At 72.0% G+C, this 227,190-nt stretch carries 205 protein-coding genes, 6 tRNA genes and 2 pseudogenes (1 of these 213 cut by a window edge); 105 read left to right on the top strand and 108 right to left on the bottom strand.

Going from position 1 to position 227,190, the window contains the following annotated elements:
- Together ACZ501_RS20110 and ACZ501_RS20105 are read right to left on the bottom strand one after the other, a co-directional pair.
- A protein-coding gene (locus tag ACZ501_RS20110) for a protease inhibitor I42 family protein (protein WP_468797005.1) crosses the window boundary here: on the bottom strand, positions 1-225 show its 5' portion. 93 nt of this gene lie to the left of the window's left edge; 225 of the gene's 318 nt are visible here — the first part of the coding sequence; it begins with the start codon at positions 223-225; its stop codon lies off the left edge, out of view.
- Between the two features lie 37 nt (positions 226-262).
- Entirely contained in the window at positions 263-2,149 is a 1,887-nt protein-coding gene (locus ACZ501_RS20105) for a C1 family peptidase (RefSeq protein ID WP_468797002.1), read from the bottom strand.
- Between the two features lie 118 nt (positions 2,150-2,267).
- On the opposite strand from ACZ501_RS20105, the gene ACZ501_RS20100 reads away from it, so the two are divergent.
- Positions 2,268-3,305 (top strand): nucleotidyltransferase domain-containing protein, encoded by a 1,038-nt coding sequence (locus ACZ501_RS20100; protein ID WP_468796999.1) that lies wholly within the window; start codon positions 2,268-2,270, stop codon positions 3,303-3,305.
- Positions 3,306-3,364: 59 nt separating this feature from the next.
- Here ACZ501_RS20100 and ACZ501_RS20095 read toward each other — a convergent pair whose 3' ends face one another.
- Entirely contained in the window at positions 3,365-4,570 is a 1,206-nt protein-coding gene (locus ACZ501_RS20095) for an FAD-dependent monooxygenase (RefSeq protein ID WP_468796996.1), read from the bottom strand.
- Between the two features lie 197 nt (positions 4,571-4,767).
- Between ACZ501_RS20095 and ACZ501_RS20090 the strand changes: the two genes are divergently transcribed.
- Positions 4,768-6,003 (top strand): serine hydrolase domain-containing protein, encoded by a 1,236-nt coding sequence (locus ACZ501_RS20090; protein WP_468796993.1) that lies wholly within the window; start codon positions 4,768-4,770, stop codon positions 6,001-6,003.
- A gap of 17 nt (positions 6,004-6,020) precedes the next feature.
- Here the strand turns inward: ACZ501_RS20090 and ACZ501_RS20085 are convergent, their stop codons facing one another.
- The 3 genes from ACZ501_RS20085 to ACZ501_RS20075 are packed head-to-tail and all read right to left on the bottom strand — an operon-like array spanning position 6,021 to position 7,487.
- Positions 6,021-6,275 (bottom strand): glutaredoxin domain-containing protein, encoded by a 255-nt coding sequence (locus ACZ501_RS20085; RefSeq protein WP_361596826.1) that lies wholly within the window; start codon positions 6,273-6,275, stop codon positions 6,021-6,023.
- The gene (locus tag ACZ501_RS20080; RefSeq protein ID WP_361596823.1) at positions 6,272-6,448 is read right to left on the bottom strand and encodes a DUF397 domain-containing protein; all 177 of its coding nucleotides are present in this window, start codon (positions 6,446-6,448) and stop codon (positions 6,272-6,274) included. The genes ACZ501_RS20085 and ACZ501_RS20080 overlap by 4 nt, the downstream gene beginning before the upstream one ends.
- 4 nt (positions 6,449-6,452) lie before the next feature.
- Positions 6,453-7,487, bottom strand: coding sequence for a helix-turn-helix domain-containing protein (locus ACZ501_RS20075; protein ID WP_468796990.1), 1,035 nt, complete (start codon positions 7,485-7,487; stop codon positions 6,453-6,455).
- A 47-nt stretch (positions 7,488-7,534) separates the two neighbouring features.
- Here ACZ501_RS20075 and ACZ501_RS20070 point away from each other — a divergent pair, with 47 nt between their 5' ends.
- Both ACZ501_RS20070 and ACZ501_RS20065 read left to right on the top strand, forming a co-directional pair.
- A complete protein-coding gene (locus tag ACZ501_RS20070; RefSeq protein ID WP_468796987.1) occupies positions 7,535-7,948 on the top strand; it encodes an ATP-binding protein in 414 nt (137 codons plus the stop codon).
- A 10-nt stretch (positions 7,949-7,958) separates the two neighbouring features.
- The gene (locus tag ACZ501_RS20065) at positions 7,959-9,161 is read left to right on the top strand and encodes a DUF1266 domain-containing protein (protein WP_468796984.1); all 1,203 of its coding nucleotides are present in this window, start codon (positions 7,959-7,961) and stop codon (positions 9,159-9,161) included.
- On the opposite strand, the gene ACZ501_RS20060 is transcribed toward ACZ501_RS20065, so the two are convergent.
- Together ACZ501_RS20060 and ACZ501_RS20055 are read right to left on the bottom strand one after the other, a co-directional pair.
- The gene (locus ACZ501_RS20060) at positions 9,158-10,564 is read right to left on the bottom strand and encodes a DHA2 family efflux MFS transporter permease subunit (protein ID WP_468796981.1); all 1,407 of its coding nucleotides are present in this window, start codon (positions 10,562-10,564) and stop codon (positions 9,158-9,160) included. The genes ACZ501_RS20065 and ACZ501_RS20060 overlap by 4 nt on opposite strands.
- A 14-nt stretch (positions 10,565-10,578) precedes the next feature.
- Positions 10,579-11,193, bottom strand: coding sequence for an NADPH-dependent FMN reductase (locus ACZ501_RS20055; RefSeq protein WP_468796978.1), 615 nt, complete (start codon positions 11,191-11,193; stop codon positions 10,579-10,581).
- A gap of 114 nt (positions 11,194-11,307) precedes the next feature.
- On the opposite strand from ACZ501_RS20055, the gene ACZ501_RS20050 reads away from it, so the two are divergent.
- Positions 11,308-11,994: a TetR/AcrR family transcriptional regulator gene (locus tag ACZ501_RS20050; protein WP_361596805.1), complete on the top strand. Its 687-nt coding sequence runs from the start codon at positions 11,308-11,310 to the stop codon at positions 11,992-11,994.
- A gap of 21 nt (positions 11,995-12,015) precedes the next feature.
- On the opposite strand, the gene ACZ501_RS20045 is transcribed toward ACZ501_RS20050, so the two are convergent.
- The 5 genes from ACZ501_RS20045 to pdhA (ACZ501_RS20025) all read right to left on the bottom strand — a co-directional run bounded on the left by ACZ501_RS20045 (position 12,016) and on the right by pdhA (ACZ501_RS20025) (position 17,529).
- Positions 12,016-12,780 carry a hypothetical protein gene (locus tag ACZ501_RS20045; protein ID WP_468796975.1) on the bottom strand — a complete coding sequence of 255 codons (765 nt, stop codon included), beginning with the start codon at positions 12,778-12,780 and terminating at the stop codon, positions 12,016-12,018.
- Positions 12,781-12,797: 17 nt separating this feature from the next.
- Complete coding sequence (locus tag ACZ501_RS20040) at positions 12,798-13,736, bottom strand: GNAT family N-acetyltransferase (RefSeq protein ID WP_468796972.1); 939 nt, start codon at positions 13,734-13,736, stop codon at positions 12,798-12,800.
- Between the two features lie 169 nt (positions 13,737-13,905).
- Positions 13,906-15,360 carry a dihydrolipoamide acetyltransferase family protein gene (locus tag ACZ501_RS20035; protein ID WP_468796969.1) on the bottom strand — a complete coding sequence of 485 codons (1,455 nt, stop codon included), beginning with the start codon at positions 15,358-15,360 and terminating at the stop codon, positions 13,906-13,908.
- A 13-nt stretch (positions 15,361-15,373) separates the two neighbouring features.
- Complete coding sequence (locus ACZ501_RS20030; RefSeq protein ID WP_361596793.1) at positions 15,374-16,354, bottom strand: alpha-ketoacid dehydrogenase subunit beta; 981 nt, start codon at positions 16,352-16,354, stop codon at positions 15,374-15,376.
- The gene (gene pdhA, locus ACZ501_RS20025) at positions 16,354-17,529 is read right to left on the bottom strand and encodes a pyruvate dehydrogenase (acetyl-transferring) E1 component subunit alpha (RefSeq protein WP_468796966.1); all 1,176 of its coding nucleotides are present in this window, start codon (positions 17,527-17,529) and stop codon (positions 16,354-16,356) included. The genes ACZ501_RS20030 and pdhA (ACZ501_RS20025) overlap by 1 nt, the downstream gene beginning before the upstream one ends.
- A 325-nt stretch (positions 17,530-17,854) precedes the next feature.
- On the opposite strand from pdhA (ACZ501_RS20025), the gene ACZ501_RS20020 reads away from it, so the two are divergent.
- Together ACZ501_RS20020 and ACZ501_RS20015 are read left to right on the top strand one after the other, a co-directional pair.
- Entirely contained in the window at positions 17,855-18,514 is a 660-nt protein-coding gene (locus ACZ501_RS20020; protein ID WP_361596787.1) for a response regulator transcription factor, read from the top strand.
- A gap of 122 nt (positions 18,515-18,636) precedes the next feature.
- A complete protein-coding gene (locus ACZ501_RS20015; protein ID WP_468796963.1) occupies positions 18,637-19,080 on the top strand; it encodes a pyridoxamine 5'-phosphate oxidase family protein in 444 nt (147 codons plus the stop codon).
- Positions 19,081-19,141: 61 nt separating this feature from the next.
- Here the strand turns inward: ACZ501_RS20015 and ACZ501_RS20010 are convergent, their stop codons facing one another.
- Positions 19,142-20,755: a protein kinase domain-containing protein gene (locus ACZ501_RS20010; RefSeq protein WP_468796960.1), complete on the bottom strand. Its 1,614-nt coding sequence runs from the start codon at positions 20,753-20,755 to the stop codon at positions 19,142-19,144.
- A 226-nt stretch (positions 20,756-20,981) separates the two neighbouring features.
- Between ACZ501_RS20010 and ACZ501_RS20005 the strand changes: the two genes are divergently transcribed.
- The 7 genes from ACZ501_RS20005 to ACZ501_RS19975 all read left to right on the top strand — a co-directional run bounded on the left by ACZ501_RS20005 (position 20,982) and on the right by ACZ501_RS19975 (position 28,898).
- Positions 20,982-22,628: a protein kinase domain-containing protein gene (locus ACZ501_RS20005; protein WP_361596778.1), complete on the top strand. Its 1,647-nt coding sequence runs from the start codon at positions 20,982-20,984 to the stop codon at positions 22,626-22,628.
- Between the two features lie 155 nt (positions 22,629-22,783).
- On the top strand, positions 22,784-23,365 hold the full coding sequence (locus ACZ501_RS20000) for a hypothetical protein (RefSeq protein WP_468796957.1): 582 nt from the start codon (positions 22,784-22,786) through the stop codon (positions 23,363-23,365).
- Between the two features lie 91 nt (positions 23,366-23,456).
- Positions 23,457-23,996, top strand: a complete 540-nt coding sequence (locus ACZ501_RS19995) for a bacterial proteasome activator family protein (protein WP_361596772.1) — start codon at positions 23,457-23,459, stop codon at positions 23,994-23,996.
- Positions 23,997-24,644: 648 nt separating this feature from the next.
- The gene (locus tag ACZ501_RS19990; protein ID WP_361610781.1) at positions 24,645-25,523 is read left to right on the top strand and encodes an NTP transferase domain-containing protein; all 879 of its coding nucleotides are present in this window, start codon (positions 24,645-24,647) and stop codon (positions 25,521-25,523) included.
- A complete protein-coding gene (locus ACZ501_RS19985) occupies positions 25,520-26,812 on the top strand; it encodes a molybdopterin molybdotransferase MoeA (RefSeq protein ID WP_468796954.1) in 1,293 nt (430 codons plus the stop codon). The genes ACZ501_RS19990 and ACZ501_RS19985 overlap by 4 nt, the downstream gene beginning before the upstream one ends.
- On the top strand, positions 26,800-27,900 hold the full coding sequence (locus ACZ501_RS19980) for a potassium channel family protein (RefSeq protein WP_361610785.1): 1,101 nt from the start codon (positions 26,800-26,802) through the stop codon (positions 27,898-27,900). The genes ACZ501_RS19985 and ACZ501_RS19980 overlap by 13 nt, the downstream gene beginning before the upstream one ends.
- A gap of 20 nt (positions 27,901-27,920) precedes the next feature.
- On the top strand, positions 27,921-28,898 hold the full coding sequence (locus ACZ501_RS19975) for an NAD(P)H-quinone oxidoreductase (protein ID WP_361610786.1): 978 nt from the start codon (positions 27,921-27,923) through the stop codon (positions 28,896-28,898).
- 124 nt (positions 28,899-29,022) lie between these two features.
- On the opposite strand, the gene ACZ501_RS19970 is transcribed toward ACZ501_RS19975, so the two are convergent.
- The 3 genes from ACZ501_RS19970 to pdhA (ACZ501_RS19960) are packed head-to-tail and all read right to left on the bottom strand — an operon-like array spanning position 29,023 to position 32,524.
- The gene (locus tag ACZ501_RS19970; protein WP_468796951.1) at positions 29,023-30,393 is read right to left on the bottom strand and encodes a dihydrolipoamide acetyltransferase family protein; all 1,371 of its coding nucleotides are present in this window, start codon (positions 30,391-30,393) and stop codon (positions 29,023-29,025) included.
- Entirely contained in the window at positions 30,393-31,391 is a 999-nt protein-coding gene (locus ACZ501_RS19965) for an alpha-ketoacid dehydrogenase subunit beta (RefSeq protein WP_361595864.1), read from the bottom strand. Before ACZ501_RS19965 ends, ACZ501_RS19970 begins: the two co-directional genes overlap by 1 nt.
- Positions 31,388-32,524 carry a pyruvate dehydrogenase (acetyl-transferring) E1 component subunit alpha gene (gene pdhA, locus ACZ501_RS19960; protein WP_362454877.1) on the bottom strand — a complete coding sequence of 379 codons (1,137 nt, stop codon included), beginning with the start codon at positions 32,522-32,524 and terminating at the stop codon, positions 31,388-31,390. The genes ACZ501_RS19965 and pdhA (ACZ501_RS19960) overlap by 4 nt, the downstream gene beginning before the upstream one ends.
- A 193-nt stretch (positions 32,525-32,717) precedes the next feature.
- On the opposite strand from pdhA (ACZ501_RS19960), the gene ACZ501_RS19955 reads away from it, so the two are divergent.
- Complete coding sequence (locus ACZ501_RS19955; RefSeq protein ID WP_361595897.1) at positions 32,718-33,263, top strand: Lrp/AsnC family transcriptional regulator; 546 nt, start codon at positions 32,718-32,720, stop codon at positions 33,261-33,263.
- Between the two features lie 47 nt (positions 33,264-33,310).
- Here ACZ501_RS19955 and ACZ501_RS19950 read toward each other — a convergent pair whose 3' ends face one another.
- Both ACZ501_RS19950 and ACZ501_RS19945 read right to left on the bottom strand, forming a co-directional pair.
- A complete protein-coding gene (locus ACZ501_RS19950) occupies positions 33,311-33,898 on the bottom strand; it encodes a TetR/AcrR family transcriptional regulator (protein ID WP_361595858.1) in 588 nt (195 codons plus the stop codon).
- Complete coding sequence (locus ACZ501_RS19945) at positions 33,895-35,433, bottom strand: 3-hydroxyacyl-CoA dehydrogenase (protein ID WP_468796948.1); 1,539 nt, start codon at positions 35,431-35,433, stop codon at positions 33,895-33,897. The genes ACZ501_RS19950 and ACZ501_RS19945 overlap by 4 nt, the downstream gene beginning before the upstream one ends.
- A gap of 168 nt (positions 35,434-35,601) precedes the next feature.
- Between ACZ501_RS19945 and paaN the strand changes: the two genes are divergently transcribed.
- Positions 35,602-37,284 (top strand): phenylacetic acid degradation protein PaaN, encoded by a 1,683-nt coding sequence (gene paaN / locus ACZ501_RS19940; protein ID WP_468796945.1) that lies wholly within the window; start codon positions 35,602-35,604, stop codon positions 37,282-37,284.
- Positions 37,285-37,341: 57 nt separating this feature from the next.
- Here paaN and ACZ501_RS19935 read toward each other — a convergent pair whose 3' ends face one another.
- Genes ACZ501_RS19935 through ACZ501_RS19925 form a run of 3 tightly spaced genes read right to left on the bottom strand, consistent with a single transcriptional unit; the run spans position 37,342 to position 40,052 of the window.
- The gene (locus ACZ501_RS19935) at positions 37,342-38,100 is read right to left on the bottom strand and encodes a TrmH family RNA methyltransferase (RefSeq protein ID WP_361595850.1); all 759 of its coding nucleotides are present in this window, start codon (positions 38,098-38,100) and stop codon (positions 37,342-37,344) included.
- A gap of 48 nt (positions 38,101-38,148) precedes the next feature.
- The gene (locus ACZ501_RS19930) at positions 38,149-39,309 is read right to left on the bottom strand and encodes an HTTM domain-containing protein (protein WP_468796942.1); all 1,161 of its coding nucleotides are present in this window, start codon (positions 39,307-39,309) and stop codon (positions 38,149-38,151) included.
- Positions 39,294-40,052 (bottom strand): DUF5819 family protein, encoded by a 759-nt coding sequence (locus ACZ501_RS19925; RefSeq protein WP_468796939.1) that lies wholly within the window; start codon positions 40,050-40,052, stop codon positions 39,294-39,296. The genes ACZ501_RS19930 and ACZ501_RS19925 overlap by 16 nt, the downstream gene beginning before the upstream one ends.
- A 135-nt stretch (positions 40,053-40,187) precedes the next feature.
- Here ACZ501_RS19925 and paaA point away from each other — a divergent pair, with 135 nt between their 5' ends.
- The 6 genes from paaA (at position 40,188) to ACZ501_RS19895 (ending at position 45,053) form a co-directional block, all read left to right on the top strand.
- Positions 40,188-41,204, top strand: a complete 1,017-nt coding sequence (paaA, locus tag ACZ501_RS19920) for a 1,2-phenylacetyl-CoA epoxidase subunit PaaA (RefSeq protein ID WP_361595844.1) — start codon at positions 40,188-40,190, stop codon at positions 41,202-41,204.
- Positions 41,201-41,485 carry a 1,2-phenylacetyl-CoA epoxidase subunit PaaB gene (gene paaB / locus ACZ501_RS19915; RefSeq protein ID WP_361595841.1) on the top strand — a complete coding sequence of 95 codons (285 nt, stop codon included), beginning with the start codon at positions 41,201-41,203 and terminating at the stop codon, positions 41,483-41,485. Before paaA ends, paaB begins: the two co-directional genes overlap by 4 nt.
- Entirely contained in the window at positions 41,482-42,216 is a 735-nt protein-coding gene (gene paaC, locus ACZ501_RS19910) for a 1,2-phenylacetyl-CoA epoxidase subunit PaaC (protein ID WP_361595838.1), read from the top strand. The genes paaB and paaC overlap by 4 nt, the downstream gene beginning before the upstream one ends.
- Positions 42,210-42,716, top strand: a complete 507-nt coding sequence (paaD, locus tag ACZ501_RS19905; protein ID WP_362454873.1) for a 1,2-phenylacetyl-CoA epoxidase subunit PaaD — start codon at positions 42,210-42,212, stop codon at positions 42,714-42,716. Before paaC ends, paaD begins: the two co-directional genes overlap by 7 nt.
- A complete protein-coding gene (locus ACZ501_RS19900; protein WP_361595832.1) occupies positions 42,717-43,817 on the top strand; it encodes a 2Fe-2S iron-sulfur cluster-binding protein in 1,101 nt (366 codons plus the stop codon). It begins immediately after the preceding gene.
- A gap of 93 nt (positions 43,818-43,910) precedes the next feature.
- Positions 43,911-45,053, top strand: a complete 1,143-nt coding sequence (locus ACZ501_RS19895) for an acyl-CoA dehydrogenase family protein (RefSeq protein ID WP_361595891.1) — start codon at positions 43,911-43,913, stop codon at positions 45,051-45,053.
- 14 nt (positions 45,054-45,067) lie between these two features.
- Here ACZ501_RS19895 and ACZ501_RS19890 read toward each other — a convergent pair whose 3' ends face one another.
- From ACZ501_RS19890 to ACZ501_RS19865, 6 genes are all read right to left on the bottom strand, one after another.
- On the bottom strand, positions 45,068-45,412 hold the full coding sequence (locus tag ACZ501_RS19890; RefSeq protein ID WP_361595829.1) for a rhodanese-like domain-containing protein: 345 nt from the start codon (positions 45,410-45,412) through the stop codon (positions 45,068-45,070).
- 66 nt (positions 45,413-45,478) lie between these two features.
- On the bottom strand, positions 45,479-46,309 hold the full coding sequence (locus tag ACZ501_RS19885) for a J domain-containing protein (RefSeq protein WP_468796936.1): 831 nt from the start codon (positions 46,307-46,309) through the stop codon (positions 45,479-45,481).
- 201 nt (positions 46,310-46,510) lie between these two features.
- Positions 46,511-47,935 (bottom strand): DUF2252 domain-containing protein, encoded by a 1,425-nt coding sequence (locus ACZ501_RS19880; RefSeq protein WP_468797314.1) that lies wholly within the window; start codon positions 47,933-47,935, stop codon positions 46,511-46,513.
- Between the two features lie 178 nt (positions 47,936-48,113).
- Entirely contained in the window at positions 48,114-48,761 is a 648-nt protein-coding gene (locus tag ACZ501_RS19875) for a response regulator transcription factor (RefSeq protein ID WP_361595885.1), read from the bottom strand.
- A gap of 22 nt (positions 48,762-48,783) precedes the next feature.
- Positions 48,784-50,472 carry a sensor histidine kinase gene (locus tag ACZ501_RS19870; RefSeq protein ID WP_468796933.1) on the bottom strand — a complete coding sequence of 563 codons (1,689 nt, stop codon included), beginning with the start codon at positions 50,470-50,472 and terminating at the stop codon, positions 48,784-48,786.
- A gap of 178 nt (positions 50,473-50,650) precedes the next feature.
- Positions 50,651-50,733, bottom strand: a tRNA-Leu gene (locus ACZ501_RS19865).
- A gap of 292 nt (positions 50,734-51,025) precedes the next feature.
- Between ACZ501_RS19865 and ACZ501_RS19860 the strand changes: the two genes are divergently transcribed.
- The 6 genes from ACZ501_RS19860 to pknB all read left to right on the top strand — a co-directional run bounded on the left by ACZ501_RS19860 (position 51,026) and on the right by pknB (position 59,063).
- Positions 51,026-51,832, top strand: a complete 807-nt coding sequence (locus ACZ501_RS19860) for an FhaA domain-containing protein (RefSeq protein ID WP_468796930.1) — start codon at positions 51,026-51,028, stop codon at positions 51,830-51,832.
- A 10-nt stretch (positions 51,833-51,842) separates the two neighbouring features.
- Positions 51,843-52,343, top strand: a complete 501-nt coding sequence (locus ACZ501_RS19855) for an FHA domain-containing protein FhaB/FipA (protein ID WP_361595817.1) — start codon at positions 51,843-51,845, stop codon at positions 52,341-52,343.
- Between the two features lie 144 nt (positions 52,344-52,487).
- Positions 52,488-53,945 (top strand): PP2C family protein-serine/threonine phosphatase, encoded by a 1,458-nt coding sequence (locus tag ACZ501_RS19850; RefSeq protein ID WP_361595814.1) that lies wholly within the window; start codon positions 52,488-52,490, stop codon positions 53,943-53,945.
- A 31-nt stretch (positions 53,946-53,976) separates the two neighbouring features.
- Complete coding sequence (locus ACZ501_RS19845) at positions 53,977-55,401, top strand: FtsW/RodA/SpoVE family cell cycle protein (protein ID WP_361595811.1); 1,425 nt, start codon at positions 53,977-53,979, stop codon at positions 55,399-55,401.
- A complete protein-coding gene (locus ACZ501_RS19840) occupies positions 55,398-56,861 on the top strand; it encodes a peptidoglycan D,D-transpeptidase FtsI family protein (protein ID WP_361595808.1) in 1,464 nt (487 codons plus the stop codon). Before ACZ501_RS19845 ends, ACZ501_RS19840 begins: the two co-directional genes overlap by 4 nt.
- Positions 56,862-57,017: 156 nt before the next feature.
- Positions 57,018-59,063, top strand: coding sequence for a Stk1 family PASTA domain-containing Ser/Thr kinase (gene pknB / locus ACZ501_RS19835; RefSeq protein ID WP_468796927.1), 2,046 nt, complete (start codon positions 57,018-57,020; stop codon positions 59,061-59,063).
- Between the two features lie 83 nt (positions 59,064-59,146).
- Here pknB and ACZ501_RS19830 read toward each other — a convergent pair whose 3' ends face one another.
- The 6 genes and pseudogenes from ACZ501_RS19830 to ACZ501_RS19805 form a co-directional block, all read right to left on the bottom strand.
- Positions 59,147-59,878 (bottom strand): class E sortase, encoded by a 732-nt coding sequence (locus ACZ501_RS19830; RefSeq protein WP_468796924.1) that lies wholly within the window; start codon positions 59,876-59,878, stop codon positions 59,147-59,149.
- A 13-nt stretch (positions 59,879-59,891) separates the two neighbouring features.
- Positions 59,892-60,764, bottom strand: a pseudogene (locus ACZ501_RS19825) (class E sortase); the annotation flags it as partial.
- A complete protein-coding gene (locus ACZ501_RS19820; RefSeq protein WP_361595796.1) occupies positions 60,722-61,360 on the bottom strand; it encodes an aminodeoxychorismate/anthranilate synthase component II in 639 nt (212 codons plus the stop codon). The gene ACZ501_RS19820 and the pseudogene ACZ501_RS19825, both read right to left, overlap by 43 nt.
- On the bottom strand, positions 61,357-61,533 hold the full coding sequence (locus tag ACZ501_RS19815) for a hypothetical protein (RefSeq protein ID WP_030011120.1): 177 nt from the start codon (positions 61,531-61,533) through the stop codon (positions 61,357-61,359). Before ACZ501_RS19815 ends, ACZ501_RS19820 begins: the two co-directional genes overlap by 4 nt.
- 102 nt (positions 61,534-61,635) lie before the next feature.
- Positions 61,636-62,355 carry a class E sortase gene (locus ACZ501_RS19810; RefSeq protein ID WP_468796921.1) on the bottom strand — a complete coding sequence of 240 codons (720 nt, stop codon included), beginning with the start codon at positions 62,353-62,355 and terminating at the stop codon, positions 61,636-61,638.
- On the bottom strand, positions 62,324-63,100 hold the full coding sequence (locus ACZ501_RS19805; protein WP_361595790.1) for a DUF881 domain-containing protein: 777 nt from the start codon (positions 63,098-63,100) through the stop codon (positions 62,324-62,326). Before ACZ501_RS19805 ends, ACZ501_RS19810 begins: the two co-directional genes overlap by 32 nt.
- Positions 63,101-63,192: 92 nt before the next feature.
- Here ACZ501_RS19805 and crgA point away from each other — a divergent pair, with 92 nt between their 5' ends.
- Complete coding sequence (gene crgA, locus ACZ501_RS19800) at positions 63,193-63,447, top strand: cell division protein CrgA (protein WP_361595787.1); 255 nt, start codon at positions 63,193-63,195, stop codon at positions 63,445-63,447.
- 128 nt (positions 63,448-63,575) lie between these two features.
- Here the strand turns inward: crgA and ACZ501_RS19795 are convergent, their stop codons facing one another.
- Both ACZ501_RS19795 and ACZ501_RS19790 read right to left on the bottom strand, forming a co-directional pair.
- Positions 63,576-64,448 (bottom strand): rhomboid family intramembrane serine protease, encoded by an 873-nt coding sequence (locus tag ACZ501_RS19795; protein WP_361595784.1) that lies wholly within the window; start codon positions 64,446-64,448, stop codon positions 63,576-63,578.
- Between the two features lie 169 nt (positions 64,449-64,617).
- Positions 64,618-65,157, bottom strand: coding sequence for a peptidylprolyl isomerase (locus ACZ501_RS19790; protein WP_361595882.1), 540 nt, complete (start codon positions 65,155-65,157; stop codon positions 64,618-64,620).
- 175 nt (positions 65,158-65,332) lie between these two features.
- Here ACZ501_RS19790 and ACZ501_RS19785 point away from each other — a divergent pair, with 175 nt between their 5' ends.
- Positions 65,333-66,016 (top strand): DUF5324 family protein, encoded by a 684-nt coding sequence (locus ACZ501_RS19785; RefSeq protein WP_361595781.1) that lies wholly within the window; start codon positions 65,333-65,335, stop codon positions 66,014-66,016.
- A gap of 75 nt (positions 66,017-66,091) precedes the next feature.
- Here ACZ501_RS19785 and ACZ501_RS19780 read toward each other — a convergent pair whose 3' ends face one another.
- Both ACZ501_RS19780 and ACZ501_RS19775 read right to left on the bottom strand, forming a co-directional pair.
- A complete protein-coding gene (locus tag ACZ501_RS19780) occupies positions 66,092-66,556 on the bottom strand; it encodes a LysM peptidoglycan-binding domain-containing protein (RefSeq protein ID WP_361595778.1) in 465 nt (154 codons plus the stop codon).
- A 112-nt stretch (positions 66,557-66,668) separates the two neighbouring features.
- Complete coding sequence (locus ACZ501_RS19775; protein ID WP_361595775.1) at positions 66,669-67,151, bottom strand: MarR family winged helix-turn-helix transcriptional regulator; 483 nt, start codon at positions 67,149-67,151, stop codon at positions 66,669-66,671.
- Between the two features lie 118 nt (positions 67,152-67,269).
- Here ACZ501_RS19775 and ACZ501_RS19770 point away from each other — a divergent pair, with 118 nt between their 5' ends.
- On the top strand, positions 67,270-68,712 hold the full coding sequence (locus tag ACZ501_RS19770) for an MFS transporter (RefSeq protein WP_361595772.1): 1,443 nt from the start codon (positions 67,270-67,272) through the stop codon (positions 68,710-68,712).
- Positions 68,713-68,785: 73 nt separating this feature from the next.
- Here the strand turns inward: ACZ501_RS19770 and ACZ501_RS19765 are convergent.
- Positions 68,786-68,858: transfer RNA gene (locus ACZ501_RS19765), tRNA-Ala, on the bottom strand.
- A gap of 161 nt (positions 68,859-69,019) precedes the next feature.
- On the opposite strand from ACZ501_RS19765, the gene ACZ501_RS19760 reads away from it, so the two are divergent.
- Both ACZ501_RS19760 and ACZ501_RS19755 read left to right on the top strand, forming a co-directional pair.
- Positions 69,020-69,568, top strand: coding sequence for a helix-turn-helix domain-containing protein (locus ACZ501_RS19760; protein ID WP_361595769.1), 549 nt, complete (start codon positions 69,020-69,022; stop codon positions 69,566-69,568).
- 29 nt (positions 69,569-69,597) lie between these two features.
- On the top strand, positions 69,598-70,773 hold the full coding sequence (locus ACZ501_RS19755; protein ID WP_468796918.1) for a serine/threonine-protein kinase: 1,176 nt from the start codon (positions 69,598-69,600) through the stop codon (positions 70,771-70,773).
- Positions 70,774-70,786: 13 nt separating this feature from the next.
- Here the strand turns inward: ACZ501_RS19755 and ACZ501_RS19750 are convergent, their stop codons facing one another.
- The 11 genes from ACZ501_RS19750 to dnaA form a co-directional block, all read right to left on the bottom strand.
- Complete coding sequence (locus tag ACZ501_RS19750) at positions 70,787-72,139, bottom strand: hypothetical protein (protein WP_468796915.1); 1,353 nt, start codon at positions 72,137-72,139, stop codon at positions 70,787-70,789.
- A 114-nt stretch (positions 72,140-72,253) separates the two neighbouring features.
- Positions 72,254-72,388: a DLW-39 family protein gene (locus ACZ501_RS19745; RefSeq protein WP_208809277.1), complete on the bottom strand. Its 135-nt coding sequence runs from the start codon at positions 72,386-72,388 to the stop codon at positions 72,254-72,256.
- Between the two features lie 146 nt (positions 72,389-72,534).
- A tRNA-Ile gene (locus ACZ501_RS19740) sits at positions 72,535-72,608 on the bottom strand.
- 118 nt (positions 72,609-72,726) lie between these two features.
- Positions 72,727-73,377, bottom strand: coding sequence for a DUF3566 domain-containing protein (locus ACZ501_RS19735; protein ID WP_361595760.1), 651 nt, complete (start codon positions 73,375-73,377; stop codon positions 72,727-72,729).
- 3 nt (positions 73,378-73,380) lie between these two features.
- The gene (gene gyrA, locus ACZ501_RS19730) at positions 73,381-75,993 is read right to left on the bottom strand and encodes a DNA gyrase subunit A (protein ID WP_361595757.1); all 2,613 of its coding nucleotides are present in this window, start codon (positions 75,991-75,993) and stop codon (positions 73,381-73,383) included.
- A gap of 42 nt (positions 75,994-76,035) precedes the next feature.
- Entirely contained in the window at positions 76,036-78,057 is a 2,022-nt protein-coding gene (gene gyrB / locus ACZ501_RS19725) for a DNA topoisomerase (ATP-hydrolyzing) subunit B (RefSeq protein ID WP_361595879.1), read from the bottom strand.
- Positions 78,058-78,453: 396 nt separating this feature from the next.
- The gene (locus tag ACZ501_RS19720) at positions 78,454-78,981 is read right to left on the bottom strand and encodes a DciA family protein (RefSeq protein ID WP_362454856.1); all 528 of its coding nucleotides are present in this window, start codon (positions 78,979-78,981) and stop codon (positions 78,454-78,456) included.
- Positions 78,978-80,114 (bottom strand): DNA replication/repair protein RecF, encoded by a 1,137-nt coding sequence (recF, locus tag ACZ501_RS19715; RefSeq protein WP_468796913.1) that lies wholly within the window; start codon positions 80,112-80,114, stop codon positions 78,978-78,980. Before recF ends, ACZ501_RS19720 begins: the two co-directional genes overlap by 4 nt.
- A 55-nt stretch (positions 80,115-80,169) precedes the next feature.
- Positions 80,170-81,045: a phosphogluconate dehydrogenase (NAD(+)-dependent, decarboxylating) gene (gene gnd, locus ACZ501_RS19710; RefSeq protein ID WP_361595748.1), complete on the bottom strand. Its 876-nt coding sequence runs from the start codon at positions 81,043-81,045 to the stop codon at positions 80,170-80,172.
- Positions 81,046-81,239: 194 nt separating this feature from the next.
- On the bottom strand, positions 81,240-82,370 hold the full coding sequence (dnaN, locus tag ACZ501_RS19705; RefSeq protein WP_267088734.1) for a DNA polymerase III subunit beta: 1,131 nt from the start codon (positions 82,368-82,370) through the stop codon (positions 81,240-81,242).
- Positions 82,371-83,234: 864 nt separating this feature from the next.
- Positions 83,235-85,016, bottom strand: coding sequence for a chromosomal replication initiator protein DnaA (gene dnaA, locus ACZ501_RS19700; protein WP_468796910.1), 1,782 nt, complete (start codon positions 85,014-85,016; stop codon positions 83,235-83,237).
- A 359-nt stretch (positions 85,017-85,375) separates the two neighbouring features.
- Between dnaA and rpmH the strand changes: the two genes are divergently transcribed.
- From rpmH to ACZ501_RS19655, 9 genes are all read left to right on the top strand, one after another.
- On the top strand, positions 85,376-85,513 hold the full coding sequence (gene rpmH, locus ACZ501_RS19695; protein ID WP_161180774.1) for a 50S ribosomal protein L34: 138 nt from the start codon (positions 85,376-85,378) through the stop codon (positions 85,511-85,513).
- A 21-nt stretch (positions 85,514-85,534) separates the two neighbouring features.
- Positions 85,535-85,909 (top strand): ribonuclease P protein component, encoded by a 375-nt coding sequence (gene rnpA, locus ACZ501_RS19690; RefSeq protein WP_362454855.1) that lies wholly within the window; start codon positions 85,535-85,537, stop codon positions 85,907-85,909.
- Positions 85,906-86,187 (top strand): membrane protein insertion efficiency factor YidD, encoded by a 282-nt coding sequence (yidD, locus tag ACZ501_RS19685; RefSeq protein WP_007265231.1) that lies wholly within the window; start codon positions 85,906-85,908, stop codon positions 86,185-86,187. Before rnpA ends, yidD begins: the two co-directional genes overlap by 4 nt.
- A 3-nt stretch (positions 86,188-86,190) precedes the next feature.
- Positions 86,191-87,297, top strand: a complete 1,107-nt coding sequence (gene yidC, locus ACZ501_RS19680) for a membrane protein insertase YidC (RefSeq protein WP_361595737.1) — start codon at positions 86,191-86,193, stop codon at positions 87,295-87,297.
- A gap of 16 nt (positions 87,298-87,313) precedes the next feature.
- Positions 87,314-87,826 (top strand): Jag family protein, encoded by a 513-nt coding sequence (locus tag ACZ501_RS19675; RefSeq protein WP_361595734.1) that lies wholly within the window; start codon positions 87,314-87,316, stop codon positions 87,824-87,826.
- 128 nt (positions 87,827-87,954) lie between these two features.
- A complete protein-coding gene (gene rsmG / locus ACZ501_RS19670; protein WP_468796907.1) occupies positions 87,955-88,692 on the top strand; it encodes a 16S rRNA (guanine(527)-N(7))-methyltransferase RsmG in 738 nt (245 codons plus the stop codon).
- Positions 88,693-88,948: 256 nt separating this feature from the next.
- Positions 88,949-90,049 (top strand): ParA family protein, encoded by a 1,101-nt coding sequence (locus ACZ501_RS19665; protein WP_361595728.1) that lies wholly within the window; start codon positions 88,949-88,951, stop codon positions 90,047-90,049.
- A complete protein-coding gene (locus ACZ501_RS19660) occupies positions 90,046-91,128 on the top strand; it encodes a ParB/RepB/Spo0J family partition protein (protein WP_468796904.1) in 1,083 nt (360 codons plus the stop codon). The genes ACZ501_RS19665 and ACZ501_RS19660 overlap by 4 nt, the downstream gene beginning before the upstream one ends.
- Before the next feature lie 100 nt (positions 91,129-91,228).
- Positions 91,229-91,852 carry a GNAT family N-acetyltransferase gene (locus ACZ501_RS19655; RefSeq protein ID WP_468796901.1) on the top strand — a complete coding sequence of 208 codons (624 nt, stop codon included), beginning with the start codon at positions 91,229-91,231 and terminating at the stop codon, positions 91,850-91,852.
- A 72-nt stretch (positions 91,853-91,924) separates the two neighbouring features.
- Here the strand turns inward: ACZ501_RS19655 and trxA are convergent, their stop codons facing one another.
- From trxA to ACZ501_RS19620, 7 genes are all read right to left on the bottom strand, one after another.
- The gene (trxA, locus tag ACZ501_RS19650) at positions 91,925-92,257 is read right to left on the bottom strand and encodes a thioredoxin (protein WP_361595719.1); all 333 of its coding nucleotides are present in this window, start codon (positions 92,255-92,257) and stop codon (positions 91,925-91,927) included.
- A 50-nt stretch (positions 92,258-92,307) separates the two neighbouring features.
- A complete protein-coding gene (trxB, locus tag ACZ501_RS19645) occupies positions 92,308-93,267 on the bottom strand; it encodes a thioredoxin-disulfide reductase (protein ID WP_468796898.1) in 960 nt (319 codons plus the stop codon).
- 147 nt (positions 93,268-93,414) lie between these two features.
- Positions 93,415-94,389 carry an anti-sigma factor gene (locus ACZ501_RS19640; protein ID WP_468796895.1) on the bottom strand — a complete coding sequence of 325 codons (975 nt, stop codon included), beginning with the start codon at positions 94,387-94,389 and terminating at the stop codon, positions 93,415-93,417.
- Positions 94,386-95,087: an RNA polymerase sigma factor SigM gene (gene sigM / locus ACZ501_RS19635; RefSeq protein WP_468796892.1), complete on the bottom strand. Its 702-nt coding sequence runs from the start codon at positions 95,085-95,087 to the stop codon at positions 94,386-94,388. The genes ACZ501_RS19640 and sigM overlap by 4 nt, the downstream gene beginning before the upstream one ends.
- Before the next feature lie 26 nt (positions 95,088-95,113).
- Entirely contained in the window at positions 95,114-96,826 is a 1,713-nt protein-coding gene (locus tag ACZ501_RS19630) for a protein kinase family protein (RefSeq protein ID WP_468796889.1), read from the bottom strand.
- Between the two features lie 117 nt (positions 96,827-96,943).
- Positions 96,944-99,124 carry a murein biosynthesis integral membrane protein MurJ gene (gene murJ / locus ACZ501_RS19625; protein WP_361595704.1) on the bottom strand — a complete coding sequence of 727 codons (2,181 nt, stop codon included), beginning with the start codon at positions 99,122-99,124 and terminating at the stop codon, positions 96,944-96,946.
- Between the two features lie 46 nt (positions 99,125-99,170).
- A complete protein-coding gene (locus tag ACZ501_RS19620) occupies positions 99,171-101,429 on the bottom strand; it encodes a DUF6049 family protein (protein WP_361595701.1) in 2,259 nt (752 codons plus the stop codon).
- A gap of 185 nt (positions 101,430-101,614) precedes the next feature.
- Here ACZ501_RS19620 and ACZ501_RS19615 point away from each other — a divergent pair, with 185 nt between their 5' ends.
- Positions 101,615-103,066, top strand: coding sequence for a CCA tRNA nucleotidyltransferase (locus tag ACZ501_RS19615; protein WP_468796886.1), 1,452 nt, complete (start codon positions 101,615-101,617; stop codon positions 103,064-103,066).
- A gap of 98 nt (positions 103,067-103,164) precedes the next feature.
- Here ACZ501_RS19615 and ACZ501_RS19610 read toward each other — a convergent pair whose 3' ends face one another.
- The 3 genes from ACZ501_RS19610 to ACZ501_RS19600 all read right to left on the bottom strand — a co-directional run bounded on the left by ACZ501_RS19610 (position 103,165) and on the right by ACZ501_RS19600 (position 106,293).
- The gene (locus ACZ501_RS19610; protein ID WP_361595695.1) at positions 103,165-104,454 is read right to left on the bottom strand and encodes an MFS transporter; all 1,290 of its coding nucleotides are present in this window, start codon (positions 104,452-104,454) and stop codon (positions 103,165-103,167) included.
- Positions 104,455-104,557: 103 nt separating this feature from the next.
- Positions 104,558-105,640, bottom strand: coding sequence for an inositol-3-phosphate synthase (locus tag ACZ501_RS19605; RefSeq protein WP_361595692.1), 1,083 nt, complete (start codon positions 105,638-105,640; stop codon positions 104,558-104,560).
- 50 nt (positions 105,641-105,690) lie between these two features.
- Entirely contained in the window at positions 105,691-106,293 is a 603-nt protein-coding gene (locus ACZ501_RS19600) for a PadR family transcriptional regulator (RefSeq protein ID WP_361595689.1), read from the bottom strand.
- 272 nt (positions 106,294-106,565) lie between these two features.
- Here ACZ501_RS19600 and ACZ501_RS19595 point away from each other — a divergent pair, with 272 nt between their 5' ends.
- Together ACZ501_RS19595 and ACZ501_RS19590 are read left to right on the top strand one after the other, a co-directional pair.
- The gene (locus ACZ501_RS19595; protein ID WP_468796883.1) at positions 106,566-109,166 is read left to right on the top strand and encodes a transglycosylase domain-containing protein; all 2,601 of its coding nucleotides are present in this window, start codon (positions 106,566-106,568) and stop codon (positions 109,164-109,166) included.
- Between the two features lie 86 nt (positions 109,167-109,252).
- Positions 109,253-110,737, top strand: a complete 1,485-nt coding sequence (locus ACZ501_RS19590) for a glycosyltransferase family 87 protein (RefSeq protein WP_468796881.1) — start codon at positions 109,253-109,255, stop codon at positions 110,735-110,737.
- A gap of 29 nt (positions 110,738-110,766) precedes the next feature.
- Here the strand turns inward: ACZ501_RS19590 and ACZ501_RS19585 are convergent, their stop codons facing one another.
- The 3 genes from ACZ501_RS19585 to ACZ501_RS19575 all read right to left on the bottom strand — a co-directional run bounded on the left by ACZ501_RS19585 (position 110,767) and on the right by ACZ501_RS19575 (position 113,406).
- Complete coding sequence (locus ACZ501_RS19585) at positions 110,767-111,798, bottom strand: alanine racemase (RefSeq protein ID WP_361595680.1); 1,032 nt, start codon at positions 111,796-111,798, stop codon at positions 110,767-110,769.
- Between the two features lie 34 nt (positions 111,799-111,832).
- Entirely contained in the window at positions 111,833-112,951 is a 1,119-nt protein-coding gene (locus ACZ501_RS19580; protein ID WP_361595677.1) for a lipid II:glycine glycyltransferase FemX, read from the bottom strand.
- Between the two features lie 131 nt (positions 112,952-113,082).
- On the bottom strand, positions 113,083-113,406 hold the full coding sequence (locus ACZ501_RS19575) for a hypothetical protein (protein WP_361595674.1): 324 nt from the start codon (positions 113,404-113,406) through the stop codon (positions 113,083-113,085).
- 251 nt (positions 113,407-113,657) lie between these two features.
- Here ACZ501_RS19575 and rpsF point away from each other — a divergent pair, with 251 nt between their 5' ends.
- The 4 genes from rpsF (at position 113,658) to rplI (ending at position 115,352) form a co-directional block, all read left to right on the top strand.
- Entirely contained in the window at positions 113,658-113,948 is a 291-nt protein-coding gene (rpsF, locus tag ACZ501_RS19570; protein WP_004950685.1) for a 30S ribosomal protein S6, read from the top strand.
- Positions 113,949-114,020: 72 nt separating this feature from the next.
- Positions 114,021-114,608, top strand: coding sequence for a single-stranded DNA-binding protein (locus ACZ501_RS19565; RefSeq protein ID WP_361595670.1), 588 nt, complete (start codon positions 114,021-114,023; stop codon positions 114,606-114,608).
- 42 nt (positions 114,609-114,650) lie between these two features.
- Entirely contained in the window at positions 114,651-114,887 is a 237-nt protein-coding gene (gene rpsR, locus ACZ501_RS19560) for a 30S ribosomal protein S18 (protein ID WP_005315025.1), read from the top strand.
- 18 nt (positions 114,888-114,905) lie between these two features.
- Positions 114,906-115,352: a 50S ribosomal protein L9 gene (gene rplI, locus ACZ501_RS19555; RefSeq protein ID WP_125594108.1), complete on the top strand. Its 447-nt coding sequence runs from the start codon at positions 114,906-114,908 to the stop codon at positions 115,350-115,352.
- A 127-nt stretch (positions 115,353-115,479) separates the two neighbouring features.
- Here the strand turns inward: rplI and ACZ501_RS19550 are convergent, their stop codons facing one another.
- Complete coding sequence (locus ACZ501_RS19550; protein ID WP_468796878.1) at positions 115,480-116,817, bottom strand: MATE family efflux transporter; 1,338 nt, start codon at positions 116,815-116,817, stop codon at positions 115,480-115,482.
- Positions 116,818-117,269: 452 nt separating this feature from the next.
- Here ACZ501_RS19550 and dnaB point away from each other — a divergent pair, with 452 nt between their 5' ends.
- Both dnaB and ACZ501_RS19540 read left to right on the top strand, forming a co-directional pair.
- Positions 117,270-118,733 (top strand): replicative DNA helicase, encoded by a 1,464-nt coding sequence (dnaB, locus tag ACZ501_RS19545; protein WP_361595876.1) that lies wholly within the window; start codon positions 117,270-117,272, stop codon positions 118,731-118,733.
- Between the two features lie 9 nt (positions 118,734-118,742).
- Positions 118,743-120,128: a serine hydrolase domain-containing protein gene (locus tag ACZ501_RS19540; protein WP_468796875.1), complete on the top strand. Its 1,386-nt coding sequence runs from the start codon at positions 118,743-118,745 to the stop codon at positions 120,126-120,128.
- A 49-nt stretch (positions 120,129-120,177) separates the two neighbouring features.
- Here the strand turns inward: ACZ501_RS19540 and ACZ501_RS19535 are convergent, their stop codons facing one another.
- The 3 genes from ACZ501_RS19535 to ACZ501_RS19525 are packed head-to-tail and all read right to left on the bottom strand — an operon-like array spanning position 120,178 to position 122,796.
- Entirely contained in the window at positions 120,178-121,353 is a 1,176-nt protein-coding gene (locus ACZ501_RS19535) for a winged helix DNA-binding domain-containing protein (protein WP_468796872.1), read from the bottom strand.
- A 54-nt stretch (positions 121,354-121,407) separates the two neighbouring features.
- Positions 121,408-121,872, bottom strand: a complete 465-nt coding sequence (locus tag ACZ501_RS19530) for a GNAT family N-acetyltransferase (protein ID WP_361595655.1) — start codon at positions 121,870-121,872, stop codon at positions 121,408-121,410.
- Positions 121,873-121,890: 18 nt separating this feature from the next.
- A complete protein-coding gene (locus tag ACZ501_RS19525) occupies positions 121,891-122,796 on the bottom strand; it encodes a GNAT family N-acetyltransferase (RefSeq protein ID WP_361595652.1) in 906 nt (301 codons plus the stop codon).
- Positions 122,797-122,961: 165 nt separating this feature from the next.
- Between ACZ501_RS19525 and ACZ501_RS19520 the strand changes: the two genes are divergently transcribed.
- On the top strand, positions 122,962-123,612 hold the full coding sequence (locus ACZ501_RS19520; RefSeq protein ID WP_362454840.1) for an HAD family hydrolase: 651 nt from the start codon (positions 122,962-122,964) through the stop codon (positions 123,610-123,612).
- A gap of 33 nt (positions 123,613-123,645) precedes the next feature.
- Positions 123,646-124,938 (top strand): globin domain-containing protein, encoded by a 1,293-nt coding sequence (locus ACZ501_RS19515; protein WP_468797312.1) that lies wholly within the window; start codon positions 123,646-123,648, stop codon positions 124,936-124,938.
- A gap of 37 nt (positions 124,939-124,975) precedes the next feature.
- Here the strand turns inward: ACZ501_RS19515 and ACZ501_RS19510 are convergent, their stop codons facing one another.
- The 4 genes from ACZ501_RS19510 to ACZ501_RS19495 form a co-directional block, all read right to left on the bottom strand.
- Entirely contained in the window at positions 124,976-125,455 is a 480-nt protein-coding gene (locus ACZ501_RS19510) for an NUDIX hydrolase (RefSeq protein WP_361595645.1), read from the bottom strand.
- 61 nt (positions 125,456-125,516) lie between these two features.
- The gene (locus ACZ501_RS19505) at positions 125,517-126,413 is read right to left on the bottom strand and encodes a LysR family transcriptional regulator (protein ID WP_362454838.1); all 897 of its coding nucleotides are present in this window, start codon (positions 126,411-126,413) and stop codon (positions 125,517-125,519) included.
- 176 nt (positions 126,414-126,589) lie between these two features.
- Positions 126,590-127,762, bottom strand: coding sequence for a cystathionine gamma-lyase (locus ACZ501_RS19500; protein WP_468796869.1), 1,173 nt, complete (start codon positions 127,760-127,762; stop codon positions 126,590-126,592).
- 49 nt (positions 127,763-127,811) lie between these two features.
- Positions 127,812-128,192: a phage holin family protein gene (locus tag ACZ501_RS19495; RefSeq protein WP_361595636.1), complete on the bottom strand. Its 381-nt coding sequence runs from the start codon at positions 128,190-128,192 to the stop codon at positions 127,812-127,814.
- Between the two features lie 91 nt (positions 128,193-128,283).
- Here ACZ501_RS19495 and ACZ501_RS19490 point away from each other — a divergent pair, with 91 nt between their 5' ends.
- From ACZ501_RS19490 to ACZ501_RS19475, 4 genes are all read left to right on the top strand, one after another.
- Positions 128,284-128,601 carry a cupin domain-containing protein gene (locus tag ACZ501_RS19490; RefSeq protein ID WP_361595633.1) on the top strand — a complete coding sequence of 106 codons (318 nt, stop codon included), beginning with the start codon at positions 128,284-128,286 and terminating at the stop codon, positions 128,599-128,601.
- Positions 128,602-128,805: 204 nt separating this feature from the next.
- A complete protein-coding gene (locus tag ACZ501_RS19485) occupies positions 128,806-129,024 on the top strand; it encodes a DUF5326 family protein (RefSeq protein ID WP_361595873.1) in 219 nt (72 codons plus the stop codon).
- Positions 129,025-129,372: 348 nt separating this feature from the next.
- Positions 129,373-130,119 carry an IclR family transcriptional regulator gene (locus ACZ501_RS19480; RefSeq protein WP_361595630.1) on the top strand — a complete coding sequence of 249 codons (747 nt, stop codon included), beginning with the start codon at positions 129,373-129,375 and terminating at the stop codon, positions 130,117-130,119.
- A gap of 96 nt (positions 130,120-130,215) precedes the next feature.
- The gene (locus ACZ501_RS19475; RefSeq protein WP_361595627.1) at positions 130,216-130,665 is read left to right on the top strand and encodes an SsgA family sporulation/cell division regulator; all 450 of its coding nucleotides are present in this window, start codon (positions 130,216-130,218) and stop codon (positions 130,663-130,665) included.
- Positions 130,666-130,754: 89 nt separating this feature from the next.
- Here the strand turns inward: ACZ501_RS19475 and ACZ501_RS19470 are convergent, their stop codons facing one another.
- Complete coding sequence (locus ACZ501_RS19470) at positions 130,755-132,200, bottom strand: YibE/F family protein (protein WP_468796865.1); 1,446 nt, start codon at positions 132,198-132,200, stop codon at positions 130,755-130,757.
- Between the two features lie 178 nt (positions 132,201-132,378).
- On the opposite strand from ACZ501_RS19470, the gene thiC reads away from it, so the two are divergent.
- Positions 132,379-134,166, top strand: a complete 1,788-nt coding sequence (gene thiC, locus ACZ501_RS19465; RefSeq protein ID WP_361595621.1) for a phosphomethylpyrimidine synthase ThiC — start codon at positions 132,379-132,381, stop codon at positions 134,164-134,166.
- A 121-nt stretch (positions 134,167-134,287) separates the two neighbouring features.
- On the opposite strand, the gene ACZ501_RS19460 is transcribed toward thiC, so the two are convergent.
- Positions 134,288-135,400, bottom strand: a complete 1,113-nt coding sequence (locus ACZ501_RS19460) for a glycosyltransferase (protein WP_468796862.1) — start codon at positions 135,398-135,400, stop codon at positions 134,288-134,290.
- A gap of 386 nt (positions 135,401-135,786) precedes the next feature.
- On the opposite strand from ACZ501_RS19460, the gene ACZ501_RS19455 reads away from it, so the two are divergent.
- Positions 135,787-136,524 (top strand): hypothetical protein, encoded by a 738-nt coding sequence (locus ACZ501_RS19455; protein ID WP_468796859.1) that lies wholly within the window; start codon positions 135,787-135,789, stop codon positions 136,522-136,524.
- A 68-nt stretch (positions 136,525-136,592) separates the two neighbouring features.
- Here ACZ501_RS19455 and ACZ501_RS19450 read toward each other — a convergent pair whose 3' ends face one another.
- From ACZ501_RS19450 to ACZ501_RS19440, 3 genes are all read right to left on the bottom strand, one after another.
- Entirely contained in the window at positions 136,593-137,402 is an 810-nt protein-coding gene (locus tag ACZ501_RS19450; RefSeq protein WP_361595612.1) for a hypothetical protein, read from the bottom strand.
- 150 nt (positions 137,403-137,552) lie between these two features.
- Complete coding sequence (locus ACZ501_RS19445; RefSeq protein ID WP_468796856.1) at positions 137,553-138,797, bottom strand: metallophosphoesterase; 1,245 nt, start codon at positions 138,795-138,797, stop codon at positions 137,553-137,555.
- A 231-nt stretch (positions 138,798-139,028) separates the two neighbouring features.
- A complete protein-coding gene (locus ACZ501_RS19440; RefSeq protein WP_361595606.1) occupies positions 139,029-140,144 on the bottom strand; it encodes a LacI family DNA-binding transcriptional regulator in 1,116 nt (371 codons plus the stop codon).
- Positions 140,145-140,506: 362 nt separating this feature from the next.
- Here ACZ501_RS19440 and hisC point away from each other — a divergent pair, with 362 nt between their 5' ends.
- Positions 140,507-141,583: a histidinol-phosphate transaminase gene (gene hisC / locus ACZ501_RS19435; RefSeq protein ID WP_468796853.1), complete on the top strand. Its 1,077-nt coding sequence runs from the start codon at positions 140,507-140,509 to the stop codon at positions 141,581-141,583.
- 98 nt (positions 141,584-141,681) lie between these two features.
- On the opposite strand, the gene ACZ501_RS19430 is transcribed toward hisC, so the two are convergent.
- The gene (locus tag ACZ501_RS19430; RefSeq protein WP_361595600.1) at positions 141,682-142,050 is read right to left on the bottom strand and encodes a cyclophilin-like fold protein; all 369 of its coding nucleotides are present in this window, start codon (positions 142,048-142,050) and stop codon (positions 141,682-141,684) included.
- A 202-nt stretch (positions 142,051-142,252) separates the two neighbouring features.
- Between ACZ501_RS19430 and ACZ501_RS19425 the strand changes: the two genes are divergently transcribed.
- The 4 genes from ACZ501_RS19425 (at position 142,253) to ACZ501_RS19410 (ending at position 150,239) form a co-directional block, all read left to right on the top strand.
- Complete coding sequence (locus ACZ501_RS19425) at positions 142,253-143,758, top strand: cytochrome ubiquinol oxidase subunit I (protein ID WP_361595597.1); 1,506 nt, start codon at positions 142,253-142,255, stop codon at positions 143,756-143,758.
- A gap of 18 nt (positions 143,759-143,776) precedes the next feature.
- The gene (gene cydB / locus ACZ501_RS19420; RefSeq protein ID WP_361595594.1) at positions 143,777-144,778 is read left to right on the top strand and encodes a cytochrome d ubiquinol oxidase subunit II; all 1,002 of its coding nucleotides are present in this window, start codon (positions 143,777-143,779) and stop codon (positions 144,776-144,778) included.
- Between the two features lie 46 nt (positions 144,779-144,824).
- A complete protein-coding gene (gene cydD, locus ACZ501_RS19415) occupies positions 144,825-148,370 on the top strand; it encodes a thiol reductant ABC exporter subunit CydD (protein ID WP_468796850.1) in 3,546 nt (1,181 codons plus the stop codon).
- Between the two features lie 96 nt (positions 148,371-148,466).
- On the top strand, positions 148,467-150,239 hold the full coding sequence (locus tag ACZ501_RS19410; RefSeq protein ID WP_361595587.1) for a sensor histidine kinase: 1,773 nt from the start codon (positions 148,467-148,469) through the stop codon (positions 150,237-150,239).
- Between the two features lie 28 nt (positions 150,240-150,267).
- On the opposite strand, the gene ACZ501_RS19405 is transcribed toward ACZ501_RS19410, so the two are convergent.
- On the bottom strand, positions 150,268-151,149 hold the full coding sequence (locus ACZ501_RS19405; RefSeq protein ID WP_468796847.1) for a Cof-type HAD-IIB family hydrolase: 882 nt from the start codon (positions 151,147-151,149) through the stop codon (positions 150,268-150,270).
- A gap of 179 nt (positions 151,150-151,328) precedes the next feature.
- On the opposite strand from ACZ501_RS19405, the gene ACZ501_RS19400 reads away from it, so the two are divergent.
- The gene (locus ACZ501_RS19400) at positions 151,329-152,231 is read left to right on the top strand and encodes an LLM class flavin-dependent oxidoreductase (RefSeq protein WP_361595581.1); all 903 of its coding nucleotides are present in this window, start codon (positions 151,329-151,331) and stop codon (positions 152,229-152,231) included.
- 95 nt (positions 152,232-152,326) lie between these two features.
- Here the strand turns inward: ACZ501_RS19400 and ACZ501_RS19395 are convergent, their stop codons facing one another.
- From ACZ501_RS19395 to ACZ501_RS19385, 3 genes are all read right to left on the bottom strand, one after another.
- Complete coding sequence (locus tag ACZ501_RS19395) at positions 152,327-155,353, bottom strand: tetratricopeptide repeat protein (RefSeq protein WP_468796844.1); 3,027 nt, start codon at positions 155,351-155,353, stop codon at positions 152,327-152,329.
- Complete coding sequence (locus ACZ501_RS19390; protein ID WP_468796841.1) at positions 155,350-157,254, bottom strand: HSP90 family protein; 1,905 nt, start codon at positions 157,252-157,254, stop codon at positions 155,350-155,352. Before ACZ501_RS19390 ends, ACZ501_RS19395 begins: the two co-directional genes overlap by 4 nt.
- Before the next feature lie 142 nt (positions 157,255-157,396).
- On the bottom strand, positions 157,397-157,936 hold the full coding sequence (locus ACZ501_RS19385) for an RNA 2'-phosphotransferase (protein WP_468796838.1): 540 nt from the start codon (positions 157,934-157,936) through the stop codon (positions 157,397-157,399).
- A 133-nt stretch (positions 157,937-158,069) separates the two neighbouring features.
- Between ACZ501_RS19385 and ACZ501_RS19380 the strand changes: the two genes are divergently transcribed.
- Positions 158,070-158,855 carry an aquaporin gene (locus tag ACZ501_RS19380; protein ID WP_361595569.1) on the top strand — a complete coding sequence of 262 codons (786 nt, stop codon included), beginning with the start codon at positions 158,070-158,072 and terminating at the stop codon, positions 158,853-158,855.
- 115 nt (positions 158,856-158,970) lie between these two features.
- Here the strand turns inward: ACZ501_RS19380 and ACZ501_RS19375 are convergent, their stop codons facing one another.
- From ACZ501_RS19375 to ACZ501_RS19365, 3 genes are all read right to left on the bottom strand, one after another.
- Positions 158,971-159,885 carry a MerR family transcriptional regulator gene (locus ACZ501_RS19375; RefSeq protein ID WP_468796835.1) on the bottom strand — a complete coding sequence of 305 codons (915 nt, stop codon included), beginning with the start codon at positions 159,883-159,885 and terminating at the stop codon, positions 158,971-158,973.
- A gap of 171 nt (positions 159,886-160,056) precedes the next feature.
- The gene (locus ACZ501_RS19370; protein ID WP_468797310.1) at positions 160,057-161,829 is read right to left on the bottom strand and encodes an SDR family oxidoreductase; all 1,773 of its coding nucleotides are present in this window, start codon (positions 161,827-161,829) and stop codon (positions 160,057-160,059) included.
- Positions 161,830-161,834: 5 nt separating this feature from the next.
- A complete protein-coding gene (locus ACZ501_RS19365) occupies positions 161,835-162,704 on the bottom strand; it encodes a M24 family metallopeptidase (protein WP_361595563.1) in 870 nt (289 codons plus the stop codon).
- A 217-nt stretch (positions 162,705-162,921) separates the two neighbouring features.
- On the opposite strand from ACZ501_RS19365, the gene ACZ501_RS19360 reads away from it, so the two are divergent.
- From ACZ501_RS19360 to ACZ501_RS19340, 5 genes are all read left to right on the top strand, one after another.
- On the top strand, positions 162,922-163,911 hold the full coding sequence (locus ACZ501_RS19360) for an ABC transporter ATP-binding protein (RefSeq protein ID WP_361595560.1): 990 nt from the start codon (positions 162,922-162,924) through the stop codon (positions 163,909-163,911).
- On the top strand, positions 163,901-164,788 hold the full coding sequence (locus ACZ501_RS19355; RefSeq protein WP_468796832.1) for an ABC transporter permease: 888 nt from the start codon (positions 163,901-163,903) through the stop codon (positions 164,786-164,788). Before ACZ501_RS19360 ends, ACZ501_RS19355 begins: the two co-directional genes overlap by 11 nt.
- Positions 164,785-165,696: an ABC transporter ATP-binding protein gene (locus tag ACZ501_RS19350; RefSeq protein ID WP_361595554.1), complete on the top strand. Its 912-nt coding sequence runs from the start codon at positions 164,785-164,787 to the stop codon at positions 165,694-165,696. The genes ACZ501_RS19355 and ACZ501_RS19350 overlap by 4 nt, the downstream gene beginning before the upstream one ends.
- A gap of 14 nt (positions 165,697-165,710) precedes the next feature.
- Positions 165,711-166,430 carry an ABC transporter permease gene (locus ACZ501_RS19345; protein ID WP_361595551.1) on the top strand — a complete coding sequence of 240 codons (720 nt, stop codon included), beginning with the start codon at positions 165,711-165,713 and terminating at the stop codon, positions 166,428-166,430.
- Between the two features lie 86 nt (positions 166,431-166,516).
- The gene (locus ACZ501_RS19340; protein ID WP_361595548.1) at positions 166,517-167,188 is read left to right on the top strand and encodes a rhomboid-like protein; all 672 of its coding nucleotides are present in this window, start codon (positions 166,517-166,519) and stop codon (positions 167,186-167,188) included.
- Positions 167,189-167,373: 185 nt separating this feature from the next.
- Here ACZ501_RS19340 and ACZ501_RS19335 read toward each other — a convergent pair whose 3' ends face one another.
- The 9 genes from ACZ501_RS19335 to ACZ501_RS19295 form a co-directional block, all read right to left on the bottom strand.
- Positions 167,374-168,186 carry an HAD family hydrolase gene (locus ACZ501_RS19335; protein WP_468796829.1) on the bottom strand — a complete coding sequence of 271 codons (813 nt, stop codon included), beginning with the start codon at positions 168,184-168,186 and terminating at the stop codon, positions 167,374-167,376.
- Positions 168,183-169,460 (bottom strand): serine--tRNA ligase, encoded by a 1,278-nt coding sequence (gene serS / locus ACZ501_RS19330; protein WP_361595542.1) that lies wholly within the window; start codon positions 169,458-169,460, stop codon positions 168,183-168,185. The genes ACZ501_RS19335 and serS overlap by 4 nt, the downstream gene beginning before the upstream one ends.
- 548 nt (positions 169,461-170,008) lie before the next feature.
- The gene (gene pheA, locus ACZ501_RS19325) at positions 170,009-170,944 is read right to left on the bottom strand and encodes a prephenate dehydratase (protein WP_361595539.1); all 936 of its coding nucleotides are present in this window, start codon (positions 170,942-170,944) and stop codon (positions 170,009-170,011) included.
- A 42-nt stretch (positions 170,945-170,986) separates the two neighbouring features.
- Entirely contained in the window at positions 170,987-172,270 is a 1,284-nt protein-coding gene (gene efeB / locus ACZ501_RS19320) for an iron uptake transporter deferrochelatase/peroxidase subunit (protein WP_468796826.1), read from the bottom strand.
- Between the two features lie 5 nt (positions 172,271-172,275).
- Positions 172,276-174,291, bottom strand: a complete 2,016-nt coding sequence (locus ACZ501_RS19315; protein ID WP_468796823.1) for a copper resistance CopC/CopD family protein — start codon at positions 174,289-174,291, stop codon at positions 172,276-172,278.
- A 22-nt stretch (positions 174,292-174,313) separates the two neighbouring features.
- Positions 174,314-174,835, bottom strand: a complete 522-nt coding sequence (locus tag ACZ501_RS19310; RefSeq protein ID WP_468796820.1) for a copper chaperone PCu(A)C — start codon at positions 174,833-174,835, stop codon at positions 174,314-174,316.
- Complete coding sequence (locus ACZ501_RS19305; protein WP_361595527.1) at positions 174,832-175,485, bottom strand: SCO family protein; 654 nt, start codon at positions 175,483-175,485, stop codon at positions 174,832-174,834. Before ACZ501_RS19305 ends, ACZ501_RS19310 begins: the two co-directional genes overlap by 4 nt.
- 79 nt (positions 175,486-175,564) lie before the next feature.
- Entirely contained in the window at positions 175,565-176,296 is a 732-nt protein-coding gene (locus ACZ501_RS19300) for a YcnI family copper-binding membrane protein (protein ID WP_361595524.1), read from the bottom strand.
- A gap of 110 nt (positions 176,297-176,406) precedes the next feature.
- Entirely contained in the window at positions 176,407-177,231 is an 825-nt protein-coding gene (locus tag ACZ501_RS19295; protein WP_468796817.1) for a hypothetical protein, read from the bottom strand.
- 381 nt (positions 177,232-177,612) lie between these two features.
- Here ACZ501_RS19295 and ACZ501_RS19290 point away from each other — a divergent pair, with 381 nt between their 5' ends.
- A complete protein-coding gene (locus tag ACZ501_RS19290) occupies positions 177,613-178,116 on the top strand; it encodes an ATP-binding protein (RefSeq protein ID WP_468796814.1) in 504 nt (167 codons plus the stop codon).
- A 60-nt stretch (positions 178,117-178,176) separates the two neighbouring features.
- Here the strand turns inward: ACZ501_RS19290 and ACZ501_RS19285 are convergent, their stop codons facing one another.
- The gene (locus ACZ501_RS19285) at positions 178,177-179,643 is read right to left on the bottom strand and encodes an aminopeptidase P family protein (RefSeq protein ID WP_468796811.1); all 1,467 of its coding nucleotides are present in this window, start codon (positions 179,641-179,643) and stop codon (positions 178,177-178,179) included.
- A 148-nt stretch (positions 179,644-179,791) separates the two neighbouring features.
- Entirely contained in the window at positions 179,792-181,396 is a 1,605-nt protein-coding gene (locus ACZ501_RS19280) for a PP2C family protein-serine/threonine phosphatase (RefSeq protein WP_468796808.1), read from the bottom strand.
- A 421-nt stretch (positions 181,397-181,817) separates the two neighbouring features.
- On the opposite strand from ACZ501_RS19280, the gene ACZ501_RS19275 reads away from it, so the two are divergent.
- A complete protein-coding gene (locus ACZ501_RS19275; protein ID WP_362454807.1) occupies positions 181,818-182,540 on the top strand; it encodes a bifunctional DNA primase/polymerase in 723 nt (240 codons plus the stop codon).
- Between the two features lie 155 nt (positions 182,541-182,695).
- Positions 182,696-183,256 (top strand): hypothetical protein, encoded by a 561-nt coding sequence (locus ACZ501_RS19270; RefSeq protein WP_468796805.1) that lies wholly within the window; start codon positions 182,696-182,698, stop codon positions 183,254-183,256.
- A 181-nt stretch (positions 183,257-183,437) separates the two neighbouring features.
- Here ACZ501_RS19270 and ACZ501_RS19265 read toward each other — a convergent pair whose 3' ends face one another.
- From ACZ501_RS19265 to ACZ501_RS19255, 3 genes are all read right to left on the bottom strand, one after another.
- On the bottom strand, positions 183,438-184,412 hold the full coding sequence (locus tag ACZ501_RS19265) for a DUF5926 family protein (protein WP_361595503.1): 975 nt from the start codon (positions 184,410-184,412) through the stop codon (positions 183,438-183,440).
- Between the two features lie 177 nt (positions 184,413-184,589).
- On the bottom strand, positions 184,590-185,105 hold the full coding sequence (locus ACZ501_RS19260; protein ID WP_361595500.1) for an ATP-binding protein: 516 nt from the start codon (positions 185,103-185,105) through the stop codon (positions 184,590-184,592).
- Positions 185,106-185,288: 183 nt separating this feature from the next.
- A complete protein-coding gene (locus ACZ501_RS19255) occupies positions 185,289-186,089 on the bottom strand; it encodes a glycerophosphodiester phosphodiesterase (RefSeq protein ID WP_361595497.1) in 801 nt (266 codons plus the stop codon).
- 289 nt (positions 186,090-186,378) lie between these two features.
- Here ACZ501_RS19255 and ACZ501_RS19250 point away from each other — a divergent pair, with 289 nt between their 5' ends.
- The 10 genes from ACZ501_RS19250 to ACZ501_RS19205 all read left to right on the top strand — a co-directional run bounded on the left by ACZ501_RS19250 (position 186,379) and on the right by ACZ501_RS19205 (position 196,842).
- Entirely contained in the window at positions 186,379-187,947 is a 1,569-nt protein-coding gene (locus tag ACZ501_RS19250; protein WP_468796802.1) for a S1C family serine protease, read from the top strand.
- 114 nt (positions 187,948-188,061) lie between these two features.
- The gene (locus ACZ501_RS19245; RefSeq protein ID WP_361595491.1) at positions 188,062-188,967 is read left to right on the top strand and encodes a LysR family transcriptional regulator; all 906 of its coding nucleotides are present in this window, start codon (positions 188,062-188,064) and stop codon (positions 188,965-188,967) included.
- 98 nt (positions 188,968-189,065) lie between these two features.
- Positions 189,066-189,614: a cysteine dioxygenase family protein gene (locus tag ACZ501_RS19240; RefSeq protein WP_361595488.1), complete on the top strand. Its 549-nt coding sequence runs from the start codon at positions 189,066-189,068 to the stop codon at positions 189,612-189,614.
- Positions 189,614-190,660, top strand: coding sequence for a YeiH family protein (locus ACZ501_RS19235; protein ID WP_468796799.1), 1,047 nt, complete (start codon positions 189,614-189,616; stop codon positions 190,658-190,660). Before ACZ501_RS19240 ends, ACZ501_RS19235 begins: the two co-directional genes overlap by 1 nt.
- Before the next feature lie 200 nt (positions 190,661-190,860).
- The gene (locus tag ACZ501_RS19230) at positions 190,861-191,799 is read left to right on the top strand and encodes a trypsin-like serine peptidase (RefSeq protein ID WP_468796796.1); all 939 of its coding nucleotides are present in this window, start codon (positions 190,861-190,863) and stop codon (positions 191,797-191,799) included.
- A gap of 60 nt (positions 191,800-191,859) precedes the next feature.
- A tRNA-Ser gene (locus ACZ501_RS19225) sits at positions 191,860-191,947 on the top strand.
- 322 nt (positions 191,948-192,269) lie between these two features.
- Positions 192,270-193,148, top strand: a complete 879-nt coding sequence (locus tag ACZ501_RS19220; protein ID WP_361595479.1) for a helix-turn-helix domain-containing protein — start codon at positions 192,270-192,272, stop codon at positions 193,146-193,148.
- Between the two features lie 319 nt (positions 193,149-193,467).
- On the top strand, positions 193,468-194,838 hold the full coding sequence (locus tag ACZ501_RS19215; RefSeq protein ID WP_468796793.1) for an ice-binding family protein: 1,371 nt from the start codon (positions 193,468-193,470) through the stop codon (positions 194,836-194,838).
- Between the two features lie 110 nt (positions 194,839-194,948).
- Positions 194,949-195,680: a DUF5819 family protein gene (locus tag ACZ501_RS19210; protein ID WP_468796790.1), complete on the top strand. Its 732-nt coding sequence runs from the start codon at positions 194,949-194,951 to the stop codon at positions 195,678-195,680.
- Complete coding sequence (locus tag ACZ501_RS19205; protein ID WP_468796787.1) at positions 195,667-196,842, top strand: HTTM domain-containing protein; 1,176 nt, start codon at positions 195,667-195,669, stop codon at positions 196,840-196,842. The genes ACZ501_RS19210 and ACZ501_RS19205 overlap by 14 nt, the downstream gene beginning before the upstream one ends.
- Here ACZ501_RS19205 and ACZ501_RS19200 read toward each other — a convergent pair.
- Positions 196,796-197,194 carry a thiol-disulfide oxidoreductase DCC family protein gene (locus ACZ501_RS19200; protein WP_361608671.1) on the bottom strand — a complete coding sequence of 133 codons (399 nt, stop codon included), beginning with the start codon at positions 197,192-197,194 and terminating at the stop codon, positions 196,796-196,798. The two genes, ACZ501_RS19205 and ACZ501_RS19200, sit on opposite strands and share 47 nt — an antisense overlap.
- 348 nt (positions 197,195-197,542) lie before the next feature.
- On the opposite strand from ACZ501_RS19200, the gene ACZ501_RS19195 reads away from it, so the two are divergent.
- The 8 genes from ACZ501_RS19195 (at position 197,543) to ACZ501_RS19160 (ending at position 205,422) form a co-directional block, all read left to right on the top strand.
- Positions 197,543-197,899 (top strand): DUF6344 domain-containing protein, encoded by a 357-nt coding sequence (locus ACZ501_RS19195; protein ID WP_361608673.1) that lies wholly within the window; start codon positions 197,543-197,545, stop codon positions 197,897-197,899.
- Positions 197,900-198,235: 336 nt separating this feature from the next.
- Positions 198,236-199,387 (top strand): acyl-CoA dehydrogenase family protein, encoded by a 1,152-nt coding sequence (locus tag ACZ501_RS19190; RefSeq protein WP_468797308.1) that lies wholly within the window; start codon positions 198,236-198,238, stop codon positions 199,385-199,387.
- Positions 199,384-200,325 carry a bifunctional MaoC family dehydratase N-terminal/OB-fold nucleic acid binding domain-containing protein gene (locus ACZ501_RS19185; protein ID WP_468796784.1) on the top strand — a complete coding sequence of 314 codons (942 nt, stop codon included), beginning with the start codon at positions 199,384-199,386 and terminating at the stop codon, positions 200,323-200,325. The genes ACZ501_RS19190 and ACZ501_RS19185 overlap by 4 nt, the downstream gene beginning before the upstream one ends.
- A 1-nt stretch (position 200,326) precedes the next feature.
- A complete protein-coding gene (locus tag ACZ501_RS19180; RefSeq protein WP_468796781.1) occupies positions 200,327-201,361 on the top strand; it encodes an acyl-CoA dehydrogenase family protein in 1,035 nt (344 codons plus the stop codon).
- The gene (locus ACZ501_RS19175) at positions 201,358-201,747 is read left to right on the top strand and encodes a MaoC family dehydratase (RefSeq protein ID WP_468796778.1); all 390 of its coding nucleotides are present in this window, start codon (positions 201,358-201,360) and stop codon (positions 201,745-201,747) included. The genes ACZ501_RS19180 and ACZ501_RS19175 overlap by 4 nt, the downstream gene beginning before the upstream one ends.
- Complete coding sequence (locus tag ACZ501_RS19170; RefSeq protein WP_468796775.1) at positions 201,744-202,910, top strand: lipid-transfer protein; 1,167 nt, start codon at positions 201,744-201,746, stop codon at positions 202,908-202,910. The genes ACZ501_RS19175 and ACZ501_RS19170 overlap by 4 nt, the downstream gene beginning before the upstream one ends.
- 134 nt (positions 202,911-203,044) lie before the next feature.
- Positions 203,045-203,578 (top strand): SigE family RNA polymerase sigma factor, encoded by a 534-nt coding sequence (locus tag ACZ501_RS19165; RefSeq protein ID WP_361608683.1) that lies wholly within the window; start codon positions 203,045-203,047, stop codon positions 203,576-203,578.
- 194 nt (positions 203,579-203,772) lie between these two features.
- Complete coding sequence (locus tag ACZ501_RS19160) at positions 203,773-205,422, top strand: long-chain fatty acid--CoA ligase (protein ID WP_468796772.1); 1,650 nt, start codon at positions 203,773-203,775, stop codon at positions 205,420-205,422.
- Positions 205,423-205,441: 19 nt separating this feature from the next.
- Here the strand turns inward: ACZ501_RS19160 and ACZ501_RS19155 are convergent, their stop codons facing one another.
- From ACZ501_RS19155 to ACZ501_RS19145, 3 genes are all read right to left on the bottom strand, one after another.
- Positions 205,442-206,017 carry an antibiotic biosynthesis monooxygenase gene (locus ACZ501_RS19155; protein ID WP_361608687.1) on the bottom strand — a complete coding sequence of 192 codons (576 nt, stop codon included), beginning with the start codon at positions 206,015-206,017 and terminating at the stop codon, positions 205,442-205,444.
- 13 nt (positions 206,018-206,030) lie between these two features.
- Positions 206,031-209,279: a response regulator gene (locus tag ACZ501_RS19150; protein WP_468796769.1), complete on the bottom strand. Its 3,249-nt coding sequence runs from the start codon at positions 209,277-209,279 to the stop codon at positions 206,031-206,033.
- A 119-nt stretch (positions 209,280-209,398) separates the two neighbouring features.
- Positions 209,399-209,821 (bottom strand): SSI family serine proteinase inhibitor, encoded by a 423-nt coding sequence (locus tag ACZ501_RS19145; protein ID WP_468796766.1) that lies wholly within the window; start codon positions 209,819-209,821, stop codon positions 209,399-209,401.
- Positions 209,822-209,998: 177 nt separating this feature from the next.
- Here ACZ501_RS19145 and ACZ501_RS19140 point away from each other — a divergent pair.
- The 3 genes from ACZ501_RS19140 (at position 209,999) to ACZ501_RS19130 (ending at position 210,971) form a co-directional block, all read left to right on the top strand.
- Positions 209,999-210,089 (top strand) — tRNA-Ser (locus ACZ501_RS19140).
- 249 nt (positions 210,090-210,338) lie between these two features.
- A tRNA-Arg gene (locus ACZ501_RS19135) sits at positions 210,339-210,411 on the top strand.
- Positions 210,412-210,605: 194 nt separating this feature from the next.
- Complete coding sequence (locus ACZ501_RS19130; protein ID WP_361600641.1) at positions 210,606-210,971, top strand: PH domain-containing protein; 366 nt, start codon at positions 210,606-210,608, stop codon at positions 210,969-210,971.
- A gap of 31 nt (positions 210,972-211,002) precedes the next feature.
- Here the strand turns inward: ACZ501_RS19130 and ACZ501_RS19125 are convergent, their stop codons facing one another.
- A complete protein-coding gene (locus ACZ501_RS19125) occupies positions 211,003-211,926 on the bottom strand; it encodes an SMP-30/gluconolactonase/LRE family protein (RefSeq protein WP_468796763.1) in 924 nt (307 codons plus the stop codon).
- Positions 211,927-212,060: 134 nt separating this feature from the next.
- Here ACZ501_RS19125 and ACZ501_RS19120 point away from each other — a divergent pair, with 134 nt between their 5' ends.
- The 9 genes from ACZ501_RS19120 to ACZ501_RS19080 all read left to right on the top strand — a co-directional run bounded on the left by ACZ501_RS19120 (position 212,061) and on the right by ACZ501_RS19080 (position 221,535).
- Complete coding sequence (locus tag ACZ501_RS19120; RefSeq protein ID WP_361600635.1) at positions 212,061-212,495, top strand: Lrp/AsnC family transcriptional regulator; 435 nt, start codon at positions 212,061-212,063, stop codon at positions 212,493-212,495.
- On the top strand, positions 212,492-213,385 hold the full coding sequence (locus tag ACZ501_RS19115) for a DUF2797 domain-containing protein (protein WP_361600632.1): 894 nt from the start codon (positions 212,492-212,494) through the stop codon (positions 213,383-213,385). Before ACZ501_RS19120 ends, ACZ501_RS19115 begins: the two co-directional genes overlap by 4 nt.
- 110 nt (positions 213,386-213,495) lie before the next feature.
- Positions 213,496-213,834 (top strand): antibiotic biosynthesis monooxygenase family protein, encoded by a 339-nt coding sequence (locus ACZ501_RS19110; protein ID WP_361600629.1) that lies wholly within the window; start codon positions 213,496-213,498, stop codon positions 213,832-213,834.
- Positions 213,818-214,699 carry an amidohydrolase family protein gene (locus ACZ501_RS19105; RefSeq protein WP_468796760.1) on the top strand — a complete coding sequence of 294 codons (882 nt, stop codon included), beginning with the start codon at positions 213,818-213,820 and terminating at the stop codon, positions 214,697-214,699. The genes ACZ501_RS19110 and ACZ501_RS19105 overlap by 17 nt, the downstream gene beginning before the upstream one ends.
- 70 nt (positions 214,700-214,769) lie before the next feature.
- Entirely contained in the window at positions 214,770-215,537 is a 768-nt protein-coding gene (locus ACZ501_RS19100) for a response regulator transcription factor (RefSeq protein WP_361600623.1), read from the top strand.
- Positions 215,538-215,674: 137 nt separating this feature from the next.
- On the top strand, positions 215,675-217,213 hold the full coding sequence (locus ACZ501_RS19095; RefSeq protein WP_468797306.1) for a sensor histidine kinase: 1,539 nt from the start codon (positions 215,675-215,677) through the stop codon (positions 217,211-217,213).
- Between the two features lie 25 nt (positions 217,214-217,238).
- Positions 217,239-218,507 (top strand): bifunctional glycosyltransferase family 2/GtrA family protein, encoded by a 1,269-nt coding sequence (locus tag ACZ501_RS19090; RefSeq protein ID WP_468796757.1) that lies wholly within the window; start codon positions 217,239-217,241, stop codon positions 218,505-218,507.
- Positions 218,504-220,786: a glycosyltransferase family 39 protein gene (locus ACZ501_RS19085; RefSeq protein ID WP_468796754.1), complete on the top strand. Its 2,283-nt coding sequence runs from the start codon at positions 218,504-218,506 to the stop codon at positions 220,784-220,786. The genes ACZ501_RS19090 and ACZ501_RS19085 overlap by 4 nt, the downstream gene beginning before the upstream one ends.
- Before the next feature lie 101 nt (positions 220,787-220,887).
- Positions 220,888-221,535, top strand: a complete 648-nt coding sequence (locus ACZ501_RS19080) for a TetR/AcrR family transcriptional regulator (RefSeq protein ID WP_361600611.1) — start codon at positions 220,888-220,890, stop codon at positions 221,533-221,535.
- A 200-nt stretch (positions 221,536-221,735) separates the two neighbouring features.
- On the opposite strand, the pseudogene ACZ501_RS19075 reads toward ACZ501_RS19080, so the two are convergent.
- Positions 221,736-223,230 (bottom strand): annotated as a pseudogene (locus tag ACZ501_RS19075) (MDR family MFS transporter); the annotation flags it as partial.
- A gap of 82 nt (positions 223,231-223,312) precedes the next feature.
- On the bottom strand, positions 223,313-223,744 hold the full coding sequence (locus ACZ501_RS19070; protein WP_361600608.1) for a MarR family winged helix-turn-helix transcriptional regulator: 432 nt from the start codon (positions 223,742-223,744) through the stop codon (positions 223,313-223,315).
- Between the two features lie 119 nt (positions 223,745-223,863).
- Here ACZ501_RS19070 and ACZ501_RS19065 point away from each other — a divergent pair, with 119 nt between their 5' ends.
- Positions 223,864-224,091 carry a hypothetical protein gene (locus tag ACZ501_RS19065; protein WP_468796751.1) on the top strand — a complete coding sequence of 76 codons (228 nt, stop codon included), beginning with the start codon at positions 223,864-223,866 and terminating at the stop codon, positions 224,089-224,091.
- A 31-nt stretch (positions 224,092-224,122) separates the two neighbouring features.
- Here ACZ501_RS19065 and ACZ501_RS19060 read toward each other — a convergent pair whose 3' ends face one another.
- The 3 genes from ACZ501_RS19060 to ACZ501_RS19050 all read right to left on the bottom strand — a co-directional run bounded on the left by ACZ501_RS19060 (position 224,123) and on the right by ACZ501_RS19050 (position 227,110).
- Positions 224,123-224,959 carry a hypothetical protein gene (locus ACZ501_RS19060; protein WP_468796748.1) on the bottom strand — a complete coding sequence of 279 codons (837 nt, stop codon included), beginning with the start codon at positions 224,957-224,959 and terminating at the stop codon, positions 224,123-224,125.
- 50 nt (positions 224,960-225,009) lie between these two features.
- On the bottom strand, positions 225,010-225,849 hold the full coding sequence (locus ACZ501_RS19055) for an RNA polymerase sigma factor SigF (protein ID WP_361600602.1): 840 nt from the start codon (positions 225,847-225,849) through the stop codon (positions 225,010-225,012).
- 229 nt (positions 225,850-226,078) lie between these two features.
- Positions 226,079-227,110, bottom strand: coding sequence for an RNA polymerase sigma factor SigF (locus ACZ501_RS19050; RefSeq protein WP_468796745.1), 1,032 nt, complete (start codon positions 227,108-227,110; stop codon positions 226,079-226,081).
- Positions 227,111-227,190: the final 80 nt, after the last annotated feature.

The raw sequence follows: 227,190 nt of genomic DNA, 5'->3' as shown, positions 1-227,190 counted from the left end.
GCGGATCCGGGCCCGGCCGCCCGGGCTGCGGCCGCGGACCACGTACGCCCGCTCCAGCGGGGCGCCGGGCAGCGTCTGCGCGGGCGGCGGCGCGGCCTCGCTCACGGAGACGGCGTCGGCGTTCCCGGTGACCTGCCAGGTCCACACGTACCCGCGCGCCCCGCGCCCGGTGAGCCGCAGCTCGTACGACTCCCCGGCGCCGAGCGCGATCTCGCGCACCTCCACCGGCCGCCTCCGTCCGCCTCGTGCTCGCCGCCCGCCCTCACGCCGGGCCGATCACCGCCCCCTCGTGCCAGCCCGCGCCGTCGCGCCAGTAGTGCTGGAGCAGGCGGTCGGTGCGCAGGACGAGGACTTCCAGGTTGAACCCGAAACTGCCCTGGAGCATCCCGGTGACGGCCAGCGCGTCGTGCCCGAAGACGGCGCTGCGGGTCCAGGGGGCACCGGCCGCGTTCCCCCGCCACCAGTGCTCGACGCGGCCGCCGTCGACGGCCACGCACAGCTCGTAGTTCCCGGCGGTGTCCTCGTCGGCGGCCCCGTACTGGCCCTCGATCATGCAGGGCGCCGAGCCGGCGCGGCTGCCGAAGACCTCCCCGGCGCGCCAGACGAAGCCGTTCGGGTCGTCGCGCCACCACAGCTGCATCCGGCCGTCGGTGCGGGCGGCGACCAGGTCGAGGGTGCGGGAGCGGGTCTGCACCAGGGCGGGGCCGTAGTGCGCGATGCCGGAGGCGAAGCGGCCGCCGTCGTTCCATGTCCAGGGGGCGCCGTTGATCCGCCACCAGTGGTTCAGGCGGCCGTCGGCGGTGCGGACCACCACCTCGAAGTTGCCCGGCGAGCCGTAGTCGCTCTGGATGAACGCCGGGGTCGAGCCGAGGGCGGCGTCGCCCGGGCCGAAGGCGCCGCCGTCGCGCCAGACGCCGACGGACTGCTCGTAGTACCAGTGGCGCAGCCGGCCGCCGGTGGTGACGTGCAGCGACTCCATGTTCCGGTTGTAGCTGGTGCCGGTGAAGGCGGGCTGGCCGGAGGCGTCGCAGGCGAAGGTCCGGCCGCGGGACCAGGCGAAGGGGGCGTCGCCCTCGCGCCACCAGTGCTGCAGGCGGCCGCCGCCCGCGGTCGCCGCCATCTCGAAGTTGCGGTGGGAGCGGCCGTTGCCGCTCTCGTAGACGCTGCCGGCGTGCAGGCGGCGCTTGCTCCAGGGGTCGATGTCGGTGCCGTGCAGGCCGTACTTGGCCCAGTGGTCGATGCCGGCCTCCCCGTAGGCGATCCGGCCGTAGCCGCCGACGTGGTAGCCGGGCCCCCAGGAGTTCTTGAACAGCCAGCAGCCGGCCGCGTCGTCGTAGCCCACCACCAGGACGCAGTGGCCGCCCGCGAGCCGGTCGCTGGTGCGGTGGTAGACGCCGGAGCCCAGCCCGAAGAAGTCGTCGTACACGTCGAAGCAGGCGATCAGCGGGCCGACCGTGTCCAGCCACGCCTTCTGCTGCTCGACGTCGCCGAGGCGTACGTGGCCGGTGATCCGGACGGTACGGCCCGAGCGGTCCCAGCCGGGCGTGTACTCGGCGCGCCAGGCGTCGCGCCGCTCGGCGGGCAGGCCGGGGGGCGGCGGGCTGTACGGCCAGCAGTCCGGGTCGGCGAGGCCGCCGTTCTCCCGGATCCAGTCGAGGGCGGTCTCCGGGTCGCCGCCCTGCCCGCAGGGCGACTTCAGCCCGTCGTGGACGTCGCCCTCGGAGCGGGCGGCCCATACGTCGTGCTCGATCCGGGCCATCGACTCGACCAGGCCGGCCGCGGCGAAGGCCCAGCAGGAGGCGCAGGGGTTCTGGTCCTTGACCTTGGTCAGCCAGGGCCAGCCCCAGCGGTTGCGCCAGTCCACCGCGGCGGGCCGGCCGGCGCCGGCCGCGCCGGTACCGGGCAGCAGGCCGTGGGCGGCGCGGCGGCGGGTCAGGTGCGGGTTGCCGCTCTCCCGGCCGACGAGCGCCCGCAGGTCGACGGGGCCGGCGTCCGCGGCGGGCGTCAGGCGGGTGCCGGGCTCCAGGCCGAGGGCGGGTCTCGGCACGGGCTCGGCGTCCGCCAGGTGCTCGCTGACGGTCCAGCGCGCCCCCCGCGCCGCGAGCTGCGCCCGCAGCTCCCCCACCGTCTGCACAGACTCCTCCGGCATCCCCGGCCCCCCAGCTGCCACCCGCGGTCGTGAGCCCGGGGAGCGTCTCCCCGGGGCCCGGGCCCGTCAAGGGGGTCCGCACGGTCGCGCGGTGGCACGGGGGTCGTACGGTTCGCGCATGGACGACGGACGCGGCCGGCGGCAGTTGGCGATGATCGAGGAGGTCTGCGGCCTGGGCCTGGAGGTCTGGCTGCGGGGCGGCTGGGCCATGGACTTCTGGCTCGGCGGGATCACGCGGGAGCACGAGGACGTCGACTGGTTCGCCTGGGCCCGGGACGCGCAGGTCCTGCGGGAGCGCCTCGTGGCCCGCGGGTACGAGGTCCGCCGCGCGGACGACCAGCAGGTGGACCTCGTACGGGACGGCGAGGAGCTGAGCTTCGCCCTGGTCGCGCGGGGGGACGGCGGCCGGGTGGTGGCCGCGGGCGGGCCCTGGGCGGGCACGGCCTGGCCGGAGGGGATGCTGGACGGGGTGGAGCCGGGGCGGCTCGGCGGGCTGGAATGCCGGGTGGTGTCACCCGAGGCGCAGATCGAGATCAAGCGCATGATGCCGGTCTGGGTGCCGGAGCGCCCGCGCCGGCCGAAGGACGCGGTGGACGCGGCCCGTCTGGAGGCGGCCCTGGAGCGGCTGCACGCCGTGGACGGGACGCTCACGCATGAGGGCGGCGCCTTCCTCGACTTCCGGGAGTACGGCTGCGGGGACCGGTGGTCGCACGGCCGCCGGTGGGTCGACGCCAAGCACCTGCGGCTGCCCGCCGAGCCCGCCGGGGACGGGCGGTTGCTCGCCGCGCTGATCGGGCACGAACAGTTCCGCGACGACTACGCCGGGGGCGGGGTGCTGCCGCGGGGGCGCAGGCACGGCCCGTACTGGCGCCGGCTGATCACCCCCGGCGCGTACGAGGCCTTCGGCCGGGAGCGGGCCGCGCGGGTCCTGCGGGAGTGGGCGGACCGGTACGACGCCGTGCCCGCGGAGCTGGAGGCGGATCTGCGGCGGGAGGTGTTCGACCGCGTGGCGACGGCCGACGCCGTCTACGCCCTGACGGGGGTCGGGGAGGGCGACTTCCACGACTGGGGCGGCGTGCACGGCGAGTTCCACGAGTTCGTCCTCGTGGACCGCACGGCAGGCCGCCTGACCCTCCTGGTGGCAGCGGACGACTGACCGGCCACCTGCGGCGGGCCGGGGGGTGGGGCGCCGCCTGGGCCGGCGGGTGGGGGTCCTCAGCGGGGCAGGGCCTGGCCGCCGATGCCCGGGGCGCCCGCCAGTTGGGCCTGCCACCACGCTTCCGCCTCGGCCCGGCTCATGCCGCCCCACCGCGGGGTCCGTTCCACCTGCGCACGCCCCAACCGGCGCGCCAGCGCGACCAGTTCCCGGCCGGCCGCGCCCCGGGCCGCCTGGTAGTCGCGCAGCAGCTCCTCCCACGTGCCCGCCCGGGCCCACGCGGCGCCGAAGGCGGTGGCGTCCTGGAGCGCCTTGGCGGCGCCGCTGGTGTTGTGCGGCCGCACCACCGTGGCCGCGTCCCCGGCGAGCAGCAGCCGGCCGGCGGTGGTGCTCGCGGTCTCCAGGTCGTAGATGGGCTGTACGAAGGTGTCCGCCGGGTCGGTCAGCGCGAGCGCTCGGCCCCAGTACGGCGGGAACTCCCGTTCCAGCAACGCCCGGAGGTGGTCCAGGAGTTCCGGGGTCAGCGCGCCCGGCGGGAAGCTCGTCGGGTCGTCGAAGCGCAGCCCGCCGCCCCGCGGGGGCGGAGCGTAGAGCACCCAGTTCACCCGGGGCCCGTCCGGACCCGGGATGCGGTAGACGACGCAACTCCCGCCGTCGAAGCACACGGTGGTCACCGCCTCGGGGAAGGACCCGGCCCCGTCCAGCAGACCGGCGTCGACGTTCCCGCGCCAGCACACGTACCCGGCGTAGTGCGGCCGCGCCCCCGGAGCCACCGCCTCCCGCACCACCGACCGGTACCCGTCGGCGCCGACGGCCAGGTCGTACCGCTCGACGGAGCCGTCGCCGAGCCGGACCTCGGCCGCGTCCCCGTCCCCGGCCACGGCCGCCACGGCCACGCCCTGCCGGTACACCACCGAATCCGGCGTCGCCCCGCGCAGCCCGCGCCACAGCAGACCCCAGTGGTACGAGTGGAACGGGAACGGCTGCTCCCACACCACCCGCCCGCCGGGCCCGGCCTCCGCGTCCCGCACCACCCACCGCCGCCGCAGCAGCCGGTGCGCGGGGATCCCGCCGGGCAGCGCCCCGGCGGCGGCCAGCTCGGCGGCGCGCTCGTCGTGCACGCACAGCCCGACCCCGCGGTCCGCGAGCCGCCCGCGCGTGCGCTCCAGTACGACGACCTCCTCGGCCCCGGCCCGCACGGCGGCGGACGCGAACGCGCACCCCGCGACGCTCCCGCCGACCACAGCGACCGCTCCACCGCGCATAACCGCCCCCTGCCGAAGCCGAGTTGCCATGGTCGGACCACCCTACTGAGCGGACCCGCCCCGCCCGGGGACATCCGGCCACCCCCGCGCGGACGCCGTCCCGCACCGCCCCGCCCGTACGGCTCGCCGCGCGGCCGGGGCGGGGCGGGCCTACGCTGGGGACGGCTCGGGGTCCTCGGACGACAGGAGGCCGTGCCGTGACGCCGACCGCCCGTATCCGGCTCCGCCGGGCCTGCACGGCCGTGGCCGCCGCCGGTGTGCTCCTCGCCCCCGCCGCCGCCGGCCCCGCGTACGGGTCTCCCGACGCGGCCCGCCCCACCGCCGCGGCCCCCTCACCGGACCCCGGGGACCGGGACTTCCCGGAGCTCACCCCCGCCGTCGCCGCGAAGCTCGACGCGGCGATCCGGAACACCCTGCGCGAGGCGAAGGTGCCGGGCGTCATCGTCGGACTGTGGGCGCCGGGCAAGGGCAGTTACGTGAAGACGTTCGGCGTGGCCGACAAGGAGACGGGTGCGCGGATGCGGACCGGCTTCTACACCCGCATCGGCAGCCAGACCAAGACCTTCACCGTCACCGCCCTCCTGCGGCTGGTCGACCAGGGCAAGGCCGGCCTGGACGACCCCATCGGCAGGTACGTCTCCGGCGTCCCGAACGGCGACCGCATCACCCTGCGCGAGCTGGCCGGCATGCGCAGCGGGCTCTTCAACTACAGCGAGGACGACGCCTTCGACAAGGCGCTCACCACCGGGGGCACGCGCCCCTTCACACCCCGGCAACTCCTGGACTACTCGTTCAGGCACCCGGTGAACTTCGCGCCGAACGCCGAGTTCGAGTACTCCAACACCAACCTGGTCCTGCTCGGCCTGGTCATCGAGAAGGTCACCGGCCGGCCGCTACAGGAGGTGATCAAGGAGCAGGTCATCGAGCCCGCGGGGCTGCACCACACGCTCTTCCCGACCAGCGCCGCCTTCCCCTCCCCGCACGCGCAGGGCTACACCGACCAGTCGGCGTCCGGGGACATCGTGAACGCGACGGGCTGGAACCCCTCCTGGGCGTGGGCCGCCGGGGCGATGATCTCCGACCTCGAAGACCTGCGCAGCTGGGCCAAGACCCTCGCCACGGGCACCCTGCTGAAGCCCGCGACGCAGGCGCAGCGCCTGAAGACCACCTCCGTCGGCATCCCGGGCGCCGGCTACGGCCTGGGCCTGTTCGACGTCCAGGGCTGGATCGGCCACAACGGCTCGCTCCCCGGCTACGAGAGCCTCGGCGTGTACCTCCCGGAGGAGCGGGCCACGCTGGTGGTCATCCTCAACACCGACGTCCTGCACGACGGCCAGGAACCCAGCACCCTGTTCGGCGAGGCCGTCACCTCCATCGTCACCCCGGACCACGTCTACCCGGGCCACAAACCGACGGCACCGCGGCACGACTGACCGGGCCGGGAGGGGGGTCAGGCCGCCATGGCCGCGCGGACCTGGGCCAGGCTCGGGTTGGTCATGACCGTCTCCGTACCGGAGGGGGCGACGACCCGGACGGTGGGCACGGTCTCGTTGCCGTCGTTCACGCTGCGGACGAAGGCCGCCGCGTCCGGGTCCCGCCAGATGTTGACGGGCCGGTACGGCGTGCCGGTCAGCCGGAGCTGCGTCCAGAGCTTCATGCAGAAGACGCAGCCGGGCCGCCAGTAGACGGTCGTCCCGGCGCTCAACGCGACCCCGCGAAGGCCGCCCACGCGGTGGGGGTGACCTGAACGACCGGGCCGTCGGTCTGCTTGCTGTCCCGGACCGCGACCGTGCCGGGCACGTTCGTGGCCACCTCGACGCATTCGCTGTTGGCCTGGTCGTCGCTGTAGCTGGACTTCACGAACTCGAACTGCCTCACGGTCCTACACACCCTTACGGATCGCCTCGATCAGGTTCGCGGAGTCGTGCGGCGCAAGGCTCAGCCGTGCGACCCGATCAAACACAGTGGCGTAGGCCGCATTGGCTTCCGCCCCTTCTGCCCACAGGGTAGAGCCGATGGCCTCCGCGTAGGACACGTCCAGTGCGCCGGGCTCGGCGAACGAAAGGATGCTGAAGGAGCCCTTGGCCCCGTGATGCCTGCCCGCAAGGAAGGGCAGCACCTGCACGTGGACATGGGGGAGGTTCGCCATCTCCACCAGGTGGTCGAGCTGTGTCCGCATCACCTCGGCGCTGCCCACTTGATGGCGCAGGGCCGCCTCCCAGAGAACCGCGTGCAGCTCCATCGGCGTTTCGCCCCGCAGGCGCGCCTGTCGCTGGACCCGCGAGGTCACCAGCGCCTCGATCTCATCCGGGTGCGACCAGTTCGAGGTGACGCCCAAGGCCCTGATGTACTCGGGGGTTTGGAGCAGTCCTGGGATGAGGGCGGGCTGCCACGTGCGGATGCGCGTGGCGACCTCCTCCATCGCGATGTACTCGCCGAAGCCGCCCACCATGGGCATGTGCTGCCACCAGCCCTTGGCCTTGCGACGTTCGCGGTCCAGCTTGGCCAGTGACAGCAGGTTGGCCACGGCGGCCTCGTCCGTCACGCCGTACAGCTTGCACAACGCCACGATGTCGGGATCCCGGAACGGCACCCAGCCGCGTTCCATCTTGGCGATCTTGGCTGCGGTCGCGCTCAGCACCTGAGCCGCCTGTGGTTGCGTCAGGCCGGCGGCGTCGCGCAAGCGCAACAGCTCTCCGCCCAGACGCCTGGCCAGCACCGTCGACACCCGGTTGTCCGTGGGCACTTGGTCCACCTCCTCGTACCCGGAGCAGTCTTCACCGTGCGGCAGACCGGACACAACTACTCCCTGGGGATAGATATCTCCGGAAGAGCTTGCCGGTTCACCGGGAACACCCCTACGGTCGGTAATGAACTGCTCACCGCGCAGCATCAGTTGGCGGAAGTGCACCGGCATGCCCGCATCGCGGCACCGGCAGAGCCACCGCCCGATCAGGAGGTGCCATGACCACCGAGCACACCCTCACCCGCTACGGCGTACGCAACTACCCGCCCCGCCAGGACTCCGTCCCGGCCGCCCGGCGGTGGGCCGCGTGGCTCGCCGTGGCGTGGGGGGAGCCGCGGGTGGCCGCCGACGTGGCGCTCGTGACCAGCGAGCTCGTCACCAACGCGCTGCTCCACGGCTCCGTGCGGGACCGGTACCTGCGGGTCGAGGTGCAGCTCCACGGAGCAGTGCTCCGCGTCGCGGTCACCGATCCGAAAGGCGAGCGGTGGCCCGAGCCGCGAGCGGTCACCGACGAGGAGGCGTACGGGCGGGGGCTCCACGTCGTGGCCGCCGTCGCCCGGCGCTGGGGGGCCTCACGGCTGGTGGTCGGGAAGACCGTATGGGCCGAGTGTGCGCTCCCGGGGCCCGTATAGGGTCCCCCGTATGGATGGCTGGACCGCGCCGAGTGCGATCGAGAGGGAGCTGTACGGGGCCAAGGCCCGCGGCGACTGGACCGCGTACCTCGACGCCCTCGCCCGCGCCGAGCTGTTCCTGCCCCAGCCCCGCGCCCAGGTCGACGCCGATCCGCGGGCCGCCCGCTTCCATCCCGGCCCCGCCGGCCTCGCCGTCTACACCCGCGGCATGCTGCCCGCCCCCGACCCGCACACGGTGTTCCTGCGCCAGAGCCTCGCCTGGTTCGCCCACGCCTGGGACGACCGGGACCCCGCCCACCTCGCCGTGAACCCCGGCACGCCCGCCGAGGCGTACCTGACCACCACCCCCGCCGACCGCGCCCGCTGGCGCGCGCACTGGGACGCCGCCCCCACCTGGGGCCTGGCCCCCGGCTCCGTGCACGCCCTGCACACCGGCGGCCCGCTGCACGGCCCCGTCGCGCACGGGCTGGCCGTCGGCGCCCACCTCGCCGTCTCCAACGGGGAGTTCTGGAACGCCCTCGCCCACCACGGCAACGGCTACACCCGTGAGCGCGAGCGGCTGCGCACGTCCTGGGGCGTCACCGACAGCGCGGGCTGGCTCCGCGTGCTCCGGCAGATGCTGAACGCCGAGATCGTCAGTCCCGTCTGGGAGTACGCGCTCCGCGTGCGCCGCGTCATCGCCGCCGACTTCGCCGGCCCGGTCGACGTGGAGCACTGGCGCCACGCCGCCGAGGCGAGCCTGCGCCGCGGTGCCGAGCGGGCCGCCGAGCCGCAGCTCACCCCCGACGGCGTGACCGTCGCCGCTCCGCGGCCCCTCGCCGAGGTCGAGGGTGAGATCGCCGGGGTGCGCCGGCTCATCGGCCGGATCGCCCGCTACGAGCAGCGCTTCCGCGCCGACGGGCTGCTCCCCGAGGACGGCTGGGTGCGATCGGTGCACGCCTGGGACCTCGGCCGGGCCTCCCAGATGGCCCGCTGGGGCCTCGCCACCCGCTACGGCACCCTGGAAGACGCCGAGCGCGCCGTGCTCCGGGCGGGCGGGGCGGCCCGCGGGGCGTACCGCTCGTGGGCGGAGTTCTCCGCCGGGTACGCGCTGGGGCGATGCCTGCACTTCGACGAGGAGGAGTTCGGGCGCTGGTACGGCTCCTCGCTCGCCACCCACCTCACCCTGACCACCGATCCGGCGAGCCCGTACCTCAACATCCCCTGGGACTAGCGCCGCCCCGGCAGCCGCAGTGCCGGGATCACGGCCAGCGCCAGCAGCACCGCGGCGACGCCGTACGCGAGGCGGAAGCCGGCCGGGTTCGGGCCCGTGGAGCCGAGGACCACGGACAGCAGCGCGGTCCCGACCGACGCCCACAGCTGGGAGTTGATGCCGAGGGCGGTGCTCGCCGCGGCCACGCGTTCCGCCGGCAGGTCACGGCTCGCGGTGGTCATCGTCGGCATCAGCACCATTCCGGCGCCCACGCCCATCACCATGGCCGCGCCCACGACCTGCCAGGCCGGTACCCCGTCGGTGCCGGTCAGCAGCGCGCTCGCCAGCATGCCGAGGGCCCCCACCGCGACGCCGGCCGAGATCAGCCGGCGCGGCGAGCCCCGGTCGACGCGCCGCGAGGCGATCTGCATGGTCACGCCGACCACGAGCCCCGCCGGGGCGACGAGCAGGCCCGCCGCGCTCGCGCTCATGCCGCGCGCCTGCTGCCAGTACATCGGGGCGAGGAGCATCGAGCCGAAGTAGCCGCAGACGAAGAACGCCAGGGCGGCGATCCCGGCGGCGAAGGTGCGGTCGCGCAGCAGCCGCAGGTCCAGCAGCGGCTCGCGGACCCTCAGCGCCCGCCGTACGAAGGCTGCGGCGAGCACGGCGCCGGCCAGCGTCGGCAGCAGCGCCCCCGGAGCGGTGAAGTCGCCGCCCTCGCCGCCCCGGGACAGGCCGAACAGCAGCAGGGCCAGGCCCGGGGAGAGCATCAGCAGCCCGGGCACGTCCAGCCGGGGCGCCGACGCCGGGTCCGCGGGGGCGTCCGGGCGGAGCAGCTTCGCCGCGAGGACCAGGGCGGCCGCCCCGACGGGCAGGTTGACCAGGAAGATCCACTCCCAGGAGGCGGTGTCGATCAGCCAGCCGCCGAGCATCGGGCCGGCGACCGGTCCGACCAGGATCGGCAGCCCGAGCAGGGCCATCGCCCGCCCCAGCCGGGCCCGGTCGGCGGACCGCATGACCATGGTCATGCCGACGGGCATCAGCAGTCCGCCGCCCAGCCCCTGCACGGCGCGGAAGGCGATCAGGCTGGCGGCGTCCCACGCGCAGGCCGCGAGCAGGGAGCCGAGGGTGAAGAGCACGAGGGCGGTCAGGTAGGTGCGCTTGGCGCCGATGCGGCCCATGGCCCAGGCCGCGGCCGGGATGACGGCGGCGAGGGCGAGGGTGTAGGCGGTGGCGGTCCACTGGATGGTCTCCAGCGGGGCGTGGAACGCCTCGGAGAGCCGGCCGAGCGCCACGTTGACGATCGTCATGTCCAGGACCGACATCACCGATCCGGTGATCACGACGGTGATCGTCCTGCCTAACGCCCCGGACTCGGTGCGCGTCGCCGCCCGCGGGGCGGCGGCGGTGGGTGCGGTGGCCATCTCCGCCGGTCCCCTCAGCCCTCGTAGGGCCGGGTCGCGCGGGCCGTACGCAGCGCCCGTCCCCACCAGTCGAGCTGGCCGAGCATGTTCTTGGCGGCGCTCTCGGTGACGGCCGCGTCGCGCGGTACGCCGTCCGGGCCGAGTCCGGACCACGGGCCGTGCAGGCTCACGGAGTCGCGTACGGTCACGGCGTGCATCTCGGCGAAGACCAGCCGGAGCTGCTCCACCGCGCGCAGGCCGCCGCTGACCCCGCCGTACGAGACGAAGCCGACGGCTTTGGCCTGCCACTGGGGGCGGTGCCAGTCGATGAGGTTCTTCACGGCGGCCGGGAAGCTGTGGTTGTACTCCGGGGTGACGATGACGAACGCGTCGGCGGCGGCCAGGCGCGGGCCGACCTCGGCCAGCACGGCGGCGGCCGTCGGGTCCGGGGTGCCGCCCCAGTCGGGCATGGCGAGCGGGAGCGGGACCTCGGCGAGGTCGATGACGTCGAACCGGAGGCCGGTGTCGTGGGAGGCCGCGGCGCTCAGGAACCAGTCGGCGACGGCGGGCCCGCGGCGTCCTTCGCGGACGCTGCCGATGACGACGGCCACGCGCAGCGTCTCGTCCACGGCTGTTTCGTTGGCAGACATGATGATCCCCCTCGGTCAGCGGACCGGCCGCCCGGTGCGGCCCCCGCTTCGGTAAACTACAACGTGCGTTGTAAAAAATGCAACGCCCGTTGTAAAAAATGGAGGAGGCCAGGAGTGGTCGGCAGCAACGACGCCCGCGAAGAAGGGGTACCGCGTGAGATCCCGCCGCGGAAGCTGGCGAAACGGATCGCCCTCGCGAAAGCGGCCTGTTCGGTCTTCGGCCGCGAGGGGTACGCGCGCGCCTCCGTCGACGCGCTCGCCGCGGCGGCCGGGGTCTCCACCCGGACCCTCTACAACCACTTCCCGGGCGGGAAGGCGGAGCTCTTCGCCACCGTCGTCACCTGGACCTCCGCGGAGGTGCGCGACGCCCAGACCGCCCGGCTGCACGCCGTGCTCGACCCCGCGCGCCCGCCCCACCCGGACAACCTGGAGCGGGATCTGACGGCCCTCGCCCGCGCGATGGTCGGCGTGATGTCCGAGCACTCCGACCACTTCGCGCTGGTCCGGCACATCCACGCCGAGGTCGGCCACGTGCCGGCCGAGGTACTGGAGGCGTGGAAGGACGCCGGCCCGCGCCCGGTCGCCGCCGCGCTCGCCGAGGCGTTGACGGGCCTGGCCGCCGCCGGGCTGATCGACGTGCACGGCGACGCGGAACTGGCGGGCGCCCACCTGATGGCGCTGTCCGCGCACCAGATCGTTCAGCAGTCGCACTACGGCCTGCTGCCCCTGCCCGAAGAGGAGAACGACCGGCTGCTGACGGGCGGGGTCGCCGCCTTCCTGCGCGCCTACCGGGCCGGATGACGCCCCCCGCCGCGACCCTCCCTAGGGCAGCTCTGGACGGACCCGCGACCAGGCGTCCAGCGCCCGCGCCGCCGGGTCGCCGTCCGGGAGGTGGGGCCGGGCGGCGTCCGTCCACCGCAGCAGGGCCTTGAGCCGGCGCAGGTGCACGATCTCCGCCCGGGGCAGGTCCCGCCAGACGCGGGCCCGCGCGGCCGCCTGCACCGGGGTGAGGCCGGTCAGCGCGAGCACCTCCCGGCACAGGGCCGCCGGGTCGCCGCCCCTCCCCGGCCCGAACTCCCGGATCAGGTAGCCGCGTACGAAGGCCAGCTCGATCCCCCGCACCAGGTCCGGGGCGCCCTCCGCCGCCGCGCAGCGGTACGCCGCCACCACCGCCAGCCGGCCCCAGCGCAGCCGCACCCCGTCCGGCAGCCGGCCGTCCTGCATCCCGGCCACCGCGAGGACGCGCAGGGTCCGCGGACACGGCTCGTCCGTCAGCGGCGGCCCCGTCGCCAGCCAGGCCTCCAGCTCCGCCAGCCCGTGCCCGTCCGGCGGTACGCGGGTCAGCACCTGGCCCCGGCTGAGCAGCGCGACGACGGCGCCCGCGAGGCGGACCCGCGCCGTGTGGCCGGCGTCGAAGGAGCCGACGTCGCGCCCGTACCGCTCGATCCCGCGCAGCCAGACCCGCGACTCCGCGGCCGCGTACACCTGGCCGGTCCGCGCCACCCCGCCGACGCACCGTACGAGGCACACCCCGCCGGTGACGTCGGCCTGCTCGACGGAACACACCTGCAGCTCGGCGATCGGCATCCCGGGAGGCTACCGCCTCACGTCCCGGGCGGGGCCTCCAGGACGAGGCGGATCTCGGTGACCTCGTAGCCGGCCCGGTCGAAGGCGGCGGCCATCGGGAGGTTGACGGTGTCGGTGGTCGCCGTGATGCGCTCGGCCCCCTCGGAGGCGTGGAAGCGGGTGATCTCGGCGAGGATCTCGTCGATCAGGCCCTTGCCGCGCTGCTCGGGGACGACGCCGAGGTAGCCGACGTTGCGGTGGTAGGGGGTCGCGGACGGGATCGCCATCCCGGCGAGGGTGCCGTCCGGCAGGTGGGCCAGGCGCCACCAGGAACGCTCACCGGGGCAGTCGCGGTAGAACGCGAGGTCCTCACGGGCGAGTTCCTCCTCCGTCAGGGTGCGCAGCTCGTCCTGGGTGGCCAGGTCGAGGCTGCCGCGGGAGAGCCGGACGAAGGCGTCGAGGAACTCCTCGTCGCTCCCCTCCCGGAAGACGAGCTTCCCGGTGGGCCGCGCGGTGCCGGCGGCCGGCGTCCACTCGTAGCGCAGCCGCTCGATCTCCCGCGTCAGGCCCGCCCGGCGCGCGGCCTCCTGCCGCCAGGCCACCGCCTCCGCGAGGCCGGGGCGGGCCCGCCAGTCGCGGGGCAGGGAGACGTTGTAGCCGGGGCGCCCGCCGAAGGCGGTGTGGCCGGCCTCCAGCAGGGCGGCGGCCAGGGCGGCCGGGTCGTCGACCGCGGAACGGACCTGGAGGCAGTCCAGGGCCACGGGCCGTTCGCTGTCGGAGCGCCCCCACCACAGGGCGCGGGCCAGGACGCGGCCGTCGTCGTCCTCGGCGAACCAGGTCCACTCGGGGCGCATCCGGTTCCCGGCGAACTCCTCACGGATCCGGTCGGGGGTGAGGGCGGCGACGGGGCCGTCGGCCGGGTGGGCCAGGGCGCGGTCGAGGGCGGCGGGGTCTGCGGTGGCAGCGCTGAATCTCATCCCGCTGATGATCACATCGGGCCACCGTCCGGACCAGCGGTTTTGCCGGCCGGTCGGGGGGGGGAGGCGGGGCGAGAGCCCCGGAAGGCGGGGGCCCGCGCCGGGGGGCGCGGACGCCGACGGCCGGCCCCCGGGGCGGGGACCGGCCGTCGGCGGTGCGGCGTGCGCGCTACGACCAGGTGACCAGCCGGCGCGGGTGTTCCAGGACCGCCGCGATGTCGGCGAGGAACTTCGAGCCGAGCTCTCCGTCGATCAGGCGGTGGTCGAAGGACAGGGCCAGGGTGGTGACCTGGCGCGGCTTCACCTTGCCCTTGTGGACCCACGGCTGGAGCTTGATCGCACCGACCGCGAGGATCGCGGACTCGCCGGGGTTCAGGATGGGCGTACCGGTGTCGACGCCGAAGACGCCGACGTTGGTGATGGTGAGGGTGCCGTTCTGCATGTCGGCCGGGGATGTCTTGCCGTCGCGGGCCGTGGCGACCAGGTCGGACAGGGCCGTCGACAGCTCCGCCAGGCTCTTGGCGTGGGCGTCCTTGATGTTCGGGACGATCAGCCCGCGCGGGGTGGCCGCCGCGATGCCCAGGTTGACGTAGTGCTTGAGCACGATCTCCTGGGCCGCCTCGTCCCAGGAGGCGTTGACCTCCGGGTTGCGGCGGACGGCGATGAGGACGGCCTTGGCGATCAGGAGAAGCGGGTTGATCCGCAGGCCCGCGAGGTCCGGATCCTCCTTCAGCTCCTGGACCAGCTTCATCGTGCGGGTCACGTCGAGGGTGATGAACTCCGTGACGTGGGGCGCGGTGAAGGCGGAGCCGACCATGGCCTGGGCGGTGACCTTGCGGACGCCCTTGACCGGGATACGGGTCTCCCGGGCGCCGGCCGCGGACGCCGTCTCGGCCGGGGCCGGTGCGGCGGCCGGTACGGAGACCGGTGCGGGCGCGGCCGCCGGGGCGGCCTGCTGCGGGGTGATCGCCGCCGCCGCGGCGGCGTGCACGTCCTCCCGGGTCACGACCCCGCCCTCGCCGGTGGGGACCACGGCGGCCAGGTCGATGCCGAGGTCCTTGGCGAGCTTGCGCACGGGCGGCTTGGCCAGCGGACGCTCCCCCGCCGGCAGCGCGGTTCCGTTCTGCGGGGCGGCGGGCGCCGCCGCGGCGGGGGCCGGCTGCGCCGGGACCACGGCCGGGGCGACGGCCGCCGGGGCGGCCGTGCCGTTCTGCGCGGCCGCGGGGGCCTTGCGCGGGCGGCGCTTGGTGGAGGCCTGGGAGACGCCGTAGCCGACGAGGACGGGCTGGCGGCCCTCGGGCGCCGGCTCCTCGGCGGCGGGAGCCGCGGCCGGGGCGGCGGCCGCCACCGGGGCTTCGGCCTGGGCCTCCGCGCCGCCTGCGGCGCCGGTCTCGACGGAGATGATGACCTGGCCGACGTCGACCGTCACGCCCTCCTCGAAGAGCAGCGCGTGCACCACCCCGTCGAAGGGGATCGGCAGCTCCACGGCCGCCTTCGCCGTCTCGACCTCGCAGACGACCTGCCCGTCGGTGACGGTGTCACCCGGCTGGACGTACCACTTGAGGATCTCTGCCTCGGTGAGGCCCTCGCCCACGTCGGGCATCTTGAATTCGCGGATCGTCATGGCGGTGCTCTCCTCAGTACGCCAGCGAGCGGTCGACGGCGTCGAGCACCCTGTCCAGGCCCGGCAGGTACTCGTCCTCCAGGCGGGCCGGCGGGTACGGGGCGTGGAAGCCGCCCACGCGCAGCACCGGCGCCTCCAGGTGGTAGAAGCACCGCTCCGTGATGCGTGCGGCGATCTCGGAGCCGGTACCGAGGAAGACCGGAGCCTCGTGGACGACGACCAGACGGCGGGTCTTCTCCACCGACGCCTGGATCGCGTCGAAGTCGATCGGGGACATCGAGCGCAGGTCCAGGACCTCCACCGACTTGCCCTCCTCGGCCGCCGCGGCCGCCGCCTCCAGGCAGACCTTCACCATCGGGCCGTACGCCGCGAGGGTGAGGTCCGAGCCCTCGCGCGCCACGCGCGCCTTGTGCAGCTCGTAGGGGATGGCCTCGACATCGACCTCGCCCTTGTCCCAGTAGCGGCGCTTCGGCTCGAAGAAGATCACCGGGTCGTCGCTCAGGATCGCCTGCTGGAGCATCCAGTACGCGTCGCTCGCGTTCGACGGCGAGACCACCTTCAGGCCCGCGACGTGCGCGAAGAGCGCCTCGGGGGACTCGCTGTGGTGCTCGACGGCACCGATCGCGCCGCCGTACGGGATGCGGACGACGACCGGCATCTTGATCTTGCCGAGGGCGCGGGCGTGCATCTTCGCGAGCTGCGTGACGATCTGGTCGTACGCGGGGAAGACGAAGCCGTCGAACTGGATCTCCACGACCGGCCGGTAGCCGCGCAGGGCCAGGCCGATGGCGGTCCCGACGATGCCGGACTCGGCGAGCGGGGTGTCGATGACCCGCTCCTCGCCGAAGTCCTTCTGCAGGCCGTCGGTGATCCGGAAGACACCGCCCAGCTTGCCGACGTCCTCACCCATGATCAGGACCTTGGGGTCCGTCTCGAGGGCCTTGCGCAGCGACTCGTTGAGCGCCTTCGCGATCGACATCTTCTCGACAGCCATCAGTGACCCTCCTCGGCCGGCTCGAAGGAAGCGAGGTAGGCCGCGAACTGGGCGCGCTCCTCGTCGACGAGCGCGTGCCCGTCCGCGTAGACGTTCTCGAAGATCGCCATGGTGTCGGGGTCGGGCATGGCGCGCACGACCTCGCGCACCCGCTTGCCGAGGGCCTCGCTCTCGGTCTCCAGCCCCTCGAAGAACGCCTCGTCGGCGCCGCCGGAGGCCAGCAGGTGGGCCTTCAGGCGCAGGATCGGGTCCTTCGCCTCCCAGGCCGCCCTCTCCTCGTCGAGCCGGTACTTGGTCGGGTCGTCGGAGGTGGTGTGGGCGCCCATGCGGTACGTGAACGCCTCGACCAGGGTCGGACCCTCCCCGCGGCGGGCGCGCTCCAGCGCCCAGCGGGTGACCGCCAGGCAGGCCAGGACGTCGTTGCCGTCGACACGGACGCCCGGGAAGCCGAAGCCCTGCGCGCGCTGGTAGAGCGGCACGCGCATCTGGCGCTCGGTCGGCTCGGAGATCGCCCACTGGTTGTTCTGGCAGAAGAACACCACGGGCGAGTTGTAGACGGCCGAGAAGGTGAAGGCCTCGGCCACGTCGCCCTGGCTGGAGGCGCCGTCGCCGAAGTAGGCGATCACCGCGGAGTCGGCGCCGTCCTTGGCCACGCCCATGGCGTAGCCGGTGGCGTGCAGCGTCTGCGAGCCGATGACGATCGTGTACAGGTGGAAGTTGTTGGTGTTCGGGTCCCATCCGCCGTGGTTCACACCGCGGAACATGCCGAGCAGGTTGGTCGGGTCGACGCCGCGGCACCAGGCCACGCCGTGCTCCCGGTAGGTCGGGAAGACGTAGTCGTCGTCGCGCAGGGCCCGGCCGGAGCCGATCTGCGCGGCCTCCTGGCCGAGCAGCGAGGCCCACAGGCCCAGCTCGCCCTGGCGCTGGAGGGCGGTGGCCTCGGAGTCGAAACGGCGGGTCAGGACCATGTCGCGGTACAGCCCGCGCAGGTCGTCGGCGGTGATGTCGGCGACATAGGGGGCGAACTCGGGGTCGTCGACCCGGTTGCCCTCGGGCGTCAGCAGCTGTACGAGCTGGGGCTCGGCACTCTGCGCGGCGGCGGCGGTCTTGCCGGCCGCCCGCTTGGTGCCGCTGCTGCGTCGCGGCTTGCGCGCGGCAGTGCTCTCCACGGTCACGTGTGCTCCTCCGTCGGTCCGGCACCCGGGTTCTCCGGGGACCAGTGCGGCTCACCTGTATCCGTACCCGCACACGGGGTGGGTGCACGGCGCGTAACGGATTCAGGCGTGACAGGTGCCCCGGCGAGTGCCCTGCGCACAGCACGTTACCCAGTGCGACGCATAACTGCGAAACCCCGTTTGACCTGCGATTTTGCTTGGATATCCAAGTAAATCGGCCGCCTGGGGAACATCCACTGGTCACAGCCTTGCAGGGGGCCGGAACAACGGCACGTTATCCCGGGTAACTCCGGCAGGGAAGGGGTGAGTGTGTGAAGATGAGTTTGTGCGCGAAGATGGAAAAATCAAGGTATTTCTCCTGGATGACCACGAAGTGGTACGCCGGGGCGTTCACGAGCTTTTGTCGGTCGAAGAGGACATCGAGATCGTCGGTGAGGCCGGCACCGCCGCCGACGCGCTGGTCCGCATCCCCGCCACCCGCCCCGACGTCGCGGTCCTCGACGTGCGCCTTCCGGACGGCAGCGGTGTCGAGGTCTGCCGCGAGGTACGCTCGCAGGACGAGGACGTCAAGTGCCTGATGCTGACCTCCTTCGCCGACGACGAGGCGCTGTTCGACGCGATCATGGCGGGCGCCTCCGGCTACGTCCTCAAGGCGATCCGCGGGAACGAGCTGCTCAGCGCCGTGCGCGAGGTGGCGGCCGGCAAGTCGCTGCTGGACCCGGTGGCCACCGCGCGCGTGCTGGAGCGGCTGCGCGACGGCAAGAACGGCAAGGGTGACGACCGGCTCTCGCACCTCACCGAGCAGGAGCGCAGGATCCTCGACCTGATCGGCGAGGGCCTGACCAACCGGGTGATCGGCGAGCGCCTGCACCTGGCCGAGAAGACCATCAAGAACTACGTCTCCAGCCTGCTGTCCAAGCTGGGCATGGAGCGCCGGTCCCAGGCCGCCGCGTACGTGGCCCGCCTCCAGGCGGAACGGCGCTAGGACGACTCGCTCCGACGACTCGCCAGTACGGCTCCGGCGCGGCTCGATTCGGGACCAACGTCCCGGCCCGTCGGGGCGTGGTCCTCTGTTCCAGCGCTCCGCCGGTGTTCGAGTGTGGCTGCATGTCCCCGGAGGAATTCCACGCCCTCGAACTGCTGCGCCGCGTCCCCTACGGACGGGTGGCCACCAGCGTGCGCGCGCTGCCCTTCCTCGCCGTCGCCCGCCACGTCGTGGCGGACGGCCGGGTCCTGCTGAGAATGCACGCCGGTGACGGCTGCCCCCGGGCGTGCGGCGGCAGTGTCGTCGCCTATGGGGCGGACAACTGCAATTCCGGCGAGCCGACCCTGTGGACGGTGCAGTTCACCGGTACGGCCGAGCTCGTCGAGCCGTCCACCGCAGAACTGGAACTATTCGGTCCGGCGCCGCATTTCATGGACGGGGAAGTCTTCGACCCCGTGTACCTGCGCATCGAACCCCAGCTCGTCACCGTGCACACCCTGGCAGGGAGCCCGGTCGGCGAGAGCTTCGGCGGCTCTCCGGCCCGGCCCTGCCGACACGCCCTGTGACCTGCCCCGACATGCGAAAAGGGGCCCGGCGGAATTTCTTCCTCCGGGCCCCTTCGGGCATTTAACCGTCCTCGCCCGCAGGACTCGCGCCGCCGCCCCCGGTCGTCGGCGGGGTGGGCTTCGCGGTCGGCTCCACCGGCGGGGTGGTCTTCGGCGTCGGCTCCACGGGCGGGGTGGTCTTCGGCGTCGAGGGGTTGGTGCTCGGCGTCGAGGGGTTGGTGCTCGGCGTGTACTTGCTGGGCTTCGGCGCCGGGTTGTACGTCTCCTCGTCGTGCGAGCGGTCGGTCTCCGGGCTCGGCGTGGTCGCCGGGGTCTCCGGCGAGTTGCCGCCGCTGCTCTGCGACGGGGCCGGCGTGCTCACCTTCGTCTTGGGCTTGTTGCCGCCGTCACCGACGCCGAGGCCGCCGAACTTGACCGCGTACGCCACACCGCCGGCGATGGCCAGCACGGCGAGCACCGCGAAGAGCCACGCCTTCCACTTGCCGCCGGGGCGGTTGTCGTAGCCGTCGTACCCGTTGTGGCCGTTGTGGCCGCCGCCGTGGCCGTGGTTGCCGCCGCCGGGGAAGGCCGTGCCGTCGTCCGGGTTCAGCGGCGGGACCATCGGCTGCTGGAACTGCGAGGTCGTGCCGTGCGCGGTGTACTGCGGGCGCCGCGGTCCGCCGTTGGGCGCGGACGTCATCGCCGAGGTGGCCGCGCCGCCCGGCTGGCCGTGCGGGAGCGTCATGGTGACGGGTCCGGTGTTCCAGGTGCCGGTGTTGGCCCCCTGGTCCTGGAGCATCTGGAGCGCGTACTGGACGAGCCCGCGCATCTCCTCGGCGCTCTGGAACCGGTCGTCCGGGTCCTTGGCGAGCGACCGCATGACCAGGCCGTCGAGTTCCTGCGGGATGGAGTGGCCCTCGGGCAGCTGCGAGGGCGGCACCGGCGCGTCCTGGACGTGCTGGTAGACGACGGACAGCGGGGTCTCGCCGGTGAAGGGGGGCCGCAGCGCGAGGAGTTCGTAGAGCAGGCAGCCGGTGGCGTACAGGTCGCTGCGGTGGTCCACGGCCTTGCCGAGGGCCTGTTCCGGCGACAGGTACTGCGGGGTGCCCATGACCATGCCGGTCTGGGTCATCGTCGACTGCGCGCCGTGCAGGGCGCGGGCGATGCCGAAGTCCATCACCTTCACGGCGCCGGCGTGGGTGATGATGACGTTGGCGGGCTTGATGTCCCGGTGCACGATGCCGTGCTGGTGCGAGTACGCGAGCGCTTCCAGCACGCCCGACACGATGATGAGCGCCTGCTCGGGCCCCGGCGCCTCGGCGCTGAGCAGGAGTTCGCGGATGGTGCGGCCCTCGACCAGCTCCATCACGATGTAGGGGACCACGTTCGGGCCGACCCGGTCCTCGCCGGAGTCGTACACGGCGACGACGGCGTGGTGGTTGAGGCCGGCGACCGACTGCGCCTCGCGGGTGAAGCGGGCCTTGGAGACCGGGTCCTCGGCCAGGTCCGCCCGGAGCAGCTTCACGGCCACGGTGCGGCCCAGCCGTACGTCCTCCGCCGCGAACACCTCGGCCATGCCGCCGCGGCCCAGGCGGTGGGTCAGCCGGTAGCGGCCGTCCCCCACGAGACCGCCCGCGCCCCAGTGCTCAGGACCGTCGGCCATCCCGGCGCCGTTTTCCTCGGGTTCGGGTGCCATCAGTCCTCGCCGTCGTCTCTCTCGTCCGCTCTAGCGGTGGGTCCTCTTCGGGTGCTCCGATGAACGCTACAGCCTCGGAACCGGTCACCGTTCGGACACAGACACCCCGTAGGCCCGTGGTCACGCAGCGGGCACCGGCTTGACGTGTGCTTGCCCTCCGGCAGACTGGGCGCGACATGCGCTCAGCCAGACGCGTAGGGACACAGCCCGAGGGGAAGCAACAGTCATGAGCCAGGACGCCACACAGGGCCGGTACGCAGGCGGCTCCCTGGCCGGTGGCCGTTACCAGCTAAGGGATTTGCTGGGCGAGGGGGGCATGGCCTCCGTCTACCTCGCGTACGACTCCGCGCTCGACCGCCAGGTCGCCATCAAGACCCTGCACAGCGAACTCGGGCGCGAGGCGTCCTTCCGCGAGCGCTTCCGGCGTGAAGCGCAGGCTGTTGCCAAACTGTCGCACACCAACATCGTCTCGGTCTTCGACACCGGCGAGGGCACGGTCACCTTCGGCTCCGGCCGGGGCGACGAGGCGGTCATGCCGTACATCGTCATGGAGTACGTGGAGGGCCGGCCGCTCGGCTCCGTGCTCGACGCGGACATCCGCCAGTACGGGGCCATGCCCGCGGACAAGGCGCTCAAGGTGACGGCCGACGTCCTGGCCGCGCTGGAGACCAGCCACGAGATGGGCCTGGTCCACCGCGACATCAAGCCCGGCAACGTGATGATGACCAAGCGCGACGTCGTCAAGGTGATGGACTTCGGCATCGCCCGGGCCATGCAGTCGGGGGTCACGTCGATGACGCAGACCGGCATGGTCGTCGGCACCCCGCAGTACCTGTCGCCCGAGCAGGCGCTGGGGCGCGGCGTCGACGCCCGCTCCGACCTGTACTCCGTCGGCATCATGCTGTTCCAGCTGCTGACGGGCCGCATCCCCTTCGACGCGGACTCGCCGCTGGCCATCGCGTACGCGCACGTCCAGGAGGAGCCGGTGGCTCCCTCGACCATCAACCGGGCGGTCACCCCGGCGATGGACGCCCTGGTGGCGCGGGCCCTGAAGAAGAACCCGAACGAGCGCTTCCCCACGGCCACGGCCATGCGGGACGAGATCCTGCGGGTGATGTCGGCCGGGCAGACCGGCGCCCCGGTCATCGTCCCGGGTGCCGCGACCGGCGGCAGCGGGGCGGGCGTGGGCTCGGCCGTGTTCCCGCCGGTGGACTCCGGCTTCCAGGCGCCGCCGCCGCAGTCGCTCCAGCAGCCGTACCAGGCGCAGACCCCGCCGCCGTCCCCGTACGCCCCGCAGACGCAGCAGCAGGGCGGTTACGCCTACCCGCACACCCCGGTGCCGCAGCAGCAGTACGCACCGCAGACGCCGCCGCCGTTCACCATCTCGCCCTCGGCCCCGTCCGGCCCCGCGGCCTCCTCGGGCGGCGGGAAGCGGAACACGCCGGTCGTGGTCGGGGCGATCGTGGTGGCGCTGCTGGCCATCGGCGGTCTGATCGCGGTGCTGAACATGGACGACGACAAGGGCGGCAACGACTCCCCGTCCGCCGCGGCGTCCCCCTCCGGCTCGGCGGCGGCAGCGGCCGGCCACAAGGGGCCGGACCCCTCGCGCACGATCGACCCGGAGAAGTGCAAGAGCCCGACGAAGGCCTACAAGGACGCCACCAAGGTGGTGGCGCCCGACTTCCGGTACAAGAACCTGCGCTCGGTGAAGGAGTGCATCCAGGCCGCGGGCTGGAGGTTCGAGATCCAGGAGCGCGACGAGGCCGTCTACGGCCAGGACACCGTCCTGGAGCAGCTGCCGGCGTCCGGCAGCGACGTGGCCAAGGAGGGCACGCTGTTCACGCTGGTCGTCTCCACGGGCGACCCGCAGTAGGCACCGCCTCCCGCCCGTACCGCCGACTCGGTGGTACGGGCGCCCCGGGCACCCTGACGGACCGCCCGAAGTGCCGGATTTGCCCCAACGTGTGAACCTGAGTCCGGCGCCTCGACACCGGGCGTCCGGGCCGCACGGAAGGGGAGGGGCACCCCGTGACTCAACGCCTCCGCGTGCCGCCCTGGGCCGCCGCGGCCGCGCTGGCGGCCGCCGCGCTGCTGGCCGCCGCGCCCGCGAGCGCCACCCCCGCCCGCGCCCCGTCCGCCGCCGCGCCGGCCGTCGCCGACGAGGAGGCCGACGTACCGCAGGAGGCGTACGAGGAACTCGCCGGCAGTGCCGCGGGCGTCGGCCGGGAGCACCCCGGGCGGCCCGCCGACGAGCCGGTCGGCCCCGGCTTCGTCGCCGTCTCCCGCCCGGTGCGTCCGGTCCACCCCGTACGGCCGGTCCAGCCGCTCCAGCCGCTCCACCCCGTGCAGCCGCTCCACCCCGTGCAGCCGGGGCACCCGGTGCGCCCCGGCGAGCCGGTGCGTCCGGGGCACCCGCCCCGGGAGCACCCGCGGCCCCCGACCCCGCCGGGCGCCGCCCCGAGCCCGTCGGCCCCCGTCACCGCGCTCGGCACCGAACCCAACGAACGGCTCGCCGAGCTGGCCGCGCACCTCCTGCCGCTGGGCACCGGGCTGGCCCTGATGGGGCTGGGGCTCGGGTACATGGGCGTGCGGCTGCGGCGGGGGCGGTAGGACCGGCCGAGGTCGTGTCCCCGGACAGGGTGGATCACGCCTGCGCGGGGGCACACCGTGTACGTACGCAGCCGTGCGAGAGAATGACGGCATGGAGATGCCGAGGAGTGAACGGTCGCAGGACAGCCCCCCGCACGTGCTGATCGTGGGCCAGGACGGGATGGCGGTCGGCGGCACCGATGACGAGTCGCGCGAGGTCCCGGTGACGGAGATGGTCGAACAGCCCGCCAAGGTCATGCGCATCGGCAGCATGATCAAGCAACTTCTGGAAGAAGTACGCGCCGCCCCTCTGGACGAGGCCAGCCGGGTCCGTCTCAAGGACATCCACGCGGCGTCGGTGAAGGAACTCGAAGACGGCCTCGCGCCGGAGCTGGTCGAGGAACTGGAGCGGCTCTCCCTGCCGTTCACCGAGGAGGCGGTCCCCTCCGAGGCGGAACTGCGGATCGCGCAGGCGCAGTTGGTGGGGTGGCTGGAGGGCCTCTTCCACGGCATCCAGACGGCCCTGTTCGCGCAGCAGATGGCGGCGCGGGCCCAGCTGGAACAGATGCGCCGCGCCCTCCCGCCGGGCGGCTCCGCGGACGAAGACGAAGACGGCCCCCACGGAGCAGTCCGCTCGGGCCCCTACCTGTAGCCCCCACCGGCCACACCGGCCCCCGGCCTCGGAACCGGGGCCGGGGCCGGGGTCTTTCAGCCCCGCCGGCGTTTGAGGCGCGGGGTCCGGGGCGCAGCCCCAGGGCCTCTCAGCCCCGCCGACGTTCGAGGCGCGAGGTCCGGGGCGGGCCCCAGGGTCTTTCAGCCCCGCCGACGTTCGAGGCGCGGGGTCTGGGCGCAGCCCCAGGGTCTTCCAGCCCCGCCGACGCTTGAGGCGCGGGGTCTGGGCGCAGCCCCAGGGCCTTCCAGCCCCGCCGACGTTCGAGGCGCGCGGTCCGGGGCGCAGCCGCAGGGCCTCCCAACCCCGCCGGCGCTTGAGGCGCGCGGTCCGGGGCGCAACCCCAGGGCCTCCCAACCCCGCCGGCGCTTGAGGCGCGGGGGGTCCGGGGTGCAACCCCAGGGCCTTCCAGCCCCACCGGCGTTCGAGGCGCGGGGCCGGGGCGCAACCCCGGGGTCTTTCAGCCCCGCCGGCGCTTGAGGCGCGGGGCCGGGCAGGGCCCGGGGAACGGGCGAAGGGCGGGGAGGGGACCGCTCCGCGCAGCGGCACGCCACCCGCAGGCGCCGGCCCGGCCAACCGCCCCGCCACGTGGGCGGCCCCGCCCGCAACGGCCCGCGCATACTCAAGGGCATGAGCTACGACGCCATCGTCCTCGCCGGCGGCGCCGCCCGGCGCCTCGGCGGGGCCGACAAACCCACCCTCCACGTCGGCGGCCGCACCCTCCTCGACCGCGTCCTGGCGGCCTGCCCGGACGCCGCCGGGACCGTCGTGGTCGGCGCCCGGAGGGCAACGGCACGGCCGGTCACCTGGACCCGCGAGGACCCGCCCGGCGGCGGCCCGGTGGCCGCGCTGGACGCCGGGGTCCGCCGGACCACCGCCCCGCTGGTCCTCGTACTCTCCGCCGACCTGCCCTTCCTCGACCGGGACACCGTCCGCACCCTGCTCGCGTCCGCCGCCGACGGCCCGCGCGACGGGGCCCTGCTGCGGGACGCCGACGGCCGCGACCAGCCGCTCGTCGCCGCCTACCGCGCGGAGCCCCTGCGCCGCGAGATCGCCCTGCTCGCCACCGAGCACGGCACCCTCCACGGCCTCCCGCTGCGCGCGCTCACCGCCGAGCTGGATCTGGCCACCGTGGGCGCCTCCGCGCCACTCGCCTCCTTCGACTGCGACACCTGGGAGGACCTGGCAGCCGCCCGCGCCCGGATCAGGGAGCATGGGAGCGTGCTGGAGCATTGGATCACCGCCGCCAAGAACGAACTCGGGATCGACGACCTCCCCGTCGACGTCGCGACCCTGCTCGACCTCGCCCGTGACGCCGCCCACGGCGTGGCGCGGCCCGCCGCTCCACTGACGACCTTCCTCGTCGGCTACGCGGCCGCCCGCGCCGAGGCCGCCGGCGCCGACCCCGCCCAGGCCGTGGCCGAAGCCTCCCGCAAGGCCGCCGACCTGGCCCTGCGCTGGGCCGCCGAGGCCCAGCCCCCCCACCCCGAGGAGACCGGCTCCGGATGACCCGCACCGACGCCGACGGCGCCCTGGACGAGGCCCTCGCCCTGGTCAGCCGCACCCCCGACGCCGGCGGCACCGGCGGCCACCGCGCCGTCCCCTGGCTGCGCGCCCGCGAGACCGCCGCACGCGCCGGGACCGCCGTGCCGGCCCGCACCCGTCGGGTACCGCTCGCGGACGCCCTCGGCGAGGTGCTGACCGCCCCGCTCGAAGCCCTCAGCGACCTGCCCTCCTTCGACACCTCGGCCATGGACGGCTGGGCCGTCGCCGGCCCCGGCCCCTGGCAGGTCCGGCCCGGCGGGGGGATCCTCGCCGGGGACGAGCCGCCCGCGCCGCTCGGCGACGGCGAGGCCGTACGGATCGCCACCGGCGCCCGGGTGCCCGCCGAGACCACCGCCGTGATCCGCAGCGAGCACGCCCGCGAGTCCGGCACCCAGCTGCACGCCGCCCGGCCCGTGACCACCGGTCAGGACATCCGTCCGCGCGGCCAGGAGTGCCGCTCGGGCGATCTGCTGCTGCCCGTGGGCTCCCTCGTCACCCCGGCCGTGCTCGGCCTCGCCGCGGCCGCCGGGTACGACGAGCTGGTCACCCGGCCCCGGCCCCGCGTGGAGGTCCTGGTCCTCGGGGACGAACTGCTCACCGCGGGCCGCCCGCACGACGGCCTGATCCGGGACGCCCTCAGCCCCATGCTCGGCCCCTGGATCACCCGGCTCGGCGCCGAGGTCACCGGCACGCGCCGGATCGGCGACGACCCGGCCGGGGCCGAAGCCCTGCTGGAAGCGGTCACCGGATCCACCGCGGACGTCGTCATCACCACCGGCGGCACCGCCTCCGGCCCCGTCGACCACGTCCACCCCGTGCTGCGCCGCGCGGGAGCCGAGCTGCTGGTGGACGGCGTCGCGGTGCGCCCGGGGCACCCCATGCTGCTGGCCCGCCTCGGCGGCCAGGAGCAGCCCCGCCACCTGGTCGGCCTGCCCGGAAACCCGCTCGCCGCCGTCTCCGGGCTGCTGACGCTGGCCGAACCGCTGCTGCGCGCCCTCGCCGGGCGCCGCCAGCGGCCCCGCTACACGGTGCCGGTGGAGGGGGACGTGCCCGGGCACCCGTACGACACCCGGCTGGTGCCGGTGCTGCTGACCGACGAGCACGCCGTACCGCTGCGCTACAACGGCCCGGCCATGCTGCGCGGGGTGGCGGCCGCCGACGCGCTGGCCGTCGTACCGCCGCACGGCGCACGGTCGGGGCAGGACCTGGAGATCCTCGACCTGCCCTGGGCTTCGGGGGGATGTTTCACGTGAAACTTCACGGCCAGGACGCCATGGCGCGGGGCGCCGACGAGAAACTGGTCTCACGCCGCATCAAACTCCCCACGCGCGTGGTCGAGAAACCGCTGCGGCAGGTCACCCGGCGGCTGCTGATGGCCCTCTTCGTGCTCTGCCTGACGGTGCTGATCGTCTGGCTCGACCGCGAGGGCTACCACGACAACGCCAACGAGAAGGTCGACTTCCTCGACTGCGTCTACTACGCGACCGTGACGCTGTCGACCACGGGCTACGGGGACATCGTCCCCTTCAGCGACAGCGCGCGGCTGGTCAACATCCTGCTGATCACCCCGCTGCGCGTGCTGTTCCTGATCATCCTGGTCGGCACCACCCTGGAGGTGCTGACCGAACGCACCCGCGAAGAATGGCGGCTGAACCGCTGGAGGAACAACTTGCGTGAGCACACGGTCGTCGTCGGCTTCGGCACCAAGGGCCGCTCCGCCCTGCAGACGCTGCTGGCGACCGGCCTGCCGAGGGAGCAGGTCGTCATCGTGGACCCCAGCGCCAAGGTGATCGACATCGCCAACTCGGAGGGCTTCACCGGGGTCATCGGCGATGCCACCCGCTCGGAGGTGCTGCTGCGGGCCGAGCTCCAGAAGGCCCGTCAGATCATCATCGCCACGCAGCGGGACGACACCGCGGTCCTGGTGACGCTGACGGCCCGGCAGCTCAACCGCGGTGCGAAGATCGTCGCGGCGGTGCGGGAAGAGGAGAACGCGCCGCTGCTGAAGCAGTCCGGGGCGGACGCGGTCATCACGAGCGCCAGCGCGGCGGGCCGGCTGCTGGGCCTGTCGGTGCTCAGCCCGAGCGCGGGCACCGTGATGGAGGACCTGATCCAGCAGGGCAGCGGCCTCGACCTGATCGAACGGCCCGTCAACAAGTCGGAGGTGGGCCGCAACGTCCGGGAGACCGGCGACCTCGTCGTGAGCGTCCTGCGCGGCCACCGGCTGCTCCCGTACGACGACCCGCACGCGAGCCCGCTCCAGCTGACGGACCGCGTGATCACCATCGTCCGGGCCGTTCCCCCGACGGGTCCTCAGGTCACCCTGGGCCCGGTGGAGTAGGACCGGTAGATTTTCGGGCCATGCATGCGATCACGATCGAGCAGCCCGGCGGCCCCGAGGCCCTGGTCTGGGCAGAGGTACCCGATCCGGTGGCGGGCGAGGGGGAGGTGCTCGTCGAGGTCGCGGCGAGCGCCGTGAACCGCGCCGACGTCCTGCAACGGCAGGGGTTCTACGATCCGCCGCCCGGCGCCTCCCGGTACCCCGGCCTGGAGTGCTCCGGGCGCGTCGTCGCGCTCGGGCCGGGGGTGTCCGGCTGGGCAGTGGGCGACGAGGTGTGCGCGCTGCTGTCCGGCGGCGGGTACGCCGAACGGGTGGCCGTCCCGGCGGGTCAGCTGCTGCCGGTGCCCAAGGGCGTGGACCTGGTGACGGCGGCCGCGCTGCCGGAGGTCGTCGCGACGGTGTGGTCCAACGTCTTCATGGTGGCGGGGCTGCGGCCGGGCGAGACCCTGCTGGTACACGGCGGTTCCAGCGGGATCGGCACCATGGCGATCCAGCTCGGCAAGGCCGTCGGGGCGCGGGTGGCGGTGACGGCGGGCGGCAAGGAGAAGCTGGCGCGCTGCGCCGAGCTGGGCGCGGACGTCCTGATCGACTACCGCGAGCAGGACTTCGTGGAGGAGCTGCGGGCCGCGACGGGCGGTGCCGGGGCGGACGTGGTCCTGGACATCATGGGCGCGAAGTACCTGGCGCGGAACCTGGACGCGCTGGCCGTGAACGGCCGGCTCGCCATCATCGGCCTCCAGGGCGGGGTGAAGGCCGAGCTGGACCTGCGCACCCTGCTGACGAAGCGGGCGGCGATCACGGCGACCACGCTGCGGACCCGTCCGCTGGAGGAGAAGGCGGCCATCATCGCGGCCGTACGGGAGCACGTGTGGCCGCTGGTCGCCTCCGGCCGGGTCCGCCCGGTGGTGCACGCGGCGTACCCGATCGCCGAGGTGGCCGAGGCGCACCGGGTCATGGAGGCCAGCACCCACGTGGGCAAGCTGCTGCTGACGTTCTGACGTCCGCCGCGCGGGCTGGAGGATCCAGCCCGCGCGGGGGTTCGCGGTGCGGGGGTGCGGGGGCGGAGCCCCCGCAGGGTCGCGCAGCGGCAACCCGGCCCCCGCCCCCGGACCGGTCGGCCCCCTACAGCCCGCGCAGCAGAACGGCCGGGTTCTCCACGCAGTCGGCCACGTACCGCAGGAAGCCGCCCGCCGTGCCGCCGTCGCAGACGCGGTGGTCGAAGGTCAGGGACAGCTGCACGACCTGGCGGACGGCCAGCTCGCCCCGGTGGACCCACGGCTTCGGGATGATCCGGCCCACACCCAGCATGGCCGCCTCGGGGTGGTTGATGATCGGCGTGGAGCCGTCCACGCCGAACACCCCGTAGTTGTTGAGGGTGAACGTCCCGCCGGTCAGGTCGGAGGGGGCCAGCTTCCCCGCCCGGGCCAGCTCGGTCAGCCGGGCGAACTCGGCCGACAGGGACTCCGGGCTGCGCGTCTGGGCGTCCCGGACCACCGGGACCATCAGCCCCCGCTCGGTCTGCGCGGCGAAGCCCAGGTGCACGGCCGGGAGCCGGACGATCTCGTTGGCGGCGAGGTCGACCGTGGAGTTGAGCTCCGGGTACCGGGCGAGCGCGGCGGTGCAGATCCGGGCCAGCAGCGCCAGCACCGAGATCTTCGGGCCGTCCACGGCGTTCATCGCCGCCCGCGCGGCCATCAGCTCGGTGGCGTCCGCGTCGACCCAGCACGTGGCCTCGGGGATCTCCCGCCGGCTGCGCGAGAGCTTCTCCGCCACGGCGCCCCGCAGCCCCTTGAGCGGGATCCGCTCCCCCGCCGGCGCCGACACGGCCGCCGCGGTGACGGGCTCGGCGGGCGCGGACGCGGACTGGGCGTTCCGCAGCACCGCCTCCACGTCGGCCCGCAGGATCAGGCCCTCCGGCCCCGACCCGCGCAGCGCCCGCAGGTCGACCCCGTTGTCCCGGGCCAGCTTGCGCACGAGCGGCGAGATGACGGGCACCGGCCCGGCGGGAGCCGCCGGAGCCGCCGGAGCCGCCACGACGGGGGCCGCGGGAGCGGCCGGAGCCGTCACGACGGGGGCCGGGGCCGGGGCCACGACCGGCGCCGACACCGCGGCGGTGACGGGTCGCACCCGCCGCCGACGCGCCGGGCGCGAGTGGTCCGAGCCGTAGCCGATCAGCGGCCGCGGCGCGTCGCCGGAGCCTTCGGCCTCCGCTCCGGTGGCCTCACCGGCCCCGGCGGGCGCCGACTGCGCACCGACCGCCACGGTGATCAGCGGGGCGCCGACCGGCAGCTCCTCGCCTTCCTCGCCGAACCGGGCGGTGACCACGCCGCCGTACGGGCAGGGCACCTCCACCATCGCCTTGGCCGTCTCGACCTCGACGACCGGCTGGTCGATGGCGACGACGTCGCCCACGGCCACCAGCCACCGCACGATCTCGGCCTCGGTCAGGCCCTCGCCGAGGTCCGGCAGCTTGAACTCCATGACCTGCGGCATCAGTTCTCCCACTGCAGGCGGGCCACTGCGTCCAGGATCCGTTCCACTCCCGGCAGGTGGTGCTTCTCCAGCATCGGCGGCGGGTACGGGATGTCGAAGCCCGTCACGCGCAGCACGGGTGCCTCCAGGTGGTGGAAGCAGCGCTCGGTCACGCGGGCGGCGATCTCCGCCCCGGGGCCGCCGAAGCCGCCGGCCTCGTGTACCACCACCGCGCGCCCGGTCCGGCGTACGGAGGCGACGACCGTCTCCTCGTCGAAGGGGACGAGCGAGCGCAGGTCCACGACCTCCAGGTCCCAGCCCTCCTCGCGGGCCGCCTCGGCCGCCTCCAGGCAGAGCGGCAGCGAGGGCCCGTAGGTGATCAGGGTGGCGCTCGTACCGGCCCGGCGGACCAGGGCCGTGCCGATGCCCGGTACGGCCGCGGGCGCCTCCGGCGACCACTGCGCCTTCGACCAGTAGAGCCGCTTCGGTTCCAGGAAGACGACCGGGTCGTCGCTCGCGATCGAGGCGCGCAGCAGCCCGTACGCGTCCTCGACCGTCGCCGGGGTCACGACGGTGAGCCCCGGCGTGGCCGTGTAGTAGGCCTCGGAGGAGTCGCAGTGGTGCTCGACGCCGCCGATGCCGCCGCCGTACGGCACGCGGATGGTGATCGGCAGCGGCATCGCGCCGCGGGTGCGGTTGCGCATCTTCGCCACGTGCGAGATGAGCTGCTCGAAGGCCGGGTAGGCGAACGCGTCGAACTGCATCTCCACGACCGGCCGCAGCCCGTACATGGCCATGCCGACCGCGGTGCCCAGGATCCCGGCCTCGGCCAGCGGGGTGTCCGTGACCCGGTCCTCGCCGAACTCCTTCACGAGTCCGTCCGTGATCCGGAAGACCCCGCCGAGCGCCCCGACGTCCTCGCCCATCACGTGGACGGCCGGGTCCTCGGCCATCGCGTCGCGCATGGCACGGGTGAGCGCCTGCGCCATCGTCGCGGGCTTCACAGCGACGGTCGTCATGACGCGTCCTCGGCTTCCAGTTCGGTGCGCAGCATGGCGGCCTGCTCGCGCAGCCGGCCGGTCTGCTCCGCGTACACGTGCGCGAAGAGGTCCATCGGGTCCAGCACCGGCTCGGCGTTCATCCGCTCGCGCAGGTCCGCCGCCATCGCCTCGGCCGCGTCGCGCGCCTCCTCGATGCCCGCGTCGTCCAGGATGCCGCGGGCGGTCAGCTCGCGCTCCAGCAGCTGCACCGGGTCGTGCGCCTTCCAGGCCTCGACCTCGGCGTCGGAGCGGTAGCGGGTGGCGTCGTCGGCGTTGGTGTGGGCCTCCATCCGGTAGGTGACGGCCTCGATCAGGGTCGGTCCGCCGCCCGCGCGCGCCCGCTTCACGGCCTCGGTGAGGACCTCGTGCATGGCGGCGACGTCGTTGCCGTCGACCAGCCGGCCGGGCATCCCGTATCCGACGGCCTTGTGGGCCAGCGTGGGGGCGGCGGTCTGCTTGGCGAGCGGTACGGAGATGGCGAAGCCGTTGTTCTGCACCAGGAAGACCACGGGGGCCTGCCAGACGGCCGCGAAGTTCAGCGCCTCGTGGAAGTCGCCCTCGCTGGTGCCGCCGTCGCCGACCATGGCGAGCGCGACGACCTCGTCACCGCGCAGCCGCGCGGCATGCGCGAGGCCCACCGCGTGCGGCAGCTGGGTGGCGAGGGGGGTGCACAGGGGGGCTATGCGGTGCTCCCGCGGGTCGTACCCGGTGTGCCAGTCGCCGCGCAGCAGCGTCAGGGCCTGTACGGGGTCCAGCCCGCGCGCCACGGCCGCGAGGGTGTCGCGGTAGCTCGGGAAGAGCCAGTCCTGCTCCTCCAGGACCAGCGCGGCCGCGATCTCGGCGGCCTCCTGCCCCACGGTGGAGGGGTACACGGCGAGACGGCCCTGCCGGGTCAGCGCGGTGGCCTGCGCGTTGTAGCGGCGGCCGCGCACGAGCTCGGCGTAGTAGCGGCGCATCAGCGCGGGGTCGAGCCCCTCCGCCGCCGGAGTGCCCAGCACCCGGTAGGGCTCGGGGTCCGGCAGCAGCGGAGCGGCCTCCGTGCGGGGCCTCCAGGCGGGCGGCGGGGTGACACGGTGCGGCGCACCGGCACCGGGCAGCTCTTGGACCGTCATGGCGGCGTACACCTCCTCGTGGGAAGCGGGCAGGGAGCGCCGCGGATGTGAGGCGCCTCACCAACCGATTGTTCGGTCGTCGGCGCAATTTGGCTACAGGCGGCTCCAGGCTGTGGACAAACTGGCTGCGGGGCCGTGGGATGGGTGCAGGACGTCCAGGAGAGGGAGGCAGTGGGCGATGCCGGATGAACAAATGGCCGGAGCGGGTGCCGGACCGGTCCCGCCGGGGGGCGCCCCGTCCGGCGCACCGGTCCCGCCCCGGCCCCTGGACCCCATCGACCGTTCGATCATGCGGTTGCTCCAGGCGGACGGCCGCGCGTCGATACGTTCGGTGGCGGAGCAGGTGCACGTCTCGCGGGCCAACGCCTACGCGCGGATCAACCGGCTGATCGACGACGGGGTGATCCGCGGCTTCACGGCCCGGGTCAACCACGAGCGCGCGGGCCAGGGCGCGTCCGCGTACATCACCCTGAAGATCGTCCAGAACTCCTGGCGCACGGTGCGCGAGAAGCTGCGCGAACTTCCGGGGGCGGCCCACATCGCGCTGGTCAGCGGGGATTTCGACGTACTGCTGCTGGTCCACACCCCGGACAACCGCACGCTGCGGGAGCTGGTCCTGACCCGTCTGCAGGCCATTCCGGAGGTGCTGTCGACGCGCACGCTGCTGGTGTTCGAGGAAACGGATCTGCTGGACCCGGGTCCGCCCGCCGGCGGCCCGGCGGGCCTCCCGGAGGACTGAGCCGTACGGGCGGGGGCGCCGCCCGGCCGGCTCCCGGCCGGGCTCCGCTACGGCTTGGTGCGCAGACCGTCCAGGGCCATGCTGACGACCGCGTCCGCGAGCTGGTCGGGGGTGGTGCCCGGGTGCGGGCGGTACCACTCGACCAGGGAGTTCACCATGCCGAACAGCAGGCGGGTGGCGAGCCGGATGTCCACGTCGGCCCGCAGGTCCCCGTCGGCGGCGGCCGCCTTGAGGAGCTCCGCGACCTGGTGGTCGAACTCGCGGCGGCGCTCCAGGGCCCAGCGCTCGGTCCGGGTGTTGCCGCGCACCCGCAGCAGCAGGGTCACGTACGGCAGTTCCGCGACCAGGACCTCGACCGTGCGGCGCGTGACGTACTCGACGCGCGCGACCGCGCGGCCCCGTACGGCGCCGGGCTCCTCCAGGATCGCGAAGAGGCCGTCCAGGGCCCGGCTGACGGCCCGGCGCAGCAGCTCCTCCTTGCCCGCGACGTGGTGGTAGATCGAGGACTTGGAGATGCCGGCCGCCTTGGAGAGGTGCTCCATGGAGGTGCCGTCGTAGCCCCGGTCGTTGAAGACCTGGACGGCGACGGACAGGAGCGTCTCCGGGGTGTAGGTGTCCCGCCTGGCCGTCGTCACGCGGTCCCCTCCGTGTCCTCGTCCCCGTCGGCGCCCTCGTCCTCGCCCCCCGCGTAGCCCAGCTTGAACAGCGCCAGCGAGGGCGCGTACCGCCCGCCGGGACACCGCTCGTCGAGGTGGTGCAGCAGGTCGTACGCCCAGTCCCGGCCGAGCCGGTCGTGCCACTCGGCGGGGCCCAGCGGGTAGTTGACGCCGAGCCGCATCGCGGTGTCGATGTCCTCGGCGGAGGCCACCCCGCGCGCCACGGCGTCGGCGGTCAGGTCGATCAGCATGGCGACGGTGCGGGCGACGATCATGCCGGGGACGTCGCCGATGACGGAGACCTTCTTGCCGAGCTTCTGGAAGAGGCCGATCGCCTCGGCGAGGGTCCGCTCGGTGGTGTCCTCGCCGGCCGAGAGCGCGATCCGGGGCGCGTCGCGGTAGTCCAGCGCGAGGTCGAAGTAGACGACGTCGTCGAACTCGATCGAGGTCTTGCCGTCCGCGAGCACCAGCTGGCCGTCACCGGGCAGCTGGATGTACGGGCCTCCGTGCTCGGTGGCCGTGACCGCGATCCCGGCCTCCTCCATGAGGCCGGCCAGGGCGGCGGCGGGGCCGAGGTCACCGACGACGGTGACCTTGTCCGGCGCGGCCTCGGGGGCCGCCGTGTGCGGGGCGGGCACCTTCGCGCCCTCGCCGTACGGGAACCAGCCGTGCCCGGACTTCCGGCCGAGGCGGCCCGACTGGACGAGCCGGCGCTGCGCGAGCGAGGGGGTGAACTTGGGGCTGTGGAAGAAGGAGTCCCAGACGGAGCGGGTGACGGCCTCGTTGACGTCCTGGCCGATCAGGTCGGTCAGCTCGAAGGGGCCCATCCGGAAGCCGCCGCTCTCGCGCAGGACGGCGTCGATGGTCGCGGGGTCGGCGCCCTGCTCCTCGTACACCGCGAAGGCCTCCGCGTAGAAGGGGCGGGCGATCCGGTTGACGATGAAGCCGGGGGTGTCGGCGCAGCGGACCGGCGTCTTCCCCCAGCCCAGGACCGTGCGGTACGCGCTCTCGGCGGCGGCCGGGTCGGTCGCGGAGCCGCTGACCACCTCGACGAGCGGGAGCAGCGGGGCCGGGTTGAAGAAGTGCAGGCCGAGGAAGCGCCCGGGGTGCGCGAGGCCGGCGCCCAGCTCGGTGACGGAGAGGGAGGAGGTGTTGGTGGCCAGCAGCGCGTCGGGCGAAACCACCCCTTCGAGGGCCGCGAACAGCTCGCGCTTGACGGCGACGTCCTCCACGATCGCCTCGATCACCAGGGCGGCGGAGGCGAGCCCGGTCAGGGTCTCGGCGGCATCGAGGCGGCGGACGGCGTCGTCGGCCTCGGCCCGGTCCAGCCGGCCCTTGGCGACCAGCCGCTCCACCCGGCCGGCCACGGCCTGCACCGCCTCACCGGCCCGCTCGGGGGCGGAGTCGTAGAGGCGTACGCCATGACCTGCGAGGAGAGCGACCTGGGCGATGCCCTGCCCCATGGTCCCGGCGCCGATGACCGCCACAGTGCGGGCCCGCTCGATTGCTGTCATGTCCTGATCCTCCCGCACGCGGTTGTCCACAGGTCTGCCGGGCCCTCTTGTACCGACCGATCGTTCGGTTACTCTAACTCCAGTCTGCTCTTCTTCACCCGCCCCTGCCTGAACCCAGGTCTGCGAACCAGCCCGATCCCGCCCGGCTCAACGAGGAGTTGGTCCCTGATGGCCGCCGAGCTCACCGTCCCCCAGCTGACCGAGAAGCACCGGACCACCCTGGACCAGGCGCTGGATGCCATCCGCAGCCGCGCCTACTGGTCCCCGCACCCCGAGCACCCCAAGGCCTACGGGGAGAGCGCCCCGGCCGACGGGCTCGCCGCCTTCGAGGCCGTCCGCGGCACCCGCTTCGACCTGGGGCAGCCCGGCACCGACGGCTGGGCCGGCGGCGAGGTCTCCCCCTTCGGCCCGGAGCTCGGCGTGGAGTACCCGCACGTCGACCCGGACGTGCTGCTGCCCGCGATGCGCGCCGGCATGGGCGCCTGGCGGGACGCCGGCCCCGAGACGCGCGCCCTGGTCTGCATCGAGATCCTGGCCCGGATCGGCGCGCGCACGCACGAGTTCGCGCACGCGGTCATGCACACCAGCGGCCAGGCCTTCATGATGGCCTTCCAGGCGGGCGGCCCCCACGCGCAGGACCGCGGCCTGGAGGCGGTGGCCTACGCGTACGAGGAGCAGACCCGGGTTCCCGGGCAGGCCGCCTGGTCGAAGCCGCAGGGCAAGAAGGACCCGCTGGAGCTCGGCAAGACCTTCACGGCCGTGCCGCGCGGCATCGCCCTGATGATCGGCTGCAACACCTTCCCCACCTGGAACGGCTACCCCGGCCTGTTCGCCTCCCTCGCCACCGGCAACGCCGTGCTGGTCAAGCCGCACCCGCGCGCCGTCCTGCCGCTGGCGCTGACCGTCAAGGTCGCCCGCGAGGTCCTGGCCGAGGCGGGCTTCGACCCGAACCTGGTGGCGCTGGCGGTCGAGCGCCCGGACGAGGGCATCGCCAAGACGCTGGCCGTGCGCCCCGAAATCAAGATCATCGACTACACCGGGTCGACGGAGTTCGGGGACTGGCTGGAGGCCAACGCCCGGCAGGCGCAGGTCTACACGGAGAAGGCGGGCGTCAACACCGTCGTCGTCGACTCCACCGGCGATTACAAGGGGATGCTGTCCAACCTGGCGTTCTCGCTGTCCCTGTACAGCGGCCAGATGTGCACCACCCCGCAGAACCTGCTGATCCCCCGCGACGGCATCGAGACGGACGCCGGCCACAAGTCGTACGACGAGGTCGTCGCCGACCTCGCGGCCTCCGTCGGCGGCCTGCTGGGCGACGACGCCCGCGCCAACGCGCTGCTGGGCGCCCTGGTCAACCCGGGCGTCAAGGCGCGGCTGGAGGCGGCGGCCGGCCTCGGCGAGGTCGCGCTGGCCTCCCGTGAGGTGGCGAACCCCGAGTTCCCGGACGCGGTCGTGCGGACCCCGGTGATCGTCAAGCTGGACGCCGGCAAGCCGGACCCGGAGGCGGCCTACCTCTCCGAGTGCTTCGGCCCGGTCTCCTTCGCGGTGGCGGTGGACTCCACCGAGGACGCCCTCGAGCTGCTGCGCCGCACGGTGCGGGAGAAGGGCGCCATGACGGTGGGCGCCTACACCACCTCGCCGGACACCGAGCGGGCCGTCGAGGAGGTCTGCCTGGAGGAGTCGGCGCAGCTGTCGCTGAACCTGACGGGCGGGGTCTTCGTCAACCAGACCGCCGCCTTCTCCGACTTCCACGGCTCCGGCGGCAACCCGGCGGCGAACGCCGCGCTGTGCGACGGCGCGTTCGTCGCGAACCGCTTCCGCGTGGTGGAGGTCCGCCGCCAGGCCTGACGCACATGCGCCGGCGCGCCCGGGCTCCGGCGCCCGGGCGGGCCCGGCGCGCTGCCGTCACCGCGCGGCGGGTCCGCCCCAGTGGAAGAGCGTCATGGCCACGCTGGTGGCCAGGTTGTAGCTGGACACCTGCGGGCGCATCGGCAGCGAGACCAGGTGGTCCGCGCGGGCCCGCAGCTCGGGCGAGATGCCGTGGCGTTCGGAGCCGAAGGCGAGCAGGGCGTCGTCCGGGAGGGTGAGGGAGCGGATGTCCTCGCCCTCCGGATCCAGCGCGTACAGCGGACCGGGCGGGAGCTCCTCCAGCTCCATCCGGTCGACGGTGGTGGCGTAGTGCAGGCCGGCCCCGGCGCGGACCACGTTGGGGTGCCAGGGGTCGAGGTCGCCCCGGGTGACCACCCCGGTGGCGCCGAAGCCGGCGGCGAGGCGGACGACGGCGCCGACATTGCCGAGGTTGCGGGGGTTGTCGAGCAGCACGACGGGAGCCGGCCTGGGCGTCCTCGCCAGCGCGGCCCGTCCCGCCTCCCGGCCGGGTCGTACGGCGAGCGCGGCGACCCCGGTGGGGTGCGTGCGGGGCAGCAGCTCCCCCAGCGGGGCCCGCCGCACGAGGCGGGTCACCTCCGGTGCCACGTCCGGGGCCAGCCCGGCGGCGAGCTCCCGTACGGCGTCGGGCTCGTCGGCGACGACCGCGAGCACCTCGGCGCCGAAGCGCAGGGCGTGCTTCAGCGCGTGGAACCCGTCGAGCAGCACCACGTCACTCCGCCCGGCGCACTCCCGCCACTGCCGCCCGACCTCACCGGAACCCCACTGCTCACTCATGCCCCGACCCTACGACGCCCCCGCCCACCCGTACGGCCCGGCGAGGCCTCAGCGCCCCGCCGCCGCCGGCTCCGCTGCCGCGGCCACGACCGCCTCCCGCCGCCGGAACACCCGCACCGCCCCCACACGCGCCCCTGCCCACACCAGGAACCCGGTCGGGAGGAACACCGCGTCCGCGGCGATCATCGCCAGCGAGAAGAACGGCAGCCCCAGCAGCACCGCGATCCCCGCGTGCTCCAGCATCATCACCGCCAGCAGGACGTTCTTGACCCGCCGGTTGAACAGCGTGAACGGGAACGCCACCTGCACCGCGACCGTCCCGTACGTCAGCAGCATCACCACCGCCCCGCTGCCCGCCAGCAGCTCCGACAGCCACGGCCAGGGAGTGAAGTAGTCCAGCCGCAGCGGGTAGTACAGCGCGGTCCCGTCCTGCCACCGCGAGCCCTGGATCTTGTACCAGCCGGCGGTCGCGTAGATCAGGCACACCTCCGCCGTGATCACCAGCATTCCGGCGTTGTGCAGCAGGTTCGCGAGCACGTCCAGCGTCGCCCGCCGCTCGCCCTCCGGTTCGTACCGGTCGGCCAGCCACCACAGCGCCGTGCCCGCCCACAGCGTCGCGAAGGCGGCCGTCCAGAGCGCGCCGAAGCGTCCGCTCGCGGCCCCGTACACGAACACCGCGCCCAGCGCCGCCCACAGCAACGGGCCCGCCGCCCCCGCCGATGCCGAGCCCCGCAGCCGCGCCCGGCGCGCGTCCAGCGACCACACCCGGGCGCAGCGCGTCAGCACCAGGTAGACCGCCATCAGGTGGATGACGTTGTCCCCGCCGTCGCCCATGAACACGCTGCGGTTCTGCAGCGACAGCACCCCGACCATGAAGAGCACCGACGTCGCCCGCGTCCGCCAGCCCAGCAGCAGCAGCGCGCTCGCGAGGAGGGAGAGGGCGTACACGGTCTCGAACCAGAGCGCCGAGTCCGACCACATCAGCACCGTGAATGCGTGGTTGGAGGCGATCAGCCGCTCCGCCAGGTCCCAGCTCCACGGCCCGTCGGGCCCGTACAGCTCGTGCCGGTTGGGGAACTCCCGCAGCAGGAAGAAGAGCCAGGTCGCGGCGAAGCCGATCCGTACGACGGCGCTCTGGTAGGGCCCCAGCGCCTGTCCGGTGGCCTTCGCCGCCGCCTGCGCGAGGGTGCGCCTCACACGTTCCACCACGGCAGCTCCCGGTAGTACGTCCGGGTGTCGGACTTCTCCCCGCTCCAGGGCGGCGCGGCCACGGACCGGGTCGCCGAGCGCAGCTGGATCCGTACGATCCGGTCCCCGCCGGCGCCGTCCGACCCGCCGGCGCCGTCCGATCCGGCGGCGGTCAGGCGGGCCATGGCGATCCGCTTCAGGTACCGCTCGGCCAGTTCCCCGCGCTCGCCGTCGGGCTTGTTCTCCTCGTCGTGGGAGCCGGTGAAGAAGTCCCAGGCCCTGCGCAGCTCGTTCTGCTCGGTGTGGCTCGGCAGCAGGCCGTGCCGGATCGCCGCGCCGTCCTCGGCGGACAGGTCGCGCCAGTCGCGGGTGACCAGCTCGCCGCCCGCGGTGCGGACCTGGGCGCGGACCTCGACGGCGATGTTCTGCTGGAGCGGGTTGGGGGCGAAGAGCTTCCAGTTCTGTTCGAACTCGGGGTAGATCCACCCGTCCACGAGTTCGGCGTGCTGCTTGCTCACCGTGTTGGCCGGCGCGACGTGCAGGAAGACCAGCCCGAGGTGCAGGCAGGCGCCGACGCCCACCGCGGCCAGGGCGAGGGCCGCGAGGACCCGGTACGGGGCGGACAGGCCCGCGATGCCGGGCGCGCGGGGCGCGTCGGGCAGGGCGCGGGGCGCTGCGGTCAGGGCCCCCGGCGCGGTCGGCGGGGAGGCGCCGAGGGACGGCGGAAGGTCTCCTTCCGCGGGCTCGCGCTCGTTCGAATCCATCCCGCCCCGATCATCCGGCGTCCACAGGGTTGCCCACAGAGGTTGACACCCTACGGGCCGCCGTCTCACCATTGAAGAGGATGAACCGAACGATCGGTCGGTCGGGCGGACGGCACACTCTGACAGGGGGCCGGGATGGTCGCAGTGACCCCGGAAACGGGCACGTCGGGCACGGTGGACGGCGCGGTGGACGGGCGCTCCGCGGACCTCGGCGCGCAGCTCAGGGCGGACTTCGACGCCGCCGTGGCGGCGGACGAGCGCGTGGAGCCCCGGGACTGGATGCCAGAGGAGTACCGGGCGTCGCTGGTCCGGCAGATGGCGCAGCACGCCCACTCCGAGATCATCGGCATGCAGCCCGAGGCCAACTGGATCACCCGCGCGCCCTCCCTGCGCCGCAAGGCGATCCTGATGGCCAAGGTGCAGGACGAGGCGGGCCACGGCCTCTACCTCTACAGCGCCGCCGAGACGCTCGGCACCAGCCGGGACGAGCTGCTCGACAAGCTCCACTCCGGCAGGCAGAAGTACTCCTCGATCTTCAACTACCCCACCCTGACCTGGGCCGACGTCGGCGCGATCGGCTGGCTGGTGGACGGCGCGGCGATCACCAACCAGGTGCCGATCTGCCGCTGCTCCTACGGCCCCTACGCCCGCGCGATGGTCCGGATCTGCAAGGAGGAGTCCTTCCACCAGCGCCAGGGGTACGAGCTGCTCCTCGCCCTCTCGCAGGGCACCGAGGCCCAGCACGCGATGGCGCAGGACGCGGTCGACCGCTGGTGGTGGCCCTCGCTGATGATGTTCGGCCCGCCGGACGACGAGTCGGCGCACTCGGCGCAGTCGATGGCCTGGCGGATCAAGCGGCATTCCAACGACGAGCTGCGCCAGCGCTTCGTGGACATCGCCGTCCCGCAGGCCGAGTCGCTGGGCCTGACCCTGCCCGACCCGGACATCAAGTGGAACGAGGAGCGCGGGCACTACGACTTCGGCGCCATCGACTGGGCCGAGTTCTGGGACGTCCTCAAGGGGAACGGCCCCTGCAACGAAGAGCGGATCGGCCAGCGGCGCCGGGCGCACGAGGAAGGCGCCTGGGTCCGTGAGGCCGCCTCCGCCTACGCCGCGAAGCACACCAGCACCGGACGAGAGGTACAGGCATGACGCAGAACTGGCCCCTGTGGGAGGTGTTCGTGCGCTCGCGCCGCGGCCTCTCGCACACGCACGCGGGAAGCCTGCACGCCCCCGACGCGGAGATGGCCCTGCGCAACGCACGCGACCTCTACACGCGGCGCAACGAAGGCGTCTCCATCTGGGTGGTGCCCTCCACCGAGGTCACCGCCTCCTCGCCCGACGAGCGGGACCCGTTCTTCGCCCCGTCCGCCGACAAGCCCTACCGGCACCCCACCTTCTATGACATCCCCGAGGGGGTGCGCCACCTGTGAGCGCCGGCACCGACACCCGCACCGCGGCCGCCCTCGCCCTCGGCGACGACGCGCTGATCCTCTCCCACCGCCTCGGCGAGTGGGCGGGCCACGCCCCCGTCCTGGAGGAGGAGGTCGCCCTGGCCAACATCGCCCTCGACCTGCTCGGGCAGGCCCGCCTCCTGCTGTCGATGGCGGGGGACGAGGACGAGCTGGCCTTCCTGCGCGAGGAGCGCTCCTTCCGCAACCTCCAGCTGGTCGAACAGCCCAACGGCGATTTCGCCCACACGATCGCCCGGCAGCTCTACTTCTCCTTCTACCAGCACGAGCTGTACACGGAGCTCGCCGCCGGGGACGGCCCGTTCGCGCCGCTCGCGGCCAAGGCCGTGAAGGAGACCGCCTACCACCGCGACCACGCCGAGCAGTGGACGCTGCGCCTGGGCGACGGCACCGACGAGAGCCGCGGCCGGATGCGCGCGGCCCTGGACGCGCTGTGGAAGTTCACCGGGGAGATGTTCCAGCCGGTCGAGGGCCTCGGCCTGGACCAGGCCGCCATGGAAGCCCTGGAAGGGCGCTGGACGGCCGCGCTGGGCGACGTACTGGAGCGGGCGGGGCTCGCGCTGCCCGAAGGACCGCGTACGGGCGCCTGGGCCGCCGGAGCCGGCCGGCAGGGCCTGCACACGGAGCCGTTCGGGCGGCTGCTCGCCGAGATGCAGCACCTGCACCGCAGCCACCCCGGAGCGTCGTGGTGAGCGCCGGGGCCGGGACCACCCGCCTGGAGGCGGAGCTGGCCGAGCTGGCGGGTTCCGTCCCCGATCCCGAACTGCCCGTGCTGACCCTGGCGGAGCTGGGTGTGCTGCGCGGGGTGCGGATGCACGAGGACGGCCACGTCGAGGTCGTCCTCACCCCGACGTACACCGGCTGCCCGGCCATCGAGGCCATGTCCGCCGACATCGAGCGGGCCCTGACCGACCACGGCATACCCGAGGTGCGGGTCACCACCGTCCTGTCCCCCGCCTGGTCCACCGACGACATCAGCGCCGAAGGCCGCCGCAAGCTCGCCGAGTTCGGCATCGCCCCGCCCCGCCCGCACTCCGCCGGCGGACCGGTCCCGCTCACGCTGTCGGTCCGCTGCCCCCACTGCGGCTCGACGGACACCGAACTGCTCAGCCGGTTCTCCTCCACCGCGTGCAAGGCGCTGCGCCGCTGCGTCGCCTGCCGCGAACCGTTCGACCACTTCAAGGAGCTGTAGATGGCCGCACCCCGCCACGGCGCGTTCCACCCGCTGACGGTGGCGGCAGTCGACCGGCTCACCGACGACTCGGTGGCCCTGACGCTCCGGGTCCCCGAGGAACTGCGCGAGGTCTACCGGCACGCCCCCGGCCAGCACCTGACGCTGCGCCGCGGCGCCTCCCAGGGCACCGAGGTCCGCCGCACCTACTCGATCTGCTCCCCCGCCCCGGCCCCCGACGGTCCGGGACCGGACCGGCTGCGCGTGGGCGTGCGCCTGGTGGAGGGCGGCGAGTTCTCCACGTTCGCGCACAAGGAGGTTGCCGCCGGGGACGTACTGGACGTGATGGTCCCGGCCGGACGGTTCGTGCTGGAGCCGGCCGCCGCCCCGGCGGCCGCGCACTACGCGGCGATCGTCGGCGGCAGCGGCATCACCCCGGTGCTGTCGATCGCCGCCTCACTCCTGGCGGCCCGGCCCGACGCCCGGTTCTGCCTGGTGCGCAGCGACCGTACCGCGGCCTCGACGATGTTCCTGGAGGAGGTGGCGGACCTCAAGGACCGCTACCCCGACCGCTTCCAGCTGGTGACGGTGCTCTCCCGCGAGGAGCAGGAGGCCGGACTGCCGTCCGGGCGGCTCGACGAGGACCGCCTCACGTCCCTGCTGCCCGCGCTGCTGCCGGTAGCGGAGGTCACGGGCTGGTTCCTGTGCGGGCCCTACGGGCTGGTGACCGGCGCGGAGCGGGCCCTGGCCGCGCTGGGCGTCGTACGGACCCGGGTGCACGAGGAGATCTTCCACGTCGAGGAGACCGCCCCGCAGACACCCGCCCCCGCTGCCTCGGCGCCGGCCCGCGGCCGGGTGACCGCCCGGCTCGACGGCCGCTCGGGCACCTGGCCCGTGCAGGACGGCGAATCGCTGCTGGACACCGTGCTGCGGGGGCGCGCGGACGCCCCGTACGCCTGCAAGGGCGGCGTCTGCGGCACCTGCCGCGCCTTCGTGGTCTCCGGCGAGGTGCGGATGGAGCGCAACTTCGCACTGGAGGCGGAGGAGACCGAGGCCGGGTTCGTACTGGCCTGCCAGTCCCACGCCCTGACGGAGGAAGTGGAGATCGACTTCGACCGGTAGGAGGTGTCCGCGGCCTGTCCAATTGCCGGAAGCTGCTCTATCTTGACGCACCGTCAGATCAGGAGTCAGCCGGTGCGCGCAGGAGGACAGGCAGTGGACTTCACCTTCACCGAAGAACAGCAGGCCGCCGTCGAGGCCGCCAGGGCCGTCTTCGCCGACGTCGCCCCCGACGGCGTCCCGAGCCCCGCGCTGACGCCGGGGGCCGTCGCCGACGACTTCGACCGGCCGCTGTGGGCCAAGCTCGCCGGCTCCGACCTGCTGGGCCTCGTCCTCGCCGAGGAGCACGGCGGAGCCGGCCTCGACGCCATCGCCCTGTGCCTCGTCCTGCGCGAGGCGGCCGGGGTCCTGGCCCGGGTACCGCTGCTGGAGCACTGCGCCACCGCCATGGCCGTCCAGGCCCACGGCAGCCCCGAGCTGGCCGCCGCCCTGCTGCCCGGCGCCGGACGCGGCACGCTCGCCCTCACCGTCGCCGCACACGGCCGCACCGGCCACGATCCGGCCGAACTCGCCGTCACCGCACGCCGCGAGGGAGCCGACTGGCTCCTGGACGGGGTGCAGACCTCCGTCGCCTGGGCCCACGGCTGCGACTGGATCGCCGTACCCGCCCACAGCGGCGAGGGCGAGGCGCTCCTCGCGCTCCTGCCCCGCACCGCCGCCGGACTCACGCTCGCCGACCAGTACTCCACCAGCGGCGAGCGGCTCGCCGAACTCACCCTCGACGCGGTCCGGGTACCCGCCGCCCACATGATCGAAGCCCCGGGCGCATGGGACCGGCTCCGCCTGCTCCTGGCCACCGGGACCTGCGCCCTCGCCCTCGGCCTCGGCGAGGCCGTCCTCGCCATGACCAGCCGGTACACCGGCAAGCGGGAGCAGTTCGGCTTCCCCGTGGCCACCTTCCAGGCCGTCGCCGTACAGGCCGCCGACCGCTACATCGACCTGCGCGCCATGGAGGCCACCCTCTGGCAGGCCGCCTGGCGGCTCGACGCCGCGACCGGCGGGGCCGGCGGTCCGCTGCCCGTCGCCGGGGACGTCGCCGTCGCCAAGATCTGGGCCTCCGAGGGCGTACGCCGGGTCGTGCAGACCGCCCAGCACCTGCACGGCGGCTTCGGCGCGGACACCGACTACCCGCTGCACCGCTACCACGCCTGGGCCAAGCAGCTGGAGCTCCAGCTCGGACCCGCCGCCGCCCACGAAGAAACCCTGGGCGACCTGCTCGCCGCCCACCCGCTCGGCTGACCGGCGGACCCGGACTACAGCACGAAGGCCGGGTTCCCGCTGTCCGTCACCATCGGGCGCCCGGCGCGCTCCCACGCCTGCATCCCGCCGTCGACGTTCACGGCCTCGATGCCCTGGCGCACCAGGTACTGGGTCACCTGCGCGCTCCGGCCGCCCACCCGGCACATCACGTACGCCGTGCGACCGTCCGCCACGGCCTCCGTGACCTCGCCGAAGCGTGCCACGAAGTCGCTCATCGGGACGTGCAGCGCACCCTCGACGTGCCCGGCCGCCCATTCGTCGTCCTCACGGACGTCGAGGACGAAGCCTTCGGCGGGCACCGCGGCGGCGTCCACCGAGGGAAGCGGTCCGAGGTTCATCACTGTCGCCTTCTCTCTTAACGGATCTGGTCTGCCAACCTATCCGACCCCCCGGCCGGACCGGGTTCATCCGGCGCTGTACGACGCCAGCTCCGCCTCGCGCTCGGAGACCTGCGCGAGCAGCTGCTCCGCGATCTCCTCCAGCAGCCGGTCCGGGTCGTCCGGAGCCATCCGCAGCATGGCGCCGATCGCGCTGTCCTCCAGCTCCTTGGCGACCAGGGAGAGCAGCTCCTTGCGCTGGGCCAGCCACTCGAGCCGGGCGTACAGCTCCTCGCTCTCGCTCGGCCGGGCCTCCTCCGGCGCCGGGCCGGCCTCCCACTCCTCGGCCAGCTCGCGCAGCAGCCCCTCCTCACCCCGGCCGTAGGCGGCGTTGACACGGGCGATGAACGCGTCGCGGCGCTCCCGCTCGGCCTCGTCCTGGGCCAGGTCCGGGTGGGCCTTGCGGACCAGCTCGCGGTACAGGCGCCGCACCTCCTCGGTGGGCCGCACCCGCTGCGGCGGCCGCACCGGGCGGTCGGTGAGCATGGCGGCCGCGTCATCGGAGATCCCGTCCGCGTCCAGCCAGTCGTGGAACAGCTCGTCCACCCCGGGCATCGGCATGACCAGCGAGCGGGCCTCCCGGGCCCGCCGCAGGTCCTCGGCATCGCTGCTGCGGGCCGCCTTCGCCTCCGCGATCAGCGCGTCCAGCTCGTCGAGCCGCGAGTACATCGGGCCGAGCTTCTGGTGGTGCAGCCGGGAGAAGTTCTCGACCTCCACCCGGAAGGTCTCCACCGCGATCTCGAATTCGATCAGTGCCTGCTCGGCGGCCCGCACGGCGCGTTCCAGCCGCGCCTCGGGCCGCTCCTCAGCGGTGACGGCGGGCTCTTCGGGGACGGTGTGTTCGGTCTGCTCGCTCACCCGGCCAGCCTACGGCCCCGCCCGGGGGCACGGTCCACGTGCGCCCGGGGGCAGGTGCCGGCCCAAAGGTGTGTTTCACGTGAAACACACCCTCGGCTGCGGAACTCGGCCGGAGGCATGTTTCACGTGAAACAGGGGCTCGTTTCGAAACACGCCCTTGTTTCACGTGAAACACGCCTCCCGGGAGGGGCCGCGGCGGCCTCAGACCCCGAACTCCGCCGCGATCCGGCCCGACCGGACCGCCGCCACCAGGTCCGCGTGGTCGGCCTCGCTCCGGTCGGCGTAGGCCACGGCGAAGGCGGCCATCGCCTCGTCCAGCTCCTCGTTCTTGCCGCAGTACCCCGCCAGCAGCCGCGGATCGGCGCTGTGCGCGTGCGCCCGGGCCAGCAGGGCGCCGGTCATCCGGCCGTAGTCGTCGATCTGGTCAACGGCCAGAGCCGCCGGATCCACGCTCCCCTTGCGGTTGCGGAACTGCCGGACCTGGTACGGACGCCCCTCGACGGTGGTCCAGCCCAGCAGGATGTCGGAGACCACCTGCATCCGCTTCTGCCCGGCCACCACCCGCCGGCCCTCGTGCTCCTCCTCCGGCGCGTGGAAGCCCAGCCCGGGCAGGTGCGGCAGCAGGACCGAGGGCCGCGCCTCCTTCACCTGGAGCACCAGCGGCTCGCCCCGGTGGTCCAGCAGCAGCACCACGTACGAGCGGGTGCCGACGCTGCCGGTCCCCACCACGCGGAAGGCCACGTCGTGGATCGCGTACCGGGCCAGCAGCGGCAGCCGGTCCCCCGACAGGGTCTTCAGGTACGGGCCCAGCGAGGCGGCCACCGCAGCGGCCTCCTCGTCCCCGACCCGCCGCAGCACCGGCAGCGCGTCCACGAAGCGGCGGCTGCCGTCCTCCAGGGCCTCGGTCGACTTGGCCGCGAACCGGGCGGAGGTGTTGTTGCGGGCCTTCTCCGAGATCCGCTCCAGCGTGCCCAGCAGGTCCCGGGCGTCGGCGTGGGAGACCAGCTCCTCGTCGGCGATGGCGTTCCACGCGTCGAGCGCGGGCAGCTTCGCCAGCAGCCGCATCGTGTGCCGGTACGCGCCCACCGCGTCCCGCGCCGCCCCCAGACAGGTGTCCTCGTCGGCCCCCGCCACGCGCCCGGCCAGCACCAGAGAGGTCGCCAGCCGCTTCACGTCCCACTCCCACGGACCGAAGACGGTCTCGTCGAAGTCGTTCAGGTCGATCACGAGCCGGCCGCGCGCGTCGCCGTACAGGCCGAAGTTGGCCGCGTGCGCGTCACCGCAGATCTGCGCGCCCACCCCGGTCACCGGGCCGCCGGACAGGTCGTGCGCCATCAGTCCGGCCGCGCCCCGCAGGAAGGCGAAGGGGTTGGCGGCCATCCGGCCCACCCGTATCGGGGTCAGCTCCGCGACCCGGCCCACGTTGGACTCCTCCACCGCGCGCACGGCGTCCGGACGCCCGGCGGGAGCCTCGAACCGGGCGTGCGCCGCGCGCGGGACGCGCAGCCGCAGCGCCTTCCCGGCGTCCTTGGGCGAGCCCGCCACGCTCCGCGGCGCGAAACCCCCGACGCGCGGGATCCGCCCGCCGTCCCGCTCCGCCGTCACGGCCGCCACGGCCGCCGCCATGCCGGCCACGCCCGCGGCCACATCGGCGGCCACGCCCGCCACGCCCGCCACGCCCGCCCCGTCCACCGCCGCGGCCGCCGCCGCGTACTGCTCCGGTACCGCCACCATCCGCGCTGCCCCCGCACTGTTCGCGCCACGCCGGCCACCTCGTGGCCGATCAAGTCCGGGCAGACCGTACCTACAGCCCGGCGTCCCTGGCCAGCAGGGCCGCCTGAACCCGGTTCTCGCACGCCAGCTTGGCCAGGATCCGGCTCACGTACGTCTTCACCGTCGCCTCGCTCATGTGGAGCCTGCGCCCGGCGTCCGCGTTGGACAACCCCTCCCCCAGCAGCGCCAGCACCCCGCGCTCCCGCTCGCTCAGCTCCGCGACGAGCCGCCGGGCCTCCTCGCCGCGTCCGGCGGCCACACCGGCCGCCAGCTGGTCGACCACGTGCCGCGTCGCGCCGGGCGAGAGGTACGCGTCCCCGGCCGCGGCCGCCCGGACGGCACCGATCAGCTCACCGGGCGCCGAGTCCTTCAGCAGGAACCCCGCACCGCCCTGGCTCAGCGCGCGCAGCACGTTCTCCTTCTCCCCGAAGGTGGTCAGGATCAGCGCCCGCACCCCCGGCGCGGCCCGCCCCAGCTCGCCCAGCGCCGTCAGCCCGTCCATCACCGGCATCTGGATGTCCAGCAGCGCCACGTCCGGCGCGTGGGACAGCGCCAGATCGACCGCCTCCCGGCCGTTGGCCCCCTCCGCGACGACCTCGATGTCCGGAGCCGAGGTCAGGATCATCCTGATCCCGGCCCGGATCAGCGGCTCGTCATCAGCGATCACCACTCTGATCACCCTGGCTGTCACCCGCGCGCTCCTACTGCTCGACCTCGTACGCCTGCTTGTCCACGAGCTTGCCGTCACGGAAGCAGAACCGGAACACGGGGTAGGTGGTCAGCTCCGAGGACTCCGTCGAGAGCAGCGCCAGACACTGCGCCCCCTCCGGCCGTGGCGGGCCCTTGCGGTCCAACCCCGCCGTCAGGACCCCGTCACCGTCCGGCAGCCGCTCCCGCACCGCCTTCTCGGACTCGCCCACGTGCACCGCGTCGTACTCCTCCTCGCCGATCACCGCCTTGTTCGCCGAGCCCACCAGCATCACCACCGCGGCCCCCAGCACGATGATCAGCAGCACCAGTGCCGCGAGGGCGATCCCGCAGCCCATCGCCACGCCCCCGGCACGGGTCCGCACCGGCACCGCCAGTTCGCGGTCCAGGGCGGCCCAGTCCATCGGCGGCGCCCCCTTCAGCGCCAGGGCCCGGGCCTGCGAGCGCTGCCCGAAGTCGTCGGCCACGTCCTCCACGACCCCGGCCGGCTCCGTCCCGTACGGCAGCACTCCCGCCACCCGGAACCCGCCGCCCTCCGTCGCCCCCGCGTGCACCATGCCGCCGACCAGCCGGGCCCGCTCCCGCAACCCCGTCAGGCCCTGCCCGCCCGAGACGACCTCGCCCGAAGCCCGGCCGCCCGCCGGGCCGTTGGCGATCTCCACCACCAGCGAGTCGTCCTCGTACCGGAGTTCCACGGCGATCGGCGACCCGGGAGCGTGCTTGTAGGCGTTGGTCAGCGCCTCCTGCACGATCCGGTACGCCGCGTGGTCGCAGGCCGCGACCAGCGGCCGGGGCTGCCCCGCCGTGCCCAGCCGTACGTCGGTCCCCGCGGCCCGCGCCGCCTCCACGATGCCCGCTATGCCCGCCACACCCCGCGCGGCCGGCTGCGCCTCCTCCACCGGCGCCGGCGCCTCCACGCCGTCGCGCAGGATCCCGACGACCTCGCGCAGCTCGTGCATCGCCGCCACCGAGGCCTGCCGCAGCACCCCCACCGCCTCGCGCTGGCGGTCGGTGAGCGCCGGGTCCACCTCCAGCGCCCCCGTGTGCACCGAGATCAACGCCAGCTGGTGGCCCAGGCTGTCGTGCATGTCCTGGGCGATCCGCTGCCGCTCGCGCAGCCTGGCCTGCCCGGCGACCATGCTCCGCTCGCGCAGTAGCTGGTCGTGCCGCTCCTGGAGCGCGCTGAGCAGGGTCCGGCGCTGGTGCCAGTACCGGCTGGCCAGACCCGGCATGACGATCGCCGCCAGGAACATCAGCGTGGAGAACACGACCACCAGCAGGGGCCGCATCTGCGTCCACTGCTCGGCCAGGGTCAGGCCCACCTCCGCGAGGAAGGCCAGCGTGAACGCGGCGAGCGCCCGCCCCACCCCGACGATCCGCCGCCCCGCGGACCAGCCGAGCATGATCGTCACCAGGAACGCGGCGGGCAGGAACGCGCTCGCCGCCGCACCCAGCACCAGCGTGGCCGCCGGCAGCCGCCGCCGCAGCAGCGTCAGCACCACCACGACCACGACGCCGACGGCCGTCTTCTGCCCGGAGCTGTTGCTGAGTTCGTCCACACCCACGCCGAACAGCGCCAGCAGCGCGGCGATGGCCAGGTCCGCCGCCGACAGCCGCCGCGACCAGGGCTCGGGCCCCTTCAGCCAGTCCCAGCCCGCACGCACAGTCGCCTTGGCATCCACACGCCCGACCCTAGACACCGGCCCCGCGGGCCGGCCGCCCTCTTTCGTCGCACCCCTCCTGACGAAAGTCGCAACGGCCCGGAAGGAGAAGGCCGAAGGCCGGAGCGCGGCGACCGGAGGACGGATCCGGACATGCGAGAAGCCCCGACCCGGAGTCCGGATCGGGGCTTCCCCGATGTGGGCGAGGGGGGATTTGAACCCCCACGTCCCGAAGGACACTGGCACCTGAAGCCAGCGCGTCTGCCGTTCCGCCACTCGCCCGAGCAGCGTCCCAGTGGTTCTTCCCTTTCGGGCCGTTCCCCTGGCGACGTCGAAACATTAACACGTCAGACGGGGTGGATTGAAATCGCTTTCCGCGGCCCCTCCACGACGACCGGGACGGCCCCTCCCGCTCTCCGCTCCCGGTGCGGGACACTGTCCCTGGCGCACCCCTACGATCCCTTGTGAGCACCAACACTCCTGCGCGCAGGAGCGAAGGGGAACCAGCCGAATCCGCCACGCGTGGATACGATCAGTAAGCAGTACAGGGCGACAACGACGGAGGAGGTGCCCCATGGGAGTCCTGAAGCGTTTCGAGCAGCGACTCGAAGGTCTGGTGAACGGCACCTTCGCCAAGGTGTTCAAGTCCGAGGTCCAGCCGGTGGAGATCGCCGGCGCCCTCCAGCGGGAGTGCGACAACAACGCCACCATCTGGAACCGCGAGCGGACCGTCGTACCCAACGACTTCATCGTGGAGCTCAGCGCAGGCGACTACGAGCGCCTGAGCCCCTACTCCGGCCAGCTCGGCGACGAACTCGCGGGCCTCGTACGCGACTACGCCAAGCAGCAGCGCTACAGCTTCATGGGCCCCATCAAGGTGCACCTGGAGAAGGCCGAGGACCTCGACACCGGTCTCTACCGGGTCCGCAGCCGCACCCTCGCCTCCAGCACCTCCCAGGACTCCCCGCAGGCACCCCAGGGGCAGCAGGGCGGGTACGGCTATCCGCCGGCCGGCGCCCCGCCCATGCCCCCCGGCCCGCCTCCGGGCGGCTCCGGCCCCCGCCCCGGCGGCGCGCCCCCGGCTCCCGGCGGGCCGAGCGCGGTGCGCCGCTGGATCGAGATCAACGGCACCCGCCACCAGATCTCCCGCCCCACGCTCGTACTCGGCCGCAGCACCGAGGCCGATGTGCGGATCGACGACCCCGGCGTGTCCCGCCGGCACTGTGAGATCCGGACCGGAACACCCCCGACGATCCAGGATCTCGGGTCCACCAACGGCATCGTGGTGGACGGGCAGCACACCACCCGCGCTACGCTCCGCGACGGCTCGCGGATCGTCGTGGGCAGCACCACCATCATTTACCGGCAAGCCGAAGGGTGAAGCGGGGGCAATGTCAGAGCTGACCCTGACGGTCATGCGGTTGGGTTTCCTGGCCGTTCTGTGGCTGTTCGTCATCGTGGCCGTTCAGGTCATCCGCAGCGACCTCTTCGGTACGCGCGTCACGCAGCGCGGCTCGCGCCGCGGCGGCGGCAACGCCGGGGCTCCGCCGCAGGCGGGGCGCCAGGCCGCGCCGCCGCAGCAGCGCCAGCGCAGGGGTGCGCCGACCAAGCTGGTCGTCTCCGAGGGGACCCTCACGGGCACCACGGTGGCCCTCTCCGGGCAGACGATCACGCTGGGCCGCGCCCACGACTCCACGATCGTGCTGGACGACGACTACGCCTCCAGCAGGCATGCCAGGATCTACCCCGACCGTGACGGTCAGTGGATCGTCGAGGATCTCGGGTCCACCAACGGCACGTATCTCGACCGGACCCGGCTGACCACCCCGACGCCCATTCCGCCGGGCGCCCCGATCCGCATCGGCAAGACCGTCATCGAGCTGCGGAAGTAGTACGAGAATGAGCGAGCGGAGCGAGCGAGCCGCGGCGGTCCGTCCCACCGGGGACACGGACCCGAGCGCGCTCCCGACCGGAGGGTGGGCAGTGTGGCTCGAGACCGGTTGTACCCCGAGGCGTCTTCGACTGGGCAGGTGCGCATGAGTCTGTCCCTGCGGTTCGCCGCCGGATCGCACAAGGGGATGATCCGCGAGGGCAACGAGGACTCGGGTTACGCCGGTCCCCGGCTCCTCGCCGTCGCCGACGGCATGGGCGGCCAGGCAGCCGGCGAGGTCGCCAGCTCCGAGGTCATCTCCTCGCTCGTCCAGCTCGACGACGACGTCCCGGGCTCCGACATCCTCACCGCCCTCGGCATCGCAGTGCAGCGCGCCAACGACCAGCTGCGCGTGATGGTCGAGGACGACGCCCAGCTGGAGGGCATGGGCACCACGCTCACCGCCCTGCTGTGGACCGGCCAGCGCCTCGGCCTGGTCCACGTCGGCGACTCCCGCGCCTATCTGCTCCGCGACGGCGTCCTCACGCAGATCACCCAGGACCACACCTGGGTGCAGCGCCTCGTCGACGAGGGGCGCATCACCGAGGAGGAGGCGACCACCCACCCGCAGCGCTCGCTCCTGATGCGGGCGCTCGGCAGCGGTGACGTCGTGGAGCCCGACCTCTCCATCCGTGAGGTCCGGGCCGGCGACCGCTACCTGATCTGCTCCGACGGCCTGTCCGGCGTGGTCTCCCACCAGACCCTGGAAGAGACCCTCGCCGACTACCACGGCCCGCACGAGACCGTGCAGTCCCTGATCCAGCTCGCCCTGCGCGGCGGCGGCCCGGACAACATCACGTGCATCGTCGCGGACGTGCTCGACACCGACAGCGGCGACACCATGGCCGCCCAGCTGAGCGACACCCCGGTCGTGGTCGGCGCGGTCGCCGAGAACCAGCACCAGCTCTTCGACGGCAACGCCATGCAGACCCCGGCCGGCCGCGCCTCGGGCCTCGGGCGCCAGGCCCCGCCGCCCGCGGGCGCCTTCGGCCCTCCCGGCAGCGGCGAAGCCCCCGGCTACGGATACCCCGACCAGAGCCAGGGCGGCGCACTGGGCAGCTTCGGCGAAGCCGACGCCTACGAGGGCGACGGCCCGTACGAGGACACGTACGACCACCCGCGCAAGCGGCGCAGCAAAGGGCGCAAGTGGACCACGCGCACGCTGATCCTGCTGCTCGTGGCCGGTGTCGTCGGCGGCGGCCTGTACGCGGCGCACCGCTGGACGCAGACCCAGTACTACGTCGGCGTCAAGGGTGACCATGTCGCGCTGTACCGCGGCATCAGCCAGAACCTGGCCTGGATCCACCTCTCCGAGGTGGAGGCGGATCACCCCGACATCGAACTGAAGTACCTGCCGTCCTTCAAGCGCAAGCAGGTCGAGGGCAGCATCAGCGAGGACAGCCTCGAGGGCGCGCGCAAGAAGATCGAAGAGCTCGGAACCCAGGTCTCCGCCTGCAAGCAGGACGAGGCCCGCCGCGCTTCCGAAGCCCAGGGCAACCAGACGCCCGGCCCCAGCCTGACTCCCGCGGAGCAAGCTGTCGTCGGCCAGTGCGAAAAGCAGTAGACATACGCGGGCACAGGGGGCCTGCCACACCATGAGCGTTGTCACCAACACGACCACCATCGGCGCCATCGAGGCGCCGAGCCGCCGGAACACCGAGCTCCTCCTGCTCGCCTTCGCCGTGGTCATCCCGATCTTCGCCTACGCCAACGTGGGCCTGTCGATCCACGGCGAGCTGCCCCCGGGCATGCTGCTCTACGGACTCGGCTTCGCCGTCCTCGCCGGGATCGCCCACCTCGTCGTACGCCGCTACGCCAAGTACGCCGACCCGCTGCTGCTGCCGATCGCGACGCTGCTCAACGGCCTGGGCGTCGTCCTGATCTGGCGGCTGGACCAGTCCGAGCGGCTGCAGAACCTCGCCAAGCGCAGCTTCGGCACCTTCTCCGAGTCCGCGCCGCGCCAGATGATGTACACGGGGCTCGCCATCGCCCTGTTCGCCGTCGTGCTGCTGGTCCTCAAGGACCACCGCGTGCTCCAGCGGTTCACGTACATCTCGATGGCCGGCGCCCTGGTCCTGCTGATCCTGCCGGTGATCCCGGGTCTGGGCGCGGACGTGTTCGGCGCCAAGATCTGGATCAGCGTCGGCGGCTTCTCCATCCAGCCCGGCGAGTTCGCGAAGATCGTCATCGCGATCTTCTTCGCGGGTTACCTCATGGTGAAGCGCGACGCCCTGGCCCTGGCCAGCCGCCGCTTCATGGGCCTCTACCTGCCGCGCGGCCGCGACCTCGGCCCGATCCTGATGATCTGGGCGATGAGCCTGCTCGTCCTCGTCTTCGAGAACGACCTCGGCACCTCGCTGCTGTTCTTCGGCATGTTCGTGATCATGCTGTACGTGGCCACCGAGCGGACCAGCTGGATCGTCATCGGCCTGCTCATGTCGGTCGGCGGCGCCACCGTCGTCGGCGCCACCGCCAGTCACGTCAAGGCCCGCGTCACCGCCTGGCTGGACCCCTTCGCCTGCTACAGCACGTCCGGAGCCTGCGAGCAGGTCGGCCAGTCGATCATGAGCTTCGGTTCCGGCGGGGTGCTCGGCACCGGCTGGGGCCAGGGCAACTCGGACCTGATCGGCTTCGCCGCCAACTCCGACTTCATCTTCTCCACCGTCGGCGAGGAACTCGGCCTGACCGGTGTCATGGCCTTCCTCCTGCTCTACGGCCTGATCATCGAGCGGGGCGTGCGCACCGCCCTCGCCGCCCGCGACCCCTTCGGCAAGCTGTTCGCCATCGGGCTCTCCGGCGCCTTCTCCCTGCAGATCTTCGTCGTCGCCGGCGGAGTCATGGGCCTCATCCCCCTCACCGGCATGACCATGCCCTTCCTCGCCTCCGGCGGTTCCTCCGTCCTGGCGAACTGGGTGCTCATCGCCATCCTCATCCGGATCAGCGACACCGCACGCCGCCCCGCCCCGGCCCCCGCCCCGTCCCCCGACTCCGAGATGACCCAGGTGGTCCGTCCGTCATGAACAAGCCCCTGCGCCGCATCTCGCTGTTCTGCGGGCTGCTCGTCCTCGCCCTGCTGATCCGGACCAACTGGCTGCAGTACGTCCAGGCCGAGGACCTCAGCACCCGCAAGGAGAACCGCCGGGTCCAGATCGCCCAGTACGCCACCGAACGCGGCAACATCATCGTCCAGGGCCAGCCGATCACCGGTTCCGCGGTCACCGACGGCAGCGACTACAAGTTCAAGCGGACCTACACCGACGGCCCCCTGTGGGCGCCCGTCACCGGCTACGCCTCCCAGGCCTTCGGCTCCACCCAGCTGGAGTCCCTGGACGACGGCATCCTCACCGGCAACGACGACCGGCTCTTCTTCGACCGCACCATCGGCATGTTCACCGGGGAGAAGAAGCAGGGCGGCAACGTCATCACCACCCTGAACGCCGCGGCCCAGAAGGCCGCCTTCGACAAGCTCGGCAACAGGAAGGGCGCCGTCGCGGCGATCGACCCGCGCACCGGCGCCATCCTCGCCCTGGTCAGCACCCCCTCGTACGACCCGTCCAGCTTCGCCGGCAACTCCAAGGCCGACGAGAAGGCCTGGGTCGAGCTGAAGGACTCCGAGGACAAGAAGCTCGTCAACCGCGCCCTGCGCGAGACGTACCCGCCCGGCTCCACGTTCAAGGTGGTCACGGCCGCCGCCGCCCTGGAGAACGGCGCGGTCAGCGACATCAACGCCCCCACGGACACCCCCGAGCCGTACATCCTGCCCGGCACGCGGACCCCGATGGTCAACCATGCCAGCGGCTGTGAGAAGGCGAGCCTGAACGACGCGCTCCGGGTCTCCTGCAACTCGGTCTTCGCGAACCTGGGCGACAAGGTCGGCCGCGACAAGATGGTCGAGACCGCCCAGAAGTTCGGCTTCAACAACGACAAGATCGACACCCCGGTCCGCGCCTTCGCCAGCGTCTACGACAAGACGATGGGCCGGGACGGCAACGCCCAGAGCTCCATCGGCCAGTTCAACACCGCGGCCACCCCGCTCCAGATGGCCATGGTCACCGCCGCCATCGCCAACGACGGCAAGCTGATGAAGCCGTACATGGTCGAGCAGCTCACGGCGCCCAACCTCGACACCATCGAGAAGCACGAGCCCTCCGAGATGAGCCGGCCCCTCAGCGCGGCGAACGCGCAGAAGGTCCAGCAGATGATGGTCAACGTCGTCGAGAACGGCACGGGAACCAACGCCAAGATCAAGGACGTCAAGGTGGGCGGGAAGACCGGTACCGCCCAGCACGGCGAGAAGAACGCCAAGCGCCCCTACGCCTGGTTCATCTCCTACGCCGAGCTTCCCGACGGCACCTCCCCCGTCGCCGTGGCCGTCGTGATCGAGGACAGCGCCGCGGACCGCGAGGACATCAGCGGCGGCGGCCAGGCCGCGCCGGTCGCGAAGGCCGTCATGGAAGCCGTCCTGAAGAACAAGGGATGAGAAGCGGAGACAGGATCCGAGCGGTCGGTACCGGTCCGATATCAGCCTGTGGTCACGAACCGATCACCGACGATCGGCCGGTAGCCTTGCCGCGAACAGCACACCGCCGGACCACACACGGGTGCGGTCGGGACTGACGGAGAGGGCTGCAACGTTATGGAAGAGCCGCGTCGCCTCGGCGGCCGGTACGAGCTGAGCCACGTGCTCGGCCGTGGTGGCATGGCCGAGGTCTACCTCGGGCACGACACCCGGCTCGGCCGTACCGTAGCCGTCAAGACCCTGCGCGCCGACCTCGCCCGTGACCCGTCCTTCCAGGCCCGGTTCCGCCGCGAGGCCCAGTCGGCCGCGTCCCTGAACCACCCCGCGATCGTCGCCGTCTACGACACGGGCGAGGACTACGTCGACAACATCTCCATCCCGTACATCGTGATGGAGTACGTCGACGGCTCGACCCTGCGCGAGCTGCTGCACTCCGGCCGCAAGCTGCTGCCCGAGCGCACCCTCGAGATGTGCATCGGCATCCTTCAGGCCCTGGAGTACTCCCACCGCGCCGGCATCGTCCACCGTGACATCAAGCCGGCCAACGTGATGCTCACCCGCACGGGCCAGGTCAAGGTCATGGACTTCGGCATCGCCCGCGCCATGGGCGACTCCGGCATGACCATGACGCAGACGGCCGCCGTCATCGGCACCGCCCAGTACCTCTCCCCGGAGCAGGCCAAGGGCGAGCAGGTCGACGCGCGCTCCGACCTCTACTCCGCCGGCTGCCTGCTCTACGAGCTGCTGTGCGTCCGGCCGCCCTTCGTCGGCGACTCCCCGGTGGCCGTCGCGTACCAGCACGTGCGCGAAGAGCCCCAGCCCCCGTCGAACTTCGACCCCGAGATCACGCCGGTGATGGACGCCATCGTCCTCAAGGCCCTGGTCAAGGACCCCGACTACCGCTACCAGTCCGCGGACGAGATGCGGGCCGACATCGAGGCCTGCCTGGAGGGCCAGCCCGTCGCCGCGACCGCCGCCATGGGCGCCGCCGGCTACGGCTACCCCGACCAGGGCGGCTACGGGCACCAGGGCTACGACCAGCCCACCACCGCCCTGCGCTCCCCGGACGCCGGCCAAACCTCGATGATGCCGCCGATGCCCCCCGGGGGCGGCGACGGCGGCTACGGGTACGACAACCAGGGCCACGGCGGCTACGACCAGGGTCACGGCCGCCGCCAGCAGAAGAAGAGCCGGGCTTCGACGGTCCTGCTCGCCCTGGCCGCGGTACTCGTCCTGGTCGGGGCGATCCTGATCGGCCGGACCCTCTTCAGCGATACCCCCGACAACCGCCCGGCCGTGCCCAATCTCGTCGGCCAGACCCTGGAGCGGGCGCAGGCCAGCGCCAAGAACATGGGCCTCACGGTGGAGAAGGAGGCCGACGAGACCTGCGCGGACCAGCCCAAGGGCAACGTCTGCTCGCAGAGCCCGGCCCCGGACACCAAGGTCGACAAGGGCTCCCCGATCAAGGTCAAGGTGTCCTCGGGTGCGCCCAAGGTGCCGGTGATCGACGTGGTCCGGCTGAAGTTCGATGACGCCGAGGGCAAGCTCAAGGCCAAGAAGTTCCAGGTCGAGAAGAAGCTCGTCGAGTCCGACAACGCCACCCCCGGCACCGTGCTGGACCAGAGCCCCAAGAGCGGGACCGAGGCCGATCAGGGCTCGGTGGTGACCCTCCAGGTCGCCAAGGAGGTCGCCAAGGGCGTCGTCCCCAACCTCAAGGGCCTGAACAAGGCGGCCGCGGCCAAGGCGCTCGCGGACGCCAAGCTGAAGCTCGGCAGCACCACGGAGGTCGACTCCCCGGGAGCCGCGCCCCAGACGGTCGTCCAGCAGCAGTACGAGCCCGGCATCGAGCTCGCCAAGGACACCCCGGTCAACGTCAGCATCTCCAAGGCCGCCGCGGCGACGCCGACGGTGGTGCCTCCGCTGACGGGCCAGACCGTGGCCCAGGCCAAGCTGACGCTCCAGGCGAGCAACCTGGTCTTCGGATCGGTCCTGGCGGGCGCGACCGACGACAGCGCGGTGGTCATCGACTCCAACCCGGGCGTCGGCAGCCAGGTGCCCGGCGGCACGGTGATCAACGTCCGCACCGCGGCCAAGCCGCAGGACGGCGGCCAGCAGGGCGGCGGTGGCTTCTTCGGGGGCCTGACGGGCGGCAACCGCCGCTAGCGCACGCGCAACGCGACAGGCCCGGCCCCCTCCACGCAGGGGGCCGGGCCTGTTTCACGTGAAACACCGCCGGGGGCGGGCCGTCAGCGCAGCTCCGCCGGCTTGGTGCGCTTCTCGTCCACCTTCTCCGTCCGCACCAGCTCGCCCCAGACGATGTACCGGTACTTCGAGGTGTAGACCGGGGTGCAGGTCGTCAGCGTGATGTAGCGCCCGGGAGCGGTCTTGCCCGACTCCTTCGGGACCGGGTTGATCACGTCCGTGTTGTACTTCGAGGTCTGGGCCAGCTCGGCGAAGACCTTGTAGACGTACCAGGTGTCCTTGGTCTCGAAGACGATCGAGTCGCCGTTGCGCACCTTGTCGATGTTGTGGAACTTCGCCCCGTGCCCGTCGCGGTGCGCGGCCAGCGCGAAGTTGCCCTTGTCGTCCCAGGGCAGCGCGGACTTCACCGGGTCCGTGTAGTACCCGGCCACGCCGTCGTTCAGGACCTCCGGCTCCGTGCCCTTCTTGACGAGCACCTCGCCGTTCTTCATCGCCGGTACGTGGAGGAAGCCGACGCCGTCCCCGGTGTCCAGGGCGCCCGGCTGTACGGGTGTGCTCGCCGACGGCGAGGGGCTGCCCCAGCGCTGGCGGACCTCGTCGCCGCGCGCCGACGCCTGCCGGTCGGCGAGGACGTTGGTCCACCAGAGCGAGTACGCCACGAACAGGCCCAGGACCAGGCCCACCGTGATCAGCAGCTCCCCCAGCAGGCTCAGGGCCCCGGCGACCACACTGCGGTCGGCGGGCGGCGGTGCGGAGCGGCGGCGGGCACGAGACACTGCGGGTTCGTCCTTACGGGCTGGTCAGCGCGGGCGGAGCGCCCTGGCTGCGGGGGCGTTCTTCGGTCATCCTGCCCCATACGATCATCCGGTAGGTGCTGGTGAACTCCGGGGTGCAGGTCGTCAGCGTGATGTAGCGGCCCGGTCCGGTGAACCCGGAGCCCTCCGGCACGGGCTTGATCACCGCCACGTTCGCCGGGGAGGTCTGCGGCAGCGCGGAGGCCATCTGGTACGTGTAGTACGCGTCCCGCGTCTCCACGACGATCGCGTCGCCCGGCACCAGCTGGTTGATGTAGCGGAACGGCTCTCCGTGCGTGTTGCGGTGTCCCGCGACCGCGAAGTTCCCCTGCGGGTCGGACGGCATCGCCGTCTTCAGCGCCCCCTCGCCGTAGTGGCCGACCATCCCCTTGTCGAGGACCTTCGCCTTGCTGATCCCCTCCGCCACCGGCACCTTCAGGTCCAGCTTCGGGATGTGCAGGATCGCGAAGCCCTGACCGGGCTCGAAGGCGGCCGCCGGGGGCGGCGCGCCCGTCACCGGCGGGCGCTCCCAGGTCTGCTGGAGCGAGCCGGCGGCCCCGTCCGCCGCCCGCTCCGCCAGGACGTTCGTGTACCAGAGCTGGTAGGTGACGAACAGCAGCATCACCACGCCGGCGGTGATGAACAGCTCCCCGGCGGCCCGGCTGAGCAGCACCAGCGCCCCGCCGGAGCGCGGGCGGGCGCGCCTGCGGCCCCGGCCGCCACCGCCGCGCCTGCGGGCGCGCGCGTGCGAGCGCTTCGCGGCCTCCTGCGCTGCCCTGCGCCGCGCGGCCCGGCCCTCGCGGGGCGCGGACGGCGCGACCGCCGTCACGCGACGGCCTTGCCCACCACCGGGGCCAGCCCCACCGACCGCTCGACGGCTCCGGCGTCACCGCAGCGCACGAGCCAGTTCGCGAGCATCCGGTGGCCCCACTCGGTCAGCACCGACTCGGGATGGAACTGGACGCCCTCGACGTCGTGCTCGCGGTGCCGCAGGCCCATGATGATCCCGTCCTCGGTCCGCGCGGTCACCTCCAGCACGTCGGGCAGGGTCTGCGGCTCGGCCGCGAGCGAGTGGTAGCGGGTCGCGGTGAACGGCGACGGCAGTCCGGCGAAGACGCCGAGCCCCTCGTGGACCACGGGTGAGGTCTTGCCGTGCAGCAGCTCGGGGGCCCGGTCCACGACGCCCCCGTAGGCGACCGCCATGGACTGCATGCCGAGGCAGACGCCGAAGACGGGGACGCCGGTGGCGGCGCAGTGCCGGACCATGTCCACGCAGACGCCCGCCTCTTCCGGCGTGCCCGGGCCGGGAGAGAGCAGGACGCCGTCGAAGCCGTCCTGGGCGTGGGCGAGCTCCACCTCGTCGTTGCGCAGGACCTCGCATTCGGCACCGAGCTGGTAGAGGTACTGGACCAGATTGAAGACAAAGCTGTCGTAGTTGTCGACAACCAGAATGCGCGCGCTCACGGAGTGGCTCCCGATCCCTCGTCCACCGTCACGTCGTTGAACGGAAGGAGCGGCTCGGCCCACGGGAACACGTACTGGAACAGCACGAACACCACCGCCAGGACCAGTACGAGAGAGATCAGCGCGCGCACCCACGCGTTGCCCGGCAGATGCCGCCAGATCCAGCCGTACATTCCGTCTGTTTCCTTCGTCGTCCATGGTCGTTCTCGCACCGCGGGGGCGGTACCGCACCAGCCTAAGGGCCGGGGGCCCCGCTGAGGGGCTCAGCCGGGCAATCACCCGGTGCCGGCGGGGTCCGCGGGGCGGGTGGCGGTGAGCTCGGCCCAGACGACGAGGCGGTGGCTGTGGCCCCATTCCGGATCACAGGTGGTCAGGGTGAGGTACCTGCCCGGGGTGGAGAAGGGGGACCGGCGGGGCACCGGGTCGACCACCCCGGTCTCGGTCGGCAGGATCCGCAGCGGTGCGGCCCGCACGGTGTACGTGTACCAGCCCGTCGAGTCCCGGACGGTCACGGTGTCCCCGGGGCGCAGCTCGGGGACGTCCTTGAAGGGGTCGCCGTACGTGCGCCGGTGCCCGGCCACCGCGAAGTTGCCGTCGCCCCCGGGCCGGGCCGAGCCGGTGTAGTGCCCCAGGCCCTTCTTCAGCGGTTCGGCGCCCGTGCCCTCGAGGACCGGCCGGCTCCAGTCCCGGCCGAAGCGGGGGACGTACATCTCGGCGAAGGCCCGTCCCGGAGGATGGGGCGCCGGCTCCGTCCGCGAGGGGGCCGGCGCGGAGCCGGCGGCCACTGCCGGGGCGGGGGCCGCCGCCGCCCAGCGCTCGCGCAGCCGGTCCCGCTCGTCCTCCATCGCCCGGTCGGCCTTGACCCCGGTCCACAGCAGTACGTACGCCGTGAACAGCACGATCAGCGTCCCGGCCGTCAGGCACACCTCGCTGAACGTCCGTACCACCAGGCGCAGTACGGCGTCAGGACGCGGCGGACTCCAGCGGCTTCGCATAGTGGAGGTCCACTGTGCCGGAGTACCCGGGCAGTGTCAGCCGCTTCTCCTCGTCCACTTTCCAGCCGAGCCCGTACGCGTTGACGTACAGCTGGTAGTTCTGGATGGCGGGGGAGGCGGCGAGGGCCTTGCGCAACGCGCCCGGGTCGCCGACCGCGGAGACCTTGTAGGGGGGCGAGTACACGCGGCCCTGGAGGATCAGGGTGTTGCCCACGCAGCGCACCGCACTGGTGGCGATCAGCCGCTGGCCCATCACCTCGATGCCCTCGGCGCCGCCCTGCCACAGGGCGTTCACCACGGCCTGGAGGTCCTGCTGGTGGATCACGAGGTCGTTGGGCTGCGGCTCGGGGACGCCGGGGACGCGGGCGGTGGCGTTCGGCGGCGCGTCGTTGAGGGTGACGGCCAGGCCCCTGCCGGTGAGCTCCTCGGTGCCCGAGGCGGCGCGCAGGGCGGCCAGCCTGGCCTCCTCGGCCTTGGTGCTGCCGCTGTCGCGCTCCGCGAGGGCGTCCACCTGGGCGCGCGCGGCGGCGGCGCTCTTCTCCAGCTCGGCGTTCTTCGCGCTGCGCTCGTGGATGAGGTCGGACAGCTTCAGGAGCGAGGCGTCCGTGCGGATGTTCGTACCCTTGGAGGTGTTGAAGCTGGTGACGAAGATGAGGCCGGCGAGGGCGAAGACGGCGGCCGTCAGCAGCCGGACCGGCCTGGCCCGGCGGCGGGGACCCGCGGAGGAGTCGTCGGAATCGCTCAACGTACCCTTCTCCTTCAACGCCAGTGGTCCACTACGCTAACGGACGCCCGGGGCAGGCAAGGTCCCCCAGCGCATCGACAGGAGAGCCCCTCGTGCCGAAGTCACGTATCCGCAAGAAGGACGACTACACGCCGCCGCCGGCGAAGCAGGCGCAGGCGATCAGGCTGACGAACCGCAGCTGGGTCGCCCCGGTCATGCTGGCGTTCTTCCTCATCGGTCTCGCGTGGATCGTGGTCTTCTACGTGACCGACACCCAGCTGCCCTTGGAGGCGCTGGGCAACTGGAACATCGTGGTCGGTTTCGGCTTCATCGCCGCCGGTTTCGGTGTCTCCACGCAGTGGAAGTAGCGTCGCCCGCATACCCGGACGGCCGAGCCGCGCAAGCTCTCCCCATGAGTTATCCACAGCGTCATCCACACCTGAGGAAAAGACAGAAGATCTGTGGATAACTCTGTGGAGAGTTGACGCCGGTGTGATCAGGTGAGTTCGGCTGTCCGGGCCAGGACGACGGCCGCGGCCGTCAGGAAGACCGCCGCACAGGCCGCCACCTGGATGAACGTCCGCGTGCGGCCCGTGGCCGGTGCCAGCAGTCCCAGGGCGAGCAGCGCGCCGGTCACCAGGCCGCCGATGTGCGCCTGCCAGGACACCGACATGCCCCCGAAGGGCACGAAGGTGACGAGCAGCATGAGCCCGAGCGTGACCAGCACCGGCCGCATCTCGTAGCGGAGCCGGCGGGCGAGGACCACGGTGGCTCCGAGCAGGCCGCAGATGGCGCCGGAGGCTCCGACGGTCGGGGTGTTCGGCGCGGTCAGCAGGTAGACGAGGGCGCTGCCGCCCAGCCCGGACAGCAGGTAGAGGGCGAGGTAGCGGGAGCGGCCCAGGGCCGCCTCCAGCGGGCCGCCGATCACCCACAGGGCGAGCATGTTGCCGAAGACGTGCCACCACTGGACGTGCAGGAACACCGAGGTCAGCAGGCGGTCGTACTGCCCGGTGGCGACGCCTTCGACGGGGGCCCCGTCGTATTCGACGAAGAGGCCGAGCAGCTCCAGCCGTACGGCCAGCTCCGGCATCGCGAGCACGGCGAGGAACACCGCCGCGTTGAGCCCGATGAGGATCTTGGTGACGAGCTGGGGATCGGCTGCGACCAGGCCGCCCGCGACGGTGCGCGGGGCGTTGGCCGCGGGGGCGTGCCCGGTGCCGGAGCCGCCCCGGACGCACTCCGGGCACTGGAATCCCACCGAGGCGCTGATCATGCACTGCGGGCAGATGGGCCGCTCGCAGCGGGAGCAGGTGATGCCCGTGTCGCGGTCCGGGTGCCGGTAGCAGCCCGGCAGACGGTCGGTGTCCATCGGTCCCCTCGTTCAGCGGCGGGCGGGGGTGCGCCCCGCCGGTCCGTGTACGTCCGTCCGTGTCCGGTCGGCCGGAGGCCGCCGGTGCGGACAAAGAAAGTACGGACGGGCGGGACCCAAGGTTCCCGGGCCGACGGGTCCGGGACGGGTCCGGCGCCCCCCGACGGGGTCAGCGACCGGCTTCGCGCTTCTCGACGGTGACCGACTTGATGATCACGTCGTCCAGCGGCCGCTCGGTCCGCGGGTTGGTGGGGCCGGAGGCGATGGCGTCCACGACTTTGCGGCTGGCCGCGTCGGTGACCTCGCCGAAGATCGTGTGCTTGCGGGTCAGCCAGGCGGTGGGGGCGACCGTGATGAAGAACTGCGAGCCGTTCGTGCCCGGGCCGGCGTTGGCCATGGCCAGCAGGTAGGGCTTGGTGAAGGCCAGGTCGGGGTGGAACTCGTCGGCGAACTGGTAGCCGGGGCCGCCGGTGCCGTTGCCGAGCGGGTCGCCGCCCTGGATCATGAAGCCGCTGATGACGCGGTGGAAGACGGTGCCGTCGTACAGCGGGGCGGTGGTCTTCTGGCCGTCGGTGGGACGGGTCCACTCACGCGCGCCCGTGGCGAGCTCCACGAAGTTCCGCACGGTCTTGGGAGCGAAGTTCTCCAGCAGCTCGATCTCGATGTCGCCGTGGGTGGTCTTCAGGGTGGCGTAGAGCTTCTCGGCCACGGGTCTGCCTTCCATAGTCATCACTGTCGGCCCGATCCTCCCACGGAGGGCGCGGCGTTCGCGGGAATCCTTGCACCCGTATGCCCTGTCGCGCATGCCGCGTGGTGTCGGGACAGGCATGATCCGACAAAGGGTGGAAAGGTGAACTGTGTCCGCCACCGAGGAGGAGGATCCCGTGACCCGCAAGGACAGCGTGCGCCTGGCCGCCGAGAACGCCAGGGACGCCGTGAAGCACGCAGCGGAAGTGGTGGCGCCGTACGCAGAAACCGCCAAGGACGCGGCTGTGCACTACGCGCACGAGGCGAACGAGCGGCTGGCGCCGAAGGTCTCGTACGCGGCCGGCCAGGCCTCGCTCCAGGCGCGCGCGGCCTACGACAACCACCTGCATCCGCGCATGATGGCGGCACGCACCCACGTGCCGCCGAACGTGGACCGGGCGGCGGTGAAGGCCGTCCACCAGACGCGCCTCGCCGCGCGCCAGGCGGCCGACTACACGGCGCCGCGCTTCGAGAGCGCGCTCGCTGCGAGCCGGCCGGTGGCCGAGGAGGCCGCGTCCCGTTCGGCGGCGGCCCTCGCGGCACTGCGCGGCCAGGTGTCGGCGAAGGAGGTGCAGCGCCTGGTGCGGCGTCACGAGCGGCGGGCGCGGTGCGGCCGGTGGGTCAAGGGGGCCGCGCTGGTCGGCCTCCTGGCGGGCGGCGCCTATGCGGCGTGGCGGTGGTGGGACCAGCAGTCGAACCCGGACTGGCTGGTGGAGCCCCCGGCGGCCACGGAGCTGTCGGCGCAGGACGCCGAACCGGCCGGCTTCGACGACGAGCTGGCGCAGAAGGAGCGCGAGACCGACGGCGGCGCGACCGCCTGACGCCCCGTCTCCACGACGGCGAGGGGCCCGGATCCGCGTGCGGATCCGGGCCCCTCGAACGTCGCCCTCCGTACGTCAGCCCGGCAGCGTCAGCACCATCCCCGGGCGGATCAGGTCCGGGTTGGCGCCGACCACCCCCCGGTTCATGGCGTACAGCTCGCGCCAGCGGGCCTCGTTGCCCAGCTCGCGGCGGGCGATCAGGGACAGCGAGTCACCCGGCTTGACGGTGTACGTCCGCTTCGCGACGGTCGGCGGCCGCTTCGGCGGCACCGGCACGGCCTTGTGCGCGGCCGAGGTGTCGCTCGGGGTGGCGGGCGCCATGTGCTCCGGCGCGGCCGCGGGCGGCTTGGGCCGGGTGGCCGCGGCCATCCGCTCGGCGGCCGCCTTGGTGGCGGAGGCGGCGTCCGTGTAGGACTGCGCGTACCTGGAGCCCATCTCGGAGGGCGTCTTCGGCCCTTGCTGCTCCCTCTGGCGGGCCGCCTTCTCGGCGGCCTCCTGTTCCTTCTTCTTGTCCGACTTCAGGAAATCGAAGAGTCCCATGTGCCTGCGCCTCCGGCGTGGTGTCGCCCCCTGGCCTCATTGCCTTCCCCCACTGTCGGTCACCATCCGCCGCCCGGCCCTGTGACCGGTCCGTACGGGGGACGCGGGAGCCCTACTGCTGCCGGGCCCGCCGGGCCGGCCGGGGACCGTCGGCGGGAACTCCCAGCGGCCCCTCGGCGAGCCGGCCCAACACCCTGAGGAGACAGGCCCGGTCCTCGTCGGCCAGGTCGGCGAGGGCCTCCGCGTGCACCCGGTCGACGATCCGCCGGCTCTCCACCGACAGGGCGGCCCCCTTGTCGGTGACGGCGATGATCCGGGCCCGGCGGTCCTGGGAGGAGGGCCGCCGCTCGGCCAGTCCGGCCTTCTCCAGGGCGTCGACGGTGACGACCATCGTCGTCTTGTCCATGTCGCCGATCTCGGCGAGCTGGATCTGCGTGCGCTCCTCCTCCTGCGCGTGCACGAGGACGCAGTGCATGCGGGCGGTCAGTCCGATCTCACCGAGCGCCGCCGCCATCCGGGTGCGCAGGACGTGGCTGGTGCGGTCGAGGAGGAAGGAGAGGTCGGGCTCGGTCCGGGTGGATCCCATCGCAGTCATGGAACCAGCCTAACCATTCGATCCGAAAAAAATAGTCTGCAACAAAACTATCTGCTACGGTCTCACCAGACCTCGCCCACGCAACCGCCCGAGGATCCGCCGACGACCGGAGAGACCGATGCCCACAGCCCTTGCAGAAGCCCCCGCCCCGACCACCCCGGCCGGCGGACCGCGCTCGCGCTGGACCGCCCTGGCCGTGCTCTCCACCGGCATGCTGATGACCGTCCTCGACGGCAGCATCGTCACCGTGGCGATGCCGGCCATCCAGGACGACCTCGGCTTCTCCCCCGCCGGCCTCAGCTGGGTCGTGAACGCCTACCTGATCGCCTTCGGCAGCCTGCTGCTGCTCGCCGGCCGGCTCGGCGACCTGATCGGCCGCAAGCGGATGTTCCTCGCGGGCACCGCCGTCTTCACCGCCGCCTCGCTGCTCGCCGGGTTCGCCGGCTCCCCCGCGCTGCTCATCGCCGCCCGGTTCCTCCAGGGCGTCGGCAGCGCGATGGCCTCCGCCGTCAGCCTCGGGATCCTGGTCACCCTCTTCACGCAGCCCCGCGAGCGCGCCCGGGCCATCGCCGTCTTCTCCTTCACCGGAGCGGCCGGAGCCTCCCTGGGACAGGTGCTGGGCGGGGTCCTCACCGACGCCCTCGACTGGCACTGGATCTTCTTCATCAACCTGCCCATCGGGCTCGCCGCCCTGCTGGCCGCCCTCCCCGCGCTCCCCGCCGACCGGGGGCTGGGACTGCGCGCGGGTGCCGACGTACCGGGCGCCGTACTCGTCACCGCCGGACTGATGCTGGGCATCTACGCCGTCGTGCGGGTCGAGGAGTACGGCTGGACCTCCCCGCACACCCTCGGCCTCGGGGCCCTCTCCCTGGCCCTGCTCGCCGCCTTCGTCCTGCGCCAGACCAGGGCGCGCACCCCGCTGATGCCCCTGCGCGTCCTCCGCTCGCGGACCGTGGCCGGCGCGAACCTGATCCAGATGCTGATGGTGGCCGCCCTGTTCTCCTTCCAGATCCTGGTCGCCCTCTACCTCCAGCAGGTCCGGGGATACGGGGCCGCCGAGACCGGCCTCGCGATGCTGCCGGCCGCGCTGGCGATCGGCGGGATCTCCCTCGGCGGCGCCGCGAAGCTGATCGCCCGCCTCGGTGAGCGCGGCGTCCTGCTCACCGGCCTCACGCTGCTGGTCGCGGGCCTCGCCCTGCTGACCCGCCTCCCGGTGCACGCCGACTACGTCACCGACCTGCTGCCCGTGATGCTGCTGGCCTCCGGCTTCGGCCTCGCCCTGCCCGCCCTCACCACCCTGGGGATGTCGGGCGCCGACGAGCGCGACGCCGGGCTGGCTTCGGGCCTGTTCAACACCACCCAGCAGATCGGCATGGCCCTCGGCGTGGCCGTCCTGTCCACCCTGGCCGCCTCGCGCACCGAGGCCCTGACGGCCGCCGGCCACGCCCGGCCCGAGGCCCTCACCGCCGGCTACCACCTCGCCTTCGGCACGGGCGCCGCCCTCCTGCTGGCGGCCACCGCCCTCGCGGCCGCCCTGCCGCGCGCTCCCCGCACCCGCTGAGGCACGGACCCGCACCCTGCGAAAAAAAGACCCCCTGACCAGCGTTTGCGCTGGTCAGGGGGTCTTCTCGGGGTGGAGCCTAGGAGATTCGAACTCCTGACATCTGCCTTGCAAAGGCAGCGCTCTACCAACTGAGCTAAGGCCCCGAGCAACCGGACGCGGACGCCCCCCGGCAGGGAGTGTCCGTTCCGCAGGACAGAGTACCCGGTGCACCCCCGCATCCCGCAAAATGATGGGGACTCCCGCCCCGCGACCACGCTCCGTAAGATGCTCGCGAGGTTCGCACCAGCGAAGGGGAGTAGGAAGAGTGGACGCAGTACAGCAGGAGGCCACGGCCAGAGCCAGGGAACTCCAGCGCAGTTGGTACGGGGAGCCGCTCGGCGCGCTGTTCCGGCGGCTCATAGATGACCTCGGCCTCAACCAGGCCCGCCTCGCTGCCGTGCTCGGCCTGTCGGCGCCGATGCTGTCCCAGCTGATGAGCGGGCAGCGCGCCAAGATCGGCAACCCGGCCGTGGTCCAGCGGGTCCAGGCCCTCCAGGACCTCGCCGGCCAGGTGGCCGACGGCAGCGTCAGCGCCGCCGAGGCCACCGACCGGATGGACGAGATCAGGAACACCCAGGGCGGTTCCGTCCTCAGCAACAGCGGCCAGAGCACCGCCGGTTCGGGCGCCCCGACCGTCAAGCGGGTCGTCCGCGAGATCCAGTCGCTGCTGCGCTCGGTCGCCGCGGCGGGTGACATCATCCAGGCGGCGGACACCCTCGCAGCCGGCCACCCGGAACTGGCAGAGTTCCTCCGGGTCTACGGGGCCGGCCGCACCTCCGAAGCGGTGGCCCACTACGAGGCCCACCAGAACTGACACGCGGTCGACGGGGGACGGGCACAGCAATGGGTGAGGTCTTCGCAGGCCGGTACGAGCTGGTCGATCCGATCGGGCGGGGCGGCGCGGGCGCCGTCTGGCGGGCCTGGGACCAGCGCCGGCGCCGGTACGTCGCCGCGAAGGTCCTGCTGCAGAGCGATGCCCACACCCTCCTGCGGTTCGTGCGCGAGCAGGCCCTGCGCATCGACCACCCCCACGTCCTGGCCCCGGCCAGCTGGGCGGCGGACGACGACAAGGTCCTGTTCACCATGGACCTCGTCGCCGGCGGCTCCCTCGCCCATGTGATCGGGGACTACGGGCCGCTGCCGCCCCGGTTCGTGTCCGTGCTGCTCGACCAGCTCCTGTCGGGGCTGGCGGCGGTGCACGCGGAGGGCGTCGTCCACCGCGACATCAAACCGGCCAACATCCTGATGGAGGCCACGGGAACCGGGCGGCCGCACCTGCGGCTGTCCGACTTCGGCATCTCCATGCGCAAGGGCGAGCCCCGGCTCACCGAGACCGACTTCGTGGTCGGTACGCCCGGCTACTTCGCCCCCGAGCAACTGATGGGCGCGGAGCCCGACTTCCCCGCCGACCTCTTCGCCGTCGGCCTGGTCGCCCTGTACCTGCTGTGGGGCCGCAAGCCCGATTCCCAGGCGCTGGTCGAGCACTTCAGGGCCCACGGCGTCCCGAGTGCCCCCGAGGGCGTCCCGGCGCCGCTGTGGGACGTGATCTCGAACCTCCTGCACCCTGACCCCGAGAGCCGCTTCCGGACCGCCACAGGGGCGCGCAAGGCCCTTGCCGAGGCCGTCCAGTTGCTCCCGGAAGCCCCCGCCGGCGAGGACCCGGTGGAGGTGTTCGACCAACTCGGGCCGCTTCCGGCCGGTTTCGGGCCGGACGGGCCGGGAACCGCCGCTGCCGAGCCCGCGGTGGGTTTCGGGCCGCCGCCGGCCGCGTACGGGCCTTCCGAGCCGGTGACGGCCCCGGAGACGGGCGGTTTCCACCTCGCGCCCCCGGCCCCCGCCCCGCCGATGGAGGCCGGCACCCGGCCGACGACCCCCGCGCCCCCGGCGTCACCCGCGACCCCGGCGGCTCCCGCCCGCTCCGGCGGCATCGCCCCGCCCCCGGCGAAGGTGACCGCCGGCATCCTCACCGCGGCCCTGCTCTGCTTCGCGGTCGGGGTCTGGGCGCTGACGCAGCTCTAGGCCGGCTCCCGGGTCAGGCCCGGCCCGCGCCGCGCCGGGCCAGCAGGATCCACCCGCCGAGCCCGAGCAGCAGCACCGCCCCGGTCCCGAAGCCGGCCACCATCACGACCCGCATCACCGAGGCGTCGTCCCGCGCGGCCGCGGCCTCCGGGGCGGTGAGCCCCTCCTTCGCGGCGGCCCGGTCGGCCTCGCCCACACCGAACCCGGCGGCCGCCAGGCTCTCCCGGTAGCCCGGGGCCTTGGCCGGCCCCCCGGACACGTCCAGCCGCAGCGTGAGCGGCACGGGCGTCGCGTCCTCGATGAACTCCCCGACCTTCCCGCCCAGGGTGACGGCGACGTAGTACCACCCCGCGACCCGTACCGGCCGTGCCGCGGTCGCGTCGGAGAAGCGGTTCTCGTACGCCACCGGCGCGGTCCTCGGCAGCGTCACGGCCGCCTGCTTGCCGTCGTAGGAGGTGTCCTTGGACTCCACGAGCCCCCGGTACGGGCTGTACACCGAGACGGTGAGCCCGTTCGCGGCGGAACCGTAGTCCTTGGTCATCCGGGCCTTGGCGATCTCAGCGCCGATCCCCAGCTGCTGCCCCCAGTCCAGCGGCACCCGGTAGAACCGGGTCTGGCCCGGGCGCAGGTCGTCGCGCCACACCCCGGGGCCCAGGGCGCGCGCGTCGTTGAAGCCGGTGCCTCCCGTCCGGGCCACCGGGTCCGTGACCGGCAGGGCCGGAGGGGCCGAGGGCCAGACGCCGGGCGCGGCGGTCGGGGCGGTGCCGGCGGCCGGGGCCGGCTCGCGCATCACGAGGAGTTCCACCGGCCACGCCTCCTGGGAGGAGTCCTTGGCCGCGGTCCGGGTGACCTTCGCGTAGTACGTGCCCGGGCTCTGGCACTCGGCGTCCTCCTCCAGCCGCCGCTGGCCCACCGCGCCCAGCGGGACGGGGTCGTAGCCGAAGGAGGCCCGGCCCGGGTTGTTCGGGCAGGCCCGGCCGCCGCTGGTCATGACCTCGACCTCGAGGCCGTCGCCGTAGCCGGTCCTGCTCCCGGCGGGCGGGTGCAGCACGGCGGAAACGTACACGGTGGAGGTGCCGTCGAGCGCCAGCCGGTAGACCCGCTCGCCCGGCGCCAGGGTGTCCTCGTAGAAGGTGCCGGCCTCCAGCGGCGGGGCGTCCGCCGTCGAGGCGGCGCCCCGGACCGGCTTGGCGCCGTCGGCGGGACGGTACGGCGGCACCGGCCGGGCGGAGCCCGAGGGCGCCCCGGACGGCCCGGCGGCCGGGAGCGCGTGCGCCGCCGCGGGGAACCCCGCCAGCCAGGCCACCAGCCCCAGGGCCGCCGCCCCGGCCAGCGGCGCCCGACGCATCCGACGTACCCGCACCATCACGCCCACCCCGAATTTGCTACAGCAAGCCAAATATTTGCGTATTCGAACACGGAACAGCACGAAGCCCCGGCAGCAGCGGCGGCCGGGGCTTCGCGGAATCAATCGTGGGGCTCACACACCGGAACCGGAAGGCACGGAGTCGGTAGCCTCCGTCCACAGGTCCTGCTCGGCGCGGTCCGCCTGGATCTGGCGGTACACGAGGAGCCCGCCGATGGCGGCCAGTGCGACCAGGAGCAGCTTCTTCACGGCGCGACCTCGTCTTTCGTAGACGTTGGGGACTTCTGGCGGCCAACAATACACACCGACCGATACCGATCGGTTATCTGGGACTCCCCCGCACGGCCCAACGACGAAGACCCCCGGGCCTTCGGCCTGGGGGTCTTCGACTTCTGTGGGGCTAACAGGATTTGAACCTGTGGCCTCATCCTTATCAGGGATGCGCTCTAACCAACTGAGCTATAGCCCCATCCGCGCTGCGCGCTGACTCCTGAAGATTAGCGCACAGACGCGGTCGAGCCAAAATCCCCCGGGGCGAGGCCCCTGCCGGCAGTGCCGACGGGCTTCCCCGCAGGTCAGTCAGCGGGTCATTCGTCCTCGGCCAGCGTGAGCTCCACGCCGCCCACGAAGCCCGCCGACAGGTTGTAGATGAACGAACCCAGCGTCGCCAGCGCCGTCATCAGCACCACGTCGATCACCGCGATGACCGAGGTGAAGATCAGCACGCGCGGCAGCGACAGGAACGACTGGAGGTCGAACCCGTTGCTCTCGTTCGAGCCGGTGGCCTCGCTGATGGTGCCGCCGACGGTCGAGAAGATGCCCATGGCGTCCATGACCATCCACAGCACCGCCGCCGCGACGACGGTGCACAGGCCGAGCGCGATCGACAGCAGGAAGCTGACCTTCATCACCGACCACGGGTCGGCCTTGGCCACCCGCAGGCGCGCCTTGCGGGTCCTGGGGGCCGTACGGACCCCAGGACGGGCCCCGCGCTGCGCGCCCGGGCCCGAGGGCACCGCGGCGGCCTGCGGGGGCTTCTGGGGCTGCTGCTGCTTGGCCTGGCCCTTGGCCGGGTCCTTGGCCTGGTCCTTCGACTGGTCCTTCGCCTTGGTCTGCGCCTTCGGCTTGGGTTCCGGTTCTCGGGTGTCCGTCACGGTTCCCCCCTGGGAGTCCGCGGCGGGGCCACGGGCACCGTTCGCTCCAGTCTCGGCCGGTCCGGCGCCCGTGGCTCCACTCACGACTTACTCCTCGTGCTCCCCGACCGAGGGCTCCGTGCCCCCGGCGGCATCGGCGGCCGGGGCGTCGGCCGCCGCGGCCTCGATCTCTGACTCGATCTCGTCGGCCTCGTCAGCTTCCTGACCGGCCTCGGCGTTACGAGCGATGCCGACCACGGCATCGCGCTTGCCCAGGTTGATCAGCTGGACGCCCATGGTGTCACGGCCGGTCTCCCTGACTTCGCTGACGCGCGTACGGATCACACCACCGCCGAGCGTGATGGCGAGGATCTCGTCCGATTCGTCCACCACCAGCGCGCCGACGAGCGATCCGCGGTCCTCGACGATCTTCGCCGCCTTGATGCCCAGACCGCCACGGCCCTGGACGCGGTACTCGTCCACGGCCGTCCGCTTGGCGTAGCCGCCGTCGGTGGCGGTGAAGACGAACGTACCCGGCCGGACAACGCTCATCGACAGCAGTTCGTCACCCTCGCGGAAGCTCATGCCCTTCACGCCCGAGGTGGCACGGCCCATCGGGCGCAGCGCGTCGTCGGTCGCGGTGAAGCGGATCGACTGCGCCTTCTTGCTGATGAGCAGCAGGTCGTCCTCGGCGGACACCAGCTCGGCGCCGATCAGCTCGTCGTCGCCGCCGGCCTCGGTCTCCCGGAGGTTGATCGCGATGACGCCGCCCGAACGGGGCGAGTCGTAGTCCTTGAGCGCCGTCTTCTTCACCAGGCCGCCCTTGGTGGCCAGGATCAGGTAGGGCGCGGCCTCGTAGTCGCGGATCGCGAGCACCTGGGCGATCTTCTCGTCCGGCTGGAAGGCCATCAGGTTCGCCACGTGCTGCCCGCGCGCGTCCCGGCCGGCGTCCGGGAGCTCGTAGGCCTTGGACCGGTAGACGCGGCCCTTGTTGGTGAAGAACAGCAGCCAGTGGTGCGTGGTGGAGACGAAGAAGTGGTCGACCAGGTCGTCCTGCTTCAGCTTCGTGCCGCGCACGCCCTTGCCGCCGCGCTTCTGCGAGCGGTAGTCCTCGGTCTTGGTGCGCTTGACGTAGCCGCCGTGCGTGATGGTGACGACGATGTCCTCTTCGGCGATCAGGTCCTCCATGGACATGTCGCCGTCGAAGGGCACCAGCTTCGAGCGCCGGTCGTCGCCGTACTTCTCGACGAGCGCGGCCAGTTCCTCGCTGACGATCGAGCGCTGCTTCTCCGGCGAGGAGAGGATCCCGTGGTACTCGTTGATCTTGGCCTGGAGCTCGTCGTGCTCGGCGACGATCTTCTGCCGCTCCAGGGCCGCCAGGCGCCGCAGCTGCATCTCGAGGATCGCGTTGGCCTGGATCTCGTCGATCTCCAGGAGGCCCATCAGGCCCTCGCGCGCGATCTCGACGGTGTTGCTGCGCCGGATCAGGGCGATGACCTCGTCGATGGCGTCCAGCGCCTTGAGCAGGCCGCGCAGGATGTGCGCCCGCTCCTCCGCCTTGCGCAGGCGGAAGCGCGTGCGCCGGACGATGACCTCGATCTGGTGCTGCACCCAGTGGCGGATGAACGCGTCGATCGACAGGGTGCGCGGCACCCCGTCCACCAGCGCCAGCATGTTCGCGCCGAAGTTCGTCTGCAGGTCGGTGTGCTTGTAGAGGTTGTTCAGCACGACCTTGGCGACGGCGTCGCGCTTGAGCACGATCACCAGGCGCTGACCGGTGCGCGAGGAGGTCTCGTCGCGCACGTCGGCGATGCCGCCGATCTTGCCGTCCTTCACCAGGTCGGCGATCTTCTGCGCGAGGTTGTCCGGGTTGGTCTGGTACGGGAGCTCCGTCACCACCAGGCACTGGCGGTTCTGGATCTCCTCGACCTCGACCACCGCGCGCATCGTGATGGAGCCGCGCCCGGTGCGGTACGCCTCCTCGATGCCCTTGCGGCCCACGACCAGCGCACCGGAGGGGAAGTCCGGGCCCTTGATCCGCTCGATGAGCGCGTCGAGCAGCTCCTCGTGCGTGGCGTCCGGGTGCTCCAGCGCCCACTGCGCGCCGGCCGCGACCTCGCGCAGGTTGTGCGGCGGGATGTTGGTGGCCATGCCGACCGCGATGCCGGCGCTGCCGTTGACCAGCAGGTTCGGGAACCGGGCCGGCAGGACCGTCGGCTCCTGGTTGCGGCCGTCGTAGTTGTCCTGGAAGTCGACGGTCTCCTCGTCGATGTCCCGGAGCATCTCCATGGCCAGCGGGATGAGCTTGCACTCGGTGTACCGCATCGCGGCGGCCGGGTCGTTGCCCGGCGAGCCGAAGTTGCCGTTGGAGTCCACCAGCGGCATGCGCATCGACCACGGCTGGGCCAGGCGGACCAGGGCGTCGTAGATGGAGCTGTCGCCGTGCGGGTGGTACGTGCCCATGACGTCGCCGACGACGCGGGCGCACTTGTAGAAGCCCTTCTCGGGCCGGTAGCCGCCGTCGTACATCGCGTACAGCACGCGCCGGTGGACGGGCTTGAGGCCGTCGCGGACGTCGGGCAGCGCACGCGAGACGATGACGGACATCGCGTAGTCGAGGTAGGAGCGCTGCATCTCCGTCTCGAGCCCGACGGGCTCGATGCGCAGCACGGGCTGCTCCTCCGCGGCGTTATCGGCGGTAGGGGTGGTTTCGTCGGCCATTGCCGGTCAGAAGTCCTTTCGGGCGGTCAGCGTCGGGCCGACTCAGATGTCGAGGAAGCGGACGTCCTTGGCGTTGCGCTGGATGAAGGAGCGCCGTGCCTCGACGTCCTCACCCATCAGCACCGAGAACAGGTCGTCGGCCTGGGCCGCGTCGTCCAGGGTGACCTGGCCGAGCACGCGGTGGTCCACGTCCATGGTGGTGACGCGCAGTTCCTCGGCGTTCATCTCGCCCAGACCCTTGAAGCGCTGGATCGAGTCCTCGCGGATCCGCTTGCCGTTCTGCTTGCCGAGCTCGACCAGGGCGTCGCGCTCGCGGTCCGAGTACGCGTACTCGAAGTCGTCGCGACCCCACTTGATCTTGTACAGCGGCGGGCGGGACAGGTACACGTGACCGGCCTCGACCAGCGGGCGCATGAAGCGGAACAGGAAGGTCAGCAGCAGGGTGTTGATGTGCTGGCCGTCGACGTCGGCGTCCGCCATCAGGATGATCTTGTGGTACCGCAGCTTCTCGATGTCGAAGTCCTCGTGCACACCCGTGCCGAAGGCGCTGATCAGCGCCTGGACCTCGGTGTTCTGGAGGATCTTGTCGATCCGGGCCTTCTCGACGTTCAGGATCTTGCCGCGGATGGGCAGGATGGCCTGGTACATCGGGTTGCGGCCGGACTTCGCGCTGCCACCGGCGGAGTCGCCCTCGACGATGAAGATCTCGCACTTGGTCGGGTCGTTCGACTGGCAGTCGGACAGCTTGCCCGGCAGCGAGGCGCTCTCCAGCAGGCCCTTGCGGCGGGTGAGGTCACGGGCCTTGCGGGCCGCGACGCGCGCCGTGGCCGCCTGGATCGACTTGCGGATGATGTCCGCGGCCTCGACCGGGTTGCGGTCGAACCAGTCGTTGAGGTGCTCGTGGACGACCTTCTGCACGAAGGTCTTGGCCTCCGTGTTGCCCAGCTTGGTCTTCGTCTGGCCCTCGAACTGGGGCTCGCCGAGCTTGACCGAGATGATCGCCGTCAGACCCTCGCGGATGTCCTCGCCGGCGAGGTTGTCGTCCTTCTCGCGGAGCAGCTTCTTGTCCCGCGCGTAGCGGTTGACCAGGCCGGTCAGCGCCGCGCGGAAGCCCTCTTCGTGGGTGCCGCCCTCGTGGGTGTGGATCGTGTTCGCGAAGGAGTAGACGCCCTCGGTGTACTGCGAGTTCCACTGCATCGCGATCTCGACCGAGAGCATGCGCTCCTTGTCCTCGGCCTCGACGTCGATGACGGTCGGGTGGATCAGCTCGCCCTTGCGCGAGTTGAGGTACTTCACGAAGTCGACGATGCCGCCCTCGTAGTAGTACTTCACCGTGCGCGCCGCGGGCTCGGAGGCCTCGGCGTCCGGGTCGTCGGCGCCGACCGTGGCCTTCGCCGACTCCCGCTCGTCGGTCAGCGTCAGGGTCAGGCCCTTGTTGAGGAAGGCCATCTCCTGGAAGCGCCGCGAGAGCGTCTCGAAGGAGTAGTCGGTCGTCTCGAAGACGTCGGGGTCGGCCCAGAACGTCACCGACGTGCCGTGCTCGTCGGTCGCCTCGTTCTTGGCCAGCGGGGCCGTCGGCACGCCCAGCTTGTAGTCCTGGGTCCAGCGGAAACCGTCCGTCTTGACCTCGACCGCGACCTTGGTCGACAGGGCGTTCACGACGGACACGCCGACGCCGTGCAGACCGCCGGAGACCGCGTAGCCGCCGCCGCCGAACTTGCCGCCCGCGTGCAGGACCGTCAGGACGACCTCGACGGCCGGCTTCCCCTCGGACGGCACGATGCCGACCGGGATGCCGCGGCCGTTGTCGACCACGCGCACCCCGCCGTCGGCCAGGATCGTCACGTCGATCGTGTCCGCGTGCCCCGCCATGGCCTCGTCGACGGAGTTGTCCACGACCTCCTGGACGAGGTGGTGCAGGCCACGCTCACCGGTCGAGCCGATGTACATACCCGGCCGCTTGCGGACCGCATCCAGGCCCTCGAGGACCTGGATGGCACTGGCGTCGTAATTCTTCTCGTTGGAGTCGCCGGAATCGGCCACGAAGCGCCCTTTCTGGCACAGCGCAGCCCGTACCCCGGACCAGCGTGTGCGCCGGCGGGAGCGGCCGCGTCGATCTGCGTTGTCTGCCTGACCCCGCGAACGGGCAGGATTGTCTCCAGTCTACCGGTATCGCTGACACGAATGGGGGTTTGCCGGTGCCTGAGTCCGCATGTGCCGCCCTGAACCTCCTCTCCGAGACTCCCCATATTCGGGGAGGGGCTCAAAGTGGCTCACGCGGGCATCCAGCGCTTCGGCCTGTCAACCTTCCACTACCGTGAGGGACACCACCCGCGCCCGTCGCGCCAGGGCGGTCGGGCGGGGGCTCCGCGGGGCCCACCCGGGGCCTCCGCCGGAGGTACGCGGGCCCTGGGGGCCGGCGCGGACCGCCGCGGCATGCGGCGCGCGGCCGGAGGCCGGTCAGCCGTAGGTGTCGCCGGGTCCGGTGCTGCCCGGGGCCCGCCACGGCCCGTACCGCTTCGGGCGCCCGCCGGGACCCTGCACCTTGATCAGCCGCACCGTGCCCTGGCCGAGCTCCGCGTTCAGCCGCGCCACCAGCTGCGGGGCCAGCAGCTTCAGCTGCGCGGCCCAGGCCGAGGAATCGCACCGTACGAGGAGCTCACGGTCCTCGTAGCGTTCCGGTTCACAGTGCGCCGCGATCTCCGGGCCGACGATCTCCGCCCAGCGCTCCATCACGCCGGCCACCGCGATCGGCATCTCCCAGCCGCGTTCCGTGCGCAGCCGGTCCAGGGCCGCCATCAGCGGCATCGGGTCCCGCCCGTCGGCGCGCGCGCCCGAGCGCAGCCCGGGCTGCTGCTGGCGCTTGCGGCCGCCGGCCGCGTTGCCCCGGGCGCGGGCCTGCTCCCGGGCGGCCGCGAGGGCCTGGCGGGCCAGGTCCACCCCGGACGGCTCCGGGGCCTTGCGCCGGTGCTGCTCGCCCTCGTTCACAGCCGGGTCACCTCACCGCCGGACACCGCGAACCGGGTGCCCGCCAGCACGCCCGGGACGTCGTCGTCCACCGCCGCCGTCACCAGGACCTGCTCGCCCTGCGCCACCAGTTCCGCGAGGCGCTCGCGGCGGCGCGCGTCCAGCTCCGCGAAGACGTCGTCCAGGATCAGCACCGGCTCCGCCCCCTCCGAGCGCAGCAGCTCGTACGAGGCCAGGCGCAGCGCCAGCGCGTACGACCAGGACTCGCCGTGGCTGGCGTACCCCTTCGCGGGCAGCTCGCCCAGGCGCAGCAGGAGGTCGTCCCGGTGCGGGCCGGCCAGGGTGACCCCGCGTTCGATCTCCTGCTTGCGGATCTCGGCCAGGGCGGCCAGCAGCACCTCGTACAGCTCCTCCCGGGTGCGCGCCGCGCCGCTGTCCACGGGCTCGCCCGCGGAGGACTTGTACGCGAGCCCGAGCGGGCCACCGCCGGGCGCGAGCTGCTCGTACGCCTTGTCCGCCAGCGGCAGCAGCGTGGCGATCAGGTCGAGCCGCTGGGCGAGCAGCTCGGCTCCGGCGCGCGCCAGGTGCTGGTCCCAGACGTCGAGGGTGGAGAGGTCCATGGAGCGGCCGCCGTGCCTGCGGGCCATCGCGGCGGACTTCAGGAGGGTGTTGCGCTGCTTGAGCACGCGCTCGTAGTCGGAGCGGACCGCCGCCATGCGCGGCGAGCGGGCCGTCACCAGTTCGTCCAGGAAGCGGCGCCGCTCCCCCGGGTCGCCCTTGACCAGGGCGAGGTCCTCGGGGGCGAACAGCACGGTGCGTACGATCCCCAGGACGTCACGGGGCCTGACCTGCGAGGACCGGTTGATGCGGGCGCGGTTGGCGCGGCCCGGGTTCAGTTCGAGCTCGACCAGCTGGCGGCGTTCGCCCTGGGTGACGGCGGCCCGGATGACGGCCCGCTCCGCGCCCATCCGGACGAGCGGGGCGTCCGAGGAGACGCGGTGGCTGCCCAGGGTGGCCAGGTAGCCGATGGCCTCGACCAGGTTCGTCTTGCCCTGGCCGTTGGGGCCCACGAAAGCGGTGACGCCCGGGGCGAGGGGAACCTCGGCCCGGGCGTACGAGCGGAAGTCGGCCAATGAGAGATGCGAAACATGCATACGGCGCCGACCTCCCCCGGCTTCCTGCTGCTGTGCTCGTGGTGCTGTGGTGCTGCTACTTCTTCTCGACCGCGTGGCCGCCGAACTGGTTGCGCAGCGCGGCGATCATCTTCATCTGCGGCGAGTCGTCCTGGCGGGACGCGAACCGGGCGAACAGCGAGGCCGTGATCGCCGGCAGCGGGACCGCGTTGTCGATGGCCGCCTCGACCGTCCAGCGGCCCTCGCCCGAGTCCTGGGCGAAGCCCCGGAGCTGCTCCAGGTGCTCGTCCTCGTCCAGCGCGTTGACGGCGAGGTCCAGCAGCCAGGAGCGGATGACCGTGCCCTGCTGCCAGGACCGGAACACCTCGCGGACGTCGGTGACCGAGTCGACCTTCTCCAGGAGCTCCCAGCCCTCGGCGTAGGCCTGCATCATGGCGTACTCGATGCCGTTGTGGACCATCTTCGCGAAGTGGCCCGCGCCGACCTTGCCGGCGTGCACGGCGCCGAAGTCACCCTCGGGCTTGAGGGCGTCGAAGACCGGCTGGACCGCGGCGACGTGCTTCTCCTCGCCGCCGTACATCAGCGCGTAGCCGTTCTCCAGGCCCCAGACGCCGCCGGAGACGCCGCAGTCGACGAAGCCGATGCCCTTGGCCTTGAGCTCCTCGGCGTGCTTCTCGTCGTCGGTCCAGCGCGAGTTGCCGCCGTCGACGACGATGTCGCCGGGCGAGAGCAGCTCCGCCAGCTCGTCGACGGTGGACTGCGTGGCAGCCCCTGCCGGGACCATCACCCACACGACGCGGGGGGACTGCAGGCTGTCCACAAGCTCCTGCAGGCTGTGGACGTCGGCGAGGTCCGGGTTGCGGTCGTATCCGATGACGGTGTGGCCTGCGCGGCGGATGCGCTCGCGCATGTTGCCGCCCATCTTGCCGAGACCGACGAGACCGAGCTCCATCAGGTGGGTTCCTTAAGCGTTGGGGCCGTCTGTACGGGGGCTCCCCCGGTACCGGTGGTTTCCGGTCGCTTTCCGGGGCTGCCCGCCGGATCCGAGCCTACGCCGGGGCATGGCCCGCGGCCGGTCCGGACGGCGCCGGGCCCGGCTCTCGCGGCTGCGAGACCGGGCCCGGTGCCGGCGTACGGCGGGAGCGGTCAGCCGGAGAGGCGGACCGGCATGATCAGGTACTTGTAGGCCTCGTCGGCCTCCGCGTCGACCGCCGGGCGGCCGCTGAGCAGTGCGGGCTTGGTCGACGTGGTGAAGCTGAGCTGGGCGGCCGGCGAGTCGATGGCGCTCAGGCCGTCCAGCAGGAAGGTCGGGTTGAAGGCGATCGAGATGTCGTCGCCCTCCAGCTTCGCGTCGACCCGCTCCACAGCCTGTGCATCGTCGCTGGACCCGGCCTCCAGGATGAGCACGCCCTGCTCGAAGCTGAGGCGGACCGGGGTGTTGCGCTCGGCGACGAGGGCCACGCGCTTGACGGCCTCGACGAACGGGGCGGTCTCGATCACGGCGATGGAGTTGAACTCCGTCGGGAAGAGCGTGCGGTACTTCGGCAGGTCGCCCTCGAGCAGGCGGGTGGTGGTGCGGCGGCCCGCGCCCTCGAAGCCGATGAGGCCCTCGCCCTGGCCGGAGCCGGAGAGCGCCAGCGTGACCGTGTCGCCGCTGGTGAGGGACTTCGCGGTGTCCAGGAGCGTCTTGGCGGGCACCAGGGCCACGGCCGAGGCGTCCGGGTTCTCGGGCTTCCACAGGAACTCGCGGACCGCGAAGCGGTAGCGGTCGGTGGAGGCCAGGGTGACGCGGTCGCCCTCGATCTCGATGCGGACACCGGTCAGGACGGGCAGCGTGTCGTCGCGGCCGGCGGCGATGGCCACCTGGGCGGCGGCGGAGGCGAACACCTCGCCGGGGACGGTGCCGGTCGCGGTCGGCATCTGGGGCAGCGCCGGGTACTCCTCCACAGGCAGGGTGTGGAGGGTGAACCGCGAGGAGCCGCAGACCACGGTCGCCCGTACACCGTCTGTGGAAATCTCCACCGGGCGGTTGGGGAGGGCGCGGCAGATGTCGGCGAGGAGCCGGCCGGAGACGAGTACGGTGCCGTCCTCCTCGACGTCCGCCTCGACGGAGACGCGGGCCGAGACCTCGTAGTCGAAGCCGGAGAGGGACAGGGTGCCGTCCTCTGCCTTCAGCAGCAGGCCCGCGAGTACGGGCACCGGCGGCCGGGCCGGGAGGCTGCGTGCAGCCCAGGCCACCGCCTCCGCGAGTACGTCGCGCTCCACCCGGATCTTCACCGGAACCGCCTCCTGCTGTTGCTCGCTCGTCTGCCGGCCTTCGTCGTCGGCTCGTCGATGCCTCGACCGATGCCGGGGACCAGTCTGACGTACGGCGCCGACAGCCGTCGCGGCCGGCGGTCAAGTCGGGAGCGGGGCGTCCGGGCGGCCGTCCGGCGAGTTGTGCACAGGGCCTGCTTGAAAACCGAAACCGGCCTAACTCTCCATGGGGGTAGTAGTAGGGCCTGTGGAAACGGTGGATAAGCCCGTTCTAGCAGGTCAGCACCGGTTTTTTATCCCCACACCCTGTGGGTGGCACCGGTGGACAACCCGGGGTCCCTGTGGAGAAAGGAAAGTTCTGCACAGGCCGTCCCCAGGGGACCCGCATTACTCCACAGGTGTGTCCCCAGCTTTTCCCCAGTGGTCCACAGACCAAACGTCGACATCCGTGTGACCGCTTTCACTCGGGGCGGTGACCGCGGGTGTGCGGTTGCCGAACAGTGGACAACGGTGTGGAGAACCGCCGGGAACCTGTGCACAGGATGCGGCAACCTGTGGGTCGGCGGTGGACAGAGGCGTGGACGAGCCTGTGGACGAATTTTCTGTCCACAGGCTGTGGATGACGCTTGCGCACAATTCCACAGGCGGTTGACCTGGTCTGATGGTTCCTCAACCCGGCTGCCTGTGGACAGATTGTGGGTGACGGTCGCTGTCCTCAGGCTGTGGACGGAAGAAACCGGGGAAATCTGTGGATGACGGCCCCTCGCGGGGGCGCATTCGAACAGAGCAGGGGCGCGCGGACGAAGAAGGGCGCCCCCGGTGTGGTCCGGAAGCGCCCTCTGGTGCGGCCTGAGGGACCGCCAGCAGGCCCCCGAGGGGCCCGCGTCAGCCGTTCTTGATGCGGTTGGTGAGCTCCGTGACCTGGTTGTAGATCGAGCGGCGTTCCGCCATCAGGGCGCGGATCTTGCGGTCCGCGTGCATGACGGTGGTGTGGTCGCGGCCGCCGAACTGGGCCCCGATCTTGGGGAGGGACAGGTCGGTGAGCTCCCGGCACAGGTACATGGCGATCTGCCGGGCGGTGACCAGGACCCGGCTGCGCGAGGAGCCGCACAGGTCGTCCACCGTGAGCCCGAAGTAGTCGGCGGTGGCGGCCATGATGTCGGCCGCGGTGATCTCGGGCGCGCTGTCCTCGCCGCCGGGGATCAGGTTCTTGAGGACGTCCTCCGTGAGACCGAGGTCCACCGGCTGCCGGTTGAGGCTCGCGAAGGCCGTGACGCGGATCAGCGCCCCCTCCAGCTCGCGGATGTTGCGCGAGATGCGGGAGGCGATGAACTCCAGTACCTCCGGGGGGGCGTTGAGCTGCTCCTGGACGGCCTTCTTGCGCAGGATCGCGATCCGGGTCTCCAGCTCGGGCGGCTGGACGTCGGTGATCAGGCCCCACTCGAAGCGGTTGCGGAGCCGGTCCTCCAGGGTGACGAGCTGCTTGGGCGGCCGGTCGGAGGAGAGGACGATCTGCTTGTTGGCGTTGTGGAGCGTGTTGAAGGTGTGGAAGAACTCCTCCTGCGTCGACTCCTTGCTCGCGAGGAACTGGATGTCGTCGACGAGCAGGATGTCCATCTCGCGGTAGCGCTTGCGGAACGCGTCGCCCTTGCCGTCGCGGATGGAGTTGATGAACTCGTTGGTGAACTCCTCCGAGCTCACGTACCGCACGCGGGTGCCGGGGTAGAGGCTCCGCGCGTAGTGCCCGATGGCGTGCAGCAGGTGCGTCTTGCCGAGCCCCGACTCCCCGTAGATGAAGAGGGGGTTGTACGCCTTCGCCGGCGCCTCGGCGACGGCCACCGCGGCGGCGTGCGCGAAGCGGTTGGAGGCGCCGATGACGAAGGTGTCGAAGAGGTACTTCGGGTTCAGCCGTGCGGTCGGCTCCAGCGGGCCCGAGGTGGAGCCGCCGGAAGGAGCCGACGGCGGCGGGCCCGGGCGGCCCGGGGAGGAGCGCGCGGCGGGCTGGTCGTACTGCTGCTGGTCGTAGCCCTGGGGCTCGTACTTCTGCTGCTCGTAGCCCTGGGACTCGTACTTCTGCTGGTCGTACTTCTGCTGGTCGTAGCCGCTCTGGTCGTAGCCGCCCGGCTCGGACTGCTGGAGGTAGCCCGGCTGGGGAGAGGCGTACGGGTCCCGCTCGGGGAAGCCGCCGAGGCGCTGCTGCTGCCAGCCGTAGTCGTCCTGCCCGCCGCGGGGCCAGGAGCCGGGCTCCTGGCGGGGCTGCTGGTACTCGGGGTAGGCGGGGCGGGCGGTGGGGAGCTGGTCGTCGCCCGGGCCGCCGCCGGGGCGCTGGCCGCCGTACGGCTCGTAGCCCTCGCGAGGGGAGGAGGCGGGCGGGGCCGGCGGCGCGGGCTCGCCCGCGGAGTCGTCCACGGTGATCGCGATCCGGATGGGGCGGCCGCACTCGCGGCTGAGGGCGTCGCTGATGAGCGGGGCGAGGCGGCCCTCGAGGACGCGCTTGCCCCATTCGTTGGGGACGGCGAGCAGCGCGGTGTCGGCGACGAGGGCCAGGGGCTGGCACCGTTCCACCCACTGTTTGTCCTTGGGCTCGATGCCCTGCTGGCCCTCCCCGAGCAGCTTCTCGAGCACGCGTGGCCACACTGCGGCAAGATCGGCAGGTACGTCAGCCACAGAGCACGCTCTCTCACAGGTCCCGGTCCCACGAATGTGTGGTTCTTTGGGACGGTCGGGACGAAAAATCCGGGATCAGACAACGGTAGTCAGGCCGGTGGCTAGGGTTCAAGTCGTTGTCCACAGCCTGTGCACAGTGTGGGGCAGGGCCCGCTCGGTTTGACCGGATGGCGTAGCCGCGCGTACCGTAACGAGGTCGAGTTGTCGATGGCTGCTGCCGCCTGCCTACCGATGGGCGAAGATCACTACTTGTGATCATTTAGCGGTGTCCACTCGGGCGAACACGCGAGTTCCTCGTGGGCGCACGGTGACAGCCAGGCGATGTACCGCCACAACGATTCATTCTCTGGAGCCCCCGAGTGAGCAAGCGCACCTTCCAGCCGAACAACCGCCGTCGTGCCAAGACCCACGGCTTCCGCCTGCGGATGCGTACCCGTGCCGGTCGCGCGATCCTCGCGAACCGTCGCAGCAAGGGCCGCACCGCCCTTTCCGCGTAACAACGCGCAGGTCGTGACGTCGTGCTGTCTCCCGAAAATCGGCTGAGGCGGCGCGAGGACTTCGCGAGCGCGGTGCGCCGAGGGCGCCGGGCCGGTCGCCCGCTCCTCGTCGTCCACCTACGTACAAGCGGTGCAACGGACCCGCACGCGCCGGGGGATATGGATCCCCCGCCGCGTGCGGGTTTCGTCGTCAGCAAGGCCGTGGGCATCGCCGTCGTCCGCAACCGGGTCAAGCGCCGACTGCGCCATCTCGTCCGCGACCGGCTGGCTCAGCTGCCCCCCGGTAGCCTGGTGGTGGTGCGGGCTCTGCCCGGTGCCGCTGATGCCGGCGTCGACGAGCTGGCCCGCGACCTGGACGCCGCCTTGGCGCGGCTGCTGGGAGGCGTGGCTCGATGAAGTACCCGCTGCTCGCTTTGATCAAGCTGTACCAGTGGACGATCAGTCCGCTGCTCGGGCCGGTGTGCCGCTATTACCCGTCGTGCTCGCACTACGGGTTCACGGCCATCGACCGGCATGGTGCGGTGAAGGGGACGGCTCTGACCGCCTGGCGGATCCTGCGGTGCAATCCGTGGTCCCCGGGTGGTGTGGATCATGTCCCACCCCGGAAACGCCCGCGTTGGCACGAGCAGCTGCGCAGTGCGTTGCGTAGATCTCGCAATGCTCAAGGAGCCTGATTAGTGGACACGATTGCCAGTCTGTTCAGCTTTATCACCACACCCGTGTCGTGGATCATCGTCCAGTTCCACAAGGTCTACGGCGCGATCTTCGGTGCGGACAGTGGATGGGCCTGGGGCCTGTCCATCGTGTCCCTGGTGGTCCTGATCCGTATCTGTCTGATCCCGCTCTTCGTGAAGCAGATCAAGGCGACGCGCGGCATGCAGGCGCTCCAGCCGAAGATGAAGGCGATCCAGGAGCGCTACAAGAACGACAAGCAGCGTCAGTCCGAAGAGATGATGAAGCTGTACAAGGAGACGGGCACCAACCCGCTCTCCTCGTGCCTTCCCATCCTGGCGCAGTCCCCGTTCTTCTTCGCGCTCTACCACGTGCTCTCGTCCATCGCGAGCGGCAAGACCATCGGCGTGATCAACCAGTCGCTGCTGGAGAGTGCCCGCCAGGCGCACATCTTCGGCGCCCCGCTGGCCGCCAAGTTCATGAACAGCTCCGAAGAGGTGGCGAAGCTCGGGGCCTCGATCACCGACGTGCGGATCGTGACCGCCGTCATGATCGTCATGATGTCTCTGTCGCAGTTCTACACGCAGCGCCAGCTGATGCAGAAGAACGTCGACCTCTCGGTCAAGACGCCCTTCATGCAGCAGCAGAAGATGCTCATGTACATCTTCCCGCTGATCTTCGCGTTCATGGGCATCAACTTCCCCGTCGGTGTCCTCGTCTACTGGCTGACCACCAACGTGTGGACCATGGGCCAGCAGATGTATGTGATCAACCAGAACCCGACGCCGGGCAGCAAGGCGCAGGACCAGTACCTCACCCGCCTGCTGAAGCACGTCAGCACCCACGGCGACGTCAAGGGCCGGAGCAAGAAGAAGATCGTCGCGGCGATCGTGGCCAAGGGCCCGGACCGCAACGACAACGAGCGGAAGTTCATCACCGCGCTGACGAAGCAGGGCATGGCCGCGCAGGCGGACGGCTCCGTGATCAAGAGTTCTGAGGCCACGGCCGACTCGGACGCGGCGAGCGGTGGTGTCGCCACGAAGCGGCAGCAGCCGAAGCGGCAGACGAAGTCCAAGCGCCAGACGCCCCCCAGCAAGCCCTCCAAGAAGTAAGTAAGGAGTCCCTCCCGTGACGGAAGGCACCACCACCGCCGCCGCTGAGAGTGGCGACACCCTCACCCGCCTCGAGCAGGAGGGTGAGATCGCGGCCGACTACCTTGAGGGTCTGCTGGACATCGCCGACCTGGACGGCGACATCGACATGGACGTCGAGGCCGACCGCGCCGCGGTGTCGATCGTCAGCGACTCCTCCAGCCGCGACCTGATGAAGCTCGTCGGCCGCGACGGGGAGGTCCTGGAAGCCCTCCAGGAGCTGACCCGCCTCGCCGTGCACCGGGAGACCGGGGACCGCAGCCGGCTGATGCTGGACATCGCGGGCTTCCGGGCGAAGAAGCGTGAGGAGCTCGCGGCGCTCGGTGCCAAGGCCGCGGCGGACGTGAAGGCCTCGGGTGAGGCGCTGAAGCTGGCCCCGATGACGCCGTTCGAGCGCAAGGTCGTCCACGACGCCGTGGCGGCCGCCGGCCTGAAGAGCGAGTCCGAGGGCGAGGAGCCGCAGCGCTTCGTCGTTGTGCTCCCGGCCTGACGGGAAAGTTGTGTGTCGGCCCCGCCTGTGTCGCAGGCGGGGCCGAAGTTTGTAAGCCTGGCAGTTGAACGACACGGTAGAACGACACGGTTTTGGCGTGAGCGGTTCTGTACGGAAGGACGGTCCCCGTGACGGAGGCAGCGGAGCTTCCCCCGGCGCCTGAAGAGGCGCCCCCGGCGCCCGACGAGGCGCGCGCGGTGTTCGGTGAGTTTTTCCCGGAAGCTGTGCGGTATGCGGAGCTGCTGGCGGACGCGGGGGTCAAGCGGGGCCTGATCGGGCCGCGCGAGGTGCCCCGTCTGTGGGAGCGGCACCTGCTGAACTGTGCGGTGCTGTCCGAGGTGGTCCCGGAGGGGGTCACCGTGTGCGACGTGGGTTCGGGTGCCGGCCTGCCCGGCATCCCGCTCGCCCTGGTGCGGCGGGATCTGAAGATCACCCTGCTGGAGCCCCTGCTGCGTCGGACGAACTTCCTCCAGGAAGCCGTGGAGCTGCTCGGGCTGGACCATGTGACCGTGGTGCGCGGCCGGGCCGAGGAGGTGCTCGGCAAGCTCCAGCCGGTGCACGTGGTGACGGCCCGCGCGGTGGCCCCGCTGGACCGGCTCGCGGGCTGGGGCGTGCCGCTGCTGCGTCCCTACGGGGAGATGCTGGCCCTGAAGGGCGACACCGCCGAGGAGGAGCTGGTCTCGGCGAAGGTCGCGCTGACCAAGCTGGGTGTGGTGAAGACCTCAGTGCTCCATGTGGGAGAGGGCATCGTCGACCCGATGTCCACGGTGGTGCGGGTGGAGGTGGGCGAAAGCCCCGGCGGAGTGAGGTTCGCGGCCAAGCGGGCCAAGGCCGCACGCGTGGGGCGGACCCGCAGGCGCCGCTGACCATGGCGGCGGGCGGTCCGATATGGGGCGTGTTGCGCCCTATCGGTATGGATTTCGGAGTGTCGTAGCGGGCTGAAGACTCCGTCCGGGCATCGTGTTTCACGTGAAACATCGCTCTCTGCTGCACGGGATCATCAACCGCGGCCGTGCCGCTGCGGCCCCTCGTCCGCGCAAGGACGAGGGGGTGACGGAGTTGTCCACAACGGTGGATTCATCCACAGGAGTGCGGGCCCCGCTGGTTCGCGAGCCGGGTGGCATGGCAGTCTCTGTTCATCGCGAGCCCGCTGCCGAGGAGAGTGACACCGTGCGGTCCGACGCCAACCTCGCGGGGCCGATGGCCGATCCGGTCCCCGGTCCCCGCTCTGAATCGCCCGGCGACGATGTTTCACGTGAAACATCGTCCCCGCCCCTCGTGGACAACGACGACAACGAGGACACCCCCATCGCCCGCGCCGCCCAGCAGGCGATCGAGGCGATGGGCCGCACCGGTACGCCTCTGCCGCGGCCGGCGCAGACCCGGATCGTGGTCGTCGCCAACCAGAAGGGCGGGGTCGGCAAGACCACGACGACCGTGAACCTGGCGGCCTCGCTGGCCCTGCACGGTGCGCGGGTCCTCGTCATCGACCTCGACCCGCAGGGCAACGCCTCCACGGCGTTGGGGATCGACCACCACGCGGACGTCCCCTCCATCTACGACGTGCTCGTGGACAGCCGCCCGCTGCTGGAGGTCGTCCAGCCGGTGGTGGACGTGGAAGGGCTCTTCTGCGCCCCGGCCACGATCGACCTCGCGGGAGCGGAGATCGAGCTGGTGTCGCTGGTGGCCCGTGAGAGCCGGCTCCAGCGGGCGATCCAGGCCTACGAGCAGCCCCTCGACTACATCCTCATCGACTGCCCGCCCTCCCTGGGCCTGCTGACGGTGAACGCGCTGGTGGCCGGGGCGGAAGTGCTGATCCCCATCCAGTGCGAGTACTACGCGCTGGAGGGGCTGGGACAGCTGCTGCGCAATGTCGACCTGGTACGGGCCCACCTGAATCCGACGCTGCACGTGTCGACGATCCTGCTGACGATGTACGACGGCAGGACGCGGCTGGCCTCGCAGGTGGCGGAGGAGGTGCGCACCCACTTCGGCAACGAGGTGCTGCGTACGAGCATCCCGCGGTCGGTGCGCATCTCGGAGGCCCCGAGCTACGGGCAGACGGTTCTTACGTACGACCCGGGTTCCAGTGGCGCCCTTTCCTACCTGGAGGCAGCGCGGGAGATCGCGCTGCGGGGTGCCGGAATCCATGACGACGCCCAGTACGCCCATCCGGGCGCGGGCATGAACAGCACGCAGAGCGTGGCGGAGGGGATCCAGTGAGCGAGCGACGTAGGGGTCTGGGGCGGGGGCTCGGCGCGCTGATCCCGGCCGCTCCTCAGGAGAAGACACCGGTCATGGGTACCGGTTCGGCGTCCCCGTCAGCGCTGCCGGTGCTGCCGTCGGAGCGGGGGATCGCCGCGGCGAAGCTCGCTTCACTCGTACAGGCGGATGTTTCACGTGAAACGTTGCCGCCCGTGGCGACGGCGGCTCCGCAGACGGTGGCCGGGGAGGTGGCCGGGGCGACCTTCGCGGAACTTCCGCTGGATGCGATCGCGCCGAACCCGCGTCAGCCGCGCAATATGGAGCACCTCGACGAGGACGCGCTCGCGGAGCTGGTGACCTCGATCCGGACGGTGGGCCTGCTGCAGCCCGTGGTGGTCCGGGAGACCGGGCCCGGGCGCTATGAGCTGATCATGGGCGAGCGGCGCTTCCGGGCCTGCGGCCAGGCGGGGCTGGAGCGCATCCCCGCGATCATCCGGGCCACGGAGGATGACAAGCTCCTGTTGGACGCCCTGCTGGAGAACCTGCACCGGGTGCAGCTGAACCCGCTGGAGGAGGCGGCCGCCTACGGCCAGCTCCTCGGGGACTTCAAGTGCACTCATGACCAGCTGGCGGACCGGATCGGACGTTCGCGTTCGCAGGTCACGAACACCCTGCGGCTGCTCAGGCTTTCGCCCGAGGTGCAGAGCAAGGTGGCCGCAGGCGTGCTGTCGGCGGGACATGCGCGGGCGCTGGTATCGGTGGAGAACGCCGAGGAGCAGGTGCGTCTGGCCCAGCGGATCGTGGCCGAGGGCCTGTCGGTGCGGTCGGTCGAGGAGATCGTGCAGCTCATGGGTACGGAGCCGTCGAGCACGGTGAAGCCCAAGGGCCCGCGAGCCGGGACGCGGGTGTCTCCGGCGCTCAGCGAGCTGGCGACCCGTCTGTCGGACCGGTTCGAGACGCGGGTGAAGGTGGATCTGGGCCAGAAGAAGGGCAAGATCACCGTCGAGTTCGCCTCGATGGAGGATCTGGAGCGGATCCTGGGGACCCTGGCGCCGGGCGAGGGCCGGGTCCTCGACCAGGGCCTCTCCGGGGAGTAGCACCCGACTGCCTCCTCACTGCCCCCTGCTTCTTACTGCCCCCTGCTTCTTCGAGATGTCCACACTCGAAGAAGCAGGGGGCAGTGCTTACGATGGCGTCATGGGTCGTCGGCTGGTACCGCTCACGCTGGACAACCTCCAGGATCTGCCCAGGCGTTGCCGGAGCTGCGTGTTCTGGGAGCTGGATCCCGTCACCGGCGACGCCGCCGTGAAGGCGGGCACCTCGGAGCTGGAGAAGGAGGCCTGGATCTCCGCCGTCCTGCTGGACTGGGGCTCCTGCGGCCGGGTGGTCTACGTGGACGACGTCCCGGTGGGGTTCGTCCTGTACGCCCCGCCCGCCTATGTGCCGAGGGCCGCTTCCTTCCCGACGAGCCCGCTGTCCCCGGACGCGGTGCAGCTGATCACGGGCTGGATCATGCCGGGGTATCAGGGGCAGGGCCTGGGACGGGTGATGGTTCAGACGGTCGCGAAGGACCTGTTGCGGCGTGGCTTCAAGGCGATCGAGGCCTTCGGTGAAGCGCGGTGGGAGCGGCCCGCGTGCCTGCTGCCGGCCGACCACCTGTTGTCGGTGGGCTTCAAGACCGTACGCCCCCATCCGGCCCATCCCCGGCTGAGGCTGGAGCTGCGCACGACGCTGTCGTGGAAGGAAGACGTGGAGCTGGCCCTGGACCGGCTGTTGGGCGGGGCGAGAGCCCGGAAGGAACCGGCGCTGCGCCCCCTGTGAACGTGCGGCGTGGGGACACGCGAACGGGGCCGCCCTTGGGGGCGGCCCCGTTTCACGTGAAACATGGATTCGTCAGGCCTGGATGAAGCCCTCGAGGTCACGGAGGATGGCGGCCTTGGGCTTGGCACCGACGATGGTCTTGGCGACCTCGCCGCCCTGGTAGACGTTCAGCGTCGGGATGGACATGACGCCGTACTTGGCCGCCGTGGCCGGGTTCTCGTCGATGTTGAGCTTGACGACCTCGATCTGCTCGCCGTGCTCGGCGGCGATGGCCTCCAGCGAAGGGGCGATCTGTCGGCACGGGCCGCACCACGCGGCCCAGAAGTCCACCAGCACGGGCTTGGCGCTGCGCAGGACGACTTCGTCGAAGTCCGCGTCGGTCACGTTCTTGAGGGTGCCGGCCACAGCGGCCTCCTTCTCTTCTACGGGGTGTGGAGTGTGGGGATGGAGCTGGGTCAGACGGTGACGGCCGCCGGCTCGGCGTCCGAGAGGGCAGCGAGGAAACGCTCCGCGTCCAGGGCGGCGGAGCAGCCGGTGCCCGCAGCGGTGATCGCCTGACGGTACGTGTGGTCCACGACGTCGCCGGCGCCGAAGACACCGGTGAGGTTGGTACGCGTCGAGGGGGCGTCGACCTTGAGGTAGCCCTCGTCGTCCAGCTCGAGCTGGCCGGTGAACAGCTCCGTGCGCGGGTCGTGTCCGACGGCGATGAAGAGGCCGGTCACGGGCAGCTCGGAGGTCTCACCGGTCTTGGTGTTGCGCAGGGTGAGGCCGGAGAGCTTCTGCTCGCCGTGGATCTCGGCGACCTCGCTGTCCCAGGCGAACTTGATCTTCGGGTCGGCGAAGGCGCGGTCCTGCATGGTCTTGGAGGCGCGCAGGCTGTCACGGCGGTGGACGATCGTGACCGACTTGGCGAACCGGGAGAGGAAGGTGGCCTCCTCCATCGCGGTGTCACCGCCGCCGACGACGGCGATGTCCTGGTCCTTGAAGAAGAACCCGTCGCAGGTGGCGCACCAGGAGACACCGCGTCCGGAGAGCGCGTCCTCGTTGGGGAGGCCGAGCTTGCGGTGCTGGGAGCCGGTCGTGACGATGACGGCCTTGGCGCGGTGGACCGTGCCGGCGGTGTCCGTGACCGTCTTGATGTCACCGGTGAGGTCCACGGCGACGACGTCGTCCGGGACGAGCTCGGCACCGAAGCGCTCGGCCTGGTCGCGCATGTTGTCCATGAGGTCCGGGCCCATGATGCCGTCACGGAAGCCGGGGAAGTTCTCGACCTCGGTGGTGTTCATCAGCGCGCCGCCGGCGGTGACGGCACCCTCGAAGACCAGGGGGTTGAGCGAAGCGCGGGCGGTGTACAGGGCGGCCGTGTAACCGGCCGGCCCGGAGCCGATGATGATCACGTTTCGTACGTCGCTCACGGGTTCTTTCCTCGTCTCTGCGGACTTCGTGGTGCCTACCGGGGGCCGGTGCGGACTCTCACCCCACCCAACGGATCCTACGGCGCGCGCATTCCCCGCTTGTCCCCCTCCGGCTCCCAACGCGCGGGGCACCACCCCCCGTACCCGTCAGCTACGGGGATATGTGCTGGTCAGCAGGGGCTGGCCGGGGGTCTGCGCGGGATCGTCCGCGCAGTCGGCGGCCACGAGATAGGCATCGACCCGGGCCGGGTCCCCCGAGTGGGGCAGCACGACGAGGTAGGCGGGCTTGCCCTGGTAGCTGCCGCGTTCGGCGGCGACCGGGGGTTCGGTGCGCCCGGTCGCCCGCTGGACGCACTGCGGGACCGGTGCCGGCTCCGGCGAGGCCAGCCGGTCGGCGGGGGCCATACCGGGCGGGGTGTTCTCCAGTCCCATGGTCTTGTTGGTCTCACCCGGCGCGGTCCGGGGGGAGTTCCCCGCGGCCTCGCCGGCGAGGAGCTGCCGGACGCTCTGACCGAGTCCCTGGGCCGTGTACTCGCCGGGGGTGGCGGAGCCGGCGGAGGTCCTCGCCGTGTCGTTGCGCGTGGCGGTGTCGTGCGAGGCGCTGCCGCCCAGTCCGTTGAACAGCAGGACGCCGAGCGCGCAGGCGGCCGCTCCGGCCAGGCCGGTGAGGACGGCGATACGTCGCCGAGCCCGTCGACGGCCGGGGCCCGTTGGGCCGGACGGGTGACCGGTGGGCCGGTGGGCCTCGGCCCGGGCGGAGCGGCCGGCGCCGACCGGGGACGTTTCACGTGGAACATCGCTGTCAGCGTGCGGTTCGGCGGCGGGGGCGGCTTCGGCCCGGGAGGCCGTGGAGTCGAGGAGTGCCTCGGCGGCGAGGGCGGCGTCGATCCGGCCCGCGATGGCGGAGGGCATGCGCGGCGGCCCGGGAAGGGTGCCGAGGAGGGAGCGGATCTCCTCCAGGGAGGCCTGGACGTCCGCGCACAGGGCACAGCCGTCGAGATGGCCGCGCACCTCGGCGGTGCGGGACGGGGAGAGCAGGCCTTCGGTCAGGTCGGAGATCTCGGAGACCTCCGGGTGCCAGGTCGTGCCTGCAGTGCCGGTCGTGCCGGTTGTGGGGCTCACGGTCGTCCACCTCCGCCCTTCACAGCGTCTGGATCCGGTTCTGGATGCCTGGGATCTGCCGCAGGTGGGACGGATGTCCCCGGCGTCCGGTTCCTTCCCCGCTCCGAAGGGCTGTTATCCCCGGCATTCGAGCGCAGATGAGTGAGCAGCGGGAGGAGCTTGGCCCGGCCGCGCGCGCACCGGCTCTTCACGGTGCCGGTGGGGACGTCGAGGATGCGGGCGGCGTCGGCGACGGGGTATCCCTGCATGTCGACGAGGACGAGGGCGGCCCGCTGCTCGGCGGGGAGGGTGCTGAGGGCGGCCAGGAGCTGGCGGTGGAGGTCCTGGCGCTCCGCGGGGGCCTCGGCCGACTCGTGGGGCTCCAGGAGCCGCTCCAGGCGGTCCGTGTCGTCGAGGGGGGAGGTCCGGCGGGAGGCGGCCTTGCGGGCGCGGTCGAGGCAGGCGTTGACGGTGATGCGGTGCAGCCAGGTCGTCACGGCGGAGTCGCCCCGGAAGGTGTGGGCGGCCCGGTAGGCGGAGACCAGGGCGTCCTGCACGGCGTCGGCGGCCTCCTCGCGGTCGCCGAGGGTGCGCAGCGCGACGGCCCACAGCCGGTCGCGGTGGCGGCGTACCAGCTCTCCGAAGGCGTCGGGATCGCCGGCGACGTGCAGGGCCAGGAGGTCCTGGTCGCTGCGCTCGCCGGTCGCGGCTTCGTCCACCGCTGAGCCCCCTCCCCTGCCGTGCGTCAGCCCTTGAACTGCACGTCCGTGATGCCCTGCTTGTAGCCGGCGCCGCTGAAGTTGTCGTAGGGGGCGTACGGCATGGCCGTGATCCACACCAGCAGGTAGCGCGCCTTGACCGGCTTCTCCGCGGTGACCTTGACGCTGCTGTCCTTGGTGGTCGTGGCCGCGATCTTCTTCATCTGGCCGATGCTGCCCTTGGGCCGGTCGGCCGCGTACAACGTCAGGGTGGTGTGGTCTCCCGGGTACCTCAGCGCTATCGAGGCCTCGCTGACCTCCTGCTCAGAGCCGAGGTCGTAGACGATCCCGACGCCGGGCTTGATCACGACCTGGGGGCCGTCGGAGAAGCTCTTGGTCCGCCAGTAGCTGGAGGGGTCCCCGTCGTACGTCTTGCCGACGTCGCCGGCGTTCTGGGGGGTGCCGTCCGGCGCGTACTCCTGGGCGCCCTTGATGGAGAGCGGGACGGGCTCCTTCTTCGGCGCCGTGTCGTTGGGGCCCTGCTGCTGGGTCTGGGTGCTCTCGCCGTCGTTCGAGTTGCTGCGTTCCAGGAGGGTGTCGGCGAGCTGCCAGCTGCCGAGGCCCAGGGCGACGATCAGCAGGGCGGCGACGCCCCACTTCAGGGCGCGGCCGGTGCGGCTCTGCAAAGGCGGCGGCGGGACGGAGGCGACCGCCTGCGTGGTGGGCTGACCGACCGGCGCGGGCCGGCCGTAGGTGCCCTGCTGGTAGGTGGTCTGCTGGTACTCCGGGGGCGCGGTGAACGCGGGCTCCGGCGGCCGGATGCGGGGCATCGCGGCGACGGCCTTGGCGAGCTCCTCCGGGCTGGTGCAGGCGGGCTCCTGGCGGGACGCGGTCGCCCCGTCGTTGGCGAGGGCGCGCATGGCGAGCTCGCCGAGGCCCCGGTGGACGCCGGCGCGGACCTGGTCGGGGGCGAGCAGCCCGACGCCCTTGGGCAGGCCGCGCAGACCGTAGGCGTCGTTCTCGTAGGGCCAGCGCTGGGTGAGGGCGGCGTACAGCAGGGCGCCGATGGCCTCGGTGTCGGCGCGCTGCGGGGTGTCGCTGGTGATGCCGCGCAGGGCGGCGTTCACGGCGAGGCCGCGGATGCGGTACTGGCCCGTGGAGGTCCGCAGTATCGCGCTGGGCGTCAGGCGCAGGTGCGCCAGCCCCTCGCGGTGGGCGGCGGCCATGGCCTGGGAGACCTGGCTGACCAGCTGGTAGGCCTCGTGGGGTTCGAGGGTTCCGGCGGCGAGGACGGAGGTCAGTTCGGTGGCGTCGGGCAGCCACTCGTGGACGACGTAGACGAGGTCGTTCTCCTCGACGGCGTCGAGGACCTGGACGAACCGGGGGTCGCCGAGCAGGGCGGAGGAGCGGGCGGCGGCCAGGACGGTACGGGCCCTGGGGTGATCGGCGGGCAGCAGGTGGACGCCCACCGCGCGGCGCAGCTTCTCGTCCATCGCCCGCCAGCTGCTGAAGCCGTCCAAACGGGTGACGCACTCCTCCAGGCGGTAGCGCCGTGCGAGCTTGTGGCCGCTGTGGAGTTCGGGCGCGGCCGTGGGGGCCGCGCTCCTGCGTTCGCCGTCCTTCTCGGGCATGGGACCGTCCGAGGCTCGTCCGTTCTGGGTGTCCGCCCCGTCGGCCGTGGCCATCACCGCATCTGCGGCCAGCGGCTGGTCGCCGCTGTTGTCGGCCACGTCGACGGCAGCCGTGCTACGTTCCGCCACCGTCGTCCCTGCCTCCCCATCCGTTACGCGCTGTCGGCCAGTCTGCGAAGCCATGCCAATTGTGCCCACAGTCCGGTGCTATGCACGACACACGAAGGGGGGTGACGGTTGTGCGCATCAGCGCCCCAGACGTCCGCGGACCATTCCGACCATGGAATTGAGCTCCTCGATCCGCATCCGCTTGGCGGCGAGGAGGAACACGGCGCCGAGGACGATGGCACCCGCGACCAGAGCGGCGAGGGAACCGAGTGCTCCGTTACCCAGCCACCGCGTCACGCCGTAGGCAGCGGCGCCGCCCACGGCGGCAGCCGGGACGCAGGCGCCGATCAGGCGGGTGTAGGTGCGCATCACGTGCGCGCCGTCGAGGTCCCCGCCGAGGCGGGCCTTCAGGCGGCGCCAGGCCACGCCGACGCCCACGGCGTAGCCGAGGCCGTAGGCGGCGGCCATGCCGACGACGGCCCAGCGCGCCGGAAGGACGAAGAAGGCCAGGGCGGACACGCCGGCGTTGACGGCGGCCACGATGACGGTGTTGTAGAAGGGGGTGCGGGTGTCCTCGTAGGCGTAGAAGCCGCGCAGGACCACGTACTGGACGGAGTACGGGATCAGGCCGAGGCCGAAGGCCATCAGGATGAAGCCGATGTTGGTGGCGTCGTCGGCGCCGGTGCTGGCGTAGAGCAGCGTCGACATCGGTACGCCCAGCGCGAGGAAGGCGAAGGCGCAGGGGACGATCGCCACGGCCGAGGTGCGCAGGCCGTAGGAGATGTCATCGCGGACGGCGGCGGCGTCCCCGTCGTGGGCGGAGCGGGAAATGCGGGGCAGGACGGCCGTCATGACGGAGACGGTGATGATGGCCTGCGGCATCTGCCAGAGCAGCAGGGCGTAGTTGTAGCCGGTGATGCCGGTACCGCCGTGGCCCTGCTTGTCGGCGATCTCGCCGGCCCAGGTGGCGAGCTGGGTCACGACGACGAGGCCGAGCTGGTTGGCGAGGACGAAGAAGAAGGTCCACTTGGCCAGTCCGGCGGCCTTGCCCAGGCCGTGGCCCTTCCAGTCGAAGCGCAGGCGCATCTTGAAGCCCGCGTCGCGCAGGTAGGGCAGCATCGCCAGGGACTGGACGACGAGGCCGAGCAGGGTGCCGATGCCCAGCAGGCGGACGCCCTCGGGGGTGATGGTCGACTCGGAGACACCGGTGAGGGTGAAGCCGCCGAAGGCCCAGATGAAGGCGGCGAAGGTGGTGATGACGACGATGTTGTTGAGGACGGGGGTCCACATCATCGCCCCGAACCGGCCGCGGGCGTTGAGGATCTGACCGAGGACCACGTGCACGCCCATGAAGAACATGGTGGGCAGGCAGTAGTGGGCGAAGGCGACCGCGACCTCGAGTCGCTGCGGATCGCCGGCGATCTTCTGGGACATCATCCCGATGAACAGCGGGGCCGCGAGGACGCAGATGGTGGTGACCGCGCCGAGCAGGACCACCACGAGGGTGAGGAGGCGGTTCGCGTAGGCCTCGCCGCCGTCGTCGTCGTTCTTCATGGCGCGCACGAGCTGCGGGATGAAGACCGCGTTGAGGGCGCCGCCGCCGACCAGGACGTAGATCATCGTCGGCAGGGTGTTGGCGACCTGGTAGGAGTCGTTGAGGGTGGTGACGCCGATGGCACCCGCGATCACCAGGGTGCGGGCGAAGCCGGTGATGCGGGAGACGATCGTGCCGGCCGCCATCAGGGCGCTCGACTTCATCAGGCTGGCGGCCTTGCCCGCGGGCTTGGCCGGTGCCGGGGCGGCGACGGGGGCGTCTTCGGCAGGAGCGCCGGGGGCGGCCTGCTGGTCGCGGTAGAGGTGCGTGAAGGCGTCCGACGCGGGCTCCTCCTCCTCTGCGGCCCGGGTCACGAGCGAGTCCACCCCGACGAACTGCGTCGTCGCCGCGCGGTCGCCGTAGGGCAGGTGGCGGGAGGGGCCGTCCGGCTCGGGCGGCGGGGTCTGGGCCCACACGCGCGGGTCGGGACCGTGCGAGGACGACTGGGGGGCCGCGTAGAGCGGGCCGGGCTCCTGGTAGGTGCCCGGCGGCGGCGGGGGGTGGGAGGCCCGGTCGTAGAGGGCCTCGGCCACGGGGTCCTGGGCCGACAGGTCCTGCGACCGGTAGGGGTCGTAGTCGTAGGCGTCCTGGACGTACGGGTCGTGGTCCGGCGCGGGCGCGGGCGCCGGAACCTGTCCGGGCACCGGAGCGCCCGGGGCAGTGCCCTGGGAGGGCATCGGCCCACCAGTGCCCTGCGCGCGGTCACCGTCGTACGGCGCGTTCATCGCAACCCCACCTCATCGTCCCCAGGCCGACCGGCCACGGCATCGCTCAACGGTCCACTGTCTCACCCGTGCCGGAACCCTCGGTGCTTTGCGGTCCGGTGTCCGTGGTCCCGTCACTCGGCTGCGTGCTCTCCTCTGCGGCCGCGCGCGCGGCGACGCGCTTGCGGCTGGCGTACATCTTGATGCCCGCCAGGACGAGGAGGAGCACACCGCCGGCGATGACGAGCATGACGGTGGGGGTGATCTCGGTGGCCTCGACAGTGAACGTGCGTTCCTTGCCGTACGGCACGCCGTCCTTGGTGTACAGGCGCACCGTGACCTCGACCGGACCACTCGCGGTGGCGTTGGCGGTGAACTTTACCGTCTGGCTGTGCCCGCCCTGAACGGTGACTTCCTGCTCGCCTTCGCCGAACATCAGACGGGTCGGGTTGGCGGACTTCACGCGCAGCACGAGGTTGTGGACGTCCTGGACGAGGCCGTTCTGGACGCTCACCGGAATGGTCGCGCTGTGGCCGGACAGGGTGGCGTCTGACTTGGGGATGACCTTGACCTTGTCGGTCAGCCCGATCAGGTAGTCCTGGACCTGGTCCCGGTACCGGGCGGCCTCCTCGGGCCGGCCGCGCCAGGTGGTGGACATCTCCCGGTTCGTGGTGTTGCCGAAGGGGATCTCGACGCGGTCCGGTGCCGAGAGGATGACCTTGAAGTGGTCGAGGGTGTTCTGCGTGGTGCGGATCCCCTCGAACGCGGAGACCGGCAGTTCCTGCTTGCTCAAGGCCTCCGGGTACAGGCCCGCGCCGGGGACCTGGGTCGCGGCGCCGGGGTCGGGCTTCGCCGCGGCCGCCGCCTCCAGGTCGGAGGGCTGCGTCCAGCGGGCGGCCTGGAGCCCGCGCAGGGCGGTGGCCATCGTGTCGGCCTGGCTGGCCGACGGCCTGCGTTGGGGCGTGACCACGTAGCTGCGCGGCTCGTCGCTGTTGTGCAGGTTCAGGGCGAGGCTGTGGGCCAGGAACCGCTGCACGGCGAGCGTGGAGTTCCCGGCGGCGGTCATGTCGCCCTCGAAGGCGGTGGAGAGGTCGGCGTCGGCCACCACGGCGGTGGCACCGGCGCCGATCGGACGGGCGGCCGTCGGGCTGTAGCCGAGGGCGCCGGTCTCCTGGAGGCTGTCGCTGCGGGTCAGGACGTTGTGCGCACCGGCCGACGTGGCGACGTTGACGATCGAGGGGTCGATCGCGCCGTCCACCGGCCAGGAGAAGTCGGTGGACGGGGTGACGTGCAGCACCGTCTCGACGGCCTGCTTCGCCTTGTCGGTGGCGGGCCGCAGCTGGCCCAGGGTGCCCGAGACGTCCTTGCCGCGATGGGCCAGGGAGGCGATGTCCGGGTCGGCGAAGGGCAGTGCGACGACCTTCTTGCCCTGGACGGCGGTCTCCAGCGCGCTGAGCCACTGCTCGGCGACGGCCTTGTTCCTGCCCTGTACGGGCTTCCCGTCCGGGTCGGAGCTGCGGACCCGGTAGCCCTTGGTCATGGCGTCGACCGTGGTGAGCAGGTCGGGGTCGATGACCCAGGTGACGGGCAGGTCCTTGCCGAGCGCGACCATCCGCTCCAGGCGGCCGCCCGGGCGGAGCTCGTCGGCGAGGGATTCGTCGAGGAAGACGGGTGTCTGGAGTTCGTCCGAGCCGGTTTCCGCCGTGACGTGCGTGGTGGAGATCAGCGGCCACACGTAGGTGAGGGACGACCGCTTGGCGGCGGGGTCCGGCTGCCAGGGCAGGAAGGTCCGCTGGATGCCCAGGACCTGCTCGTTCGGGCGGCTCTCGGTCGACCCGGACAGGGAGACGCCGAGCTGGTAGACCCCGTCCGCCCCCAGCTCGAGCTTGTTGACCGGCACCTTGATCGTGAACTGCCGGCCGACCTTGGAGGTCAGCGAGTCGATCTTCACGGCGAAGGCCGAGTCGATCTCCCCCGGGTCCACGCCGGGCCGGAAGCCCTTGCGGTCCGCGACCTCGCCGATCGCCGACCGGTCTCCCAGCCGGGGCCCGACCCGCAGTCCCACGTGGGCGTTCCTGATCGTCTCCGAGCCGTTGTTGACCACGGTGCCGGAGATGGTGAGCGTGTCGCTCTTGACCGGAGCGTTCGGCGTCACCTCGGTCAGCTGGACGTCGACCGGTGCCTCGGCGGCCTGTGCGGCGGGGGCGGGGGCGTACACCAGGGCGGCCAGCACCGGCGTCCCGCCGAGCAGGACGACTGCCCGCCGCAGCCAGCGGCGCCGGGCAGGGACGGGGGCCGTCCCCTGGTTGTCTGCCGCCTCGGCCACGCGTTCGCCCGTCCCTCGAAGTGTCAGTGGTCGTCGGTTCTGCGTCCACGCATGGTAACGAGAGGCGCTGTGTGCGAGTGCCGCGCCTTGCTCCACATGATCGGTTCCGCTTCGTCGCCGCCGACGGCGGGGTGCCCGTGAAACGGGGGAGCCCGCGCCGGGCGGGCCACGTACCCTTTTCTGTTGTGTCGAACGCCAATGAAGACAACCCCAGTGCCCTGAGTCAGGTGCAGCGCCGCGCGGTCAGTGAACTGCTGCGGGTCGCTCCTGTCGCCGACGAGCTCGGCCGCCGGTTCCAGGAGGCGGGCTTCCGCCTCGCCCTGGTCGGCGGGTCCGTCCGCGACGCGCTGCTCGGGCGTCTCGGCAACGACCTCGACTTCACCACCGACGCGCGTCCCGAGGCCGTACTGAAGATCATGCGGCCGTGGGCCGACTCCCTCTGGGACGTCGGCATCGCCTTCGGCACCGTCGGGGCGCAGCGCGACGGGTTCCAGATCGAGGTGACCACGTACCGCTCCGAGGCGTACGACCGCACCTCGCGCAAGCCCGAGGTCTCCTATGGCGACTCCATCGAGGAGGACCTGGTCCGACGGGACTTCACGGTCAACGCCATGGCCCTCGCGCTTCCGGAGCAGGAGTTCGTCGACCCGCACGGCGGGCTGGAGGACCTGGCCGCCGGCGTGCTGCGCACGCCCGGCACGCCGGAGGACTCCTTCTCCGACGATCCGCTGCGCATGCTGCGCGCCGCCCGGTTCGCCGCTCAGCTGGACTTCGAGGTCGCTCCCGAGGTCGTGTCGGCCATGAAGGCGATGTCCAACCGGATCGAGATCGTCTCGGCCGAGCGCGTCCAGGGCGAGCTGAACAAGCTGCTGCTCTCGGCGCACCCCCGCAAGGGGCTGGGGCTGCTCGTGGACACCGGTCTGGCCGACCGGGTGCTGCCCGAGCTGCCGGCCCTGCGCCTGGAGCGGGACGAGCACCACCGGCACAAGGACGTCTACGACCACTCGCTGATCGTCCTGGAGCAGGCGATCGACCTGGAGGAGGACGGCCCGGACCTGGTGCTCCGCCTCGCTGCCCTGCTGCACGACATCGGCAAGCCCCGCACGCGCCGCTTCGAGAGCGACGGCCGCGTCTCCTTCCACCACCACGAGGTGGTCGGGGCGAAGATGACCAAGAAGCGCATGACGGCGCTGAAGTACTCCAACGACATGGTCAAGGACGTGTCCCGGCTGGTGGAGCTGCACCTGCGCTTCCACGGGTACGGGGACGGGGAGTGGACCGACTCGGCGGTGCGCCGCTACGTCCGCGACGCGGGACCGCTGCTGGACCGGCTGCACAAGCTGACCCGGTCGGACTGCACCACGCGCAACAAGCGCAAGGCCAGCGCGCTCTCCCGTACCTATGACGGCCTGGAGGCGCGGATCGCGCAGCTCCAGGAGCAGGAGGAGCTGGATGCGATCCGTCCCGACCTCAACGGGAACGAGATCCAGCAGATCCTGGGGATCGGGCCGGGCCCGGCGGTGGGCAAGGCTTACGCCTTCCTGCTGGAGCTGAGGCTGGAGCACGGCCCGATGGGCCACGACGCGGCGGTGGCGGCCCTCAAGGAGTGGTGGGCCGACCAGGCCCCCCAGGCCTGAAGCGGGACCCACCGCATCGGTGTTTCACGTGAAACATCGATGCCCCCCGCAGGATGTGCTGCTTCCCGCCGGGCCGGGATCCTTGAGGACGCGGTGTTTCACGAGGGCGATGTTTCACGTGAAACACCGCCCCGGCGCCGGCCCCGCAGGAAACCGGCCGTGGCCGCGTAGAGCAGGGCCACGCCGAGGAGCAGGGCGACGGACCGGCCGTCGGTGGGGAGCATGAGGGACGCCACCGCGGCCGCTCCGACGAAGGCGATGTTGAAGAGCACGTCGTAGACGGAGAAGACCCGCCCCCGGAACTCGTCCGCCACCCGCGACTGGAGGACCGTGTCCGTGGAGATCTTGGCCCCCTGGGTGGCGAGGCCGAGCACGAAGGCGGCCACGAGCATGGGCCCGGGCGCGAAGAACAGGCCGAGCGCGGGCACCAGCACGGCCGCGCCCGCCGAGCAGGCGGTGATCCAGCCCAGGGGACCGAGCCGGTGCACCAGCCACGGGGTGACGAGGGCGGCCGCGAAGAACCCGGCTCCGGACACCCCCACGGCGATCCCCAGCAGGGCCAGCCCGTCGGACTCGTTGTCGGACCAGGAGTAGCGGCAGAGCATCAGCAGCATCACGGTCAGGGCCCCGTAGCAGAACCGCATCAGGGTCATCGCGGTCAGCGCCCGTGCGGCCTCCCGCCGGCCGGCCAGGTGCCGCAGGCCTTCCGCCATGCCCCGCACGGTGAGGACGATCCCCTCGCCGACCGAAGGGTGGGCCGGCCCCTCCCGGTGGTCGGGGCCGAGGAGCCCGACGGCCAGGCGCAGCGCGGCCAGGGCCGCGCACAGGTAGAGGGCGGCGCCGAGCAGCACGACGAGGGCGTTGGACCCCGAGGCCAGCAGGCGGACCAGGAAGGCCAGGCCTCCCCCGGCGACGGCCGCGAGCGTTCCGGCGGTGGGCGAGAGGGCGTTGGCGGTGACCAGCTGGTCGGAGCGGACGACATGGGGCAGGGACGCGGCCAGCCCGGCCAGGACGAAGCGGTTGACGGCGGTCACGGACAGGGCCGAGGCGTAGAAGAGCCAGTCGGGGACCTGGACGACGATCAGCAGGCCGGTCACGCAGGCGAGGAAGGCCCGCAGCAGGTTGCCGTAGAGGAAGACCTGGCGCCGGCGCCACCGGTCCAGCAGCACCCCGGCGAAGGGGCCGATCGCCGAATAGGGCAGCAGCAGTACCGCCATGGCCGAGGCGATGGCCGCGGGCGAGGTCTGCTTCTCGGGGGAGAAGACCACGAAGGTGGCGAGCGCGACCTGGTAGACGCCGTCGGCGGCCTGGGAGAGCAGCCTCACGGCGAGCAGGTTGCGGAAGTCCCTCAGGCGCAGGAGTACGCGCAGATCACCTACGACAGGCATGAGGGCAAGGGTCACACACACCGAGGGTCCCCGGACACATTGTCCGGGGACCCTCGGTGGAAGAGCGGTCGAAGACCAGGTGTCCGCAGACCCCGGGGTGCGACTAGCGCTCGACCTCGCCCTTGATGAACTTCTCGACGTTGGCGTAGGCCTCGTCGTCGAAGTACTGGACCGGCGGGGACTTCATGAAGTAGCTGGACGCCGACAGGATCGGGCCGCCGATGCCGCGGTCCTTGGCGATCTTCGCGGCACGCAGCGCGTCGATGATGACACCGGCGGAGTTCGGGGAGTCCCACACCTCGAGCTTGTACTCGAGGTTCAGCGGGACGTCGCCGAAGGCGCGGCCCTCAAGGCGGACGTAGGCCCACTTGCGGTCGTCGAGCCACGCGACGTAGTCGGACGGGCCGATGTGGACGTTCTTCTCGCCGAGCTCCCGGTCGGGGATCTGCGAGGTGACGGCCTGCGTCTTGGAGATCTTCTTCGACTCGAGGCGGTCGCGCTCGAGCATGTTCTTGAAGTCCATGTTGCCGCCGACGTTGAGCTGCATGGTGCGCTCGAGCCGGACACCGCGGTCCTCGAACAGCTTCGCCATCACGCGGTGCGTGATGGTGGCGCCGACCTGGGACTTGATGTCGTCACCGACGATCGGGACACCGGCCTCGGTGAACTTGTCGGCCCACTCCTTGGTGCCGGCGATGAAGACCGGGAGGGCGTTGACGAAGGCGACCTTGGCGTCGATGGCGCACTGGGCGTAGAACTTCGCCGCCTCTTCGGAGCCGACCGGAAGGTAGCAGACGAGAACGTCGACCTGGCGGTCCTTGAGGACCTGGACCACGTCGACCGGAGCCTCGGCGGACTCCTCGATGGTCATGCGGTAGTACTTGCCCAGGCCGTCCAGGGTGTGGCCGCGCTGGACGGTCACGCCCGAGTTCGGGACGTCGCAGATCTTGATGGTGTTGTTCTCGCTGGCGCCGATGGCGTCCGAAAGGTCGAGGCCGACCTTCTTCGCGTCGACGTCGAACGCGGCGACGAACTCGACGTCACCCACGTGGTAGTCGCCGAACTGGACGTGCATCAGACCGGGGACCTTGGCCGCCGGGTCGGCGTCCTTGTAGTACTCGACGCCCTGCACCAGCGAGGCGGCGCAGTTGCCCACGCCGACGATGGCTACGCGAACCGAACCCATTCCGGTTGCTCCCTGTTTGTTCTCGGAACGAGGCCTGCGAGATACAGGCCTCACTTTGCAGTTTCGTCGGGCGGGCCGGACCGTCTCCGGTCCCGTCCCGCCCTCTCGCTCTCGATGAGCTCGTTCAGCCAGCGCACTTCACGCTCGACGGATTCCATTCCGTGCCGCTGCAGCTCGAGCGTGTAGTCGTCCAGGCGCTCCCGTGTACGGGCGAGCGAGGCGCGCATCTTCTCCAGGCGCTCCTCCAGCCGGCTTCGGCGGCCCTCCAGTACCCGCATCCGCACCTCTCGTTCGGTCTGACCGAAGAAGGCGAAGCGGGCGGCGAAGGACTCGTCCTCCCAGGTGTCGGGGCCGGTGTGGGACAGGAGCTCTTCGAAGTGCTCCTTACCTGCTGCCGTCAACCGGTAGACGATCTTGGCGCGGCGCCCTGCGAGTGAAGCGGCGAGAGCGTCTTCCGGGGCGTTGCCCGGTTCTTCGATCAACCAGCCGTTTGAGACCAGAGTCTTGAGGCAGGGGTAGAGAGTCCCGTAGCTGAACGCCCTGAACACTCCCAGCGAGGTGTTGAGCCGCTTGCGGAGCTCGTAACCGTGCATGGGGGATTCACGGAGCAGGCCGAGGACGGCGAACTCGAGGATGCCTGAGCGCCTGCTCATCCGCCTACCCCTCTCTGCCCCGGAGTTTATGTCGTCTGGATGTATCGGCCCGATACATCCAGACGATAGATCGCGTTGCTCCAGGCGACAAGCGGTGGCGTAGTGACCGGCGTCACATCACCGATTCGTACGACGCAAGTTGCCTGATTTGGGGTGACCTTCGGCACTGGTTGGGTTTTGGCCGTGCGTAGTCTGTGCTGCAGGACAACCGGGGGGAACCGGAATCACCTGCCGCTTCCAGGCCACTCGCCTGCCCGAGGAGTAGTCGTTCGATGAGCGAGCACCGCCGTAAACCGCCGCAGTCCCAGGGTGGCGGCCGCGCCGCGTCCCGTCGGGCTGCACCGCAGCGCCCCGGCCGGGGCGCCGTTCCCGGCCGTGACCTCCCCGCCGCGCCGCCCGGCGGGCCCTACGCGGAGCACAGCGCCCACAGCAGCCGCGCCGACGCCCGCCGCGCCGCCCCGCGGGGTGCCGCCGGCCGCGGACGCGCAGGTGGGCAGGGCGGCGGGGGCGGGAAGGGAGGCAGCCGGCTCATCGACTACCCGCGTGCGGGCAAGCTGGGCTGGAAGCGCTTCGTACCGTCCTGGAAGCTGGTCGGCGGGAGCTTCCTCGGCTTCTTCGCGGTCATCTTCGCCGGGGCCGGCATCGGTATCGCCAGTGTGAACACGCCGGACGCCAACAAGGCCGCCAAGGCGCAGAACAACGTCTTCCAGTGGGCCGACGGCACCCAGATGGTCGCCACCGGCGGGAGCACGAACCGGCAGATCGTCCCGATCGACCAGATCCCCCTGTCCATGCGGAACGCCGTGATCGCGGCGGAGAACGAGTCGTTCGAAACGGACAAGGGCGTCGACCCGATGGGCATCGCCCGGGCCGTGGTGAACATGGCCACGGGCGGCTCGACGCAGGGTGGCTCCACGATCACCCAGCAGTACGTCAAGAACATGTACCTCGATTCCGAGCAGACGCTCAAGCGCAAGGTCACCGAGCTCTTCATCGCGATCAAGCTGGGGGTCAGCGAGGAGAAGGACGTCGTCCTCGCGGGCTACCTCAACACCGCCTACTACGGCCGGGACGCCTACGGCATCCAGGCCGCCGCCCGCGCCTACTTCGGCAAGGACGCCAAGGACCTCGACCCGTCCCAGAGCGCCTTCCTCGCCTCCATGCTCAAGGGCCCCAACCTCTACAACCCGGACGGCGGCATCGGCCCCGCGGCCACCCCGGAAGCCAACGAGAAGCGCGCCCGGCTCCGCTGGGCCTGGGTGCTCGACCGCGAGGTCGCGGTGGGCCGCATGACGCAGTCCGAGCGGGACAAGTACAAGGAGTTCCCCGCGCGGGTGGACTCCGAGCAGGCCCGCGGCATGTCCGGCCAGACCGGCTACCTCGTCGAGGTGGCCAAGCAGTACGTCATGAAGACCGCCGGCATCACCGCCGAGAAGATGGCGCTCGGCGGCTACACGATCACCACCACCTTCCAGAAGCCCAGGGTGGACGCCCTGGTCAAGGCGGTGGAGGACACCCGCAACGACTTCCTCGACGAGAAGAAGCGCCCGCAGTACGACACCTTCGTGCAGTTCGGGGCCGCCTCCGTGGACGTCAAGACCGGGGCGATCGTGGCCCTGTACGGCGGCCCCGGCTGGGACCACAAGTACTTCGCCAACAACGCCAACACCTCCGGCGTCCCCGTCGGCTCGACCTGGAAGCCGTACGTCCTCGCTGCCGCCATGCAGTACGGCACGCAGAACTCCAAGGGCGCGGGCATCTCGGTCGACAGCAAGTACAACGCCGACGACCTCACCGTGATCAACAACCGTGAGGGCAAGCCGCTGCTCGCCAACGACGGGACGCCGTTCCGGCAGAAGAACGAGAGCGAGTACCCCTACGGCTACGTGACGCTCAACGAGGCGATGGAGAAGTCCATCAACGTCCCGTTCGCCCAGCTCGTCTTCGACGTCGGCCACAGCAAGGTCCGCGAGGTCGCCAAGGCGACCGGGATCCTGGAGGAGTCGATGGACAAGAACAACAACGCCTCCTTCGCCCTCGGCACCTCGACGCCCAGCGCCATCCGCATGGCCGACTCCTACGCCACCTTCGCCGCCTCCGGCACCCACCGGGAGCCCTTCTCGGTGACGAAGGTCGTCAGGGACGGCAAGGACATTCCCGGCTTCGCGCCGCCCAGGGAATCCCGCGCCATGGACGACTCCATCGCGGACAACATCACCAAGGTGCTGCGCAACGTCGTCGAGAACGGCACCGGAACCAAGGCGAAGAAGCTGGGCCGCCCCGCCGCGGGCAAGACCGGCACCACCGACCTGAACAAGTCGGCCTGGTTCGTCGGGTACACCCCCGAGCTGTCCACCTCGGTCACCCTCTTCCGCAACGACCCGACCTCCAAGAACAAGGAGCTCATGTCCATGAACCACGTGGGCGGGGTCGACTCCATCCACGGTGGTGACATTCCGGCGGCCATCTGGACCGAGTACATGCGCGAGGCGCTCAAGGGCACCCCGGTCAAGGACTTCCCGGAGGCCGAGGACATCGGCGTCATCGCGGACGCGGCCGGCGCGCCCCAGCCGACCCCTTCGGCCGTCCCCTCGCCCTCCACCTCGGCGCCGTCGCCCTCGCCCAGCACCTCGCCGTCGGTCTCGCCGTCGCCGTCCGGCGACGGCAAGCCGACCTGCAAGCCCAGGCCCTGGAACCTGAACTGCGACCCCTCGGTCACCGGCGGTACGAACCGCGGAGCCGACGGCGGCACCACCTCCGGCGGGTTCCCCGACGGCGGTACCACCGGCGAGCCCTCCCGGTCCGCCACCACCCGTCCCGGCCGGCCGGGAGGCTCGACCAGCTGGGGAAGCATCATGGGCGCCTCCGGCTGACCCCGAACCGCCCGACCCGGGAGGGCCGTCGCACACCGTGCGGCGGCCCTCCCACGCGTACGGCCCGGTACGGCAGGATGGGCGCCATGACCAAGGTGCACGAGGACCGGCCCGTACCACCCACCCGGCAGGACGAGGTCGCCGCCGCCGGCAGCGAGCTCATCGGGGGACCGGCCGGCCGTCACGCCCGGCTGGGCGGCCACTGGCTGAGCCCCGTCCGCGTCGTGGTCCTCGTGGCCCTCGGCATGTTCGCGCTGGGCATGGCGCAGAAGCTGCCCTGCTACGACTGGGCCTGGTTCCGGGGAGCGGCCTCGCAGTACACCCACGCCTGCTACTCCGACATCCCGCACCTGTACTCCGCCCGCGGCTTCGCCGACGGCCTCGTGCCCTACCTCGACCGCTTCCCCGACATCGCCACCGACCCGAAGTACGGCGGCATGCAGTACCTCGAGTACCCGGTGCTCACCGGTGCCTTCATGCAGGTCGCCTCCTGGATGACGCCGACCGCCGGCTCCGTCCAGCACCGCGAGCAGATGTACTGGATGGTCAACGCGGGCATGCTGATGGTCTGCGCCGCGGTCATCGCCGTCTGCGTCGCGCGCACCCACCGGCACCGGCCCTGGGACGCCCTGCTGCTCGCGCTGGCGCCCGCCTTCGCGCTCAACGCGACCATCAACTGGGACCTGCCGGCCGTCGCGCTCGCCGCCGTCGCGATGCTGATGTGGTCCCGCAGCCGCCCGCTGCTCGCCGGTGTCTTCATCGGCCTGGCGACCGCGGCCAAGCTCTATCCCGTCCTCCTGCTCGGAGTGCTGTTCGTGCTGTGCTGGCGGGCCGGGAAGTGGCGGGCGTTCGCTGCCGCCGCCCTCGGCGCGGCCGCCTCCTGGCTCCTGGTGAACGGCCCCGTCATGTACGTCGCCTGGGACGGCTGGAAGCGGTTCTACGAGTTCAGCCAGGAGCGGCCCATCGACTTCGGCTCCGTCTGGCTGCTGATCTCCCAGCGCACCGGCAACCCGCTCGAAGACGCCAACACCTACGCGACCGGGCTGACCCTGCTCCTGTGCCTCGGCATCGGCCTGCTCACCCTGACCGCACCCAGGCGCCCGCGCTTCGCCCAGCTGGCCTTCCTGGTCGTCGCCGCCTTCATCCTGGCCAACAAGGTGTACTCACCCCAGTACGTGCTGTGGCTCGTACCGCTCGCCGCGCTGGCCCGGCCCCGCTGGCGGGACTTCCTGATCTGGCAGGCCGGCGAGATCGCGTACTACCTCGGGATCTGGTTCTACCTGGCCTACACGAGCAGCGGTGACAAGCACCAGGGGCTGCCCGTGGAGGGCTACCAGCTGGCCATCGCCGCCCACCTGCTGGCCACGCTGTACCTGTGCGCCGTCGTCGTACGGGACATCGTGCTGCCCGAGCGCGACGTCGTACGCCGCGACGGCTCGGACGACCCCTCCGGCGGCGTCCTGGACGGGGCCGAGGACGTGTTCACGCTGTCGGAACGGGCGAAGGCGCCGCATGACGCGGCGCCTTCGGAGGGACAGCGGGTCGCCTGGGGCGTGGACCCCAGGGACTGACCGGGCGGGCGGCCCGGCCGGCGGGCGGATCAGGCGTCGAGGACCCGGTCGAACTGCGTCGTCGTGTGGCGCAGGTGCGCCACCAGCTCGTCGCCGACCCTCGGCTCGGTGGCGTCCGAGGGCACGAACAGGATCGACACCTGCATGTGCGGGGGCTCGGCGAACCAGCGCTGCTTGCCCGCCCAGACGAAGGGCGACAGGTTCCGGTTGACGGTGGCCAGACCGGCCCGCGCCACGCCCTTGGCGCGCGGCATCACCCCGTGCAGGGCCTTGGGGGCCTCCAGGCCCACCCCGTGCGACGTGCCGCCCGCGACCACGACCAGCCAGCCGTCGGAGGCGGCCTTCTGCTGCCGGTAGCCGAACCGGTCCCCCTTGACCACCCGGGTGACGTCCAGGACCGAGCCCCGGTACTGGGTCGCGTCGTGGTCGCCCAGCCACAGCCGGGTGCCGATGCGGGCCCGGAAGCGGGTCTGTGGGAACTGCTGCTGGAGCCGCGCCAGTTCCTCGGCCCGCAGGTGGCTGACGAACATGGTGTGCAGCGGCAGCCGGGCCGCGCGCAGCCGGTCCATCCAGCCGATGACCTCCTCGACGGCGTCCGAGCCGTCCGGGCGGTCCAGCGGCAGGTGCAGGGCGAAGCCCTCCAGCCGGACGTCCTCGATCGCGGACTGGAGCAGGCCCAGGTCCTGCTCGGAGACGCCGTGGCGGCGCATCGAGCTCATGCACTCGATGACCACGCGGGCACCGACCAGCCCGCGCACCCCGTCCACCGAGGACACCGAGCGGATCACCCGGTCCGGCAGCGGAACCGGGTCCTCACCCCGCCGGAAGGGGGTGAGGACGAGCAGGTCGCCGCCGAAGTAGTCCTTGATGCTCGCGGCCTCGTAGGTGGTGCCGACGGCCAGGATGTCGGCGCCCATCCTGGTCGCCTCCTCGCACAGCCGCTCGTGGCCGAAGCCGTAGCCGTTGCCCTTGCAGACCGGGATCAGACCGGGGAACTGGTCCGTGATCTGCTTCTGGTGCGCACGCCAGCGCGCGGTGTCGACGTAGAGCGTGAGCGCCATGCCCGTCCGGAACCTCTCTCGAAATACAGCTGGGTCAGCGGCGCGACATGTAGATGTCGAGCGCCTTGTGCAGCACCTTGTTGAGCGGGAAGTCCCACTCGCCGACGTACTCGACGGCCTCGCCGCCCGTACCGACCTTGAACTGGATCAGGCCGAACAGGTGGTCGTTCTCGTCCAGCGTGTCAGAGATGCCGCGCAGGTCGTAGACGCTGGCACCGAGCGCGTACGAATCGCGCAGCATGCGCCACTGCATCGCGTTCGAGGGCCGCACCTCGCGCTTGTGGTTCGCGGAGGCGCCGTACGAGTACCAGACGTGCTGGCCGACGGTGAGCATCGTGGCGGCGGCCAGCGGCTCCCCCTCGTGCGTGGCGATGTACAGGCGCATCCGGTTGGGGTCCTCGGAGTTGAGGGCCGTCCACTGGCGCTGGAAGTAACTGAGCGGGCGCGGGCGGAACTTGTCGCGCTCGGCCGTGATCTCGTACAGGTACTGCCAGGTGGGCAGGTCGTCGTAGCCGCCCTGGACGACCTCGACGCCGGCCTTCTCGGCCTTCTTGATGTTGCGGCGCCACAGCTGGTTGAAGCCCTTGAGGACATCGTCCAGGGAGCGGTTGGCCAGCGGGACCTGGAACACGTAGCGGGGCTGGACGTCGCCGAACCCCGCGCCGCCGTCCTCACCCTGCTGCCAGCCCATCCGGCGCAGCTTGTCGGACACCTCGAAGGCGCGGGGCTCGATGTGCGTGGCCTCGACGTCGCGCAGGCGCTTGACCTCGGGGTCCTGGATGCCGGCCTTGATGGCGGCGGAATTCCAGCGGCGGATGACGACGGGCGGGCCCATCTTCACCGTGAAGGCGCCCTGCTGCTTGAGGTGGGCCAGCATCGGCTGGAGCCATTCCTCCAGGTTGGGGGCGTACCAGTTGATGACCGGGCCCTCGGGGAGGTACGCGAGGTACCGCTTCACCTTGGGCAGCTGGCGGTACAACACGAGCGCGGCACCGACGAGTTGACCGGACTTGTCGAACCATCCGAGGTTCTCCGAGCGCCACTCGTTCTTGACGTCGGCCCATGCCGGGACCTGGCAGTGGCTAGCCGAGGGCAGGCTCTGGAGGTACGCCAGATGCTGCTCTCGGCTGATGGTGCTCAGGGACAGGCTCATGCGGGGTGTCTCCTCGGGCGGCTTCGCTGCTATGGCGCGAAGCCTACTGCGACGGGGGCGCCACCCATCTGGGGGTCGGGCCGGTGCCCGGGCCGGACTGAGACCGGCGCCCCGCCGCGGAGGTCCCCCGGTCAGCCGAACCAGCCGCCGAAGAGACCGCCGTGCGCCATTCCGAGGAAGAAGCCGATGGCAGACGCGCCAAGGCCGATGATCAGCGCGAAGCGCTCTCGGGTGGTGGCGGAGATGAACTGTCCGTACAGCCCGGTCCCGATCCCGATCAGCCCGGCCCACGAGCTGAGCAGGTGCAGATGGTGGAAGAACGCAGTGACGAACGCCACGGCGCCGAGGACCAGGGTGACCGCCATCAGGGTGTCCTGGAGCGGATGCGGCTTGCCGTCGGTGGAGAGGAGCGAGATCGGCGGGGGCGAGGACTGGCGATGCATGGCCTGTGCCATCGGAAGGCACCTCCTGGCTGACGCAGAACGGCGCGCGCGGCCGCCTCCCGCCTGGGCGGGAGGCATAGCACCGAGCACACCCGGTGCCTACAGATTGTGGCCTCCTCCCGCCGGATTTCAACCGGAAGGAGTCGAGCAGGTAGTCTGTACGGTCTGCGCGGTGTCTGCTCTCAGTCGCCGTGCGGCACGCATCACGACCCTCCTGCCACGGAACGACCGTGGCCGCTGAGTCCAAAGGAGGTGGGTTCCACATGCGTCACTACGAAGTGATGGTCATCCTCGACCCCGATCTCGAGGAGCGCGCTGTCTCCCCGCTGATCGAGAACTTCCTCTCCGTCGTCCGTGAGGGCAACGGAAAGGTCGAAAAGGTCGACACCTGGGGCCGTCGTCGTCTCGCTTACGAGATCAAGAAGAAGCCCGAGGGCATCTACTCGGTCATCGACCTTCAGGCCGAGCCTGCGGTCGTCAAGGAGCTCGACCGCCAGATGAACCTGAACGAGTCGGTTCTCCGGACCAAGGTCCTTCGCCCCGAGACCCACTGAACTCCGGTTCAGCGGTAATCGGGATCGAGTAGCACAGCAGCCCAGCAGTAATCCCCGCCGAGAGGTTCATCCATGGCAGGCGAGACCGTCATCACGGTCGTCGGCAATCTCGTCGACGACCCCGAGCTGCGCTTCACCCCCTCGGGTGCGGCGGTCGCGAAGTTCCGTGTCGCGTCCACTCCCCGCATCTTCGACAAGCAGACCAATGAGTGGAAGGACGGCGAAGGCCTGTTCCTGACCTGCTCGGTCTGGCGTCAGGCGGCGGAGAACGTCGCCGAGTCCCTTCAGCGGGGCATGCGCGTCATCGTGCAGGGCCGGCTGAAGCAGCGGTCGTACGAGGACCGTGAGGGTGTCAAGCGCACGGTCTACGAGCTGGACGTCGAGGAAGTCGGCCCCAGCCTGAAGAACGCCACGGCCAAGGTCGCCAAGACCACCGGTCGCGGCGGCCAGGGTGGATACGGCGGCGGTGGCGGCCAGCAGCAGGGCGGCGGCAACTGGGGCGGAGCCCCCAGCGGTGCGCCCCAGGGCGGCGGAGCTCCCTCCGACGACCCGTGGGCGTCCAGTGCGCCGGCCGGCGGCCAGCAGCAGGGCGGCGGGGGCGGCTGGGGCGGAAGCTCCGGCGGCTCCGGCGGTGGCTACTCGGACGAGCCGCCCTTCTAGGGCGCTCGCATCCAAACTTCTTGATCACACAGGAGAGACACAATGGCGAAGCCGCCTGTGCGCAAGCCTAAGAAGAAGGTCTGCGCGTTCTGCAAGGACAAGACCGCGTACGTGGACTACAAGGACACGAACATGCTGCGGAAGTTCATTTCCGACCGCGGCAAGATCCGTGCCCGCCGCGTTACCGGCAACTGCACGCAGCACCAGCGTGACGTCGCCACGGCCGTCAAGAACAGCCGTGAGATGGCGCTGCTGCCCTACACGTCCACCGCGCGATAAGGAAAGGGTGACCGACTAATGAAGATCATCCTGACCCACGAGGTCTCTGGCCTCGGCACCGCCGGCGATGTCGTCGACGTCAAGGACGGTTACGCTCGCAACTACCTGGTCCCGCGTGGTTTCGCGATCCGCTGGACCAAGGGTGGCGAGAAGGACGTGGCGCAGATCCGCCGCGCCCGCAAGATCCACGAGATCGCGACCATCGAGCAGGCCAACGAGGTCAAGGCCAAGCTCGAGGGCGTGAAGGTCCGTCTGGCCACCCGCGCGGGTGACGCCGGTCGTCTCTTCGGTTCCGTCACCCCGGCCGACATCGCTTCCGCGGTCGAGGCTTCCGGTGGCCCGAAGGTCGACAAGCGCCGCGTGGAGCTGGGCTCCCCGATCAAGACCCTCGGTTCGTACCAGGTCTCCGTGCGTCTGCACGCCGAGGTCGTCGCGAACGTGGGCATCGAGGTCGTCGCCGCCTAAGGGCAGCGCATGAAGGGCCGCACCCTCCGGGGTGCGGCCCTTCGTCGTTTCACGTGAAACATGGTTCGTCGTTTCACGTGAAACATGGCCCCACAGCGGTCGTGTTTCACGTGAAACATCAGTGTGGTCAACGAGTGGCCCCGGAGACCAGCCACCGGCCGGAGCGGGCGCGGAGCTGGAGGGTGGCCATCCGGACCAGCATCATCAGCGTCATGGCCCACCAGAGCGTCGTCAGGCCGCCGCCGAGGGTGGGAACCAGGAGCGCGGCCGGCGCGAAGACCGCCAGGGTCACCAGCATCGCCCAGGCGAGGTAGCGGCCGTCGCCGGCACCCATCAGCACCCCGTCCAGCACGAACACCACTCCGCAGACCGGCTGGCTCAGGGCCACCACCAGCAGGGCGGGCAGCAGGGCGTCCTCGACCACGGGATCGCCAGTGAACAGCGGGATGAACACGGGCCGGGCCAGGACGACCAGCAGACCCAGGACGACGCCCGAGACGATCCCCCAGAGCACCATGCGGCGGCAGACGGCCTTCGCTCCCTCGGTGTCCCCGGCGCCCAGGTAGCGGCCGATGATGGCCTGGCCCGCGATGGCGATGGCGTCCAGCGCGAAGGCGAGCAGGCTCCAGAGGGACAGCAGGATCTGGTGGGCGGCGATGTCGGCGTCCCCCAGCCGGGCCGCCACGGCCGTCGCGATCATCAGGATGGCGCGCAGGGACAGGGTGCGGACCAGCAGCGGCACCCCGGCCTGGGCGCAGGCCCGTATGCCGGCCGCGTCGGGCCGCAGGGAGGCGCCGTGGCGCCGGGCGCCGCGGACGACCGTGACGAGGTACACCCCGGCCATGGCGCACTGGGCGATGACCGTGCCCCAGGCGGATCCGGCGATGCCGAGACCGGCGCCGTAGACCAGGGCCACGTTCAGGGCGCCGTTGAGGGCGAAACCGCCCACGGCCACGTAGAGCGGCGTGCGGGTGTCCTGGAGGCCGCGCAGGACGCCGGTGGCGGCCAGGACCACGAGCATCGCGGGTATGCCGAGGGCGGAGATCCGAAGATACGTTTCTGCATACGGCGCGACGGTGTCCGAAGCGCCGAAGAGGGAGACCAGCCACGGCGCGGTGAGCAGGACGGCGGCGACGACCGCCGTGCCGAGCAGCAGGGCGAGCCAGATGCCGTCCATGCCCTGCCGGATGGCGGCCTGGAGGTCGCCCGCTCCCACGCGCCGGGCCACGGCCGCGGTGGTGGCGTAGGCGAGGAAGACGAAGACGCTCACGGCGGTGGTGAGCAGGGCCGCCGCGACGCCCAGGCCGGCCAGCTGCGGGGTGCCGAGGTGGCCCACGATGGCACTGTCGGCCATCACGAAGAGGGGCTCGGCGACGAGGGCGCCGAAGGCGGGCACGGCGAGTGCGAGTATCTCGCGGTCGTGCCGTTTCGGTGTGGCCTTCGCGGCTGTGGGGGCCTGTGTCATGCGCCCAATCTAATCTTCCACAGGTAATGGACACAAGGGTCCTTGGGCCATTACCAAGCTCCTGACTTGGGCGTTCTTTCCGGCCCGTCGGGGACGATCTTGAGACAGTGGCCAAGATTTTTCCCCACCCTCGCCCTCCCTGGGAGAAAGCGCAGGTCAGTGGCGGTGTGGGGGCGGGGTGGGTGATTTTGTCCACAGCGTCGTCCCCCGGTCTGTGCACAGCTTCGGGCGACTTACCCACAGCATTGGGTCCGTCGTCCACATCTCATCCACACAGCCTGTGGATAACAAGATTGGCTGTCGCCGCTCGCGGCCCTACCGTTGGGCGTTGCCCGACGCGCTCAGAGCCGGTCCGGGTGTCCCGAATGTCAGAGCCGTGTCGTAGAAAGACTGCCACGGCGAGGTCCGCGCTGCGGACGGGAGGAGGCGGCCCGGTGAGCATGCCCGAGCCCATGGACGACCCCTGGGCCGACAGCGGTCCCGGCGACCGTCTCCCCACCCGCTCGCGCCGGGGTGGCGAAGGCCGCGGCCGCGGCGACGACCAGCAGGACCGGGGCCGCGAGGGCGGTTCCTGGGACGGCGGAGGGGGCGGCTTCGAGCGCGTCCCGCCGCAGGACCTGGACGCCGAGCAGTCCGTGCTCGGCGGCATGCTGCTGTCCAAGGACGCCATCGCCGACGTGGTCGAGGTCCTCAAGGGCCACGACTTCTACCGGCCCTCGCACGAGACGATCTACCAGGCCATCCTCGACCTGTACGCGAAGGGCGAGCCCGCCGACCCGATCACGGTCGGCGCCGAGCTGACCCGCCGCGGTGAGATCGGCAAGGTCGGCGGTGCCTCGTACCTGCACACCCTGGTGCAGTCCGTCCCGACCGCGGCCAACGCCGAGTACTACGCGGAGATCGTCCACGAGAGGGCCGTACTGCGCCGCCTCGTGGCGGCCGGTACGAAGATCACACAGATGGGGTACGCGGCCGACGGGGACGTCGACGAGATCGTCAACAGCGCCCAGGCCGAGATCTACGCCGTCACCGAGCAGCGCACGTCCGAGGACTACCTGCCGCTCGGCGACATCATGGAGGGCGCACTCGACGAGATCGAGGCGATCGGCTCGCGCTCCGGCCAGATGTCCGGGGTGCCGACCGGGTTCACCGACCTCGACTCGCTGACCAACGGCCTGCACCCGGGCCAGATGATCGTCATCGCCGCGCGACCCGCCATGGGAAAGTCGACGCTCGCGCTGGACTTCGCCCGCGCGTGCTCCATCAAGAGCAATCTGCCCAGCGTCATCTTCTCCCTCGAAATGGGCCGCAACGAGATCGCCATGCGCCTGCTCTCGGCCGAGGCCCGGGTGGCGCTGCACCACATGCGCTCGGGCACGATGACCGACGACGACTGGACCCGCCTCGCCCGCCGGATGCCGGACGTCTCCGCAGCCCCGCTCTACATCGACGACTCCCCCAACCTGTCGATGATGGAGATCCGGGCCAAGTGCCGCCGGCTCAAGCAGCGCAACGACCTCTCGCTCGTCGTCATCGACTACCTCCAGCTGATGCAGTCGGGTGGCTCGCGCCGTCCCGAGAGCCGTCAGCAGGAGGTCTCGGACATGTCCCGAAACCTCAAGCTGCTGGCCAAGGAGCTGGAGGTGCCGGTGATCGCGCTCTCCCAGCTGAACCGTGGTCCCGAGCAGCGCACCGACAAGAAGCCGATGGTCTCCGACCTGCGCGAGTCCGGCTCGATCGAGCAGGACGCCGACATGGTGATCCTGCTGCACCGAGAGGACGCGTACGAGAAGGAGTCGCCCCGCGCGGGCGAGGCGGACCTGATCGTCGCCAAGCACCGAAACGGCCCCACGGCCACCATCACCGTGGCTTTCCAGGGCCATTATTCGCGGTTCGTGGACATGGCCAACACGTAGCATCCGATCATGGATGCCCTCTCTGAAGACCTGGAACTGCTCCCCGCCACCCGGCGCGCCCTGAGGCACCGGATCGCCGTCGCACAGCGCGAGGGGCGGTCCCCTTCGCTGGTGGCGGCAGTCGTACGGGGCGGCGAGGTGGTCTGGGAGGGTTCCCGGACCTGCGTCGAGGGCCACGGGCCGGACGGCGACGTGCAGTACCGGATCGGATCGATCACCAAGACCTTCACGGCCGTCCTGGTGATGCGACTGCGGGACGAGGGCCTCCTCCAGCTGTCGGACCCGCTGGGCAAGCACCTCCCGGGCAGCGGAGCGGACGACGTGACCATCGGCCAGCTGCTGGCCCACACCGCGGGACTCGCGGCGGAGACGCCCGGCGCGTGGTGGGAGCGCTCGCCGGCCGTACTGCGGCCGGAGCTCGCCGACGTGCTCGGGGAGGAGCCGTTCAGGCACGTTCCCGGGACCCGGCACCACTACTCCAACCCCGGCTACACCCTGCTGGGTTCGCTCGTCGAGGCGCTGCGCGGCAAGCCGTGGGAGGAGGTGCTGCGCGCCGAGGTGCTGGAGCCGCTGGGGCTGAAGCGTACGAGCGGCCTTCCGCAGGCCCCGCACGCGGGGGGCTGGGCGGTGCACCCCTGGGCGGACGTGATGATGCCCGAGCCGTCCGAGGACCTGGGGCTGATGGCCGCGGCCGGTCAGCTGTGGTCGACGACCGGCGACCTCGCCCGGTTCGCCCGGCTGCTGATGCGCGGTGACGAGCGCGTACTGAGCGTCGCGAGCGTACGGGAGATGCGTACGGCGGCGTCGCCCCCGGAGCCCGGGCTCGCCGAGCTCGGGTACGGGCTGGGCCTTCAGGTGGCGGACCAGGGCGGGCGCCGGCTCGCCGGGCACGGCGGCTCGCTGCCCGGCTTCGTCGCCGGCCTGTGGTTCAGCGAGGCCGACGACGTGGCGGCGGTCGTGCTGGCCAACTGCACCTCGGGTCTGCCGCCGTCGACGGTGGCCGCCGACCTCGTGGCGATCGTGGCGGACGCGGAGCCGCGCATCCCCGAGCCGTGGCAGCCGTTCAAGGAGGGCGACCAGGTGCCCCTGGAGCTGTGCGGCCCCTGGTACTGGGGGACGTCGGCCCAGGTCGTGCGGCTGAACGCGGACGGATCGCTGGAGCTGAGCCCGGTGGGCGCCACCGGCCGGGCGGCCCGCTTCCGCGCCGAAGCGGACGGCACCTGGACCGGCCTGACGGGCTATTACGCCGGGGAGACGCTGCGGGCGGTGCGGCGGGAGGACGGCTCCGTGAGCCACCTCGACCTCGCCTCGTTCGTCTTCACGCGCGAACCCTACGACCCCGCGGCCCCCGTGCCCGGCGGCGTGGATCCGCAGGGCTGGCGGGGCATCGGCTGACACCGCGGGCCGCGGGCCGGGGGCCGGGGGCCGGGGGCTCGTGCCCGGCTCAGGCGACGAGTTCCCGCTCCAGCGGAGTGCGGAAGCGGGGCGTGATGCGGGCGGCCCCCACCCAGTCGGCCAGCCGGGCGGCCTCCGCGGCGACCGCCTCCTCGGCGGCCCGGCCGGGACTGCCCAGCAGCCGCCAGACGATCTCGCCGTCGGGGCGCTGGGCCCAGCCGCCGATGATCTCGCCGTTCCACCACACGGTCGGCCCGATGTTGCCCGCGTAGTCGAACAGGGCCGGGCGGTGGGCGGGGTCGAGGTGGAATCCCCGGTCGGCCCAGCCCATGGCGCTGGGGTCGAGTCCGGGCAGCAGTGCGGCCCAGGGTTCCACGGCCGGCTCGGGCCCGGTGTCCCCGGGGCAGACGAGCGCCGTTGCGCCACCGTCGAGGCGGACCTGCTCGGGCCCCACGGCCGCCAGGGCCTTGCGCACGTCGGTGAGGTTCCACCCCGTCCACCACTTGAGGTCGGCCTCGGTGGCCGGGCCGTACGCGAGCAGCCAGCGGCGGGCCAGCTCGGCGCGCGCCTCGGCGGCGGGCACCGGAGGCCAGGGCTGCGTGTGCACCCACCGGAACTGGCTGGAGGTCCACGAACCCCGCGGCCGGTCCCGCCGGATCCGGCCGTCGGCGGCCAGGAGACGGATGACGCGGGTGGCGACGCCGGTCTCGGTCTCGTACGTCTTGCCGCGGCCGATGGTGATCTTCTGCCGCAGGGCCGGTACCGCAGCGGAGAGCTGGCTGCCCGTCAAGGCACCTCGGGAGTCGAGCGCCTCCAGGGCGGCGGCCTCCGCGTGCGCCAGCCAGTCGGCGTCGAGACCCCGGCCGTCCTCGTCGAGGTGCTTCAGGAAGGTCCGGCGCTCCTTCACGGCGATGCTCCGGGCGGTGGACGCGTCCACGTACGGGGCGAGGCCGGCGGAGACGGCGAAGAGGGTGTTGCGCATGCTGAGCATGCGGACGACGCTGACGTCCTCGTACAGGGCCTGTTCGATCGTGGCGGGCCCGCCCTCGGCCAGCCGGGCACGGACGGACAGGTAGAGCGTCGCGGCGTCCGTGGCGTGGAGGGCGACGACGGCGTCCGCGGCCTCGCTCACGGTGGCGGCGCGGGCGGAGGGAGCCAGGCGGTGCCGCCGGCCGAGCCGGTGGCGGCGCTCGGCCGTGGTGACCAGGGGAAGGCTGGGGCTCATCCTCCCGATCGTAGGCCGGGCCGCCGACGGCGGCCCGGCATGTGCCGGAACCGCTCAGAGCTGGAGCTTGAACCCCACGTGGGAGGCGGTGAAACCGAGCCGCTCGTAGAACCGGTGGGCGTCGGTGCGGGTCGCGTCCGAGGTGAGCTGGACCAGCGCGCAGTTCTCCTGCCGCGACCGCTCGACGGCCCATTCGACGAAGAGGGTCCCCAGGCCGCTGCCGCGCTCGTCGGCGTGGATGCGGACTCCCTCGATGATCGAGCGGGTGGCGCCCTTGCGGGAGAGGCCCGGAACGATCGTGAGCTGGAGGGTGCCCACGACGCGCTCGCCGCGGACGGCGACGACGACGTGCTGGTGGGGATCGCCGGTCAGGCGCTCCAGGGCCGCGGCGTAAGGAGCCAGGTCGTCCGGGGACTCGCGCGTGGCGCCGAGGGGGTCGTCGGCGAGCATGGCGACGATGTCGGGCAGGTCCGCTTCGGTGGCGGGGCGGATGGTCAGCTCGGGGGTGGCTTCGGTCATGGAAGGAGTGTCCTCGTTTCAGCCGGCGGCGACGGTGAGTGGAGCCCAGCGACGGGACCAGTCACCGGGAAGGCCGGGGATGTCGCGCGTCATGACGGCGTTGAAGGCCACGGACCGCAGGCCGCGTTCCTTCAGCCACACGAGAAGTTCTTCGTGGCGCACGTCGACATCGGTCCGCAGGTCCCGTTCGGTGCTCGCGGCCAGGGCGGACACCAGGGCCTTGGCGGCGGTGGTGTCGCGGGCGATCAGCGGGCCGACGACATGGGTGTCCATGTTGGGCCAGATCGCGGCATAGCCGATGAGGGTGCCGGCGTCGTCCTCGGCGACGAACAGCCTGTCCGTGAAGGCCGGGAGCCGGGTGAGGAGGTGGGTCCGGTCGGTGCCGAACACCTCGGTGTCCAGCCGGACGATTTCCCGGAGGTCCTCGGCGGTGGCCGGCCGGACGCGGACACCGGCGCCGGCGGAAGCGGGAGCGGACGTGAGGCCGTCCGGTTCGGGGCGGAAGGCGCCCCTGAGCATCTCCGCGCGGCCCGTGGTGTCGAAGCCGAGCTCCTCGTAGAGCGGGCGGCCGTACGGGGTCGCGTGCAGGGTGAGCGGGACCCCGGCGAGCATGTCGTCGCACACGTGCGTCATAAGGCGGCGCCCCAGGCCGTTGCGGGCGTACCGGTCCGCGATCAGGACCATCCCGATGGCGGCGAGGTCGGGCTTCGCGCCGGGGTCTCCGTACCGGGTGACGACACAGGCGGCGGCGAGCCCCCGGCCGTCGGGGGCGTCGATGCCGTATCCGGTTCCGGCGGTGAGCAGCAGCCCCCACTTGTGGTCCTCGCGCGGCCAACCGCGGTCCTCGGACAGGTCGGCGCAGTGACGGAGGTCATCCGGGGTCAGTACGCGGATCGGCAGGTCGGTGAGCAGTGGTGGTGTCACCGGCCCAGAGTGGATCACCGACTTGCGGGGAGTCCAGAGAATTGACGATCGGGCCGCTCCATGTTTCGGGCCGCTCCATGTTTCACGTGAAACATGCCGCTCCATGTTTCACGTGAAACATGCCGCTCCGTGATTCACGTGAAACATCGCATAGCCTCAACGGCTATGACCTCGCTGCACCTGTTCGACCTCGACGGCACCCTGATGTACGGATCGGCCGCACCGGTGGAGATCTCCCGGCAGCTCGGTGTCGACCGGCAGATCGCAGAGCTGGAACGGGCCTTCGCCGCCCAGGAGATCGGTCCGCACGAATTCTCGGTGGCGGCCCGGGAGCTCTGGGCCGACCTGACGCTCGCACACGTCCGGGCGGCTTTCGACGGGTCACCGTGGCTGGCGGGGATCCGGGACGTCTGGACGGAGATCCGCGAGCGCGGGGACTACTGTGCGGTGATCTCGCTGTCACCCTCCTTCTTCGTGGAGCTGCTGCTGGAGTGGGGCGCGCACGCCGCTCACGGATCGGTCTACCCGACGGTCCCCTTCACCCAGCCCGTCGACGTGACCGGGATCCTGACGCCCGAGCGCAAGGTGGACATCGCGGACCGGTTGTGCGCGCAGTTCGGAGTGGGCCGGGCCGACTGCGTCGCGTACGGGGACTCCAGGACCGATTCGATGCTCTTCGAGGCGGTGCCGCGTTCGGTCGCGGTGAACGCCCGGCCCTACCTGGCGGCGCGGGCCACGTACGTCTACGAGGGCCGGGACCTCCGGGAGGCATACCAGCTCGTGGGCGGGGCACGTTCGGGAGTCGAGGCATCCTAGGGGGAAAAGGGGGTTCGAAACTCCGTTTTTTCCATTCCCCCGCAGAGCTTCCGGCCGGGTGGCACGCTGTGGAACCCGGAGCCACGGATCCGAGGCCGTGGCGTACCAGACCCGACCGAGATGTTCGAAGCGAGGCACCGCATGGACGCTCCGCCCACCAGATCGGCCAGACCGACGGGCCGGATACCCTCCGGGGGCGGTGCGATCGAGCCGTCCCCGGACGCCGTGCTCATCCGCCGTACCCTCGCGGAGATCGCACCCGTCGCGGACAAGGTGACCTCCTACTTCTACGCCCTCGTCTTCACGCGGCACCCCGAGGTCCGTGAGATGTTCCCTGTCGCCATGGACGTCCAGCGCGACCGGCTGCTGAAGGCCCTGCTGACCGCCGCCGAGCACATCGACGACCCGGCCGTACTGACCCCGTACCTGCGCCGGCTCGGAGCCGGGCACCGCAAGTACGGCACCCTCCCCACCCATTACCCGGTGGTCGGAGAGGCCCTGCTCGGCGCGCTGGCCCGGTACGCGGAGATGTCCTGGGGGCCGGAGACCGAGACGGCCTGGGTGCGCGCCTACACCACCATCTCGCAGACCATGATCGATGCGGCGGCGGAGGACGAGGCCCGCGCACCGGCCTGGTGGCACGCGGAGGTGGTCTCGCACGACCTGCGCACCCCGGACATCGCCGTGCTGACGGTCCGCCCCGACCAGCCGTACCCGTTCCTCGCGGGCCAGTACACGAGCCTGGAGACCCCGTGGTGGCCGCGGGTCTGGCGGCACTACTCCTTCGCTTCGGCGCCCCGCGCGGACGGGCTGCTGTCCTTCCACGTGAAGGCCGTCCCGGCCGGCTGGGTCTCCAACGCCCTGGTGCGGCACGCCCGCCCGGGCGACGTCCTGAGGCTGGGGCCGCCGGCCGGCTCGATGGTGGTGGACCACAGCACCGACAACGGGATGCTGTGTCTGGGCGGTGGCACCGGCATCGCCCCGATCAAGGCGCTGATCGAGGACGTGGCGGAACACGGGGAGCGGCGTCCCATGGAGGTCTTCTTCGGGGCGCGCAGTGACAACGACCTCTACGACAAGGACACCCTGCTGGGCTTGCAGCGCTCCCACCCGTGGCTGTCGGTCCGCCCGGTGATCGGGGAGGGGCTGGCAGGGCAGCTGCCGCAGGCGGTCGGTGAGAACGGGCCCTGGAGCTCGTACGACGCCTTCATCTCGGGGCCGCCGGCGATGATCCGCAGCGGTGTCGACGCGCTCAAGCGGATCGGGATCCCCGGGGAGCGCATCCGCTACGACGCGCTGGAGGAGCTGGCGGGCGTGGCCGGCTGAGACCGGCCCGGCCCGCCATCCCCGGCCCGCAGGGCCGTCAGCCCAGGTCGGGGGCGTGCATGGCGCGCACCCCCTCGATGTTGCCGTCGAGGTAGTGGCGCAGTGAGAGCGGGACGAGGTGGACGGCGGCGATGCCGACGCGGCTGAAGGGCACGCGGACGATCTCGTACTCGCCCTGCGGGTCGTCGACCTCGGGACCGTGCCGCAGGCCGGGGTCCATCGACGCGAGCCGGCAGACGAAGAAGTGCTGCACCTTCACCCCGGTCACTCCCCCGGAGCCGATGTGCTCGACCGTGTCCACGAAACAGGGCACCACGTCGGTGATCTTGGCGCCGAGTTCCTCGTGGAGTTCTCTGTGGAGCGCCTCGACGACCGTGCTGTCCGACGCTTCCACGCCGCCGCCCGGGGTGACCCAGTACGGATCGACGCCGGGCTTGGTGCGCTTGATGAGGATCAGGGCGTCACCGTCGAGCAGGATCGCGCGGGCGGTGCGTTTGACGACGGGACGTTCGGTCATGGGTGAAGAGTGGCCCGCGCCCGCGCATCTGAAACGCGCCATCGTCCGGAACCCAAGGGGCTCACCAGTGCGCGGCGGCGCGCACCAGGCGCTCGTGGGCCCGGGCGAGGTGGGCCAGGGCCAGGCTGCCGGCCCGGACGACGAGGAACCACGTGCGCAGCGGGGGCACGGCGGGCTCCAGCAGGGCGACGACCTCACCGCGGTCGAGGGAGTCCTGGCACAAGTAGCGCGGCAGGACGGCGAGTCCCGCCCCCGCCCGGACGCATTCCAGCACGGCCCGCAGGTCGGGGGCCACGACGGTCGCGGCGGCATCGGGTACGGAGTCGAAGACGGCGGCCCAGTAGCGGGTGACCAGCGGCAGGCTCTCGTGCACCTCGACCACCGGGATCCCTTCCAGTGCCGCCGGGCCCGAGGCGCTCAGCCCGGCCGGGTCGGCCAGGGCGGCCCAGTAGGGGGCGGCGACCAGCACCTGCTCCTCGTCGCAGAGGGCGCTCGCGGTGAAGGGGCCGCCGCGCGGACGGGCGGTGGTGACGACCAGGTCGTGCTGTCCGGCGGCCAGCCCGGCGAGGTTCTCCTCGGCGCCGGGCACGAGGGCGGTGCGCAGCGTCTGCCCCTGGCCGACCAGCGGCGCGAGGGCGGGCAGCACGCGCAGGCACAGGAATTCCGGAGGACCGGCGAGGTGCAGGGTCCGCAGGGTGCCGGCGGCCTCCCGCTCGGTCTCGGCGATCCGGAGCAGGGCGTCGAGGTGCGGGGCGGCCTTGTGGGCCAGCTCGTCGCCGACCGCGGTGGGGGTGACGCCGCGGGCGCGCCGGTGGAACAGGGGCCGCCCGAGCTGTCGCTCCAGGGTGCGGATCTGCGAGGTGACGGCGGGCTGGGACAGCCCGAGGAGCGTGGCGGCCCGGGTGAACGAGCCGGCCCGGTGCACGGCGACGAAGGTGCGCAGCAGGGCCAGGTCCATGGCGGCCCCTCTCGGTGGGGGCCTTCAACTATAAATATGCCGATAGGCCCCTGTCGTTACCGTGATTGGACTCTGACGCTGAGTCAACTAGCCTTGTCGGCGTGGTCCCCACGGGGTACCGGGGCGGTCCGAGCCACCAGGGGGGAGGCTCGGACCGCTTTCCCCTCCTGTGCCGTTCAGGCCCCGGCGGCGGCGGAATCCAGGGCCCGGAGCACGTCCGCGACCAGGTCCTCGGGGTCCTCGGCCCCGGCGGAGAAGCGGATGAAGCCCTCCGGCACGGCGTCGCCGCCCCAGCGTCCGCGCCGCTCGGCGGTGGACCGGACTCCGCCGAAGCTCGTGGCGTCCTCGACCAGGTGCAGGGCGGTCATGAAGCGCTCCGCGTGCGCCCGGTCCGGCAGGGTGAAGGAGACGACCGAGCCGAACCCGTGCATCTGCCGGGCGGCCGTCTTGTGCGAGGGGTCCGAGGCGAGCCCCGGGTAGCGCAGCCCGGTGACCTCGGCCCGGTCGGCCAGCGCCTCGGCCACGGCCAGGGCGTTGCCCCACTGGCGTCCGGCCCGCAGCTGGAGGGTGGCCAGGGAGCGGTGGCCGAGCCAGGCCTCCATGGGTCCCGGGATCGCTCCGACGATCTTGCGCCAGCGGCGGATGGCCGCGGCCTGCTCGGGGCCGCGGCAGACGACGTAGCCGAGCAGCAGGTCCCCGTGGCCGGTGAGCCCCTTGGTCCCGCTGGCGACGGAGAAGTCCGCGCCGAGTTCCAGGGGGCGCTGCCCGAGCGGGGTCGCCAGGGTGTTGTCGACGGCGACGAGGGTGCCCCCGGTGTGGGCGGCCCGCACGAGGCGGCGTACGTCGCACACGTCGAGCCCCGGGTTGGACGGCGTCTCGATCCACAGCAGCCGGGCCCCGTCGAGGACGCCGAGCTGGGCGTCCTGGCCGGTCGGCGCGGTGCGCACCCGCACTCCGTACGCCTCCAGCTGTTCGCGTACCAGGGGCAGGGCCTGGTAGCCGTCCGACGGCAGGACGACGGTGTCGCCGGTACGGGCCTGCGACAGGAGGACGGCGGAGACGGCCGCCATGCCCGAGGCGAAGACGACGGTCTCGGCCCCCTCCCGGCCCGGGGCCTCCAGTTCGGTGATGGCCCGTTCCAGCAGGGTCCAGGTGGGGTTGGTGTCGCGGCCGTAGGTGTACGGGCCCTCGACCTCGCCGGGGAGGTGGAAGTGGGCGGCGAAGACCGGGCCGGGCAGCGGGGGCTCGTTCTTGACGGGCTCGGGAAGCCCGGCGCGCACGGCCCGGGTGCCGTCGCCGTACTGCTCGGACGGGACCGCGGCCGTGTCGGCGGCGGTGTGCTCGTTCACGCGGGGTGCTCCTTCTCGTCTGCCGGGCCCGCGGTGCGCGGGTGGACGCTCAGTTCTTGTCGGGCAGGGCCAGGTTCACGGCCCAGGAGACGACGGAGATGATCAGGCCGCCGAGGACGGCGGTCCAGAAGCCCTCCACATGGAAGCTCAGGTCGAACTGCTCGGCCAGCCAGGAGGTCAGCAGCAGCATCAGGGCGTTCACGACGAGGGTGAACAGGCCCAGGGTGAGGATGAACAGCGGGAACGAGAGCAGCTTCACCACCGGCTTGACGAGGAAGTTGACCAGGCCGAAGACCAGAGCCACCAGGATCAGCGTCAGGGCGCGGCGGCCCGTGCTGCTGCCGTCGTCGAGCGTGATGCCGGAGAGCAGCCAGATGGCGACGGCCAGGGCCGCCGCGTTGGCGAGCGTCTTGACTACGAAATTCGTCATGTGTCTGATCGTGGCAGAGAAGATCCGGGCCGGGCATCGGCAGATCAGCGGATCTCGTGCACGAGTGGCAAGAGCGAGGGGCACAGCGAAGATGAAGGCCTTCCGGCTGGATGAGCTCGAGGCGGAGCGCGCCGCCAACGACGGCGCCTATCTGCAGTTCCTGCGGGAGCGGAACATGTCGGTCGGGCTCTACGCGCTCGACGCCGGGCAGAGCGACCCGCAGCAGCCGCACCGCCAGGACGAGGTGTACTTCGTGGTGAGCGGCAGGGCCTCGATCACCGTCGGCGAGGAGACGACGGTGGTGGCCAACGGCAGTGTCGTCTACGTCCCGGCGGGGGTGCCGCACAAGTTCCACCACATCACCGAACCCCTGAAGGTGATGGTGGTGTTCTCCCCGCCGGAGAGCTGAGCCGGCCCCGGTCCGAGGGTCCCGCCCCCGATCCCCCTAGGGGGCGGGTCAGGGGGTTCCGGGGGCCGGCGGAGCCCCGTGCGGAGCCGCCGCCTCCTAGCATCGGAGCGAGGAAGAAACGGACATGGGGGCTCCCGGACACGCGCACGCACGACGTCGCGCGCACGGGGTCACGGACGAGGAAGAGGTAGGAACATGGACGGGATCCGAGCGGTGTTCGCGGGCATGCCCTGGTGGGTCAAGTGGGTCGCCGTCCCGCTGCTGGCGCTCCTCGTTTTCGGCGGAGTGATCACCTCCATCCTCGGCGCGCTGATCTCCTTCGCCTTCAAGCTGCTCCTCTTCGTCGCCCTGGTCGGCGCCGTGGTCTTCGCGGTCAAGAAGTTCACCGGCAGCGGGTCGAAGGCTTCCTCCGGCGAGTGGTAGGACCGCGGCCCCGCCCGGCTCCCTCCACGCGTCCTGGACACCCCCCCCGGGCCCCGGACCGCCACGGGTCCCGACCCCAACGGGTAAGGGGATTAACCCAGGCGGGGGAACGGGCCCGGCCGGACCGCCCGTGTGCCGGGACCGGGTGGATACAGTGGCAATCCGTGCCGATCCCCGGGCGCCGACAGCAGGTACCTCCGCCCTCCACAGGCGGTCACGTCGAAGCAGCCGCTGAGCACGACCCCCGGGAGCGACGGCACACGCGGGGGCGGCCCCCGCAGGGCGGGTCCCCCCAAGGCCCGTCGCCACGGCTGGGGGTGAGCTTTGTCATCGATTCCCAATGCCGGTGTGCCGACCCTGATCGGTTCGGTGCAGCGGGCGTTGAGACTCCTCGAAGCGGCGGGTTCCCATAGTGGGGGAGCCCCGGCGAAACAGCTGGCGCGCGAAGCCGGGCTCCCGCTCCCCACCGCGTACCACCTGCTCCGCACCCTCACGCACGAGGGCTATCTGCGCCGCGAGAGCGGTGTCTTCGTCCTCGGAGACGCGGCCGGCCGGCTGGCGGGCGGCGGACTTCAGCAGAAACGTCGCAGCATGATCCTCGACTCGCTCGCGCACTTCCGGGACGTCGTCGGGGCCCCCGTCTACTTCGCGGTGTACCGCGAGGGTGAAATCGAAGTCGTAGGCGTCTCGGACACCTCCGCCCATCCGGCCTGCGAGGAATGGGCGGACTTCCGCGCGACCGGCCATGCCCACGCCATCGGCCAGTGCCTGCTCGGCCAGCTCGACGAGAAGACCCGCAGGGACCACTACGACCGGCACCCCGTCGAGAGCATCACGCCGTACACCGTGCGGGACGTGCAGGCACTGGAGCAGCGGATCGGCTCCCTGGGGCGCATGCAGCCCGTGACCGAGCGTCAGGAATACGCCCTCGGCACGGTGTGCGCGGCCATCCCCATCACGGCCGGCGACGCCGCGGCGACCATGGCCATTTCCCTACCCGTGCACCAGGAAGTCCGATTGCCCTCTGTAATCGAACGGCTACGGAGTGAAGTAGGCGCGCTGTTGAGCACCCTCTCGTTCTCTATCAGTATCTGAAAACTCACTCCTTGTGATCTGCTTGGGCTTCCACCACCCTTGTCAAGGGGGCACTGGGGGATCATTCCGGCCACTTCCACAACAGCGGGGTAGGCAATGCGCGAGTCGGTACAGGCAGAGGTCATGATGAGCTTCCTCGTTTCCGAGGAGCTCGCGTTCCGGATCCCGGTGGAACTCCGGTACGACGCCGGGGACCCCTACGCGGTACGCCTCACCTTCCACCTTCCCGGAGACGCGCCCGTCACCTGGGCGTTCGGCCGGGAGCTGCTCCTCGACGGCATCAACAAGCCCTGCGGTGACGGCGACGTGCACATCGCGCCCGCCGGTCCGGAGGAGCTGTCCGACGTCCACATCCGGCTCCAGGTCGCGGCGGACCGAGCCCTGTTCCGGGCCGGCGCCGCACCGCTCGTCGCGTTCCTGGACCGGACCGACCGGATCGTTCCGCTCGGTCAGGAGCGCAACCTCGGCGACTTCGAGGAGAGCCTCGACCAGGCGCTCGACAAGATCCTCGCCGACGCGCAGCAGAACGAGCGCAACGCGGGCTGACGAGCTCAACGGCGCCAGGGCCGGGGCCGGGGCCGCGCGGCGTCACCGTCACCGTCACCGTCACCCACGTCTCCCCGGCAGCCCGCCCTTCAGCGCTTGCGCCGCCGCCGGCCCCGGCCGCCGCGGGCCGGCCCCGCGGCCGCCCCGGCGGCCCCACCGCCGCCCGCGGCCGCCGGCCGGTCGGCCGAGACCACCAGCGCCGCCAGCGCCGTGGTCACGGGCACCGAGGCCACCAGCCCGATGGAGCCCACGAGGGTCCGAACGATCTCCTCCGCGACCAGCTCGCTGTTGGCCACCGTGCCCATGCTGCTGTCGGCGATCGAGAACAGCAGCAGCAAGGGCAACGCGGCGCCGGCGTACGCCAGCACGAGGGTGTTGACCACCGACGCGATGTGGTCGCGGCCGATCCGGATGGCCGCCCGGTACAGGGCGCGCGGGCCCATGTCCGGGTCCGCCTGGTGGAGTTCCCACACGGCCGACGTCTGGGTGACGGTCACGTCGTCGAGCACGCCCAGCGATCCGATGATCACGCCCGCGAGCAGCAGGCCGCTCATGTCGATGTCCGGGTAGAGCCCGTGGATGAGACCGGTGTTGTCGTCCGTGTTGCCGCTCAGGAACGCCCGGCCGATGAACACCGAGCCCAGCAGCCCGATCAGCAGCAGCGAGACCAGTGTGCCGAGGACCGCCACGGAGGTCCTCGCCGTCAGCCCGTGGCACATGTAGAGGGCGATCAGCATGATCGCGCTCGCGCCGATGACGGCGACGAGCAAGGGGTTCGAGCCCTGGAGGATCGCCGGGAGGATGAAGAGCGTCAGGACGCCGAAGCTGACGACGAGCGCGATGAGGGCGAACAGTCCGCGCATCCGGCCCACCACGACGACCGCGACGGCGAAGATGCCGGCCAGCAGGGCCAGCGGGAGCTTCCGGTTCAGGTCGATCACCGAGTACTGGAGGTCCCGCGGCGCGTCCGGCGCGTAGGCGACCACCACCTCCTGGCCCTTCTCCAACTGCCGTGGCGCGCCCGGCTGGACGATCTCGAAGAAGGCTCGTCCCTGCTCCGGCCCGCTGGTGACCTCGACGGTGGCCTTCTTGCACTCGCCGGTCCGGGCGGCCTGCGCCTCGCGCCCCTCGGGGGTGGAGGTGTCACCGGTGGGGGGGACCTGCGAGGCGTTGACCGATTTGCAGTCGACCTTCGCGAGAGCGACGACCTTGCCCTGCTGGGTCTGCCGGTCGAAGCCCACCCCGGTGCGTTCGTGCGCGGGGGCGCCGCCGGGCCAGAGCACGGCCATGCCGACGAACACGGCTGCGGCGAAGGGGATCAGTACGGCTGCGATCACCTTGCGCAGGTGCTTGGAGACCGGAGCCGCCGGGCCGTGGCCGTGGGAATGCCCGTGGGAATGCCCGTGCGAGGAGTCGGCCGCGTGCCGGTGGGACGCATGCCCGTGGCCGGTGTGGCCCGAGGGATCTGTGGGCTCGTGGGGAGGCTGCGGCGAGGTCGTCACCGGCAGATCATCGCAAGAGATGAGGGGGCCCACTGTTCAGCACGCCACACACGACGCTAACGTGGGGGCTACTTTGCACAACGCGGGAGCTCGGAGCACCGGGCTGAGAGGGCGCTGATCACCGTACGCGCAGGAGAATGCGTACGGGAGGAGGCTGCGTCGACCGCCGAACCTGTTACCGGGTAATGCCGGCGTAGGGAGATCAGGTCTCATGACCATTCAGGACGCACGCACGCCTGCCGTCAGCCAGGACGCCGACGGCCAGACCGAGCGCCAGCCCGGCTGGCACAAGGGATACCTGGCGGGCTCCCGCCCGGACATCCGGGTGCCGGTCCGCCAGGTCCACCTCACCAACGGCAAGGACGTGACGCTCTACGACACGTCCGGGCCGTACACCGACCCGCAGATCGAGACCGACGTGCGCCGGGGCCTGCCCCCGCTGCGCGAGAACTGGATCATCGGCCGCGGGGACACCGAGGAGTACGCGGGCCGCCCGGTCCGCCCCGAGGACGACGGCATCAAGCACACCTCCCCGCGCGGGGGCCTCAAGAACCTCGACGCGGTCTTCCCGGGCCGTCCGCGCCAGCCCCGCAGGGGCCGTGGAGGCGCCGCCGTCACGCAGCTCGCGTACGCCCGCCGGGGCGAGGTCACCCCGGAGATGGAGTACGTGGCGATCCGCGAGAACGTCTCCCCGGAGGTCGTGCGCGAGGAGATCGCCGCCGGCCGCGCGGTGCTCCCGGCGAACGTGAACCACCCGGAGATCGAGCCGATGATCATCGGCAAGAAGTTCCTGGTGAAGGTCAACGCCAACATCGGCAACTCCGCCGTCACCTCCTCCATCGAGGAGGAGGTCGACAAGATGACCTGGGCGACCAAGTGGGGCGCCGACACGGTCATGGACCTCTCCACGGGCCGCAACATCCACACCACCCGCGAGTGGGTCCTGCGCAACTCCCCCGTGCCGATCGGCACCGTGCCGCTCTACCAGGCGCTGGAGAAGGTCGACGGCAGGGCCGAGGACCTGACCTGGGAGATCTACAAGGACACGGTCATCGAGCAGGCCGAGCAGGGCGTCGACTACATGACCGTCCACGCCGGCGTGCTGCTCCCCTACGTGCCGCTGACCGCCCGCCGCAAGACCGGCATCGTCTCGCGCGGCGGCTCGATCATGGCGGCGTGGTGCCTGGCGCACCACAAGGAGAACTTCCTCTACACGAACTTCGAGGAGCTCTGCGAGATCCTCGCGGCGTACGACGTCACCTACTCGCTGGGTGACGGCCTGCGCCCCGGCTCCATCGCGGACGCCAACGACGCGGCGCAGTTCGCCGAGCTGAAGACGCTGGGCGAGCTGAACACCATCGCCAAGCGGCACAACGTGCAGACCATGATCGAGGGCCCGGGCCACGTCCCGATGCACAAGATCAAGGAGAACATCGACCTCCAACAGGAGATCTGCGAGGAGGCGCCGTTCTACACGCTCGGCCCGCTGACCACGGACGTCGCGCCCGCGTACGACCACATCACCTCGGGCATCGGCGCCGCGATGATCGCCTGGTGGGGCACGGCGATGCTCTGCTACGTCACGCCCAAGGAGCACCTGGGCCTGCCCAACCGGGACGACGTGAAGACCGGCGTCATCACGTACAAGATCGCGGCGCACGCGGCGGACCTGGCCAAGGGCCACCCCGGTGCCCAGGAGTGGGACGACGCCCTGTCGGACGCGCGCTTCGAGTTCCGCTGGGAGGACCAGTTCAATCTGGCCCTCGACCCGGACACGGCCCGCGAGTTCCACGACGAGACCCTCCCCGCGGAGCCGGCCAAGACCGCGCACTTCTGCTCGATGTGCGGTCCGAAGTTCTGCTCGATGAAGATCTCGCAGGACATCCGCCGGGAGCACGGCGGTGACCTGAAGGCCGACGAGATCGAGGCGGGCATGGCGGAGAAGTCCGCCGAGTTCGCGGCCTCGGGCAACCGGGTCTACCTGCCGCTGGCCGACTGACCCCGGGACCGGACACGGATCCGGGACCCGGACCCGGACACGGGCCGGCCCGCGACCTCATGGGGGGAGTCGCGGGCCGGCCCGGTGCGGTGGCGGCGCGGGTCCGCCGGCCGCGGGCGGTTCAGGCCACCACGCCGTATCCCGCCCCCAGCCCGCGGCGGGCGAACTCGCGGTTGGCGAGCACCCGTTCGCGCTGCTCGTCGGGGAGTTTGCCCTCCCCGAGGAGACGCTCGCAGCAGTCCAGCGACTCCTGGTACGCGCCGGTCCAGTAGGCCGCGATGGCGAGTTCGTCGAGCGCGCGCCAGTCGTGCCAGGCGTACTCGACGAACAGGATGTCGTCCGGGTACGGGATCCGCACCGCCTGCCGGGCGAACAGGTAGGCCAGCGGCCAGCGCTGTTCGACGCGGCAGAGGCGGGCGAGGTCGCCGAGCGCCTCGGCGCGCGTGGGGCGGCTCTCGTGGGCGCGCAGGTAGCGGTCCATCACCTCGGCCGGCGGCCGCCCCAGCTCCGCGGCGATCCGTGCGGCGTAGACCCGGGCGCAGTACGTCTCCTCGACCCAGCCGCCCATGGCGACGCGGTGGTCGTAGGCGGCGAGCGACTTCTCCGGCTCGCCGGCGTCGCGCCAGCTCTGGGCCAGGTAGAACGCGTACCGGGGGTTGCCGGGCTCCTTGGCGAGCCCCTCTTCGAGGATCTTCGCGTCGCGCAGGTACTTCGCCCGCTCGCCGCCCTCCCGCAGGCGGGCCCCTCCGCCGACGATGAGCATGCTGACCCCCTCGAGCACCTCCTGGCTGTGCTCTCGTCCGCAGTCGAGGTACTCGTGCAGCACGCCGACGTAGCGCCAGGGCAGCCGGGTGGAGACGAGCGACGGACGGTAGTGGATGACCGGGCCGTGGTGGACCGCCAGCTTGTACGCGTCGTGCGTCAGGTCCGGCATGCGGAAGCCGGGCTCCACCCGCATCTCGTCGTCCGCGTCGATGAACAGCAGGTAGTCGGCCGTGGAGCGGGCGAGTTCGATGGCCTCCGTGCGGCTGCCGTCGAAGCCCTTCCACGGGCGCTCGTACAGGGTGCCGGGCAGATCGCCGAAGCACTCCCGGATGACGTCCTGGGTGCCGTCCGTCGACCCGGTGTCCACGATCACCCAGGTGTCGATCAGGGGGCGCACCGACTCCAGGCACTTCCGGATGGTCGGAGCCTCGTTCTTGACGATCATGTTCAGGCAGACTGTTGCGCTCAAAGGTCCCGTCCACGGTGTGCGGGCCGCCCCCGGGGGACGGCCAGGCCGGTGTCGGCTCGTGACCGTAGTGAGCGCTTCGGTGCGGTTGTCCACGACTCGCCGGGAGCACTACTGCGTATGCGGCTGCGACGCCACCCACGGGGCGGGGGTCTGCTAGGCCGATGTGTTGACGTCGGGCCCCCAGCGCTCAAGGTGCGGGGCGCTTCGTCCGTTTTCCCGGAGGAAGCTCGAACCCGCGACCGGGGTGTCACCCGTTTCGGCGCGGCAGTACGTTCCGAAGGAGCGCTTTGATGAGTCGTGAGCACAGGACCCGTTCCTCCCTGGGTCCCGTTCCTCGTAGTCGGGCCTGGTACGTCGGGGGCGCCCTGGCCTCGCTCTCCCTGGTCATGGTCGGCCTGGCCAGCCCCACCGTCGCAACCGCCCAGGAGATCACCGCCGCCACCCCGGCCCTGAGCGCCGTCGGGCCGGCGGGCGGAGGGGACGAGTGCGACGAGGACCGCCCGCCGCACGACCATCCGCAGCGGAACCGCAACGCCGGCAAGCCGCTGACCCAAGAGCTGCTGGGCCAGTACCTGGGCGGGGGCGACGACGACGGCCCGCGCGGCGACGACGGCCCGCGCGGCGACGACGGCGGCCACGACAGGTGCCCGTCGGGCGCCACGGGCCCGACCGGCCCGACGGGTCCGACCGGGCCCGCCGGTCCGTGCCAGGACGTCGACGCGTACAACCCGAACAACTCCGAAGAGGTCAAGGCGGTCCTGACCAACGGGACCGCGTACGCGGGCATCCGCCGGATCAGCCCCGACAACAGCGCCTTCTTCTGGGTCAACGTGGGCGCCCGGGATGACTTCCCGAGCAACGCCTGCGCCATCTCCGTCGCGTCCCAGGCGAACGACGTCTCCGTCCAGGTGCTGACCACGGACAACGAGCTCTGGGAGATCACCTGCCGCCGGGTCAACACCATGGGCGAGCGCAGCCTCACCTGTGACGCCGGCTGGACGCAGGTCTCCGGCTTCCCGCCGGCGCTCCTCCAGCGGAAGTTCGGCGACAAGCCGTTCCTGAAGACCAAGCCGAACCACCCGGTCAACAAGATCGCGAAGTCTCACGCGGCCCGGACGCGCTAGTACCCGGCGTACCTGATCCGACGTAGGACCCACACGCAGTACCCCGCGGCCCGGGCCGCCTCCGGACGTCAGTCCGGCGGGCGGTCCGGGCCGCCCACGTCCGGGCTCGTGAAGTCCGGGGAGGCGGAGCCGGGGCCCTGGCCGGGCGTGCCCGGGCTGGTGAAGCCGGGCCGGCCGTAGCCCAGGGAGGGGATCCGCCCCGCCCCCGGCGTACGCGGCACCGGATAGCCCGATCCGGCCGTCGGGTCGGCCAGGGCGTCGCGCAGGAACGGCACGATGCCCCGCTCGAGCAGCGCGTTGCGCCAGGCCTCCCGGGCGCGTGAGAGCTCGTCGGGGATCGGCACGCCCTCCTCGGCGGCGACCTCCGTGGAGCTGTTGCGCAGGGCCGTGACCAGCAGCGCGATCACCGCGAAGAGCAGGCCGGCCACGGTGAGCCCGCCGAACAGCCAGCCCGCCGTCAGCATCGTCTCGGCGAAGGCGGGCGTCGGCTCGATCAGCTTGAGGCCGTAGCCCACCAGCAGGAAGATCAGCATGGCGGTACCGGCGAGGACCGGTGCGAGGACGCCGACGACGGCGCTCACCCCGGCACCGCCGTCCTGCTCGTCGGCGCCGTCCTCGGCGGCCGTCCCGGCGGCCGAGAGGGCCCCGTCGCGCAGTTCCTCCCGTAGCGACACGTAGTGGTCGTACTCGGCCGCCGCGGCGGCGGTCAGCAGGGTGATGGCGGCCAGGGCCATGGTGCGCAGCTGTTCGGCGTTCAGCCGTTCGCCGATGGCGGCGAGTTCGGGCCGTTCGTCCGCCGTGCGCAGCGTCTCGTCGAGGAGCCGGTCGAATTCGGGGCGGTCTTCGGTGAGCAGGTGCGGAGCGCTGGTCATGTGCATCCCCCGATGCTCCGTACGTACCGGTATGCCCGCGTGGATCCGGGGCCCCGGCACAGGACGGAGGAGAGCCTGCTACGGACAGGGCGATGGTAGAGCGCCCCCACCACGCCGTGACAGGGGCTTTGCTGAAATACCCCGCTCCGCGAACGCTCAGTCGCGCAGAGGTAGTTGAACGACGAGCAGCTTGCCCGCCATCGTCACCCCGCCGTCCATCGCGATGGCCAGCCCGTCGGCGTACACGTGCGGCCCGTCCACGGCTTCCGGCCCGTGGGAGTCCTCGCCGTCCTCGGTGCCGACCTCGCCGAGCAGGTACGGGATGGGGCTGTGGCCGTGGACGACGCGGCCGCCGCCGTACGTGGACAGGAGTTCCCGTACGGCCTGGGGGCCGGTCTCCTCGTCGCGGAAGGCGAACCGCTTGGTGAACTTGCGGAAGAGGTCCCAGGTGATGTCGGCGTCGTTGCGGTTGAGCAGCTCGTGGATGGTGTCGTTGACGTCCTCGATGGAGTTGCCGTAGTCCAGGTACGCCGTCGTGTCGGAGTGCAGCAGCAGGTGCCCGTCCTCCAGCGCGGCCGCGTCGAGGCGGGACATCCACTGGAGGTGCACGTCCTCCAGGCGCTCCATGTCGGTGCGCTGGCCGCCGTTGAGCAGCCAGGCGGCCTGGAAGGTGGCGGTGCCGGCGCCGGAGGAGACCGGGGTGTCGCCGAAGCGCTTGGCGCCGATCAGGAGCAGCTCGTGGTTGCCCATCAGGGCCTTGCAGTAACCGCCGGCGGCGGCGGCCTCGGCGGAGAGCCGCATGACGAGGTCGATGACGCCGATGCCGTCGGGGCCCCGGTCGGTGAAGTCACCGAGGAACCAGAGCCGGGCGTTGCCGGCGGACCAGCGGCATTCGGCGTCGATGAGCTGCTGGGCCTGGAGTTCCCTGATGAGCTCGTCCAGGTAGCCGTGTACGTCGCCCACGACGTAGAGGGGGCCGGGGCCCGAGCCGGAAGTCTCCGGGGGGACGTAGTGGACCTGTACGGTGTCGCCCGGCCCGCCCGCCGCACCGCGGCCGATGACGGGCAGGTCGCGCTGGGTGGGGGTGTAGCCGTCCGGGTCGTCGCCGCCGTCGTACCCGCCGTCACCGTCGTACGCGCCTTCGCCCGCGGCGCGCTGCTGCGGGACGCTCCCCGTGCCGGGGGGAGCGGCGGTGGGGTGGTCGGCGTGCTCCGGGGCGTAGCCGGGCCGCGGGGGCACGGCTGTGCCGTCCTCGTAGTACGCGGGGTACTCGCCGTACACCGGAGCCTCGCCGGGCAGCACGGCGGGCACGGGATACGGCGCGGGTTCGGTGACCGGCACCCGGAAGTCCCGCAGCGTGTCCGTCCGCATCGCGGGTCCCTGACCGGCCCCCTGAGTCATCGACCCCTCCACCACCGTCGCACTGCCGTACACCTGCGGACCCTCCTCACCTCCGGGGGAGGGGGTCCGTGATGTCGTGCGCCCATCATAGGAATGCGACTCGCGCTCTGTGACGCACCAGGGGTGGTGAATCCCGGCCGGAACCTCTCCTTCCTGCCCTTTTCTCCCGTTTTCGGTGTTGTCGAAATCCTCGGAGGGGCCGTCGGCCCCTCCGGTACGTCGGGCCCGCGGTCAGTCCTGGGAGGGGGAACGGGGCGGACTGACCGTCGTGCGGGGCGTCCTGCGCTGCGAGGAGGTACGGATGATCAGCTCGGTGGGCACGACCTGTTCGACGGGGCGCCCGGTGTCCACTCCCTCGATCGCGTCGATCAGCAGCTGTACGACGGCCGTTCCGATCCGGCGGGGCTTGAGGGACAGCGTGGTGATGGGCGGCTCGGTGTTGGCGTAGACGGTGGACTCGCTGCAGCAGACGAGGAGCAGGTCCTCGGGGACCCGCAGCCCGTAGCGCCGGGCGGCGGCGAGGAGGTCGGTGCCGTTGGGGTCGAAGAGCCCGTAGACGGCGTCCGGCCGGTCCGGGCGGGCGAGGAGCCGGTCGGCGGCGACGGCGCCCGCGCACGGGTCGTGGGCGGGGTAGGACTCGTAGACGGGGTCCTGGCCGACGCGCTCGCACCAGTTGAGGTAGGCGGTCGTGGAGAGCCGGGTGTAGGTGTCGGTGGTGGTGCCGGTCAGCAGCCCGATGCGGCGGGCGCCGGCGGCGGCGAGGTGGTCGAGGAGGCCCAGTACGGCGGCCTCGTGGTCGTTGTCCACCCAGGCGGTGACGGGCAGGGTGCCCGCCGGCCGGCCGTCGGAGACCACGGGCAGGCCTTGGCGGACCAGTTCGCTGACGACCGGGTCGTGGTCGGAGGGGTCGATGACGACGGTGCCGTCGAGGGCCACGTTGGACCAGACGTCGTGTCGCGAGGTGGCGGGCAGGATGACGAGGGCGTAGCCGCGGGCGAGCGCGGCGGAGGTGGCGGCCCGCGCCATCTCGGCGAAGTACGCGAATTCGGTGAAGGTGAAAGGTTCATCCCCGTACGTGGTCACGGTCAGGCCGATCAGACCCGACTTGCCGGTACGGAGGGTGCGGGCCGCGGCGGAGGGGCGGTACCCCAGCCGGTCGGCGACCTCGCGGACGTGGCGGCGGGTGGCGTCCGGCAGCCGCCCCTTGCCATTGAGCGCGTCGGAGACGGTTGTGATGGACACGCCCGCCGCGGCGGCCACGTCCCTGATGCCGGCCCGGCCCTGTCGCCCGCCGGCCCGCCGGGTGGTCTCGGTCCGGCTCACCTGGTGCTCCCCTGCTGCTGTCATGGCGAGCCGATAGTAGGGCTCGGAGGGCAGGGTGGTTCGGGTGCATATGCACGCGTTGACAGGCACGATTCTGCATGGTTCGCCACCCCCAATGACCTTGGAAACGAAGCCGTTTGGGGCTCGGGGCTGAGAGTCGTGCTTGTCGGCCGCTACGAACATGCCAAAACGGCGCCGTCGTGGACGGTTCGCAACTCACCTGCACGAGGGACGCGCGCCACGGCGCAGGCCACCGGCGCGCGCATATATGCGTGCGCTCCCCCTGTGTTCCTGGCGCCCACCATTCTCGTATCGGCGGAATCCTCATAAGGTGAGCAGTATTGAGTCGACCCAGACGTCGACCGGACGGTCGAGGAGGACCTGCGGTGAGCGAGAAGAGCCCGAAGCTGCGCGCCGAGCTGGACGGCATCCCCACCTACAAGCCCGGCAAGCCCGCCGCGGGCGGGGCCGTCGCTTTCAAGTTGTCCTCGAACGAGAACCCGTACCCGCCGCTGCCGGGGGTACTGGAGACCGCGGTGGCGGCCGCCGGACGTTTCAACCGCTACCCCGACATGGCCTGCACCGGGCTCGTGAACGAGCTGGCGGATCGTTTCGGGGTGCCGGTCGAGCACATCGCCACGGGCACCGGCTCGGTGGGCGTGGCCCAGTCGCTGATCCAGTCGACGGCCGGCCCGGGTGACGAGGTCATCTACGCCTGGCGGTCCTTCGAGGCGTACCCGATCATCACGCAGATCTCCGGTGCGACGTCGGTGCAGGTGCCGCTGACGGACGGGGACGTGCACGACCTGGACGCGATGGCGGCAGCGATCACCGACCGCACCCGCCTGATCTTCATCTGCAACCCCAACAACCCCACCGGCACCGCCGTGCGCCGTGCGGAGCTGGAGCGCTTCCTGGACCGGGTGCCCTCGGACGTCCTGGTGGTGCTGGACGAGGCGTACCGCGAGTTCGTGCGCGACACCGACGTGCCGGACGGCCTCGAGCTCTACCGCGACCGCCCGAACGTGGCCGTGCTGCGTACGTTCTCCAAGGCGTACGGGCTGGCCGGCCTGCGCGTCGGCTTCGCGGTGGCGCACGAGCCGGTGGCCGCGGCGCTGCGCAAGACGGCGGTGCCCTTCGGTGTGAGCCAGCTCGCGCAGGACGCGGCGGTGGCCTCGCTGCGGGCCGAGGACGAGCTGCTGGGCCGGGTCGGGGCGCTGGTGTGCGAGCGCAAGCGGGTCCACGAGACGCTGCTGGCGCAGGGCTGGTCGGTTCCGGACACCCAGGCCAACTTCGTGTGGATGCGGCTGGGGGAGCGGACCCTCGACTTCGCCGAGGCCTGCGAGAAGGCCGGTGTGGTGGTCCGGCCCTTCGCGGGCGAGGGCCTGCGGGTCACGATCGGTGAGACCGAGGCGAACGACCTCTTCCTGCATGCGGCGGAGGCGTTCTTCAAGGAGCTGTAGTCGGGGAGCGGTGGTCAGGGCTGCCGGGGTCGGGGCTGCCGGGGTCGGGGCTGCCGGGGTAGGGGCTGTGGCGTCCGGCGGTGCGGGTGCCGCAGCCGTCAGACCAGTTCCACGCGGATGGGGTCGCCGTCGCGGACGGTGGCCAGGAGGCGGGGGTCGCCGTCGAACGAGCCGAGCACGTTGCAGGGGCTCGCCAGGCGGCTCTCGCCTCCGCGCGAGATGGGCGTGGGCCCGTAGGGCAGCGCGAGTGCGTCGCCCTCGGTCCAGAAGGCGACCGTGCCGGGCTCGACGACCTGCCGGGCGTCGGCCTCCAGGGCGACGGAGACGCCGGTGTCGAAGTAGACCTCCTCGCCCCAGGTGTTCGCGGAGGCGGAGATCGGGAGGGCCGCGGCCAGCGCCTTGCTGGTCGGGGTCTCGTCGAGGGTCGCGGTGAGCAGGCCCGCAGGCCAGGAGATTCGTATCTGCATGGCCGTATTCAACAATCTGTTGAATTTCTTGGCTAGGGGCCGATAAAGGGGGACCCCCCTTGAAGGGGGCCGTAGGTGGTAGGACATAATGCTTGTGAATGTGAACGCGTTCACAAGCGTGTCCTGCTTCCTCCCTGTATGAGAGGGAACCCGCCAGGCAGACTGCCCGCTGTGACCACGGCGACGACAAGGAGAAGACGACGTGGACCTAGCTTTGGCGCCTGAGACATTGGCGCGCTGGCAGTTCGGCATCACCACCGTCTACCACTTCCTCTTCGTGCCGCTCACGATCTCGCTCGCCGCGCTGACCGCCGGCCTGCAGACCGCGTGGGTCAGGACCGAAAAGGAGAAGTACCTCAGGGCCACGAAGTTCTGGGGCAAGCTTTTCTTGATCAATATCGCGATGGGTGTCGTCACCGGCATCGTCCAGGAGTTCCAGTTCGGCATGAACTGGTCCGACTACTCGCGATTCGTGGGCGACGTCTTCGGCGCCCCGCTGGCGTTCGAGGCCCTGATCGCCTTCTTCTTCGAATCGACCTTCATCGGTCTGTGGATCTTCGGCTGGGACAAGCTGCCGAAGAAGATCCACCTGGCCTGCATCTGGATGGTCTCCCTCGGCACCGTCCTGTCCGCCTACTTCATCCTGGCGGCCAACTCCTGGATGCAGCACCCGGTCGGGTACCGCATCAACGAGGAGCGCGGCCGGGCCGAGCTCACCGACTTCTGGCGGGTCCTCACCCAGGACACGGCGCTCACCCAGTTCTTCCACACCATCACGGCCGCGTTCCTCGTCGGCGGCGCGTTCATGGTCGGCATCGCCGCCTTCCACCTCGCGCGCACCAAGCACGTCCCGGTGATGCGCAGCTCGCTCAGGCTCGGCCTGGTCGTCATGATCATCGCCGGTATGGGCACCGCGATCAGCGGCGACCTGCTCGGCAAGGTGATGTACAAGCAGCAGCCGATGAAGATGGCCGCCGCCGAGGCCCTGTGGGACGGCGAGGCGCCGGCCCCCTTCTCCGTCTTCGCCTACGGGGACGTGGAGAAGGGCCACAACAAGGTCGCCATCGAGGTTCCGGGCCTGCTGTCCTTCCTCGCCAACGACGACTTCACCTCCTTCGTCCCCGGCATCAACGACGTCAACAAGGCCGAGCAGGAGAAGTTCGGCCCCGGCGACTACCGCCCCAACATCCCGGTCGCCTACTGGGGCTTCCGCTGGATGATCGGCTTCGGCATGGCCTCCCTCGGGATCGGGGTCCTGGGGCTCTGGCTGACGCGCAAGCGGTTCCTGCTGCCGCCGGGACTGCGCACCGGTGAGGACGAGGTCCCCCATCTCGTCCTCTTCAAGAAGGCGCTCAGCCCCCGGTTCGGCCGTCTGTACTGGATCGTCGCGCTGTGGACCATGCTGTTCCCGCTGATCGCCAACTCCTGGGGCTGGATCTTCACCGAGATGGGCCGCCAGCCCTGGGTGGTCTACGGCGTGCTGCGCACCAGGGACGCGGTCTCGCCGAACGTCTCGCAGGGTGAGGTGATCACCTCGATGACCGGCTTCACGCTGCTCTACGCCGTGCTCGCGGTGATCGAGGTCCGGCTCCTGGTGAAGTACGTCAAGGCCGGCCCGCCCGAGCTCACCGAGGCCGACCTGAACCCGCCCACCAGGGTCGGCGGGGACGACAAGAACGCCGACCGGCCGATGGCCTTCTCGTACTGAGGCTGGGGAGACCACACCATGGAACTTCACGACGTCTGGTTCGTACTGATCGCGGTCCTGTGGACCGGATACTTCTTCCTGGAGGGCTTCGACTTCGGCATCGGTGTCCTGACCAAGCTGCTCGCCCGCGACCGCACGGAGAAGCGGGTCCTGATCAACACGATCGGGCCCGTCTGGGACGGCAACGAGGTCTGGCTGCTCACGGCGGGCGGTGCCACCTTCGCCGCCTTCCCCGAGTGGTACGCGACCCTGTTCTCCGGCTTCTACCTGCCGCTGCTGCTCATCCTGGGCTGCCTCATCGTCCGGGGCGTCGCCTTCGAGTACCGCCACAAGCGGTCCGAGGAGCGGTGGCAGACCAACTGGGAACACGCGATCTTCTGGACCTCGCTGATCCCGGCCTTCCTGTGGGGCGTGGCCTTCGCCAACATCGCGCACGGTGTGAAGATCGACCGGAACATGGAGTACGTCGGCAGCGTCCTCGACCTGCTCAACGTCTACTCGGTCCTCGGCGGCCTCGTCACCCTCACGCTGTTCACCTTCCACGGCGCGGTCTTCGCCTCGCTCAAGACCGTCGGGGACATCCGGGACCGTGCCCGCGTGCTGGCGACCCGGCTGGGTGCGGTGACGGCGGTCCTGGCGCTCGTCTTCCTGATCTGGACCCAGGTCTCGCGCGGTGACGGCTGGAGCCTGATCGCCATGGCCGTCGCGGTCCTGGCGCTGGTCGCGGCCCTCGGGTGCAACCTGGCGGGCCGTGAGGGCTGGGCGTTCGCCCTGTCGGGGATCACCATCGCGGCGGCCGTCGCGATGCTCTTCCTGACGCTGTTCCCGAACGTCATGCCGTCCTCACTGGACGAGGCCTGGAGCCTCACGGTCACCAACGCCTCGTCCACTCCGTACACCCTGAAGATCATGACCTGGTGCGCCGCCGTGGCCACTCCCCTGGTCATGCTCTACCAGGGCTGGACGTACTGGGTGTTCCGCAAGCGGATCGGTACCCAGCACATCGTCGACGCGCACTGAGCCGCGCGCGTCACTCCTGCCCGACCCTGCCGAGGGGATGTTTCACGTGAAACCGATCGACCCGCGCCTGCTGCGGTACGCCCGTTCCACCCGCCTCTTCCTGGGGGCGGTGGTGGCCCTCGGGCTCGCCGGAGCGGGGCTGGTCATCGGCCAGGCGGTGCTCATCGCCGAGATCGTGGTCGGGACCTTCGAGCAGGGACTCGACGGCACCGCGCTCCGGACGCCACTGCTGCTGCTCGCGGCAGTGGCGCTGGGGCGCGGGCTGGTCGCCTGGCTCACGGAGCTGGCCGCGCACCGGGCGAGCGCGGCGGTCAAGTCCGAGCTGCGGGGCAGGTTGCTGGACCGGGCCGCCGCCCTGGGGCCCGGATGGCTCAGCGGACAGCGGACCGGCTCGCTGGTGTCCTTGGCCACACGGGGTGTGGACGCGCTCGACGACTACTTCTCCCGCTACCTGCCCCAGCTGGGGCTCGCGGTGGTGGTCCCGGCGGCGGTCCTCGCCCGGATCGTCACCGAGGACTGGGTGTCGGCGGCCATCATCGTGGTCACCCTGCCGCTCATCCCGCTCTTCATGATCCTCATCGGCATGGCCACCCAGACCCGGATGGACCGCCAGTGGCGGCTGCTGTCCCGGCTGTCGGGCCACTTCCTCGACGTGGTGGCGGGGCTTCCGACGCTGAAGGTCTTCGGGCGGGCCAAGGCGCAGGCCGAGTCGATCCGCAAGATCACCGACGACTACCGTCAGGCCACGATGCGTACCCTGCGCATCGCCTTCCTCTCCTCGTTCGCGCTGGAACTGCTCGCCACGCTCTCGGTGGCGCTCGTCGCCGTGACCATCGGCATGCGGCTCGTGCACGGGGAGCTGGACCTGTACACCGGCCTGGTCATCCTCATCCTCGCGCCGGAGGCCTATCTCCCGCTGCGGCAGGTGGGAGCGCAGTACCATGCGGCCGCCGAGGGGCTGGCCGCCGCCGAGGAGATCTTCGAGGTCCTGGAAACCCCGGCCCCCGCCTCCGGCGGCGGTGCCGCAGTGCCGGCCACCGGGCTGCGGATCGCGCTCGACGGGGTGGAGGTCCGGTACGAGGGCCGCGGCGCGAGTTCGCCCGCACCCGTGTCGCTCGTGGTGGAGCCCGGCGAGTGCGTGGCCCTCACCGGGCCGAGCGGGGCCGGCAAGTCCACCCTGCTGAACGTGCTGCTGGGCTTCGTGGCCCCCACCTCCGGACGGGTGCGGATCGGGGACACGGACCTGACCGCGCTCTGCCTCGAACAGTGGCGGGAGCGGATCGCGTGGGTGCCCCAGCGGCCGCACCTGTTCGCGGGGACCATCGCCGAGAACGTCCGCCTCGCCCGGCCCGGGGCCGATGACGACGCGGTCGAGGCGGCCCTGCGCGACGCCGGTGCCTGGGAGTTCGTCTCAGCCCTGCCGCACGGCGCGCGGACCCCACTCGGCGAGGGCGGGGCCGGGCTGTCCGCCGGTCAGCGCCAGCGGCTGGCGCTGGCCCGGGCGTTCCTCGCGGACCGGCCGGTACTGCTGCTGGACGAGCCGACGGCCGCCCTGGACGGGGAGACCGAGGCCGCGGTCGTGGAGGCCGTACGCCGCCTCGCGGTCGGGCGGACCGTGCTGCTGGTGGTGCACCGGCCGGCGCTGCTGGCGGTCGCCGACCGGGTGGTGGCGCTGGGCGAGGGCGCTGCGGCCCGTGCGTCCCGGGACGCCGGTGCGGGGACGGCCCCCGGCGGTGCGGCGGTGGCGTCCGACCCCGGGGAGTGGATCCTCGGGGGCGCGGCGGAGCGGGCCGACGGCGGCCCGGGCGGCGCGGGCGCCGACGGCTCCGGATCGGCCGGGGACCCGCTGCGGCGGGTGCGGGCCGTGGCCGCGCCCTGGCAGGGCCGGTTCCGGCTCGGGCTGCTGCTCGGGGCGCTGGCCGTCGGGAGCAGCGTCGGGCTGATGGCCGTGTCCGGGTGGCTGATCTCCCGGGCCTCGCAGCAGCCGCCGGTCCTCTACCTGATGGTGGCCGTCACGGCGACGCGGGCCTTCGGCATCGGGCGGGCCGTGTTCCGCTACGCCGAGCGGCTCGTGTCGCACGACGCCGTCCTGCGGATGCTCGCCGGGCTGCGGGTGGCGGTGTACCGGCGGCTGGAGCGGATCGCCCCCGCCGGACTGCGCGAACAGCGGCGCGGGGACCTGCTGACCCGGCTGGTGGCGGACGCCGACGCACTCCAGGACTACTGGCTGCGGTGGCTGCTCCCGGTGGGTACCGCGGTGCTCGTCGGCACCGGATCGGTGGCCTTCACCGCCTGGCTGCTGCCCGGGGCGGGGGCGGCGCTTGCGGTGGGGCTGCTCGCCGCGGGGGTGGGGGTGCCGCTGCTCAGCGGGGCCTGCGCGCGGCGTGCGGAGCGGCGGCTGGCGCCGGCCCGCGGCGAACTCGCCACCCGCGTGGCCGACCTGCTGACCGGTACCGCCGAACTGACGGTGGCCGGAGCCCTGGCCGGCCGCAAGGAGCGGGCGCGGGAGAGCGACGGGGTGTTGACCCGGATCGCCTCGCGCGGGGCCGCGGCCACCGGGCTCGGCGGGGGGCTGTCCGCCCTGGTGTGCGGGCTCACGGTGGTGTGCGCCGCGTTCGCCGGCGCGGGGGCCGTCGCGGAGGGCCGGCTGTCCGGGGTGGCCATGGCGGTGGTGGTGCTGACCCCGCTCGCCGCCTTCGAGGCCGTCAGCGGGCTGCCGCTGGCCGTCCAGTACCGGCAGCGCGTGCGCCGCAGCGCCGAGCGGGTGTACGAGGTCGTCGACGCTCCGGTGCCCGTCGCCGAGCCGGCCGAGCCCCGTGCGCTGCCGGCCTCGCCCTTCCCCCTGCGGCTGACCGGACTCGCCGCCCGCCACGGCGGGCAGGAACGGGACGCGCTGCACGGGCTGGACCTGACGCTGGAGGCCGGACGGCGGATCGCGGTCGTCGGGCCGTCGGGTTCGGGCAAGACCACCCTGGCGCAGGTCCTGCTGCGCTTCCTGGACCCGCGCGAAGGCTCGTACACCCTCGGTGGGACGGACGTGCGCGCCCTCGACGGCGACGACGTGCGCCGGGTCGTGGGCCTGTGCGCCCAGGACGCGCACCTCTTCGACAGCTCGGTGCGCGAGAACCTGCGGCTGGCCCGCACGGGGGCGAGCGAGGAGCAGCTGCGCGAGGCGCTCGCCGCCGCCCGGCTGCTGGAGTGGGCCGACGGCCTCCCGGACGGGCTGGACACCCTGGTCGGTGAGCACGGGGAGCGGATCTCCGGCGGGCAGCGCCAGCGGCTGGCGCTGGCCCGGGCGCTGCTCGCGGACTTCCCCGTCCTCGTCCTGGACGAGCCGGCCGAGCACCTGGACCTGGCGACCGCGGACGCCCTGACGGCCGATCTGCTGGCGGCCACCGAGGGCCGGACCACCGTGCTGATCACGCACCGGCTCGCGGGCCTGGCGGCAGTGGACGAGGTGCTTGTACTGGACCGGGGAGCGGTCGTCCAGCGGGGTGCCTACGCGGAGCTGGCGGAGGTGGAGGGGCCGCTGCGCAGCCTTCTGGAGCGGGAACGGGAGGCCGACGGGGCGCTGGCCGGTGCGGCGGGCTGACCTGCCCTGGGGAACCCCGCTCCCTCCGGAGCCCCCGAGCTCTCCGGAACGCGCGCTGACTTTCCCCGCCAAAGGGGACTAACTAGGCTCAAGGGCATGTCGCTGGAGGAGTCGCAGGAGCCGCCGGAGTCCCCTGGGGACGCACCGGATCCGCTGGAATCCCGTGGGAAGGCACCGGCTCCGGATCCGCTGGAGGCCGCCACTCAGGCCACCCGGAGCCTGCAAGGGCTGTCCACCGAGCTGACCGCGCGCGTCCCCCAGCTGCTGGAGGCCATGCGCTCGGTCGGTACCGGCCTCGAACTGCACTCCACGCTCGACCGCATCTGCGAGACGGCCGCCGAGCTCGCGGACGCCCGCTACGCGGCGATCGGGGTCGTGGACACGGACGGTCCGGGCCTCTCGGACTTCGTCACCTTCGGCGTCAACAGCGAGCTGGCGAGCACGATCGGGCACCGCCCCGACGGGAAGCGGGGCCTGCTCGGGGCGCTCATCTCCCATCCGGACACGGTCCGGCTCGCGGACCTGGCGAAGGATCCCCGGTCGGCGGGCTTCCCCGCCCACCACCCGCCCATGAAGAGCTTCCTCGGCGTGCCGATCCGGGTGCAGGGGGAGATCTTCGGGAATCTCTACCTCGCCGAGAAGCACGGCGGCGGCGAGTTCAACGACTACGACGTCCACATGGTCCGGGTGCTGGCCACGGAGGCGGGCATCGCCATCGGCAACGCCCGGCTGTACGAGGCCGCCACCCAGCGCGAGCGCTGGATCGACGGCTCGGTGGCCGTGACCACCGCCCTGCTGTCCGGCGGGGACGCGGACGACGCCCTCGCGGTGGTGGCCGAACAGGCCAGGCGCCTGGCCGACTCCGCCGCCGGGATCGTGATGCTGCCGGCGCAGGAAGGCGGCATGGAGATCGTCGCCGTCTCCGCGGACAACCCGGCCACCTCGCTCGGCCTGGTCGTCCCCGCCGAGAGCCCGGTGGTGGACAAGCTCCTGCGGGGCGAGCCGGTCTTCGTGGAGGACGCGGCCGCCGACCCCCGCATGATCAGCAGGCTGACCAGACCGTACGGGCCCTGCATGATGCTGCCGCTGCACAGCGGCGGGCGGGTCCTGGGCGCGCTCGTCACCCCGCGGGCCCGGGGCGCCAGGCCCTTCACCGAGTCGGAGCGGACGCTTGCCACGCAGTTCGCCTCTCAGGCAGCCCTCGCGCTGATGATGGCCGAGGCCCAGCGCGACCGGGAGCGGCTCGCGGTGTTCGAGGACCGCGACCGGATCGCCCGGGACCTGCACGACCTCGTCATCCAGCGGCTCTTCGCCACCGGGATGATGCTGGAGGGCGCGCAGCGCCGGTCCGTAGTCCCGGAGGTCCGCGACGGCGTCGGCAAGGCCGTGGACGAGCTCGACGTGACGATCCAGGAGATCCGCACCGCGATCTTCGCGCTCCAGCAGGGGCCGGCGGAAGCTCCGTCGGGGCTGCGCACCCGTGTCCTGCGGGAGATCAACATGGCGGCCGTGCCCCTGGGCTTCAAGCCCGCGCACCGCTTCGTCGGCCCCCTCGACACGGTCGTCGGCGAACTGGTCGGCAAGAACCTGATCGCCGCCCTGCGCGAGGCGCTGTCGAACGCGTTCCGGCACGCGGACGCGTCCCGGATCGAAGTCCTGGTCGACGCCACCGCCAGCCTGCCCGACGGCCGGCCCGGCGTACGGCTGGAGGTCGCCGACGACGGAGTGGGCATGCCGGAGGGCGGCCGGCGCAGCGGGCTGCGGAACCTGCGCCGCAGGGCGGAGTCGCTCGGCGGCTCCAGCTGGTACGGGCCCGGCCTCGGGGAGGACGACGCCGGGACCACCCTGGTGTGGGAGGCCCCGCTGTGAGGCGCCCCCGCCGGTGGGCGGCGAGGCGCTAGCCGCGCGTGGCGCGCTCGGCCAGCATCCGTTCGATGACGACGGCGACCCCGTCCTCGTTGTTGGCGACCGTGCGGCCCGACGCGGCCGCGACCACGTCCGGGTGGGCGTTGCCCATCGCGTACGAGGTTCCGGCCCAGCGGAGCATTTCCACGTCGTTCGGCATGTCCCCGAAGGCGACGACCTCGGCGGCGGAGATGCCGCGTTCGGCGCAGCACAGTTCCAGGGTGCTGGCCTTGGACACCCCGAGTCCGCTGATCTCCAGGAGGGCGGTCGGGCTGGAGCGGGTGATCGAGGCGTAGGCGCCCGCGGCGGACCGCGCCAGGGCGAGGAACTCGTCCGGGGCCATTTCGGCGTGGTGGGCGAGCAGCTTCAGGACCGGCGCCGCCCGGTCTTCGGACTCCTCGTGGAGGAGCTTCTCGGCGGTGGCGACCGTGGCACCCGGGTCCTGGAAGAACGGCGGGTAGGCCGGTTCGTAGTTGATGCCGGTGGTCATCTCGACCGCGAAGGAGGTGCCGGGGGCGGCCTTCCGCAGGGTCTCCACGACCGTGAGCGCGGTGGCCCGGGGCAGCGCCCTGACCTGTACGAATTCCCGGCCGGCGTGGAGGTCGACGACGGCGGCGCCGTTCGCGCAGATCGCCAGCCCGTGGCCGTGCACGTGATCGCTGACCACGTCCATCCAGCGGGCGGGGCGGCCGGTGACGAAGAAGACCTCGATCCCGGCCTCCTCGGCGGCGGCGAGCGCGGCGACCGTGCGGAGCGAGACGGACTTGTCGTCGCGCAGCAGGGTGCCGTCGAGGTCGGTGGCGATGAGCCGGGGTGCGGGGGTTGGCCCGTCCGGGCGCTGAGGAGCCGAGGTCACCGCTCCATCTTCACCCATGGGCCCCTGCCGCCGGACCATGATCGCGCAGAGATGTTTCACGTGAAACCGTCCGGCCCCGGCCCGGCGGGCATGTTTCACGTGAAACACGCGTCCCGTGTCGCGGGCGGCGCCGGCCGGGCCCGGAGGGGCGAGGCGTCGTTGGTGTACAGGACACGGACCGCCGTACGCTCAAGGGCATGACTCTGCGCCTGAGCACTGTGATCCTGCCGGTACGCCCGTGGCACGAGGGAGGACGCGACCAGTGGGAGCGGGCCGAGCGCCTCGGTTTCCACACCGCCTACACCTATGACCACCTGACCTGGCGGACCTTCCGCGACGGCCCCTGGTTCGGCGCGGTCCCGACCCTGACCGCCGCTGCCGCCGTCACCGAGCGGGTCCGCCTGGGCACCCTGGTCACGTCGCCGAACTTCCGCCACCCGGTGACCCTGGCCAAGGACCTGATGTCGCTGGACGACATCTCGGGCGGCCGCATCACCCTCGGCATCGGCGCGGGTGGCAATGGCTTCGACGCGACCGCGCTGGGCCAGGAGGAGTGGAGCCCGCGCGAGCGGGCGGACCGGTTCGCCGAGTTCGTACCGCTGCTGGACCGGCTGCTGACCGAGAAGGCGCTCACCCACCACGGCACCTTCTACTCCGCCCAGGACGCCCGCAGCATCCCCGGGTGCACCCAGCGCCCGCGCCTGCCGTTCGCCGTCGCGGCGACCGGCCCGCGGGGAGTGAAGCTTGCGGCGAGCCACGGCCAGGCCTGGGTGACCGCCGGGGACCCGAAGGTCTTCCAGGGCACGCCCGACCAGTCGCTGGAGGCCCTCCGCACCCAGTACGGGCGGCTGGAGAAGGCCCTGGCGGAGATCGGCCGGGACTCCGACTCCATCGAGAAGGTGCTGCTGACGGGCTTCACCCCGGAGCGCAGCACCATGCTGGAGTCCGTGGACGCGTTCGTCGACTTCGCGGGTCGCCACCGCGAGCTGGGCTTCACCGAGCTGGTGATCCACGCGCCGATCCCGGACTCCGACTTCGCCGCCGACGAGGCCGTCTTCGAGCGGATCGCCACCGAGGCGCTCTCCCAGCTGGGCGAATAACCGCCCCAGCGGAGCCGGCGGCCTAGCCGAGCCGGCGGCCCACCGGAACCGGCCGGAGCCGCCGCCACACGGCGGGGCCCCGGCCGGCCGGGCGGTCAGGCGGCCAGCAGGGTCGTGATGATCCGGCGTGCCTGCGGGAGCAGCCACTCCGGGGCCGTCCCCTCGGGCAGCGACTCGACCTCCTCCACCAGGGCCGAGATCCTGGCCGCGCCCTCGGCCGGCCGGCCCAGCTCGTGGTCGGTCCAGGCGGCGTTGTTCAGGCACTGGAAGCGGTCCTGGAGGTACTCCGCCCCGAGCCGCGCGTACAGCTCGGCCGCCCGCTCCCACCACTGGATCTCCTCCAGCCGCAGTGCCTCGACGGCGGCGGGGCTCAGAGCGTCCCCGGACGGGGAGTCCTCGGCGTCCTCCGGCGCCAGGGAGCCCACGAGCCGGTCCAGTACCTGTGCCAGCTGGTGCCAGGTCTGGGCCAGTTCGGAGAGCAGTTCCGGCTCCTCGGGGTCACCGGCCGCCAGGGCCGCCTCCAGGACTCCGGCGGCCTCCTCCATCAGGGCCCGAGCGGCTGCCGCGGTCGCCTCCGTGACCTCCTCGCGCAGCCCCAGCCAGGCCAGCGAGCGCAGGATCCGGACCTCGGAGACCACCGCGTCCCCGGTCAGGCGGCGCAGCTCCAGAGCGCGCCGGTACGCGGCGATCGCCTCCTCGGCCAGGCCGGCGTCGGAGAGGCAGTCGGCGGCGGCCTGCGCGAAGCCCGCCTGGGGCCGCGGGTCCTCCCAGTCCTCGACCAGTTCCGCGGCCAGCAGGAACTGCTCCGACGCGGCCCGCGACTCGCGCAGGTCGCGGAGCAGGTTGCCCAGGAACTCCCGCGCCGAGACCGCCTGTCCGTCGCCGTGCTCCAGCAGGTCGGGCAGCGCGGACTGGAGCACCTCCGCCGCGTCGGCGGTCCGGCCGCTCCGGGCGTAGGCCTGGGCCAGCATCCACCGGGCCTGGGCCCCGCCGTCGGCGGCCAGTCCCGCCTGGTCGAACCAGTGCGCCGCCGTGAGGGCGTGCTCGGCGGCCTCCGCCTGCGCGTCCCGCCGCCGCAGCAGGACGTCCGCGAGCGTGAGGCGTACGAGGCCCTGCTGTTCGGGGTCGGTCACCTCGGCGGAGTGCTCCAGGGCGGACCGCGCCGCCTCCTCCGCCTCCTCGGGCCGCCCCAGCGACAGCAGCACCCCGGCCCGCAGGGCGAGCGGGTCCGCCGCCTGCCAGGGCCGGCCCGCCTCGACCGACCGGGCCGCGGAGGCGGCCAGCAGCTCCAGGGCGCGGTCGGTGTCACCCCGCGAGAGCGTCAGCCGGCCCAGCATCTCCTCGGCCTCGGCGGCCAGATCCGGGAGGGCCGCCCCGTAGGCGGACACGAAGGAGGCGAGCTCGGCCGCCAGCAGCTGGTGGCCGTGGTCGTGGCCCTCCGCGTGCCCGTGGCCCTCCGCGTGCCCGTCGCCCTCTCCGTGCCCGTGGTCGTGCTCGTGCGCGGCCTCCGCCGAGCGCAGGTACGGCTCCATGCGGAGCGCGGACAGCTCCGCGACCGCGATCCGGCGGGCCCGCAGGGGCTCCCCCGCGTCCAGTGCCTCCGCGGCGTGCAGCCCCGCCGCCAGGAGCCTGCGGACCTCGCCGGGCGCCGCCCCGGCCTGCGCGGCCGCGCTCGCCAGCCGCAGCTCGGCGAGGGCGGCGCGTTCGGCCTGCCCCAGCGCGCGGTAGCCGTCGCGTACGGCCGCCAGCAGTTCCGCCGCCCCGGGGGCTCCGGCCCGAGCGGCCGTGAGCGCCCGGTGGTCGGCCAGCTCGGCGCGCAGCAGCGGGTCCAGCTCCGGCTCCGGCAGCGCGGAGGCCCGTACGGCCGCCTCCTCCCAGAGCCGGTCGGTGTCCGGGTGGCCGGTGTCGCGGGCGGTCCGGGCCCGCGTGACGAGCTCGGCGAACCCGGCGGCAGTCGCCGGCGCGGGAGCGGGGACCGGTGCCGGCGCTGCCGGGGCCGGCTGCGGGAGGGCGGCGCTGCGTACCCCCAGGGGCAGCACGTCGGCCAGCGGGGCCTGGGCGAGCCGTTCCAGGAGCCGGTCCGAGACACGGGTGGTGCCGTTGCGGACGTCGAACCGCCGTGCGATGGCCACGGCCTCCTCGCGCAGGACGCCGTACAGTTCCTCGACGGTCTGGGGCGAGCCCTCGTAGGGCACCGTCGGATCGGCGCCGTGGCCGAGTTCCACCAGCCGCCGCAGCAGGACGGCGACCCCGGCGTAGAAGTCCATCTGCGTCTTGACGTCCACGAGCGGTCGCAGGTGCGCACCGTGTTCGGCGAGGATCTCCACACCGCGCGCCTCGTTGCCGGTGAGGGCGCAGAACTCGATGTGCTGGCCGATCGAGCGCAGCAGGCTCTCCTTGCCCCGCGCCATCCGGTAGCCGCGCAGGTGGTGCGAGCGGGCCTCGTCGGTGCGGCCGAGGCGCAGCAGGGGGACCAGCGAGCGGGCGAGCACCCGGTGCGGCTCCTCCATGCAGGTCTGCTCGCCGTTGAGCACGGGCTCCCAGACCTCGATCGCCTTGGCGTGCTCGCCCTTGGTCGCCCAGAACACGCCCTGCGAGTTGGTCTCGCAGGCGTGGCAGTCGCTCATCGCGTCCCGCTCGGCCGCACGCCACTGGGCCATGGCCCGCTCGGCGCGCTCGTCGTCGCCGATGGCGTCGGCGAGGAAGTACTCGGACTGGCGTACCGCCCGCTCGCTGTACCCGGCGATCCGGTAGCGCTTCTCCATGTCCTCCAGGTAGCCGGTGACGGAGGAGACGGGCACGTCGGGGGAGCTGATGATCTGGCCCGAGACCCACTTGAAGCGCCAGAAGAGGGAGTGCGCGTCGCCCGCGTCGAAGGCTGCCGGGTCGCGGTCGTACTCCTGGAGCAGGCGGGCGAAGGGGACCACCATGCGGCTGCGCTCGGCGCTGTACTCGTAGGCGTCGATCTGGTTGACCAGCGCGAGCCGGAACACCTCGCTGTCACCGCAGACCTCGGCGGCGGCGGTCAGCGCCTCCGCCTGGGCGTTGCGCGCGGCGCCGTGCGGCAGGCCGTGGTTCTCGTGCAGGGCGCGCCGGATCTCCTCGGCCGTCAGGGTGCTCACTTCTCGTCCTCCTGGGACTGGGCGGTCGTGGTGTCGACGGAATGGGTCGCCCATTCCAGGAGCCCGAGGAAGGCCCGGTTGAGCAGGGCGGAATCGGCCGGGCGCAGCGGTCGCTGGGACATCAGCAGCGCCTGGCCGTAGAGCGATTCGACGGCGGTGCCCGCGAGCGTCGGGTCGGGCAGGCCCGCGATCCGACGGATCAGGGGGTTGTTGTGGTTCAGGACGAGGCGGGCACGGGGGCCGGAGCCGCGCAGCGAGCCGAGGATCCCGCTCCACAGGGAGTCGGCCGACTCGAGTGCCGTGGTCCGGTCCCGCTCCTGGCGGGCCTGGCGGTCGTCGAGGTAGAGCGCGGGCACGGCGACGGGCTGGAAGGCGCGCAGCACCACGTCGCAGCTCTGCGGTTCCAGACGGGTGCGGGCGGTGGACAGGAAGGCGGCGAGGGACAGCTCGACGGAGGTGGGGACCGGGTCGAGGCGGTCGGTGACGGCCCCGGCGTCCAGCTCGGTGACCTTCAGGTCGGGGCGGACGGAAGGCAGCAGCGCCAGCAGGTCGGCGTCGTAGGTGTAGCCGGCGTTGACGATGCCGAGCCCGTGGGCCGCCGCGATCGGCGCGATCTGGCGGAACTCCTCGACGGTGCGCGTGAAGTGGATCTCGGTGTGGGCGGCCGTGAACTCCTCCAGGCTCATCGATCCGTCGCTGGTCTCGAACGGCAGCCACGGCAGCATCAGGCCGAGCAGTTCGGCGTCGTGCCGGGCGAGGGACTTCACACCGAGGTGGTGGACGCTCAGGAAGGCGGCCAGCCGGTCGGGTTCGCTCGCGGCGAGTTCGGCGAGCCAGGCCCGTATGCGGGCGCCGAGGGCTTCGCGTACGGCGGCCAGGGTCTCGTCGTCGTAGAGGTTCTCGCGGGAGGCCGTGGGCCGCAGGGTGTCGGTGTCGAGGACGGCGCGGACGAAGAAGGCCCAGTCGGGCAGCAGGTTGTCGGCCTGGTCGGTCAGCAGCATGCCCTTGAGGTGGACGCGGTGTCCGGCCCGGTGGGCGGGGCTGGTCGGTTCGGGCAGGACGTACGCGACTCCGCGTACGCCGGCCACCGGCAGGTCGAGGTCGATGCTGTCGAGCGGGGTGAAACCGAAGAGCTGCGCGCAGTGCCCGGCGAGCGCGACGCGCCGGGCGGCCGGGGTGGGGAACGCGCGGTCCCATACGGGGGGCCGGTCGGTGACGGGTCGCGGGGTGCTGCCCGGGCCCTCGTCGAACGTGACCGGGTGGGGCAGCAGGGAGCCGTAGTCGCGGGCGAGCCGCTCGACCCGTGCGGGCTCCGTCCATTCCTCGGCACCGGGGCGCGCCTCGAGGTGGACGGTGGTGCCGGGCTCGGGGCGGGCGTTGTGGGGAAGTTCCCGGACGGTGTACGAGCCGTCGTCGGTGGCCAGCCACTCCACGGGCGCGGCCTGGGGGTCGCGGGCGGAGCGGGTGACGACGCGGATCTGCCGGGCGACGACGAAGCAGGCGAGCAGTCCGATGCCGAACTGGCCCAGGAACTGGCCGCGGGCGGTCTCCAGGCCCTGCAGCTCTCCGTCACCGGCGCGCTTGGAGCTGCGGCCGATGGTGGCGAGGAGGGAGTGGGCCTCGGCGGCGGTCAGCCCGATGCCCGAGTCCTCGATGGTGACCCGCCCCGCGGAGGCGGAGAGCCGGATGCGGACTTCCGCGCCGGGCTCGTGCGCGTGACGGGCGGTCACGGCGTCCACGGCGTTCTGGAGGAGCTCGCGGACGTAGACGCGGGGGCTGGAGTAGAGGTGGTGGGAGAGCAGGTCGACCAGGCCGCGCAGGTCGACCTGGAAGTTGTTGACGGCGCCGCCGGCCGGCGATTCGGCGGGGAGGTCGGACGGGGACGGGGACACGGATGTCATCAGGCATCAGCTCGCTTGCTCGCGTGGGTCGGTCGGCGATCGCGAGGTACCCCCCTCACTGATCCCGGAACGAGGAACAGAGTAGGTGGATGATCCGACAATCACGCCGTGAATTCCGCCTCGCCCGGCAGGCGCCCGCGCGCTACCGGAAGCGGAGGAATTCCGGCGGTACGGAGTCCGCCAGCCACACTCCGTTGGCGCTGACCCGGAACACGTGCCCGGCGGCCCGCATCGCCCCGGCGTCCACGGCCAGGACCACCGGGCGCCCTCTGCGCGCGCCGACGCGGGTCGCCGTCTCGCGGTCGGGCGACAGGTGCACGTGGTGGCGGGCCATCGGGCGCAGCCCCTCGGCGCGGATCGCGTCCAGGGCGGCGGCGACGGTGCCGTGGTAGAGGTACGCGGGCGGTTCGGCCTCCGGCAGGCCCAGGTCGACCGCGACGGTGTGTCCCTGGCTGGCCCGGATCCGGGTGCCGTCGACGGCGAAGCGCTGCTTGTCGTTGGCGGCGACCACGTGGTCGAGTTCGGCCCTGCTGAAGGGGAACCCGTGTTCCGCGGCGGCTCTCAGGAGATCGTCGATCTCCACCCAGCCCCCGGGGTCGAGCACCAGTCCGATCCGTTCCGGCTGATGCCGCAGGTGTTTCGAGACGTACTTGGACACCTTCACGGTGCGTCGGTCATCCATGTCCCCAGCTTGGCCGCTCGGACGGCCCGCGGGCAGTGATTTTCCGTGCCGGGACAGGGCTGGACCGCCTCTATCATCTTTCCAAGATACGGAATACATTTTCCGCTACGTGACTTATCCCGCGGGAGAAACCATGACACATAAGGCCTCACTGCTTCGGCGTGCGGCGGCCGAGCTCATCGGCACCGCAGGCCTGCTCGTGGTGGTGATCGGCTCGGGCATCCAGGCCGCGAACCTCAGCCGCGACACCGGTGTCGCCCTCGTCGCCAACTCGTTCGCCTCCGCGATCGGCCTCGGCCTGATCATCACCCTGTTCGGCCCCCTCTCGGGCGCCCACCTCAACCCGGTCGTCACCCTCACCGCCTGGTGGGCGCGGCGTACCGGAGGCGAGGGCCTCGACGCACGGGAGGCCTTCGCCTACGCCGCCGCCCAGACCACCGGTGCCATCGGCGGCGCCGTCTTGGCGGAGACGATGTTCGGACGCACCCCGGGAACCTTCTCCACCCAGGTCCGCGACGGGGGCCACCTGCTGATCGGCGAGATCATCGCCACCGCCGGGCTGGTCCTGGTCATCCAGGGGCTCGGCCGCATCGGCCGGCCGAGGCTGATCCCGGCCGCGGTCGCCGCGTACATCGCCGCCGCCATCTGGTTCACCTCCTCCGGGTCCTTCGCCAATCCCGCGGGCACCGTCGGACGCGCCTTCAGCGACTCCTTCACCGGTATCGCACCGCAGTCGCTGCCCGGATTCGTCGCGGCGCAGCTCCTCGGCGGCGTCCTCGGACTCGCCCTGGCCACGCTCCTCTACGGCCGTGACCGCCACGGCCACGGGGAGCCGCTGTCCCTTCCGGGGGACGGGAAGCCGGACACCGAGGTGGCCGATATGACCCGCACGCCTGGCGGGTTCGAGGTCATCGTCTGAGATCCCGCACGTGTTGCCCACAGGCGGACGGCAGTTGTCCACAGCCCTTTAGGCGGGTTTCAGCGCCATCTGAGCGATTCGCCCCGGGGACCCCCTGTGGACTACCGATCGAGCATTACCGGCCGCCCCTGCTCGCCAGCTCATTCATCGTCCGGGCCTGGAGCTCCCGCTCCGTCGCGGCCCGGACGAACTCCGCCACGTGCTCCGGCCCCACCAGTTCCTGCACCGCCCGTACCGTCCCGGCCGGCAGGGTCACCGGGGCCGACCCCGCCGGCTGCGCCCCGCCGCCGGCACCCAGGTGCCGCTGGAGGTGCCGGGTCGCGAACAGCCGCATCGCCCGCGCCAGCTCGGCGTCCACCGTCTGCTGGGCCAGGGGCCGCAGCCGGCGCACCATCGTCGCCGCCTCGGCCGCGTCCGCGTCCGTCGGGGGGACCGGGCCGAGGTAGCGGGCGAAGACGTGCTCGGTGGTGAACTCCAGGAAGCGCGAGGCGATGTGCTCCACCTGCCCCCGCAGCTCGCGCAGGTGCCCGGTGATCGCCATCAGCGGCACCCCGGCCGCGTACAGCTCGGCCGCGACCGCCAGCTCCTGCGGCGAGGGCACGAGGAACTCGTCCGGGCGCCCCGGGATCCGCTCCAGCACCCCCAGCTCGCACGCCTCGTCCACCGCGTCGTCGTCGGGCAGGCCGCCGAACCGGGCGTTGAGCTCCTCCCGGCTGATCCGGTCGGCCTCCTCGTCGGTCCAGGGCCCGTGCACCTCCGCGACCAGGCCCAGTACGCCGCCCAGCCCGCGCCCCGCGTCCCAGGCCTCCAGCAGCTCCTTGATGGAGGCGAGGGTGTAGCCGCGGTCCAGCAGGTCGGCGATCTGCCGCAGCCGCGCCAGATGCGTGTCCCGGTAGACGTTGGACCGGCCCCGGCGCTCGGGCTTCGGCAGCAGGCCGCGGTCCTGGTACGCCCGGATCGTGCGCACCGTGGCCCCGCTGTGGTGGGCCAGATCCTCGATCCGGTACTCGGCTACCGCCTGATCGGACAATCCCGGCTCCCTACGACATGGCGGCCCGGCCGGCCGCGCCCGCCGCGGTCCGGGCGGCAGGAGGCGCCGCCGGGTACTCGACCGCCTTGCGCAGCGAGCCCTCCTGCGAGGGATGGTACGACCGCGGGGAGGAGGGGGGTATGGCCGTGCCGGGCGGGCCGCCGGCCGGGCTCACAGCCGGGGCTCCAGCTTCGCGAGGCGCCGCAGGGTGTTCGGCGCGAAACGGGACATCCACAGGGCGGCCTTGGACTCGGGGGTCACCGGCACCACGGCCCGGTTCTTCACCACGGCCAGCAGGACCGCGTCCGCGACCTTCTCCGGGGGGAAGTTGCGCAGTCCGTACAGCCGCGAGGAGCGCTCCTGGCGGCGCTTCTCCTCGGCCGGGTCCACCCCGGCGAACCGGGAGGTGGCGGTGATGTTGGTGTTCACGATGCCCGGACAGATCGCCGAGACCCCGATCGACTCGGAGGCGAGCTCCGCGCGCAGGCACTCGCTCAGCATGAGGACCGCGGCCTTGGAGGTGCTGTACGCGGGCAGCGTCCTGGACGGGAGGTAGGCGGCGGCGGAGGCGGTGTTGACGATGTGGCCGCCCTGCCCGCGCTCCGCCATCTGCCGCCCGAAGATCCGGCAGCCGTGGATGACCCCCCACAGGTTGACGTCCAGGACCTTCTTCCAGTCCTCGGAGCCGGTCTCCAGGAAGGGGCCGGACAGGCCGATCCCCGCGTTGTTGACCAGCACGTCGACGACCCCGTACTCGGCGGCGACCTTCACCGCGAGCTTCTCCATCGCCTGCTCGTCACTGACGTCGACGCACTCGCCCCAGGCCTGCGGGGCGCCGACGAGCCGTGCCATCTCGGCCGTGCGGGCCGCACCCTCGCCGTCCCGGTCCACGGCCACGACCCGGGCCCCGGCCTCGGCGAACGCGAACGCCGTGGCCCGCCCGATCCCGCTGGCGGCGCCGGTGACCAGCACCAGCTGACCGCCGAACCGGTCCGCGTACCTGCCCGGTGCCCGCTGCTCCGGCGCCCGGGAGGCAGGCTCCTCCCGGGCCGTGACGAAGTCGGTGATCCACGCCGCCACCTGGTCCGGCCGGGTCCTGGGGATCCAGTGCTTCGCGGGCAGGGTCCGGCGCACCAGGTCCGGAGCCCAGCGCTCCAGGCCGTCGTAGAGCCGCTCGGAGAGGAACGCGTCCCCGGTCGGCACGATCAGCTGCACCGGTACGTGCGCGTACGCGTCGGTGCGGGGACGCCTCATCCGGGCCCGTACGTTGTCACGGTAGAGCCAGGCGCCGTGCGCCGCGTCGGAGGACAGCGAGGCCGTCGGGTACGGGCCGGCCGGGATGCCCTCCAACCGCTCGAGGATTTTGGGCCAGCGCTTGCCGAGCGGCCCGCGCCAGGCGAGCTCCGGCAGCACCGGCGTGTGCAGCATGCCGACGTACCAGGACTTGGAGCCCTGGCCCAGCAGCTGGGCGGCCCGCCGCGGGGTGGGCCGCGCCATCCGCTGCTTGATCCAGTGCCCGAAGTGATCGAGGGAGGGCCCCGAGATGGAGGTGAAGGAGGCGATCCGGCCCTCGGTACGGGCGACCGTGGCGAACTCCCAGCCCTGGACGGAACCCCAGTCGTGGCCCACCAGGTGCACCGGACGGTCCGGACTCACGGCGTCCGCCACGGCCAGGAAGTCGTCGGTCAGCTTCTCCAGGGTGAAGCCCCCGCGCAGCGGTACGGGAGCGGAGGAGCGCCCGTGGCCGCGTACGTCGTACAGCACCACGTGGAAGCGGGCCGCCAGCCGCTCGGCGACCGCCGACCAGACCTCCTTGCTGTCCGGGTAGCCGTGCACCAGCACCACGGTCGGGCGGTCCGTCTCCCCCAGCTCGGCGACGCACAGCTCGATCCCGCCGGTGCGCACGCGGCGCTCGCGCGCACCCTCCGGTGCCGTCCCGCTCATCCCGCTCATGCCGCCTTCTCCTCAGCCCAGCGCCGCACGTGCGGCAGGTCGTCGTCCAGCCAGAACGCGCTCTCGACGGGATCCCGGGAGTCGGTGACGACCAGGATCTCCTCGAACTTCGCGCCGGTGCCCCGGAAGCCCAGGTGCGGCTCCACCGCCCACAGGCCGGGCTGCGGCGGGTGGTCGGAGAAGTGGTACGGGCTCCACAGCGGCGACCAGCCCTCCCGGTGCCCGCGCAGCGCGTCGGAGGCCAGCCCCTTGAGGGACTGGGTGCCGAAGCCGAACGCGGTCGGGGACCAGCGGCGCTCCTTGACCCGGTCTATCTTGTGCGCGATGACGCCGAAGGGGTAGGCCCGGTGCCGGTTGGCGTACCCCTGGCGGGTCATCAGGCGCTCGACGTTCTCGTAGACCTCCCGCAGCGGGCGGCGCTCGCGCACCTGCTCCAGGATCAGCTCCCGATGCGGGCGCAGATCGGACATCAGCCGGTCCTGCACGGGGTTGAGACCCAGGCTCCCGGAATAGCCGATGTCGGCCGCGTAGCCCCGGTACACCGGTGCCATGTCGAGGATGAACGGCATCCCCGGCTCCAGCCGCCGCGAGGTCGGGAAGAACTGGAGGGGGATCTTGAAGTTCGCGAAGGCGGTCCGGTCCCCGAACCAGGCGAAGGGCAGGTGGAACCAGTCCCGCACCCCGCGCTCGCGCAGCCACTCGCGCTGCATCCGGGCCGCCTCGCGCTCGGTGACACCCGGGCGCAGCTGCGCCGCCACGGTCTCCGCGCACTCGTACGCGAGCCGCTGCACCTCCCGGAAGCCGCGCAGCCCGGCGGAGAGCTGCCCGGAGTCGTGCGCGGTGCGCTGCTTGGTGTCCCCAGTCATGCCAGCCGTCCGTCCCTGTAGCCGTGTAGACCTCACGCCGAAACCTGACACTGATGAATGTGACAATGACCGGAGTCGGCGTCAAGGGGCCTGCACGGACCTGTGGAAAACTCCGTGGGCATCAGCCTTGCGGCAGCGTTCGTAGTCCTCAAGGCGGATACGCGGTCCCGCTCCAGGTCTGACGATCCTCGGCCCCCGCGCCACTAACGTCGAAGCCGTGACTGTCATCGCGACCGAAAGCCTGAGCAAGCGGTACCCCCGAGTGACCGCCCTCGACCGGCTCTCCCTGGACATCGGGCCCGGCGTGACCGGACTCGTGGGCGCCAACGGAGCCGGCAAGTCCACGCTGATCAAGATCCTGCTGGGACTGTCCCCCGCCACAGAGGGCCGTGCCGCCGTGCTCGGACTCGACGTCGCCACGCATGGCAGTGCCATCCGTGAGCGGGTCGGCTACATGCCCGAACACGACTGCCTGCCCCCCGACGTCTCGGCCACCGAGTTCGTCGTCCACATGGCGCGCATGTCCGGGCTCCCGCCGACCGCCGCCCGCGAGCGGACCGCCGACACGCTGCGCCACGTCGGGCTGTACGAGGAGCGCTACCGCCCCATCGGCGGCTACTCCACCGGCATGAAGCAGCGGGTCAAGCTCGCCCAGGCACTGGTCCACGACCCGCAGCTGGTCCTCCTCGACGAGCCGACGAACGGTCTCGACCCGGTCGGCCGCGACGAGATGCTCGGCCTGATCCGCCGGGTCCACACCGACTTCGGCATCTCGGTCCTGGTCACCTCCCACCTCCTCGGCGAGCTGGAGCGGACCTGCGACCACGTGGTGGTCGTCGACGGCGGCAAGCTGCTGCGCTCCAGCTCCACCAGCGAGTTCACCCAGACCACGACCACCCTCGCCGTCGAGGTCACCGACTCCGACGCGTACCCGGACGGCACCGCGGCCCTGCGCGAGGCGCTCACCGCTGCGGGCATCAGCCTCCACGCGGGTGAGGAGCAGGGCCTGCCCGGCGCGGGCCACATCCTCCTCGTGGAGGCCAAGGGCGAGGACACGTACGACACCGTCCGCGACACCGTCGCGGACCTCGGCCTCGGCCTGGTCCGCATGGAACAGCGCCGCCACCACATCGCCGAGGTCTTCCGCGACAGCGGCCGGCCCGCGCCCACCGCCCACCAGAAGGGAGCCGGCTCCGATGGCGCCTGAGACCTCCACCCAGATCCACAACATCGGCTACCGGTCCTACGACGGACCCCGGCTCGGCCGTGCGTACGCCCGTACCTCGCTGTTCTCGCAGTCCCTGCGGGGCGCGTACGGGCTCGGCCGCTCCGCCAAGTCCAAGGTGCTGCCGATGATCCTCTTCGCGGTGATGTGCATCCCCGCGCTGATCATCGTCGCGGTGGCCATCGCCGTACCCGGCTCCAGTGACCTGCCGATCAAGTACACGACGTACGCCCTGACCACGCAGGTGGTCATCGGCCTCTACCTCGCCTCCCAGGCACCGCAGTCGGTCTCGCGGGACCTGCGCTTCAAGACGGTGCCGCTGTACTTCTCGCGGCCCATCGAGCGCGTCGACTACGTCGTGGCCAAGTACGCCGCCATGGCCTCGGCCCTCTTCATCCTCACCGCCACCCCGCTGCTGATCATGTGGATCGGCTCGCTGCTGGCGAAGTTCGACTTCGGTGACCAGACGAAGGGATTCGGGCAGGGTCTGGTGTCGGTACTGCTGCTGTCGCTGCTGTTCGCGGGCCTCGGCCTGGTCATGGCCGCCCTCACCCCGCGCCGCGGGTTCGGCGTGGCGGCCGTCATCGCCCTGCTGCTCATCCCGTACGGGGCGGTCTCCACGCTCCAGGCCGTCGCCTACTCCACCGGGAACACCGGGGCCATCGAGTGGATGGGCCTGTTCTCCCCGATCAGCCTGATCGACGGAGTGCAGACCGCCTTCCTTGGCGGCACCTCGGCCTTCCCCGGCGGCGAGGGCCCCTCCGCCGCCACCGGCGTCGTCTACCTGCTCGTCGTACTCGGCCTCATCGTCGGCTCCTACGGCGCCCTGATGTCCCGCTACCGGAAGGCCGGGCTGTGACCCTCATCGACATCGACCACACCTCCCGCTGGTTCGGGAACGTCGTCGCCGTCAACGACGTGACCATGCGCATCGGTCCCGGCGTCACCGGACTTCTCGGCCCCAACGGAGCGGGCAAGTCGACCCTCATCAACATGATGGGCGGCTTCCTCGCCCCCTCCACGGGCACGGTCACCCTCGACGGGACGCCGATCTGGCGCAACGAGCGGGTCTACGAGCAGATCGGCGTCGTACCCGAACGCGAGGCGATGTACGACTTCCTCACCGGCCGCGAGTTCGTCGTCGCCAACGCCGAACTGCACGGTCTCGACGACGCGGCGGCCCAGCGGGCCCTGGCCACCGTCGAGATGGAGTACGCCCAGGACCGCAAGATCTCCACGTACTCCAAGGGCATGCGCCAGCGCGTGAAGATGGCCTCCGCGCTCGTCCACGACCCCTCCGTGCTCCTCCTGGACGAGCCCTTCAACGGCATGGACCCGCGCCAGCGGATGCAGCTCATGGACCTGCTGCGGCGGATGGGCGACGAGGGCCGCACCGTCCTGTTCTCCTCCCACATCCTGGAGGAGGTCGAGCAGCTCGCCTCCCACATCGAGGTGGTCGTCGCCGGCCGGCACGCCGCATCCGGCGACTTCCGCAAGATCCGCCGCCTGATGACGGACCGCCCGCACCGCTACCTCGTCCGCTCCTCCGACGACCGGGCCCTCGCCGCGGCCCTGATCGCCGACCCGTCCACGGCCGGCATCGAGGTCGACCTCCAGGAAGGCGCGCTGCGCATCCAGGCCGTCGACTTCGGGCGCTTCACCGAGCTGCTGCCGCGCGTCGCCCGCGCGCACGGCATCCGGCTGCTCACGGTCTCGCCCTCCGACGAGTCCCTCGAGTCGGTCTTCTCCTACCTCGTCGCGGCCTGAAGGAGCTGGCACCCATGTACAACCCCACCGTCGCCCGGCTCACCTACCGGGCCCTGCTCGGCCGGCGCCGCGCGCTGATCCTCTTCGCGCTCCCCGCGCTGCTCATCGTCATCGCCCTGGCCGTCCGCTTCTTCACCGGCGTGGACGACAAGGTGGCGGCTGACCTCCTCGGCGGCTTCGCCCTCGCGACGATGGTCCCGCTGATCGGCGTCATCGCCGGCACCGGTGCCATCGGTCCCGAGATCGACGACGGCTCGATCGTCTACCTGCTCTCCAAGCCGGTGAAGCGCCCGACGATCATCATGACCAAGCTGATCGTCGCCATCGCGGTCACGATGGCCTTCTCCGCCATCCCCACCCTGATCGCGGGCTTCATCCTCAACGGCAACGGCCAGCAGATCGCCGTCGCCTACACCGTCGCCGCCCTCGTCGCCTCCATCGCCTACAGCGCGCTGTTCCTGCTGCTGGGCACGGTCAGCCGGCACGCGGTCGTCTTCGGCCTCGTCTACGCCCTGATCTGGGAGTCCCTCTTCGGCAGCCTGGTCTCCGGAGCCAAGACGCTCAGCGTCCAGCAGTGGGCCCTGGCCCTGGCCGAGAAGGTCGCCGGACAGGGGTACGTCGACGCCACCGTGGGCCTGCCCACCGCGGTGGCCCTGCTCCTCGCGGTCACCATCGGCGCCACCGTCTACGCGGGCCAGAAGCTGCGCCGCCTCACCCTCGCCGGCGAGGAGTAGGACCGCCGCCGGCCGTATGCCGGCGCTCGTGCCCCGCCCGGCCCACCGGCCGGGCGGGGCACAGGTTCGCCCGGCATCATCGGTGCATGGACGTGCTTCCCGAGCCCGAGCCGTCCAGGCCCCTGAGGTCCTGGATACGCTCCTCGCCCGGCACGCACATATGGCTTCTGATCGTCGCCGTCACCAGCCTCGTCGTGGCGATCGCCCCCGACCGGCTGGACCACCTGCTGCTCCACCGCAGCAGCAGCAACATCCACCAGCTGGTGAAGTACCCCGTACGGGCTCTGCTCAGCAGCGCCTTCTGGATCGAGAACCCGGCCTCACTCCCCCTCTACGCCGTGCTCTTCGAGCTCTTCCACGCACCCGTGGAGCGCTGGCTCGGCACCCTGCGCTGGCTCCTGATCGTCGCGACCGCCCATGTCGTCGCCACCCTCGTCAGCCAGAAGGTCCTCCTGATGGCCATCGAGGACCACCGGGCGCCACACAGCATGACCCATGTCGTGGACATCGGCGTCAGCTACGGACTCGCGGCCGCGGTCGGTGTGCTGACCTACCGGCTCCGCAGCCCCTGGAGATGGTTCTACCTCGTCGGGGCGGTCGCCTTCTTCGGTCTTCCCCTCTTCACGGGCGGAACCTTCACCGACCTCGGCCACGCCATCTCCCTGGCCGTCGGGCTCCTCGCCTGGCCGCTGACCCAGCACGCGGATGCGCACGGGCACCGGCCGGCGGCCCATGTTTCACGTGAAACACGACCCTGATGCACGGTGGCCGACCGGCGGAAATTCGCTGGTACGGCACGTGCGGCCGGGGCACAGTGAGTGGTGCGGGGAGTAACAAAAGGTCCGGGACGGCCACTTCGAGCGCGCCTTGCGGCGCGGGCCGTCCCGGACCTCTCGTACGTCCGGCCCCGGGGCGCATCCCCGGAGGAACCGCATCCCCGTTGCTACAGGGTGCCCAGCAGGCGCTCCAGCACCACCGCGATGCCGTCCTCCTGGTTGGAGGTCGTCACCTCGTCGGCCACGGCCTTCAGCTCCGCGTGCGCGTTGGCCATGGCGACACCGTGCGCGGCCCAGCCGAACATGGGGATGTCGTTGGGCATGTCACCAAAGGCGATCGTCTCTGCGGCCTTGGCCTTCAGCCGCCGTGCGGCGAGCGACAGGCCGGTGGCCTTGCTCAGGCCCAGCGGAAGGATCTCCACTATTCCGGGGCCGGCCATGACGATGTCGACCAGGCTGCCCACGACCTCCCGGCCGGCCTTGACGAGCTCGTCGTCACCCATGCCCGGGTGCTGGATGTACAGCTTGTTCAGCGGGGCCGTCCAGACCTCGGCGGTGTCCTCCAGGTAGAGCGCCGGCAGGCCCTCCTGCACCTGGTAGCCCGGTCCGAACAGGACCTCGCCCGCCACCCCGTCCCGGCTGGCGGCCAGCGCCAGCGGACCCACCTCGGCCTCCAGCTTCGACAGCGCCAGGCCGGCGAGCTGCCGGTCCAGCGTCACCGAGGTCAGCAGCCGGTGCGCCCCCGCGTCATAGACCTGGGCGCCCTGCCCGCACACGGCGATCCCCTGGTAGCCGAGGTCGTCCAGCACGTGCCGGGTCCAGGGCACGGCACGGCCGGTGACGACGATGTGCGCCGCGCCCGCCGCGGTGACCGCGGCGAGCGCTTCGCGGGTGCGCTCCGAGACGGTGCCGTCGTCACGCAGCAGTGTGCCGTCGAGGTCCGTCGCGACGAGCTTGTACGGGAAGGGAGCCGGGCTCACTTGGTGATCGGCTCCAGGACCTCGCGGCCGCCCAGGTAGGGGCGCAGTACCGGGGGGACCCGCACGGTGCCGTCGGCCTGCTGGTGGTTCTCCAGGATCGCGACGATGGTGCGCGGGACGGCGCACAGCGTGCCGTTCAGCGTGGAAAGCGGAGCGGTCTTCTTGCCGTCGCGGTAGCGGATCGCCAGGCGGCGGGCCTGGAAGCCGTCACAGTTCGAGGCGGAGGTCAGCTCGCGGTACTTGCCCTGGGTCGGGATCCAGGCCTCGCAGTCGAACTTGCGGGAGGCGGAGGAGCCCAGGTCGCCGGTCGCGACGTCGATCACCTGGAACGGCAGCTCCAGGCTGGTGAGCCACTGCTTCTCCCACTCCAGGAGGCGCTTGTGCTCGGCCTCGGCGTCCTCGGGCGCGACGTAGGAGAACATCTCGACCTTGTCGAACTGGTGGACGCGGAAGATGCCGCGGGTGTCCTTGCCGTACGTACCGGCCTCGCGCCGGAAGCAAGGGGAGAAGCCGGCGTACCGCAGGGGCAGCTTGTCGGCGTCGATGATCTCGTCCATGTGGTACGCGGCGAGCGGGACCTCGGACGTGCCGACCAGGTAGTAGTCGTCCTTTTCCAGGTGGTAGACGTTCTCCGCGGCCTGGCCGAGGAAACCGGTGCCCTCCATGGCGCGCGGGCGGACCAGCGCGGGGGTCAGCATCGGAATGAAGCCCGCCTCGGTGGCCTGCGCGATCGCCGCGTTCACCAGGGCGAGTTCGAGCAGGGCGCCGACACCGGTGAGGTAGTAGAAGCGCGAGCCCGACACCTTGGCGCCGCGCTCGACGTCGATGGCGCCCAGGGACTCGCCGAGCTCCAGGTGGTCCTTGGGCTGGAAGCCCTCGGCACCGAAGTCGCGGATCGTGCCGTGGGTCTCGAGGACGGTGAAGTCCTCCTCGCCGCCGACGGGGACGTCCTCGTGGACGATGTTCCCGAGCTTCAGCAGGAGCTGCTTGGCAGCTTCGTCCGCCTCGTTCTGTTCGGCTTCTGCGGCCCTGACGTCCTGCTTGAGCTGCTCGGCCTTGCCCAGCAGTTCCGCCCGCTCCTCCGGAGAGGCCTTGGGAATGAGCTTGCCGAGCGACTTCTGCTCATTGCGCAGTTCGTCGAAGCGCATGCCGGAGGACCTGCGGCGCTCGTCGGCGGAGAGCAGTGCGTCGACGAGATCGACGTCCTCTCCACGGGCGCGCTGCGAGGCGCGGACACGGTCAGGGTCTTCACGGAGCAGCCGAAGGTCAATCACCCCTCCAGGCTACCGGGCGGGGCTTCCTGGGATCACACCGATATCACGCTGCGTGTCACTATGTCCTAATTGAGGGGAAAGCAATGGGCGGGCCGAGGGCTTGACCCGGGTTGCGCCAGGCGGCTGTATCCGGCCACTGTGACCGGTTGATAAACCGGCCCCATTCCCCGAAAGGGGATACGGGGCGACGCGACGCGGCCGCTCTGAGCAGGCTCGGAGACCGGCTCTTGTCCACAGGATTCCACGAGGGGCCGCATTTATCCACAGGCTGTGTGCCCGGTCTGTGGACATCGAATGAGATCAATAGGGATCGAGGAGCGGTCTGGGCCGATCAGGGTTCAAACCGCCCTCACACACTCATTCGGGTGGGAATGGCTCGCTCCAAAGAGTTGATCGGTGATACAGGGGTGACGCCGTTCACCTTCCGCTCCCCAGCACGAAACCTGGGGCGGCGGGCCGATATGTCGACCTTGTCGGGCCGCTCTGTCGACTTGTCCCCAGGTTCCCATCCCAGCCTGTGGATAACTCTGTGGACAGGGAAGGGAGGGCTACGCCCGGCCGTCGAGGCAGCGCGCCAGCCAGTCGGAGGCCTCGGTGAAGTCGGCGTCGGAGGTTCCCGGCCGTGCGGCGCGCACCTCACTCAGCGCGACGCCGGCACGCGGGTAGGAGCCGAGGAAGCGGACCTGCGGGCACGTGCGCCGCAGCCCCATCAGGGCCTCGCTGACGCGGCGGTCGGAGATGTGGCCCTCGGCGTCGACCGCGAAGCAGTAGTTGCCGATCCCCTCCCCGGTCGGACGGGACTGGATCAGCATCAGGTTCACCCCGCGAACGGCGAACTCCTGGAGGAGTTCCAGCAGGGCGCCGGGGTGGTCGTCGCCGAGCCACAGCACGACGGAGGTCTTGTCGGCGCCGGTGGGCGCGGCCGGCCGGGCGGGCCGCCCGACGAGCACGAAGCGGGTCTCGGCGTTCTGCGCGTCGTGGATCTCGGTGACCAGCGCCTCCAGCCCGTAGGTGGCGGCGGCGAACTCACCCGCGAAGGCCGCGTCGAACCGGCCCTCCTGCACCAGCCGGGCACCGTCGGCATTGGAGGCCGCCGACTCCCACACGGCATCGGGCAGGTGCGTACGCAGCCAGTTGCGCACCTGGGGCTGGGCGACGGGGTGTCCCGTGACGGTCTTGACGTCCGACAGCTTGGTCCCCGGCCGCACGAGCAGCGCGAACGCGATGGGCAGCAGCACCTCGCGGTAGATCATGAGCGGCTCACCGGAGGCCAGCTCGTCCAGGGTGGCGGTGACCCCGCCCTCCACCGAGTTCTCGATCGGCACCAGCGCCGCCGCGGCCTCGCCGTTGCGCACGGCGTCCAGGGCGGCCGGCACCGACACCATCGGGACCAGCTCCCGGGTGGCGGCTTCCGGCAGGGTGCGCAGGGCGGCTTCGGTGAAAGTGCCCTCGGGACCGAGATACGTGAAGCGGGTGGCCGACATGCGGTCAGCCTAATGCCGTGCCACCCGCCGATGCGGCGCTGTTCACCCTTCGAGCAGCCGCTGTCCGACGTACTCCCCCTCGCGCGGCCCGGGCGGGACGGCGTACAGCCCGCTGGACTCGTGCCGGATGAACTCCGACAGGGCGTCACCGCGGTCGAGCTTGCGCTGGACCGGGACGAACCCGCGCAGCGGGTCGGCCTGCCAGCAGATGAAGAGGAGCCCGGCGTCGGGAGTGCCGTCGGGGCCGATCCCGTCGTGGTACGAGAAGGGCCGCCGGAGCATCGCGGCCCCGCCGTTCTGCGCGGGGGCGGAGATCCGGGCGTGGGCGTTGGACGGGATGACCGGCTTGCCGTCGGCGCCGAGCTTGTCCAGGGCGAGCGGGGTCTTCTCGTCGCCGCCGGTCAGCGGAGCTCCGGTGGCCTTGGTCCGGCCGATGACCTGCTCCTGCTGGGCGAGGGACTGCTTGTCCCAGTCGTCGAGCAGCATCCGGATCCGCCGTACGACGGCGTACGAGCCCCCGCCCATCCAGGAGTGCTCGGCCGGTCCGGGTCCGGCGCCCGGCACGAAGATCCGCTTGTCGAAGTCGGGGTCCTTGGGCTTCGGGTTCCCCGTGCCGTCGACCTGGCCCATCAGATTGCGTGCGGTCATGGGAGAGGCCGTGGCGCCGGGGGACCGGTTGAAGCCGTTCATCTGCCAGCGCACCCGGGCGGCCTCCCCGGCGTCCTTCTGCACGGCGCGCAGGGCGTGGAAGGCGACCAGTGCGTCGTCGGCGCCGATCTGGACCCACAGGTCGCCGTTGCTGCGCTGGGGGTCGAGCCGGTCCGAGGAGAAGTCCGGCAGCGGGTCGAGGGCCACCGGGCGCCGGGCGGTGAGGCCGGTGCGCTCGAAGAAGGAGTGGCCGAAACCGAAGGTGAGGGTGAGCGAGGACGGTCCCGCGTCCAGGGCGATCCCGCTGTCGGCGGTCGGGGCGGTCTCGCCCGCCATGAGCCGCCGGGCGGTGTCGGACCAGCGGCGCAGCAGCGCGGCGGCCTCCGTGCGCCCGGCGCCCGGCGCCAGGTCGAAGGCGAGGACGTGGCCCTTGGCCTGGAGCGGGGTGGTGATTCCGGCCTGGCGCTCGCCGTGGAAGGCGACCTGGGTGGCGCCGAGCGAGGCGAGGGACCCGGCGGCTCCGGGGGAGCCGGCCGGGGAGTCGGAGACCGCTGACCGCACGAGGGCGCCGCCGGTGGCGCCGAGCGCGAGCCCGGCGGCGCCCGCGGCGCCTACGGTGCCCAGCAGCCGGCGCCGGGAGATCTCGATGTCGGGATTGCTCCCGGTGCTGTCGGTCACGCTGTTCAGCCGATCTTCACGTTCTTCTGGACGGTCGTCTGGTCGATGTCGGAGGTGCGTACGGTCACGTCGATGCGCCATTCGCCCGCGAGCGGCAGCTGGACCCCGGACGCGGTCCAGTGTCCGGGAGCCGCCCGGTCCGGGGCGAGCGGCAGCGGGCCGATCTCCTTGGCCGGGAGGGTGAAGGCGATCTTGACCTCGGGGAGGTCGAGGGGTGTGCCATCGGGACCGTCGGCCCACAGGTGGAGCGTGTTGGCGCCGACCCGGCCCGGGTCGAGCTCCAGCCGGACGTTGCCCTTGCCGTTCTGGCCGCCGGTGTCGAAGGGCAGGGTGATCTTGACGGGGCGGTTGGGTACGGCGGGGGCGGATGCTCCGCCCCGGCCGGTCTCCCGTTCGACGGCGCGCCCGGGTTCAGTACTGGTCAGGACGGTGGTGACGGCCAGGAGTACGACCGCCACACCCGCCTCGGCGAGTACGGAGCGGCGCAGGCCGGCGCGGCCCGGATCGGCGTCGCGGACGCGCGTCTCCCGGGCCTTCTCGCGGGCCGCCCGCTGGCGGGCGAGCTGGGCGGCACGCTTCGGGTCGACGGGCTCGGCGTGCGGGTCGGCGCTGGCGCCGGCGGCGTCGGTGGCTGAGGGGACGGCACTTCCGGTCGTTGTTTCACGTGAAACATCGCGTCCGGCGGGCACCGCGGCCGGCTCCCCGGTCCGGACCTCCCCGAGCCGGGAGGTCCACCTCCGCGACAGGTAGGCGATGCCGACGAGGACCGCGACGAGCGCGACCTTGATCAGCAGCAGCCTGCCGTAGCTGGTGCCCGTGAGGGCGGACCAGCTGCCGACCTGGCGCCAGGACTGGTAGACGCCCGTGACGGCGAGGACCAGGACGCTGACGAAGGCGACGCGGGAGAAGCGCCGGACGGCTTCCCGCTCGATGTCCGCCACCTTGTGCAGGGCGACCAGCAGTGCGGTGAGCCCGCCGAGCCAGGTGGCCATGGCCAGCAGGTGCAGGATGTCGGCCGGCATCGCGATCCCGGGCTGGATGCCGGTGGAGGCGTGCTCGGACAGGGCCCAGGTGGCGGCGATGCCGCCGGCCACGACCGTGCCGCCGATGCCCAGTCCGAAGGCGAGGTCGCTCGTCTCCTTGTTCTCCTCGGCGCCGTCCTCCCCGAGGGTGTCCGCCTCCGCTCCGGAGGCCTTCTGCCGGCGGGCGTAGGCACCGAAGAGCACGGCGATGAAGAGCGCGGCCGCGCCCAGCAGCAGCAGCCGGGAGAGGAAGGAGGCGCCGGTCTTGGTCTCCAGGACGGCCTTGAGCCCGTCGAGGTCGAAGGCGTCGGTGAACTTCCCCGAGCCGGTGTACGGGGTGCGCAGCACCAGCATCGCCAGGGTGGCGGCGGTGAGGGTGACCCAGCCGCGCACCACCAGCTTCTGCAGCGGCCGCTCCGCCGAGCCGCGGCGCCAGCACAGCAGGATGAAGGCGGCGCCGCCGACCAGGACGGTGAACCCGGCGTAGGCCGCGTAGCGGGCGATGCCGTACGCGATGCCGACGGGCCCGCCGCCGACCTGCTGCGCGGGGAGGGCGACGCTGGTCGCCGAAGGGGCGCCGACGGAGAAGGTGAAGGCCCCGGAGATCGGGTGGCTGTCGGCGGAGACGGCCTGCCAGGCGACCGTGTACGTGCCGTCGGGCAGGCCCGGGTGCAGGGCCGTGCCGTAGCGGATGGTCGATCCGCTGCACATGTCCCGCAGCTCGCCGGTGTCGACGCGCTTGCCCTGGGGGTCCATGACGCGGATGGAATCGTCGCCCATGGCGACCTGCTCCGAGAAGGAGAGGGTGACCTGGGCGGGCGCCGTGGCGACCACCGCCCCGTCCTGGGGGTCGCTCGCCGTGAGTGCCGCGTGCGCCGTGGCCGGGGCGGCCGCGGTGAACAGGGCCGCCAGCAGGGCTGCGAGAACCAGTGCCAGCCGCGGCAGGAGTGCCGCCGTGCGGGCGCGGGCGGAAGGAGGAGCGGGGGCGGTGGCCGTCATGGCGTGTCAGTTCCTCGGTCCGTCAGTGGGAAGTGGAGTTCTGCGCGGTGTACGTCCGTTCCTTGACGTCCAGCTCGACCTTGACAGGGCCGGCCTTCTCGAACCGCAGCTCGATGGTGATCTTGTCGCCGACCTTCGGCTGGTTCTTGAGCCCCATGAACATGATGTGGTTGCCGCCGCGCTCCAGCCGCAGCTCGCCGCCCGCGGGCACGTCCATCGACTGGACCTGCTGCATCTTCTGGTCCTTGGTCTCGTGGATCTGCAGGTCGTCCGAGAGCGGGCTGCCGGCGGAGACCAGCTTGTCGGCGGTCTTCGAGCCGTTCTTGATGACCATGAAAGCGCCGGCCATCTTGTCGTTGACCGGTTCGGGCATGAAGGCTCCACTGACCGTCATGCCGCCTTGGGCGGCCTCCGGGGCAGCCGAGGCTCCCGCGCCGGCCGGGGACCCGGAGCCGTCGTCCTGGCCTGAGGAGCAGCCGGATATGGCCAGGGCTGCCGTCAGGGAGAGGGCGGCGGCGATGGTGCGGATGGTGCGGGCGTTCACGGGTTCTCCCCCTTGATGATCTTCGGCAGGTCCTTGGTGTAGTCGTCGACGGTCGTGCCCTCGCCGTAGAGGACGTAGCCCTCGTCGGTCTTGGGCGAGAACGCGATGACCTGGGCCCCGTGCATGGAGACGACGGTGCCGTCGGCCTCCTTCTTGGGGGCCTCGATACCGATGCCGAGAGATCGGGCGGCGGCCTGGATGGTGGCGAAGTCCCCGGTCAGTCCGGTGAAGGACGGGTCCTGGGCCCTGAGCCACGCGCCGAGGGAGTCGGGGGTGTCCCGCTCGGGGTCGGTCGTGACGAAGACGACCTGGAGCTTGTCCTGCTCCCCCTTGGGGAGCGCCTTCTTGGCGACGGCGATGTTGCTCATCGTCAGGGGGCACACGTCGGGGCAGTTGGTGTAGCCGAAGTAGATGAGCGTCGGCCGTCCCTTGGTCTGCTCGCGCAGGTTCCACGGCTTGCCGGTGGTGTCCGTGAGGACGAGCTCCGGCTTGTCGAAGGGGCGGTCGAGGACGGTCGCGGTTCCGGCCTTCTTCTGGCCGGTGATCTGGGTGACCGAACCGGTGTTCTTCTCGGTCCCGCCGCCGCAGGCGGTGAGGGCGAGCGCGGTCGCCACCGCGAGGGCGGCGACCGTCACACGTGTGGTGCGCATGGGAAATCGTCCCTGGGGTCGGGGATGGTGCGGATGTCGTGGTACGACCGCGGGGCGAGGGGGCCGGGGCCCCGACGCCTCAGGAGGCGCGGCGCCGCGAGGCGATGCCGAAGGCGACGCCGGCGAGGCCGACGACGATGCCCACGATGCCGAGGGTGCGCGCGGTCGTGTCGGAGCCGCTCTTGGCGGCCTCGTCGTGTCCGCCCTCGCCGTTGCCCTCGCCGGGGTTCTTGCTCCCGTCGGCAGCCGGCTTGGCGGCCGTGTCGTGGTGGTCGTCCGCGGCCTTGGCGGCGGTCAGCTTCAGCACGGGCGCCGGCGTCTGCGGCTCCGCGGCGCCTTCCTTGGGCTCCTCGATCCAGCGGACGACCTCGTTGTTGTCGTACGTCTGGATCGCCTTGAACACCATCTTGTCGGCGTTCTCGGGAAGCTTGCCGACGGAGACCGGGAACTGCTGGAACTTGCCGGGCTCGATCTTGCCGCCGGTCCAGGTGACCTTCGTGACGACCTCGTTGATCTGCTTCCCGTGCACGGTCAGCGGCTTGTCGAGCTTGGTCTTCTCGACGGTGGACGTCCAGCCGGGGAGTTCCTGCGGCATGACGGACGTGAGCGGCTGGTCGACCGGGAAGTTGACCTCGAGCTGGGTGGTCGAGGCGTTGTCGCGCTCGTTGGGGACCTTGAAGTTGAGCGTCGCGTAGCCGCCCTTGGTGGCCTCGCCGGGCTGCACGCTGACGTGCGCGAAGGCGGTGCCGGACAGGGCGAGGACGGCACCGGCGGCGAGGGCGGCGGTGAAGGAGACGCGAGAGGTCTTCATGGCGGGAACACTCCACGGAAGCAGGGGTGACGGTGGCTCCGCGCACGGGCGCGCGCGGAGGTCGCGGCACCGGTGCCACCGCCGGGTGTTCCGGGGAGCGGGGTGCCGCGTCAGGCTGCGAGGACGAGCGCGGCCGCCGGCGGCCCGCGCCGGATCACGGTGTGCAGCAGTGCGTCCCGGCCGGTGGAGACGGCCGGTGCGGCAGCGCTCCAGCCGGCCCGGGGGCCGCGGGCGGGCGCGCCGGGGAGTCCGGCCGCGAGGGCCCGTACGAAGGCCAGCGCGGCGCGCAGCGGACGTATGGGGTCGGCTTCCGCGCGGAGCGGGAGCCGGGACAGCTCGACGAGCCGGAACAGGGCGGCGTCACCCCGGCCCAGCAGCCAGCCGGCCGCAAGCGCGGCCAGCAGGTGGCCGATCATCATGGCCGGGCTGAACAGGCCGACCGCCGGTGCGGCGGTGCCGCCCGCCACGTGGGCGTGGGCCATGTGCGCCTGCGCGGCGGCCTGGGCGGCCACCGCGGCCGGGTCCAGTCCGGCCGCCTCCAGGATCTGCCGGGCGTCGGCCGCACTCAGCGGCACGGCATTGCCGCCGCAGACCAGCTGGGCGGCGAGCGCCGCGAGCGAGGCGTCGGAGGAACCCGTCACCGGAGCCTGGGACGTCGCGGCGCCGTGCTGGCCGAGGCCGAACAGCGTGTGCAGCCCGAGCTGTCCGGCGGCGAGCCCGGCGGCGATCCCGGCCGGCGGGCGCCTGCGCCCGGCGAGCGGGGCCGCGACCGCGAACACGGCGGCGAAGGCCAGGGCCAGGGCCCACCACGGCACGGTCGCGCAGGAGGCCACCGCGTGGCCGGCCGCGGACAGCACGACACAGACCGCGGTGAACACCGCGGCCCGGGTCATCCGGAGACCGGCTCCGGCGCGTGTCGTGTGGGTGGCAGTCATGGCCGGGTCATCATCGCACTGCGCCCGGGCCCTGCCTACGGCAGGTGCTGGAGGGACCCTTGGGTTCCGGTCTGCGATCGGTGTCCGGTCCGTCCCGGATCAGCCCGCGGTCAGCCGCGCTCGGGTGCCGGCCGCCCTCCGGCGGTGCGTGCCCCACCGGCCGGCCGCCCTCCGGCGGTGCGCTCGGGTTGACGGGTTCCCGAGATCGCGCCGACCCGTGGTGACCCTCCGCCGCCGGTGCCGGGCCGGGCTCGGCGGGCGCCCCGGACGGGCCTCGCGGCGCCGCATACACCGCCGCCCGGGAACTGCGCGTCGGCCGAATGAGGGCTGTGCCGGCCGCCAGGGGCTTACGGCTCGGTGCGGGCGGCAATAGGTATCCGTATGAGCATCTGGTGGTCTGTCCACTTGAGGCGCGAAGCCGCGAGCGTGCCGCTCGCCCGGCGGCTGCTGCTGGGGACGATGGAGACCGCGGGGGTGGACCCGGACATCTGCTACGACCTGTCGGTCGCGCTGAGCGAGGCCTGCGCGAACGCGGTCGAGCACGGCGGCCGCGGTGGCTGCCCGGGCGCCGCCTCCGGCGAAGGACCCGGCGAACGCGGCGGCGAAGGCAGAGACGCAGGCACCGAGGCGTACCACGTCACGGCATATCTGGACGGGGACCGCTGCCGCATCGAGGTGACCGATTCGGGCCCGGGATTCCCGCCCTCGACGGTGGCCCGCCGCAGACCCTCCGGCTCCTGCCTGGCCGAACACGGCCGGGGACTGCACCTGATCGAGGAACTCGCCGACCACGTCCGCTTCCGCAACCGGCCCGGCCGAGGGGCCGTGGTGAGCTTCGACAAGATGCTGAAGTGGCGCGACGACGCGCTGCTGAAGGTGTCGTAGGACGACGGTGGGCGGGAACCGCGACCGGTTCCCGCCCACCCGTACGTCCACCCGCCGGCGTCAGCCCTTGAGGCGCGCCATCCAGGCCTCGACCTCGACCGAGGTGCGGGGCAGCCCGGCCGACAGGTTCCGGTTGCCGTCCTCGGTGACGAGGATGTCGTCCTCGATCCGGACGCCGATGCCGCGGTACTCCTGCGGCACGGTCAGGTCGTCGGCCTGGAAGTACAGACCGGGCTCGACGGTCAGGCACATGCCCGGCTCCAGCGTGCCGTCCACGTACGCCTCGGTGCGCGCGGCGGCGCAGTCGTGGACGTCCATGCCGAGCATGTGGCCGGTGCCGTGGAGGGTCCAGCGGCGCTGGAGACCGAGCTCCAGGACCCGCTCGACCGGGCCCTCCAGCAGGCCCCACTCGACGAGCTTCTCGGCCAGCACGTGCTGCGAGGCGTCGTGGAAGTCGCGGAACTTGGCGCCCGGCTTGACCGCGGCGATGCCGGCTTCCTGGGACTCGTACACGGCGTCGTAGATCTTGCGCTGGATGTCGCTGTACGTGCCGCTGATCGGCAGCGTGCGGGTGACGTCGGCGGTGTAGAGGGAGTCGGTCTCCACGCCGGCGTCGAGCAGCAGCAGGTCGCCGGAGCGGACCGCGCCGTCGTTGCGGACCCAGTGCAGGGTGCAGGCGTGTGCGCCGGCGGCGGCGATGGTGCCGTAGCCGACGTCGTTGCCCTCGACGCGGGCGCGCAGGAAGAAGGTGCCCTCGATGTAGCGCTCGGAGGTGACCTCCGCCTTGTCGAGGACCTTCACCACGTCCTCGAAACCGCGGACGGTGGAGTCGACGGCCTTCTGGAGCTCGCCGATCTCGAAGGCGTCCTTCACGGCGCGGGCCTCGGAGAGGTAGACGCGCAGCTCCTCGTCGCGCTCCTTGGTCACCTTGTCGGTGAGGGCGGACTCGATGACGGAGTCGTGGCCGCGTACGACGCGCACCGGGCCGGTGGCCTCGGCGAGGGCCTCGGGAAGGGTGCGCACGTCCTTGGCGGGGATGCCCAGGAGCTGCTCGGCCTCGGTGAGGGAGTGGCGGCGGCCGACCCAGAGCTCGCCCTGGCCGGAGAGCCAGAACTCGCCGTTCTCGCGGTCGGAGCGGGGCAGCAGGTAGACGGTGGCCTGGTGGCCGGTCTCCCCGGCGGGCTCCAGGACGAGGACGCCGTTCTCGGTCTGGTCGCCGGTGAGGTACGCGTACTCGGTCGAGGCGCGGAAGGGGTACTCGGTGTCGTTCGAGCGGACCTTCAGGCGGCCGGCCGGGACGACCAGGCGCTCGCCGGGGAAGCGCGCGGACAGCGCGGCACGGCGGTCGGCGGTGTGCCCGGCCTGGGCGATGGGCTCCAGGCCGCGGAGTTCGGTGTCGGCCCAGCCGGTACGCATGTTCTCCGCGAGTTCATCGCTGACGCCCGGGTACAGCCCGTTCTTGCGCTGCTTGTGCTTCTTCTTGGGCTGCTCTTCTTCCGGGGTCTCCGGGGTGAGCTCGTCAGCCACGTCTTCTCCTCCGCTGCTACGACATGCAAGGACCGGGTACGGACCTCGTCCATCGTATGTGCGAAGGGAAGGCCCCCGGCCAGACCTGTGACATATCAGTCAAACCGGGCGCATGCTTCCGCGGTGGGGTGGCGGCCGGGCGCGGGCGTCAGTCGAACCGGGCCGCGAGCAGGACGACGTCCTCGGACGCGTCGGCCGGGCGGGCCGCCTCCTCCGGCAGGACCGTCTTCAGGATGTGGTCGCAGATGGCTGCCGGGTCCTCCCGCGCGCTCCGCGGAACCCCCGCCGCCGCCGCGTGCAGCCGGGCATAGGCCCGGTCCATGGGGTCGCCGGTACGCCGCAGCAGGCCGTCGGTGTAGAGAAGCACCGTTTCTCCGGGCGCGGGTTCGATCTCCACGCTCGGCGCCTCCCAGCACGCCAGCATCCCCAGCGGCGCGGAGAGGGAGGTCTCCACGTACTCGGTCCGGCGCTCGCCGATGAGCAGCGGCGGCGTGTGCCCCGCGCCCGCGAGGACGATCTTGCGGGCGGCGGGCTCGCAGAAGGCGAAGAGCGCGGTCGCCGAGCGCGCGGGCTCGGTCAGGCGCAGCAGCAGCTCCAGGTCGGACAGGACCGCGACGGGGTCCTCTCCCTCCATCACGGCGTACGCCCGCAGCGAGGCGCGCAGCCTGCCCATCGCCGCGACGGCGCTCGGGCCGGACCCGGTGACGGATCCGACGGCCAGCCCCATCGCGCCCTCGGGCAGCGGCAGTGCGTCGTACCAGTCGCCGCCGCCCTGCGGACCGGTGCGGTGCCGGGCGGCGAGCTGCACCCCGGGGATCCGGGGCAACCGGCTGGGCAGCAGTTCCCCGGCGATGGTGGCCAGCCGCTCGCGCGAGCGCGTGACCTCCAGCATCCGGGCCAGGTGTTCTGCGGCGTGCCGGACGTACAGCCCGACGAGGTCGCGCTGGCGCTCGCCCGGCTCGGCCTGCTCGTCGTACAGCCAGACGGCGGCGCCGAGCCGGCCCGTGGCGCCGGCGGCCAGCGGGAGCGCGTAGCTCGCGGCGTAACCGAGCCGGGCCGCGACCTCCCGGTGGCGCGGGTCCACGGGGGGCGCGTGACCCCCGGGGCCGGGAACCGCCGTCGTGCCCGCCTCGGGGAGCACCTCGGAGCCCCCGTGGGCGCCGGGCAGTCCGTCGAGGATGCGGCCGTACGAGGTGGCGCTGCGCGGCACCGTCTCGATGTGCCCGAGGTCCGCGCGGCCGAGGCCCAGCCCGATGGTGGTCGCGGGGCCGAGGCCGTCGGAGGGCTCCAGGACCACCAGTCCGCGGCGCGCGCCGACGAGGGCGGCTCCGGCGCGCAGGAGTTCCCGGAGGGAGGAGTCGAGGTCATCGGCCCGGGCGAGGCGCTCGGTGAGCTCGTGGAGGGTGGTGAGGTCGGAGACCATGCCCGCCAGCCGGTCCTGGATGACGCTGCTCGCCGCCGGCGGGGCGCCCTGGGCGGGAGCGGTGGGGGCGGGAGCGGAGCCGGCGGGATGACCCGGTGCGGCCGTGGACGGGGAGGTCGGGGGAGTGGAACCGGGCGTGGGCGCCGCAGTGTGCGCGGGCGCTGTAACTGCTGGATCGATTCCAGCCACTTTCGGCAGATGCGGGGCGCTCATGGCGTCCGCCTTTCCACCTGGTGCGATTCGCCATGTAGCATCGCAAACCCCCAGATCGTGCTGCGCCGCCATCAATGGATCCACATCTACACGCACACGAGGAGCGATGTCCAGCATTGCCCAGGTGGGAATACTGGTGTCCGTGGGGCGGCAACTCACTGTCCAGCCCGGGCTAAAACTTGGCCGGAAAAAGCGGGAAGCGGACGGTTTTTGCGCTCGACTGGACAGGCGCTCCCAGGGCTCCGGGTACGTACTCGATGGTGCCCGGGGTCAGTTGACGCCCTCCCGGCACCGCCGGGAACCGCCCGGCGCGGGCAGTCGTCCTTAGCGGCGGCAGCCGGTCTCGAGACCGGTGCGGGTCGTCCGGGCCGCTCGCTCCGGGTCCCCGCCGGACGTTTGACGGACCCGTAAGACAACTGCACGAACCGTGTGAACCTGCTTCAGGCGGACAGTGACGCGAAACGTGCACGTGTGGTGAAACACCGGATACATGGTGTGATGTGGCCCTTCGGCGTTCAACGGAAAGGAACGAGCGCTCATGCGCGAGATCCTCGGAAGGCGTCTCCAGCGGCTCCGCGATCGCTTGAAATTCCCGCGCTCCGCCTCCCGCTCGGCTGAGACCGGCGTGGACGGTACGGCGGCCGCCTCTCTGCTCGACGGGGCGCTGACCTGTGCCACCGTCTGGCAGTGGCCCGTACTGCCGGGCGTCGGCCGGGCCGCCGCCGACAGTCCGCGGTGCGCCTGCCCCGAGCCCGACTGCGTGGTGCCCGGCGCGCATCCCTTCGACCCCGGGCTGCTGGCCGCCACGACCGACGCCCGGATGGTGGCCTGGTGGTGGGCCAGGCGGCCCGCCGCCCCGGTGCTGCTGGCGACCGGCGGCGGCGCACCGTGCGCGGTGAGCCTGCCGGCCGGCGCGGCCGCGCGCGCCGTCGTACGGCTGGACGCGCAGGGCATGCGGCTCGGTCCGATCGTCGCCACGCCCACCCGGTGGTCCCTGCTGGTGGCGCCTTACTCGCTGGAGCGACTCGGCGAACTCCTGTACGCCAAGGACCACGTGCCCTCCTCGCTGCGCTTCCACGGTGAGGGCGGCTACCTGCTGCTGCCGCCCTCCGCGGCCAGCGGCGGCGGGCAGGTCCGCTGGGAGCGGGAGCCCGCGTCCGGCCCGGGCGGGCTGTGGCTGCCGGAGGTGGAGGCGGTCGTGGACGCGCTCGTCGAGGCGAGCAGCGGCGCGCCCGGCGGCGGCAGCCGGCTCGCGTACTGAGCAGGCGCGCGCCGGAGTCGGCTCGCATGCCGAGCGGCCGGGGTCGCCGGAGTCGCGCCGCCGCATCACTCGTACGGGTGCCAGAGCAGCGGGTTTGCAAGGGAATTGGGCGCGGGGATCTCCGCGCCCCTTTCCCGCGTCGCTATCTTCGGCGAATGAATCTCCGCCTGACCGGTATCGGCGCCGGTGTGCTGGTCATCTTGTCGCTTCCCCTGGCCGGAGCGATCGCCGGGCCGGATATCGCCGGTCAGGATGACGGAAAAGGCGGGGGGCTGCTCACCTCGCTCGGTCTTTCCCGCTCCTCCCCCGCCCCGAACGCGGCGCGTCCCGCCGCGGGCCCGGCCCGGCCGGGACCCGCGGAGCAGCCGCGCACCGCCTCCCGCTGCGGACCCGAACTCTCCGCTCCGCAGGGGCTGGAGGCGCAGACGTGCGTCCTGGAGGGCGCGGGGCAGACCTGGGGGCGCAGCTACTACCGCAACACCAGCGGACGCGCGCTGGACGCCGTACTGACCGTGATGGGGCCCGCGGGGCGCACGGTGCAGATCCGCTGTGCGGTCGGGGCGGGGGACGAGCCCGGACTGTGCGAGACGCCCCGGGGTGATTCGGCGGGGGCGCCGGAGGACTACTCGGCTGTAGCGGAGTTTGCAGTTCCGGATGATGAAGGGCGGCTGCTGCTGCGGTCCGGGAGCAACTCACCGGGCCCGGGCGAAGGTTGAACGCCACCGGAAAGACAAGGGCCCGGTCGCTGGCGACGGGGGATGCACCAGCGACCGGGCTACAAGAACGGTAACAAGAGATCGCCTGTTCGCAAATTCGATCTCTGATATTCAGACATCGATTTGCAGGCGATTAGCGGGAGTTGTGACCCCAGTCACCGGACCCGTGCGTGGCCGTGCGTCAGCTCAGCGTCACCTGGCGGTTGGTGAGGCCGCCGCGCGCGCGGCGCTCCTCGGGGGTCAGCGGAGCGTTCGCGGCGAGGGCCGCGGCCAGCCGCTCCGCGAACTCGGCGGCGGGCTTCTCCACGTCGTCCGCGGAGACCCCGGTGGGCAGGTCCCAGACCGGGACCACGAGGCCGTGGGCGCGGAAGGAACCGACGAGCTTCGTGCCCTCGCCGAGGGAGGACGTGCCCGCGGCGTGCAGGCGCGCGAGGGCGTCGAGCAGCTTCTCCTCGGGGTGCGGCATGACCCAGCGCAGGTGGTTCTTGTCCGGGGTCTCGCACCAGTAGGCCGCGTCCACGCCCGTCAGCTTGACGGTCGGGATGGCGGCGGCGTTGGCGCGCTCCAGCGAGGCGGCGATCTCCGGAGAGGCGTTCTGGGCGCTTTCCGCCTCCGGAATCCAGAATTCGAAGCCCGTGTGCACAACCGGCTCGAAAACGCCGTCCGGGTCGAGGAGATCCTGGAGCCGGGGACCCTCGGCCGGCACCCGGCGGGCCGCCACCGGGGTGCCGGGCTCGGCGACGAGCGCGCGCTCCAGGGTGTCGGCCAGATCGCGGGCCAGGTCACCGGTGGTCGAGTCGTTCTGGAGGCCGAGCAGGACCGAGCCGTCCTCGCGCCGCAGGGCCGGCCAGGCCATGGGCAGTACGGTCACCAGGGTGACGGACGGGACGCCCTCGGGCAGACCGCCCTTGAGGGTCAGCGGGATGGTGGCCGCGGGGACGAGCTCGCGCAGCGCCACCCAGTCGCACTCGCCCGGAAGTCCCTCGAACGGGCGCCGCACGTGCTCGGTCGAGGCGTGCGAGGCGGCTGCGCCGTGGCAGGCCTTGTAGCGGCGGCCCGAGCCGCAGGGGCAGGGCTCGCGCGCGCCGACGACCGGGATCTCCCCGTTCTCGAGCTGCGGCTTCGCGGTCTTCGCGGCAGGGCGCTTCTTGGCCATCGTGGGTGTCTCCCGGTTGCGGCGGTACGGCGGTTCTCTGGGCGCGAGCCTAGCCGTTCGTACCGCCGCGACCGGTGGGGTGCGGCCGGGAGCACGGTCGGCGTGCGCTCCCGGACGGCCGCCTGTGCGGATGGCCGGTGGTGCGGGGTCAAGCGTGTCGTGCGGGACGGGTCCGCTTCACGGATCCAGATCGTCGAAGGCCGCCGCGAAGTCCATCGCCGGGGCTGTGACGCGCGTAGCGAAATCCTCGTGCCGGGACCCCCGGGCGACGATCACCCAGACGGTGACCTCACCCGCCGCTCCGTCCCGGACACCCCAGTCCTGGGCCAGGGCGCTGATGATGTTCAGCCCCCGCCCGCCGTGCGCGGTGACCGAGGGCGTGGCCGGAACCGGGCGGGTCGGGCCGCCGCCGTCCGTGACCTCGACCGTCAGCCGCCCCGCGGTGTCGACGCGCCACGCGGCGCGCACCTCCCCGTCCCCGATCTCACGCCGGCCCAGCGGCCGGCCGTGGCGGCAGGCGTTGCTGAGCAGTTCGGAAAGGATCAGTACGGCATCGTCCACGACCGATTCGGACAGGCCGCTCATGCGCAGTTGTTCGCGCATCCGGTGCCTCGCCTCGCCCACGCCCGCAGGACCATGGCGAATGTCCATGCACGACGACGTGGGCACTTCCTGTGCCATCACCAACGCCACCCCCGGAACCTCCTTAGCCCCACGCCATGGTCTGGATGCCCCAATGGCCTGGACCGGAAACCGCCGTGACGAGGCCCTCTGACGCTGTCATGACGCATTCGCGAGCCCCGGATGCGCAGCGGATGCGCCGGTGCACTCCCCGTTACGGGCGGGGCGGGCGTGACGGGTGGGCAAAAAGGGACGTCAGCGCCCGAGTTGGGACAGAACCTGACGTGGCCTGTTCGTGATGATCGCTTCCACACCCAGATCAGCGCATAGCTGAACATCTTCGGGAGCGTTCACTGTCCATACGTGTACGGAGTGGCCGGCGGTTTGGAGCCTGCGGATGAAGCCGGGGTGGTTGCGCACGATCCGCATGGACGGTCCGGCGATCTTCACTCCGGCGGGCAGCCTCCCGTCGCGCATCCGGGGCGAGACGAACTGCATCAGGTACACGGTCGGTACCGTCGGCGCGGCCGCGCGGACCCGGTGCAGGGAGCGGGCGGAGAAGCTCATGATCCGGACCGGGTGCGGGCCGTCGGCGGGCGGGGCGTCCAGTCCGAAGCGCTTGAGGAGGAAGAGGAGCCGCTCCTCCACCTGTCCGGCCCAGCGGGTGGGGTGTTTCGTCTCGATCGCCAGCTGGACGGGCCGGCCGGCGTCGGAGACCAGCTCCAGCAGCCGCTCCAGGGTGAGCACGGAGGTCCGCTCCGGGTCCGCGTCCCAGTCGGGGGACTCCTCGCGGTCCTTCCAGGAGCCGAAGTCGAGGGCGGCGAGGTCGGCCAGCTCCAGGGCGGAGACGGCGCCGCGGCCGTTCGAGGTGCGGTTCACGCGGCGGTCGTGGACCAGGACCAGGTGGCCGTCGGCGGTCAGCCGGATGTCGCATTCGAGGGCGTCCGCTCCGTCCTCGATGGCCTTCCGGTACGCGGCCAGGGTGTGCTCGGGGGCGTCCTCCGAGGCGCCGCGGTGGGCGACGACCTGGATGGGGCGCGGCGATGCGTGGGTCACCCGGTCATGGTGCCATCGAGGAGCCCCGCGTGTCGGGGGGAGTCCTGCGGGTGCGTCTGATATGTCGGATATAAAGAATGGGGGAAGACGCACAGGTCCGGCTTACAGTGCCCTGACGGGCCATGGGAAAGGCTTTGCCGTGGAACTTGTACGGCAGCTCGAACGTTCAGTCGGACCGATGCCAGATGGGCGTCGGCCCGGTTTCATCGTGTATGTCCGGAGTCGGACCTGTCCCGATCCTGTGCAGCCGTGTAAGCCTGTAAGCCGTGTGTGACGAGGAGAGAGCGCTGTGAGCACCGAGAACGAGGGCACCGCGGCCCCGACGCCCCCCGCGGCCCCGTCCGTACCCCCCGCGCCGGCCGCCTCCACCCCCGACCTGGCCAAGGTTCCGGCCGCGCCCGCCGCCGCACCGGCGGCCCACGGGGGTGTGCCTGTCGAGCCGGACGCCGCTCAGGCGCCGGGTCCTGCTCCGGCGTCGGCTCCTGCTCCGGCGGCCGGTGCCGAGCAGACCCAGCAGCTGCCGCCCGCGCCGGCTTCGGCGCCCCCGGCCTACGGCTACGGGCAGCCCCAGCCGCAGCCCGACGCGCAGCCCCACGCCCCGGCCGGGCAGACGGCGTACGGCGCCGAAGCCTGGCCCCCGCCGCCGCCGCCCGCGGTCCCGGCGTACGGCGGCCATGGCGGGCACGGCGGAGCCTGGGGCGCCCCGCTCACCACCGACGGCACCCCGGCGCCCAAGCCGAAGGGCAAGGGGGGCCTCGTGGCGGCCGTCCTGGCGGCGGCCCTCCTCGCGGGCGGCGTCGGCGGCGGCGTCGGCTACTGGGCGGCCGAGCGGAACGACGGCGGCGGCTTCGGCTCCACCACCATCACCGCGGGCAACACCCCCAAGGACCTCAAGCGCGATGCCGGCTCGGTCGCGGGCACCGCGGCGAACGCCCTGCCCAGCGTCGTGACCATCGAGGCCTCGGCCGGGGACGGCGAGGGCGGCACCGGCACCGGCTTCGTCTACGACCAAGAGGGCCACATCCTCACCAACAACCACGTGGTGGCCTCCGCGGCGAACGGCGGCAAGCTCTCCGCGACCTTCTCCGACGGCAAGAAGTACGAGGCCGAGGTGATCGGCCGGGCCCAGGGCTACGACGTCGCCGTGCTCAAGCTGAAGAACCCGCCCGCCGGCCTCAAGCCGCTGCCGCTGGGCGACTCCGACAAGGTCGCGGTCGGCGATCCGACCATCGCGATCGGTGCCCCCTTCGGCCTGTCCAACACGGTGACCACCGGCATCGTCAGTGCCAAGAACCGGCCCGTGGCGTCCGGTGACGGCTCCGGCGGCAAGAACTCGTACATGAGCGCCCTGCAGACGGACGCCTCCATCAACCCGGGCAACTCGGGCGGCCCGCTGCTCGACGGCCGTGGCGCGGTCATCGGCATCAACTCGGCGATCCAGTCCGCCGGCAACGGTGGATTCGGCGGCGGCCAGGCCGGGTCCATCGGCCTGGGCTTCGCCATCCCGATCAACCAGGCCAAGAACGTGGCGGAGTCCCTGATCAAGACGGGCAAGCCGGTCTACCCGGTGATCTCGGTCTCGGTCGACCTCCAGGCCAAGTCGGACGGCGCCAAGATCTCCGAGCAGGGGGCGGCCGCCAACGAGCTGGTCGACCCCAACGGCCCGGCCGGCAAGGCGGGCCTCAAGCCCGGCGACATCATCACCGAGTTCGGCGGCAAGCCGGTCGACAGCGGCCCGACCCTGATCAGCCTGATCTGGACGTACAAGCCGGGCGACACGGTGAAGCTGACCTACCTGCGCGGCGGCAAGCCGACCACGGTCGACATCACCCTCGGCTCGCGCGTCGGTGACAAGTAACCGGCAGCGGCCACGGCGGGAGCGGTGAACAGCCGCTCGACAGTGGCTTGATGGAAGGGGCCGTGGGCGGGATTCCGCCTACGGCCCCTCCCAATATCTGCTTATGCTTCGCTCGTGTTCGATTCACGGCACATACGGACATTCCATGAAGTGGTCGCCGCGGGATCGTACTCGGCGGCCGCTCGCGTCCTGGGCTACACCCAGCCCGCGATCACCCAGCAGATGAAGGCACTCGAACGTGCCGTCGGCACCCCGCTGTTCACGCGCGTGGGCCGCCGGATGAAGCTCACCGAAGCCGGCGAGTCCCTGGCCAGGCATGCCGAGTCCATCCTCGGCACCCTCTCCGCCGCCGAGGCCCAGCTGAAGGCGTACACGCGCCTGCGGACCGGGCGCGTACGGGTCTGCGGGTTCCCCAGCGCCAACGTCACCCTCGTGCCGGAGGCGCTCAGCGGTCTCGCCAAGGACCACCCGGGCGTCCAGGTGGAGCTGCTGGAGGGCGAGCCCCCGGAATCCCTGCGGCGGCTCCAGCGCGGCGAGTGCGACATCACCCTCGCCTTCACCTATCCCGGGCTGCACGAGGAGGTCCCGGAGGAGGTGGCCGAGGTCAGGCTGCTGGAGGACCAGCTCACGGTGCTGCTGCCGACCGGTCACCCGCTGGCCCGGCGCCGGGCCGTGCACCTCGCCGACCTCGCGGAGGAGCGGTGGATCGCGGGGTGTCCGCGCTGCCGGGCGAACCTGCTGCACGAGTGCGCGGAGCTCGGCTTCGTACCGGACATCCGCTTCGCCACCGATGACAACCTGGTGGTCCAGAGCCTGGTCGCACAGGGTCTGGGCGTGGCGATGATGCCCGCGCTGGTCCTGCCCTCGCTCTCCCTCAGCCGGGTCTGCGGGCGGGTGCTGGAGCCCGCGGCCCGCCGCCACATCGCCGCGTACGTCTACCGGGACCATCTCCGGATCCCGGCGACAGCGGTGGTGCTGGACGAGCTGAAGAAGGCCGCGTCGAACCGCGTCGGCTGCTGATGCGGCCGTCGCCCACTCTGCAATCCATAAGCAGAGCTAGGGATTTCACGTCATAACTGTCGTTGGACGTGATGGATGCACCGGCGGACGCTGCTTGCATGACCACCACCACGCCGGCCCGTACGACCACGAGGATGGCCGCCCTCGTCAGTGAGATCCGCAGCGTCGTGGACCGGGGCCTGGCCCCCGACCTGACCGCCTACCTGGTGGGCGAGCGGCTCGCCCCGCACCTGGGCGCGTCCGACCTGCTGACCGCCGCCCAGCAGGAGGGGGACCCCGAGCGGTACCGCCAGCACATCCTGCACGCGGAGCCCGACGGCAGTTTCTCGGTGGTGGCGCTGGTCTGGCTGCCCGGCCAGGAGACCTGCATCCACGACCACGTGTCGTGGTGCGTGGCCGGGGTGCACCAGGGCGAGGAGAGCGAGCGCCGGTACCGGCTCGCGCCCGGCGCGGGCGTGGCGCGGCTGGTCGCCACGGAGGACGTGGTCAACGGTCAGGGCGACGTCTGCGGCTTCGCCCCTCCGGGCGACATCCACAAGGTGCGCAACTCCTGTAGTACGAAGGCCATATCCCTGCACGTGTACGGAGCCGACGTCTCCCGCCTCGGCACCAGCATCCGCCGCGTCTACACGCTCCCCGTCGACTGATGGCCCTCCTCCACCGCCCCCACAGCGAGGCGGTCCGCCATGTTTCACGTGAAACACCCACGCCTTGGCCCGGGTTGGCGGCTGCCGCCGCCGGAGCCCTGGCGGCCTGGTGCGTGCACCTGCTGGTGCCCGCCGTGCCGATGCTGACCGCCTCGGTGGTCCTCGGGATCGCGGTGGCCCACCTCCCCGGTGTACGGACCTTCGTGCGCGGGCCCGCCCGCGCGGGCCTGTCACTGGCCGGGCGGCGGCTGATGCGGATCGGTATCGTCCTGCTGGGCCTCGGCCTGGGCCTGGACCAGGTGCTCCGACTGGGCTGGGGAACGGTGGCCATGGTGTCCGGGGTGGTCGCGGCCACCTTCTTCGGCACGGTCTGGCTGGGCCGCCGCCTCGGACTCCCGGGGGACCAGCCGCTGCTGATCGCCACCGGCTACTCGATCTGCGGAGCCTCGGCCATCGGCGCGGTGAGCGAGGTCTCCGGAAGCGACGAGGAGGACGTGGCCGCCTCGGTGGCGCTGGTCACCCTGTGCGGGACCCTTGCCATCGCGGTGCTCCCGCTGCTGCAAGGCCCGTTGGGGCTCTCGGACCTCGCCTTCGGACGGTGGGTGGGGGCGAGCGTCCACGACGTCGGGCAAGTGGTGGCGACGGCCCAGACCGCCGGTGCCGGAGCGCTCGGCGAGGCGGTGCTGGTCAAGCTGATGAGGGTGGCCCTGCTGGCTCCGCTGGTGGCGGCCGTGGCCTTCTCGATGCGGGCCCGGCGGCGCGGGGTGCGTACCTCCGCGGGGCGCCGGCCGGCTCCGGTGCCGCTGTTCGTCGCCGGGTTCCTGGTGGCGGCCGCGCTGCGTGCCACGGGGCTGCTGCCCGGGGCGGTGCTGGAGTGGGCGCACACGGCGCAGGAGGGCCTGCTGGCGGCGGCCCTCTTCGGGCTCGGGAGCGCGGTGCACCTGCCGACGCTGGCCAGGACGGGCGGACGGGCCGCGGCGCTCGGTCTCGGCGCCTGGGTGGTGGTGGCCGGCGTCTCGTACGCGGGAATCGTCCTGACGGCCTGAGGACCCCACATGACGAAGCGACACATGGACAGTTGGCCATTTCCTGGCCGGAACCGACCGAACGTACGGACTGCCCCCTGACATCTGCGGGGCCTCGTGCGACTCTGCCCCCGCAAGCCGAACAGCCGATCCGCACCGACAGCTCTGCACCCCACCCTGCCCGGGTCCCACCGGCACGGGCACGGCAGAAGGAGTCCTGCGTGAATCGTCATCGCACAGCGGCATCCGTCCTCCTGGCCGCGGGCGCCCTGCTCGCGGGGGCCCTGACGGCCGCCTCCCCTTCGGCGGCGGCCGAGTCGCCCGCCTCGTTCCGGCCCCGGCAGACCTCCGGCTTCTGGACCCCCGAGCGGATGCGCCAGGCCACCCCGCTGGACGTGTCGGCGGCCCCCCGCGGCGCCCGTACGGCGCCCACGGCGGCGGTCCGCCCCACCACGGTCCCCGCCACCTCCCCCACGGCGTTCCCGCAGGCCGGCGGCGCGTGGACGGGCGGCGGGGCCGTGGTGAAAACCTCGGGCCGGGTGTTCTTCACCTTCCAGGGCCGTACGGCCTCCTGCTCGGGCGACTCGATCACCAGCCAGAACGGAAGCACGGTCATCACGGCCGGCCACTGCGTGAAGTACCAGGGCGCCTGGCACACCAACTGGATCTTCGTGCCGGCGTACGACAACGGCAACGCCCCGTACGGCCAATGGCCGGCGACCAAGACCTTCGCCACCGACCAGTGGGCGGCTAGCGAGGACATGAACATGGACGTCGGCCTCGCCGTCGTGGCTCCGCTGAACGGGCAGAAGCTCAGCCAGGTCGTCGGCGCCCAGGGCATCCTGTTCAACGGCGGCTACAACAAGCGGATGTACTCCTTCGGCTTCCCCGCGGCCGCGCCCTACGACGGCACCAAGCTCGTCTACTGCAGCGCCGGCACCGGCAAGGACTTCCTGCTGACCAAGGACCACAGCATGGCCTGCAACATGACCGGCGGCTCCAGCGGCGGCCCCTGGTTCCAGGACTTCAACGAGTCCACGGGCCTCGGCACCCAGGTCTCGGTGAACAGCTTCGGCTACACCTTCCTGCCGAACACGATGTTCGGCCCGTACTTCGGCAACGAGGTCAAGGCGGCCTACGACAAGGCCCAGACCTCCTGACCCCGCCGACCGGAACACCCACCCCACCCACCCCGACATCCCGGTACTCTGTACCGGCCAGGTGGGTTGCCCGAGCGGCCTAAGGGAACGGTCTTGAAAACCGTCGTGGCGCGAGTCACCGTGGGTTCAAATCCCACACCCACCGCCACATCTCAGCGCACGCGCTGACCAGAAGGGGTGCCCCGACCAGGGGCACCCCTTCGCCGTGTGCCCCGTCTTTCCCGCGCACGAGCGCCAGAGCCGCGCCGAGCCCCTGGCGAGTGCTCACAGGCAATCGGCAGATATGCGTGCTTTTCCTGCGGATAGGTGGAAGTCCGTGCCATCTGGGTGAAATTCGCTCGGGCTCTGCACGCGGCTGCGTTCGCCAGACATGAGACTTGCCGGCAGGGCCCGTTGATCACTCGTGGCGGACACGTCCGCCCGGGCACCTTTTGGCTGTACGACTGTTCCGAGCCGGAGGTAGACCGTCCGTGGCGGTGAGTGGGAACCCGACCCTCAGACGGCGCCGACTGGGCGCGGAGCTGCGTCGGCTCCGCCTGGCACGTGGCCTGACCTGTACGCAGGTGGCGGAGCACCTGTTGATCTCCCAGTCCAAGGTCAGCCACCTGGAGAACGGCCGCCGTGCCATCAAGCGCCGCGACGTACGGGACCTGTGCGGCCTCTACGGAGTCACAGACCCGCAGGCCATCGACCTGCTGATGCAGATGGCAACGGAGTCGGACCGGCAGGGCTGGTGGGTCGCCTGCGGTGAGGTTCCCTATGCCGTCTACATCGGCCTGGAAACGGCAGCCTCCTCGATCCGCACCTACGAGTCCCTGGTGATCCCCGGTCTGCTGCAAACTCCTGCCTACGCGGCTGCGGTCATCGCGGAAACGATCCCTCACGCCACCCCCGATCAGATCGCCGTACGCCACGAGGTCCGGCTGCGCCGTCAGTCCCGGGCCCACCACCCGGCACGGCCCCTTCGCTTATGGGCCGTGCTGGACGAATCCGCACTGCGCCGCGTGGTCGGCAGCCCCGAGATCATGCGTGAACAGCTCGAGTTCCTGAACCGCCTCGGTGCGCAGCCACACATCACCGTGCAGGTCCTCCCCTACGAGACGGGGTCCCACCCGGGCGTCTCGGGGCAGTTCTCCATCCTCGAATTCCCGGACTGCGCCACGGGGACGGTGTATCTGGAACGGTTCACCAGCGACCTCTACCTGGAGAAACGATCCGAGGTGCAGCAGTACGGCGCCATGTACGACCACCTCCAGGCCCAGGCCCTGAACCCGGAGGACACTCGCCGCTTCCTCGTCCGAGCCGCTCAGGAGCTGCCGGCTGCCGCATCGCGGTCCGGCCGGCCATGATCGCCGCACCGGCCACGAGCCTTCGTGCCGGGTACCGCCGCTGCCGCAGGTAGATCGGGCCGGGCGCCATTCACCGCCCGCGGATCCAATGGAGCGGCGGCCGCATTTCTGTCGGCGAAAACAGAGATACGGCCGGGGCGGCCATTCGGCCGACATTAATCGTACTTTCCTTGATGCATATTGATTTATTCCGGCGACATCGTCCGAGTGGGCCGTCTTCCGGTTCTGGTGCCTGCGTAATATGCCGCTGACAGGAGAGGCGATTCCGTTTGATAGGAACGCCGGACGCCACCACCGCCCCACAGGAGTTGGCTACTTGATGTCCCTGAACATTTCCGATGCGCCGCAACGGCGCACCTTGACGGCCTGGATCGCCGGGGTGCTCACCCTGCTGGTCGCCGTCGCCGTAGTGGCAGTGACGCCTACACTGGCAAATGCGGCCACATTCGTAGAACTGGGTACGGCGGAAAGTTTCGCAGTACTGGCGGGATCGACAGTCACCAACGAAGGCGACTCCGTGGTCACCGGAGACATCGGTGTTTCTCCGGGAACAGCCGTCACCGGATTCCCGCCGGGGACCGTGGTGGGCGGAACGATCTACGCAGGCGCGGCGGCAGCGGGAGCGAAGGCCGACCTCGCCACGGCGTACGACGACGCATTCGGCCAGCCCACGGAATTCGACCTTTCTGCGGCGCCCGTGACGCCCACGCTGCCTCCCGGCACCTACGCCGTCGAGTCCGGTCTCCTGGTCAACGGCGTCTGGACCCTGGATGCACAGAACAACCCCGATGCCGTATGGGTGTTCAAGATTCCGGCGGGCCTGACCACGGCGTCCGGCAGCAGCATCGTCCTCCAGAACGGTGCCCAGGCGTGCAACGTGTTCTGGGTGACCGACGAATCGGCCACGCTCGGATCCGGTTCCACCTTCGTGGGCACCCTCATGGCGCTCACCTCGATCACGGTCAACAGTGGGGCGAGGGTCGAGGGCCGGGTACTGGCTCGCAACGGGGCCGTCACGCTGAACAACAACGTGATCACCAGGCCGGAGTGCGACAACACCACCACCGCAACGACCACCACCACGACGGGCGACACCACCACGACGGGCGACACGTCGGCGACGGGTGACGCGTCGACCACGGGTGACACGTCGACCACAGGTGACGCGGCGTCGACCACCGGTGATGCGGCGTCGACCACGGGTGACACGTCGACCACCGGTGATGCGGCGTCGACCACGGGTGACACGTCGACCACAGGTGATGCGGCGTCGACCACGGGTGACACGTCGACCACCGGTGATGCGGCGTCGACCACCGGTGACACGTCGACCACAGGTGATGCGGCGTCGACCACGGGTGACGCGTCGACCACGGGTGATGCCGCGAGCACGGGTGATGCGGCGGCGACGGGTGACGCGGCGAGCACGACGACGACCGGCGACGCTGCGACCGGCGATGCCGCGAGCGGTCACGCCACGGGCGGACACGACGACTGCGACTACCCCGGGAAGCCCGGCAAGCCGGGATGGCCGGGCCACCCCCACCACCCCGGGAAGCCCGGCAAGCCGGGATGGCCGGGCCACCCCCACCACCCCGGGAAGCCCGGCAAGCCGGGGTGGCCGGGGTACCACGACCTGCCGGGGTGGCCGGGCCACCAGAGCGGGCACGGGGTGCGCGCTTCGCACTGACCGTACGACGGGCGGCGCGCGGCGGATCGTCAACGATCGCGCCGCGCGCCGCCCGCGGAAGCAGGAGCAGCAGGTGAGAGCAGTCGGGATGGGAAGGGCCGGGTGGGGCCGTGCTGAGCGGTACCGAGTCGACGAATGTGAAGTACCTGCGGCGGACCGGCGCCGAGCCGGCAGAGCGGGAGAGCGGCGGGGGAACCGGTAGTGCCCAGGTGCCGCCAGGGCCGCCCCGTGCGCTGAGCGCCGCAACGGGGGCCGCGGTGGCCCTGTGTCTGGCAGTGACCCTGGTCCATGTGGTCTTGGTGTTTCTCTACGTGGCACCTCCGAACGCCATCTCCAAGGCCTGCAGCCGGCAGGTCAACGCGTGGGTCCGGCCCGTGTTCGAGCAGAACTGGCGGCTCTTCGCGCCGAATCCGCAATCCGTCAACCGGCAGATCTCTGCGAGGACGAGGCATACGGCACCGGACGGGACCGTGCAGGTGAGTGGCTGGATCGATCTGAGCTCTCGGGACGATTCCGCCGTCAAACACCATGTATTTCCGAGCCATACGGCACAGAACATGCTGCGGCAGGCGTGGAATTCGTACCTCAAAACGCACGGAGGCGACAACCGGCCGCACTCCGAGCGGGCTGTGATGATCGAGAAGTACCTGCACAACATCGCAGTTGATCGCGTCGCCCCACACCGTGGCGCCACCTTCGATTCCATTCAGCTGCGGGTGATCTCGCGGCCTATCGCCGCGCCCGGTGCGGCGCCTGGATCCCGCCCGGTCGCCGCGGCGCCGGCGCGATCCGAAACCCGTTATCTGCCGTGGTGGAAGGTGGACTCGCATGGAACGCACTGAGCTGGAACCGGTCGTGGCGCCCGCAGCGTCCGAACGCACCACCGCGCGAGGATCCGTACGGATCCCGCAGCGTGCACTCGAACGGATCCACGCGTTCCTGGTGCTCCTGACCGAGCGGCCGGTGTCCCTTTACGCGGCGGCGGCGCTGCGCATCGGGTACGGGCTGCTCTACCTCGTCTTCCTGCTCCGCGAGTTTCCGCACCGCGACGAGATGTGGGGCCCGGGTTCCCCGTGGACGCCCGCGCTGGCCAGGCAGATGTTCGAGCAGAGCGGGTGGGCCAGTGTCCTCACCCTGTCCGACAGCCGGCTGTACTTCGAGGTCTGCTACGCCCTGGCCCTCGTCACGTGTGCGCTGTTCGTGCTGGGGTGGCGGACGCGGGCGGTGTCCGCACTGTTCGCGGTCGTGGTGATGTCGTTCCACGCCAGGGCGATCTTCATGGCGGACGGCGGGGACAATCTCATGGTCCTCATGTCGGTCTACCTCGCCTTCACCGCGTGCGGCCGTCGCTGGTCCCTCGACGCCCGTAGGACCCGGCTCCAGGCGTCGGCCAAGACGTCGGACGCGCTGGCCGGCGATCTCCGGCACCACCTCGGCGGCGCCCGCATCATGCTGACCACCGTGCTGCACAACTGCGGCATGTTCGTCATCGCCGCCCAGGTCTGCTTCCTCTACGGATGCGCTGGCCTGTACAAGGTGCAGGGCCCCAAGTGGGGCGACGGTACCGCCCTCCACTACGTCCTGAACATCGACCTGTTCCGGCCCTGGCCCGAGCTGTCCCAGCTCGTCGCCGGGCATCACGTACTGATCGCCGTCGTCGGCTACATGACGGTGCTGGTGCAGGTCGCCTTCCCGTTCGTCCTGTTCGGCAGGTTGAAATACCCGGTTCTGGTCCTGCTGTTGGGCATGCACGTGAACATCGCGCTGCTCATGGGGCTGCCACTCTTCTCCGGCGCGATGATCGTCGCCGATGCCGCATTCCTGCCGGACCGCTTCTACCTGGCCCTGGGACGGCTGTGCCGGCGCACCTTCCGGCGCGCCGGCGGCTTGGGAGACGAAGCCCCGGTGGGGTCGGCACCCGCTGCGGTGCCGCAGCAGGCTGATCAGAGCAGGGTGGTCAACCGACCGGTTTCCCTCGCATATGTGCAGGAAGAGAGCAGGTGACGGTGCCGCCCGGCAGGCGGTGGCGGTTCTTCGCGACGACCTGGTAGACGCCGCGTGCCATCCAGGTGACGGGCGGCAGCCGAAGAACGAGCCCGAGCCACCACCAGCGCCTTCGTCCGCACATCAGCACGGCGGACAGGGCGCGCGCTCCACCGTGGACCTCGCCGCCGGCCGGGCTGATCCAGAGGATCTCCCGGTCGGCCCGGTCTTCGGTGACACCCAGGGCGGCGAGGTCGGCGTACTGCCAGGGGACGCATTGCACACGCGGCCGGATGGTGCGCTGGATGATCTCGATCGATCTGCCGCAGAATCCGCAGTCTCCGTCGAACAACAGAATGGGCTGGCTTGTCATCCGGGCTCCCTTTCCGCGACGGGGTGGACAACTTCAGTGTGGGGTGAGCAAAAGGCGATTGGCCAGCAACACGACCTACGGCGTGGGTCTGTGTTCGGCGGCCGCGAAAACCCGTTGGCAGTGATGTCATCGCAGGCCGCTGTCCCACCCACCGCCAGGGCAGGGTAGGTGCAGGTCAGAAGGGGCGCCCCCGATCAGGGGGCGCCCCTTCGTCGTGCGGCTTTGGGCTTTCCGGGTGGTGTTTGTCGGACGATCGGCGCGCGTGGTGGGGGTCGTGCGGTTGCGTCCGCATCATGACGAATGTATGCAGATCCGCCCGTCGGAACATCGCGAATTGAGGGACCCGTCATGATCCACCGCAGCATCGCCTCGTTCTGGACCACCGTCCTCGCCGCGCTCGTGGCGCTCCTGGCCGCCCTCGGCCTCGGTGGGAAGGCGGCCCCGGCCGCCGCTGGTGAGGCGGTCGCCGCCCCGGTGGCTCCTGCGGTGCGCCGTCGGCCGGCCGTGGTGGCGCGGCGGACGTGGCGGGCGATGATGCGCGGCGGTTCGCTCCCGCCGACGATCAAGCAGCGGATCCGCGCCGAGGCACACGGCAAGGCGCCGTCCGTCCGGCGCTCGACCACCGCCGCCACCCTTTCCCCCGCCGCGGCCCAGGTCCGGATCGCCCCCGTCGTGGGCCAGGACCGGCTCGCCCTCGCCGCGTAGGCGGTCGCAGGGGCGACGCGGACCACGGGATCGGCAGCACGCGGCGCAGCGCGCCGCGCACGACCCCGGGGAAGGGGGCGCAAGGGGGTCGCACCGGCGCCCGCAGGGGGCGTGCAGGGGGCGTGGAGCTTGGTACGGCAGGGCCGCAGGCCCGGGAGACGGCACGGATCCCGGAGGACGCGGCCCTTTTCGGCATGTCCGGGGCGCCCGCGTTCGGCGAAACGGTTCACCTCCTGTGCGGGAGGCGACGGCCCCACCCCTCGACCTTGACATCCCGAGCAAATCTGACGGACAGTCAGCTCTACTCGTCCGATGCGATGCCGGGAGGCCAGCGCCGTGCACCTCGCCCCGTCCGAAGGCCAGGCGCGACTGCGCGCCGAACTGCGCGGGTACTTCCGGGACCTGATGCCCGACGGGGCGCCCGAGGATCCGGCCGCACAGCGCGCACTGCTGCGCCGCATCGGCGCCGACGGGCTGCTCGGCCTCGGCTGGCCCGTCGAGTACGGCGGCCAGGGCCGCGGACCCGACGAGCAGTTCGTCTTCTTCGACGAGGCCTACCGGGCCGGCGCCCCCGTCTCCATGGTCACCCTCAACACCGTCGGCCCCACCCTCATGAAGTACGGGACCCGGCAGCAGAAGGACCACTTCCTGCCCCTGATCCTCCGGGGCGAGATCGTCTTCGCCATCGGATACTCGGAGCCCGAGGCCGGCACCGACCTCGCCTCGCTGCGCACCCGGGCCGTGCGCGACGGCGGGGAGTGGGTGGTCGACGGGCAGAAGATCTTCACGTCCAACGCGCAGAACGCCGACTGGATCTGGCTGGCCTGCCGCACCGACCCGCAGGCCCCCAAGCACAAGGGCATCTCCATCATCCTGGTGCCCACCGACAGCCCCGGCTTCGCCTGGACCCCCATCGACACCGTCGGCGGCCTCACCACCACGGCGACGTACTACGACGGCATCCGGGTCCCCGAAGGCAACCTCGTCGGCCCCGAACACGGCGGCTGGGGCCTGATCACCAACCAGCTCAACCACGAACGGGTCGCCCTCGCCGCCATCGGCATGCAGGCCGAGGACTTCTACGAACAGGCGCTCCGCCACGCCCGCACCCCGGACCCCGCCACCGGCGACCGGCCCGCCGACCACCCCTGGGTGCGGTCCCGGCTCGCCGAGGCACACGCCCGGCTGGCCGCCGTACGCCTCCTCAACTGGCGCCTCGTGCAGGACGTGGGCGCGGGGACCCTGGCCCCCGGAGACGCCAGCGGCGTCAAGTTCCTCGGCACCGAGTCCGCCGTCGAGGTGTACCGGATCTGCCAGGAAGCCGTCGGCGAGGAGGCCCTCGTACGCGGTCCGCAGGCCTTCGCGGGCGGCGAGCTGGAGCGGCTGAACCGGGCGGCCCAGATCAACACCTTCGGCGGCGGGGTCAGCGAGGTCCAGCGGGAGATCGTCGCCATGATGCGGCTCGGGATGAAGGGGAGGAAACGATGACCGCCGGGGAGAGCGACCGGTTCCACGCCAGGCTCAAGGCCTTCGAGGGGAAGCCCGCCGCCACCGCGGGCCGGGCCAAGGACGCCGTGAACGTGCCGATGATCCGCCACTGGTGCGAGGCGATGGGCGACACCAACCCCGCCTACCAGGGCCCGGACGCCATCGCCCCGCCCACCATGCTCCAGGCCTGGACGATGGGCGGCCTCTCCGGCCACACCGACCGCTCCAGCGCCTACGACGAGCTGTTCGCGCTCCTCGACGGCGCGGGCTGCACCTCCGTGGTCGCCACCGACTGCGAGCAGGAGTACCTGCGCCCGCTGCGCCCTGGGGACGAGGTGACCTTCGACGCCGTGATCGAGTCGGTCTCGCCGCGCAAGACGACCAGGCTGGGCACCGGGCACTTCGTGACGACCCGGATGGACGTCCACGCCAACGGCGAACTCGCCGGCACCCACCGCTTCCGCATCCTGAAGTACGCCCCCGCGGCCGCACGGGAACCCGCTCCGCAGGCCCCGCCCCGGCCCCGCCCGGTGATCAACCGTGACAACCAGGGCTTCTGGGACGGCGTCCGCGACCACAGGCTGCTGATCCAGCGCTGTACCGCCTGTGCGACCCTGCGCTTCCCCTGGCTCCCCGGCTGCAACGCCTGCTCCTCCCCCGACTGGGACACTGTCGAGGCGAGCGGCGCCGGCACGGTCTTCTCGTACGTGGTCATGCACCATCCGCCCTTCCCCGCCTTCACCGCGCACGAGGAGCCCGCCGGCGCGGGGGGCCCGTACGCGGTGGCCCTCGTCGAGCTGGCCGAGGGGGTCCGCATGATCAGCAACATCACCGGCGTCCCCTACGACAAGGTCCGCATCGGCCTGCCCGTCCGGCTGGAGTTCCTGCGCGTCGACGACTCGCTCGAACTGCCGGTCTTCCGGGGGGAGGCGGCCTGACATGGACTTCCACCCCACCGAGGAACAGGCCGCCGCGGCCGGCCTGGCCGCGAGAATCTTCCGCGACCTGGCCACCCACGAACGCCTCGCCGCCGTCGGCACCGGCAGTGACGCCGAGCTCTGGAAGGCCCTCACGACCGCCGGGCTGACCGCCGCCGTCACGGACGTCGGCCTCCTCGGGCTGGTCCTGCTGCTGGAGGAACAGGGCCGCACCACCGCCCAGGTCCCGTACGCCGCCACCTGCGCGTACGGCGTCCTGCCCGTGGCCGCCCACGGCACCCCGGAGCAGCGCGCCCGCCTGCTGCCCGCCCTCGGCTGCGGCGAAGCCGTGGCCACCGGCGCCTTCCCCGAGCGCGGGCGGTTCACCGCCACGCCCGATGGCCGCCTCACCGGCACCGCGCCCGCCGTGCCCTGGCTGCGCGACGCCACGCACGTGCTGGTCCCCGACACCGGCCGGACCCTGTGGCTCGTACGGACCGACGCGCCCGGAGCCGCCGTGCGGCCGGTGGAGACGACCGCGCCCTGGGCGGCGGGAGGCCTCATCCTGGCCGGGGCGCAGGCGGAGCGGCTCGGGCGCCCGGAGGCCTACGACCAGGTGCTCGGCGCCGCCCGCACCGCCTTCGCCGGACTCCAGGCCGGGGTCTGCGCGGGATCGCTGGCCCGCGCCGTGGAGTACACCTCCACCCGCGAGCAGTTCGGCCGTCCGCTGTCCACGAACCAGGGCGTCATGATCCGTGCGGCCGACGCGTACATGGACACGGAGGCGATCCGGGTCACCGCGTACGAGGCGGCGTGGCGCACGGACGAGGGGCTCCCGGCCCGCGAGCACGCCCTGACCGCGGCCTGGTGGGCCTCGGAGGCGGGCAAGCGCGTCGTGCACGCCGGCCAGCACCTGCACGGCGGGACGGGCGCCGACCTGGACCATCCGGTGCACCGGCACTTCCTGTGGGGACGCCAGCTGGACGCCTATCTGGGTTGCGGCAGTGAGCTGCTGTCCGAGCTGGGCGCGCTCATATCCGAGGGGGAACACGCATGAACGTCGGCGACGCGCTGCCGCCGCTGGAGATCCCGGTCACCCGCACCCTGATCGTGGCGGGGGCGATCGCCTCCCGCGACTACCAGGACGTGCACCATGACGCGGAGCTCGCCCGGGCCAAGGGCTCCCCTGACATCTTCATGAACATCCTGACCACCAACGGCCTGGTCGGCCGGTACGTCACCGACCACCTGGGCCCCCGCGCCGTCCTGCGCAAGGTCGCCATCCGCCTCGGAGCCCCCAACCACCCGGGCGACACGATGACCCTCACCGGCACGGTCACCGCCGTCGACGGGGACACCGCCGAGATCCGTGTGGTCGGCGCCAACCGCATCGGCCACCACGTCACGGGTACCGTGACCGTCACCCTGGGAGCCGGGGCATGAGCGTACGCACCCGCGACGACCTCGGCGGCCGGGCCGCCGTCGTCGGCATCGGCGCGACGGAGTTCTCCAAGGACTCCGGGCGCAGCGAGCTGAAGCTCGCCGTCGAGGCGGTGCACGCCGCGCTCGACGACGCCGGGCTCATCCCGGCCGACGTCGACGGCATGGTCACCTTCACCATGGACACCAGCCCCGAGATCACCGTCGCCCAGGCGGCGGGCATCGGGGAGCTGTCCTTCTTCTCCCGCATCCACTACGGCGGCGGCGCGGCCTGCGCCACCGTCCAGCAGGCCGCTCTCGCCGTCGCCACCGGCGTCGCCGAGGTCGTGGTCTGCTACCGCGCCTTCAACGAGCGCTCCGGCCGCCGCTTCGGCTCCGGCGTCCAGCAGCGCGAGCCCTCGGCGGAGGGCGCGGCCCTCGGCTGGTCCCTCCCCTGGGGCCTGCTCACCCCGGCGTCCTGGGTCGCCATGGCCGCCCAGCGCTACCTGCACGCCTATCACCTGACCCCCGAGGCCTTCGGCCACGTCGCCGTCACCGGCCGGCGCCACGCGGCGAACAACCCCGCCGCGTACTTCCACGGCCGTCCCATCACCCTCGCCGACCACGCCGCCTCGCGGTGGATCGTGGAGCCGCTGCGGCTGCTGGACTGCTGCCAGGAGACCGACGGCGGCCAGGCCCTCGTCGTCACCACGGCCGAACGGGCCCGGGACCTGCGGCAGCGGCCCGCCGTGATCACCGCGGCCGCCCAGGGCGCCGGCCGCCGCCAGGAGGGGATGACCTCCTTCTACCGCGACGACCTCACCGGTCTGCCGGAGATGGACGTGGTCGCCCGTCAGCTGTGGCGCACCAGCGGACTGCGGCCCTCGGACATCGACGTGGGGATCCTCTACGACCACTTCACCCCCTTCGTCCTCATGCAGCTGGAGGCGTTCGGCTTCTGCGGCCCCGGCGAGGCCGCAGACTTCACGGCAGCCGGCGCGCTCCCCCTCAACACCCACGGGGGCCAGCTCGGCGAGGCGTACCTGCACGGAATGAACGGCATCGCCGAAGCCGTCCGCCAACTGCGCGGCACCTCCGTGAACCAGCTCCCAGGGGCAGAACACGTCCTCGTCACGGCCGGTACGGGGGTGCCGACCTCCGGCCTGATCCTGGGGCCCGGGGTCTGACCCAGGTCCCGGTCGCGGGCCGTGTCCTCCACCTTCAGGAGGTGGGGGGCGGCCCGGCAGTACAACCTGAGACGGACCCGGCTTCGGCACCTTGGGCCGATTACGGAAGCGCGCACCGCTCCTAGCGTGGACCCATGACCACGCCTGTCTGCAAGCTCGCCTCGAATCCGACGTTGTACCCGTCGTTCTCGGCGTACGTCCGGACCCGGGGCACGGTCCTGTTGCGCACCGCGCGGTCCCTCACCGCCAACCCCTGCGACGCCGAGGACCTGCTCCAGACGGCGCTCGCCAAGACCTACGTCGCGTGGGACCGCATCGAGGACCAGCGGGCCCTGGACGGCTACGTGCGGCGGGCCCTGGTCAACACCCGCACCTCCCAGTGGCGCAAGCGCAAGGTCGAGGAGTTCGTCTGCGACGAGATCCCGGAGGCCGAGGAGCCGCCGGGCACCGATCCCGCGGAGGCGCAGGCGCTGCGCGACGCGATGTGGCGCGCGGTGACCCGGCTGCCCGACCGGCAGCGGGCCATGGTCGTCCTGCGCTACTACGAGGACATGAGCGAGGCGCAGACCGCCGAGCTGCTCGGGGTCTCGGTCGGCACGGTCAAGAGCGCCGTCTCCCGGGCGCTGGTCAAGCTCCGTGAGGATCCGGAGCTCACGCCCGTGCGGTGAGCGCGGCAAGCGGTGTTTCACGTGAAACACCGCCCGCGGGTGTTTCACGTGAAACATCAGCCAGCGAACGGCTCCGGACAGTGATCGACCAGCCTGTTTCTACTCTCGGGTAGTGACATGCCGACCGGTACGTGCGCAGAATCGGCAGCATCCGACAGCCGCCGCAGCGCCGCAGCGCTCACCGGGAGGACGCTTTGCTGAGCACCATGCAGGATGTACCGCTGCTGATCTCGCGGATCCTGGCCCACGGGTCGACGATTCACGGGAAGTCCCAGGTCACGACATGGACCGGTGAGGCGGAGCCGCATCGGCGCAGCTTCGCCGAGATCGGCGTCCGTGCCGCGCGGCTCGCGCACGCCCTCCGTGACGAGTTCGGGGTGCAGCAGGACGAGCGCGTCGCGACCCTCATGTGGAACAACTCCGAACACGTCGAGGCGTACTTCGCGATCCCGTCCATGGGGGCGGTCCTGCACACGCTCAACCTGCGGCTGCCTCCCGAGCAGCTGGTGTTCATCGTCAACCACGCCGCGGACCGGGTCGTGCTGGTGAACGGCACCCTCCTGCCGCTGCTGGCGCCGCTGCTGCCGCACCTCCCGACGGTCGAGCACGTCGTCGTCGTGGGCGTCGGCGACCGCTCCGTCCTCGACGGCCTCGGCGTACGGGTGCACGAGTACGAGGAGCTCCTAGAAGGCCGCGCCGACCACTACGACTGGCCCGAGCTGGACGAACGCCAGGCCGCGGCCATGTGCTACACCTCCGGGACCACGGGCGACCCCAAGGGCGTCATCTACTCCCACCGGTCCATCTACCTGCACTCCATGCAGGTCAACATGACCGAGTCGATGGGCCTGACCGACCAGGACACCTCGCTGGTCGTCGTCCCGCAGTTCCACGTGAACGCCTGGGGCCTGCCCCACGCCACCTTCATGACCGGCATCAACCTGCTGATGCCGGACCGGTTCCTCCAGCCGGCCCCGCTCGCCGAGATGATCGAGCGGGAGAAGCCCACGCACGCCGCGGCCGTCCCCACCATCTGGCAGGGCCTGCTCGCCGAGGTCACCGCCCGCCCCCGCGACCTGACCTCGATGAAGCAGGTCACCATCGGCGGTGCGGCCTGCCCGCCCTCCCTGATGGAGGCCTACGACAAGCTCGGCGTCCGCCTCTGCCACGCGTGGGGCATGACGGAGACCTCACCGCTGGGCACCATGGCCCACCCGCCGGCCGGACTGAGCGCCGAGGAGGAGTGGCCGTACCGGGTCACCCAGGGCCGCTTCCCCGCCGGGGTCGAGGCCCGCCTCGTGGGCCCCGGCGGCGACCACCTGCCCTGGGACGGCGAGTCCGCGGGCGAGCTGGAGGTCCGCGGCAACTGGATCGCCGCCGCCTACTACGGGGGCGCCTCCGGCGAACCGGTCCGTCCGGACGACAAGTTCAGCGCGGACGGCTGGCTCAAGACCGGGGACGTCGGAGTGATCAGCCCCGACGGCTTCCTCACCCTCACCGACCGGGCCAAGGACGTCATCAAGTCCGGGGGCGAATGGATCTCCAGCGTGGAGCTGGAGAACGCGCTGATGGCCCACCCCGAGGTGGCCGAGGCGGCGGTCGTCGCCGTCCCGGACGAGAAGTGGGGCGAGCGCCCGCTGGCCACGGTCGTCCTCAAGGAAGGCGCCACGGTGGACTACGCGGGCCTGCGCGCGTTCCTCGGCCAGTCGATCGCCAAGTGGCAGCTCCCGGAACGCTGGACGATTATCGAGGCCGTGCCGAAGACCAGCGTCGGCAAGTTCGACAAGAAGGTGATCCGCAAGCAGTACGCCGACGGCGAGCTGGACGTCACCACCCTGGGCTGAGGCGACCGGCCCTCCGGGGTCAGCCGCGCGTGAGCCACGACCGCAGCAGCCTGCTGACGGCAGGCATGGCCACGTAGGTCATCAGGGTGCTGAAGACGACCGCGAAGGCGGCCGTCCGCACCACGAAGTGCAGGTCCACCAGGTACGGCCCGAGCAGCGCGTTGCCCGCCAGCGAGATCGGGAAGATGGCCAGCCCCGAGCTGATCGCCATCTTCCAGCGCGGCGGCGCGGGCCGGGTCGTACCCGGCTTGGCGAACCACGTCTCCATGCCCTGCAGTTCGCGCCGGGCTATCTCCGTGTGGTGGTGGCCCAGGCAGTTCGCGAACCACTGCGCCCGCTCCGGGGAGTCCTGCCAGCGCTGGAAGGCCGCCTGGTCACGGAAGCGGTGCACCAGGAACCACGGCCCGCCCTCCGTGGCGGGGCGGAACAGCCCGTACCCGAGGTGCCCCGGGAAGGCGGCGGCCGTCTCCAGGATCCCGTGGGCCCACGCCTCGAACGTCTCCTCGTGCCCCGGTTCCACCTGCCGGGCGATGAGGAGGTTGACCTCCCCGTTGTCGGCGGGGACGGTCTGCTCGGACGTGTCGGTGAGGGCCATGGGGCCAGGATGGCTAGTTGGTGCCGATCTTGGCCAGCAGGTCCACGATGCGGCCCTGTACATCGGCCGTGGTGGCCCGCTCGGCGAGGAACAGCACGCTCTCGCCCGAGCCCAGCCGCGGCAGGTCGGCCGGACCGATCCCGGCGGTCGTGTAGACGACCAGCGGAGTGCGGTTCAGCATCCCGTTCGCACGCAGCCAGTCCACGATCCCGGCCCGCCGGCGACGGACCTGCATCAGGTCCATGACCACCAGGTTGGGCCGCATCCGGGTCGCCAGCTCCACGGCGTCGGTGTCCGCGCCCGCCCGGGCGACCTGGAGCCCGCGCCGCTCCAGCGCGGCCGTCAGGGCGGTGGCGATCTCGTCGTGCTCCTCGATCAGCAGGACGCGGGACGGGTGCTGCTCGCTGTCGCGCGGTGCGAGCGCCTTGAGCAGGACGGCCGGGTCGGCACCGTACGCCGCCTCGCGCGTGGCATGCCCCAGTCCGGCCGTCACCAGTACGGGGACCTCGGCGGCGGCCGCCGCCTGGCGCAGCGACTGCAGGGCGGTCCGGGTGATCGGCCCGGTCAGCGGGTCGACGAACAGCGCGGCGGGGAACGCCGCGATCTGCGCATCGACCTCCTCGCGGGAGTGCACGATCACCGGGCGGTAGCCGCGGTCGCTCAGCGCCTGCTGCGTCTGCGCGTCCGGCGCGGGCCACACCAGCAGCCGGCGCGGGTTGTCCAGCGGCTCGGGCGGCAGCTCGTCGTCCACGGGCTGCGGCACGGGCCGGTTGACCACCTCGACCGCTCCCCCGGGGCCGTCCAGCGGCTCGGGGCCCTCGGCGGCGCCCGCCTCGGGGGCCCCTATGGCGAAGGCCCGCCCCTGCGGCGCGGGTTCGGCGAGGCGGCGGCGCCGGCCGGAACCGGAACCCTCCGCGCCCGCGGCGCCCGCGTCAACGGAGATGCCCTGGCCCAGGGTGCCCAACGCGCGCACGCTGATCGGCTGCGCCGCACCCGCCGGGTTCTCGCCGGGTCGGCGGGCACCCGGCACGGACGGCTGCCCGGGGGCCTCGCCGTCCTCGGGCGCGGTCCGGGCCGCCGGAACCGGCCAGGCCGGAGTGGCGGGCAGCGCCCGCCGCCGACCGGTCGGAGGCACGGGCTCCCCGGCGGCCGCCGGCTGCGGCGGCTCCGGGGCCGCGGGCGCGCCGAGCACGCGGCGGCCACGCCGTCCGCCCGGCCCGTCGGCGTCGGACTCGGCGGCAGCAGGGGCAGAAGCGGAACCCTGAGGGGGCCCGGCGGGCAGGGCGAACCCACCCTCGGGGGCGATGGGCCGCGCCGTGGCGGGCGCCCCCAGCCCGGCCGCCGGCACCGGGCCGGCGGGCTGGGCGGCGGCCCCGGCCGGCCCCAGTGCCCGGCGGCGGCCCGCCGGGTGCTCGGTCACCGGAACCGGGGGCACGGTCGGTACGGGCGGCAGCGCGGGCATGGCGGTGCCCTGCGGGGGCACCGGCCGGTCGTGCGGGGCGTCGTCACCGGCGCGGCCCCGCCGGCGCCCGGTACCCAGGCCCGCCGGGTTCACCGGGGACTGGGCCAGCTCCGCCGGACCGGAGGGGACGGCCTGGGCCGGGGCTTCGCCCTCCGTCCGGGGTCGCGCGGACGGCAGCGCCAGCGCGCCCCCGCCCTCGCGGGCCGCGGCGGCCCTCGCCCCCGCCACCTCGTCCTCCAGGAAGGCGTCCACACCGCGCCGGCCCCGCCGGCCGCCGGAGACCGTCGCCGGGGCGGCCTCGGGCTCCGGCGCGGGCGGCTGCTCGGACTCCGGGAGGGTCACCGTCCCGGCTCCCGTACCCAGCGGCAGCTCCAGGACGTACGCCCCGCCCGGGGCGCCCGGCACCTCGACCGTCTGCAGGACCCCGCCGTGCGCGGTGACGATGCCCCGCACGATCGGCTCGTGCACCGGGTTGCCGCCCTCGTAGGGGCCGCGCACCTCGATCCGTACGACATCGCCGCGCTGAGCGGCGGCCACCACGATCGTGGAGTCGCCGTACCCGCTGCCCTGGGCGGTCTTGCCGGTGGCGTCCACCCCGGCGACGTCCGCGACCAGGTGGGCGAGGGCGGTCGCGATCCGCTCGGCGTCCACCTCGGCCTCGATCGTCGGGGCGTGGACGGCGAACTGCACCCGGCCCGGGCCGATCAGTTCGACCGCGCCGTCGACACCCGCCGCGACGACCGTGTTGATCAGGACGTTCTTCTTCTTGAGCTTCTCGCCGCCCGCGTCCAGGCGCTGGTACTCGAGCACGTTGTCCACGAGGGTGGTCATGCGCGAGTACCCGGCCGCCAGGTGGTGCAGCAGCTGGTTGGCCTCCGGCCACAGCTGCCCCCCGTCGTCGGCGGCCAGCGTGGCCAGCTCCCCGCGCAGTTCCTCCAGCGGACCGCGCAGGGAGTCGCCGAGCACGGCCAGCAGCTGGGCGTGGCGCGCCGCGAGGGCGTCGTAGGGGCGGCGGTCGGTGAAGGTCATCACGGCGCCGACGAGCAGCTCCCCGTCCCGTACGGGCGAGGTGGTCAGGTCCACGGCGACGGCCTGGCCGGCCTTGTTCCACAGCACCTGGCCGCGGACCCGGTGCTTGCGCCCGCTGCGCAGGGTGTCGGCGAGCGGGGACTCGTCGAAGGGGAACGGCGAACCGTCCGCCCGCGAGTGCTGGATCAGCCCGTGCAGCTCGCGGTTGCCGAGGTCGGTGGCGCGGTACCCGAGGATCTGCGCGGCGGCCGGGTTGACGAGGACGACGCGGCCCTCGGTGTCCGTGCCCACGACGCCCTCCGCGGCGGCGCGCAGGATCATCTCGGTCTGCCGCTGGGACCGGGCCAGCTCGGCCTCGGTGTCCACGGTCTCGGAGAGGTCCCGTACGACGAGCATCAGCAGTTCGTCGCCGGTGTAGGCGGGCTGGGGCTCGCGGTAGGCGTCCCGGCCGTCGAGGTGGGCGCTGGTGACCTCGACGGGGAACTCGCTGCCGTCCGTGCGGCGCGCGGTCATCCGCTTCGGCCGGGACCGGCCCTCTTCACGGTCGCCGGGGCGGCGCATCGAACCGGGGATCTGCTTGGAGTCGAACTCCGGCAGGAGGTCGAGCACCCCGCGGCCGACGAGCCCGGTGCCCGGGCTCTCCATCACCTCGAGGGCGATCGAATTGGCGTTGACGACCGTGCCGTTGGCGTTGACGAGCAACAGCGCGTCCGGAAGCGCGTCGAGTATTGCTGCGAGGCGAGCAGCGCCTCGGGATGGCCTGCTGCTCACGACGAGCTTCCTCCCTGACCACGACTACCGGCATGTCACGGGAGGAGTCTAAGGGCACCGTCCTGCCGCGGGGTGGCGGATGGACGGGGGAAAACGCGCATCCGGCGCATCGTCCCAGGTCAGGAATGCTCCCCCGGAAGCACAGGTTCCAGGTTCTTCCACCGGGCGATGTCGCATCCGTTCCTGCGTTGGAAGGTGGTGTCCACCTTCTGGCCGCGCCACGTTCCGGTGACGTGGGCGACGGCCGACCCGCCGTACTGGAACGAGCAGTTCTGGGCGTCCGGGCGGGCGAAGGGGTCCTTGCCCTGCTTGGCGAGCGTGTCGAGACGGGCGCAGGCCTCCTCGGCGAGGGGGTGGTCGCCGCCGACGGGGTGGCATTCGAGCCGGTGGGTGCCGTCGACGAGGCGGTTGCCGCTCTTGGAGATCTCGATGGTGAGCCGGTCGGGCGCGGACAGCAGCCGGCCGAGGGGCAGGGGCGGCAGCGGTCCGGCAGCCGCGGCGGCCAGGGCGGAGGTGACGGCGAAGGCGGCGAGACGCAGCATGGGGCACTCCAGGTCGTCCGTACGTCGTACGCCTCACCAACGACCTTCGCGCTCCGACGTTGCGTGCTTAAGCCTTTGCTCTGCGGCCCCGGCTCCTTGTACCGTTGGGAGCGGATTGGTGACCGGCCCCGCGCCTGTGTCATCATCTGCACGCACCTTCGTACGCGGGGGTGTGCTGGAGGCGTCGCCTAGTCCGGTCTATGGCGCCGCACTGCTAATGCGGTTTGGGGCTTACACCCCATCGAGGGTTCAAATCCCTCCGCCTCCGCACCTCACCGAAGCCCCGGTCCTGATGGACCGGGGCTTCGGTGCGTTCAGGCCTTGGAGGGGTTTCGGATGGCCCCCGGTGGGTAACCAGCTGGCCCCCGGGCCGCCCGGAGGAAGCTTGCGGACGATCTTCTTCCAGGGCGTTTCCGCAGGTCAGGAGGCTTGGGGCTAATGGATTTCGCGTCCCGGCGAGGTCCATGTATTGTTGTTCTCGCAAGGCCAACGGGGCGAAAAACCCCGGGAAGCCCAAGCACTCGTAGCTTAACGGATAGAGCATCTGACTACGGATCAGAAGGTTGCAGGTTCGAATCCTGCCGAGTGCACAGCCGAGAGGCCCTCAGGAGAAATCCTGAGGGCCTCTTTCGTTGTGCCCCGGGTGTACTCAACCCGGGTGTACTCAAGGGGGAGGGATCCCCCGGGAGATGTCAGGGGCGGGATGGCTCCTGAGGGGGACGTGGACCACGAGGGTGCCCGGCTAGGGTTTTCGAAGATCGTTCGACCTTGTTGGGGGGCTCTCATGGGACTGTTCGGGAACGCGCACACCACTGATCCGGCGTCGGCGCAGCGGGACTACGCGCGGCTGCTGGGGCACGGGGAGCAGGTCCACGCCGCGTACCTGCTGGTGCGCGACACGATCCTGTTCACCGACCGGCGGCTGGTCTTCGTCGACAAGCAGGGGCTGACGGGCAAGAAGGTGGAGTACCACTCCGTCCCGTACCGGAGCATCACGCACTTCTCGGTGGAGACGGCCGGGCACTTCGATCTCGACGCCGAGCTCAAGATATGGATATCCGGCAGCCCGGCGCCGATCGAGAAGACCTTCACCAAGGGGGTCGACATCTACGAGATGCAGGCGATCCTGACGCAGTTCGTCGCGCGCTAGCGGCGGGCGGTACGGGCCTGCGGGCGCAGCCTCAGGGGCGGCCGGTCAGGACGCGCGGGAGACCGGTCACCGAGAGCACCAGCGAGTACAGCGAGGTGGTGGCGGTGATGAAGAGGCGGTTGTTCTTCGGGCCGCCGAAGGCGATGTTCGATACGGGTTCCGGGACGCGCAGGCGGCCGATGAGGTCTCCGTCCGCCGCGTAGCAGTGCACGCCCGACGCCATCGCGGCCGCCCAGAGCCGGCCCTCGTCGTCGAAGCGGATGTTGTCCACCGAGGGGCAGTCCGTGAAGACGCGGTCGCCGCCGAGGGTGCCGTCGTCGCCGACCTTGAAGGCGCGGATGTGGCCGGCGCGGGTGTCGGCCGCGTACAGCTCGCTCTCGTCCGGGGAGAAGACCAGGCCGTTCGGGCCGAGGAAGCCGTCGGCGACGAGGCGGACCTCGCCGGTGGCGGGGTCGGCCCGGTAGAGGTTGCAGGCGCCGATCTCGCTTGGCGCCCGCCGGCCCTCGTAGTCGCTGGTGATCCCGAAGTCGGGGTCGGAGAACCAGATCGAGCCGTCCGAACGGACCACCGCGTCGTTGGGGCTGTTGAGCCGCTTGCCGTCATAGCGGTCGGCGATGACGGTGAGGCTGCCGTCAGGCTCGGTGCGGGTGACCCGCCGGTTGCCCTGCTCGCAGGTGATCAGGCGGCCCTCACGGTCGAGGGTGTTGCCGTTGGGGTGGCCGGCCGGGGTGCGGAAGACGGAGACCGCCCCGGTCGCCTCGTCCCAGCGCAGCATCCGGTCGTTGGGGATGTCGCTCCACACGAGCTGGCGCCAGGCCGGCAGGTACAGCGGACCTTCGGCCCACCGGCAGTCGTCATAGAGGCGGTCCAGGCGTGCGTCACCGTTGGCGCATCGGCCGGTCCGGAAGCGTTCGTCCAGGATCTCGTACAAGGTGAGGTCAGCTATGCCAGACATAATTCCCCCGTATCAGTATCGCTCCGAATTTTGTTCGGTTCGATGGTGAGATTGCAGGATCAGGTACCGTCTTCGCAAGAGCCAGGCGGCTCATGGCGCACTGGGGGCCCGACGGCCCAGGGAAGGAAGACGGCGTGGACGACATCGACCGGGCGCTCGTCCTGCGCCTCCAGCAGGACGCGGGCCAGTCCTACGCCGCCCTCGGCGCGGCCGTGGGGCTCTCCGCCGGGGCGACCCACGAGCGCGTGCGCAAACTGCGCGAGCGGGGGGTGATCCGGCGGACCACCGTCGACGTCGACCCGGCCGCCGTCGGCAGCGGGGTGCTGGCCTACGTGATGGTCGACTCCAACGCGTGGATGGGCGAGTCGGCGGAGGCCTTCGCCGCCATCCCCGAGATCCAGGAGGCGCACATCATCGCGGGCAGTGCCTCGGTCCTGGTCAAGGTGCGCACGGCCACCACCGGGCAGTTGCAGGACGTCCTGCGGCGGCTCTACGCCATCGACGGGGTCAGCGGGACGCAGGCCACCGTGGTCCTGGACACCTTCTTCGAGCGGCCGCTCCCCCTGTGACCGCGCCCGTCGCGAGCTGGTGGTGCACCGGGATCCGGTGGAGCGGCACAGGCCCTGCCATCGGGTGGTGCGGGGGGCGTGGGGAGCGGGAGAGCCCGCTCGCTCCCGGGCAGCCGCTCGCCTTCACCGCCCGCGGTGAGCGGCACTGCCTGGGAGTACGGCGGGCCGGGAGGCGGACTCCGTGCCCCACGGCCCGGTCGGTGCCGGGTCGCGCGGGCAGCGCCCAGTGCCCCGAGTGCGCCCGGCTGGACCGGTCCTTCTCGGTGGCCGCCGACACCAACGCCGCCGATCCGCGAACGTACCGCGTGTACCTGGCGTGGTTCGGGCCCGGGATGGTGAAGGTCGGCATCACGGCCGAGGAGCGCGGTCCGGTCCGGCTGCTGGAGCAGGGGGCGGTGACCTGGACCTGGCTGGGGCGCGGGCCGCTGATGGCTGCGCGCCGGACCGAGGAGCTGCTGCGGGCCGCCCTCGGGGTGCCCGACCGGATCGCGTACGCCCGCAAGCGCGCCGTACGGGCCGGGCTGCCGCCGGAGTCCGAGCGGGCCCGGGAGGTCGCCGAGCTGTACGCGCGGGCCACCGGGCTGCCAGGGTGGCCGGAGTCGCTGGAGCGGGTGGGGTGCGGGATCACCGACCATGCCGGGCCGTTCGCGCTGGCCGGGCTGCCGGCCCCGGCCCGCGTGATCAGGGAGATGGCGCCCGGCGGGAGCGTCGTGGGGCGGCTCGCGGGGGTCGCCGGCCCGGATCTGCACTTCGCGGACGGGCTCGTGGTGGACACCCGGCTGCTGGCCGGATGGGAGCTGGCCACCGCCCCCGCCGGCGCGCTCACCGACGTACCGCTCACCGGGATCGCGGCCGCACCGCCCGAGGCCGAGCAGGACGGACTGTTCTGACCCCGGGATCCCAGGCGCCGGAGGGGACCAAGGTCAAAACTTGGATCCCTTTGGCCTGCGGAGGCCGATTCCGATGGACATGCCGAGGGCCTTCCGCCGAGGGTGTGGGCATGAGCATTCAGCCCGTTCCGGCGTTCGAACCGCCGTATGTCATGGCCGTATTCAGCAATGTCCGCACCGCTGACGAGAGCGGCTATCCGGAGACCAGCACCCGGATGAACGAGCTCGTCCGGGAGAATCCCGGCTTCCTCGGCTACGAGTACGCGCGCACCCCCGGCGGCCTCGGCATCACCGTCGCCTACTTCCGCGACCACGACTCCCTGCGCGCATGGCGGGAGGACCTGGAGCACCAGGCCGCCATGCGAGAGGGCCGCGCCCACTGGTACGAGAGCTACACCCTGCACGTCGCGACCGTCGAGCGGAGCCACGGCTTTGTCCGCAACGGCTGAGGCGGTCCGCGCCTTCCGGGAGCGGCTCGGCCTGCCCGGACTGGTCGACGTCCACACGCACTTCATGCCGGAGCGGGTACTGGACAAGGTCTGGGACTACTTCGACGCGGTCGGTCCGCTGACCGGCGTCGAGTGGCCCATCACCTACCGGCACGAGGAGGAGCAGCGGGTCGCGCTCCTCCGGCAGTTCGGGGTCCGCGCCTTCACCTCGATGCTCTACCCGCACAAGCCGGCGATGGCCGCCTGGCTCAACGCGTGGGCCGCCGACTTCGCCGCCCGCACCCCCGACTGCCTGCACACCGCGACCTTCTTCCCGGAGGAGGAGGCGGCGGCGTACACCGCACGGGCCGTGGACGACGGGGCCCGGGTCTTCAAGGCGCACCTCCAGGTCGGCGACTACGACCCGAACGACGCCCGGCTCGCAGCAGTGTGGGGGCTGCTGGCCGAGACCGGGATTCCGACCGTGATCCACTGCGGTTCGGGGCCCGCCCCGGGCACGTACACCGGGCCCGAGCCGATCGCCCGGCTGCTGGCCCGCCACCCCCGGCTCCCGCTGATCATCGCGCACATGGGGATGCCCGAGTACACGGACTTCCTCGGCCTGGCCGACCGGTACCCGGAAGTGCGCCTCGACACGACCATGGCCTTCACCGACTTCTCCGAGCGGCTCAGCGCCTTCCCTCCCGAGAACCTCGGACGCCTCGCCGACCTCGGGGACCGCGTCCTGCTGGGCACCGACTTCCCGAACATCCCCTACCCGTACGAGCACCAGCTGGAGGCCCTGGAGCGGCTCGGCCTCGGCGACGAATGGCTGCGGGCGGTCTGCCACGACAACGGCGCCCGTCTGTTCGGCCTCACCCCCTGAGCGCTCTTTCTCAGGAGATTCACAGGCAGGCGCAAGAACGCTCTCAGAGGCGGCGGCCAGCGTGAGCGGTATGACCGCGACGACCACCTCACACGCGTCCACGTCCACCGGCGCCCCGACGGCCATGCTGCGGCCCGACGGCGGACCCTGCCGGGTCCTCGTCGTCGACGACGAGGCCTCGCTCTCCGAACTGCTGTCCATGGCCCTGAGCTACGAGGGCTGCGAGGTCCGCAGCGCCGGCGACGGGGCGGGAGCCGTACGGGCCGCACGGGAGTTCCGGCCGGACGTGGTGGTCCTCGACATCATGCTCCCCGACATGGACGGACTGGCCGTCCTGGGACGGCTGCGCCGGGAGATCCCGCAGGTACCGGTGCTCTTCCTGACCGCCAAGGACTCCGTGGAGGACCGCATCGCGGGCCTCACGGCGGGCGGCGACGACTACGTCACCAAGCCGTTCAGCCTGGAGGAGGTCGTGGCCCGGCTGCGCGGGTTGGTCCGCCGCTCCGGCGCGGCGCAGGTCGCGCGGGGCGGCTCGGTCCTGACCGTCGGGGACCTGTGCCTCGACGAGGACAGCCACGAGGTGGTCCGCGGCGGCCAGGAGGTCCACCTGACCGCCACGGAGTTCGAGCTGCTGCGCTACCTGATGCGCAATCCGCGCCGGGTGCTGAGCAAGGCGCAGATCCTGGACCGGGTGTGGTCCTACGACTTCGGCGGCCAGGCCAACGTGGTGGAGCTCTACATCTCCTACCTGCGGCGGAAGCTGGAGGGCGGCACGGGACTGCCGCCGATGATCCACACCCGGCGCGGCGCCGGCTACCTCATCAAGCCGGCCGAGTAGTGGCCCTGCGCCTGCCCGCTCCTCTCCGCCCGCGTCGTCCGGCCGGCCCGTCCGGTGCGCGTCGTCCGGCCGGCCCGTCTCGCGCGCATCGTCCGGCCGGCCCGTTCCGCGTGCGTCGTCCGCATGTTCCGTCCCGCCTGCGCCGGACCGCCCCAGCGCGCCGGCGTCCCTGGTCGCTGCGGACACGGCTCGTCGTCTCGGCGGTGGCGCTGATCGCCGTCGTGGGCACGTCCATCGGTACCGTCACCACCCTCGCCATGCGTTCCCGCCTGGTCGGGGAACTCGACAAGCAGCTGACCGCCTCCGTCGAGATGGCCACGCGGGGCCCCGGCTCCGCGAAGGCCGCCCGCGATGCCGGACTCGGCTTCGTGTTCGCCCCCGGCTCCCCGATGGGCGCCGTAGGGATCCGCCTCGACCCGGCCCGGAAGGTGCTCGGGGCCGCCCGGATCGTTCCCGTGGGCGGCCAGAGCTTCGACCACCGCGAATCCCTCACCGAAGCCCAGACCGCCGCCCTGGCGGAGACCGCCCGCAAGACGGCCGGCAGCCGAGGCGGCCCGGTGGACGTGGATCTGCCGGGCCTCGGCCCCTACCGGGTGGTGGCCGGTCCCGACGGCGGCCGGGACCTCCTCGTGCTCGGCTTTCCGCTCCAGGGGGTCGACTCCACCGTGAGCACCCTGATCGCCGTCGAGGTCTGCGTCACCCTGGCCGGTCTGATCGCCGCCTCCCTCGCCGGGCAGGCCCTGGTCGGGGTCGCCCTGCGCCCCTTGCGCCGGGTCGCCGCGACCGCCACCCGCGTCTCCGAACTCCCCCTGCACAGCGGCGAACCCGCCCTGCACGAGCGGGTGCCGGAGGCCGAGGCAGACCCCCGCACCGAGGTGGGCCAGGTCGGTGCCGCCCTGAACCGGATGCTGGGCCACGTCTCCTCCGCGCTCACGGCCCGCCAGCGGAGCGAGACGCAGGTCCGGCAGTTCGTCGCCGACGCCTCCCACGAACTGCGCACCCCGCTGGCCTCCATCCGCGGTTACGCCGAACTCACCCGCCGGGGGCGGGAGGTGCCCGGCCCCGACACCCGGCACGCCCTGGGGCGGATCGAGTCCGAGGCCACCCGGATGACCGGACTGGTCGAGGACCTGCTGCTGCTGGCCAGGCTGGACGCCGGCCGCCCGCTGTCCTTCGAGGACACCGACCTGGCGCCGCTCGTCATCGACGCGCTCGGCGACGCCCGCGCCGCGGGCCCCGGCCACCACTGGCGCCTGGCACTCCCCGACGGACCCGCACCCGTCCGCGCCGACCCGGCCCGGATCCAGCAGGTCCTGGTGAACCTCCTCGCCAACGCCCGCACCCACACCCCGCCCGGCACCACCGTGACGGCCGCTGTTTCACGTGAAACATCCGCCGTCCGGCTGCGGATCGAGGACGACGGCCCCGGCATCCCGCCCGAGCTGCTGCCGCACGTCTTCGAGCGCTTCGCCCGGGGAGACGCCTCCCGCTCCCGGGCAGCGGGCTCCACCGGGCTGGGCCTGGCCATCGTCCAGGCCGTGGTCTGCGCCCACGACGGCCGGGTCGACGTCCGCAGCGAACCCGGCCGCACCCGCTTCGAAGTGCTGCTGCCCCTGGCCGGACACGAACCCGGCCCGTACTCACAGACGGCGCACAGGCTCACCACACGGAGGTGACAGGGCGCCCGGCGAGGGTCGGTGCATGCCAACCGACACCTCTCCCGGCGCCCTTCCGGCCCGGGCGCCCCTCGCGTCCGCGCCCGGCGAGCCCGTACTCGACGTGGTGATCCCGGTCTTCAACGAGGAGAAGGACCTCGGCCCCTGCGTGCGCCGCCTCCACGCCCACCTCACCCGCACCTTCCCGTACGCCTTCCGCATCACCATCGCCGACAACGCCAGTACCGACCGGACCCGCGAGGTCGCCGCCGGACTCGCCGCGGAGGTCAAGGGAGTACGCAGCTTCCGGCTGGAGGAGAAGGGCCGCGGCCGCGCGCTGCGCACCGTCTGGACGCGGTCGGAGGCGCCCGTCCTCGCGTACATGGACGTGGACCTATCCACCGACCTGAACGCGCTGCTGCCGCTGGTCGCCCCGCTGATCTCCGGCCATTCCGACCTCGCCATCGGCACCCGGCTGGCCCCCTCCTCCCGGGTGGTACGGGGCGCCAAACGGGAGTTCGTCTCCCGCGCCTACAACCTGCTGCTGCGCTCCTCCCTCTCCGCCCGCTTCAGCGACGCCCAGTGCGGGTTCAAGGCCATCCGCCGGGAGGTGGCGCAGCGGCTGCTGCCGCTGGTGGAGGACACCGGCTGGTTCTTCGACACCGAGATGCTGGTGCTGGCCGAGCGGGCCGGGCTGCGGATCCACGAGGTGCCGGTGGACTGGGTGGACGATCCCGACTCCACGGTCCACATCCTGAGGACCGCCGCCGAGGACCTGAAGGGCGTCTGGCGGGTGGGGCGGGCACTCGCGGTCGGAGCGCTCCCGCTCGACCGGCTCGCCCGCCCCTTCGGGGACGACCCGCGCGACCGCACCGCGCTGCCGGGCGTACCGCGCGGGCTGACCCGCCAGCTCCTCGGCTTCTGCGCCGTCGGGGTGCTGTCCACCCTCGGCTACCTCGCCCTGTACTCCCTCGTCCGGCCGGCCGCCGGGCCGCAGCTCGCCAACGCAGGCGCCCTGCTGGTCTCGGCCGTCGCCAACACCGCCGCCAACCGGCGGCTCACCTTCGGCGTCCGGGGCCGGGACCGCGCCGTCCGCCACCAGGCCCAGGGGCTCGTGGTCTTCGCCATCGGACTGGCCCTGACCAGCGGTTCGCTCGCCGCCCTCGGCGCGGCCGCCGCCGATCCCGCGCACAGCACCGAGCTGGCCGTCCTGATCACGGCCAACCTCGCCGCCACCGTGCTGCGGTTCCTGCTCTTCCGCTCCTGGGTCTTCCCCGAGCGGCGCACCACTTCCGTGGAGGACGCCCACCGATGACCACCGCCCTGCCGGCCTCCGGCTCCCCCTTCCCCGGGCCGGCCGCCCACCCGGCCCGGACCCCGGCCGCCCCGGCCGAGCACCGCGTCACGGCCGTACGCCCCCGCTGGGAGCGGCCCGCGTACGCGGCGCTGCTGCTCGCCACCGCCGTGCTCCTGCTGTGGAACCTCGGGGCCTCCGGCTACGCCAACTCCTTCTACTCCGCCGCCGTGCAGGCGGGGTCCCAGAGCTGGAAGGCCTTCTTCTTCGGCTCCTCCGACGCCGGGAACTCGATCACCGTCGACAAGCCCCCGGCCGCGCTGTGGCCGATGGCGCTGTCCGTCCGGCTGTTCGGGCTCGGCTCCTGGCAGATCCTCGTCCCCCAGGCACTGATGGGCGTCGGGACCACCGCCGTGCTGTACGCCGCCGTACGCCGCCAGTTCGGGCCCGGTGCCGCGCTGCTGAGCGGAGCGGCCTTCGCGCTCACGCCCGTCACCGCGCTGATGTTCCGCTTCAACAACCCCGACGCGCTGCTGACGCTGCTGCTGACCGCCACCGTGTACTGCGTGCTCCGCGCTCTGGACGGGGCGCGGACGGGGTGGCTGGTGGCGGCCGGCGCGGCGATCGGCGCGGGCTTCCTCACCAAGACCCTGCAGGCCTTCGTCATCCTGCCGCCGCTCGCCCTGCTGTACGCCGCCTGCGCGCCGACCCGGCTGCGTCGCCGGCTCGGGCAGCTGCTGCTCGCCGGGCTGGCGGCGGTGGCGGCCGGCGGCTGGTGGGTGGCCGTGGTGGAGCTGTGGCCCGCCGCCTCCCGCCCGTACATCGGCGGCTCGCAGCACAACTCCTTCCTGGAGCTCACCTTCGGCTACAACGGGCTCGGCCGGCTGAACGGCAATGAGACGGGCAGCGTCGGCGGCGTCCGGGCCGCTGCCGGCGGGAACGGGGCCGGGGCGTACGGGATGCCCGGGGGCGGCCCGGGGCCCCGGGGCGGCGGGGGCTGGGGGGAGACCGGCATCGACCGGCTCTTCTCGGGCAGTGTCGGCGGCCAGATCTCCTGGCTGCTCCCGGCCGCGCTGGTGCTGCTCGTCGCGGGGCTGGTGGTCACCTGGCGGGCCCGCAGGACGACCGACTCCCTGGAGGGCAAGGCCCGCGCGGCCTTCCTCGCCTGGGGCGGCTCCCTGCTGATCACCGCGCTCGTCTTCAGCTACATGCAGGGCATCTTCCACGAGTACTACACCGTCGCGCTGGCGCCCTTCGCGGCCGCGCTGGTCGGCATGGGCACGGCCGTGCTCTGGGAGGAGCGGGGCAGCAGGGCCGCCGCCCTGACCCTGTCCGGCACCTTGGCCCTGACCGCCGTCTGGTCGTACGTCCTCCTCGGCCGCTCCTCCGGCTATCTGCCGTGGCTGCGCTGGGCGGTCGTGGCGGCCGGGCTGCTCGCCGCCGTCCTGATGCCGTTCGCGGTCCGCTTCGGGCGCCGGGTGCTGCTCGCCACGGCGGCGCTGGGGCTGGGGGCGGCTCTGGCGGGGCCGTTCGCGTACTGCCTGACCACCGTCGGCACCGGACACACCGGGTCCATCCCCACGGCCGGCCCGGCGGGGGCGGGCGGCCGCGGCGGCCCGGGCGGGATGCGCTTCGGCCCCGCCGGCGAGCAGTTCCAGGGCGCCCCGGGCGGGTTCCCGGGCGCCGGACAGGGCGGCGGCCCGGCAGGAGGCCCGCCGCAGGGCGGTGGCCCCCTCGGCGGAGGCCCGATGGGCGGCTCCCGCCCGGCGCGGCCGAACGGCCAGGCGGGCGGCGCGAACGGACCGGCCGCCCCGAGCGGCGAGGGCGGCCAGGGCGGCCAGGGCGGGCGCGACGGCCAGAGGGGTACCGGCGGCCCCGGCGGGCTGCTGGGCGGCACCCGGGTCGACGCCGCGGCGAAGACCGCGCTCAGCACCGGCGCCGCCCGCTACACCTGGGCGGCGGCCACCATCGGCTCCCAGAACGCGGCGAGTTACCAGCTGGCCTCCGGCGCGCCCGTGATGCCCGTCGGCGGCTTCAACGGCAGCGACCCCTCGCCCACGCTGGAGCAGTTCAAGGGGTACGTGAAGGCGGGGAGGATCCACTGGTTCATCGCCCAGGGCGGCCTCGGCGGCGGCAGCGGCGAGGCGGCCACGGGCATGAACCGGCCCGCGGGCACGGGAGGTCCCGGCGGCGCGGCGGGTACGGCCATCGACAGCTGGGTCAGGGCGAACTTCGAGGCCGTCACCCTCGGCGGGGCCACCTTCTACGACCTGACGGCCCCGTCGGCGGTCCCGTCCTGATCCGCCTCCGATCCGCCCCTGATCCGCCGGACACCCCCTAGCATCAAGAGGGCGGACCGGGCATTCCGGGCTGAACCCCTTGTGGTGAGGAGGGCGCCTCCATGGTGACCGAGGCTGATCCGGGCAAGGCCAGGACCAGTGTGTGGCTGGCCGCCAGGCCGGCCGCCCCGACCAGACGCCGCAGCGAGGCACCCTCGGGCCTGGACCGGGACCGGATCACCGCCGCCACCGTGCGGCTGCTGGACGCCGACGGCCTCGGCCGGTTCTCGATGCGCCGGCTGGCCGCCGATCTCGGAGTCACCGCGATGTCCCTGTACTGGTACGTGGACACCAAGCACGACCTGCTCGAGCTGGCCCTGGACAGCGCCCTGGGACAGCAGCGGCTGCCGGCCGGCCCGCCCCCGCGCGAGGGCTGGCCGGCCCGGCTGCGCACCCTCGCCGGCGGCTACCGCCGGCTGCTGGCGCAGCATCCGTGGGTGGCGCCGCTGAGCGTGGCCTATCCCAACATCGGCCCGCACGCACGGGCCTTCGACGACGCCCTGCACCGGCTGCTGGAGGTCACGGGGCTGGCGGGTGCCGCCAGGGCCGGCGCGCATCTGGCGGTATCCCAGTTCCTGACCGGCTGCGCCCTGAACGGCTGCGGGGGCAGGGTCCGGCGGGCGCCCGAGGCGGAGTTCGCCCTCGCCCTCGACGTCCTGATCGCCGGCATCGAGGCCAAGGCCGCGCACACGCCGACGGCCCGGGTCTGAACCCCATGGGGGTCCGGACCCGGGCCGCTCGTGTCCCGTCCTTCGCCGGGCGGCGTACGGCCTCGCTCAGCCGTCGCCCCGCGCCGCGGAGGCGGCCGGCCCGGCCGTGCCCGCCGTCCCGGCGGCCGCGGCGGGGGTCTGCGCCCCCTCCGGCCCGTTCTCCGTACCGCCCTCGGCGGCCGGGGTGTGCAGGGCCGGCTTCGACTTCAGCGCGACCTCCTTGATGAACAGCACCAGCACCAGCCCGAGCAGCGCGGCCGGGGCGGCGTACAGGAAGACGTCGCCGACGCCGTGCCCGTACGCGGACTCGACGACGGTCCGGAACGGCGCGGGCAGCTTGTCGAGGTCGGGGATCCCGCCCCCGGCGGTGCCGCCGTGCCCCAGGGCCGCGGCCTTCGGGCCGAGAGCGGCCAGCCCCTCCTGGACGTAGTGGGTGACCCGGTTGGCCATCACCGCGCCCAGCGCGGAGACGCCCATGGCGCCGCCGAGGGAGCGGAAGAAGGTGACGACGGAGCTGGCGGCGCCGAGGTCCTCGGGGGCCACCTGGTTCTGCGTGGCGAGGACCAGGTTCTGCATCATCATGCCGAGGCCGAGGCCGGTCAGCGCCATGTAGACCGCGATGTGCCAGTACGCGGTGTCGTAGCGCAGGGTGCCCAGCAGGCCGAGCCCGGCGGTCAGCAGCACGCCGCCGGAGACCAGCCAGGCCTTCCACTTGCCGGTCTTGGTGATGACCTGGCCGGAGACCGTGGAGGAGACGAACAGGCCGCCGATCATCGGGATGGTCAGGACGCCGGACATGGTGGGGGACTCGCCCCGGGCGAGCTGGAAGTACTGGCTGAAGAAGACCGTGCCGGAGAACATCGCGATGCCGACGAAGAGCGAGGCCGCGGAGGCCAGGCTGATGGTCTTGTTGCGGAACAGCCGCAGCGGGATGATCGGGTTGCTCGCGCGGGACTCGACGAGGACGAAGAGCAGGCCGAGCACCACGGCGCCGCCGGTCATGGCCAGGGTGGTCCAGGAGATCCAGTCGTACGAGTCGCCGGCCTGGGTGACCCAGATCAGCAGCAGCGAGACGGCCCCGCTGATCAGGAAGGCGCCCAGCCAGTCGACCTTGACGTCGCGGCGGACCACCGGGAGCCGCAGGGTCTTCTGCAGCACGATCAGCGCGATGACCGCGAACGGCACGCCGACGTAGAAGCACCAGCGCCAGCCCAGCCATGCGGTGTCGGTGATGACGCCGCCGAGCAGCGGGCCGCCGACGGTGGCGACGGCGAAGACCGCGCCGAGGTAGCCGCTGTAGCGGCCGCGTTCGCGCGGGGAGATCATCGCGGCCATCACGATCTGGGCGAGGGCGGAGAGGCCGCCGACGCCGATGCCCTGGACCACGCGGCAGGCGATCAGCATCCCGGTGTTCTGCGACAGGCCCGCGACCACGGAGCCGAGGACGTAGATCACCAGGGATATCTGGACGAGCAGCTTCTTGCTGAAGAGGTCGGACAGCTTGCCCCAGAGGGGGGTCGCGGCCGTCATCGACAGCAGGGCCGCGGTGACGACCCAGGTGTAGGAGGACTGCGTGCCGCCGAGGTCGCTGATGATCTGGGGCAGGGCGTTGGAGACGATCGTGGAGGACAGGATCGCCACGAACATGCCGAGCATGAGCCCGGACAGCGCCTTCATGATCTGCGGGTGGGTCATGGGTGCGCCGTCGGACGTGGTCTCCGGCCGGCCGCCTCCCCGCACACCGGGGGGTGTGGTCGTAGCCATGTGTTTCCTTTGCCTAGAAGCTCGATCGGAGTCGGGCCAGCAGGGTGTTCAGTACGTCGATGTCCTCGGCCGACCAGTCGGCCAGGGCCTTCTCCAGCGCGTCCGTGTAGCGGGCGCCGAGCTCGGCGAGCATGGCGCGCCCCGCGTCGGTCAGGCGCAGGATCCGGCAGCGGCCGTCGCCGGGGTCGGTCTCCCGCTCGATCCAGCCGCGCTGCGCCACATGGGCGACGTGCCGGCTGCTGACGGAGATGTCGACGGCCATGAACTCGGTGAGCCGGCTGAGCCGCATCTCGCCGTGCCGGTCGAGGACGGTGAGGACGGCGGCGGAGCCGGGCGGACAGTGCGGGGGCAGCATCCGGGCCAGGTCGCGTTTGACCGCTCCTACGCCGGTGAGCTGGCGGGCCAGCTCCTCGTACCGGGTGTGCCGGGCCGTCTGCGTCGTCACCGGGAACCGCCCCCATCTTGTTGCTTAGGGCAACCATATAACCGCATGGTTGCTACAGGCAAATGAATCTGAGGGGTGAGGCGGTAAAGGAATCGGAAAACCCGCTAGGGTCCTGAGCCATGTCTGCGAACCACACCCCACCCGGATCCGAGGGCGCGCACGACCCCGCCGGCAGCACCCAGATGTTCCGCGCGTTCGTGGAGGAGGGCGAGTCGGCCCGGGCCCCGTCCGTCCCGGGCGCCCGGCGGCGCGCGAAGGAGTCCGGTGCCAAGGGCGGCGCGACGGCGGCCGTGGTCATCGCCCTGGTGCTCGTGATCGCCGCGTCCCTGTGGGTGGCCCTCCGCTGACGGTGCGGCTGTTGCCCCGGGGCCCGCGGGCTCAGCTCCAGGCGGCGGTGACCCGCCGGGTCTCCACGTGCATGCCCAGCGGGACCCGCCACGACTCGACGCAGACCGTGTAGGTCTGCGTCTTCGAGGTGCCGCCCGCGAGGGGGGCGGGCAGGGGCTGGGTCGTGGTGATCGTGGCCCAGTCGATGCCGAGGGCGCCGATGACGTGCGTCGCGAAGCTGACCGTCCCCGAACGGGCGGCGGTGGTCCCGGTGTTGGTGAAGGTCACCGTGACCCGCTCGCACCAGCGGTCGGACGCCGCCGCGCGGGCCGGGGCGCTGAGCGTGAGCCGCGCCGGGGTGGCCGGCGGGGCGGGCGGCGTGGTGCCCGGCTTCGGGGCAGGAGGGGCCGGCGGGACCGGAGTGCCGGGAGTGCCTGGCGGGGTCGGTGGGGCTGGAGTGGCCGGTGGGACCGGAGTGCCGGGCGGGGACTGAGAGCCCGGGGCGGTGGAGCCCGTGCCGCCCGCGCCCCCGGTGCCGCCGGGGGCGGCCGGGGTGCCCGGGTCCGGCGGGGTGCCGGGCGCGGGTGCGGAGCCGCCGGGGGCGGCGGCCGTCCCTCCGCCCTGGGCGGAGCCGCCGGGGGACGGGGACCCGGGCGCGCCGGGCGACGTAGAAGAAGGAGCACTCGCGGAGGCGGCCGAGCCGTCGGGCGCGAGCGGCTGGAACTCCACCCGTCCGCGGGGCGGCACGTTCTCCCCCGCGCCCCGCTCGGGGCCCGCGGCGGCGGCGCCCACGGCGGCATAGCCGTCCCGGCCGGGCCCGCAGCCGGTGAGGGCGGCGGCCGTGCAGCACAGGGCGAGGGCGAGGGCGGCGCGGGATCCCGTTCGCATCGCGCCAGTGTTCCTGACGCGATGTCATATGTGAACCCCGCGCTCCTGCGTCAGTCCCCGATCAGGCCCGTGCGCAGCTGGGCGAGCGTGCGGGTGAGCAGCCGGGAGACGTGCATCTGGGAGATGCCGACCTCCTCGCCGATCTGCGACTGGGTCATGTTCGCGAAGAACCGCAGCATGATGATCTGCCGCTCCCGGGGAGGGAGTTTGGCCAGCAGCGGCTTGAGCGACTCGCGGTACTCGACGCCCTCGAGCGCGCTGTCCTCGTAGCCGAGCCGGTCCGCGAGCGAGCCCTCGCCGCCCTCGTCCTCCGGAGAGGGCGAGTCGAGCGAGGAGGCGGTGTAGGCGTTGCCGACGGCAAGGCCGTCGACGACCTCCTCCTCGGTGACGCCGAGCACGGCCGCCAGCTCCGGCACGGTCGGGGACCGGTCCAGCTTCTGGGCGAGCTCGTCACTGGCCTTGGTCAGTGCGAGGCGCAGCTCCTGGAGCCGGCGCGGGACGCGGACGGACCAGGAGGTGTCCCGAAAGAATCGTTTGATCTCGCCCACGACGGTCGGCATCGCGAACGTCGGGAACTCCACTCCGCGTTCGCAGTCGAACCGGTCGATCGCCTTGATCAGGCCGATGGTGCCGACCTGGACGATGTCCTCCATCGGCTCGTTGCGGCTGCGGAACCGGGCCGCCGCGTAGCGCACCAGCGGCAGGTTCAGCTCGATCAGGGTGTCTCGTACGTACGTCCGTTCGGGGCTGTCCGCGTCCAGGGCGGCAAGTCGCTGGAAGAGGGAGCGGGAGAGGGTGCGGGTGTCGATGGCTTCCGAGCGGTCGGACACTGCCGGCAGCTCACGCGTGTCGAGCGTGAGCACCTTGGAGCTGCCCTGTTCTGCGGACATGCCACCCCCTTGAGGTCGCGGACGGTCGCGTCTCTGCGTCCGTCGGAGGAACGCAGCCTCCACCTGAATACCGGAGGCGGGGCTGCGGCAAACGCGGTTCCAGCAGAATGTCACATGTCGGCAACACGCTGTAGCGCCATGTCGACAAGTATCTCCAGCGACAGACAGCCGACCGAGCGGAATGAGCCGATTCTGTAGGGAAACCCGGGAAGGGCTCCACCCGATCCGGTTAAGCCTCGATCCTGTTTGCGGATCGCAGACGGGCGAAGCTCCGCGCGAGCAGCCGGGACACGTGCATCTGCGAGACGCCCAGCTCCGCGCTGATCTGCGACTGCGTCAGGTTGTTGTAGTACCGCAGCAGGAGGATCCGCTGCTCCCGCTCCGGCAGCTGGACCAGCAGGTGGCGTACGAGGTCACGGTGCTCGACGCCGGCCAGCTCGGGGTCCTCGTAGCCGAGCCGGTCGAGCAGGCCGGGCATGCCGTCGCCCTCCTGGGCGGCCTCCAGGGAGGTGGCGTGGTAGCTGCGGCCGGCCTCGATGCAGGACAGCACCTCGTCCTCGCCGATCCGCAGCCGCTCGGCGATCTCGGCGGTCGTGGGGGTGCGGCCGTGGAGGGTGGTGAGGTCCTCGGTGGCGGCGTTGACCTGCACCCACAGCTCGTGGAGGCGGCGCGGGACGTGGACGGTGCGGACGTTGTCGCGAAAGTATCGTTTGATCTCGCCCACGACCGTCGGCATCGCGAAGGTGGGGAACTGGACCCCGCGCTCGGGGTCGAACCGGTCGATCGCGTTGATCAGGCCGATCGTGCCGACCTGGACCACGTCCTCCATCGGCTCGTTGCGGCTGCGGAAGCGGGCGGCCGCGTACCGGACGAGCGGGAGGTTGGCCTCGATCAGGGCCCCCCGCACGCGGTGGTGCTCGCTGGTGCCCGGCTCCAGGTCCTTCAGCTGCCCGAAGAGCACCTGGGTCAGGGCCCGGGTGTCGGCTCCCCGGCCCTGGGGCCTCGGCGGAACCGGCGCGGCCGGCGGCTCCTGGGAACCCTCGTGCGCCCCCTGGCCCGGCTCCTGCGCGCGCGCCTCGGGGCGGCCGCCTTCGGGACGGCCCTCGGGACGGTCTTCGGGGCGGTCTTCGGGACGGCCTTCGAGGCGGGCTTCGGGGCGCGGCTCGTGCGGGCCTTCGGCGCGGGCCTCGGGGCGCGGCTCGTGCGGGCGGAGCTCTTGCTGGGGAGGCACCTGAGGCGCAGTACTGGCCGGCACGGTCACGCCACCCCTTCGGTCAACTCATCGGTCAAAAGCGGTCATAGCATCACAAGAGATGTGCACTATGTGCAAGCACCGTATAT

It is taken from the genome of Streptomyces sp. NPDC034085 (assembly GCF_055575555.1).
This window is presented reverse-complemented; position numbering and strand designations above follow the sequence as displayed.

Excerpts from the sequence above, each read along its gene's own strand:
- ACZ501_RS20105 (WP_468797002.1), bottom strand. The coding sequence starts at position 2,149 with ATGCCGGAGGAGTCTGTGCAGACGGTGGGGGAGCTGCGGGCGCAGCTC.
- ACZ501_RS20100 (WP_468796999.1), top strand. The coding sequence starts at position 2,268 with ATGGACGACGGACGCGGCCGGCGGCAGTTGGCGATGATCGAGGAGGTC.
- ACZ501_RS20095 (WP_468796996.1), bottom strand. The coding sequence starts at position 4,570 with ATGCGCGGTGGAGCGGTCGCTGTGGTCGGCGGGAGCGTCGCGGGGTGC.
- ACZ501_RS20075 (WP_468796990.1), bottom strand. The coding sequence starts at position 7,487 with ATGCCGGTGCACTTCCGCCAACTGATGCTGCGCGGTGAGCAGTTCATT.
- ACZ501_RS20070 (WP_468796987.1), top strand. The coding sequence starts at position 7,535 with ATGACCACCGAGCACACCCTCACCCGCTACGGCGTACGCAACTACCCG.
- ACZ501_RS20065 (WP_468796984.1), top strand. The coding sequence starts at position 7,959 with ATGGATGGCTGGACCGCGCCGAGTGCGATCGAGAGGGAGCTGTACGGG.
- ACZ501_RS20060 (WP_468796981.1), bottom strand. The coding sequence starts at position 10,564 with ATGGCCACCGCACCCACCGCCGCCGCCCCGCGGGCGGCGACGCGCACC.
- ACZ501_RS20055 (WP_468796978.1), bottom strand. The coding sequence starts at position 11,193 with ATGTCTGCCAACGAAACAGCCGTGGACGAGACGCTGCGCGTGGCCGTC.
- ACZ501_RS20045 (WP_468796975.1), bottom strand. The coding sequence starts at position 12,780 with ATGCCGATCGCCGAGCTGCAGGTGTGTTCCGTCGAGCAGGCCGACGTC.
- ACZ501_RS20040 (WP_468796972.1), bottom strand. The coding sequence starts at position 13,736 with ATGAGATTCAGCGCTGCCACCGCAGACCCCGCCGCCCTCGACCGCGCC.
- ACZ501_RS20035 (WP_468796969.1), bottom strand. The coding sequence starts at position 15,360 with ATGACGATCCGCGAATTCAAGATGCCCGACGTGGGCGAGGGCCTCACC.
- ACZ501_RS20030 (WP_361596793.1), bottom strand. The coding sequence starts at position 16,354 with ATGGCTGTCGAGAAGATGTCGATCGCGAAGGCGCTCAACGAGTCGCTG.
- ACZ501_RS20015 (WP_468796963.1), top strand. The coding sequence starts at position 18,637 with ATGTCCCCGGAGGAATTCCACGCCCTCGAACTGCTGCGCCGCGTCCCC.
- ACZ501_RS20010 (WP_468796960.1), bottom strand. The coding sequence starts at position 20,755 with ATGGCACCCGAACCCGAGGAAAACGGCGCCGGGATGGCCGACGGTCCT.
- ACZ501_RS20005 (WP_361596778.1), top strand. The coding sequence starts at position 20,982 with ATGAGCCAGGACGCCACACAGGGCCGGTACGCAGGCGGCTCCCTGGCC.
- ACZ501_RS19995 (WP_361596772.1), top strand. The coding sequence starts at position 23,457 with ATGGAGATGCCGAGGAGTGAACGGTCGCAGGACAGCCCCCCGCACGTG.
- ACZ501_RS19990 (WP_361610781.1), top strand. The coding sequence starts at position 24,645 with ATGAGCTACGACGCCATCGTCCTCGCCGGCGGCGCCGCCCGGCGCCTC.
- ACZ501_RS19985 (WP_468796954.1), top strand. The coding sequence starts at position 25,520 with ATGACCCGCACCGACGCCGACGGCGCCCTGGACGAGGCCCTCGCCCTG.
- ACZ501_RS19980 (WP_361610785.1), top strand. The coding sequence starts at position 26,800 with ATGTTTCACGTGAAACTTCACGGCCAGGACGCCATGGCGCGGGGCGCC.
- ACZ501_RS19975 (WP_361610786.1), top strand. The coding sequence starts at position 27,921 with ATGCATGCGATCACGATCGAGCAGCCCGGCGGCCCCGAGGCCCTGGTC.
- ACZ501_RS19970 (WP_468796951.1), bottom strand. The coding sequence starts at position 30,393 with ATGCCGCAGGTCATGGAGTTCAAGCTGCCGGACCTCGGCGAGGGCCTG.
- ACZ501_RS19965 (WP_361595864.1), bottom strand. The coding sequence starts at position 31,391 with ATGACGACCGTCGCTGTGAAGCCCGCGACGATGGCGCAGGCGCTCACC.
- pdhA (WP_362454877.1), bottom strand. The coding sequence starts at position 32,524 with ATGACGGTCCAAGAGCTGCCCGGTGCCGGTGCGCCGCACCGTGTCACC.
- ACZ501_RS19955 (WP_361595897.1), top strand. The coding sequence starts at position 32,718 with ATGGCCGGAGCGGGTGCCGGACCGGTCCCGCCGGGGGGCGCCCCGTCC.
- ACZ501_RS19945 (WP_468796948.1), bottom strand. The coding sequence starts at position 35,433 with ATGACAGCAATCGAGCGGGCCCGCACTGTGGCGGTCATCGGCGCCGGG.
- paaN (WP_468796945.1), top strand. The coding sequence starts at position 35,602 with ATGGCCGCCGAGCTCACCGTCCCCCAGCTGACCGAGAAGCACCGGACC.
- ACZ501_RS19935 (WP_361595850.1), bottom strand. The coding sequence starts at position 38,100 with ATGAGTGAGCAGTGGGGTTCCGGTGAGGTCGGGCGGCAGTGGCGGGAG.
- ACZ501_RS19925 (WP_468796939.1), bottom strand. The coding sequence starts at position 40,052 with ATGGATTCGAACGAGCGCGAGCCCGCGGAAGGAGACCTTCCGCCGTCC.
- paaA (WP_361595844.1), top strand. The coding sequence starts at position 40,188 with ATGGTCGCAGTGACCCCGGAAACGGGCACGTCGGGCACGGTGGACGGC.
- paaB (WP_361595841.1), top strand. The coding sequence starts at position 41,201 with ATGACGCAGAACTGGCCCCTGTGGGAGGTGTTCGTGCGCTCGCGCCGC.
- ACZ501_RS19900 (WP_361595832.1), top strand. The coding sequence starts at position 42,717 with ATGGCCGCACCCCGCCACGGCGCGTTCCACCCGCTGACGGTGGCGGCA.
- ACZ501_RS19890 (WP_361595829.1), bottom strand. The coding sequence starts at position 45,412 with ATGAACCTCGGACCGCTTCCCTCGGTGGACGCCGCCGCGGTGCCCGCC.
- ACZ501_RS19880 (WP_468797314.1), bottom strand. The coding sequence starts at position 47,935 with ATGGCGGCGGCCGTGGCGGCCGTGACGGCGGAGCGGGACGGCGGGCGG.
- ACZ501_RS19860 (WP_468796930.1), top strand. The coding sequence starts at position 51,026 with ATGGGAGTCCTGAAGCGTTTCGAGCAGCGACTCGAAGGTCTGGTGAAC.
- ACZ501_RS19855 (WP_361595817.1), top strand. The coding sequence starts at position 51,843 with ATGTCAGAGCTGACCCTGACGGTCATGCGGTTGGGTTTCCTGGCCGTT.
- ACZ501_RS19850 (WP_361595814.1), top strand. The coding sequence starts at position 52,488 with ATGAGTCTGTCCCTGCGGTTCGCCGCCGGATCGCACAAGGGGATGATC.
- ACZ501_RS19845 (WP_361595811.1), top strand. The coding sequence starts at position 53,977 with ATGAGCGTTGTCACCAACACGACCACCATCGGCGCCATCGAGGCGCCG.
- ACZ501_RS19840 (WP_361595808.1), top strand. The coding sequence starts at position 55,398 with ATGAACAAGCCCCTGCGCCGCATCTCGCTGTTCTGCGGGCTGCTCGTC.
- pknB (WP_468796927.1), top strand. The coding sequence starts at position 57,018 with ATGGAAGAGCCGCGTCGCCTCGGCGGCCGGTACGAGCTGAGCCACGTG.
- ACZ501_RS19815 (WP_030011120.1), bottom strand. The coding sequence starts at position 61,533 with ATGTACGGCTGGATCTGGCGGCATCTGCCGGGCAACGCGTGGGTGCGC.
- ACZ501_RS19810 (WP_468796921.1), bottom strand. The coding sequence starts at position 62,355 with ATGCGAAGCCGCTGGAGTCCGCCGCGTCCTGACGCCGTACTGCGCCTG.
- ACZ501_RS19795 (WP_361595784.1), bottom strand. The coding sequence starts at position 64,448 with ATGGACACCGACCGTCTGCCGGGCTGCTACCGGCACCCGGACCGCGAC.
- ACZ501_RS19780 (WP_361595778.1), bottom strand. The coding sequence starts at position 66,556 with ATGGGACTCTTCGATTTCCTGAAGTCGGACAAGAAGAAGGAACAGGAG.
- ACZ501_RS19775 (WP_361595775.1), bottom strand. The coding sequence starts at position 67,151 with ATGACTGCGATGGGATCCACCCGGACCGAGCCCGACCTCTCCTTCCTC.
- ACZ501_RS19770 (WP_361595772.1), top strand. The coding sequence starts at position 67,270 with ATGCCCACAGCCCTTGCAGAAGCCCCCGCCCCGACCACCCCGGCCGGC.
- ACZ501_RS19755 (WP_468796918.1), top strand. The coding sequence starts at position 69,598 with ATGGGTGAGGTCTTCGCAGGCCGGTACGAGCTGGTCGATCCGATCGGG.
- ACZ501_RS19750 (WP_468796915.1), bottom strand. The coding sequence starts at position 72,139 with ATGGTGCGGGTACGTCGGATGCGTCGGGCGCCGCTGGCCGGGGCGGCG.
- gyrA (WP_361595757.1), bottom strand. The coding sequence starts at position 75,993 with ATGGCCGACGAAACCACCCCTACCGCCGATAACGCCGCGGAGGAGCAG.
- recF (WP_468796913.1), bottom strand. The coding sequence starts at position 80,114 with ATGCATGTTTCGCATCTCTCATTGGCCGACTTCCGCTCGTACGCCCGG.
- gnd (WP_361595748.1), bottom strand. The coding sequence starts at position 81,045 with ATGGAGCTCGGTCTCGTCGGTCTCGGCAAGATGGGCGGCAACATGCGC.
- yidD (WP_007265231.1), top strand. The coding sequence starts at position 85,906 with ATGAAGTACCCGCTGCTCGCTTTGATCAAGCTGTACCAGTGGACGATC.
- ACZ501_RS19665 (WP_361595728.1), top strand. The coding sequence starts at position 88,949 with ATGGCAGTCTCTGTTCATCGCGAGCCCGCTGCCGAGGAGAGTGACACC.
- ACZ501_RS19655 (WP_468796901.1), top strand. The coding sequence starts at position 91,229 with ATGGGTCGTCGGCTGGTACCGCTCACGCTGGACAACCTCCAGGATCTG.
- murJ (WP_361595704.1), bottom strand. The coding sequence starts at position 99,124 with ATGAACGCGCCGTACGACGGTGACCGCGCGCAGGGCACTGGTGGGCCG.
- ACZ501_RS19610 (WP_361595695.1), bottom strand. The coding sequence starts at position 104,454 with ATGCCTGTCGTAGGTGATCTGCGCGTACTCCTGCGCCTGAGGGACTTC.
- ACZ501_RS19605 (WP_361595692.1), bottom strand. The coding sequence starts at position 105,640 with ATGGGTTCGGTTCGCGTAGCCATCGTCGGCGTGGGCAACTGCGCCGCC.
- ACZ501_RS19600 (WP_361595689.1), bottom strand. The coding sequence starts at position 106,293 with ATGAGCAGGCGCTCAGGCATCCTCGAGTTCGCCGTCCTCGGCCTGCTC.
- ACZ501_RS19595 (WP_468796883.1), top strand. The coding sequence starts at position 106,566 with ATGAGCGAGCACCGCCGTAAACCGCCGCAGTCCCAGGGTGGCGGCCGC.
- ACZ501_RS19590 (WP_468796881.1), top strand. The coding sequence starts at position 109,253 with ATGACCAAGGTGCACGAGGACCGGCCCGTACCACCCACCCGGCAGGAC.
- ACZ501_RS19585 (WP_361595680.1), bottom strand. The coding sequence starts at position 111,798 with ATGGCGCTCACGCTCTACGTCGACACCGCGCGCTGGCGTGCGCACCAG.
- ACZ501_RS19580 (WP_361595677.1), bottom strand. The coding sequence starts at position 112,951 with ATGAGCCTGTCCCTGAGCACCATCAGCCGAGAGCAGCATCTGGCGTAC.
- ACZ501_RS19575 (WP_361595674.1), bottom strand. The coding sequence starts at position 113,406 with ATGGCACAGGCCATGCATCGCCAGTCCTCGCCCCCGCCGATCTCGCTC.
- rpsF (WP_004950685.1), top strand. The coding sequence starts at position 113,658 with ATGCGTCACTACGAAGTGATGGTCATCCTCGACCCCGATCTCGAGGAG.
- ACZ501_RS19565 (WP_361595670.1), top strand. The coding sequence starts at position 114,021 with ATGGCAGGCGAGACCGTCATCACGGTCGTCGGCAATCTCGTCGACGAC.
- rpsR (WP_005315025.1), top strand. The coding sequence starts at position 114,651 with ATGGCGAAGCCGCCTGTGCGCAAGCCTAAGAAGAAGGTCTGCGCGTTC.
- rplI (WP_125594108.1), top strand. The coding sequence starts at position 114,906 with ATGAAGATCATCCTGACCCACGAGGTCTCTGGCCTCGGCACCGCCGGC.
- ACZ501_RS19550 (WP_468796878.1), bottom strand. The coding sequence starts at position 116,817 with ATGACACAGGCCCCCACAGCCGCGAAGGCCACACCGAAACGGCACGAC.
- dnaB (WP_361595876.1), top strand. The coding sequence starts at position 117,270 with ATGGACGACCCCTGGGCCGACAGCGGTCCCGGCGACCGTCTCCCCACC.
- ACZ501_RS19540 (WP_468796875.1), top strand. The coding sequence starts at position 118,743 with ATGGATGCCCTCTCTGAAGACCTGGAACTGCTCCCCGCCACCCGGCGC.
- ACZ501_RS19535 (WP_468796872.1), bottom strand. The coding sequence starts at position 121,353 with ATGAGCCCCAGCCTTCCCCTGGTCACCACGGCCGAGCGCCGCCACCGG.
- ACZ501_RS19530 (WP_361595655.1), bottom strand. The coding sequence starts at position 121,872 with ATGACCGAAGCCACCCCCGAGCTGACCATCCGCCCCGCCACCGAAGCG.
- ACZ501_RS19520 (WP_362454840.1), top strand. The coding sequence starts at position 122,962 with ATGACCTCGCTGCACCTGTTCGACCTCGACGGCACCCTGATGTACGGA.
- ACZ501_RS19510 (WP_361595645.1), bottom strand. The coding sequence starts at position 125,455 with ATGACCGAACGTCCCGTCGTCAAACGCACCGCCCGCGCGATCCTGCTC.
- ACZ501_RS19505 (WP_362454838.1), bottom strand. The coding sequence starts at position 126,413 with ATGGACCTGGCCCTGCTGCGCACCTTCGTCGCCGTGCACCGGGCCGGC.
- ACZ501_RS19495 (WP_361595636.1), bottom strand. The coding sequence starts at position 128,192 with ATGACGAATTTCGTAGTCAAGACGCTCGCCAACGCGGCGGCCCTGGCC.
- ACZ501_RS19490 (WP_361595633.1), top strand. The coding sequence starts at position 128,284 with ATGAAGGCCTTCCGGCTGGATGAGCTCGAGGCGGAGCGCGCCGCCAAC.
- ACZ501_RS19475 (WP_361595627.1), top strand. The coding sequence starts at position 130,216 with ATGCGCGAGTCGGTACAGGCAGAGGTCATGATGAGCTTCCTCGTTTCC.
- thiC (WP_361595621.1), top strand. The coding sequence starts at position 132,379 with ATGACCATTCAGGACGCACGCACGCCTGCCGTCAGCCAGGACGCCGAC.
- ACZ501_RS19455 (WP_468796859.1), top strand. The coding sequence starts at position 135,787 with ATGGTCGGCCTGGCCAGCCCCACCGTCGCAACCGCCCAGGAGATCACC.
- ACZ501_RS19450 (WP_361595612.1), bottom strand. The coding sequence starts at position 137,402 with ATGCACATGACCAGCGCTCCGCACCTGCTCACCGAAGACCGCCCCGAA.
- ACZ501_RS19445 (WP_468796856.1), bottom strand. The coding sequence starts at position 138,797 with ATGACTCAGGGGGCCGGTCAGGGACCCGCGATGCGGACGGACACGCTG.
- ACZ501_RS19440 (WP_361595606.1), bottom strand. The coding sequence starts at position 140,144 with ATGACAGCAGCAGGGGAGCACCAGGTGAGCCGGACCGAGACCACCCGG.
- ACZ501_RS19430 (WP_361595600.1), bottom strand. The coding sequence starts at position 142,050 with ATGCAGATACGAATCTCCTGGCCTGCGGGCCTGCTCACCGCGACCCTC.
- cydB (WP_361595594.1), top strand. The coding sequence starts at position 143,777 with ATGGAACTTCACGACGTCTGGTTCGTACTGATCGCGGTCCTGTGGACC.
- ACZ501_RS19410 (WP_361595587.1), top strand. The coding sequence starts at position 148,467 with ATGTCGCTGGAGGAGTCGCAGGAGCCGCCGGAGTCCCCTGGGGACGCA.
- ACZ501_RS19405 (WP_468796847.1), bottom strand. The coding sequence starts at position 151,149 with ATGGGTGAAGATGGAGCGGTGACCTCGGCTCCTCAGCGCCCGGACGGG.
- ACZ501_RS19400 (WP_361595581.1), top strand. The coding sequence starts at position 151,329 with ATGACTCTGCGCCTGAGCACTGTGATCCTGCCGGTACGCCCGTGGCAC.
- ACZ501_RS19390 (WP_468796841.1), bottom strand. The coding sequence starts at position 157,254 with ATGACATCCGTGTCCCCGTCCCCGTCCGACCTCCCCGCCGAATCGCCG.
- ACZ501_RS19385 (WP_468796838.1), bottom strand. The coding sequence starts at position 157,936 with ATGGATGACCGACGCACCGTGAAGGTGTCCAAGTACGTCTCGAAACAC.
- ACZ501_RS19380 (WP_361595569.1), top strand. The coding sequence starts at position 158,070 with ATGACACATAAGGCCTCACTGCTTCGGCGTGCGGCGGCCGAGCTCATC.
- ACZ501_RS19370 (WP_468797310.1), bottom strand. The coding sequence starts at position 161,829 with ATGAGCGGGACGGCACCGGAGGGTGCGCGCGAGCGCCGCGTGCGCACC.
- ACZ501_RS19365 (WP_361595563.1), bottom strand. The coding sequence starts at position 162,704 with ATGACTGGGGACACCAAGCAGCGCACCGCGCACGACTCCGGGCAGCTC.
- ACZ501_RS19355 (WP_468796832.1), top strand. The coding sequence starts at position 163,901 with ATGGCGCCTGAGACCTCCACCCAGATCCACAACATCGGCTACCGGTCC.
- ACZ501_RS19345 (WP_361595551.1), top strand. The coding sequence starts at position 165,711 with ATGTACAACCCCACCGTCGCCCGGCTCACCTACCGGGCCCTGCTCGGC.
- ACZ501_RS19340 (WP_361595548.1), top strand. The coding sequence starts at position 166,517 with ATGGACGTGCTTCCCGAGCCCGAGCCGTCCAGGCCCCTGAGGTCCTGG.
- pheA (WP_361595539.1), bottom strand. The coding sequence starts at position 170,944 with ATGTCGGCCACCCGCTTCACGTATCTCGGTCCCGAGGGCACTTTCACC.
- ACZ501_RS19315 (WP_468796823.1), bottom strand. The coding sequence starts at position 174,291 with ATGACGGCCACCGCCCCCGCTCCTCCTTCCGCCCGCGCCCGCACGGCG.
- ACZ501_RS19305 (WP_361595527.1), bottom strand. The coding sequence starts at position 175,485 with ATGCGCACCACACGTGTGACGGTCGCCGCCCTCGCGGTGGCGACCGCG.
- ACZ501_RS19300 (WP_361595524.1), bottom strand. The coding sequence starts at position 176,296 with ATGAAGACCTCTCGCGTCTCCTTCACCGCCGCCCTCGCCGCCGGTGCC.
- ACZ501_RS19295 (WP_468796817.1), bottom strand. The coding sequence starts at position 177,231 with ATGACTGCCACCCACACGACACGCGCCGGAGCCGGTCTCCGGATGACC.
- ACZ501_RS19290 (WP_468796814.1), top strand. The coding sequence starts at position 177,613 with ATGAGCATCTGGTGGTCTGTCCACTTGAGGCGCGAAGCCGCGAGCGTG.
- ACZ501_RS19280 (WP_468796808.1), bottom strand. The coding sequence starts at position 181,396 with ATGCTGGACATCGCTCCTCGTGTGCGTGTAGATGTGGATCCATTGATG.
- ACZ501_RS19275 (WP_362454807.1), top strand. The coding sequence starts at position 181,818 with ATGCGCGAGATCCTCGGAAGGCGTCTCCAGCGGCTCCGCGATCGCTTG.
- ACZ501_RS19270 (WP_468796805.1), top strand. The coding sequence starts at position 182,696 with ATGAATCTCCGCCTGACCGGTATCGGCGCCGGTGTGCTGGTCATCTTG.
- ACZ501_RS19265 (WP_361595503.1), bottom strand. The coding sequence starts at position 184,412 with ATGGCCAAGAAGCGCCCTGCCGCGAAGACCGCGAAGCCGCAGCTCGAG.
- ACZ501_RS19240 (WP_361595488.1), top strand. The coding sequence starts at position 189,066 with ATGACCACCACCACGCCGGCCCGTACGACCACGAGGATGGCCGCCCTC.
- ACZ501_RS19235 (WP_468796799.1), top strand. The coding sequence starts at position 189,614 with ATGGCCCTCCTCCACCGCCCCCACAGCGAGGCGGTCCGCCATGTTTCA.
- ACZ501_RS19215 (WP_468796793.1), top strand. The coding sequence starts at position 193,468 with ATGTCCCTGAACATTTCCGATGCGCCGCAACGGCGCACCTTGACGGCC.
- ACZ501_RS19205 (WP_468796787.1), top strand. The coding sequence starts at position 195,667 with ATGGAACGCACTGAGCTGGAACCGGTCGTGGCGCCCGCAGCGTCCGAA.
- ACZ501_RS19200 (WP_361608671.1), bottom strand. The coding sequence starts at position 197,194 with ATGACAAGCCAGCCCATTCTGTTGTTCGACGGAGACTGCGGATTCTGC.
- ACZ501_RS19195 (WP_361608673.1), top strand. The coding sequence starts at position 197,543 with ATGATCCACCGCAGCATCGCCTCGTTCTGGACCACCGTCCTCGCCGCG.
- ACZ501_RS19185 (WP_468796784.1), top strand. The coding sequence starts at position 199,384 with ATGACCGCCGGGGAGAGCGACCGGTTCCACGCCAGGCTCAAGGCCTTC.
- ACZ501_RS19180 (WP_468796781.1), top strand. The coding sequence starts at position 200,327 with ATGGACTTCCACCCCACCGAGGAACAGGCCGCCGCGGCCGGCCTGGCC.
- ACZ501_RS19175 (WP_468796778.1), top strand. The coding sequence starts at position 201,358 with ATGAACGTCGGCGACGCGCTGCCGCCGCTGGAGATCCCGGTCACCCGC.
- ACZ501_RS19170 (WP_468796775.1), top strand. The coding sequence starts at position 201,744 with ATGAGCGTACGCACCCGCGACGACCTCGGCGGCCGGGCCGCCGTCGTC.
- ACZ501_RS19165 (WP_361608683.1), top strand. The coding sequence starts at position 203,045 with ATGACCACGCCTGTCTGCAAGCTCGCCTCGAATCCGACGTTGTACCCG.
- ACZ501_RS19155 (WP_361608687.1), bottom strand. The coding sequence starts at position 206,017 with ATGGCCCTCACCGACACGTCCGAGCAGACCGTCCCCGCCGACAACGGG.
- ACZ501_RS19145 (WP_468796766.1), bottom strand. The coding sequence starts at position 209,821 with ATGCTGCGTCTCGCCGCCTTCGCCGTCACCTCCGCCCTGGCCGCCGCG.
- ACZ501_RS19130 (WP_361600641.1), top strand. The coding sequence starts at position 210,606 with ATGGGACTGTTCGGGAACGCGCACACCACTGATCCGGCGTCGGCGCAG.
- ACZ501_RS19125 (WP_468796763.1), bottom strand. The coding sequence starts at position 211,926 with ATGTCTGGCATAGCTGACCTCACCTTGTACGAGATCCTGGACGAACGC.
- ACZ501_RS19110 (WP_361600629.1), top strand. The coding sequence starts at position 213,496 with ATGAGCATTCAGCCCGTTCCGGCGTTCGAACCGCCGTATGTCATGGCC.
- ACZ501_RS19100 (WP_361600623.1), top strand. The coding sequence starts at position 214,770 with ATGACCGCGACGACCACCTCACACGCGTCCACGTCCACCGGCGCCCCG.
- ACZ501_RS19090 (WP_468796757.1), top strand. The coding sequence starts at position 217,239 with ATGCCAACCGACACCTCTCCCGGCGCCCTTCCGGCCCGGGCGCCCCTC.
- ACZ501_RS19085 (WP_468796754.1), top strand. The coding sequence starts at position 218,504 with ATGACCACCGCCCTGCCGGCCTCCGGCTCCCCCTTCCCCGGGCCGGCC.
- ACZ501_RS19080 (WP_361600611.1), top strand. The coding sequence starts at position 220,888 with ATGGTGACCGAGGCTGATCCGGGCAAGGCCAGGACCAGTGTGTGGCTG.
- ACZ501_RS19065 (WP_468796751.1), top strand. The coding sequence starts at position 223,864 with ATGTCTGCGAACCACACCCCACCCGGATCCGAGGGCGCGCACGACCCC.
- ACZ501_RS19060 (WP_468796748.1), bottom strand. The coding sequence starts at position 224,959 with ATGCGAACGGGATCCCGCGCCGCCCTCGCCCTCGCCCTGTGCTGCACG.
- ACZ501_RS19055 (WP_361600602.1), bottom strand. The coding sequence starts at position 225,849 with ATGTCCGCAGAACAGGGCAGCTCCAAGGTGCTCACGCTCGACACGCGT.